Here is a 230686-nt window from a genome sequence, read left to right on the forward strand (position 1 = left end):
CATCGAGAAATGGCTCAAGAAGAAGGGCGATACGGTGCTGATGGGCGAGCCGATCGTTTCCTACACGGTCGGGCGGAGCAGCGAGATTAAGACCATCGATGCCCCTTACGACCTGACGATGGGCGAGACGCTGGTCGAATACTGGGACAACGCCGAAGTCGGCCAGACGCTGGCGACGGTGGTGCCGACCGTCAAGTAAACAGACACGATTCGGGGCCCGGTTACCCGCCGGGAGGAATAAACCCGATTTATCTGAAAGCGTTCAAGCGGTATCCAAGGGAAGCGGGGGAATAACCCGCTTCCCTTGTTTGTATGCAGTTTCGGATCATGAACCCAAAAACGAATGTTCCCGGAATCGGATATGAATCGACGGGCTCTCCTGATATCGATCGGACTTGCAGCGATGACGTGCGCTGTCTATTCGCAAATCAGTCAATGCCAATTCCTGATATATGACGATCCGCAATATGTTTCCGAAAATCGATGGGTCATGTACGGATTTACGCATGAAGGCGTGATTCGTGCCTTTACCACCTCGATGGCCGCAAATTGGCACCCGATGACCTGGCTCTCCCACATGCTTGACGTTTCGTTGTTCGGGCTGGCCCCGGGGCCCCATCATCTGGTCAACCTCCTGATCCACGTGTTGAATGTCTTGGTGCTTTTCCGATTGCTGGATCGGATGACCAACGGGAAAGTCATCTGGCGATGCGCTTTTAGCGCGGCACTGTTCGCGATCCACCCTCTGCATGTCGAATCCGTGGCATGGATCGCGGAACGAAAAGACCTGCTATGCGCGTTCTTCGGCTTGCTCGCGCTTTGGCACTATACGTATTATGTAAAAACAAAGTCCCGTCTTCGATATGGAATTGTTTTTGTTTTGTTTGTGCTCGGTCTGATGTCGAAACCGATGCTCGTGACGCTCCCATTCCTGATGCTGTTGCTGGACTATTGGCCGTTGGATAGGTTCGACAGGATATCACTCGGGGCACGAGAAGCTTTCACCGGTTTGTTGATCGAAAAGATTCCTATGATGGTTCTTTCGATCTTATCGAGTGTCTTGACCCTGTGGGCTCAAAATAAAGGGGAAGCACTGATCGCATTCGATGCGTTGCCTTTATGGGCAAGAATAGGCAACGCCCTGACGGCTTACCTGAAATATATGGGCAAGATGTACTGGCCGTCCTCGCTCGCCGTCTTTTACCCGAACCCCGGCCTGGTCTTGCCTCCATGGGAAATCGCAGGGGCGGCATGCCTGCTGATCGCAATCACGGGTTTCGCGGTCCGATTCTCTAGAACGAAACGGTATCTGCCGGTCGGATGGTTCTGGTTTCTGGGCTCAATGGTCCCCGTCATCGGCTTGATCCAGGTCGGATCCCAGGCCATGGCCGATCGATATACCTACCTGCCGATGACCGGACTGTTCCTGATCATCGCCTGGGGAACCGCCGATGCGTGGGAACGATATCGTCTCCCGAAAAACGTCCTTGCCTGCCTGGCTGTTTCGATTATCTGCCTCCTGTCTTTGACGACCTGGAAGCAGGTCGGGTACTGGCGTTCGAATTACACGCTTTTCGGCCACATGATTCGCGTCGTCCCGAAATGGAACCGGCTGGGGCACATCAATATGGGGGGCAGTTACCTGAATGACGGGAATCCTGCCGCGGCGGTTGGACAATTCGCCCAGGCGCTCCACGAAAAACCGGACGATGAAATGGCGAACTGGGGGATGGGAATCGCTTGCCACATGCTGGGGCGTATCGCCGAAGCAGAGCAGTTTTACCGGAATGTATTAAAGATAAACCCGGAACACACCAAGGCGCGTCTCTTCCTCGGATGTTCCCTGATCGACCGGGGGAACTTCGAGGAGGGATACAAGCATGTGCGGATCGTGGCACAAAATGGAATCGTCGACGATCCTTATGTTCTGATGGCCAAGGGGATGATCCTTTTCCACGATGGCAGGATGGAGGAATCCATCCGAACCTTCCAGGATGCCTTGGTTTTCACTCCGAACGATATCCTCGGGAATATGAAGCTGGGACTTGCCTTTGCCAAGACGGGGCGGTATGGGGAGGCCATCGAACGATTTCGATCGGTGACGCAGTACTCCCCGCTTGACGCGTCGGCATATTACAACCTGGCTCTCGCACTCGAAAAAACGGGGGCGGTCCGGGATGCGGTTGCGAACTATGAAAAGGCGGCAGCCATCCGGCCGGCTGACGTGGAGATCCTCGGCAATCTCGGGATCGCACTCGGCAAGCTGGGGCGGCTGGATCAGGCGATTGTCCTTTTTCGCAAGGCGCTCAAGATAGACCCCGCAAATTCGGTGGCACGCGGTAATCTCGCGATCGCACTGACATTGAAGGAAAGGGAGAGACAGCCATGAGCAATATCCGAAGACGAAAACGGATAAAAACGTTCTTTCCCGTTCTCTTCTCGTGTCTCCTGTGGATCGGTTCAACGGGCAACGCGTTTGCGAAGCCGTTCCTGCTCGGAAGGGAATCGGCTGCCCCGCTCTGGACGACGCGCAGCCTGCTTGAAACACACGATCGTCTCGCGGCCGATCTTCCTGCCGCGGGAGGAAAACTCCTGATCCTGAGCCGAACCGACTTCATTTCATCGCTGTTGTTGCCGCTCAAGGAAGAGGGACTCCTCAAGAATTGCATACTAGTACTCCCGTTCGATAACGTCTTGACGCAAGCAAGGCTCGTGACGCTGCTCGCCACCTTGAAGCAGGATGGGGTGGGTGAGTCGGACCGGGCCGGCTTCACGCTGGATAATGGGACATTTCACGGGAAAATCGGGGGAATGCCGGTGACTTTCACGACATTGCCGGGGATTCCCGATAAGGTGGATCTGCGTGTCGTGGCGATCGAGAGTGCCTTTTTTCAGGATATGCAAAACGCGATAAAGAATCCGATGACTGTACTTGCCCGGAAGTTGCTGTTGACGTTTCGCGATCGGCAGGTCGAAACGAGCAGCCTGCTCCTGCTTGATGCCGTCGGCCGGTCGGACTATCCGCTCGAATTGGGGTATCTGGAGGGCTTATATCGCGAGATGTTGACCGACCCCGATCGCTTCGCGACAGGTTTTCCTCCCAAATGGGGCGATTTTGTCGCGGCAGAGCTGGCCTACTTTTTCTCCCAGTATCCCGAGGCGTTCGAACACTACAAGAAATTCCTGGAACAGGGACAAAACGATCCGTCGACCTGCATCAAGATCGCCATGATGGCGATCCGGGATCTCGACGTCCCGTTCGCACTGCAGTGGGTCAATCGCGCGGTTTCGACCGATCCGCTCTACCGTCGCGCCTATGCGGAAATCGCCGAATATCTCTTTGGGAAAAACATGTTCGACCAGGCGGAACGCGTCATTCTTGCCGGATTGGCCAAGTATCCAAAAGACCCGCTGTTGGCAACGGGTCTGGCGACCTTTTACGTAGCCCGGGGTGAAGCCGCGCTTGAATCGGGGGACACGGAATCCGCCAAGGATCATTTCATGGCGGCTGCCGAGGTCGGCGGGGCCGATCGGGAGATCGTCGAAAAGGCCAGGAAGCTGATGAATTCCCCGTCAAAAGCCAAAGACTGATTCCGATGCCGCCTGGAATATCGGGAAAATCGTTCGGCCGCGCCAAAATATGGGCAGGTCTTATTTTCCTGGTATCCGCAGGGGTATATTTGAACGCTTTGCCGAACGGGTTCGTATACGACGACCACTTCCAGGTCGAGAACAACCCATGGATTCGCGATTTCAGCCATCTCCGCGATATATTCGGGAATCCTGCCTGGGGATTTTGGGGCCGGGGTGGAAGCAGTTACTATCGCCCCCTCATGCATCTGGCCTATGCGGCCATTTACCGGTTTTCCGAGCTTTCCCCCTTCGGCTACCATCTGGTCAACGTGGCTTGCCACGCGGCGAACGCGACCCTGTCGTTCCTGTTGGCCCTCAAGCTGTCCCGGTTCTCCGATTGCGCCGACGAGGGTGAGGCGCTTGTTTTTGCCGCGTTCGCCGCCGCGATTTTTGCGGTACACCCCATCCACACCGAAGTCGTGGCGCTGATCGCGGCCATCCCCGAACTGCTGTTCAGCCTGTTTTTCATCCTGGCGCTGCTGGCTTACCCGTTCGGCATCCCCAAAGCCCCCGATGTCCGACGATGGGGGGCGATCCTGTTGTCGTCTGCGTGCGCCTTGACGGGGCTACTTTGCAAGGAGACCGCCATCATGGTCTTCCCGGTCATCGTGGCAGGGGACCTGATCTCGAAGCCCCGCGACTCGAGCTTCAGGAGCCTCATTGTCGGCAAGGCTCCGGGCTACATGCCATTCCTGGCAGTCATTGCCGTTTACCTGATCCTCCGGGTTCATGCCTTCGGCGCGATCGCCCCGTCCCGGTCCCACCAGGACTGGCCGCTGCTCAAGACGGGCATGAATGCCGTATTCCTGGCCGGACGTTATGTCGGTTGCCTGGTCGCACCCATCCGGCTGAATTTCTTCCACATCATCCGGCCGGTCACGTCCGCGACAGATCCCGGGTTCCTCCTCATGGCGGGTGTGGCGGGGGCTGCGGGCATCCTTGCCCTTGGATCGTCGAGAGGCGACCGCCGCCTGTCGATGGGGTGGGCGCTGCTGTTCCTGCCGCTTGCCCCGGTCCTGTACCCGCCGGTGCTGGCCACCCTGTTCGGCGAACACAACCTGTACCTCCCGACATTGGGATATTCCATCATCGTTTCCGGTTTCGCGACCTCCTGGTGGCATCGATCTCCCGGGAAACGCACAGCAATCGCCTGGGGAGCGGTCATGTTCCTTGCCTTGCTGTCAGCCATGACCGTTGCGCGGAATCCCGTCTACAAGAGCGACGCGACGTTGTGGCAGGATGTCAGCGACAAGCTGGGGGATACTTCGCCGATTCATTTCCAGAGGGGCTACTGGCTACTGGAAGGAGGAAAGCTGCCGGAAGGGATCGATGAAATGAAAGAGGCCCTTGCGCTTCACCCGGGATACCCCGGCGTGGCGTACAACATGGGAACCGCCTATGCGAAGCTGGGGAAAGATAACGAGGCACGGATCTATCTCGAGATGGCCGTAGAAGAGAACCCGGGCGACTTCGTCGCGCATTTCGCCCTGGCGGCGCTTCATTTCCGTCAGGGTCGCATTGCCGATTCCGTGCGCGAGTACGAGACCGTTATACGCCTGGCCCCCTCCGACACCGACGCGCGGGGGCGGCTTGAGACGATCCGGCGCAAGTATCCGAAGGCCCCATGACGCGTCGACTCCCGCTGCATGTCGCGATTTCGCTTGCGCTCGCCTTGCTGGTCACGCTCCTCTATTTTCGCGTCGCCCATTTCCCGTTCATCCAGGTTGACGACACGGAATACGTGATCGAGAACCAGGCCGTCCATCGGGGGCTGACGGCCGGGAATCTCGCCTGGGCCTTCACCACGTTCGACAATGCCAATTGGCACCCGCTGACCTGGTTGTCCTACATGGCCGACGTCTCGTTGTTCGGCGTGAATCCCGGCGGTCACCATCTCGTCAACCTGCTGTTCCACCTCGCGAACACTTTGCTGCTGTTCGACCTGTTCCGCCGGCTGACCGGGAAAATATGGGAAAGCGGCCTGGTTGCCGCGCTGTTTGCCGTTCATCCGTTGCACGTGGAATCGGTCGTCTGGATCGCCGAGCGGAAGGACGTTCTCAGCACCTTCTTCTTTTTTGCCACGATGCGGGTCTACTTGCGATATGCGGCGTTTCCCGGCGCCGCGGGTTACGCCGCCGTGCTCGGGTCATTCGCGCTGGGGTTGCTATCCAAGCCCATGCTGGTGACGTTGCCTTTCTGCCTGCTGCTGATCGATTACTGGCCGCTCGAACGATTGACGGTCGCATCCGCGCGACGGCTGTTGCTCGAGAAGGTCCCGCTGTTCGCCCTGTCCGCCGCAGGCTCGGTGCTGACCATCCTGGCGCAACGGGAGGGCGCCGCGATCGGGTCCCTCGTGCATTTCCCTTTCGGGATACGGGTGGGAAACGCGGTCGTGGCCTATGTGGATTACCTGTCCAAGGCAATTGTTCCCGTTGGGCTGTCCGTATTCTACCCTCATCCGATGGGGACGCTGTCGCCCGTCAGGGTGGCGGTTTCGGGAATCCTGCTGGCGACGATGACCGTCCTTGCGGTCGTCGCGGGAAGAAAGCGGCGCTGGCTTGCCGTCGGATGGTTCTGGTATATCGGGACGCTGGTGCCGGTCATCGGGCTGGTCCAGGTGGGCACGCAGGCGATGGCGGACCGATATACCTATATCCCGCTGGTCGGGTTTTTCCTGATCCTGGCGTGGGGAGGCAGCGAGCTGGCCGGTCGGCTGAGAATGCCGCACCGCATGGTCGCCGGGGGCGTGTTGGCCTGGATCCTGGCTCTTTGTGCTTGCACGTGGAACCAGGTGGCCTACTGGCGGGGCGTCGGACCGCTGTTTGCGCGCGCGGTCGAGGTTACGGAAGGGAATGCGTTCGCGCATACCGTTCTTGGGGCGGCCGCATTCGAGCAGGGAAGCGACAATGCCGCTATCCGCCATCTGGAGGAAGCGCTCCGGATCCATCCCGATTTCCCCGACGCGCACCTGAACCTGGGGTTGGTATACGAACGACAGGGCAAGCTCGGCGCGGCCGAAGCGCAGCTGCGCGAAGCCGTGCGCCTGTTTCCGGACGACGCCAAGGCGAATTTCAACTTGTGGCGGGTTCTCAGGAAACTGGGGAGGGCGGAAGAGCCGCCGAGCCGATGGCCCGAACCCGACGGAAGAAGCGGGAAAGGGGCAGCAGAGCACGATCGCGCGGGTCTCTATCTCGCCGGTCTCGGCAAGTTCGAAGAGGCGGCGGAGCAATTCCGCCAGGCATTGCGGGCCAATCCGGACGACGCGGACGCATCGTACAACCTGGGCCTTGCCTATGTGAAGTTGGGTCGGGACGCCGAGTCCGTTCCCTGGTTCGAACGCGCCGTGAAACACGATGCGCGCGACGTGGCTGCCCGGTTTTCGCTGGCCTCGGTTTATTACCGGCTGGGGCGCATTCCCGAGTCCGTCCGGGAGTACGAAGCCTTGTCGAGGCTGAACCCGGGCGATAACGAGGTCCGGGCCCGGTTGCGGGCGATCCGGCAGAGAAACAGATGAACCGATGATACGAAGACCATCCGTCCAACTGTTGATCCCGTTCGCGCTCTCGACCGTCATCCTGTTGCTGTACGCCCGAACGGGCGGTTACGGCTTCGTCTATTACGACGATGTGAACTACATTTCCCGCAATCCTGCGGTACAGGACGGGCTGACGCTCGACGGGGTATTGTGGGCCTTCTCTTCCTTCGACCAGGCCAACTGGCACCCGCTGACCTGGCTGTCGCACATGGCGGATGTCTCATTGTTCGGGATGGCTCCCGGCAGGCATCACCTGGTCAATGTCATTTTCCATGTGCTGAACACCGGCCTGCTGTATCACCTGTTCAGGCGCATGACCGGAAAGGTGTTCGAAAGCGCCCTGGTCGCCGCCCTCTTCGCCGTGCACCCGTTGCACGTCGAGTCCGTCGCGTGGCTCGCCGAGCGCAAGGACGTGCTCAGCACCTTCTTCGGGTTGCTGACGATGATCGCTTACGGACGCTACGCGTCGCGTCCCGGCGCGGGACGATACATCGGGGTTCTCCTGCTGTTCGGGCTTGGCTTGATGTCGAAACCGATGCTCGTCACGCTGCCGTTCGTGCTGCTGTTGCTCGACGATTGGCCGCTCGGGCGAACCGCGAAAAACGGGGCTTCCTTGCCGCGCCTCGTCCTCGAGAAAATCCCGATGATCGCCATGTCGGCGGCCGCTTCCGCAGCCACGATCTCGGCGCAGATTTCCGACAGCGCCGTGGGATCGATCGGTCATTTCCCGCTTGGGATCCGCGTCGCCAACGCATTGAATGCTTATGCCCTTTACCTGTCGAAGGCGTTGTGGCCCTCGAACCTGGCGGTATTCTACCCGCACCCGCTGGAATCGCTCTCCACGGCCCGGATCATCGGCTCGGGTGTTCTGCTCGTCGCGATCACCGTGTTGGCGATATCCCAGGCACGAACCCGTTCCTGGCTGACGGTCGGATGGCTCTGGTTCATCGGCACGCTGGTCCCAGTGATAGGCCTCGTTCAGGTCGGGGGACAGGCGATGGCCGACCGATATACCTATATCCCGATGATCGGACTGTTTGTCGTCGCGGCGTGGGGCGGAAGCGAACTGGTCAACCGATGGCGGATCCGAGCGCCGGTCGTCGCCTTCCTGGCGGCCGCCTGGCTGGTGGCGCTTTCCGTATGCACCTGGTTCCAGGTCGGTTACTGGCGGGGGCCGGTCCCGCTATTCGCCCACACGCTGGATGCGACCCGCGACAACTGGCTCGCCCATCTGGTGCTGGGCGACGCCGCCCTCGATTCGGGCGACGACCGGTCGGCGGTGCTTCATTTTCGAGAGGCGGCGCGAATCCGGTCGGGCTACGCGGAGACGCACATGAAAATCGGGATGGCGGATGCCCGACAGGGCCGTGACGCGGATGCCGAAGTGCAGTTCAGGGAAGTTCTTCGTTTCCATCCCGAAGATACCCGGGCACAAATTCTCCTGAGCGAAACGCTTTCAAAAACGGCCCCCCGGGGCGAAGATGCGGCGCTTGATGCGGCCGGACACACCCGGGTCGGGATGGCGCTGGCGGGGAAAGGCAGTCTCGGCGAAGCGCTGGGGCACTTTCGGGCGGCGCTGGCGCTTCGTCCGGATGATCCGGAGGCCCACTATAATCTGGCCGTGGCCTTGGGGCGACTCGGCAAGAAGGAAGAATCGCTTCGGCATTTCCGGGAAGCGACCCGGATACGCCCGATCGATTCCGACGCGTGCAAGAAAATCGGGTTGGCGCTCGTGAGACTGGGGCGACTCACGGAAGCGCTCCCGCGGTTCCGCGAGGCGATTCGCCTTGCGCCCGACGATCCGGAGGCGCAGTACAACGTCGGGGCGACGCTGATGCAGTTGGGGCGGCCATCCGAGGCGATCGCGCATTTCCGGATCGCGGTCCGGGAGAGCGGGGGAAGCGATGCGGACGCGATGCTCGCGCTGGGCACGGCGCTGGAGGCGAGCGGCCAAGTCGAGGAATCGCGCGAGCGCTATCGGGACGTCCTGCGGCTGAAGCCCGGAAACATCGCGGCGATGGACCGGCTCGAAAAGGCGCGGAAGCCGGTGGGGGAGTAGTTTCCGTCTTGCCGTTACGGTTTGTTGCCTCCAAGAAATTTTCGCAAGACCAGCAATTCGGCGATCATCTGCAACGGGGTGGACAGCAGGTTGACGTGGCTGCCGGACACGTTGCGCCAGCGAATTCCTGTCTCCTTGACGCGGAGGCCGAGTCGCCGCGCCAGGACCAGCAGTTCCACGTCGAACGCGTAGCGATCCAGTCTCTGGAATCCGAAGACCGCTTTCGCGGCATCGCCCGTGAACATCTTGAGGCCGCACTGGGTGTCCATGATGTCGAGGCCGAATGCCATGCGGACGATTCGCCCGAATGACCGGCCCATGAATTCGCGGACCCGGGACTGCCGGACCTCGATCACGGATTCGGGGCATGCCCGTGATCCGATCACTGCGTCGTACCCCCGGGAAAACCACGGGAGCAGTTTTTCGATCTCTTCGATGGGGGCGGCCAGGTCCGCGTCGCAGAAGAGCCGCAGGGGCATGTTTGCCTCCCGCATCCCGCGGCGAACCGAATACCCCTTCCCACGGTTTGAATCGTTGCGTATCACGCGGACCGACGGTATCCCATCGGCGAATCGCCTGGCGACCTCGAAGGTATCGTCGGAGCTTCCGTCATCGACCACGATCAGTTCGAAGGTCCACCCGGCATCGCCCAGGTACCGGACGATACGGTCGATCGTTTCGCCAAGCCGGTTCCCTTCGTTGAAAGCGGGGACGACGACGGATAGGCCTGTAGAATGGTGTTCCTCGAGCAAGCGATGTCCTCGCTGATCAACGGCCGGATGGTATAGTGTGACGACCGGAAACCATGATAGTGCCAGACAGGGTCTCTTGATGAAGCTAAATTCGACCGCCTCCCGCAATTCGATCCTCTTGATGGCGTTCTTTTCGGGAATGTGCGCCTTGGCCTACCAGGTTTACTGGCTCAGGGAATTGCGGCTGATCCTCGGCGCGACGATGCCGGCAACCGCGGGCGTCCTCGCCGTATTCATGGGGGGCCTTGGAATCGGCGGGCTGTTTCTCGGGCCCAGGGCGGACCGATGCCGGAATCCGGTGCGGTTCTACGCGCAACTCGAACTGGCCGTCACGGCCGGAGCCGCCTTGTCGCCGATCCTGCTCCATGCCGCAGGGATGGCATACGGGATGTTTTTCGAACGAGGCCTCGAAGGAGGAATCGCCAGGACGCTGGTCAGGACGGGGCTTGCCACGCTGGTCCTCCTTGCCCCGGCGATTGCGATGGGGGGAACGATCCCCGCTCTCGGTCGGGCGATCGAGGACGACGAGGATACCGGCCGCAGAAAATGGAGCCTCCTTTACGGGTTCAATACCCTGGGGGCAATCCTGGGGGCTGCTCTGCCCACCCTTTTTCTGTTCGAACGACTCGGAGCGCGATCGACCATCCTCATCGCATGCTCGCTCAACGCCGTCTTGACGGCGGGTGCCTTCTTCCTGTCCCGGAAAATGCCGGCTTGCGAACCCGAGCCGGTCGACCTCGAAAAACACGAGCCGACGTCGGCACCGGACGGCATGCCTCGCCTGGCGTGCATCGCCGCGTTCCTGGCCGGTTTTGCCTTCTTCCTTGCCGAAATCGTCTGGTATCGGATGCTGGCCCCCATCCTGGGCGGTACGACTTATACCTTCGGGCTGATCCTGGTTTCGGTCCTCTTCGGGATCGGTGCCGGGGGAATTGCCTATTCCTTCCAGCCGATCGGAAAGCGCTCTTCGATCGGCGCGCTGGCGCTGGTCAGCGCGCTGGAAGCACTGGCGCTGGCGTTGCCGTTTGCAACCGGCGACGGCATTGCGCTGGCGGCGGGCCTTTTCGGCAGCGTCAGGCCGTTCGGATTCATGGCGACGGTCGCAGGATGGATGGTCATCATCGCCTTCGTGGTGGTTCCGACGGCTTTCCTGGCGGGCATCCAGTTTCCCCTCCTGCTTGCGGTCGCGGGCCGCGGGCGGGAGCGGGTCGGAACGCACGCAGGCTGGGTGACCGCCTCGAACACGGCGGGAGCCGTGTCCGGTTCCATCCTCGGAGGCTTCTTCCTGCTTCCGCTTCTTGGCGCATCGAATTGCTGGCGCCTCGCAGCGGTATCGGTTCTTGCGGTTTGCGGGCTCGCCTGTGCATCGTTTCAGAAAAAAGGCCGTGCCCTGACCGGGGCGACCCTCGCGCTGGCGATGATGGCGGGCGGCGCCCTCATTGCCGGGGGGCCGACGTCCGTTTGGCGGCATGGCGGAATCGGAACCGGCAGCTTCCCGACGGCCAACCCGGATGCCCGCGAAATCCAGCGTTGGGTGCGCAATTCGAAGATTGGCATCCTTCGGCAATTCGAAGGCCGGGAGGCGTCCATCGCCGTCCTGGCCCGAAACGGACTCGCTTTCACCGTGAACGGGAAAGTCGACGGCAATGCGATCGGCGATGCGCCGACCCAGGTGATGCTGGGGCTTCTCGGGACCTTGTTCCATCCAGGCACCCCCCGGAAGGCGCTCGTCATCGGGCTCGGGACCGGAAGCACCGCCGGCTGGATCGCCCGCGTGCCATCGATCGAAAGAGTCGATGTGGCGGAAATCGAGCCGTCCGTGATCGCGTTCGCCCGAATGTGCTCGGCCGTGAACCAGGATGCGATGAACAATCCGCGGGTGAAGGTGCATGTCGAGGACGGACTGGAATACACGAACGTCACGCGAGAAAGATATGACGTCATCGTCTCAGAACCGTCCAATCCGTACCGCGCGGGCATCGCTTCCCTATACACCCGGGAATTTTTCCAGGCGGCAGCCCGTAAAATGAACGACGGCGGGATCTTCGTCCAGTGGCTTCAAACCTATGACATCGACGCCGGAACGCTCTGGACGGTGCTGTCGACGCTTCGGTCGAGCTTCCGGCATGTCGAAATCTGGCAGACGGTCGGCGGCGTCGACCTTGCGATCATGGCGACCAATTCGACCCCGATGCGCGATGTGCGCGTATTGAGGGGCAGGGTAGGGTCGGAGCCTTACCGGGAAGCGCTTTCTGCAACCTGGTACGTGCAGGATCTCGAGGGCGTTCTCGGGAGACATGTCGCAGGGGCGGCACTGGTCGATCTCGTGGCCGCAGATGGGCGCTGGCCACCCGATACGGCCGATCGCAACCGGGTCGAGTACGGGTTCGCCCGGTCCGTCATGGCAACGAGGAGCTCCATGGTTGCCGGTTTGATCCGGATGGCCCGCGTCCTGAAGGCCGGGAGTCCCGATCTCGGGGGAGACGTCGATCGTGCCCTCGTGGACGCCAACCAGGGATTGACGCTGGTTGCCGGGGGCATCGACCCCCTTGGGCTGGTCGACGATCCGGACCGCAACGGTCGATGGGAGGCCGTGGCCGGCTACCTTCGTAATTACGATACGGCGGCCTGCCTGGGCAGGTGGCCCGCAGGGAAACAGTCGCCGGCAAACGCGCTGGAACGGATCGTTTTGGCCGACAGTCTTGCCGACCACGGCCGGAACGAGGCGCTGGGTTGCCTGGAACCGCTTTTCCCGGACTATCCTGTGGATGCGATGCTGATCAAGGCCAGATTGCTATGGCGTACGGGCAAGCTCGATGCGGCGTCGAAAACTCTTGCCGGGGCTTTCGAGGCGCTCCGCCGGCGGCCGTGGGCGAACGAGGCGGTGCTTGACCGCGCCCTGCAGGACATGGCTCCGAAAATCGGAAAAACGTCCCGGTTGCGGGGGCAGGAAATCGCAAACGCCCTTTCGATGCCCTTTGCCGCTTCCCTGCAGAACACCGACCGGTTGTTCGCGATTGTTCGAACCACGCCGATCGCGGCGCAGGCGGCGGGCGCGCTCGCGGCATTCGAACCCGATTTCCCGTGGGACGAGGAACTCCTTTCCGCCCGGGCACAGGCCTATCGGGTGCTCAACAGTCCGCTGGCCCGAAAGGCGGCGGAAGAGCTCGCCCTGTTCAGGAATCAGGACAAAGGCGATCTGCCATATTCCTTTTTCAAAGGATCGCCGGGGTGGAAACCTGTTTTTCCACCAACGCCGTAGAGTGATATAATCCCGCCAAAATATTACTTAATCCCAAGGGGGTAAACCCATGAAAAAGATTTTGATCCTGCTGACGATCGGGATCACTTCCGCGATGCTCGTGCATTGCGGGGGCGGGAATCCGGCACCGGTCGTCGGGCAGCCAGTCCAGTTGGGCGGTTCCATCCAGGGAATATCGCTGGCCCTTTCGAACGGGGTCGCGATCTATGCCGGAATCGCCGATACGCCCGGGGCGATCGACTGCACGGCAGCGACATCGGCCACGTTCATGGATGCGCAGGGAATCACGACCGACGGGACTTTCCTTTACGTGTCCGACACGGGCAATCAACTCATCCGGAAGGTCAATATCGGGACAGGCGCCGTGTCCACCGTTGCCGGAACCGAGGGCGTATCGGGGATGGACGACAACACGACCGGGCCGGGAGGAACGACGTTCCTATACCCGCAGTTCATCACCACCGACGGGACGAACCTCTATTTGACCGAACCTGACAGCAACATCGTTCGGAAAGTGGTGATCGCGACGGGGGCCGTGACGCGGTTCGCCGGTACGGGTGTCGCTGCCTCGGTCGACAACATCGACCGGCTGCAGGCGCAATTCAACAGCCCGCGGGGGATTACGACGGAAGGGACGAACCTCTACGTCAGCGACTATAGCGGGAATGTGATCCGGAAGATCGAAATCTTGACGGGCAAGGTGACGACGTTGGCCGGATCCGGCCTGCCTGGCGCAGATGACAATACGACCGATGGGTTATCGGCCACGTTCGACGGCCCCTGGGGCCTGACGACGGACGGGACGAACCTTTACGTTTCCGACCGGAACAACCACAAGATCCGGAAAGTCGTGATCGCCACGGGCGCCGTGACGACGCTGGCCGGCTCCGGGACCCAGGCTTTCGCGGACGGCACGGGCACGGGGGCTTCGTTCAACAGTCCGGCGGGTCTCACGACGGATGGCACGAGCCTGTACGTCGTGGACTACCGGAATAATCGGATCCGGAAAATCTCGATCGCGACGGGCGTCGTGACCACGGTCGCGGGAAATGCCGTGGCGCTTTCCGTGGACGGAAACGGGGCTGCCGCGGGATTCAACATGCCCTTCGGAATCACGACCGACGGACACAGTCTCTTCGTGACCGACGGCAACCAGACGATTCGCAAGATCAACTGATCATCGCCGAAATCCCCGGGAGCCCGGCCTGCAGCCGGCCGGGCTCCCAAGCATCACCCCGAGCGGCTGCATTCCGATCCCTTCGAAGTCATCACGCTCATGGAAAAAGGATAGCGTCGCCATGAACCTCGTTGCCCGGCGAAGAGCCCGGCTCTGCCTCGTGCTTCTCGCCGGCGTCGCAGTCTATGCGATTTCCCTGGGAAACGGCTTCATCTACGACGACAACACGCAGATTCTCGCGAACCGGTGGTTGCGGGATTTCCGAAGTGTTCCCGAAATCTTCTCGAGTCACGTATGGGCATTCGAGGGAGGGTGGCTGACGAATTATTATCGGCCGTTGATGCACCTTGCATACCTGGCCATTTACCAGTGCTTCGGCCCGAATCCCTTCTGGTTCCACCTGGCAAGTCTTCTCCTGCATCTTCTTTGCTGCCTGTCGGTATACCTCGTGACCGAAGGGCTTGCCCGTTCCGCCGCCGTCGAGTCCGGATGGCATGATGAACCCGGTCGACGGCGCCAGATCGAAACCCTTCCTTTCCTGGCTGCGCTTTTTTTCGCGGTGCATCCGGTCAATACGGAATCCGTGGCGTTTGCCGCCTGCTTTCCCGAGCTTCTCTACACGTTGTTCGGTCTCATGTCGATCCACTTCTTTCTTCGGACCGGTTTGACGAACCGGGAAATCCTTTCCTTCTCCGTCCCGTCGGCTATTGCGCTGTTCCTTGCGTTGCTCAGCAAGGAAACGGCCGTCGTCATCCCCGCTTTTTTCCTGTGCCATGATCTATCCTTCCGGCGCTTCGAACGGGCAGGGAAGACAGCGATATTCCTGCGTTATTTGCCCTGTGGCGTTGTGACCGCGGCCTACCTCGGAATCCGGACGGCGGCCCTCGGGTATCTCCTGAAATTCAGGGAGGGTGGGATCCTGTCACCCGGGGAAATGTTTGCGGGATTTTCCCGGATGATCCTCTGGTGCCTGCACAAGCTTGTCTGGCCGTTCAACCACAATTTCTATCCGTGGCTCCCGAAAGTCTCTTCCCTTCCCCCATGGCAGCTTGCCGGCATGATCGTTCTCCTGGCCGGAATCGTGGCGGCCTCCTGGCTGCTCTGTCGAAGGCGACCCATTCTTTTGTCGGCCCTTGCCCTGCTTATGCTCCCGATCTTGCCGATCCTGCTGGGGACCCGCGCCGTGGCGCAGAAGGCGCCTGTCGGGGAGCATTACCTCTACCTGTCCGCCGCCGGATTCTGTATCATCCTGGCCTGGTGCGCTGTTCGGCTGACCGAATGCGAAATGCCCCGCCTTGGCTGGCGCAGCGTGCTCGTTGCGGCGTTGACGGGAATCTACGGGGTGTCCGCGGCGCTGCGTCTTCCGGCGTTTTCGGACGACCTAGCCATCTGGAAGGACACGGTCAAGAAGTCACCCGACGCACCGGAGCCGCGGGCCTGGCTCGCGACCTCGTTGTTCAAGAAGGGGCGGATCGACGAGGGGATCGCGCAGGCCAGGAAGTCGATCGCCCTGGGCGGGCAGGACCAGGCGAATCTCTACAACCTGGGCTTCGCCTTGCAGAAGCGGGGGAATTGGGACGGGGCTGCGGATAGTTACCGACGCCTGGTTGCGGCGACTCCCGGCGATGCCGTGGCGCGATACAGGCTCGGAGAGGTTCTCCTGGCGTCGGGCAAGACAGATCAGGCGGTGTCGCAACTTGAGGAGGCGGTTCGGCTGGACGACCGGATTTCGCCCGCGCATCTATCCCTCGGGATTGCCTACGGAAGGCAGGGCCTGGCCGGCAAGGGGAGGGCGGAGATCGAAGAAGCCCTCAAGCTCGACCCGAATTTGCCCGGGGCGCAAGCGGCGCTCGCGGTCCTCGGCAAGGCCCGGCAGGGTTCGCGGAAACAATAGACGTGCCGCCACCGATCGGTCTCGTCGGCGTTGTCCGGGAAAATCGGGGGCTACCCCAGTCGCTTGAGTTTCGCGAACAGGTTCCGGATTCCCCGGCGTGACGAGAGCGTCCTCGCCAGGTTCGCCTTCCTCGCTCCGGAAAGATAGAACAATCCGTAAGCTCTTATTTTTTCGTATGTCAGTGACCGCTGCCCCAGCCCGAACTGTTTCCCGTAGGCGTACCGCCGGTAATAGTCCATGTCCTCGGCGGGCAGTTCGATGGATTGCCGGGTCATCTCGTAGAGGTGGGTTGCCGGGAGCGGCGTCGCGATCGAAAAGGTGGCGTCGTCGATCGGCAGGGCGCAGGCGAACCGGACGGTGCGTCGGATCTCCTCGATCGTTTCCGACGGGGCGCCCAGCATGAAGTATCCCTGGATCTTGAGCTCCATGGAATGGGCGATCCGGACGGCTTCCTCGACCTGGCCGACGGTCACATCCTTGTGGTAAACGTCGTCGAGAATCCGTTGCTGGGCCGATTCCATCCCGATGAACACCTTCCTCAAGCCGGCCTCCTTCATCCGTTGCAGGTCTTCGCTCCTGAAAAGGTCCGCCCGCATGTTGCATGACCAGGAAAGTCCCAGGCGCGCCTCGAGCAATGCGCCGCACAAGGACTTGAGCCATGCGGAGTCCACGTTCAGCGTGTCGTCGGCGAACATGAAACCACCGATTCCGAATCGCTCCTTGAGCATCCTCAGCTCGCGGACGATGTTGTCGGGAGAGCGTCTCCGCAGCCGGGTTCCGAACAGGCGCGACAGGGTCGGCTGGCAGAAACTGCACCGGAAAGGGCATCCCCGGGTCGCCAGGACGTTCGTTCCCCGGAGGTCGGGCGACACCGCGTCCATCTGGAACCAGAGGGCGGTGTAGCGCGCCATGTCGAGCAGGTCATAAGCGGGAAATGGCAGCGCGTCCAGATCTGCGGCAACCGGTGCCGGCCCGTTGTCGACAACTCGCCCGTCCCGCTTGAAGGCGACCCCGGGAATCCCCTCGAATGCGCCCCCCCGGGCGACGATCTCCCGGAAGGGGCCCTCGCCCTCGCCGGTGACGATCGCATCGACCGACGATTCGGCCAAGGTCGATTCCGGGAGGACCGTGGGGTGGGGACCGCCGAAGACGACACGGGCGTCCGGATGCCGCCGCTTGATCGACCGGGCCAGTTCGCAGGCGTCCCGGAAGGTCGAGGTCATCACGCTGAACCCGTACAGGTCCTGGCGTTCCTCGAGCAGCCGGGCTTCGAGCCGCCGCCGCCCGAGGAAGGTCCCGTCGAGGATGTTAACCCGGGTTCCGGGCACCTTCGAGGCGCTCGCTGCCAGGATCGCCACGCCAAGAGGGGGATCGCCGGACGGGTAACGGAATCGGGGAAAGACGAGCAGAACCTTCATGTTTCCAGTATACTATCTCATCGCGGCCTGAATGGCCGGATCCTCCCGAGCAATGAAAATTCGATGACCATCCCGCGTACGGACATGAGTCGCCTGGGGACCTACCTCCTCTGGTTCGGTGTGATTCTTGTCCTGTATTGGCCGGCCCTGGATCTTCTCCCCATGAAGGATCACCCGGTGTTCCTGCTCGAGCGGGAGCTGTACCGCAACGACTGGCGCTGGTTTCTCGGCGCGCTCTCCTACAACCGGACCCGGGTTCTGTTTCCGGGAGACTTCTACCTCTTTCGGCCGCTCCACATGGCGATCGTCGCCGTCGAGGACATCCTGTTCCGGCACGATTTCGCCGTTCAGGGCGTCATTGGTTGCGCCATGTTTGCAGCGACCGCCACGATCCTTTTCACTGCCGCCCGGCGGCTCTGCGGGATTTACGCCGCAACCGTCGGCGTGCTGATCTGGGTCTCCTCCGCAGCCGGGGCTTCCATCGTGCTCTGGCAACACATCGCTCCCTATTCGCTGGCGCCGGGCCTGCTTCTGGGGGCCGTCCTTCTATTGCATGGAGAAAGACGGCGTTCACCGGGTGCGGCGGCGGCGTGCGTGCTGGCCGCTTCGCTGCTCAACGAGTCGGCCGTCGTGGTCGCCCTGGCTCTTTCCGGTTATTTCCTGGTCGCGGGCCCGAAGGCGACGCGCAAGGGTAACGGAGCCGCCTTCCTTTTTCCTGCGCTCCTGTCGCTCGCGCTCAACGCATTCGATTTCTACGTCTTGCATCCCGTTCCGAATATCCTGGGGGCAGCCGATCGGGCAACGTGCGCCGGATTGTTCAAAGGAATCCGGGATTACCTCGGGTCGGTAGGCGTCGCCCTGTTGTCGCCGTGGTCGATCCGATTCCAGGATTTCCAGACCCAAAATTTCCTGTTTTACTGGCCGTTCTGGAATCTGACCCTCTTCCAATTGAGCCTGTGCGCTCTTCCTGTGAGCGCGCTGGTTGTCCTGTCGTCCTGGAAGTTCGTGCGGCGCATCCGGTCTGGAGACGGTGGTTTCGAGGCGACCGCCGGCGCGTTCTTCCTGATGCTGTTTTTCACCGTCAGCGCGGTTTGTGCATTCCGGATGTCGACCCGGGGCGAGGAATACCTCGGGGGGGCGACCTATTATTACGCGATCGCCCACTTTGCCGTCATGGGAATGATATTCGTGCTGCTGTCCGGGAGACGGGAACGGCTGACTGCACGGTTCACGGCCCCGTTTCTCTTGTTGATCGCGACGCATGTCTTTGTGCTTCACCGGGATCTGGCCAGAAACTCGGAGATCATCCGCCCGGTCATTTCCCTGGTTAGGGAAACGAGCAGCTGGTTCAGGGAAAACCCCGGCTACTGTTATTCCGGTGGAGACGTCCTGCCGAGCAACTGGAGCGTCCTGCTCCTCGACTACTCCTGTTCGCGCAGGCCGAAGGCGGACCCGTTGTACCTGATGGAAACGGGCGAGTCGACCGCAGCATTGTGCCGTGTCCGGATACCGGATCCGCCGTCGGCGGGGGAGACGATCCCCCTGGCAGAAATCCAGGACGAAGATCCGCTGATCAACCTGTGCCTGGAACAGACGGCCCTGGAACGGAATCCGCGGAAATGCATCCTCGGGGCCAAGGTTCCCTTCGGATACGAGATTCGCTTCGGGCTGGATCGCGTCGGGGCGTTCGATCTCCTCCTTCGTGACAATGACGGGGAATTCTACGTTTTCCGAATCGACCGAAACCTGGTCGGGGGGAATTCCCCGGGGGTGAACTGGTGGGATGTGACGGACACGGATCCGGCCGCCATCCGGGCCGATTATCGGGTCTGTTATTCCGGGGACTCGCTGGCATTGGTCCGCAATGGGGTCATCCTGATGCGGTTGCCCCTCTCTCGGGGCGGGACGAACCTGCTGGAGCTTCGCATCGTTTCGACCGACGACGCGTTGCGGGGCCTCCATGAGGTCCGGCTTTCCGACGCCCCCGTGGTTTCAGCGGCCCGCATCAAGCGCGTCAAGGAGTTCCGGATCCCGTCTTCCAGATGACGATTCGCCGCGGATTCGCCGGATTTCCGGTATAATAGCCGCATCCGGACCGATAGACCGGACCTTCCGGTACCGGTCGACCCAGGAAACAGACGAGCCCACCCAGTTGCTGAAAATCGCCTTCGTCATGCCCCACTGGACCACCGTTTTTGGCGGGTACTCCAAGGTCGCCGGGCGGGCTTCCTCCTTCCCCCCCCTGAACCTTGCGATGCTGGCGGCTCTGGCCGAAGCCCAAGGGCACCGTGCGTTGATCGTCGACGCCGAGATCGAACAGCTCACTTCCGAACAGACCATCGAGCGCTTGAAGGCGTTCGGGCCGGACTTTGTGGGTTTTACCGCCACCACGCCGATCTTCTCCATGACCTCCGATTGGGCGTCGCGCGTCCGAAAGGAACTGGAGGTTCCCGTCGGGATCGGGGGGTTCCACGTCACGCTTTTCGGTTCGGAGGCATTTCACGACCATTTCGACGTGGCCTTCCTGGGAGAGGCCGACCGGTCGTTCGACCGGTTCCTGGCCCATTTCGGGGACCTGGACGCGTATGCCCGGATCCCCGGGCTGATGTTCCGGAAAGAGGGCCGGGTGATCTCGACCGGCATCGCGGAACCGTCGCCCAATCTCGACGTGCTCCCGCCCCCGGCGCGTCACCTGCTCAAGACGGAACGCTACCGGGTCGGTTCGCTCAAGGGTACCCTGAACTACACTTCGATCATGGCGTCGCGCGGATGCCCGTTCAAGTGCGTCTTCTGCACGAACCAGATCAGCGGAACCCGGGTCCGGCGACGCAGCGTGGCCCATGTGGTCGAAGAGATCGTGTCGGTCGTCAAGCGCCATGGCGTTCGCCATTTCTATTTCGTCGACGACGTGCTGACGCTGAACCGGGGGTACATGCTCGAACTGTGCGCAGCGATCGCCCGCGAAAAGCTCGAGATCACGTTCGAAGGGAGTACCCGGGCGAATCTGGTGGATGACGCGCTGATGGCGGCAATGAGACGGGCCGGGCTGATTCGGCTTTCGTTCGGCCTCGAATCCGCTGACGAATCGATTCGCGAGATTATCCGGAAGGATGTCCCGCTCGAGGCCTATGCCGATGCGTGCCGGATCGCGACACGCCAAGGGGTCGAGACGATCACCTCGGCCATGCTGGGTCTGCCGGGCGACACCCGTGAAAGCATTGGACGGACGATCCGTTACCTGAGGGACACCCGTGAGCTGAAACATTCGACGCTGAGCATCGCGATGCCCTATCCCGGGACCGAGTTGCACGGGATGGCGCTTCGCGGGGAGCACGGGCTGGAACTGTTGAGTCACGATTATTCCCGTTACCAGCGTTATGGTTCCGCGGTGATGGCGGTCAACGGCATCAGCCCCGAAATGTTGCTTCGCCTCCAGAAGATCGGTCTTCTGAAAATCTACCTGGCTCCGTGGCGCCTGATCCCCGTTCTCCGGCGGATGGGGTTCCGATCGCTGCTGATGCCCTTCGCGAGTGCCCTGGTTTCTTGTGCGCAGGAAGCATCGTCGCGAATTGGCCGGCGGATCGCATCGCTGCGATTCAAACGGGCAGGGACGGGGTGATCCCGCGATGACCGGCACCCTCGTCATGTCGAGACGGCTGGCGACGTACCTGGCGTGGTTCGGTGCGGCGCTGGCGCTGTACTGGCCGGCACTCGAACTCCTTCCGCAGAAGGACCACGCCGTATTCATGCTCGGCCGGGAACTTTACCGGAACGACTGGAAGTGGTTCCTCGACGTTCTGTCCTACAACCGCACCCGGCTCCTCCTCCCCGGCGACGCCATTTCCTTCCGGCCGCTGCACATGGCGATCATCGCGGTCGAGGATCTCCTGTTCCGGCATGATTTCCTGGCGCAGGGGATCGTCGACTGCGCCTTTTTCGCGACGACCGCTACGGTTCTGTTCGCCGCCGCGAAACGGCTCTGCGGAACCCTTGTCGCAATCCCGCTCGTCCTGCTCTGGATGTGCGGCGCGGCCGGCGCCTCGATCGTCCTCTGGCAGCACATCGCTCCCTATTCGCTGGGGCCGGGGCTCCTGCTCGGAGCCGTGCTCCTCCTGCACGGGGAAGGGGGGCGACGGTCCCCCGTTGCCGCGGGGGCGTGCGTGCTGGGTGCCGTGCTGCTTGGCGAGCTGTCCGTCCTTGTCGCCCTCGGCGTTTCCGGCTACTTCCTGGTCGCGGGACCGAAGTCGGCGCGGCGGTCGATCGGGGCCGTCTTCCTCGTCCCGACCCTCCTGGCGCTTGCGATCAACGCGCTGGATTATTTCCTGCTTCATCCGGTGCAGGCCGTCGTTGGTCCCAACGACACGATGGTGACGACCGATCTGGCCCAGGGCGTCTGGGCCTTCGTCGGCTCGATCGGGGTCGCCTTCTTGATGCCGTGGTCGGTGCGCTTCCAGAACATGTGGGTCGACAGCTTCCTGTTCAACTGGCCTTTCTGGAACCTGGGCGTCCTTCAACTGAGCCTCTGCGCCCTGCCCGTGGCCGGCCTGGTCGGCCTGTCCGTCCGGGATTCCGTGCGGGGCAGCCTGGCAGGGGAGGACGGGTTCGAGTCTACCCTCCGCGTTCTCTTCCTGGCGTTGTTCGCCGCCGTCTGTGCGGTCTGCATTCTCCGGATGGCGACGCGGGGAGGGCAGTACCTTGGCGGAGCCACCTACTATTACTCGATCGGGTTCTTCTCCCTGCTGGGTATGCTGCTATCGTGGATGTCGGGCCGGCCGGGACGTTTGGCGGCCGGGGCCGCCTTGCCGCTGCTACTTGCCGCGGTCGTGCACGGATACGTCCTGCGGCGCGAACTGGCGGAAGCATCCGCCATATCCCGTCCCGTCGCCCGCCTCGTCCGGGAGGCGAGAGGCTGGCTCGAAAGCAATCCCGCGTATTGCTACGCCGGCGATACCGTCTTCCTCGGCGGCTGGGGCGTCCTGTTCCACGATTACTCCTGCTCGGCGAGGCCGGGGGCTGAACCGGTGTATCTCCTGAACGAGTCCGGGCTCCGGCCTGCATTCTGCCGCGTCGCCTTGCCGGAGTCTCCGCCCAGGGACCGGGCCGTTCCGCTGGAGGAAATCAGAGGAGGCAATCCGATGCAGATCGAGCGGGGCGCCGACGTTCCATACGGACACGAAATCCGGTTCGTCCTCGACCGCGTCGGGGCGTTCGAACTCCTCCTCCGGGACGACATGGGGGAAAGCTGCAAGTTCCGGGTCGAACGGAACCTGGTCAATAAAACCTCCAATGACACGAACTGGTACCAGGTCACGGGTTGGGACGCGGCAGGGTCGCGGGTCGATTACCGAGTCTGCTTCTTCAACGATTCGGTCGTGCTTGTAGGAAACGGGCTCGTTCTGGGGGGATTGCCGGTCCTTTGGACCGGGAAGGACCGGCTGCAACTCCGCATCGCGGCACCCGGCAGCGCCCTGGAGGGGCTTCGCGAGATCCGGCTGTCGGACGTGCCGTCAGCCGGCGAAGTCCGAGTCGAACCTATCCGGGAATTCCAGACGATCGTGAGGAGGTGACGGTGTCCCCGTCCCAGCCGTTTCGCCCAACCATCCGGCATAACGCCGTCTTCCTGGCCGCGATTGTCGCCTGCGGGGCGTGGCTCCGTTGCTGGCACCTCGGCGGGCAGTTGCTGCTCGACGACGAGTGGCACGCGCTGAATTTCGTGCAGGGGAAGGATTTCCTCGGGGTCCTGTTCGGCCAGGGCCTGGGAGCGAACAGCATCCCGGTCAATCTCTGGGCCTGGATCCTACTGAAGACGTCGGGATGGTCCGAACTCGGGCTTCGACTGCCGTCGCTCGTCGCCGGAATCGCTGCGGTCGTGGTGATCCCCCTGCTGGTGCGGCGGCTGTCCGGCGGCTTCGTCTGGATCGCCGTCGCCGCAGCGATGGCGGTTTCCCCCGTGCTGGTCTTCTATAGCCGGGTTGCCCGCCCCTACGCCCCCGCCTGCCTGTTCGGAGCAGCGTCGGTGCTCTTGGCCGCGATCTGGATGAAGGAGCGGAAAACGTGGCAGTCGCACGTCGGGGTCCTGTCCGGCGCACTGGCGGTCTGGTGGCATCTTTACTCGGTGATCCCGGTCGGTTCGGCGCTCCTGGTGACGCTCGCGCTTGCCTGCCGCTCGGACTATCGGGCGGGGGAGACGGCACTCCGCGGGTATGTGAGCCGTTATCTGGCTCCCGTCCTGCTGTTCGTCGTTCCGCTGGCGGTGCTCGTCGGGATTCCGAACGTCCTCAATCCGTGGTGGCTGGGCGTTTTTTCCGCCGGGGAGCGGGCGACGGCAGGGACGTTGTGGGAAGTATTCCGGCTCGGCTTCGGGACCGGTTCCGCCTTCCTGGTCGTGTTTTGCCTGGGTCTTCTGCTGCGGGGGTGGATGGCGCTCTACGCGAAGGAGCGTCCCCTGTTTCTCGTGCTAGGGGCGGGGTTTGCGCTCTACTTCGTCGTCGCGGCGCTGAACCGCCAGGACGGGTCCCATACGGCGATCCAGGTCGTCCGCTACGGGATCGTCTACCTGCCGCTCCTGCTGCTCGTGGCGGGCGCCGGCCTGTCGGCGGTCCTGTCCGATGCATTCGGCGAAAAGGCGGCACGGGCCTGGCCGGTTGCGCTCGTCCTGTCCGGTGTCCTGTATCTGGCCGGGCCGCTCCCCCGGATTTACGTCGAACCCAACAATTTCACGAGCCACTCCGCATTCCAGTATGTCTACGATCCGATGGACTGGAGCCGGAGCCGGGTCCGGGAATTCTTCGCCAATGAAACCCGCTGTTTCCCCCAGGAGGAGCTTCCCCCGTTCTATCGGAGCGTCCGGGACGCCCGTCCGGGCGGGGAGGCGGTCCGCGGAATCGTGGAGTACCCGGTTTTCCTGGGCGATCACTTCAACTACCTTTACTATTTTCAGCATTTCCACGGCCTGCCCGTCGCGGCGGGGTATATGCCCGGACTCGCGGGGCGACGGTTCATGTTGAGCGACGGGTTCATCTGCGGAAACAATTCGATCGACGAGGTGCTGGCCAGCCCGCCGATCGGGTCGCATTGGAAGACGATGGTCGACATCAGGGAAATCGGGGAAATGAGAGGGCGATACCGGGGCTGGGTCCTGGTCGTGCACAAGGACCCCGAACAGGAGATCTGCGCCCCCTGGAGCCACGTCGGGGAAATGGCCTCGCTGGTCAAGTCCTACGATGGGGCCTTCGGGGGGAGGGTCTACGAGGATGCGCGCATCGCCTGCTGGCTCATCCGCTGACCGTCTTCACGACTGGCGCGCTTCGAGAAACCCCGCGATCGTCTCGAGCACGTAGTCCATCTCCGCCGTACCCAGATCCTGATGGACGCCGAAGTGGAGGCCGTGGTTCCCGATGTATTCGGCGTTCGGGAATTCCCCGAGGCGGTAGCCCAACTCCGAAAAGCCGGGGCACTGGGTCGGCATCGAGGCGAACAGGGTGCGCGTCTCGATGCCGCGCTCCTCGAGGTATCGAGACAGCTCGGCCCGAGTGAACGACGCGTCCTCCTGCACCACGACGGGGACCGCGTGCGGCCCGATCCGCTCCCACGACTCCTCCCGAATGGTGCACAGCCAAGGGGAGAACCGGTCGAACCGATCGAGCACGTGGGTCAGGTTCTCCCGCCGCTTATGCAGGATCTCGTCGTAGAGGTCGAACGCCCCCAGCCCGATCGCGGCTTCCAGTTCGTTCATCTTGCAGGAAAAGCCGATGCGATCGAAGCGAAAGCGGATGTCGTCGCCCCCCTCGCCGCGAAACCGCTTCGGGCAGTAGCCGCCCTCGAGGTTCAGCATGCAGCGGCGGCAGGCGCAGGCGCGGCCGTGCGAGCGCAGCGACCTGAGAACCTCGGCATAGTCCTCGCGGTCGGTCGTCACGATGCCGCCCTCGCCGGAGGTGATGATGTGCGCGACGTAGAGGCTGAAGGCCGTCATGTCCCCGAGCGATCCGGCCGGCTTTCCCTTGTAGAGCGTCCCGTGGGCTTCGGCCGCGTCGTCGATGACCGCCAGGCCGTGACGGTCGGCGATCGTACGGATGGCGTCCATGTCCGCCGGCTTTCCCATCAGGTGGACCGGCATGACGGCGCGCGTTTTTTCGGTGACGGCGCGCTCGATCAGCGACGGATCGATGTTGAGCGTCTCCCGGTCGACGTCCACGAAGACGGGCCGGAAGCCTGCCTGGAGCACGGCGTTTCCCGTGGCCACGAACGAGAGCGCCGGTACGATGATCTCGTCGCCCCGTTTCGCACCAAAGTCGTGCAGGACGGCGAGCGCGAGCGCGTCGGCGTCGGTCCCGCTGCTGACCGCGACCGCCTCCCGCGCCCCCACCAGCCCGGCGAACCGGTCTTCCAGCATCCGGACGTACTTGCCGCTGGAGATCCGTCGCGAATCGAGCGCCTCCCGGATCAGCTCTTTCGAGCGTTCGGTGATGGTGATCGTGCCGAAAGGAACGCGGATTCCTTTTCCGGAGGAATGCGGCATGCGGGGGGATCCTTTCCGGGGCGTCAGATGTGGGTGAATTTTTCCAGGATGACCTGGGACATGTAGGCCAGTCCCCACCGGACGACCTGGAGCTTGCGTTCGCCGCCGATCCGCTTCGGCTCGGGGCAGGCGATGTCGGCGATCTTCAGTCGCGCCTTCGCGGCGCGGACGGACAGGATCGGCTCGACCCCGATCCGCGTGAAGAACGCCTTCTCGTACGGTTCGTAGGTGGCATCCTCGTCGAGCCGGAGCGTCCGGAAGAGACTCGTCCTATAGATGCGATAGATGGTCATCGCGTCGGTGTAGTGGCCGCCGTGGAGGAGGTTGATCGCCCGGGTGAAGAGCCAGTTCCCGAACCCCGTGACGAGGTCGTCGTCCTCGCTCGTGGCGTCGCCGAAGTAGCGGGAGCCGATGACCATGTCGTAGCCCTCGCGGGCCTTGTCGACCAGCTGCGGAATGTATTCGGGAGGCGAGTTGCCGTCGGGACTGAACGTGATGACATAGTCGCCCCGGATGAGCGGCCACGCTTCCTGGTAAGCCGCGCGCAGCCCCCGCTTCTTCTGGACGTAGACCTCGTACCCGATCTCCCGAGCATACTCGGCGCTGCCGTCGGTCGATTGTCCGTCGACGAGGAGGATCTGGTCGACCCACTCGCGCCTGATCAGCGGAGAAAGTGCCTTCAGCCCCTCGATCTCGTTGAGCGAGAGGATGAGGAGGGTGACCGTCATGCGAGGAAGGCGCGCACGGCGGAGAGGATCGACGGGGTGTCCAGCCCGTAATGGCGACGGATCGACTCGCGGCCGCCGTATTCGTAGCAGTAGCCGTCCTCGTGGCGCAGCCCAAGCCGCTTGACCGGCACGGTGACCCCGTGATCGGCCAGCGTTTCGCAGACGGCGCTCCCAAGCCCCCCGGGCAGGAAGTGCTCCTCGAGGGTGACCAGTCTGCCCGCATCCCGGACGGCTTCCAGGAACAGGGGCTCATTGACCGGGAACCGGTAGAGATCGATGACGCCGACCGGGATTCCCTGCTTCGCGAGATCGTCCGAAACGGACATGGCGACATGCGTCATGCAGCCGGTCGCCACGATATATGCCCCGGGCGATCGGCGGAGGACGGCAACCCCTTCGGAGAAATCGGTCTCGCGGGAGTGGAGATCGGGCAACGGCTCGCGGTCGAGACGGATGTAGCGGGACGACGGACCGGCGACGGCGAGGTCGGCGACGGCGGCGGCCATCACGTTGTCGGTGACGCTGTCGATCGAAACGTGAGCCATCGAGCGCATGACGGCAAGGTCCTCGATGATGTGATGCGTCGGCCCCGAATCCGCGTATCCGAAGCCCGCGCCGACTCCGACGACGGCGATGGGAATCTGCATGATGCCGCTGTTGACCCGGATCTGCTCGAGGCACCGCAGCGTGATGAAGGGGGCGATGGCGTAGGCGAACACCTTTTTCCCGCTCAGCGCCAGGCCGGCCGACAGGGTGATGGCGTTCTGCTCGGCGATGCCCACGTTCACGAACTGCGAGGGAAGCTCCAGCCGGATCCGGTCGAGGGCGGGGGCGCCCATGTCGGCGGTGACGATGACGACCTCCCGATCCCGGGAGGCGTGCTCGTAAATGCGGTTCCAGAAGGCGTCGCGCTGGGAGAGGTCACTCATCTTTGAATACCCTTTCGAGGTCCTTCCGGCACGCGTCGGCGATTGCGCCGGCAGGCGCCGAACCGTGCCACAGGGGGATGTCGGACAGCCGCTCGATGCCCTTGCCCTTGACGGTGTCCGCGATGACGAGGAGCGGTTTCCGGGAGCGTCGGGACCGAACGTTGGCGAGCGCGTCAAGAAGGCTTTCGAAGCAATGCCCGTCGACCCGCTTCACTTCCCATCCGAACGATTCCCATTTCTTGTCCATGGGCTCGAGCGCGACGAGGTTTTCGGTGAAGTCGGTCACGCAGAGGTAGTTGCGATCCATGATCGCCACCAGGTTGTTGAGGTTGTTGTGGGCGGCGAACATCGCGGTTTCCCAGATGGAGCCTTCGTAGCACTCCCCGTCGCCGATCAGCGTGAAGACCATGTGGAGCTCGCGGTTCATCCTGGCCCCGAGGGCGAGCCCCGCCGCAAGGCCGAATCCCTGGCCCAGCGATCCCGACGTGATCTCGACCCCGGGCACGGAATGCTGGAGATGGACGCCGAATTTCCCGCCCGACTGGGCGAAGACGTCCAGCTCTGCGGGGGGGAAGAAGCCCAGGTCCGCGAGCGTCGCATAGAGCAGGGGACTGGCTTGCCCCTTGCTCAAAATGAACCGGTCGCGTTCGGGCCAGTCCGGGTGCTGCGGATCGAACCGGAGGATGTTGCCGTGGTGGAGGGCGACGAGGATCTCGACGCACGACAGCGACGAGGTCACGTGGCCGGTCCCGGCGGCGGTGCACATGTCGAGCACGGTTCGGCGCAGCTGGTGCGCCTTCTTGCGGAGTTGCTTGACGGTGCCGTGCATGCGTGTTCCTTTCCTGTCAGCTTTCTTCGAGAAGTCGGCGCTTCACGGGGAGGGATAGCATTTTTTCGAGGTGCCTGACAACCGCGTCGCCGAAGGCGCTTCGGATCATCGCCAGGTAGGCCGGGTCGGAATGGTATGCCAGGAACGCCTCGTCCCGAAATTTCAGGACCTGCGCGGGCGAGAGCGTTTTGGTCGGAAGCGGGGCGGTGTGGTAGCCGTGCTGGGAGAACCCTTCCCACGCGTCGGGCACGACACCGGGCACCGCGGCGGCCTGTTCATAAAGCCTGGATCCCGGATAGGCCATGACCGAGTAGAAGTTGGCGAACTCGGTATTGAGTTCCCGGGCGAGCGCCAGCGTCTCCTGCATGCTCCCGATCGTATCGTCGGGAAGGCCGAACATATAGTTCCCAAGGACCCGGATGCCGCTGTTCCGGATCAACCGGACCACTTCCCGGATGTCTCCCGAGATCTTCTTCCGGACCCCGCGGCGGACGGCCTCGTTGCCGGATTCGATGCCCAGGCAGATCCACCGGATGCCCGCACGCGCCATCTTGTCGAGCAGCGCGGGATCGATCGTGTCGACGCGGCCGTAGGCCCAGAGATTGAGGTCGTAGTTCCGTTCGATGAGCCGGTCGCAGAACCCCTCGACCCGCTTTCCGGACAATATGAAAAGCTCGTCCTCGATGCGGATGTTCCGGACGTGGTGGCGCATGACCAGGTCGTCGATCCGGCCGAGGACGTTGTCGAGCGACCAGTAGCGGATGCCCGGCTTTCCGAAGACGGCGTGGATGCAGCAGTAATCGCAATCATAGGGGCAGCCGAGGGATGTGTGGATCACGGCGTAGGGTGAGCGGACGTCGGAGAAATCGGGCGTTTCGCTCCGTTGGAAGTCGTCGAAGCAGTGCATGTTGTGGGCGCGATAAGCGGTGAGGGGCGGCAGCATCCCCCAGTCGCAGGATCGGAGCTCCGAATCGGGGTCGGCAATCTGAACGATCGGCGCCCCGGGCGTGGCGATGCCGTCCTTCCGGTACCAGAGGCCGCGAACGGCCCCGAGGTCGCGCTTCCCCCGGAGATGCCCGACCAGGTCTTCGAGGGTGTGGAGCCCCTCTCCCTGGATCACGAAGTCGGCGCTTTCTTCCGCAAGGGTTTTTTGGGGAAGGGCGGACGGGTGCGTGCCGCCGAGTGCCACCGGGAGGTCGGGTTCAGCCGCCTTCAGGTCGAGGACGATCCGGCGCGCCGCCGGCATGGTCTGGGTCGACGCGGACGGGTTGTGGCCGTACACGAGGATCGAGACGAGCCGGGGGCGATGCTTTTCGAGCAGGTCGCGCAGGATGTCGGCATCCCATCCCTCGACGTTGACGTCGTGGATCGCCGTTTCGATCCCCCGGTCGCGAAGGCCGCACGCGAGCATCAGCGTCCAGGCGGGAGGGGCGACGGCGGTGAATTCGGCGGCCAGCGCCTGATACGTCTTTGCGTGGTTCCCCGGATGGATGAAAAGGATGTCGATGCCCATCGGAGTCAGCCGTCCTCCGGACCGGCGGCATGGATGTCCGTGAACCGATCGATGGTCCGGCTGCTGATGTCGGCGTCGATCTCGGAGAAGTCCTCTTCCTGGTCGAAGAAGATGATCTGGCTGCCGGCATGCTCGAACTTGAACGGGACCCAGATGAGCCGGGACAGGGCGTCCCGGACCGCTTTCTGGAATTCCGGCGGCACGAACAGCAGGAGGAAGCCGCCCCCTCCCGCGCCGGTGAGCTTTCCGCCGATCGCGCCCGCGTCGATCGCGACCTGGTAGAGGTTGTCGATGTAGGGGCTGGAGATGTCCCGGGATAGCCCCCGCTTGGCCCGCCAGGCCTCCTGCATGAGCTTCCCGAACCGGCGGATGTCGTCCCGGCTGTTGATCAATGCGGTGCCTTCCGCGACCAGCTCGCCGATCTTCGACAGTTCGTTTTCCCGGGAAGGCAGGTCGTGGACGTAGCCGTCGGCCACGCGCGACGCGGTCCGCTTGATCCCGGTGTAGAAAAGCATGAGGTGGGAATTCAGTTCGGCGATGCGGGCGCGGGAAACGGTGATCGGGCGCACGGTGTATTCGCCGTCCCGATGGAACATGATCTGGTTGAATCCCCCCTGGGCCGCGAGGATCTGGTCTTGCGACCCGACGGTCTCCCGGAGCAGATCCTGCTCGATGTGGATGCTTTCGGTCGCGAGCTGCTGCTTCGACGGCATCCGCCCCCCGAGGGCATGCAAGGCGTGGAGCAGCCCGACGGTGAACGCGCTGCTCGACCCCATCCCGCTGCGCGCGGGGAGGTCGCCGTCGTGGTGGATCTCGAGACCCCGGTCGAACTTCAGGAACCGGATGACTTCGCGGACCGCCGGGTGCCGGATCTGCCCGTAGTCGTTTCCCTCTTCGACCCTCGAATACATGAGCCGGTACTTGTGCTCGAAGAAGGGGGGAAGGTAGCGGCAGGTGATGTAGCAGTACTTGTTGATGGTCGTCGCAAGAACGCTGCCCCCGTTTTGCTTGAACCATGCCGGGTAATCGGTCCCGCCGCCGAAGAAGGAGATGCGGAAAGGTGTCCTGCTGATGATCATTCGAGGGTTCCTGTTGTCTCAGGGATTCGCTTCGAAAAATACGCGTCTGCTTCCGCAAAGGAGGCGGGCGTTCCGATATCGAAGAATATATCTTTGCACAGGTAAGCCGTAATGGGAATGCCCTGATCCAGCCAGCCGGGGATCACGGTGTTTTCGAGCGACACGAACGTGTCCTCGGGGATGCCGGCCAGGAGCTGTTCGTGGAACAGGTAGATCCCCGCGTTGATGCTTCCTTCCCCCGCCCGTTTTTCGCGGAAGGCGAGGACGCGCCCCTCCGGGGAGGTCTCGACGCGCCCGAATCGCGCGGTATCGCGGGCATGCTTGAGGACGATGCTCGCCGGTGCGCCCGTTTGCACGTGGCGGTCAAGGAAAGCGGGCAGGTCGGCGGCGCAGAAGGAATCGCCGTTCAGGACGAGAATCGTCCCGGACCTGGCCTTCGGCAGCGCGAACCGAAGCGCTCCTCCCGTGCCGAGCGGAATGGGTTCCTCTGCGTATTCGACCGTCATCCCGTCGTGGCTGGCTCCGACCGCATCGCGGATCTCTGCGGCCCGATAGCCCGTGCACAGAACGACGTGCCGGACCCCGGCGTGCCGGACCTGACCGAGGATGATCTCGATGAAGGGACGGCCGCCGATCCGGGCCATGACCTTCGGGTGGTCGCCCGTCACGGGGCGGAGACGTGTACCCTGCCCCCCCGCGAGGACGAAGGCGGAAACGTCGGAGGGCTTCAGGCGGTTCATGCGTTCCGGTACGGTCCCTTGTCGATCATCCGGACGCCCTTGATCAGTTCCCCGATCCCTTCCGCGAGCGATCGGCGCGCCTCGAATCCGGCATCCTTGAGCCGCCGGCTGGATACGATGTAGTTCCGCTTGTCGGGGTCGGTGCCGATATCCGAGAAGATGATGTTGAAATCCGGGATCGCTCCCTTGATCGCAAGCGCCAGCTCGCCCTTGGACATATTCGCCGAATCGAGCCCGAGGTTGTAGGGCTTGCCTGCCATCGCGCCTCCGTGCTCGATGCAATGGCAAAAGCAATCGGCGACATCCCGGATATGGACGAAGTTCCGCTTGAAATCCTTTTCGAAAATGACGATGCTCTTCTCGGTCAGCGCTGCGAGCACGAAGTGGTTGACGAGCAGGTCGTACCGCATCCGGGGGGATGTCCCGAACACCGTCGCCAGCCGCAGCGTGATGGCGTTTTCCTTCTGCAGGATCGCCCGCTCGGCGTCAGACTTCGTGTGGCCGTACAATGAAATGGGTTCCAGCGGAGTTTCTTCCGTGCAAAGGACATCGCCGGACTTCGTGCCGTACCCGCTGTTGGTGGTCGGGTAGATCAGGAGCTGGTCCCGGCTTCGGAGCGCGTTCAAAAGCACGGATGCCTCGAAGTTGACCGACTTGGCATAGAAAGGGTCGTTATCGCAGGCCGGCGCCCCGACCAGTGCCGCCAGGTGGATGATGACGTCGGACCTCCCGAGGATCGGCGCGAGGGCGGCCCGGTCCCGGACGTCGCCCCGGACGAAGTCGAAATCGGGGTTGTTGCACAGGTGGAGAAGGGTGGATTGCCGGTAAAGCAGGTTGTCGAGTGCGATGACCTTGTGTCCGCATGCAAGAAGCCGGTCGCAAAGCACCGAACCGATGTAACCGGAACCACCCGTGACGCAGACGCGAAGCATACGAGTCTCCTTCCAGTTCGCGGGAAACGATTATAATGTGAATTTGCTCGGGTCGGGAGACATGATAATAGTTTCCGAATCGGCACGCGAATTGTTTATACTTGCCCGGATACGCGTGTGGTGCGTATTTTGACGCTTGTGGTGTACCCAAGGAGCGACATGACGTTTCGTAGAAAATACGAGTCCTGCCTGGTTTTGTTACTGCTCATTCTGCTCGTTTCGGTCGCCGGTGCCATGCCTCCGCCGCGCCCGGGGCTTGTCGACCCCTATACGGGGCGGTACCGCACGACGGGGGGCAGGGTGCCCGAGGCGCCGGCTTCGGTCCTTTCGCCGCGCCCCTCCGCGGAAGGCGGGAAATTCCCCTATGCGCCGTCGGCGTTGGTGAAATCACGCACCACCGCGCGTCCGCTCTCCATCAGCGCCATCGGCAACAACTTTCGTCCGCTGGTGCTGATGATCGATTTCGCCGCCCGGCCGGCGTCGCCGTTCGCGACGCGCGCGACCCTGGACACGGTGCTGTATACCGGCAGCCAGAGCCTGAAGAACTATTGGGCCGAGGTTTCGCGCGGGTTGTTCACCTTTTCCCCGCTGGCATCGAATGCCGACATCAATCCCGACGGAAGCGGAACGCTCACATTCGGATGGCTCCGCCCGACGGCCGGCCCGTCCGCCCCCGGGGGGTCCTTCCATTCCACCATCACCGATCCCCTGGCCATCTCGAATGCGGCCGTCCCCAATGTGCAGCAGCTGCTCCGGGACGCCATCGCCTATCTCGACAACACCACGTTCGCAGGCGTCCCCTTCGTCGACTACCGCAATCCGGTCGACAACACCGTCTCGGTCATCATCGTGCATTCGGGCTACGGGCAGGAGGACTCAGGCAACACCACCGACCCCTATTCCCATTCGGCTCCTTTCCCGGTGGATGCCCCGATCAAGACCCGCAACGGTTTCGTGATCGCCGATTACACGCTGGTGCCGTCGCTCCAGTTCTATAACGATCTCCTGCAGGCCCGCGACAAGCCGATCGGCGTTGGCGTCATCGCCCACGAAATGGGCCACCTGCTGGGGTTGCCCGATCTCTACCCCACTGCGTCGGGGGGGCAGGGGGTGATCCAGCGCAACTATTCCGGCGTCGGCGTGTTCGATCTCATGGGGTACGGCCTGTGGGGCAGCCCGCTGTCGGCGGGACGCCTGCCCGGGTCGACACTCTCCGGGTTTCCGCCGGGCACCGAGTCGCCGTCCCATCTCTCGGCATGGTCCAAGGCCGAGCTCGGCTGGCTCGTTCCCACGATCGTTTCGCGCACCACGACCGCCGACCTGCTGTTGCCTCCCGCCGAGACGAACCTCGCCGCCTACAAGATCTATCCCAACGGGCCCGGCGACGAATCGCAGTTCTTCCTCATCGAAAACCGGCAACTGCCCGGCACGACCGGCGCACGCTTCGATGGCGGTCTCCCGGGCAGCGGCATGCTTGTCTGGCGCGTCGACAACGACAAGATGGACCTGTGGCGCAATTCCAACCTTTCGGTTCCGTTGCTGCGGACCCAGCCGGTCAACGACGACAACACGGCCTCCTATCCGCATCTCGGCCTCTCGGTGATGGAAGCCGACCTGCCCGACGCCGTCGACCCGCTCATTTCCCCCTTCGTCCCCCATCTCGTCCGGTCGTTCCCGGCCGGATCGGTCACGGCCGCGAACGCCTACTTCTTCGGCTCGGCCGGTGATTTCTTCGGGACAGGCCGCATTTTCGACCGGACGCATCCCGTCCCGGGCGCCGACATGACCAACTCGGCCCCGTGGTCGCTCAAGCGCTTCCTCGACACGGGCTGGCAGCTCGTCGTCAATTTCTTTTCCAATTCCATCCGGCTGACCGCCGAGTTGCCGTTCTGGAAAAACTTTACGGACATCCCGCCCAACAACCCGTCGACCACGCTTCATCAGGTGCTCACCTACGGCTTCGACAACTCGGGCCGCACCTGGATCGGCACGGCCGCCGACGGTATCTGGGTCTATGGCATCAATACCTGGACTCACCTGGTTCCTGCGCTTTCGAGCCGCGTCCAGGCGATGGCTTACGACGGCGCCTCCAACACGATGTGGGTGGGAACGAACCAATCCCTCGAACGCGTGCAAACGGGGCGCTTCCTCGCGCCCCCGATCTCGGGCTTCAACGTCAATTCGCTCCTGATCGACCGTCGGTCGAAGAAATGGATGGTGTCCGGGGGCGGGCTGGCCTTGAGTGCGGTCTACGACACGCCGTCCGAGTTCAACGTCGTGAGCGAAGTCACGTTCCGGCTTACGCGCACCGGCGGGTCTACCGGACTGGCGACGGGCGAGTCCATAACCTGCATTGCCCTCGACAACAACGTGATCTCCGTAGACCCGACCGACCCCGTCCCGTTCAAGGACGTCCTCTATGTGGGCACTTCGCAGGGGCGCATCTTCCGGAACGCGCGCGCCGACAACGGCGCAGTCCTTTTCCCGCTTTACCCCGCCGACGGGATCAACGGTCCCTCGTTTTTCACGAGCACGCTCAAGTTCGAAGAAATGCCGATGCCCGCGCTGTCGCCCTCCGCCATCTACGGCATGGCGGTCGACGGTGCCGGCACCCTGTGGATCTCCACCAACCTGGGCATGCTGCCGTTCGACCGGGGCGAATACCACCAGGCGCCCGGCGTCAGCTTTTTCAACCCCTTCAATATGTTCGGTGACAATATCCTCACCAGCCAGCCCGGCTACATCCCCGTCCCTAATCCCCAATTCACCGGCGCCAACATCTTGCCCACCGGAGTCGCGCACCAGCAGAACGGGCAGGACCGCGGCATCATCTGGGTGGCCTACGGCGATGGGCGGCCGCAACCTCTCCCGCCGCTGCCCCCGTTCTCCGAGTTGTCCGGCGGCGGCGCCGAGCGGATCGACGTCGGGGCGATGGCCAACCCGAAGATCCCCCGGGTCGGCACCTGGTACGAGGTGGCCCGCACCCTGTTCACGCTCAACGATCAAGTCCCCAAGGGGCCGGGCGTCCTCAAGACGGGTGGGCTGGTCAGCGACCTCATCGGGGCGTTCGGGGACGGCGGATTCAACATCTGGTTCGGCACGAAGGATTCGGGCACGTTCCGGTTCGGCTCCGGCGCGGCCATGACGCTCGACCGCGACACATACCTCCAGGAAACCGCGATCGCCACCGTGACCGTCCTCGACGAGAACGCCACCGACAATACCCTGTTCGTCACGATCTCCTCGCCGGTCGCAACCGACATCACGGTGCCCGTGACGCGCAATCTCGACAATGTCTATGTCGGCACTTTCGGCTTCATCCTGGGGGCATCCGACAACGTGTCCGCCATCCGCCGCATCGGCGTCAAAACGCCGTCCACCGACATTCTGGCCTCGTACAAGCCCGTCACCGGGCCGTCGATCAGTCGGACCGCCAAATGGAAGCCGATCGCTCCCTTCCGGGACACCCTGCTCGTCGGAGGCTGCTTCGTCGCGACGGCCGCGTACGGCTCCGCCATGGCGCCCGAAGTCGATTCGCTGCGCCGCTTCCGGGACGGCTTCCTGATGACCAACCCGATCGGGCGCTCACTGGTGGCCCTCTACTACAAGGCCAGCCCCCCGTTGGCTGACTTCATCGCGCCGCGTCCGGCCCTGCGGGCCATGGCGCGCTTCATGCTGGCCCCGGCCGGCCTGCTGGCCGGGTTCTGCGCCGGAACCGGCATCGCCGGCAAGCTGGCCGTCCTTCTCTTGATGATTGCTTCCGCGCTCCTGCTCTTCCGCTTCGGGCGGGGGCGGTCGGCGTGTTTCTCGGAAAACCGTGCCGAAGGTTCGCCCGAACGATGAGGAGGTTTTTCGCAATCGTGGTCGCCTTGTCCTCAGCGGCCGTCCTGCTTTTCCCCGGCCCGGGCGGCCTTGCGTTCGCGAAGGGGCTCGTCAGCGGCTCCTATACGTTGAGCTGGAGCCAGGACGTCCAGAACCAGGCTACTTACAAGGATTCACGCACCTTCAAGCAAACCCTGGAGACGAAATATTCGGGTTTTTTGTCCCCCCTTGTCGAAAACGAAATCTCGCTCAAGATCGACTACGACAAGTCTCCCGACGCGGCGACCAAGGTCAGCGTCTACCCTACGATCACGCTGGCCTACAAGGGCTCGTATTGGAATGCAGGCACGAAGCGTACGGTCACCCGGGAGCCCGGATCCAACCAGAAAGTCTCCGATTCCCACTTCGTCGAGGTTTTCTACCAGCCGGTCCGGTTCGGCATGCCTGACTTCAAGGGGAAATACACGGCCGATTTCGATGCGCAATCCGGTACTACAGACAAGTTCAAACAGGGTGTCACGCTGTCGACGAACTACCAGCCGGCCGAATGGTTCACCTTGAAGGGGGATTACGCGTGGACTGCCGATGACGAGCGGTTTCGCAAGGATCCGCCGGATCCGACGCTGACGCCCGTCACCAAGGAAGAGAAGTACAGCATCACCGCCGGCGTGCGCCATTTCATTTCCCAAAACCTGAAGATCAACACCGAATGGAAGTCCGAGTTCAGCCGATCATCGACCTTTTTCGATAACGGCGTGACCAAGCTCGATTCCAACAAGGAAGACCAGGACCATACCTGGAAGAACACGTTGGCATTCCGCCCGTTCGCCGACACCTCGATCGACGGCACGTTCGATTTCGATCTCAAGCAGACGATGCTTCCAAAGATCGAGGCCGGACAGGTGGCGCAGGAAGAGCATACGATCACCTACAACAGCTCCGTCAAGGCCGTCCAGAAGGTCGGGAAGCCGATCGAGCTCCGGGGCGAATACACGCGGGCGAGGACCGATGTCCGGCACAACCTGTCCCCCAACGTCAACAACGACGACGGGTGGAGCATCGAGGCCAAGGGCGATTTCTCCAAGCAGTTGCAACTGGATGCCAAGTATACGCTGCACAATATCGTGGCCGCCAACCCGGGCGATATCTCCAAAGTGCCTAACCGCACCGGGAATGTCATCAAGTCCGCAAGCTGGACCGGAGACCTCCTTCCCATATGGAAGCCCGCCGCGACCTACGACTTGACCGATTCCTACGACTTCACCGTCCAGCGCGGGAAATATCTGAAGACCTCCGAGACGAAATACGGGCTCAAGGGGCCCGTTGAGTTCAAGTACGTCGACCTTTCCCTAACGCCGACGTACGACATCACCATCAAGAACGATTACTCCAATGTCGATCCCGCTGCCCAGGAGACGATCACGACCCGCGATTTCAAGCTCAGGGTCGCCAAGACCTTGTTGCTGACCCGAACGATCGAGTTCAAGGTCGATCACACGTACGGCCGCAAGGCCGAGTATGGCCACGTCGATCCCTTGCTGAACAACATCAACCGCTCCGATACATCCAGTGCGAATCTCCAGATCAAGGACATTGTTCCCAATTATGTCGGCGGGCTCGACATCACCCGATCGGCGACCGACACGAGCGGCGATGCCGACCTGCCCGACGTCACGGAAAATTTCAATCTCAAGATCGATTACAAGTTCGAGAAGTTCGGCTGGAACGCCAGCTTCAAGTACGACCGAAATCTGAGGTTCGACAAGTTCAACAAGTGGACTTTCGACTGGAAGGCGTCCTGGACGGTGTCAAACTGGGATTTGTCTTTGACCTACAACCAGTCCAAGACGCTTTCCCTGTTGCTCGATGAAAGCTACAGGGTAGGCATCGATTTCAAGTACAATTTTTAATCCAGCCAGATGGGTAAGGAGGAGCTGATGAGTACCACGAGAACGATCGGTCTGGGTCTTGCGTTGATTCTGCTCGCGGCGGGCTGTTCCCGCCCGATGCTGCGTGACAACGCTTTGCCCTCCAGGACCAAAGACCAGTACACGAAGATCAAGCGGGTCGCGGTTTTCCCGTTTGAGAACTACTCGGACACCAAGGAGGCCGAACGCTCGATCGAGGCGCTCCTCATTCCCAACCTGCGAGCCGAGGGCATTTTCGACGAGGTCGAAGATACCCGGTTCGTCCGCGACTCCATGAAGAAGCTCAAGATTACCTCGACGGAAAGCCTCGAAAAGGAAGTTCTCAAGAAGCTGGGCGACGAAATGAACGTCCAGGGAATCCTCTACGGGAAGCTCCTCCTCTATGGGAAAGGCAAGGAAAAAGATGCCGCTTCCCAGGTGACGATGGATATGGCGATGGTCGATCCCTCCACCGGCAGCGTCCTCTGGGTCGGCAACGTGAGCGCGTACGGCGGGCTTACGGTCGGGAAGGTGTTCGGCGTCACGGAAGGCAAGACCGACATCGAGGTTGCCCGCGAGGCCGTCCGGTATCTCAGCGATTCCATGTCGACGCATGTCGTCCGGGCACGAGAGCGCGAAAAGAAGGGGATCATCGCCGACCTCAAGAACGAGGCGCTGAAGGAAGAAACCCGCCTCAAGGCGCTCAAGGGCGAAACCGGCAAGATCCAGGAGCAGCTCGACAAGGCCAAGGCCGAAGCCAAGGGAATCAAGGACAGCGCGGTCAAGGAAGTCGAGTCGCAAAAATCCGACATGGAGCTCCAGAAGGCGGCGATCGAGGCCGAAAAGGCCAAGACCCAGCAGCAGCAGCAGGAGATCGACCAGGAAAAGCTCAAGGTCGAGATGGAAAAGAAAAAGATCACCGAAGAGCAGAAGAAGCTCGAGGACATGCGCAAGGAAGCCGATGATGCGCGCAAGAAGGCCGAAGAGGCCGCTGCGGCGGCCAAGGCGGCAGCAGCGGCCCCTGCAGCGGCCCCTGCTCCGGCCCCTGCTCCGGCCCCTGCTCCTGAATCCCCTGCGCCGGCACCGTCGCCGGCGCCCGAAGGCGCACCGGCTGCCCCTGCGGCCGAGCCGGCTCCCGCGCCTGCGCCTGCCGTCGAACCGGCTCCGACGCCCGCTCCTGCGGCCGAACCGGCCCCGACGCCTGCTCCTGCGGCCGAACCGGCCCCCGCGGAGTCTCCGGCGAAATAACGTCGGGGCCGAAAGCCTGACAACGGCCATTCACGGCACAACGCGCACCCTTGGCGCCTTCGGGCGCCAAGGGTGCGTCATTTCGAAAGACGAGGGGAGAAAGACGTTGAAAAGAATCATCCACGGGTTGATGCTGGGTGCCGTCGCATCCATGCTGTTCATAGGCTGTTCGTCCAAGAGCGCCGTCAACGAAACCGTCGCCACGGTCGACGGCAAGAGCATCACGGTCATGGAGGTCAGGGAGGCTACCGGTATCCCCGGAGGGCTCGTGCCGGCTTCCACGCTCGACAAGGACCAGAAGAGGAAATTGATCGGGCAGATCATCGAGACGCGACTTTTGGCGCGGGAGGCACGCGCGATCGGCCTCGACAATACGCAGGAATTCAAGGATGCGATCCGCTTCGGTGAATCGGGGGTGGCCGTCAAGGGGCTGTTCCGTAAAGAACTCGATGCCAAGGGCCAGAAGGTCGGAAGCGAAATCGATGCCGCAGTCAAGGATCTGATGGCCAAGGACAAGAGCCTAAAAGCCTCCGATGCCCGCGCACGGGCGTCGCAGTCCGTTTTTTCGGCCAAGCTTTCCCAGATCCAGACCGAAATCACGGCCGCCGCGCGCAAGGCGTTTCCCGAAAAGGTCGATACTGCCCTGATCGCCCGGATCGCCAAGGGAGAGGACGTTCCCGACAACGCGGCGGTGGGTCAGGTCGGATCCGAGGCGATGACGTATGGCGACGCCAAGGTTCTGATCTCCAAGGCGACCATGGGAGCCAAGCATGCGGGCAAGGATTTCCTGAGGGACGAAAAAGCGCTCGCCGGCGCGATCAGCCAGGAATTGGGCGATCGCTCACTTGTTGCCTATGCCCGGCAGCAGGGCGGCGACAAGGGCCCCTGGCTCGAGCTTGACCGCACGCTTTACGAAAATTCCGTGCTTCTGGGGCTTCTGGCGGAAAAGGTGATATTCAAGGACCTGGGAGTCTCCGAAAAGGAGATCGAGAATACTTACAACGAACACAAGAACATGTTCGTCAAGGACGGGAAGCTCGTACCTCTCGCCGCAGTGCGCGACCAGATCGTCGCTTTCCTGCAGGACCAGAAGAAGCGGAAGGCCGTCGAAGCGTTCGTCGCCCCCTTGAAGGGAAAGGCGAAGATATCGATCGTCGAATCCATGCTCGAGAAGGTATGATCCAGATTTGAATGAAGCGGACGGCCGAGCCGTCAAACGGTCCGAAAGGAGGGCTGACTCGTGAGGAGATCGATCGTAACGCCGCTAGCTCTGGCGCTGATGCTTGTCTTGTCCGGAGTGGCCTTTTCCGAACCGTCGTTCGACGCCGAGGACGCCTGGGGGCGCTTCGGGATCGGTCGCGAAGCCTTCGACCACCCGGTCGACATGGTTGCGGATCGCGACGAAAACATGTACATCGTCGACCAGGGCAACAATCGTATCCAGGTACTCGACCGGCGCGGCCGGTTCATTCGCGAGTGGGGAGGGCGCGGATTCGGGAAGGGCTCCTTCGACGCCCCCACGGCCATTGCGATCGACAAGTCGGCAGGCACTTTGTACGTCGTCGATACGGGCAACAACCGAATCCAGAAATTCGATCTCACAGGGAGATACATCCTCGAAATCGGGCGCCTCGGATCGGGGCGCGGCGAATTCAACAAGCCGTCCGACATCGCCCTTGACCGTAAAGGGAATCTGTTTGTCGTCGATCCCGGCAACAACCGGATCCAGAGATTCGATTCGACGGGAGCGTTCATCGAGGAGTGGGGCCGTTACGCCCAGCAAAGGAAGGGAACCGACCTCGACAAGCCGGTATCGCTGTCCATTTCCGACGACGGGTTCGGCTTTCTCTTTGTGACGACAGGCGACTGCCTGATTCGAAAATACGACCTGGATGGCCTGTCCGTGGCTTCCTGGCCGATGTTCCAGAAGGGGGAGGGGCTCGTTTGCGGGCCCACCCGAATTCGGATTGAACCGCGTCGGTATACAGTGTATATTGCCGATACCATCAACGACCGGCTGATCCTTTTCGACCGGGCGGGAGAACTTCTGGGCGAGCTCCGAAAGGGGCAATCTCCATTCAAGAAGCCCACGAGTATCTTTATAAACGACGTTTTCGGGGAAGATGTTCTGGTGTCCGACACCGGAAACAACCTCATCCAAAAGGTCAGGAGGAGAAAATAGGCATGCGCTTTCCTGCGAAGTCCGGGTTGCTCCTCGTCGTGGCGGCAGCAGTTCTAGCCTCCTTCGGCGGAGTCTGTCTCGCTGAAGAAAAGGCCATGACGCCGCTGGGCGGTGGAATTCCGATGATCGAAGGCATCAAAATGCTAGACGTGGGCGCCCCGGCTCCCGATTTCACGCTCAAGGACACCAAGGGAGAAGTTTTCCATCTTGCGGAACTCAAGGGCAAGAAGCCGGTTGTCATCGTCTTCTGGTCCATCTTCTGCGAACCGTGCCGCTTCGAGATGCCCGTCATCCAGAAGCTGGCCGACAAATACAAGGCCGGGGGGCTCGAGGTGATCTCGGTCGTGCTCGACGGCGAACCGCTTAAGAGCAGCATCGATGGCTTCATCAAGCAGGAAAACTACACGATTCGAACGCTGATCGACGAGCTCGACGCGAAAGAGATGTTCAAGGTCGCCGATCCATACGGCGTCGGCGGCACGCCGACCATTTACATCATCGACCGCTCGGGAGTCGTTTCCATGGCCCGGTCCGGCCGAATCAAGGAAGAAGAGCTCGAAAAAGCGATCTTGTCTGTCACCAAGAAGTGAGGACGTAATGCGGGCCCTTGCGTTCGCGGCCCTTCTCGGCGTCGCGCTTTTCTTTCTGCCGGGACAGGTCCTGGCGGCCAACCTTGGCGACAAGGCGGTCGCCATCAAGGGCGAGGGGCTCGATGGCGCCCGGGTTGATCTTGGCGCCTATATCGGCAAGAAGGTCGTCCTCCTCAAGTTCGGGTCGATCTATTGCTCGACGTGCGTTTCCTCGCTCGAGGATGTGGCCCGGATCCAGAAGAAATTCAAGCCGGCCGACCTGCAGATCGTGGGCGTCAATCTCGACGTCTACGGCCTAACGCGCGTCAAGCGCTTCTACCGCGGCTACAGTTCCATCATCAAATACCCGTTCATCATCGACGATAAGCTGGCGGCCTCCCGGCCGTTCGACATCCAGTCCATTCCAGCGCACATCGTCATCGACAAGGAAGGCTTCATCCGCTACATGTCGACGGGCGCTTCCCCCGAAGACCTGAAGACGCTCGAAGACGTCATCAGCCGGGTCATCAAGGGAGAGACCGGCATCGAGAAGCTGATGAAAGAGCTTCCGCTCCAGGTATTCCTCCCGTCCAACTTCACCAAGACCTACCAGGAGTCTGTGTACATCGTCGGCACCTCCAAGCCGGGCAGCAAGCTGTCGTTGACGCTCAATGGCGGTTCCAAGCAGAACATCACCTCGATGCGCGACCTGTTCTACATCCGAACTCCGCTTTCGCTCGGATCGAACTATATCGAGGTTCAGGTGGTCGACGAGTACGGTGGCAAGGTCAACCAGGGAATTGTCATTTTCCGGGAGCCCAAGGTCGGAGCGGGGATCGAGTCGCCTTTTCCTCTCTACTATTTCCATACCGAAAAGAACGAGGCACCGTGCAAGAAATGCCACGACCTGAACCCGCCCGAGTCGGGGGCCCAGGGATTCGCGACGGCCACGCAATTCTGCCTCGGTTGCCACAAGGAACTGACCAGCCAGAAGTTCGTGCATGGCCCCATCCCCGTCGGGGGGTGCGCGCCCTGCCACAACTTCTCGAGCCGCCCCCATCGGTACGAACCGATGGCTTCCGGACAAGATCTCTGTTTCAAATGCCACGAGGACAAGCGCAAGGAACTGGTCAAGACGTTCCTGCACGGACCAATGTCGGCGGGCCTTTGCGTGATCTGTCACAGTCCGCATTCCTCCAACGAGAAGTTCACGCTTCGCCGTTATGTCGGTGACTTGTGCCTGATGTGCCACGAGAGTCTCAAGTCGGTTTCGCTCCGCAAGGTCGTCCATAAGCCGGTCAACGACGGGAATTGCACCGGTTGCCACGATGCGCACTCCTCGTTGCGCAATGACGGGTTCCTCAAACTTCCTGCCAACGATCTTTGCCTGTCGTGCCACCAGAACGTGACCAAGATGACCCACACCCACCCGTGGGGCGTTCCCCCCAAGTCCGACCGCCCCGTCAAGCTCGACAAGGAAGGGAACCTGGCTTGCAGTTCCTGCCACATCCCGCATGCTTCGGACGAGCCAAAACTCATGCTCAAGGGCGGCTGCAACCTGTGCCATCCGCCGCAAGACAAAAATACGGAACAGCTACCAACACCCATACCCGCGGGAGGATAAGCACGCGGTGAAAAAAATCTACGGTTCCCTCGGTTTCAAACTCATCCTGGCCTCGATGTTCCTGGCGCTGGTCACAATCAGCCTCGGCGGCGTCATGGTCTATAAAATCAGCGAAGACGCCATCAAGGTCGACGCACAGAAAACCGCACGCGACCTGGCCCGCGAGATGAGCTCCTTCAAGTCCGAGGGATCCGAGGACAACGGCAAGCTGGTCGACGCATTGACCTCGATGAAGGTCGACAAGTTCGGCGCCGCCTGGGTAATGGATCGCAACGGCTTTCTGATCGCGCACATGGATCCGAAATTCCGGAACATGGTCGAGGCGCAGACCTACATCGGCGATACCTACGTCAATCTCAACGTGGCCGAACAGCCGATCCAGCAGCTCGGCGAAAAGAATCTGGTCCACAAGGCCAAGCTCCAGGAGTTGCTCGAAAAGTTCGACGGCGGGTTCGGAACCTACACCTTCCTGGGCGACAACAAGATCATCGCGTTCCGCGTCATCAAGGAAAAAGGGTGGTTGGTCGCCGTAGACCAACCGATCTCAACCGCCTTTTCCGAACTCGACCGGATCAAGCGCATGATCATGATCACTTGTGTGGCGATGGCCGTGCTCGTCATGGCGTTTACCTGGTTCGCCATGCGCATCATCATCCGCCCCTACTACAAAGAACAGGAAGAATCCAACCTCCGACTCGAAATGATGAACCAGGAGCTCATGGCGTCACGAAAGAAACTCGAGAAAGCAGGCAACAGTCTCACGCGGCTTTACGATCTCAGCATTGCGATGCAGTACTCCGGCTTCCTCGAATCTCACTTGCCGCTGGTGCTGGGCGTCGCCCAGGAACGGTTCGACGTCGACCGCATCCTGCTCATGATGCCCGATGAAGAAGGCAAGTTGCTGCGTTGCCGTGCCTCGGTCGGCAACGTGTTCGAATCCGAAGAGAAGATCGCCGTGCCCCTGTCGGCCCAGGGGGGGGCGATGGCCCGCGTATTCATGACCAAACAGACCCTCCATTTCGACGGCGCGACATCGCTGCCCGCCGACCTTCGACTTGTCCCCCCGCATTCCCAGATCCGCTCCCTCCGGTCGAAGGCCTTCGCGGTGTTCCCGCTCGCGTCCAAGGACAGGGTCATCGGGGTCCTGGGGGTCGATAACAAGATGAGCCGCCGCCCGTTGACGGGCGAAGACGTTCAGGCGATCGAAGACTTCGCCTACAAGATGGCTTCCCTCATCGAAAACACGATTCAGGTCCAAAGCATCCGGAAGGCCGCGCAAGAGATGGAAAATCGCGATCGGCTGACCGGGCTGTTCCACATTCGACACGTCAAGGGGCTGGCGGACGAATTCATCGCGTCCGCCGTTCGGGACCATGCGCCCTTTGCCGCCGGTCTCCTTTACCTTGCCAACTTCAAGGAATACAACGAGCTCAACGGATATCAGCGCGGAGATTTCGTCCTCCAGAAGACGGCGGAGCTGCTCAAGGGGCAGGAGGTCATGGGCGTGGTCCCCGCCCGGTGCTTCGGCGCGACTTTCCTGGCGCTCTTCCCCGGAAAGAACCGCGAGCAGGGTCAGTACCTCGTCGACCAGTTCATGAAGGAGCTCGGGCAGTTCGCCTTCTACGGCGAAAAGCGGCTTTCCGAGGGCCGTCTGGTCTTCAGGACTTCGGTGCTCGAGTACAACCGGGACTCCGGCCAGACCTTCGACGAATTCTTCGGTTCGCTCGAGACGCTCGAAAACGACGGTCAGGGCTGAGCGGGGCGCGAGGGTTGGCCAGGCATCCGGGACCCCCCCCGCGCTTCCTCATCTTCGATTCCACCGGAGAGGCGTGGCCCAAGGTCGTCCTTCCCCAGGTCGCATTCGCCGGGAGATCCAACGTCGGCAAGTCGTCGCTCCTCAACGCGCTGACCGGCCAAAAACACCTTGCGCGCACGAGTCGCACACCGGGCCGGACCCGCGGGATCGTGTTCTTCGAAATCGAAGGCCGTTATGCCTTCGCCGACCTTCCCGGCTATGGGTTCGCCAAGGTGTCGAAAGACGAGCGGGATTCATGGAAGACGCTGCTCGAAAGCTACTTTTCGTCTTCCCGATGGCTCCGGAAGGTGTACCTGCTTGTCGACCTCCGGCGCGGTCCCGAGGAAGAGGAGCGGATGCTGGCCGAATACCTATCCGCCGCCGGCGTATCATACCGCTGGATCGCGACCAAGGCAGACAAGCTGAAGCGGAGCGAATTACCGGGAGCTCTTGCGCGTTTTTCCGGGACGGGCTGGCTCGATGCGGGGGGACCCGCAGCCGTATGTTCGGCCGAGACGAAGGACGGGATCGACGCACTCTGGAAAGACATCCGTAACGCTTTTTCATCTTGAGATTCTCCCTGCAAGCGGATATCATATAAAGGTTTCATTTCGTCCGTTGGCGCCAGCCAAAATGTGTTTGAAATTTCGGCAGCCTAGCCGGTCCCCGGCGGGCATGGAGGGTAACCCGTGTTTCCAATCGTAGAAAGCAGAGAGATCGCCAAGAACGTCTTCTTCCAGAAGATCCAGGCTCCCCGCGTCGCGAAGAAGCGCAAGGCAGGCCAGTTCCTCGTCCTTCGCAAGGGCGAGCAGGGCGAGCGCATTCCGCTCACCATCGTCAACTCCGATCCCGTCGAAGGCACCGTCACCATCATCTTCCAGGTCGTGGGAAAGTCCACCGCCGAGCTTTCGCAGATGAAGGCGGGGGAAGCGCTTCAGGACGTCGTCGGGCCGCTGGGTCTCGCGACCCACGTCGAGAACTTCGGCACCGTGGTTTGCGTCTGCGGCGGCATCGGCACCGCGCCGCTGCTTCCCATCGCCACCTCGATCAAGAACGCCGGCAACAAGCTGGTCTCCATCGTCGGCGCCCGCAACAAGGACCTCATCATCCTCGAGGACGAGATGAAGGCGATCTCCGACGAACTCATCGTCACGACCGACGACGGTTCCTACGCCAAAAAGGGCTTCGTCACCACCGCCCTGCAGGAAATGATCGACGCCAAGACCAAGATCGACCTGGTTATCGCCATCGGCCCCGTGCCGATGATGCGCGCCGTCTCCGAAGTGACACGCCCCCATAACATCAAGACGATGGTCAGCCTCAACCCGATCATGGTCGACGCGACCGGCATGTGCGGCGCCTGCCGCGTCACGGTCGGGGGCGAAACCAAGTTCGTCTGCGTCGACGGCCCCGAGTTCGACGGGCATCTGGTCGACTTCAAGGAACTCACGATGCGAAATCGGGCCTATCTCCGCGAAGAGAAGGTCGCGATGGAGAAATTCGAACACAAGGATGGCAAGTGCATGGGAGGGTCCAACTAATGGCCGAAATCACCCCCAAACCGCGCCCGAAACCGTTCAGCATCCCCCGGCAGCCGATGCCCGAGCAGCCGGCCTCGGTCCGGGTCAAGAATTTCAACGAAGTCCCCTACGGTTTCACAGCCGATCTGGCCGTTCTCGAGGCGCAGCGCTGCATTCAGTGCAAGAACCCGGCATGCGTGAAGGGTTGCCCCGTCAGCGTCAAGATCCCCGAGTTCATCGATCTGGTCGCCAAGGGAAAGTTTGCCGAGGCCGCAAGGAAGATCAAGGAAACCAATGCGCTTCCCGCAGTGTGCGGCCGAGTTTGCCCGCAGGAAGAGCAGTGCGAGGCGCCCTGCGTGCTCGGCAAGAAAGGCGACCCGGTGGCCATCGGCCGCCTCGAGCGCTTTGTCGCCGATTTCGAGCGGGTCACCGGCAATGTCGAGATCCCCAAGCCCGGCGCTTCCACCGGCAAGAAGGTCGCCATCGTCGGCGGCGGTCCCGCCGGTCTAACCGTCGCGGGCGATCTGGTCGCCTTCGGCCACGACGTCACGATCTTCGAGGCGCTCCACAAGGCGGGCGGCGTGCTCATGTACGGCATTCCCGAGTTCCGCCTTCCGAAAGACATCGTCCAGGCCGAAGTCGAGTACATCCAGAAGTGCGGCGCCAAGCTCGAGTGCGACGTGGTCATCGGCAAGACGATCACCATCGACGAGCTTTTGGAAGAAGAAGGGTTCGACGCGGTGTTTGTCGGTACCGGCGCCGGGCTGCCCTACTTCATGAACATCCCGGGCGAGAACCTCATCGGCGTCTATTCCGCCAACGAGTACCTCACCCGCGCGAACCTGATGAAGGCGTACGACTTCCCCACTTCCGATACGCCCCTTTCCAAGGTCAAGAACGTCGCGGTCGTCGGCGGCGGCAACGTCGCCATGGATTCGGCGCGCACTGCCAAACGCATGGGCGCCGAGAACGTCTACCTCATCTACCGGCGCTCCAAGAAAGAAATGCCGGCCCGCATCGAGGAAATCCACCACGCTGAAGAAGAGGGGATCGATTTCCGGCTTCTCAACAATCCGCTCCAGTTCATCGGCAACGAGGACGGGTGGGTCACCGAGGTCGAGTGCCAGGTGATGGAGCTGGGCGAGCCTGACGCCTCGGGGCGCCGGCGGCCGGTTCCGGTCAAGGACTCCGAGTACAAGCTCCCGGTCGACGTCGTCATCATGTCGATCGGCAACGGCGCCAACCCGCTGGTCCCGGCCACAACGCCCGGGCTCGACACCAACAAGTGGGGGAACATCCTCGCCGACCAGGAAACCGGAAAGACCAGCAAGAAGGGCGTCTTCGCCGGCGGCGACATCGTCATCGGCGCCGCGACCGTCATCCTCGCGATGGGCGCGGGCCGCAAGGCTGCCGCGGCCATTCACGACTACCTGATGACCGGCAACTGGTAATCCGGGCCGCCTGACCGAAAGACACCGCCCCCCGGGACCAGTGCCCGGGGGGCGGTGTCTTTTTTGGAAGGTTCAAATCATTCGTGCGCCGGGCGATTACGCCGGATGCCCGCTTCCGTAGCGCAGGGGACGGGGGGGGCTGAACGCAGTGCCGGTGGATAGAACTGTTGCGGCTGATGACGGAGTGAACGGCCCCCCCCTCCCCGGAGCGAAGGATCGGCGGCATTCGGCAGTGTACGGCGGCCGGTTCATGCGGTCAGCATCTCGACGAACGCCTCGATCCGGATGCGGGTTCGTTCATCGACGGGTCCAGGGTTTTCGCCTTCGAGCGTCAGCACCGGCAGGCCGATCTTTTCGCGGAGCAGGATATCCTCGATCTGCCGGAAGCAGAACGACTGGACATAGTGGACGACCCCGTCTATCCCGCGGCGCTTCACCTCGTTTTTGATGTCTTCGAGGCGGTCAAAGATGGAATAGGGGTAGGTGTAGCGAAGGTACTGCTCCAGCAGGGTGGCCGACGGTCCCGGCATCGCGAACTGCCGGGATACCTCGTTGAAGACGACCCGGGCCCCGGCCGCCTCGAACGCTCCGTGCAATCCGGAGACGATCGGGGGAACGCCGACGAAGCCGATGCGCGGCCCGCCGGTGCGCGCGGGTCTTGTGGAGGCCCCGGCGAGGAATTCCCGGGCGCGGGCCGCGTAACTCGACGGGTCCCCCTCGAAATCGGAACAGCCGACGAGCCACAAGTGGTTCTCCTCGCCTGTGACCTGGCCGCTTTCCCAGGTCAGGCGGTCGATTTCGTGCACGGGAGCGCGGACGGCGTCCAGCGTCTTTTTCCATCGCTCGCCGTCGGCCGGCGTTGCCCCGAAGCGGGACGCCATCTTTTCGAGCTCGTTCGTGAGAAGGACGGGGTCGCGATCGAACGGGAACGCGAAGGGGGTCACGTTGACGCCGCGGTGCATCAAAACTTCCATCAGCGCCTGCGTGTAGCTGCAATCGCCTTGCGTGACGGCCACGATGTCGCGGAATCCATGGGCGCGCACGACGCCGTAGATCCCCTTGATCCAGCCGCAGCAGTTCCGGGGGAATCCGTCGCTTTCGGCCATCCGGATGAAGTCGCCGGGCGAGTCGGAGGCGATGAAGATGTTGTTGAGGTCGACCGGCGTGTGTCCGCCCGCGAAGAGCAGCTCGACGGGAATGGTTGTCGTGAATCCTACTCGCACGGGGGAGGTCAGTCCCCCTTGATGAAGAGAAAGTAGATGACGATGACGGCGACCACGGCGGTTCCCCCGCCGAAGATGGCCAGGTCGTTCCCGAGCGGCCCGGCCGACTCGTTCATGTTCGTGTAGCGGATCACGGCCATGAAGGCGCCGATCCCGAAGAGCAGGAGCAGGATCATCTTCCAGCGGAACAGGATGGAGAGCACGACCATGACCCCGACGGCCGTCAACGCCATCGGATGTTTCGCCATCGCGATGAGGTTGGGAGTTGAGAGCGACTCGATAAAGGCGTTCATGGCGTTTTGTCCCTTCCCTGGGCCGTTGGGCGCCGTTTTGTTGACAACCATACGATAGCGTCCTAAGTTAGAAAAATCAAAGATTTGAAGGAGCATGCGTGGATCGCCCGATCGGTGTATTCGATTCCGGCGTCGGGGGGCTGACCGTCCTCCGGGAGCTGGTCCGGACGCTTCCGCAGGAAAGGTTCGTCTATATCGGCGATACCGCCCGCGTTCCGTACGGCACGAAATCCCGTGAAACCGTCACGCGATACGCGATCGAGATCGCGAATCACCTCATCGTGCGGCACGATATCAAGATGCTCGTCGTTGCCTGCAACACCGCATCTTCGCTGTCGCTGCCCGTGCTTCGGAAAATCTACAAGATTCCCGTGGTCGGCATGGTAGACCCGTGCGTGCGTCGCGCCGCGGCATTGCCGCTTCGCACCTCGATCGGGGTGATCGGCACGGCCGGGACCATCCGGTCCGGCGCCTACGATGAGGCGTTGCGCGTCGCCATCGCGGGCGCGGAGGTCCGATCCCTCGCCTGCCCGCTCTTCGTGGCGCTGGTCGAGGAAGGCGTCACCGCCAACGCCATCACGCGGGCGGTGGTCGCGGAATACCTCGAGCCCTTCCGGCAGGAGCCGCCCGATTCGCTGATCCTCGGGTGCACGCACTACCCGGTGCTCAAGGACCCCATCCGCGAATTCCTGGGCGACTCGGTCACCCTGATCGATTCCGGCGAGGAGGCGGCGCATGTCGTCGACATCCTGCTTTCCGAAGGCGACATCAAGCGGCGGGGCGACTCCGCGGGTGACATCCGCTTCCTCGTGACGGACGACCCCGACCGTTTCACGCTGGTCGGCGAACGATTCTTCGGAGAAAAGATGGCATCGGTCGAAAGGATCACGCTGTGACGAAGGCTTCGACGGGGACCGAAAAGTTCCGGAAAATGATCGCCGATTCCCTGACGCTCTGGGACGGAGCGATGGGAACCATGCTGCAGGCTCGCGGCCTCCTTCCCCGCGGCGCCGTTCCCGAGGAACTGTGCCTCTCCAATCCCGAGTCGCTGACCGAGATCCACGCCGCCTACGTCGCGGCAGGATCGATGGCCGTCACGACCAACAGCTTCGGAGCCAATCGGGTCAAGCTGGCAGAGTACGGTCTCGAGGCTCAGGTCGCGCAGATCAACGCCGCTGCGGTCGGTGCGGCCAGAAAAGCGGCGGGACCGGGGAGATTGGTTGCGGGATCGATCGGCCCGACGGGCAAGTTCGTCGCGCCGCTGGGACCGCTCGATTTCCGCGAAGCCGTCGATATATTTTCCGAGCAGATCCGGGCATTGGCGGGCGCGGGGGCCGATCTGCTGATCGCCGAGACGATGATGGACCTGCGGGAGCTCAAGGCCGTGCTGGTGGCGGCGCGAGAGGTATGCGCGCTGCCTGTCGTCACGATGATGACGTTCGAGGGGAGCGGCGCGACGCTCCTGGGCACGACTCCCGAGGCCTTCGGCGTCACGGCGTCCGCCATGGGGGCCGATGCCGTAGGGATGAACTGCTCTCTGGGTCCCGATGCCATGTTCCCCCTGATCGAGCGCCTCTACGCCGTCTCGAGCGTTCCCGTGATCGTTCAGCCCAACGCCGGCATGCCGACGCTGTCCGGCGACACGACCGTCTTCCCGATGGGGCCCGACGAGTTCGGCGACTACGCCGCACGGTTCAAGGCCATGGGTGTGTCGATCGTCGGCGGCTGTTGCGGCACGACGCCCGACCACATCCGGGCTGCCGCACGCGAGATCGGGATCGTCCAAGGGCGTGTTGTTCCCAGAACATCCCGCCCCATCATCCCCGAGCCGGGATTGCGGGTCGCGTCGCGCGGACGGGTGACGACGGTGGGCGGAGGCGCATTCATCGTCGTCGGGGAGCGCATCAATCCCACCGGCAAGAAAGCGTTCGCCGAGGAGCTGCGTCGCGGGGAACTGTCCTCCGTCACACGCGAAGCGCGCGAGCAGGCCGAGAAGGGCGCCGACATCCTCGACGTCAACGTCGGGACTCCGGGCGTCGACGAGCCGGCGCTGATGCGGCAAGCCGTCTTTGCGGCCAACGTGGCGGCCGATCTTCCGGTCATGATCGATGCCTCCGACGTCGAGGCCCTTCGGACGGGGCTCGAAAGCGCCGACGGCCTGCCCGTGCTCAACAGCGTCACCGGCGAAAAGAAGAAGCTGGCCGCCGTGCTGCCGCTCGCGGCGAAATACGGCGCCGCCCTGGTGTGCCTGCCGTTCGACGAGCACGGGATACCCGATACGGCGGCGGGCCGGCTTGCGATCACGCGCCGGATCGTCCGTGCGGCTCTCAAAGCCGGCGTAAAAAAGGAGATGCTGCTCGTCGACGGCCTGACGACGACGGTCAGCGCCTCGGCCGATGCGGCGCGGGTCACGCTCGACACGGTGCAGGCGGTGCGCGAGAAGCTTGCGCTGCCGACCATGCTGGGGCTGAGCAATGTCTCGTTCGGGCTCCCCAACCGGGCGCTGGTCAACCGGGCGTTCCTGGGGCTGGCCATGGCGCGTGGGCTGTCGGCTGCCATCATCAATCCTCACGACGCCGGAATGGCCGACGCGGCCGTCGCCGCCCGGCTCCTGGCCGGGGAGCCCGGTTCCGCCGATCGCTACGTCGAACGGTTCGCCGGGACGGGCAGCGGTCCCGAAACGGTCCTGGCGGTCGCGGTCGAGGACGACCCGCTCCGGGCGGTGTCCTCCGCCGTCATCCGGGGCGACGCGAAGGCGGTCGTCGCGGCCGTCGAGCGGCTGCTGTCCTCCGGCATGCCTCCGCTCGAGATCAGTGCGAAAGGGCTTCTGCCGGGCATGGAGGAGGTCGGGCGCCGCTTCGAGCGCAACATCGTCTTCCTCCCCCAGGTCATGGCGTCTGCCGAGGCGATGAAATCCGGTTTCACGCTCGTCAAGGCCGCGATGGGCGGCAGCCGGGCCGAATCGAAGGGCCGCATCCTCCTGGCCACCGTCGAGGGCGACGTCCACGACATCGGGAAGAACATCGTGGCGACGCTGCTCGAGAATCACGGGTTCGACGTGATCGACCTGGGGAAGAACGTGCCCTCCGCCCGGATCATCGCGGAGGCGAAGCGCCAGCGCGCCGACGTCGTGGGGCTGTCGGCGCTGATGACGACCACGATGACCGAGATGAAGCATGTCATCGCGCGCCTCACCGCAGAAGGAATCCAGACCGTCACCATCATCGGCGGCGCGGTCGTGACCGAAGAGTTCGCTTCCCGTATCGGCGCGACGCTATACGCATCCGACGGAATGGACGCCGTCCGCAAGCTGACGGCGGCGCTTGCCGGGGCAGCCGGGAAAAGGGGGTAGTCGCATGCCGGTCCGGATGCTTTCCGGGTTCAACCACAACATCAAGCACAACGGGCGCACCTATCACATCCAGACCGAGGACGGCGGGCGCACCAGCCCCAACATCGTGACGCACACGTTCATCGGCGGCGTGATCCTCGACAGCGTGCGCAATTCCTACGCCGACATCATCGACGTCCCCGGCTGGCAGGATCGGTTGAAGGACCGGATGAAGGCGCAACATCTCGAGGAGATCCGCAAGCTGCTGTCGGGGGCGATTCCCCTCCCCGAAGAGGAGCCTTCCTCCGATGCTTGAGTCCTTTCGAATCGGCATCATCGGCCGTGCCGGGACGTTGTTCGACGGATTCGACGCCGCCTTCCGCGAAGGCGAGGTCTGGGCCCTGACGGGCCCGCCCGCGTCGGGTAAAAGCCGGTTGCTCGGAGTGCTGCACGGAGATTGCCGACCGGCGGCGGGCGACGTCCTGTCCGGCGGCACCTCGCTCTATCGGGGGACTCCCGATGCGGTGGCTCACCATCACCGCACGGCGGGTCTCGTGGCCGAGCGTCTCGATGCCGGCGCCCACACGGTGGGTGACCTGTTCCGCCTGAGCGCGCTGGCGGCCGACGATGTTCCGGAGCCCGAACGCAAGGCGCGCGAAGTGGCGCTGCTCTCGCTCGTGGGTTTGCAAGGGGGCGCGGACTTCCGCTTCGCTTCGCTGTCGCAATCCGAACAGGTCCGTGCCGCGATCGCAGTCGAATTATTCCGGGGGCCCAAGGTGCTGTTGCTCGACACCCCGCTGGCCCGGGCCGGGAAGGAGTGGATGGAAATGCTGATCGCCTTGTTCCGGGCGCTGGCCCGAGAAGGCCGGATCGTCGTGTTTGCCGAGCGGGAGCTGCCTCCCGGGTTTCCGATGAAACCAGTGGCGGAGGGCGTTCGCTCCGGCCCATTCGTCTTGACGCAGCTTGTTTCCGGCGCCGGGGAGGCCTCCAGGTGACCTTCCTCTCGTTGCTCCGGGTCGACTGGAAGATGGCACGGAAGACCCTTGCCCGGGAATGGGTCAACCGGTTTGCCATGTTCTTCATTCTGGCCGGCTTTCTCCTGACCCTGCTTGCATCGGGAGGCGTCAACCGGTTCCTCTCCGAGCAGTGGGTGGTCAATGCCGTTTTCCGCACGAATGTCTCCGCCGCCGAGGGAGCCGGCATCGCCTCGAAGGCCGAAAAGCTGCCCGGTGTCCGAGCCGTCACCTACAAGGATCCGGAGGCGGCCTGGAAAGAGTTCCTGGTCGACTATCCGGGGCTCGAATCGTTGCGGACCGACGGGAGTTATCCCGTTCCCGGTTACCTGACCATCCGTCTTCAGCCCGAGCGCCTGACCGTGGGCGACATCGCCTCGGTCGAGAACGCGCTCCGGCCGCTCCCACAGGTCGAGAAGGTCTATACCGGCGCCCAGTCGCTTCCCCGCCTGCTCAAGGTGCGCGAATGGATCAACCTTTCGCTCTGGGGTTTCTTCGCGCTTCTCGCCGTCGTCTTCTTCGCCGTCTGCGCCTTGCAGGAATCGGTGCGCGCCTGCGCACTCAGACCCGACTTCGCGTTTCTCGAGGATCGCGGGATCTCGTCCCGCAGCATCATGCTGGCGCGCGGGGGAGGCAGCGCCATCATTGCCGCGTTGCTTGTCCTGCCGGCCATTGGAGCCTCCGCCGCGCTGCTGGTTTACGCGGGCAACCGATTCCCGTCGCTGGCGTCCGTCGTAGGACCGGTCGATGCGCTGGCGAACCCCGGCGCCTTTCCGACGATCCTGGTCTTTGCCGTCTCGGTTCCGGTCCTGATCTTCGCTGCGTCGCTTTACGGATGGCGGGCCTCCAGCCCTCGCAAACCCAATCGATGATGCCGGTCCGCTGGAAGCGCGCATGCCTGGCGGCTTGCGCGGCTTTTTCCTTGCTGCTGTCCGCGGGTCCCTCCCTGGCGGCGGATTCGTTGGGAGATCTCCGCCGCGAGCGGGCCCGCCTGGTCGAGATGCGCCGGAAGGCCGAAAAGACGGCCGCCGAACTGACCGAAACGCTCCGGAAGGAAAAGAAGACCCGGGCGCGGGTCGGCGACCTGAAGACCCGGCTCGAACGGCAGCAGCGGTTCATCGTCGAGATCGACCGGAAGCTGTCCGCGCTCTCGGCCGACATGGACCGGACCGAGGCCGAGGTCCAGGCGCTGGAATCGCGCCAGGAAAAGTCACGGCGCAGGTTGAACGATGGCGTGCACGCAGCCTTCCTGACGGCGCGCGACCCTTCGTATCCCTCTCTTGACGGCTCCCCCACGCAGGAGCTTCGGCGCGATTTCGCGGTGCGCCTGCTGTCGCAGGGCAGGCGGCATCTGGAGACCGTGACGGCCGACCGGGACCGGAAGGAAGAGCAACTTTCGGGAATCGAGCAGAAGATCGCGCTATCCGAAAGGCAGATGGCGAAGGAAAAACGGGTGGGCGAGACGCTCCAGACCCGCCAGGAGGCGGAGCGGGTCGCGCTGTCGCATCTCGAAGACCAGAACAAAAAGAAAAAGGCAGAGCTTGCGGACCTGCGCGCCCGGATCGCCCGGATGGATTCCCTGGTTTCGCGGATCGAACGGGAAGCCCGGAACCGGGAACGGGCCGCTCGGGAGAAAGAGTCCCGGGAGCCCGAAAAGCCGGCAGGCGGAGGACGAAAGCGCACCGCCGCACCGAAGCGGTTCGCCGGGATTACGGGCGGCATGAGCGCTCCCCTGGCGGGCAAGGTCGTCGGCCGTTTCGGACGCCAGCATGATGCGGTCTTCGATGTCGACGTCGAAAACCGCGGGGTCGAGATCGAGGCCAAGTCCGGGGCGGCGATCAAGGCGGTCGGGAAGGGCGAGGTCGTCTTCATCGGCACGGTTGCCGGTTTCGGCAAGGTGCTCATCCTGCAGCACGGGAGCGGCCTTTTTTCGGTCTACGGGAAGGCCGGTTCCTTCGGGGTCAAGCAGGGGCAGGCGATCTCTGCGGGGGAGGAGATCGGGCGCCTCCCCGCGGACTCGTCCGGGAAATCGGTGCTATACTTGGAACTAAGGGCCGGCGGCACAGCCATCGATCCGATGTCCGTGATAACCAACCTATAGGAGTCTCGAATGAAGGGCAGGAAATGGCTGGCCCCGGTGCTGCTGCTGGGCGTGTTCGTGGTGGGATTCGTCTCCGGCGACCTGACCACGTCGCGCCATTCGGCACAAGCAACCGTTGCATACAACAAGCTCAAGGTTTTCGGCGATGTCCTGTCGGTCATCCAGAACAGTTACGTCGAAGAGCCGAGCACCGACAACCTGATTCAAGGCGCAATCAAGGGGATGGTCCAGACGCTCGATCCGCACAGCTCCTATCTCACGCCCGACATGCTCAAGCAGGTCGAGGTCGAGACGCGCGGTGCGTTCGGGGGGCTCGGCATCGAGATCGGCGTCAAGGACGGAATGCTGACGGTCATCGCCCCGATCGAGGACACCCCCGCGGCGCGCGCAGGTCTCAAGGCCGGCGATATCATCGTCAAGATCGAGAACGAAAACACCCGGGAAATGACGATCAACGACGCGGTCAAGCGGATGCGGGGAGAGCCCGACACCAAGGTGACCATCTGGATCGCCCGCGAGGGGTTCACCGAGCCCAAGGCTTACACGATTACCCGGGCGATCATCAAGATCAAGAGCGTCAAGGCCAAGGGCCTGGGCGACGGCATCGGCTACGTCAAGATCAACCAGTTCCAGGCCGACACCGACTCCGAGCTCGATAAAGCGCTTCAGGAGCAGCTCAAGACGAAAGAGGGCCTGAAAGGTCTCGTTCTCGACCTCCGCAACAACCCCGGGGGGTTGCTCGACCAGGCAGTCAAGGTCTCCGACAAGTTCATCGAATCGGGGCTGATCGTCTACACCGACGGCCGCATCGAGAACCAGAAGGTGAAGTACGTCGCGCACAAGGAAGGGACCTACAACGGGTTCCCGATTGTCGTCCTGGTCAACGCCGGCTCCGCCTCCGCCTCCGAGATCGTCGCCGGGTGCCTCCAGGACCACGGGCGCGCCATCATCCTCGGGACGCGCACGTTCGGCAAGGCGTCCGTCCAGACCATCCTGCCGCTGGACGACGGCTCCGCGCTCCGCCTGACGACCGCGCGTTACTACACGCCCAACGGCCGCTCCATCCAGGCCAAGGGGATCGAGCCCGACATCGTCGTCACGGACGGCCGCGAGCCGGTCGATGGGCACGGGTTGATGCGGGAAAAGGACATCGATCGCCATCTCAAGGGCGACAGCGAAGAGGGTACCGAGTCCCCGAAGCCGGTCGTGATGCCGCCTCCCGATAAAAAGGGCGACGACGGCAAAAAAGGCAACGGGGGGCGCAAGGAAGCTCCGATGCTCGAAGAGCCGGGGAAGGATGGCGCGAAGGATGTCCAGCTCGACCGCGCCGTCGAGCTGCTCAAGGGTTGGGGGATCTTCAAGTCGCGCTTCATCGACAAGAAGGCATCCTGAACCGCTGAGCCCGCCGGTGGCCGGTCCTTGAGCCCGACGCTGTTCGAGACCGACAGCGCCGGAGTTCTCTCCGTAGGCCAGTTGACGGCACGGATCAAGCGGTGCCTCGAGGGGAACTTTCGCCATGTCCAGGTCGAGGGCGAAGTCTCGAACTACAAGCTCTACCCGTCGGGGCACCGCTACTTTTCCCTGAAGGACGACGAGGCGACGATCCGCGTCGTCCTGTTCAAGGGGCGCGACCGCTACATCACGGGCGAGATCCGCGACGGCCAGACCGTCCTGGTCACCGGCCACGTCGCCGTGTTCGAGAAGAAGGGCGACTATCAGATCTACGCCCAGTCCGCCGAGGTGCGCGGCCGCGGCGCCCTGTTGCTCGAGCTCGAAAAGCTCAAAAGCCGCCTGGCCGCCGAAGGCCTGTTCGACCCGGCCCGCAAGCGGCCACTTCCCCTATATCCGGCACATATCGGCATCGTGACCTCCCGCCAGGGCGCGGTCCTTCGCGACATGATTCGCATCGCCCGGAAACGCTGGCCTGCCGTGCATATCACGCTGGCGCCCGCTCAGGTCCAGGGGGAGGGGGCGGCGCTCGATATCGCCGCGGCCATCCGGACGCTCCACGAAAACAGTCCGGCCGAGCTGATCATCGTCGGGCGTGGAGGCGGATCGATCGAGGACTTGTGGGCGTTCAACGAGGAGCCTGTCGTCCGGGCGCTGGCCGCATGCCCGGTTCCGACGATCAGCGCGGTCGGACACGAGACCGATTTTACGCTCGCCGACCTCGCGGCCGACCACCGGGCCCCGACGCCGACCGCCGCCGCGCAGATGGCGGTCCCCGATCGGGCCGAGTCGGCGGAGCGGATCGACGGGTTGTTGCGGCGGGTCCGGCGCGCCGAAGCCTGGCGCATCGATGGGGCGCGGCGCGATCTGAAGGCGGCCGCCAGTGCCCTCCAGGACCCGCGTCCGTTGCTCCAGGGACGCCGGTTCGCGGTCGCTGAGGCGACCAACACCATGGTCGAGCGATTGCGGTCGATTCTGCGGGAAGGGCGGGAACGGTGCACGCGCCTCGAGGCCGCTGTGCGGGCCCGCTCGCCCGAGGCCTGGCTGGCGCGCCGACGGGGCGACCTCGAAGCGCTCCGGGAACGAATGGTTCGGCCGGTGCTCGCGCGCGAGGCCGAGCGCTCGGCAGCACTCTCGCTGTTGGGGGGGAAGCTGCTCGCCCTCGATCCCCGGGCCGTCCTGACCCGCGGATACGCGATCGTCACCCTCGCAGAAAGCGGCCGGGCGGTGCGTTCGGCCGCCGAGGTCTCCGAGGGGGCCCGGCTGCAGGTCCAGGTCGCGGACGGGGCTTTCGGCGTCCGTGTCGAGGGAAAAAGTTGACCGTCCCCCGCCGCGCGCTTCCTGCGGCGCTGCTCCTGGCCGCTGCGATGCTGTTGCCGCCGCTCCCGGCGGCGGGCGCCAGTCCGGTCGCGCCCGGGGACGGAGCGCTCACGGTGTCCCTCGATCGGGCGGCTCCCGCTCAGGGCGACGTGGTTCGGGTCGAGCTGAGGGGGACGCCGCCGATCGACAATGCCGTTCTCCACTGGAAAGGGCGGCCGTGGCCGATGCGGGATTGCGGCACCGGATGCTCCGAGGCGCTGGCCGGCATCGACCTGGCCGAGGCGCCCGGTCGGCACACGCTCTCCGTGCTCGGCCGCCGGTCCGGGGTGCCGATCCGGGCCGACGTCGAGATCGCGGTGCGCGAACGGCCGTTCCCTGTGCAGTCGCTGACGATTCCGAAAGAGAAGGATGTGCAGGACGCGGCGCTCCTCGCACGGGTCGAGTCCGAGGCGAAGGCGCTTCGGGCGCGGTTCGAGTCCGCGCCTTCCGCGCCGTCGTGGGCCTCGCCGTTCCTTCCGCCCGTACCGGGATTCAATCCGGCCCATTTCGGCGAGCGCCGCGTGATCAACGGGGAACCGCGCAGCCCCCACACCGGCGGCGACATGAACGAACCCGCCGGCACGCCGGTTTCCTCGATCGCCGACGGAAGGGTGGTGTTCTCGGGCGAGCAGTTCTTCGGGGGGAACGAGGTGGTGATCGACCATGGAGGCGGCGTCCTCAGCATGTATTTCCATCTGGCCGAACGGCGCGTCTCAGAGGGAATGCCGGTGCGTCGGGGCGACGTGATCGGGGCCGTGGGCGCGACCGGAAGGGCGACCGGGCCGCATCTCCATTTCGGTCTTCGCGTGACCGGAGCGCGCGTCGATCCGGCGTCGCTGCCCGGGCTGGTCGACAAACGCTAGCCGTCCCGGCGTATAATGACAATCCAATCCCTGTAAGAGAGACGAGTGACATGCCGGCCAAGGAAAAACAGGTACCGTTCGAGGAAGCGCTCAAGTCGCTCGAGGCCGTCGTCGCCCGGCTCGAAGCAGGCGATGTCCCCCTCGAGGAATCGATCCGGATGTTCGAGGATGGGATGGCGCTCGCCGCGACCTGCCAGAAGAGGCTCGACGAGGCCGACCGGAAGATCGAGCTGCTCCTGCGGAAGCCCGAAGGCGTCCGGGTCGAAAGCGAGGATGCGTCCGATGTGCTGGGGGGAGAAAACCGGACCGATGGCTGACGCTTCCGACGCGCTCTCCTCCCGGAAGGAAAGAATCGAGGCGGTTCTCCCCGGTTTGTTGGCCCCGGGCGTGTGCCCGATGCCCGAGAGTCTCCGGGTCGCGGTCGAATATTCGCTGACGGCGGGCGGTAAACGGATGCGCCCGGTCGTCCTGCTGTCTGCGGGGGCGGTCGCGGGCGGCGACGAGGAGGCGATGATGCCTTTCGCGTGCGCCATCGAATACGTCCATACCTACTCGCTGATCCACGACGATCTTCCCGCGATGGACGACGACGATTTCCGCCGCGGGCGCCCCACCTGCCACAAGGCGTTCGATGAGCCCACGGCGATCCTGGCGGGAGACGCGCTCCTGACCGAGGCGTTCCGCGCGATGGCCGAGTCGGCGCTCGCGCGCGAAGCGCCGGGGCGGTCCATGCGTGCCATCGCCGTCCTGGCGCGCGCTGCGGGGGCTTCCGGCATGGTAGGGGGACAACAGCTCGACGTGGCGGCCGAACGGAAGCCTTCCGGCTCCGCCGACGTCCTGTCGATCCACGAGGGGAAGACGGCCGCGCTTTTTTCGGCGGCCGCCGCAATGGGGGCGATCCTCGGGGGGGGAGACGACACGGTCGTCGGCCGGATGTCCCGATACGGAAAGGCGCTCGGTCTCCTGTTCCAGGTGACCGACGATATCCTCGACGAGACCGGCAGCTTCGAGGAGATGGGCAAGGCGGTCGCCAAGGACCGAGGGCGCGGGAAGGCCACCTGGCCGGTGGTCTACGGCCTCGAGGCATCGATGGCCCGCGCATCCGCGCTGGGTGACGAGGCGCTGGCGATGCTCGACGGCTTCGGCCCCGATGCCGACCCGCTGCGGGAGATCGTCCGCAAGGTCTCCGTGCGGAGAGGATGAAAGGGGATCATGTCACGCTGGCTGGACGGAATCGATTCGCCTGCGGACCTGCGCAAGGTGCCCCGGGAAAAGCTGCCCGAGGTCGCCGCCGAACTGCGCGAGGCGATCGTGCAGACCGTGGCGCAAACGGGCGGCCACCTGGCCTCGAGCCTGGGCGTGGTCGAGCTGACGCTCGCGCTCCATTACCAGTTCGACAGCCCGCGTGACAGGATCGTCTGGGATGTCGGGCACCAGGCCTACGCGCACAAGATCCTGACCGGCCGGCGCGGCCAGTTCCCGACGCTGCGCACGCTCGACGGCATCTCCGGATTCCCCCGCATCTCCGAAAGCCCGCACGACGCCTTCGGCGTCGGGCACTCGGGCACCTCGATCTCCGCGGCGCTCGGCATGGCGGCGGCGCGCGACATGTCGGGCAGGGACAACAAGGTGATCGCCGTGATCGGCGACGGGTCGCTGTCGTCCGGCCTGGCCTTCGAAGGGCTCAACGACGCGGGGCACCAGGACCGGAACCTCATCGTCGTGCTCAACGACAACGAGTGGTCGATCTCGCAAAACGTCGGGGCGCTCTCCGGCTACCTGAACAGCATTATGACCGGCCGCTTTTACACAGGGCTCCGCCGCCGGATCGAGACGTTCCTCAAGTCGCTGCCGCACGGGCAGCTCATGGCCCGCATCGGCAAGAAGGCCGAGGAGCTGGCGAAAGGCTTTATCGTCCCGGGGATCCTGTTCGAGGAGTTGGGATTCACATACATAGGCCCCATTCCCGGGCACGGCATCGAGGATCTTCTTAGGACGTTCGAGAACCTGGCCAATCTCGAGGGGCCGCTGCTGGTGCATGTCCTGACCTCCAAGGGAAAGGGGTTTGCCCCGGCCGAGTCGAACCCCGAGTATTTCCATGGCGTAGGCAGCTTCGATCCCAAGACGGGCGAAGGCAAGGCGAGCAAGGCCGCCCCGTCCTACACCGACGTCTTCGGAGAGACGCTGGTCGAGATCGCGGCCGACAACCCCGATGTCGTGGGGATCACCGCCGCCATGTGCGGCGGGACCGGCCTGACGGCCTTCAGCGAGCGCTTCCCCGACCGGTTCTTCGACGTAGGCATCGCCGAGGGGCATGCGGTCACGTTCGCCGCGGGCCTGGCCCGCGAAGGCAAGATCCCGGTCGTCGCGATCTACTCGACCTTCCTGCAGCGGGCCTACGACCAGATCATCCACGACGTCTGCCTCCAGAACCTGCCGGTGGTTTTCGCCGTCGACCGGGGCGGCCTCGTCGGCGCCGACGGCGCGACGCACCAGGGGCTTTTCGACTTGTCTTTCCTTCGGCATATTCCCAACCTGACGGTCATGGCGCCCGGCGACGAGCATGAGTTGCCGGTGATGCTTCGCGCCGCCGTGAATTCGGGCAGGCCCGTCGCCATCCGCTTCCCGCGGGGTGCCGGCGCGGGGACGCCGAAACCCGCCGAGCCGCCGCAGCTGCACTGGGGAAAGGCCGAGCTCGCCGTCGACGGGAAAGACATTCTCATCGTCGCGATCGGCGCCACGGTCGTCCCCGCACTCTACGCGGCGTCCGAGCTCGGGCGGCGCGGCATCTCTGCCGCCGTCGTCAACACCCGATTCGTCAAGCCGCTCGACGTCGATCTCATCCTGCCGCTGGCAAACCGGATCGGGCATGTGCTGACCGTCGAGGAGAACGTCCTGGCGGGAGGTTTCGGCGCCGCCCTGCTCGAGGCGTTCGAAGAGGCCGGCACGTTCCCGCACCAGATTCGGCGGCTCGGCGTCCACGACGCTTTCGTCGAGCACGGGAGCCCGGCACAGCTTCGGGCCGCGCTGGGACTCGACGGCGATGCCATCGTCGAAGAGGCCATCCGGATGCTCGCGGGCAGCGGGAAATCGCTGTTCCCCTCGATCCTCAGCGGCATCAAGTCGCGATTCGAAAAGATTGTCTGATCCCCAAAAGACGAAGGCTCCCCGCGCGCGACTCGACGTGGCGCTGGTTGACCATGGGCTTGCCGAGACGCGCGCGAAGGCGCAGGCGCTGATCCTGGCCGGTCGCGTCCTGGTCGACGGGGTTCCGGTCGACAAATGCGGCACTCCGGTCCGAGAGGGGCAATCAATTTCCCTCAAGGAAGCCCGCCGCCCCTTCGTTTCCCGCGGCGGGGAAAAGCTGGACGGCGCGCTCGACGACCTCGGAGTCCCGGTCGAGGGTGCAATCGCGCTCGATGTCGGCGCCTCGACGGGCGGGTTCACCGACTGCCTCCTGCGGCGCGGCGCCGCCCGGGTTTACGCCGTCGACGTCGGCGAGCGGCTGATCGACGAGCGGCTCCGGCACGACCCGAGGGTGACCGTCATCGAGCGGGTCAATTTCCGCCATGCGACGCCCGGGCTGATCCCCGAAAAGGCCACCCTCGCGACGGTCGACGTCTCCTTCATCTCGCTCCGCCACATCCTGATCCCGCTGCGGGAGCTGCTGGCTCCCGTCGCCCGGGTGCTCGCGATGGTGAAACCGCAATTCGAGGTGGGACGGGAATCGGTCGGGAAGGGCGGGGTCGTTCGCGACGATACCCTCCGGGCTCTCGCGGTCGACGGCGTTTCCGCGTTTGCCGAGGCGCACGGTTACCGGCTTCTGGGGAAGGCCGAAAGTCGCGTCTCCGGGCCGAAAGGGAACCGCGAGGTGTTCATCCTGCTGGAAGTCGTATCGCCGGCAGAATGCCCATGAATATTTTCCGCGATATTGCCGAAAAGGATTGAGCGACCGCAAGACGTCGATATCCTTGACTTCCCGGGGGTCGAAAGGTACTTTTTCTTATAAAGAGCGTCCGAAGCGAGGTGCGTGGCATGAAAAGACGGGTTGCTGTTCTGGCGCTGTTCGCCGTTCTGGGAGTCGGTTTTCTCCCGGGGGCGTTGCGTGCCGCCACCGATGGGCAGGATGCCCCGAAGGGAGCCGCCGCCTGGCCGGATGGCTTGCGTTACAAGGTGGCCGCCGGCGATACCCTGTGGGATCTGTCGGCGAAATATCTGGGGTCCCCCTGGAAGTGGGTCGAACTGTGGGAGCGCAACCGCTTCCTGACCAATCCCCACTACATCTATCCCGGCACGGAGATTACGATCTTCCCCCCGCCCGAGCGGGACTACCAGGTGGCCGGCGCTCCACCGCCGCGGCCCGTCCCCGTCGCCTCGGCCCAGAACCCCGAACCGCTGCCGGCCGAACCCGAGCCGGTCAGGGCACCGGCCATCCGGTCCAAGCCTGCCCCGGCCGGCCCCCGGATGCTCAACATCAAACCGGCGGATTTCATCCACACCGGAGAGTTCACCCGGGCCCTTCCCAAGACGATCGCCACGATCCGGGGCGGTGAAGGCCGCCAGCAGGAATTCGCGGAGGGCGACAAACTCTACCTGACGATGAAGAATCCGCTGCCCGACGGCCAGCTGCTGGGCGTCTACCGGGTGCGGGGGCCGATCACCATCCCTTCCGCCCGGCCCTTCGCCGGGTACGTGAAGTACCTCGTCGGCGTCATCCAGGTGACCGGAACCGAGGACGGATCCACGACCGGCAAGGTCCGCTTTTCGTTCGAGGATATCGTGCAGACCGACTTGATCACCGACGAGATTCCTGCCTACAAGCCCGTGGCGATCAACCCGGGAGACGCGGGACTCAAGGGCGTCGTCATCACCGGCCGCCGCGAGAATCGCGAAATGGCAACCGGCGATTCCATCTACCTCGACCAGGGCGAGAAGGCGGGCGTCGCGGTAGGCAACGTCTTCCGCATCTTCAACGAGGAGGCGGGAAAGATGGACGAGGCGACCCAGGAAGTCGCTCCGCGCATCGAGGTGGCGCGTGCGGTCGTCATCAACACCACGCAGACGTTCTCGACCGCCTACGTGGTCGAGAGCCGGCAGTCGTTCCCTGCGGGGGTCGGCGTAGTCCGGGGAGTTCCCCGCTAGCATCAACGGCACGAGGTTTGATGAGATCGATGCGCCGGCCCTGCCACCCAGGGTCGGCGCACCTCATTTGCCCTCGGGGGAATCTTGTCCACGCCAGAATCGCCGGCGCTCGACCTGCTGCTTCGCCTGTCCACGATCGAAGGCTTCACGATCCGCCAATTGCGTCGATTGCAGGCCGGATCGCCGCTGCGCCTGGCGGGGCCGCCCGATGTTCTGCCGTCCACGACCCTTCTCGAAAAGGGATATGACGCGGTGGTTTCCCGTGTCGCGGGCGAGCAGGTCGATCGCATCCGGAACGATTGCGCCAAGGCCGGCATCCAAATCATTCCGGCCGGCTCGCCCGAATATCCGACGCGCCTTCTCGAAATCGCCGATGCCCCCTTGGTCCTGTTTCGCCTGGGCCTTTCCGTCGACACGGATGGGGGCGCGGCCGTCGTCGGGAGTCGAGCCCCGACCGCTCCCGGAAAGGCGTTCGCGAAAGAATTGTCGGCGGACCTCTCGGCCGACGGGGTCGTTATCGTCAGCGGGCTGGCGCGGGGGGTCGACACGGCGGCGCACGAGGGGGCGCTCGAAGGCGGGGGGCCGACCGTCGCGGTGCTCGGTTGCGGCGTCGATGTCGTCTATCCGCCCGAATCGGGTCGATTGCGCGAACGGATCCGCGAGCGGGGGGCGATCATCTCCGAATACGCCCCCGGAAGCGCGCCGGTTGCCTGGCGATTCCCCGCAAGGAACCGGATCGTCAGCGGAATGACGCGGGCGACGATCGTCGCAGAGGCGTCGCTTCGAAGCGGCGCCCTTATCACCGCCCGGCTGGCGCTCGACCAGGGACGCGAGGTGATGGCGGTGCCGGGAAGCCCTTTTTTCCCGCACACGGCCGGCAGCAACCGGCTGCTTCGAGATGGCGCCGCGCCGGTGACCTGCGCGGGCGACGTGCTGCTCGCGCTGGGGAGGCCGCCGGGTCCCGATCCCTCGACGCCCGAAGGAAAAGTGGTTCGATATCTCCGGAAGGCGAGGCACGTCGAAGAGATCGCCAGGGGGCTCCGGTTGCCGGCCTGCGACCTGCTGCCACTCCTCCTCCGGATGGAGCAGACGAATTTGATTAGGAAAACCGCGGGCAACTATTATATAAGAATGACCGTTTGAACAAGTCTTCCCGGCAAAGATGCCCGGGTGCGGAGGAACGATGTCAAAATCTCTCGTCGTGGTCGAATCGCCGGCCAAGGCCAAGACCATACAAAAGATACTGGGGCGCGGATTCCAGGTGCTTTCCTCGATGGGGCACGTGATGGATCTTCCCAAGAGCCGGATCGGGGTCGACGTCGACAACGGCTTCGAGCCTTCCTACGTCGTCATCAAGGATCGCAAGAAGGTTCTCGGTGAGATCCTCGAGGCCTCCCGGACGGTTTCCACCGTCTATCTGGCGCCCGACCCCGACCGCGAGGGGGAGGCGATCGCGTGGCATATCGCCCAGGCCATCCGGGCCGACGCGCTCAAAAAGAAGGGGCGCAGCAAGAAGGCCGAGGCCGCCAAGCCGAAGACGCCCGTCGAGATCCGCCGCGTCATGTTCCACGAGATCACGAAGAAGGGCATCACCGAGGGGATGGCCAATCCGCTCGAGCTCGACCGGCAGCGGTTCGACGCCCAGCAGGCCCGCCGGATCCTCGACCGGCTCGTCGGCTACACGCTCAGCCCCCTGTTGTGGAGCAAGGTCCAGCGGGGCCTTTCCGCCGGGCGGGTCCAGTCGGTCGCCGTCAAGATCGTCTGCGACCGCGAAAAGCAGATCAATGCGTTCGTTCCCGAGGAATACTGGTCGCTGACCGCGCGCTTCAATGCGGCATTGCCGCCCTCGTTCCTGGCCAAGCTCACCGAAGCGGGGGGAGAGAAGGTGCGTCCCCGCACGGGCGACGAGACGCAAGCGCTGAAGGAAGCGGTCCTGAACGGCCCCTTCGTGGTCAAGGAGGTCAAGAAGAAGACGCGCCGCCGTACCGCACCGGCGCCGTTCACCACCTCCAAGCTCCAGCAGGAAGCGTCGCGCAGCCTGCGCATGCAGCCCTACAAGACGATGATGGTGGCCCAGTCGCTCTACGAAGGGGTCGATATCCCGGGCGCAGGCCTCGTGGGCCTCATCACCTATATGCGTACCGACTCGATGCGCGTGGCCGACGAGGCGCTCCTCGCCGTCCGGGACCACATCCGGTCCACCTACGGCGAAGCCTGGCTCCCGGAAGTCCCCAATCAGTACAAGAACCGGAAAAGCGCCCAGGACGCGCACGAAGCGATCCGTCCCACCTCCATGGAATATTCCCCGGAGGCGGTCCGGTCCATCCTGTCGCGCGACCAGTTCCGGCTCTACGAGCTGATCTGGAAGCGGTTCGTCGCATCGCAGATGACGCCGGCCGAATTCGAGCAGACCACGGTCGATATCCGGTGCGATCCGGCGGGCGCACCGGCGGGCGGCTACCTGTTTCGCGCATCCGGCTCGGTGCCCCGCTTTTCGGGCTACCTCGAGGTCTACCAGGAATCGGTCGACGTCGACGCGACCACATCGGCCACCGATCCCGACAAGGAAGATGCCGACACGCTCCTTCCCGCCCTGACCGAGGGCGAGAAGCTTGCGCTGGCCGAGTTGCTCCCCGCCCAGCATTTCACCCAGCCTCCGCCCCGTTTCAGCGAAAGCTCCCTCATCAAGGAGCTCGAAGAGCAGGGGATCGGCCGCCCGTCGACCTATGCTTCAATCGTCAAGACCATCAAGGACCGGCACTACGCCAAGCTCGAAGAGGGGCGCTTCCGGCCGACCGAGCTCGGCAACGTCGTCACCGACCTGCTCGAGGCCAGCTTCCCCAGGGTGATGGAGGTGGCGTTCACGGCGCAGATGGAAGAGGAGCTCGACCAGGTCGAAGACGGCGAGCGCGAGTTCCGGCAGACGCTCGACGATTTCTACCAGCCATTTTCCGAAGAGCTCGAGCGGGCGAAGATCGCCATGCCCAAGGTCAAGGACGAGCTGATCGCGACGGGCATCCCGTGCACCGCCTGCGGCGGCGAGATGGTCATCCGGTTCGGCCGTGCGGGCCGCTTCCTGGCCTGTCGCAACTATCCCGAGTGCAAGAACACCGCAAACTTCCGCGAGACCGAGGACGGCAAGGTCGAGATCCTTCCCGACGAAGAGGCGGGCGTCGACTGCGACAAGTGCGGCAAGCCGATGATCGTGCGCCGCTGGAAGGGGGCGCGCTACATCGCCTGCTCGGGTTATCCCGAGTGCCGGAACAGCAAGCCTTGGCCGACCGGCGTCAAGTGCCCCGAGTGCCATGAGGGCGACATGGTCGAGCGCGTCTCGCGGTTCGGCAAGATGTTCTACAGCTGCTCGCGCTATCCCGACTGCAAGTTCGCCTCGTGGACGAAGCCGTTGGCGCTGACCTGCCCCGAATGCGGATTCCCTGCGATGACCGAGCGGACCCGCAAAGGGGGCGAAACGGTGATCGCCTGCCTCCGCAAGGGATGCAAGGGGCGATTGGTATCTGAGGGCTGATGGCGCGCGTCCTCGTCGTCGACGACGAGCAGAGTCTCCGGCAGCTGTTCAAAATGCTGTTGGAGAAAGAGGGTTATGCCGTCGACGTCGGCGGCTCCCTCGAGGATGCACGCCAGGCCATCGCCCATAACTTGTACGACCTCGTCCTGACCGACCTGAAGATGGTGGCCGACGACGACGGCCTCAAGGTCCTTCGGGCGGCGGTCCAGAAGGATCCCTCCACTCAGGTGGTGGTGCTCACCGCCTACGGCACGATCGAAAGCGCCAAGGAGGCCATGCGTCTCGGCGCCTACGACTACATCCAGAAGCCGTTCAACAACAACGACCTGCGGGCGCTGGTGCGCCGGGCGCTCGAAAGCCGCGGGGCAGCGGCAGAGCGGACGCGCGAGCTGCGGGCGCAGGTCCGCGACACGGCGTCCTTCGAGGGGATCGTCGGGCGCGACGAGTCGATGCTCAAGGTGTTCGCCCTGATCGACCGGGTGGCGCCCACCGGCGCCAATATCATGATCCTTGGCGAGAGCGGCACCGGCAAGGAGCTGGTCGCCACCGCGCTCCACATGCGCAGCCCCCGGCACGATTTCCCGTTCGTCCCGATCAATTGCGCCGCCATTCCTGAGTCGCTGATGGAGAGCGAGCTGTTCGGCCATGTGCGGGGGGCGTTCACGGGCGCGATCAAGACCAAGAAGGGGTTGTTCGAGGCGGCCCACAAGGGCACCCTGTTTCTCGACGAGGTCGGCGAGCTGCCCCCCATGATGCAGGGCAAGCTTTTGCGGGCGATTCAGGAGCGCTCGGTCCGGCGCATCGGCGGAAACGACGACATCCCGGTCGACGTCCGTATCGTGTGCGCCTCCAAACGCAATCTCGAGGACGAGATGCAGGCCGGGCGCTTCCGGGACGACCTGTTTTTCCGGCTCAACGTCATCCAGATCGTCGTCCCCCCGCTGCGCGAGCGGAGGGAGGATATCCCGTTCCTCGCGCGTCAGTTCGTCGAGAAATATTCCGCCCGGCTCGACAAGCCGATCCGCGGCATCCGAAACGACGCGATGGCGGGGCTGTGCGCCTACGACTACCCCGGCAACGTCCGCGAGCTTGAAAACATCATCGAGCGGGCCACCATCATCGAGACTTCCGAGATCATCGTCCCCGACGCGCTTCCCTCCGCGGTCGCCCGCCTCTGCGCCGGCAGCGCCCCGTTTCCCTCGCCCGATGGGGGGGAGTCGACAATCTTCGTCACCCCTCGCGAGATTGATCGACCGGAACTGACAATAAATGTCAGTACAGAGGTCAAGCAGGACCCGGAGGTGCCGCAAAACGTCACTCCGCAGGCGATCAGGACCGTGATTCCGCCCGATGCCCTGGCCGGGGGAGGGGTCTCGCTCGACGCCGAGATGGACCGGCTCGAGAGGGAATTGCTCCTCAAAGCGCTTTCCGATGCCGGGGGCAACAAGACCGAGGCCTCGAAATTGTTGAACATTTCCTTCCGGTCCCTGCGCTATAGGCTCGACAAACATGGTATGGAATGATTAAATGCGCTAAAGTTTGCCCGTCGGCTTCCGATAAGTTACTCGCATGTGGCACGTAGCGTGCTGTATCTTGTGGCAACAAGAGATCCCCACTCCAGAAAGGAGACGAAACAATGTTGAACAGCAAAAAAGGCTTTACCCTGATCGAACTGATGATCGTCGTCGCGATCATCGGCATCCTGGCGGCCATCGCCATCCCGAACTTCATGAAATTCCAGGCCAAGTCGCGCACTGCCGAGGCCAAGACCAACCTGGGCGCCATCTTCACCGCCGAGACCTCCTATTTCGGCGACGCCAACAAGTTCGGCGATTTCACGCAGGTCGGCTGGAAGCCGACGGGGATCACGCGCTACCAGTACACTCAGGATGGCGCCGTCCAGGCCACGCTTGACTTAATGCATGAGGGCAAACCCGGCGTGCAGGCAGACGGCACGGCACCAGGTTGGCTCGGCGACATTACCAACACCGGCGTCGCAGGCGAGGCGCCTTCGGTCACGGTCAACACCTTCACGATCGGCGCGGCGGGCAACCCCAACAACAGCACCACCGATCCGCTCGACTGCTGGGAAATGAACGACGTCCGCATCCTGCGCTACACGCAGACCGGCATCTAAATCACCGGATTGAACCGGGTACCGTTCAGGGGGGGCTTTGCGCCCCCCCTTTTTTTTGTCGTCCTGCTGCTCCCCGCGCTCGTCGGCGAAGGGGGGGACTGGCCGCCTGCCACGCTCCTGATCCGCCTGCTCCTGTTCGGCGTCTCCGCAGCATGCCTGTTCCGACGCGACCGTCTCGTCTTTCGGCCGGCGCTGCCCGACCTGCTTGTACTTGCCCTCTGGCTGCTGTCGGCGGTCTGGGTCGTCCGTCCGGGTTATGCGTGGCTGACCTACCAGTGGCTGCTCAACTTCACACTTGGATTGCTGCTGTATTCGCTGGTCCGGGGGATGGGAGACGAGCCCGGGCGGGCGACGGCGCGGCCGTTCCTGATGGCACTCCTCGCGGTATCCATGGGGGAGGCACTTCTCGCGCTCATCCAGCGCTTTGGATTCGGGATTCCGCGTCCTGCGGGAACGATGGGGAACGCCAACGAACTCGCCGAGCTTCTGCTCTACGGATGCGCAGCCGCGTGGGGTCTGCTGCCCCTGATCGTCGAAACTCCCAGGCGTCGCGTCGTTGCGGCTGTGGTGACAGTCCTTCTGACCGGGGCACTGCTGGCCACCCGTTCCCGGGGCGCCCTGCTCGTGGCGCTGGTCGCCGTTTCCGTCCTGCTGATGCGACGCTATGGCCGTTGGCGTGTCATGGCCGGGGTGGCGGTCCTTCTGCTGGTTTTTTTGACCGTTCCCAATCCGCTATCCGAGCGGTTTATGGGAAAGGGCGACCCGTACGCCTTCGACCGGATCGCGATTTGGCGCGCGGCCACGCGCATCGCCGTGGCGCATCCGCTCGGGGTCGGTCCCGGACACTTCCAGTTCTACTGGCCCGCCTACCGCGGTCCTTCGTCGGGCGCGATCGTCCGGTTTGCCAAGCAGGCCAACACCGCACACAGCGAGTTCTTTTCCGCGCTGTCGGAACAGGGTTTCCCCGGCGCCGTCCTGTTTCTCGGCCTGGGGGTCGTCGCGGTCGTTTCATGGCGGCGTGCGATCTCCTCGAACGACCCGAATCTCCGTGCCGTTGCGATGTTGCCCTTCATCTCCGGGCTCCACGCCGTGGTCGAATGCAACTACCACATCCTCGGGCTGCTGTTGATCAATGCCACGGCTTTCGCGATGGTGTGCGGCCGGACCTGGAAACCGTTCGCGGAAATCCCCGTGCGGATCGGTGGGGCAATCAAGTGGGCGGGTGCAACGCTCCTCACCGTGTTGGTTGTCCTTTCCGGGCTGACGTTTGCCGGCTGGTGGTTCGAACGACAGGGAAACGACGCCTTATTGGCGGGCGACCCCGTAACCGCGGAAAATCGATACCTGCTGGCCGTCGCCTCGGATCCATTGCGGGCTTCTTTCGCCGACAAGGCGTCCGCCGCCGCGTTCCGGACCGGCTCGACCGGCGCCGGCGGGGGAAACTTCGCCCGGGCGATCGAACTGGAAATCGAGGCCGCCCAACGGAATCCGCTCGAGGCGCAGTACCCGACGCGGCTTGCCTTTCTCTACAGCCGGTCGACGGCCATGGTGCCGCCTGCTCGACGGGGATGGCTGTACGATGGCGCCCTGGCGGCGTGCGACCGTGCGATTTCCCTGAATCCGCACGCCGTGGATGTGCGATATCTGAAGGCGGTCATCCTCAACGAACTGGGACGACCGGACACCGCGCGCCGGGAAATCTCCCTGGCGCTTCAGGACGAGCCTCGCTATGCAAAAGGATGGGTGCTGCTCGGCGACCTGTGGCGGTCGCACGACCCGGCAAGGGCGATCGAAGCATACGAAAAGGGGCTTCTTCTGTATTACACTTACAGGGGTGTCGCTAGCGAACCGGAGGAAAAAGCATTCCTGCAGGTGGACGTCGTGAGGGTGACCTCGATTCTGGAAGCTTTGAAGGGTGTCGCGGGGCCGTGAGCGGCTTGTCGAGAGCAGGGACGCTTGCTGCCGCCATCCTGCTCCTCGGCGCGTCGGCGCTGCTGTCCTCCCGGCTGTCGCCTGGCCTTGCGTCCTCCGGCGGACAGGACGGCGCCGTGGACAACCTGGCGGTCGCGATCAGCCGGCACCCGTCCCTGGCGATCGGCTTCCGGAACGCGTGCGCCGACCTGGTCTGGCTGGGCGCCATCCAGGTGGCGGGAAACCGGAAGATGGCTCCGGCGGACTACGACCGTCTCGCATTGCTGCTCGATACGGCGGCCAATTTCGACCCGCGGTTCGAGACGATCTACCTGCTTGGCGGCCTCATTCTCGGGGAGTCGCCCGCGCACGCACGGTGGGCGGTCGCGCTGCTCGAGCGCGGCCGGAAGAGCCATCCTGAAAGTTGGCAGATCCCCTTTTACCTCGGGTTCACCCATTACTTCATCCTCGGGCAACCGATCGAGGGAGGGCGTTCGATGGCCGATGCGTCGCGCCTTCCGGGAAGCCCGGAATATCTTCCTCGGTTGGCCGCAAGGATGCTGGTCGAAGGAAAAGACCCGGAGACGGCGCTTTCCTTTCTCGCGGTCATGATCCGGCAGGAACAGGACCCGGCGAGACGTGCCGTGCTGGAGCGGCGGGCGGCCGATGTGGCGATCGAGCGCGATCTCCAGCGGCTTGAGCGCGCCGTCGATTCTTACCGCTCCACGAACGGCAAGTTGCCCGCGTCGCTGACCGACCTCGTGCGGGCCGGGATATTGTCCAGGCTTCCCGTCGAGCCCAACGGTGGCGCCTATCGCATCGACCAGGAGGGGAATGTGTTCAGCAATCGCTCCGGAAGAAGGATCAAGGTGTTCGTGAAATGACGGCCCCGGCACCGATCATCAGCGTGGAGAACCTATCGAAGTCGTACCCCATGGGATTCTGGCGCAAACGGGTGCCAGTGCTTTCCGGTTTGTCGTTTACCGTCATGCCCAACGAGATCGTCGGTTTCCTCGGCCCCAACGGGGCCGGGAAGACCACCACCATCAAGATCCTGAACCACCTTGCGTTCCCCGACGCCGGGCGCGTGACGCTGTTCGGCGAAGAGGCGGGGAAATCGGTCGACCTTCGCCGCCGCATCGGATTCATGCCCGAGCAACCGTACTTCTACGAATACCTGACCGGCCGGGAGTTCATTGCGCTTTGCGGGCGGCTGTGCGGGATGGGGCGGGATGCCATCCCGGCGAGGTCGCGGGAAATGTTCGCCCGGGTCGGGCTCGAGGGAGCCGAGGACAAGGCGATCCGGAAATATTCGAAGGGGATGATGCAGCGTCTCGGGCTTGTGCAGGCGCTGCTGCACGATCCCGAGCTGGTGATTCTCGACGAGCCGATGTCGGGACTGGATCCCATGGGACGCATGGAAGTCAGGAACGTGATCCGCGATCTCAAGGCTGCCGGCAAGACGGTGTTCTTCAGCTCCCACATCGTGTCCGACGTCGAGGCGCTGTGCGACCGCGTCATCATGCTGCTCAAGGGCAGGAAGGTCGCCGAGGATACGGTAGGCGAGCTGATGGGCCGCGAGATCCGGTACGTCGAAATCGTTTTGTCGCCATCTCCTCCACCGGCAGTTTTGAATGAATGCGGCATCCCCCCGGAAGCGGTCTCGATTCAGGGGAACGCCGTGGTGCTGAGGGCGCCCGACATCGACGAGGCCAACCGGTGGGTCGACCTGTCCCGCGCCGCCGGCGCAAGGGTCTGCTCCGTGACCCCGGCCAAGCGGCATCTTGAGGACGTTTACGTGGCCCAGGTGGAAGCCGGAAGAAGGGAGGGGAACCGCTGATGCTGGAAGGCATGCTGCCCGTCGCGGCCAACACGTTCCGCGAGACCATCCGAAACAAGATTCTCTACGCGATCCTCGCATTTGCCCTGTTCGTCATCGGCATGACGAACTTCCTTGCGAATCTCTCCTTCGGCGACCTCGCCCGGATCATCATCGATCTCGGCCTCTCCAGCATCCACATCTTCGGGGTGGTCATGGCCATCTTCATCGGCATCACCCTCGTCAGCCAGGAGATCGACCGCAAGACGGTCTACATCATCCTGTCCAAGCCGGTGCCGCGGTGGGAGTTCGTCGTCGGCAAGGCGCTCGGGCTGTGCGCCACGCTAGGGCTGATCACGCTCTTCATGACGATCGTCCTTTTTATCGTGCATGCGGGTTACCGGTACGGCGGCAGCATGGAGCCCGGGATCTTCGTCGCCGCCACCGGGATCTACATGGAACTCGTCCTCCTCACCTGTCTCGCCTCGCTTTTTTCGACGTTCACGACGCCGGTGTTGAGCGCAATATTTACCCTGTCGATGTTCCTGATCGGGCATATCACCCGCGACCTGCTGTTCTTCGGGGCACAATCCGGGTCGCGGGCGGTAGCGGTGATGGGGAAGACGGTCTATTTCCTGCTGCCAAACCTCGAACTGTTCAATTTCAAGAACAACGTCGTCTACGGGCAGGCCCGCTCCGTCTCCCTGCTGCTGGCGCCGGCCGGTTATATGGTCTGCTATTGCGCCGCGGTCCTGTCGCTGGCGTGCTTCCTGTTTTCCCGGAAGGATTTCAAATAGTGGCCGACACGTCGCCGCTCGCCAGTCCCCTGGCTGCCGGTACTGCCGCGCTGGCGGTTTCCCTGCTGCTGTCGCTCTACCTGACGCCGCTGTTCCGCGACTCCGCGCGCCGGTTCGGAATCGTCGACCGTCCCGACGGGGGACTCAAGACGCAGGAGAAGGCCGTGCCCTATTTCGGCGGGCTTGCCGTGTACCTGGCGATGCTCCTCCCCGGGGCCATTTTCATCCAGCTCAGCGACACCGTCATGGGGCTATTGCTCGCCTCCTCGATCATCATCCTGCTGGGGCTGGTCGACGACATCTGCGGCCTTTCCCCCCGGATCAAGCTGCTCGGCCAGGTCATCGCGGTGTTCCTGCTGATCAAGTCGGGCATCCGGATCCGGATCGAGCAGTTCCCGCCGATTATCAACATTGCCCTGACGTTCCTGTGGATGATCGTCTTGACGAACGGGTTCAACCTCATCGATGTGATGGACGGCCTTTCGGGAGGCGTCGCCTGCGTGTCGACGGCGGCGATGGGGTTCGTCTTCCTGTCGAACGGCAACCGGATCGGCTTCGTGCTCTGTGCGGCGCTATTGGGGAGCCTGCTCGGGTTCCTGCGCTTCAACCGCCCCCCGGCACAGATCTATCTCGGGGATACCGGATCGCTTTTCCTCGGCTTCTTCCTGGGCGGTCTCGCGATCCGCGGCGACTACACCGACTACAACCCGCTCGGCTGGCTGACTCCCCTGGCGCTGTTCTCCGTGCCGCTCTTCGAGATCGCCTTCGTGTCCTGGCTCCGGATGTGCCGGGGAGTCTCCATCATGACCGGCAGCCGGGACCACTTCGGCCTCCGGCTTCGCCGCTGGCGCCTGACGACCGGCCAGACCGTCCTGGCCAGCTGCGCGGCTGCCGCCGTCTCTTCCGGGATCGGCCTGGCCGCGATGCACATGACGCCGACCGTGTCGATCGCCGCGTACGGGAGCGGCGTGCTGCTCCTGGTCGGAATCGCCCTTTGGCTCAAGGCGATCGACATGGGAATGTGAGCGGGCCGATGATCCTCGTCCTGGGGGCAGGGGTAGCGGGGCTCGCCGCCGCCGAGACGCTGCGGCGTGCGGGCCGCGAGTTTCTCGTCCTCGAAAAGGAGGATGCGCCCGGGGGATGGTGCCGGTCGTCCCTGGTGGGTGGTTATCGGTTCGACATGAGCGGCCACTTCCTGCACACGGCGGATCCCGTCCTTCGCACCGAGCTGCAGGCGCTGCCCGGCTTGGGCTGGTCCAAGGTCACACGCCGGGCGCGTGTCTTCCTGGAAGGACGGTTGACCCCTTTCCCATTCCAGGTCAACCTGCACGGCCACGACGCCGCGCTGGTCGGGCGCTGCCTCAAGGATTTCGCGGCCGAGCGGATTCGGGAGGCGCTATCCGGCAGCGCGCCTCCGGCCAACCTCGCCGAATGGTTCGAGCGGCGGTTCGGCGCCGCGATGTGTCGGGCCTTCTTTTCTCCCTACAACCGAAAGATGTGGCGCCGCCCGCTTTCGTCGATGACTTACGAGTGGACCGACTGGTCCGTGCCGGTCCCCACGTTCGACGAGGTGCTGGCCGGCGCGCGCGGGGAAGGCCGCCGCGACGGCGGGTACAACGCGACGTTCCTTTACCCGCGCCGCGGCGGCATCGGGGCGTTGCCGGCCGCAATGGCCGTCCCGCTTTCCGGCCGGGTCCGGACGCGCGCCGAGGCGCTCTCGATCGACCTCCGGCATAAGACGGTCACGACCTCTGCGGGCGACACGATCCCTTTCTCCGCGCTCATCTCGACGATTCCGCTGCCCGAGCTCGCCCGGCGGTCCCGGGGCGGCGCCGCTTCGATCGGCGAGGCGGGGCGCCGCCTTTCCTGGATCAAGGTGCTCGCCCTCAATGTCGGGGTGCGCCATCCGGGTCGCTTCGACGGCCACTGGCACTACGTTCCCGGGGGCGACTTTCCGTTTTTCCGGGTCGGCTGCCTCTCCAACGTCTCCCCGCGCGTCGCCCCGAAAGGGTGCGCTTCGTATTTCGCCGAGAAGAGTTTTCGGGCGGGAAGTCGGCTGGATGTCGAGAAGGAAACCGGCGCCATGCTCGATGGGCTGGCGCGCCTGGGTGCGATCGGCTCCCGGAGCGTGGTCGAGGCCGTGTCGCCGGTCGTCCTCGATCCCGGCTATGTCGTGTTCGACCGGGCACGCCAAGAGGCCGTGCCGCGGCTCCGGTCGGCGTTCGCGCGGCGGGGGGTGTTTACCGCGGGACGATACGGGGCGTGGGACTATTTCGGCATGGAGAAATCGATCGCCGACGGGCGGCGCGCGGCGAAGGAAGCGGCTTCCTTTCGTGGGTGAGCGGATCCGCGTCGTCCATGTCATCACGCGCCTCGAATGGGGCGGCGCCCAGGAGAACACCTTGTTCACGGTCGGCGCGCTCGACCGGAAACGATTCGAGCCGGTGCTCGTCAGCGGCGTGGGCGGGTTGCTCGACGGAAGGGCGGGGACCATTCCGGGGTGCCGCTGGTTTCCCGTCCCGTCGCTGGTCCGGGACCTACGCCCGATCGCCGATGTTCGTGCGGTGCTTGCGCTGCGGCGGCTGTTCCGGGAGATCAAGGCCGAGAGTCCCGCACCGCTCATCGTCCACACGCACAGCTCCAAGGCCGGAATCCTGGGCCGGGCCGCCGCCCGGATGGCGGGCGCCGACGTCGTCATCCACTCGATCCACGGGTTCGGGTTCCACGGCGGGCAGACTCCCGCGCTCCGGTCGCTCTATGTCGGGCTCGAGCGGATGGCTGCGGGCCGAACCGATGCGTTCATCGCCGTCTCGGAGGAAAACATCCGGACGGGCGTCCTCGAAGGCATCTTCGGGCCGGAAAGGTGCCGGCTGATCCGGAGCGGATTCGACACGCGGCGCTTCCTCCTGGGTGAACGGGCGCGCGGCCGCGGTCTGTTGGGAATCCCCGAAGGGGTGCCTGTCGTGGGGACCGTGGCCGTCTTCAAGTCGCAGAAGGCACCGTTGGACTTCGTGGCCGTGGCGCGGCGGCTGGCCGGGGAAGTGCCCGAGGCGCGGTTCGTCATGGTCGGGGACGGGGAAGAGCGCCCGGCTGTCGAGAAGGCGATCCGGGAGGCGGGGCTTTCAGAGCGGTTCGTCCTGGCCGGGTGGCGGGAGGAGGTGCCCGACCTGTTGCGCGCCTTCGACGTGTTTCTTCTGACGTCCCGCTGGGAAGGGCTTCCGAAGGTCGTTCCCCAGGCGCTGATCGCCGGGATTCCGGTCGTGGCCACGGCCGTCGACGGGACGTCCGAGATCGTCGACGACGGGATCGACGGCTTCCTCGCACCGCCCGGCGATATCGAGTCGCTTTCCGACCGCGTGGCGGCGGTAATCCGGGGAGACAGCGGTCTTCGTCCCGGGTTCAAGCGGGAGGCGCTGATCCGCGCGTTCGATCAGGACGAGATGGTCCGGGACCAGGAAAAGCTCTACAACGAACTACTCGACAAGAAGGGAATCGGCGGATGATTTTCGTGATCGCGGCCGCGGGCGTGCTCGGCCTTTGCCTCGGCAGCTTCTTCAACGTCCTGATCTATCGGCTGCCGCTGGAGCAGTCCATCGTGTCGCCCGGCTCCCGCTGTCCGGGCTGCGGTCGGGCGATCCGGGCCTGGGAGAACATCCCGGTGCTGAGTTTCATCCTGTTGCGGGGGCGTTGCGCCGGCTGCGGCGTCGCCATCTCCTGGCGCTATCCGCTGGTCGAATTGCTGACCGGCGCGGGCTTCGCCCTGCTCGCCTGGGCCGACCTCCCTGCCGGAACCGTGATTCCCCATGACGGAATTGCCTTTTTCCCGCCCGGCGCCCTTGCGGCGCTCCTGCGGGACCTCGTCTTCTTCTCCTTCCTGGTCCCGATCGTGTTCATCGACATCGACCATCGGATCATCCCCGACGAGTTTTCACTCGGCGGGCTGGCGGCGGGGCTGGCGCTTTCCTTCCTCCCGGCCGGAGGAACCGGCCTTCCTGGCTGGGAAGGCAGTTTCGGCGGGGGGCTCCTCGGCGGCGGGATTCTCTATGCGACCGCCTGGGGGTATGAGCGGGCCACGTCCCGGGAGGGCATGGGCGGCGGCGATATCAAGCTGATTGCGATGATCGGGGCTTTCATCGGCTGGCGCGGGGCACTGCTGACGATCTTCGGCGCGTCGATTGCAGGGGTCGCGGGGGGCATGATCGCCATGCGCAAGGGGGAGGAGGGGCTCAAAACCGCGATCCCGTTCGGGCCCTATCTCTGTCTTGCCGCTCTGGTATCGCGCTATGCAGGGGAAGCGTTCTGGTCGTTTCTTCTACGTTAGCGTTAATGACGCATAGTTATGGCCCAAATAAACGTTTTTATTTTTGCTTGACACCGATTGCATCAAAGTTATTATTGGCATTGGCTGCGAGCCCAAGCGGAAACATCGGCGGCAGCAGAGGTCTGAAGAGAGTGGCGGCAGGTCAACCAGTGGGAACAGCGGATCTCAAGCTCGAGACGAACAACGTCAAGAAGATTCGTGAAGGTCTTTTGTTGAGCAAGGCGGAGCTCGCGCGCCGCGCCGGCATCTCGGTCCTGACGCTCGACCGGGTCGAAAAAGGGATGAACTGCCGCATGGATACCAAACGGAAGATCATCCTTTCGCTCGGCCTCCAGTTGACGGATCGGGATAAAGTTTTCAGCAACCCCTGACGATAAGGGTAAGGTGATGGGAATCTTCGGATCAAAAGAAGTCATCGGTCTCGACATCGGGTCCAGCTCGATCAAGCTGGCGCACCTCAAGATGGTGGGCGCCGAGTGCCGCCTGCGCAAATTCGGGGCGATCCCCCTCCCGTCCGACGCCATCGTCGACGGGGCCATCATGGATCACGCCTCGGTGATCGAAGGCATCAAGACCGCTCTGCGCGACCTGAAGGTGCACGAAAAGGAAGTGATCACCTCGCTCTCGGGCCACTCGGTCATCATCAAGAAGGTGGTCCTGCCCACGACGACCCCCGAAGACCTCGAGGAGTCCATCCACTGGGAGGTCGAGCAGTACATCCCGTTCGACATCAAGGACGTCAAGATCGACTTCCAGGTGATCGGCCCCCTCAAGGAAGATCCCGCCAAGATGGATGTCCTCCTGGTCGCCGTCAAGAGCGACCTGGTCAACGACTACATCTCGGTCGTCAAGGACGCGGGTCTGACGCCCACCGTGGTCGACATCGACTCGATCGCCGCCGGCAACGCCTTCGAATTCTGCCATCCGGTCTCCGAAGACCAGGTGCCAATGGTGATCAACGTGGGTGCCTCTTTCATGAACATCAACATCCTTCACGGCGGAGTTCCTCTGTTCACACGCGATGTCCCGATGGGGGGCGGCATTTACACCTCCGAGATCCAGAAGCAGCTGGCCGTCAGCTTCGAGACCGCCGAAGAGCTCAAGACGGGCAGGAAAGAGGCGGGTGACCGGTCCGACAGACTGACCGAGATCATGCGTACCGTCTCGAACATCCTTTCGACCGAGGCACAGCGCTCCTACAACTTCTTTTCTGCGACCTACCCCGATCGGCTGGTTACCAAGGTCTACCTGACCGGCGGTGCCGCCGGCTCGCAGTTCCTCAAGGAGTTGCTTGCCGAGAAGATCGGGGTCGAGGTCGAGCTGTTCGATCCGCTGCAGGGGCTCGTCGTGGAAGAGCGAACGGTCGACCCGGCGGTGGTGGCGCAGTACAGCATGGCGGCCACGGTGGCCATCGGCCTCGCGCTGCGCAATGTGGAGGATCGTCGATGATCCGGATAAACCTGATCCGGGGCAAGCGCAAGAAGGGGCGGGAGCTCAATTTCGATTTCCTTTACCTGCTTGTCCCCCTGGCATTTCTGGGTGGCGTGTTCTTCTATCACCAGACGCTGACGGCCCGGCTCGAAAAGTCTGCGACCGATATCCAGGCGGCCCAGACCGAGATCATCCGTCTCAAGAAAGAGATCGGCGAGGTCGAGAAGTTCAAGGTCCGCAAGGCCGAGCTTCAGAAAAAGGTGGATATCATCTCCAGCCTTCAGGCCAACCGTACCGGTCCCCTCAAGACGTTCGAGGCGCTGACTGCCTCCGTTCCGGAAAAGTGCTGGCTCGAGTCGCTCAAGATCGAAGGGCGCAAGGTTACGGCGACGGGCATGGCGCTCAACAACAACACGATCGCGAATTTCATGACGGCGCTGGGACAGAGCGGACGGTTCACCGATGTCACGCTGGGGTCGGCCGACCAGGCCTCCTACCTCGACACCAAGCTCGTCCGGTTCAATCTGACTTTCCAGACCACGGACAATACGGCGCAGCAGCGCCCGGGGTAACCGGATGGCAATCAATTTGGGGGACCTCTCGAAGGTCCCGGCGAAACAGAAGATCCTCCTTGTTCTCCTCGTTTGCGTCCTGATCGGGGCCGGCTATTTCTACCTCTTCTACACGGGGACAGCCCAGCAGATCACCCAGCAGGAAGGCAATCTGGCGGAACTCAACAGCAAGATCAAGGAGCAGGAAGTCATTGCTCGCAACCTGCCGTCGTTCCGCGCAGAGGTCAAGCGGCTCGAGACGCAGCTCGAGGTCCTGCTCGAGCAGCTTCCGAACTCGGCCGAGATCCCCAATCTCCTGCGCACCGTTTCCGACCTCGGCAAGGAATCAGGGTTCGAATTCCTGAAGTTTGCGCCCAAAGAGGAATCCAGGAAGGATTTCTACGCGGAGATCCCCGTCGCAGTCACGGTGCAGGGCGACTATCACAGCTTTGCGCTGTTTACCGACAAGGTGGCCCACCTGCCCCGGATCGTCAACATTTCCAACATCGATTTCACGGCCCCGAAGGTCAGCCCGGACGGAGCGGTTGCGGTAAACGTCTCGTGCACGGCGACGACCTATCGGTTCCTCGAGCAAGCGGCAAAGCCGGCCGGGACCGACAACACTGCCGGCTCCGCAAAAGGAAAGGCAAAATGAGGCGAAACTGCTTGCGCCTCCCGGCGCTGCTGATGTCGATCCCCTTCCTGGTTGCGGCTTATTCCGGATGCGCCAAGGAAGAGAACGTCGCGAATCAGCCGATCGTTCGGAAGGCGGTCCCGAAAAAAACGGCTGAAGCCGTTGCCGCCCATAGCGGCGGGGACAACACGGTTGCGGTAAAAGCTGCGGAAGCCCCTGCCTACAATCCGGCGGGAAAGCGCGACCCGTTCATGCCGTTTCTAAGGCCCGTCGTCAAGGTGCCGGTGACCGTCGAAGTTCCCACGGGCCCCCCGACGCTGCTGACCCAGGATCTTGGGGCGTTCAAGTACGTCGGCATGATCTGGACTCCGCGTGCCGTCCGTGGACTCGTCGAGGATGTCGATGGCAAGGGGTACACCGTGACCGTGGGATCCCACCTTGGGCGCGGGGGCGCTGTCGTGACCCGCATCAACGACAAGGAGATCGTGGTCAAAGAATCGTCCAGGGACTACGCCGGCGCCGAGGTCGTGCGCGAGACTTCCCTCAAGCTCAAGAGCGCAGGAGGAAAAAGATGATGAAGCTGTCCCGGGGGGTTTGCAGAGGCGGGCGTCGTCCAGCCTGGCTGGCCGCCCTGATCCTGTTGCCGCTGGCTGTCGCAGTACCGTCCCGGGTGCCGGCCGCGGAGGCCGACGTGCCGGCGGCCGTCAAGCCCGCCGAATCGCAGGCCGTCAAGGTGAAGGACGTCACCGTTTCCAAGACGCCCTACAGCACGGTCGTCGAAGCCGTCGTCGACGGGAAGATCGAAAACTACAATTCCTTCAAACTGAACGACCCATTCCGGATCGTGGTCGATATCTGGGGCGTCCAGCAAGGCAGCGCGGCTCCCGAGATTCAGGTCGGCACCCCTCAGGTGAAATCGGTCAAGCTTTCCCAACAGGACAACAAGCTTCGTCTGCTGGTAGAGACGCCCAACGGGCGCCCGATGCCTTTCCTTGTGACCACCGACGGCGGGAAGCTCTCGCTCTCCATCGGCGGGAGCATGGAAGAAAAGGTCACCAGCCTCGACCGGAACGGAAAGGCCGAATCGGGCAAGGCTTCCATCGTCGGAGTCGATCTCGAGGATCTACCGGAGGCGTCTCGGGTCGTCATCACGACATCGGGGAAGCCGGCCCACAAAACCATCAAGAAAAAGGGCGATGTGACGCTGCTGTTTCCCGGCACCGTGATCGCTCCCGGACTGCAGAGGGCGATCGACGCCCGGACGCTCGGGTTGCCCGTTCGGGAGATCATCCCCGCCGGCGGCAAGAAAAATGTCGCTTCCATCTCGGTTCGTTATAACCAGGGCGCCGCCTTTTCGATCGATGAGCGCGAGAACGCAGTCGTCGTCAGCTTCCCTCGAAAGGGAGCGATCGCCAAATCGACCGTCGTCGCCCGTGTGACCGAGAACAAGGAGCCCGCCGCGGAAACTGCCCCGTCGGTCCCCGAGGTCCCGGCGACCCCCGTCTTCGATTCCCCGGTTGCGCCCGGAGCGCCTGCGGGAAAGTGGGGCTTCGTGACCGCCGAGGGCGCCAGCGTCAAGAAGTACCGGGGCCAGCGCATTTCGATGGACTTCAAGGATGCGGATCTCCAGAACGTGTTCCGGATCCTGGCCGAGGTCAGTAATCTCAACATCGTCACGACCGACGACGTCAAGGGCAAGGTGACGCTCCGGCTGGTGAACGTGCCCTGGGACCAGGCGCTCGACCTGGTGCTCCAGTCCAAGGCGCTCGGCGCCTCGATGGAAGGCAACATCCTGCGCGTCGCGCCGTTGGTCACGCTTCGTGCCGAAGAGAAATCCCGGCTCGAGAACCTCAAGGAAAACGAGAAGCTGAAGGCGCAGCTCGAGTCCGAGACCGAGACCATCCCGGTCAACTACGGGAAGGCCGGCGATCTTCAGGACAAGGTCAAGGGGATGCTTTCCGAGGGCGGGAAGGTCCAGATCGACGACCGGACCAACATGCTCATCGTCCGTGACTTGCGCAAGAACATCGACGACGTCAAGGCGCTCCTGGGGCAGCTCGATACGCCGATCCCGCAGGTTCTGATCGAGGCGCGCATCGTCGAGGTCGACACCTCGTTCGCCAAGGATATCGGCGTACAGTGGGGCGGTTCCTGGAACAGCCAGGGGAGCACCAAGATCGGCATCGGCGGCTTCCAGGACACGTCTGGGGCGCCCGTGCCCGGCCAGCCGTTGAACAACACGACGCCGTACACTTCCGCGACGCTCCCGACCTTCGCCATCAACCTTCCGGCCGCGGTCGGCGCCGGCGCGGGCGGCGGCATCAACTTCGGCATCCTCCGCGACAATATCCGTCTGGACCTTTCACTCTCCGCGCTCGAGTCGGCCGGCAAGCTCAAGATCGTTTCCTCGCCCAAGGTCGTCACGATCGACAACAAGGAAGCGCTGATCGAGCAGGGCACCCAGATCCCCTATTCTACGGTCTCCGCCTCAGGCACGCAGACGCAGTTCATCGACGCGACCCTGAGCCTCAAGGTGACGCCCCACATCACCCCCGAGGGAAGCGTCATCATGAAGCTCGAGGCCAAGAACGACTCCCAGGGCGAGCTCGGCATCGACGGGAAACCGGCCATCAACAAGAAAAAGGCCACGACCGAGGTGCTCGTCAAGGATGGCGATACGGCCGTTATCGGCGGCATTCTTCAGGTCAGCCGGAATGAAAGCACCTCCGGAGTTCCCTGGTTCTCCCGCATCCCCATGATCGGCTGGATGTTCAAGCGCGAGACCGGGAGCGCCAGAAACAGGGAGTTGCTGATCTTCGTGACCCCGCGGGTCATGAAAGGGGAGCCCTCCCAGGCCGCAAGATGATTCCCTGAGGCGCGCCCGACATTTTGCCGGTACGGAGCAGCAGAACCGACAAGGTCTGCTGCTCCGTTTTCTTTTCCCCGAAAGGAGAATCGTCATCGCACCCTTCACATTCAGGACCGCAGGCGAGACGCATGGCCCCGCGCTCGTCACATTGGTCGATGGGATGCCGGCCGGAGTCCCGGTCAGGACGTCCGACATCGACCGGGAGCTGGCGCGCAGGCAGGTAGGGTACGGCCGCGGCGGACGCATGAAGATCGAGCGCGACCAGGTCGAGCTGCTTTCCGGTATCCGGTTCGGACAGACGCTGGGCGGGCCGGTCGCGATGATGATCCGGAACCTCGACTGGCCCAACTGGACGAAGACGATGGCACAAACGGGAGGGCGGGGCGATGTCCCACCGCTTGATACCGCGCGCCCAGGGCACGCCGACCTTTCCGGCGTTCTCAAGTACGGGCACGACGACGTCCGCAATGTGCTCGAGAGGGCCAGTGCCAGGGAAACCGCGGCGCGGGTCATGGCCGGGACGCTGGCCCGCCTGTTGCTCGAGCCTCTCGGCGTGCGCGTCATGGGGCAGGTACTCTCCATCGGCAAGGTGCGCGTACCGGAAGGCATAGCCGGCGATCCGGCACGCGCGGCCTCCTCGGAAAAAAGCGAGTTGCGGCTGGCCGACTCCGTCTCGGAAGAAAAGGCGCGTCGGTTGATCGATCGCGCGATCCGGACCGGGACCAGCGTCGGCGGGGTCGTCGAGGTGATCGCGCTCGGTGTTCCGCCCGGGCTTGGCTCTTTCGTTTCCTGGGATCGGAAGCTCGACGCGCGCCTCGCGCATGCCGTCATGAGCATCCAGGCGATCAAGGGGGTCGAGATCGGCGACGGCATGGCCGGCGCCGATCTTCCCGGGAGCGGCGTCCACGACGAGATCTTTCCCCGCAGCCGCCGCGGCAACCCGCTCATGGGCGGGTTCGCGCTGCCCTTCCACCGGAAGACCAACCGGGCAGGAGGCGTGGAGGGCGGCATGAGCAATGGGGAACCGGTGCTTATCCGGGCGGCGATGAAACCGATCCCGACGCAGGCGGCTCCGCTTCGCACGATCAGGACAGGCGACTGGAAGGCGGTCTTGGCCCACAAAGAACGCAGCGACGTCTGTGCGGTCCCGGCCTGTTCCGTCGTGGCCGAGGCAATGGTTGCCATCGTCCTGGCCGACGCGTTCCTCGAAAAATTCGGGGGCGATTCGCTGTCCGAAATCCAATATAATTACAAGGGTTATCTGGATTCGATCTTCGGGCGGCGCCCTTGACGGGCAGTCCCTTCGGCGTCGTTCTGGTCGGCTTCATGGGGGCGGGCAAGACCGCCGTCGGAAAGACGGTCGCTCGCCTGACCGGAGCCGAGTTCGTCGATATCGATACGCTCATCGAGGCCGAGGCGAGCATGCTGGTTTCAGAGATCTTCCACGCGCTCGGCGAGGCCGGGTTCCGGGAGATCGAGCGGCGGCTTGTCGGGCAGGCCGTATCGACGCCCGGACGGATCATCGCGACGGGCGGCGGCGCGTTCCTCGACCCCGGGAACCGCGCCCTGCTGAAGGGATACGCCCCCGTGGTCCATCTCGACGTCTCGCCCGAAAACGTGCTCAAGCGCGTGGGAAAGGACACCCGGAGACCCTTGCTCCAGGGCGAAGACCGTGAGAGAAAGGTTCGTGCGCTGATGGCGCACCGGCGGACCACCTACGAGGAGGCCGACATCACCATTTCCACAGACAGCAGGTCCGTCGCCGAAGTCGCGGCGCTCGTCGTCTCGCGCGTCACGGGCGTCCGGGGGGCCGCGCGGTGATCTCAGAGAACATCACGGTTGCCCTGGGCGACCGTTCCTACGACATCTACTTCGGCCCCGACATCTACCCTTTCTTCCAGGAGTGGATCTGCAGGTTCTATCCGGGCGGATCCGTTTTCGTCGTGACCGATCAAAATGTTTCCTCGATCTATCTCGACGACATCAAGCGCTGGCTTGCGGGCATCCCCCACGCCATCCTCGAGCTTCCGGCGGGCGAGGAAAACAAGGGGTTCGAGACCGTCCGCGACATCTACCGGTTCCTCGCCGAAGGTGGCGCCGAACGAGACTCGCTGCTGGTCGCGTTCGGGGGCGGGGTCGTGGGGGATCTGGCGGGGTTCGCAGCGGCCACATATCTCCGGGGCATTCCATTCGTCCAGGTGCCGACGACCCTGTTGTCCCAAGTCGACAGCAGCGTCGGCGGAAAGACCGGTTTCAACCTCCCCGAAGGGAAAAACCTGGTAGGGGCGTTTTACCAGCCGCGTGCCGTATTCATCGACCACACCTTCCTGCGGACGCTCGACGACCGGAACGTCCTGTCCGGGATGGCCGAGGTCGTCAAATGCGCCCTGACGGGCGATCCCGACATGTGGATGCGGCTGGGGCGCGACGCGGCGCGCTGGAAGGAATTCAGCGGCGCGGAGTGGCAGTGGTTCACGAAGCGTTCGGTGGCTTTCAAGGCCTCGGTCGTCGAGCAGGACGAGAAAGAGGCGTCCATCCGCAAGGTGCTCAACCTTGGGCACACCGTCGGGCATGCTTTCGAGCAGGCGGCGGGATACGGCCGCCTGCTGCACGGCGAAGCCGTGGCGATCGGAATCTGCTGGGAGGCGATCCTCGGGCGACGCCTGGGGATTACCCCGGCCCCGCTCGAGGCGGAGATCTTCGCGATGCTGCTCGACCTGGGATTCCGCCTCGACGATCCCGAGATCCCGGTGACGTCGCTTGCCTCGGCCGCCGGCCAGGACAAAAAGCGGACCGCGACCGACCTGGTGATCCCGTTCGCGACGGCCCCCGGGGAATACGTTCTCGAAAAAGTGCCGCTGGCCCGGTTGCGCAGCGAGCTGCCGGGCATCCGCGCCGAGATCAGGGAGCGAGTCGTCAGCCGCGAATCCGGCGGCCAGGGGGATTCCGAACTGTTCGCCCGGATCGCGCGCGGAGAGAGCCGCGAAGCGGTGGCCGAGCTCGAGGCCCGCATCGCCCGGTCCCCTTGGGATCTCCCGACGCTGTCGCTCCTGGCGACCGCCTATCGCCAGGAAGGAAACCTGTCCGCCGCGATCGACACCATCAAGGAAGTGCTCGCGCGCAACCCGTCCGACATCCATGCCCAGCGGCTGGCGCGGGAGATCGAGGGGGCGATCGGAACCGCTTCCCCCTCCGACGCCGACATCGAGTCGTCGGCCGGGGTGCTCGAGCGGACGCTGATACTCGACGAAGGCGCATTCGAGCTGCGACCGGCCGACGCCCACGAGCCGGCGGCACCGTCCCTCGAGCCGGTCCCGCCCATGATCGATGTGGTACCGGATGATCCCGTCCGGTACGAAGACGTGGAGATCGAAGACGTCGTCGAACCGGCTGCAACCGAGCCGCCAGCCGTACTCACGGTGACGATGGCCAACCTTTACTGGGAGCAGGGCGATCGCAAAACGGCGCTCGGCATCGTCGATGGAATCCTCGACGCCGATCCCGACGACGAGCGCGCACTCGCCTGGAAGGCGGCGCACAGGGACGCCCCGGATCGAACCGGGGAGCAAAGCGCCTTGGTTGCATTTCTCGAACGGATCACGAAGGAGTATGGGCATGGCATTCCGCGAGATCATTGAACAGATGCACCGGTTCGATCCGTCCATCAGAGGCGGAGCGCTGGCCGGGACCGACGGCCTCACCGTCGAGGAATGGTGCGCCGAGGACGGGGCGGTAGACCTCCCGGCTCTTTGCGCGGAAATGGGGCAGTTCTTCAAGGAAAGCGGCCGGATCGCGCGCGAAAACGGGATGGGCGAGACCGAGGAACTCACGCTGGCAACCTCCGGCGGCCTGCTCTTCCTCTACAAGGTGACGGAGGAATACTTCTTCCTGGTCGTGACCGAATCGGGTGCCATTCCAGGCAAGTGGCGCTTCCTGTTGCGGCAGGGGGCACGCAGGGCGAGGGAAGCGCTATGACGTCGCCCGCCCCGTTCCGCATCCTGTTCGTCGACGGACCGAATCTCAATGTGCTTGGGAAGCGGGAGCCGGGCGTCTACGGCAAGAAGTCGCTCGAGGATATCCGAAAGGCGGTGTCCGAAGCGGCCGCCGAGGAAGGCGTCGACCTCGCCTTCTTCCAGTCCAACAGCGAGGGAGACATAGTGACGCGTCTCCAGGAGGCGCGGGAGGATGCCGACGGTCTGGTCATCAATCCCGGTGCGTATACGCACACGAGCATCGCCATCCGGGATGCGCTGCTTTATTCCGGCCTCCCCGCGATCGAAGTGCACCTGAGCAACCCGCACCGCCGGGAGCCGTTCCGGCACGTTTCGACCGTGGCGGACGTCGTCGTCGGCCGTATCGCGGGCTTCGGGGGGTTCGGTTACCTGCTGGCCCTCCAGGCCATCCTGCACCACCTTCGCGGAGAGGGCTAGGGAGATCGCGTTGTTGCCGTACGAATCCCGAATCCGCCGCCTGCTGGCCGACATGGCGCGCAGGCGGGAGGATGCTTTCCTCTGCGCCCGGATGTCCAATATCCGCTACCTGACCGGGTTCACCGGAAGCGATGCCGTCCTGGCGGCATCGCCCGGCGGCGTCTTCCTCATTACCGACGGGAGATACACCGAGCAGGCACGGGCGGAGGTCCAGTCCGCCGAAGTCGTCATCGCAGACCGGAAGTGGCGGGAGGCCGCCCGCCGGATCCGGCGGATGCGTCCTGCCCGGGTCGGCTTCGAGTCACGCTGGCTTTCGGTCGAGCAATACGCCGCGGTTTCGAAAGGGTGGGCGGAACGGTGGTCGCCTTCTCCCGACCCGGTCGAGGCGCTGCGGATGCGCAAGGACGCCGGGGAGCTGCGCGACATGGAGGCCGCGGCCGTCATCGCCTCCGAGTCCCTCCTTTCCGGCGTGTCCCGGGGCGTTTTCGGCCGGGCGGAAACCGACCTGGCGGCCGACATCGAGTCCGTCATGAAGCGATTGGGGGCCGGAGAGCCCTCCTTCCGGACGATCGTGGCCTCCGGGCCCCGCTCCGCGATGCCGCACGCCGAGCCGATCGACTCCCCGATCGATCCCGCCGGCCCTGTCGTGCTCGACTTCGGGGCCCGATACCGCGGCTACTGCTCCGACGAGACGGTTACGCTGATGCCCCGCAAGCCGTCGCGCACCCTGATGCGCATTTTCGACGCTGTCCGGAAGGCGCAGACGGCCGGGATCGCGGCCGTCCGGCCCGGGGTTCCCTGCCGGGACGTCGATGCCCGGGTGCGGGAATCGCTGGACCGGTCCGGCTATTTGAAGTATTTTGTTCATTCCACGGGACACGGGGTGGGGCTCGACATCCACGAGCGTCCGACGCTCTCGCCGGGGTCGAAGGACCGGCTGGCCGACGGGATGGTGGTCACCGTGGAACCCGGGGTGTATATTCCCGGGGTGGGGGGCGTTCGTCTCGAAGACACCGTGGCCGTGGGGGCGACCTCGTCCTCCCGTGTCACTTTCCTCCCCAAATCCCCCTTGCCGTTGCTTTGAATATCAGGAGGAAATGAATGTATACGACCAGCGACTTCAGAAACGGCCTAAAGATCGAGTTCGAAGGCATCCCGTACGCCATCACCTATTTTCAGCACGTCAAGCCCGGCAAGGGCAGCGCCTTCGTCCGCACCAAGCTGAAGAACATGAAGACCGGCTCCGTCATCGAGCACACGTTCCGTAGCGGCGACAAGGTCGACAAGCCCGACCTCGACAACAAGTCGATGACGTTCATGTACCTGGAAGGCGGGCATTATCACTTCATGGACACGAAGACCTACGAGCAGATCTACCTCGATGCCGACCACGTCGGCGACGCGGGGCAATGGCTCATCGAGAATCTGCCCGTCGACATCCTGTTCTACAAGGGCGAACCGATCGGGATGGACTTGCCGTTTTTCATCGACTACACGATCACCGAATCCGATCCGGGCGTCCGGGGCGACACGGTCAGCGGCGCGAGCAAGCCCGCCAAACTCGAGTCCGGGGCCGTTGTCATGGTCCCGCTTTTCCTCAATCCCGGCGACCGGATCAAGGTCGACACCCGCACCGGCACCTACATCGAAAGAGTGTAAGGGGGAACCCATGAACGCAAAGGAAATAAAGGAAATCCTCGAACTGCTCAAGGGCACCGAAGTGCGCGAGCTCGAGCTGGTCCGCGGCGAAAATACGCTGCGCGTCAAGCTCGGGACCGCGGTCGAATATCACACCGTGGCCCTTCCTGCCGCCCCCGCGGCGGCCGTGGCCGGCGCACCGGTCCTCGCGGCCGATCCCGTCGCCGCCGCGCCTCCCGCCAACTACAAAGAAGTCGTTTCCCCGATCGTCGGGACCTTCTACCGGGCGCCTGCGCCCGATGCGGCCCCCTTCGTCGAGGTCGGCTCGCGCGTGGTCAAGGGACAGACGCTGTGCATCGTCGAGGCCATGAAGATCATGAACCAGATCGAGTCCGATACCACGGGCACGGTCAAGGCGATCCTCGTCGAGAACGCGGCGTCGGTGCAGTTCGGACAGCCGCTGTTCCACATCGTCGCGGACTAGAAGGGGCGGGCATGATCAACAAGGTACTGATCGCAAACCGGGGCGAGATCGCCGTTCGCATCATCCGCACCTGCCGCGAGATGGGGCTGCGCACGGTCGCCGTCCACTCGACCATCGACAGAGACGCTCTCCACGTCCGGATGGCCGACCAATCGGTCTGCATCGGGGGGCCGCCCAGCTCCGAGAGCTATCTCAACGTTCCAGCGCTGCTCAGCGCGGTCGAGATCACCGACGCCGACTCGGTCCACCCCGGCTATGGCTTCCTCTCCGAAAACTCGGCGTTCATCGAGAAGTGCGAGAGCCACGGCGTCCGCTTCATCGGGCCGTCCTCCGAATGCGTCCGGACGATGGGCGACAAGATCGAGGCGCGCAAGGCCGTCCAGAAGTTCAAGGTGCCCGTCGTCCCCGGCACCGACGGCGCGGTCGCCGAGGCGGAAGAAGGGCTGAAGATCGCGAAAGGGATCGGCTTCCCGGTCATCGTCAAGGCGGCGGCGGGCGGAGGCGGCCGCGGCATGAAGGTCGTTCACAGCCCCGCGGCGTTCATCAACGCATTTCTCACCTCCTCGTCCGAGGCGCTTTCCGCCTTCGGCGTCCCCGACGTCTATATCGAGAAATACTTCGAGGAGGCGCGCCACGTCGAGGTGCAGATCATGGCCGACAAGTTCGGCAACGTGATCCATCTCGGCGACCGGGACTGCTCCATCCAGCGGCGGCACCAGAAGCTGATCGAGGAGGCGCCGGCGCCCAATATCCCGTCGCGCATCCGTCAACGCATGTGGAAGGCCGCGTGCGACGCGGCGGCAGCCGTCAAGTACAACAGCGTCGGGACGGTCGAGTTCCTCTACGTGCCGGCCACGCACGAGTTCTACTTCCTCGAGATGAACACCCGCATCCAGGTCGAGCACCCGGTCACCGAAATGATCACAGGGATCGACATCGTCAAGGAGCAGATCCGGATTGCCGAGGGGAAGAAGCTCCGATTCGACCAGAAAAAGGTGCAGTTCCGCGGGCACGCGATCGAGGTGCGCATCAACGCCGAGGACCCCGAGAAATTCCTGCCGAGCCCGGGCATGATCACGTCGTGCATCTTTCCGGGCGGCTGCGGCGTTCGCGTCGATACGCATATCTACCCCGGCTACACGGTGCCTCCGACCTACGATTCGCTGCTCGGGAAGCTGATCGTCCATGCCGAAGACCGCAACACGGCCATCCAGCGGATGCGCCGCGCGCTCGAGGAACTCAAGATCGAAGGCATCAAGACCACCACCGATTTCCACCGGAAGATGATGACCAATTCCGAGTTCGCCGCGGGGAGGGTATCCACCAACTTCCTCGAAAAGAACAGGGCTTGAGTGGAAAGTATGCACACGGCATACGGGGGGCAGCCAGGTTGACGTTTCTCGGTTCGTTCAAGAAGATGTTCGGCTCCAACGGCGGGGACGAGCGCACCGAACTCGAAAAAAAGGTCAGGGCGATGCCGAACGACCCCCAGCTTCGCCAGAAGCTGGCGCTCGTGCACCTAAAGCAGCGCCATGTGGTCGAGGGGGTGGCCGAGCTCGCCAAGGCCGCCGAGCTGTACGAAAAGGACGGTTTTGCCGGCAAGGCCATCGCGGTCCTTCGTCAGCTTCTCAAGTACGACATCGAGAACGTCGAGATGCAGCAGCGTCTCATCGGATTGCTGGCCCGCCAGGGGCTCGCCGGGGATGCCCAGGCCGAGTTCGATAAATTCGTCAAGGGGCTCGCCGACAAACTGACCGACGATCAGAAGATCGAGTTCTACTCGGCCGTCGCGGAGGATCTCCCCAATAGCGCGCAGCCCCGCCTTCATATCGTCGATATCCTGATCGCCAGGCACAAGCTGTTCGAGGCGGTCGGCGAGCTCGAGAAATCCGCGGATGCAGCCGTGGCCGCCGGCGATCAGGCGCCTTACTCCGCGCGGCTCAAGGCCGTGGTTTCCGCGGCCGAGGATTCGGTCGAGTATCTCGAACCGTGCGGATTCCTCTGTTTCCGCATCGGGGATCCCGCCCAAGGTACCGCCTTGTTGACGAGGGTTCGCGATGCGATCTCCGGTTCCGGCGATGCCGATCGGACCGCCGTCATCGACCGGGTCCTGGCCGCTCTTGCCGGCGGATGGGCCCCCGGAAGCGACAAGGTCTTCAGTTTCGTCGAGGCCGACCACAAACTTGCGGAAGTCCCGGCACCGTCCCCGGACCAGCCGCCGTCGACTAACGGTCCCGAATCCGTCTCCGCTGCTGTCGAGCCGATCGGCGGCCCGGCGCCCGATGCGGCCGAGGCGGTCGCCGACGAAGGCCGGCAAGAGGCCGAGGAAGATGCCTCGATGGTTCAGGACGCTCTAGGGCGACTGCAGGCGAAGGTCGACGAGGAGATCGGCGATTCCGATCTCGACACCCGCTACAACCTCGGCATCGCCTACAAGGAGATGGGGCTGCTCGACGAGGCCTCGAAGGAATTCCGCATCGCGGCCCGCAAACCCGAACTCCGGCTGGGGGCGACTACGCTACTGGCCGATGTGCTCGCCGACCAGGGAGATCTCGGGTCCGCGCTCGCAGAGCTGGACGGCCTGATCGCGTCCGGCGACATCGATCCAGACGGGATCCGGGACGTCCTGTACCACAAGGCGATCCTGCTCGAAAAGACCGGCCGCGCAGGGGATGCCGCCGATTTGCTTCGCGCTATCGCGACAGAGGCACCTACCTATCGGGACGTCCGGGCTCGCATCGAACGGTTGGTAAAATAACACGATCCGGTTTCGTCGCGGCCGATCCCGTGTTGCCATTTCGGGCGCTCTCGTGGTAAAAGGTTAGGTTCATGCGGGCGTAATTCAGGGGTAGAATGTCAGCTTCCCAAGCTGAACGTCGCCGGTTCGAATCCGGTCGCCCGCTCCATTCGCTCATCCGGGATCGCACCATAGATCGAGAAGAGAGCCTCTCCACAACCGGAGGGGCTCTCTCGTTTTGAAGAAAAATTCTTATATAATGGTCGGTCATGAGGCGATGGGCGTGGTGGACAGCAATCGGCATCCTGGTAGCCGTCCTCGCCGGTCTCGGGGCTTGGCGTATCAAGCTTGAGCTTCCGGACCAGCTCCGCCGGATCGAAGACGCCCTTCGCGAAGAGGCAGCCCGCTACGGGATCGGCGTGTCCTGGAGGAGCCTTCGGTTCCACCCGTTCTACCTGAGCATCACCTTCGACGACGTACGGCTGCGCGACACGATCGCGAACCTGCCGCTCGGAAGCGCCCGAACGGTCGACGTCTCGCTTTCCCCACGCCTGCTGCTCTTCGGCGAATCGCCGGTCTCCAAGATTCGTGTCCGTGGTTTTACGTTCCGTTTCGGGGAAGCCGACCTCCCGATTCTGGACCGGATCCGAGCCGCCCCGTCCGGGGGCGGCACCCTCCCCGACATCTTTCTGTTCGATGGGACCACTCAGGTGGGCCCATTCGGGAAGCTCGAGCAGGTCCGGATGCGGATTCCCTCCGCCCGCATTCGTCACGTCCGGTTTTTCGGAACTCGGGTGACCTTCGCCGTCGACAACGTGTCCGCGGCCGTCGAGTACCCGGTCGTGGGGCCGGGTATGTGGCCGTTCCCGTCCTTGTCCGGAGACCTGCTCATCAAGGAAAAGATCGTGAGCGTTCGACGCTTCCGGGCCGATGGCCCTTCCGCGTCGCTGAAGGGGTCCGGCTCGATCGATCTCGCCCGCGTAAAAAACGATCTCAAGATTTCAGGCGCCGTCGACATGGCGCGCTGGATCGCCATCGACGCTCCGGGGGCGCGATGGATCGCGCGGTTCATGCACGAAGGGAAAGGCGAGTTTTCGGCTTCCTTGAAAGGGGCGCTTTCCGATCCGTCGGGGGCCGTCAAAGCGAGCCTCCGGAATGGACGATTCGAGGGACTTGATGCTGCCGACTTCGAACTTTCTGCAACACTCAAGGAAAGGCAGCTGCGCATCGGCGGTCTCAAGGGGACGCTTTGGCGCGGGTCGCTTACCGCGACCGGCAGCTACGATATCCCGAAACGGCAAGGGACCCTCACGGCCTCTCTCGAGCGGGCATCCCTGAAGGCCCTCCCTTGGCCGGCGGCGGCGGGCGGTTGGCGCCCGTCCGGGCTGGGGAACCTGACGGTCGCGGCATCGGGCAACCTCGACAGCCTCGCCGGTTCCATCGGTCTGGCCGTTCCCGAAGGATTCGAGCGCGCGGTTCCCGGCACGGGGCAGGAGCGCATCCGAATGCCGCTCTTGGCAGGCCTCGCGGGAAAGGTGATGATCGCGTCGAAAAGGGCGGAAATCGGAACTGCCAGGATCCAGCTCGGCCGGACCGACTTCACCGCAGCCGGGACCGTCGACTGGGGCCGCCGTCGGCTGTCCGCCTCCGGAACGGCCTCCTCGCCCTTCGGCCGGACGGCCGATTTCGGCATTCGCGAACCCGTCTCATGGCGGCGCCTCGCCGGGCAGTGGAGTCTGGATGGCGATTTCACTGCGCCGGAGATCAAGGCCCAGCTCTCCGCGGAATCGATCGGCGTATCGGCGTTTCCGCAGGTACCCGTCTCGGCCAAGGTCGAAGGAAACCTGGCCGACGTCGTCCATTTCGTCGCCGATGTCCCTTCGGACCTGGCCAAGGCCACGGCGACCGGAACGGTCACGGGCCCGCTTGCGCACAAACCGCTCCAGCTCGACGCCGCCGTCACGGCCCGCGACATCGATTTTTCGAGGCTGTCGAGCTGGATCGCATCCGCATCGTCGCCACCCGAGGTCGACACAGCGGCAGCGGCGCGCTACCTCGAGACGCTGGCGGGACGCGGAAGTGCCGAGCTCGAACTGGCTTATTCCGATGTTGAAAAAACGGTCACCGGATCGGTCCATTCGGGTTCGGTCTCGCTCCGGGGCGTCACGGTACAAGCGGTGTCCGCCGATGGGAACTGGCGCGGCGGCCCGCGTGGGGGGCACTGGCAAGGAGCTGCATCCGGCGATATCGCGGGCGGCCGCATCCAGGTCGGCGGGACGGGAGAAGGGATGCGGGCCGAGCTCAAGGGGTCCGCGGACCGGATCGACATCGCCCGGGTGGCGGCGCTCTTGCCGGGGCGGCAGCTCGACGGGATTCAGGGCGCGGTTTCGCTCGATCTCCTCGCCCGGGTCGACGCCGGAGGGCGGTTCGAACTCCCGGATGTTCGCCTTTCGATCTCCGATTTGGTGGCCGCAGGGGTTTCGTGGGGTCGAGTGACCGGCAACGGGAAGCTGGGCGCGGAGACAGGCTCCTTCGGTTTCGCGTCCGAATCGCCGGCGTTAAGGTTAACCGGTGGGATCTCCCGCGGGCAGGGAATTCCCGTCACTTTTCGCCTGTCGGGCGCGCAGCTCCCGACCTCTCTCATTGCATCCATGGCGGGGAAGTCGTCGCTTCCTACCGAGGGGAAATGGGACTTCGAAGCCGACGGTCAGCTCAAAGCGTCGGAGCTGGCAGGAGGGATCCGGTCGGTCCCATCGGCCACTTCGGCATTCCACTTCCGGTTGTCGGGAACTTCCCCGTCGGTTTCCGAGGTCGGATTCGAATCGGTTTTAGCGGAGGGACGAAAGGAAGGCGCAGCACTCGTCGGCGAGATCCGGACCGGCGCTCCCGACGGAAGGCTTGCCTGCAAGATCGGCCTCCAGGGACCCTATCCCTTTCACGCCGAAGGACCATTCTCCTTCGGGAACCGAAAATCGGTCGGGAAGGAGGAGATGCGCAATCCCTTCTCGATGTCGGGGCGGATCGAGCTGACCGGCACGCTTCAGTCGTTCGACAAGACGACCGGATCGATCCAGGTCGACCAGCTTCGTTACAAGCAAGGGGGGATCGATCTCTTCGGCAAGGAGCTCGCGGCGAAGCTTGGCGCTGACGGAATTCGCTGGTCCGGAGGGACGGTCGTCGCTTCCGGGAACCCGATCTCTGTTTCGGGGAAGGTCTCGTGGAAGGGAGAGATGGATGCGCGGGTCGAGGGAAAGATGCCCGCCGCGATGGTCCGCCTGGCGACCGACATCTTCGACCGTCTCGACGGGACGGTGACCATGAACATCCGCGTCACCGGAAAGCTCGACAACCCGAACATCGTCGGGACGGGCCACCTGGAAGGGGGGGTCTTTTCCTTCAAGGGGTACGGACAGCTTTTCGAGGAAATGAAGGCCGACGCGATCATCAGCCGGGAGAAGATCGTGTTCGAGCATTTCGACGGCCGGAGCGGCGGGGGATTCCTCGACGGCCGGGGCGAGTTGCCGCTGCAGTTCGACGCGGGGCAGCGGATGTTCTTCTCGGTCGATTTCCTCGACATGCGCTACCCTTACCCCGACGATTTCCGCCCGGTGCTCCAGGGGCATGCCGAGCTGATCGGTCCCGTCGAAAACCTCCTGGTGACCGGCGACATCGAGATCCAGTCGGCCCGCTATACGCGAACGATCCGTCCCCAGAAGTTGATGCTTGATTTCAAGCGCCGGCTGGCGGACGTGACGGCACGAAGGCAGAAGGACGAGTTCCGGGTCCGCCTTGATATCAACGTCGTGGCGGACGGGACGCTCGAGATCCGGAACAACCTGGCTACGGCGACGGCCAAGGGAGAGTTCAAGGTCGTCGGGGATACCAGCCGCATCATCGTGCTGGGCGCCTTCGACGTCCTCGAGGGCAAGATCGAGTTCCAGGGCGACGCCTACGACGTCAAGCATCTGAGCATCGATTTCAACGACCCTCGTCGCAACAATCCCCGGATCGACGGTCGGGCCGAAGTGAAAAAGAACAACTACCTCGTCACGATCCTGGTCACGGGGACGCTCGACAAGTACGAGGTCGACCTGGCGTCCGACCCCCCGCTCAGCAAGAACGACATCGTCAGCCTGCTTTCCCTCGGTGTCACCTCGCAGTCGCTCGCGGGGCAGGAAGGGTCGGTCGGGGCGTCGCTGGGCGCTTCCATTGCGCTCGGCCCCTACAAGGGGCGTGTCGAGGAGGGCATCCGCAACCTGGTCGGGCTCGACAAACTGGCGCTCGAGGCGGCATTCTCCTCCGCCACCAAGTCGTTCGAGCCGCGGTTCGTCGTCGGCAAGACGTTCGGCGAGCGGATCACCGTCTCCGTCTCGACGCTTGTCGGCGCGACGTCCGACAGCAGCGCCAGCATCGAGTTCAAGCTGCTCGAAAACGTGTTTCTCCAGGGGGCGTGGCAAAGTGCGACGACCCAGAAGACCGGCGACTTGGGGGCCGACATCAAGTTCAAATATCGATACCGGACATTCAGCGATTTCCTGGGCGGGCGCGACTAGATGCATCGACTTGGCACAGTCCGGCCGACGCTTTCGGTACTCGCGTTTTGCCTCGCCTCGATGGCATTTCCCGCGTGGGTGATGGGCGCAACGGACAACGCGTCTCCGGTCGTCCGCGCTGTCTCGTTCCAGGTTGCCTCCCCCTACCTCATCTCCTATCAGGAATTGACGGCGCTGGTGACGGTGCACCCCGGCGACCGGTTCGATCCCCAGGCGATCCGTGAATCCATCAAGGGGCTCTATGCCAAATCGGCGTTCCGGGATATATCCGCCTGGGAAAGGGTCGAGGGCGGCGCCGTGGAAGTCGTTTTCTTCATGCGCCCGATCGCGACGATCTCCGATATCGAAGTGAAGGGACAGGATCTTGTCAGCCCGGCCCAGATCCTGACCATGTCGCGTCTCAAGCGGGGCGCCCCCATCGAGACGCGCGACCTGCCTGCCGCCGAGGAATCGATCCGGGAAGGCCTTCGGCAGAAAGGATTCCCCGATGCCACGGCTTCCATTCGCGCGATCTGCAGCATCGAGAACGGTTCCGGCAAGCTGGTCGTGACGGTGAAGGAAGGGGAGCGGGGACGCATCGCGCACCTGGCGGTCGACGGCGCCTCCTTCTTCCCGCCGGAGAAGGTGAGGGACCTCCTGGGCTTCGAGGAGGGAGACCGCTTCGACTTCCGAAAATGGGACGACGGCGTGAAGCAGCTTCGTCGCGCATTCAAGCGGGAGGGGTTCCTCACGGTCCACGTCTCCGGCGTCTCGATCACGGGAACCGGCACCGACGGCCTGTCGCTTTCCGTCACGGTCGAGCCCGGAACGCGTTACGACGTCCGGTTTGACGGCGCATCCGAATACTCCGTCGGTCGGCTTGAAAAGGCATCGGGCCTGTACGGAGACGACGAGGCGACCGAAGGAGGGCTGATCTACGACGTCCGGGACCGCCTGCTGGCGTTCTATCGAACGCGCGACTACAGCCGCGCGCGAGTCGACGTGACGGTGGGCGACCGGGTCGACGACCGGGTCCCCCTGCGCATTGCCATCCGGGAGGGCGAAAAAGGTTACCTGAAGGAGATCCGCTTCGAGGGGAACGCCTCGCTGTCTTCCGCCAAGCTGCGCACCCAGATGACGAGCCGGGAGCGCGGTTTCTTCCACCTGCTGACCGGTTCCGGCGATTTTCAGGAAGAAGAGTGGGCCGACGACGTGAACGCGATCCTCGGGCTGTACCAGCAGGAGGGATTCGTCCGGGCACGCGTGTCGTCGATCGACACGGACTGGGACGAGCGTGGACGGATCACCAAGACGATCCACGTGGTCGAGGGCGCAAGGTATCGCCTCCGGGAGATCCGCTTCCACGGGAACGATCATTTCCTCCGTTCCGAACTGCTCGCGAAGATGGACAACAAGGAGGGGGCAATCGTCGATTACGTCGCCCTCGAGCGGGAACAGGAGACGATCGCGACGAGATATCGCGATGGGGGCTATCTCGACGCCGATGCCGAGGCGACGCTCGACTTCGACCCGGGGACCGACAATACGGTCGTGGCCCGCTTCGAGATCCACGAAGGAACCCGCTACCGGCTCGGGAAAACGGTCGTCCGCGGCGATATCCTGACCGACGCCATCGTCGTTCTCCGCGAGCTGCCCGTGCGCGAGGGGGCTCCCATCGGCGAGAAAGAGCTGCTGAAATTCCAGCAGGCCGTCTTCGGCACCGGGCTTTACAAGAGCGTTCGCGTGCAGCGGGTCAAGCAGCCGAACGGGATCCTCGACCTCGTCGTCGAAGTCGAGGAAGGTTACTTCTTCGAGATCGAATACGGGGTCGGCTACGGGACCGATACCGGAGTCCGCGGCTTCGTCGGGTCAAAGTTGCTGAACCTCGACGGCAAGGGCAGGAACCTATCCGGGCGGATCCTCGAAAGCCAGCGGGAGCAGAATTACATCTGGGACCTGCGCGAGCCCTGGATCTTCGGCAACCAGTGGAAGTGGGAAGGGGGGCTGACCGGTTCCTATCTCGCGGCGGAACGGGAAAGCTTCAAGTTCAAGAAGACGGCGCTGCTGACCAGCATCAACCGGACGATCTTCGACCGCTCTACGGTGTCGTTCCAGTACGAGCTCTCGCGCGACCGCGTCTACGACGTGGTTCCCGGCGCCGTACTCTCGGTCGAGGACCAGGGGACCGCCAACATCGCCGCTGCCCGCACCGTGCTCGTCTTCGATTTCCGGGACGATCCGTTCAACCCGACCAAGGGATCGTTCAATTCGGGGACGGTCGAGGGCGCCTCGGTCTACCTGGGGTCGGAAATCGAATACTACAAGCTCGCCGCGCAATCGAGCTGGTATTTCCCCCTTATCCGGGGGAACACGATCGTGGTCTCCGCTCGGGCCGGAATGATCCGGCCCACCGGGAAAACGAGCGAGGTCCCGATCCAGAAGCGCTTCTTCCTGGGGGGACGAACCACGGTTCGCGGCTTCAAGGAGGAAACGCTCGGCCCGAAGGCCGCCGACGGGACCTCCACGGGCGGCGACTACATGGTGAACACCAACGCGGAATTGCGGGTTCCGTTGCAGCATGGCTTCCTGCTCGCGGGCTTCTTCGACACGGGAAGCGTCTGGTTCCCTCACAACCAGGAAAGCGGCTTCGACCTTCGGAAAAGCGCAGGGGCCGGCTTGCGCTACCTGACCCCCGTCGGTCCACTTTCGCTGGATTTCGGCTGGAAGCTCGACCGGCGGCAAGAAGAATCGCCCTACGAATGGCACTTCACGATCGGCGCGATTTTCTGATCCTGCTTTCTGGAACCGCCTTATTCGTGTAAATTCAAAGGCGGGGAGGTGGGCGATGTCGAACGACCTGACAGGCCGGGTCCTGATGAGCGCCGCCCTGGTGGCCGGGGCGGGCTGCGTTCTCCTTCTTCTTTCTCGCGCGCGTGCCGAGCGACGCTATCGTTTCATGAAAACCCTGGCAGAAAAAGATTCCCTGACGCTCCTCTACAATCACGGCGCCTTCCACGAACGACTCGTCGTCGAGATCGAGCGCGCCGCCCGGTACGAACGCGACCTGTCCGCCATCATGATCGATCTCGACGGGTTCAAGTCCATCAATGACACGTTCGGGCACCTGGTCGGCGACGAGGTCTTGCTGCTGACCGCATCCATCCTCGGCACCTACCTGCGCAAAAGCGACATCGCCGCGCGATACGGGGGCGACGAATTCGCCGTGATCCTGCCCGAAACCGATCTCGAGGCCGCGGGCGCCATTGCCGGTCGAATCTCCAGCGGGATCACCGAGGCATCGGTCAAGTCGAGAACGGGCGAGGTCGTGCGATTCACCGCCAGCATCGGCTACGCCGTCTGCCGCCCCGAATCCAGCCGGCGCGGGGATATCCTCGGGGAGGCCGATCGCCTGATGTTCGAATCCAAGCGTCACGAGAAGGGCGGCGTCCGGGGAATGCAGATCTAGGATGAAAGCGCTGCTGCGGCGAATGCAACTCGCTTCCGGCGAGATTCCGACTACCGAGGAACTCGACCTGATCAACGAGTCGCGGGAGCGCGTCGAACTCGTCATCCGGGCTCGTTGGGCGCTCCTCGCGATCATGGCCCTGTTCGGGGGGATCGCCTTCGTTTTTTTCCAGTTCGCAAGCGCGCGAGAAGAGGAGGTCCCGCTAGCCCAGAAAGTCGTCCCCGTCGTCGCGCTCCTCTTCGTCCTGGGCTACAACGCCCTGTTCTCCTGGCTGTCCAATCGGCTGGTCGGCATTCGCGGCCTCAACATGCTCCAGCTGCTGTTCGATCTCGTGTTCGTGACGGTGCTGGTCCATTTCAGCGGCGGGGTCCTCTCCTGGTTCTGGGCCATGTACCTGGTCTTGACGCTGGAGGCCGCCCTCATCATGGAGAAAAGGGGCGACTGCCACATCATCGCCGCCACCGCTTCGCTGGCTTTCGGCGGGCTTCTGATCGCGGAATTCTCCGGCCTCCTCCGGCCGGTGCCCATGCCCTTCTACGCCGACACGACGCTGCAGCACAACTTCTCCTACGAGATGATCAAATGGGCCTGGATGTCGATCGCCTGCTTCTGCGTCGCCCACATCGGCTCCTACATGATGGACACCATTCGGACGCGGGAGGCGCAGCTCCACGTGCTGGTCAACCGGGATCCGCTCACGTCCCTCTACAACCGTCGTCATTTTTTCCTGCGGCTCAATTCCGAGATCCAGCGCGCGCGTCGATATGGCCGCACGCTTTCGTTGCTCATCATCGACGTCGACCACTTCAAGCGCTACAACGACGCCTTCGGGCACCCTGCCGGCGATCAGCTCCTGAAGGATCTCTCCGCGCTGTTGATGACGGGCATCCGGCGCAGCGACCTGAAGCCGTCCTACGAAGTCGACATCGGGTGTCGCTACGGGGGGGAGGAGTTTGCCATCATCCTGCCCGAGGCGGCCTCGGTGCAGGGGGAAGTCGCGGCCGAGCGGCTCCGGGCAAGCGTCGAGACGCGCGGGGCGATCGTCGTCGCCGAAAGAATCAGGCAACTGATCGAAAAGGCGAAGTGGGACGGGAGGACGGTGACCGTCAGCATCGGCGTCGCCAGCTTCCCCGAGCACGGGGCGGAGATCGAGCCGTTGCTCAAGGCGGCCGACGATGCGCTTTATGCCGCCAAGGCGCAGGGGCGCAACAGGGTGATGGTCGCGGACTCCGGGAACCCGGGGCAGAGGGAGGAGCAGGGGCGTGGATAGGATATCCATCGAGCGGTTTCGTCTGGCGCTGTTCGGGCGCATGATCATGGGCGTCGCCCACGAGGTCGATAATCACCTCAGCGTGGTGCTCGGATTTGCCGAGCTGCTCCAGTTCGCGGGGGGCAACGAAAAGAAGGTCCAGGACAGCGCGGGCAAGATCATGGCCGCGGGCGACCGGATCAACCGGATCGTGAAGCAGTTTTCCCACTACGTCCGGCCCCACGAGCCTTCCGTCGAACCGTTCTCCCCGTCAGAGATGCTGCCGGAGGTCTACGTGTTCACGAAATACGACCTGGGGCGCGGCAACGTGACGGTGGCGTTTCCCGAAACCGTGCCTCCCGGCCTGATCAACGGGGACCGGCGCGACCTGGGGCTCGCGCTGACTTGCCTCCTGCTCAACGGATCCGAGGCGATGGCCGACCGGGGGGGAACGCTGACGCTCGACGTCGTGAAGGATGGGGCGTCCTGGCGCTTCCGGGTGGCGGACCAGGGGCCCGGGCTGGGCGTCGAGGCGGGGGAGCGGGCCTTCGAGGAGGGATTCACGACCCGGGAGGGTGCGGCGCACGCGGGCCTGGGACTTCCGGTGGCCCGTTTCCTGGCCGAGGCCGCGGGGGGAGAGGTGTCGGTCGAAAACGCCCCCGGGGGGGGCTGCGTCGCGGAGCTGCGCGTCCCGGTCCGGTGACGCGAACGTTCTTCAGGCGCCGGCGGGAAGCGGCGACAACCGGGTGAATTCCCGTGCCGGCGATTGATCCGTATCTTTTCGTCCGCTGAGGTAGATCTCGATCTCGGCGGGACCAGGCGAAGGCGGACTGCCCCCTGACGACACCGTTACCTGGTCGGTGATGTCGGTTGCCAGCGCATCGAGCTCTTGGGAAGGTTCTCCGGCGGGGTTGCCGGCGGGAAGCCCGTTCCGGGCATAGACGGCCTGCCCCGCCAAATCGGCCTGCCGGGCACCGGAAAACGTCACCCGGTCTGCGACCGCGTCGGCCATTTCGGACAGCGTCTGCGCAACGGGGGTTCGGGTCGTCGGCGTTGCCAACGGCTGCTTTCGCCGGATGGCGCGCTCGGGAGTCGGCGGCCGGCGAACTCGCGTCGACAGCGTGACACGGTCCTGGATCGACTCGGAGATCGATGTGGCATCGACTCCCGATTGGACAGAAGGCGGAGTCTGGGAGGATGAAATGCCGATCGCACGCGGGTCGGCATAGGGAAGGACGCTTCCGGGACCGGGAAATGGAATGCGCGCATGAACCGTGGGGTATGCGCCGGTGATGGCAAGAGACATGGACGACATGCCGACTCCCGCTGGCGGTTGGAAACGGTCGAGCAACATAGAATCCCGGAATTATGATTCTACCACAAAGGAGAAATGTTCATGATCGTCCATATCGTTCTCTTCAAGCTCAAGGATGGGTCGCCGGAAAGCGTTGATTCGGCGCGCGGGGTGCTCGAGGGGCTTCGGGGCAAGATCCCGGTCCTGCGGTCGCTCGAGGTCGGTGTCGACATCCTGCGCACCGAGCGCTCATACGATCTCGCCCTGACCGCCGTCTTCGACTCGCTCGACGATCTGCAGGCGTATCAGGTCCACCCCGCGCACCAGGAGGTGATCGCGTACATGGGGCGGGTGCGGGAATCCGCGGTGGCCGTCGATTATCGGCGTCCCTAGAAGAATTCCTGAAGACGGGTGAACGCCTCATGGCCGGCGTCGTGGCGCCGGACCTCCTCGACGTCCACGAGTTTCCGGACCTGGCGCACCACCTGCTCCAGGCGGTCGTCTTCATTGACGAGCAGCCAGATCCGGCTCTTCCCGTCGTCGTGTCGCAAGGGCATGCAAAGGATCCCCTCGACGTTGTAGGCGCGCCGCGAGAAGAGGCCGCAGACGTGGGATATGACGCCCGGATGGTTGGAGACGGTCAGTTCGAGGACGGCGTTCATTGCGGCTCCCCTCCGATCATTGTCGTGTTGGCGGCGCCCGGCGGCACCATCGGGTAGACGTTGTCCGACGCGTCGACGGGGACCCGGACCAGGCAGGGACCGGTTCGTTCAAGGAGGCCGGCCAGCGCATCACGGGGGTTCCCCGCGGTCGAAAGGTCGATTGCCGGGATCCCGAACCCCTCCGCGATCTTGACGAAGTCGGGTTTTGCCTTGAAGTCCGACGCGAAATACCGACCTCCGTAGAACAGCTCCTGCTGCTGGTGGACAAGCCCCAGCGCCCCGTTGTCGGCCAGCAGCACCTTCACGTTCAGCCCCTCTTCGGCAGCCGTCGCAAGTTCCTGGATGTTCATCAGGAGGCTGCCGTCCCCGGTGAAGCAGGCCACGGTGCGGTCCGGCGCGGCCAGCGCGGCGCCGATGGCCGCGGGAAGGCCGAACCCCATGGTCCCGAGCCCCCCCGAAGTGAGCCACTGGCGCGCTTTCGAAAAAGGCCACGCCTGGGCGGTCCGCATCTGGTGCTGGCCGACGTCCGTCGCCACGATCGCGTCGTCTCCCAGGATGCGGGCGGTTTCCGAGATCAGGCCATAAGCCGTCAGGGGATCCCCTTGCCCGGGCAGCCTGATCGGGTGCGAAGACCGCAGCTCCCGCACGCGTTCGAGCCACGCTCCCCGGGCAGGGGACGCCGCTATCGGCAGCCACGCCTCCAGCACTTCCCGCGCGTCGCCGACGATCCCGATGTGCGCCGCCCGGATCTTGTCCAGCTCGCTTTCGTCGATGTCCACATGGATTATTCGCGCACCGGGGCAAAATTCATTGACCCTCCCGGTGGCCCGGTCGTCGAAGCGGGCGCCGACCGCGATCAACAGGTCGCATTCCTGGAGCAGCATGTTGGTGAAGCGCGCGGCGTGCATGCCCAGCATGCCGATCGACAGCAGGTGATCGGCGGGGATCGCCCCCAGCCCCAAAAGCGACGTGGTGACCGGGATGGCGCACGATTCCGCGAGGCGCTTCGCGGCCGGGGCCGCGCCGGACTGGATCACGCCGCCGCCGAGATAGAGAACGGGGCGTTCCGACCCGGCGATCCAATCGGCGGCCCGGACGGCGGCGGCCCGATCGAAGGGAGGCGGCCCTTCGGGCGCGCCGGGCTCCGGCCAGCTCAGGAATTCGACCGTCCCGGCCTGGACATCCTTCGGCACATCGATGACGACCGGTCCGAGGCGGCCCGAGGACGCGATCCGGAAGGCGGCGGGGATCACGTCGAACAGCTCCGCGACCGACCGGACCAGGAAGTTGTGCTTCGTGATGGGGACGGTCAACCCGTAGGTGTCGATCTCCTGGAAGGCGTCGGTGCCGATCAACCCGGTCGGCACCTGCCCCGTGATGCAGATGACGGGGACAGAATCGAGCTTCGCATCTGCGATCGCGGTCAGCGCATTGACCGCTCCGGGTCCCGATGTGGCGAAGAAGACCGCGGGGCTTCCGGTAACGCGCGCCATGCCCTGCGCCATGAACCCGGCGCCCTGCTCGTGGCGTGCCAGGATGTGGCGGATCCGCCGGCTTCGGGACAGGGCGTCGTAGAGCGGGAGGTTCGCGCCGCCGGGGATGCCGGCTACCGTCCGGATCCCCTGGCGTTCCAGCAATTGGACGATGATCTGTGCGCCGTTCAGTCGCATTTCCTTCTCCTCCCTGATGGAGCGATGTGCCCGGGGCATTGGTCGAGGCCGCTTAGGGGGAGAAAAAAGAAAACCCCCCGACGGCGCCTCGCGCCGCGGGGGGTGTTGATGACTCCGGATTCGACCGGATACCCGCTTACGGCGCGCACGCCTCGGCTACGCATACGGATACGGATACGGATAGGACAACGGTGGAGCCGCTGGCCGGGGAAAAACCGTCGTTTGCGTAGTGCGCCATTGCGGGATCGGTTCTCCGTGCTTGTTTTACTGACTGGTAGTAAAATGATGACAGATAAAACAAAGTGGGTCAATCGGATTTTGGGGGGGAGGCTCGCCATGCGTTGCTTTGCCATGGACCAGGCGTTCGGCATCGAAGGACTGAAGATGAAGGAGAGGGAGGTTCCAACGCCCGGCCCCGGCCAGATCCTGCTGCGGATGAAGGCCGCGTCGCTCAATTATCGCGACCTGCTCGTCGCGTGCGGCAACTATTCGCGGAGCCTTCCGTTCCCGCTGGTGCCGCTTTCCGACGGCGCGGGAGAAGTGGCCTCGACCGGCCCGGGCGTGACGCAGTGGAAGCAGGGAGACCGGGTGGTCTCGACCTTCTTCCAGGACTGGGAAGGGGGCGAGATCGGAGAGCGGGCCGCGAAATCGGCGCTCGGAGGGGCGCTCGACGGCGTCCTGTCCGAATACGTCGTTCTCGGGGAGCGGGGGGTCGTGGCGCTTCCGGCGGGCCTGACCTTCGAGGAAGGCGCCACGCTGCCGTGCGCCGCGCTGACCGCCTGGCACGCGCTCCGGAGCGGCGACCTGGCCTGCGGGGAGAGCGTGCTGACGATGGGATCGGGCGGCGTCTCGGTCTTCGCGATCCAGTTCGCTAGAGCTTCAGGCGCCCGGGTGATAGCCACGACCGGGAGCGAGGCCAAGATCGCCCGGCTGCAGGCGCTCGGCGCCTCCGACGTCATCAATTACAAGACGGAGCCGAACTGGGAAGCGAATGTGCTCAAGGTCACCGGCCACCGGGGAGTCGACCAGGTCGTCGAGGTGGGAGGTGCGAAAACGCTGGGAAAGTCGCTTAAGGCCGTTCGCCCCGGAGGACATGTCAGCCTTATCGGGGTGCTGGCAGGCGGGGGGGGAGAGGTCAATCCGTTGCCGGCGGTCATGAAGGGCGTCCGGATCCAGGGGATCTTCGTCGGGTCGCGCGAGATGTTCGAGGCGATGAACCGGGCGATCGTACTTCACGGAATCAAGCCCGTCGTCGACCGGGTATTCCCGATGGCCGAGGCGCCGGAGGCCTATCGGTATATGGAGAGCGGCGCGCATTTCGGAAAGGTCGTGATCGCGATCTAGGGCATTCTTGCGTCGATCGCCGAAAGCGCGCTTCGCTTTTCCTCGAGCGCCTCCCACATGGCGTAGGCTTCCGCGATCTTTCCCTCCAGCGTCTCGAGGCGAGATCGGGCTCCGACCACAAGGGACGCATCGTCCCGATAGAAGTCCGGGTCGGCCATCTCCGCATGCAGGGCGTCGCGTTCGGCCTCGAGCGCGGCGATCTTCACCTCCGCCTCGACGATCTGCCCCGGCAATCCCTTGAGTTCGCGCTGTTCCCGGTAGTTCAGTTTGCGCGTCGCGTCGCGCCTCGGGCGTTCCCGGTCGGACAGCGGAGCCGCCGCTTCACCGGGGGCGGCGGTCGGCTTCGGCCGCTGCGCGACCCAGTCCTCGTATCCGCCGATGAATTCGGAAACGGTCCCGTCGGCCGCGATGACGAGCGTGCTCGTCACGACGTTGTCCAGGAAGGCGCGGTCGTGGCTGACGAGAAGCAGTGTCCCGGAATAATCGAGCAGCAATTCCTCGAGCAGATCGAGCGTCTCGATGTCGAGGTCGTTGGTCGGCTCGTCGAGCACGAGAAGATTGAACGGCTTCGTGAACAGCTTCGCCAGTTGTAACCGGTTCCGTTCGCCGCCCGACAGCATGCGGACCGGGCTGCGCGCCCGATCGGGGGGGAAGAGGAAATCCCCGAGATAGCCGATGATATGGCGCGTCCTCCCTCCCACCGTGACCGTGTCGTTGCCGTCGCCGAGGTTGTCGGCGACGCTTTTGTCCTCGTCGAGTTGCTCCCGAAGCTGGTCGGACCAGGCGATCTCGAGCTTCGTGCCGAGCCGGACATGACCCGAGAGCGGCGCCAGGTCGCCGATCAGCGTCCGGATGAGGGTGGTCTTTCCCGATCCGTTGGGGCCGATGATCCCGACCCGGTCTCCCCGCATGATAGTGATCGAGCAATCCCGGACCACGGGCTTTCCCGGATCGTATCCGGCACAGACGCCCGCGGCCTCGACGACGATCCTGCCGGACACCGTCGCATCGGTCGCCTGCATGCGAACCGTGCCCGTCAGTTCCCGCCGGGCTCTTCTCTCTTCCCGCATCGACTTGAGCGCGCGGACGCGGCCCTCGTTGCGCGTGCCGCGGGCTTTGATCCCCTTGCGGATCCAGGCCTCTTCCTCGGAGAGCCGCTTGTCGAATTTCGACCACTGGACACTCTCGGCCTCGAGGGCGGCCGCGCGCCGCTCGAGGAACGTGTCGTAGCCGCATCCCCAGTCGAAAAGACGCCCCCGGTCGAGCTCGACGATCCGCGTCGCCACCCTGCGCAGGAACGTCCGGTCGTGTGTGACGAACAAAAGCGTCGGGCCGCCGCGCAGAAGGAACTCCTCGAGACGGGCGATCGCCTCGATGTCGAGGTGGTTGGTGGGCTCGTCGAGCACCAGGAGGTCGGAGCCGTGGCACAGCGCCCGAGCGATCAGGACTCGCCTCCGGACGCCTCCCGAAAGTACATCGAAGTCCGCATCGGGATCGAGATCCAGCCGCGAGATCGCCTTGTCGGCTTCCTGCTGGATGGACCACCCCCCGCAGGCGCCGAGCGCGTCCTGGACGCGCGAAAGCTCCCGCATCCAGCGGTCGTCGTGCCGGCCGGGAGGAAGCGTTGCGATCCGATGGTGTTCCGCGAGCAGGCGGGACAGTTCCCCGTTTCCCCCGCAAACGATGTCGTAGACCGTGCCGGACAGGCCGGGCGGGGCCTCTTGCGGCACGAGTGCGACCTTGAGCCCCTGCTGTCGGACGACCTCTCCGCCATCCGGCGGGAGATCTCCGTTGACCAACTTGAGAAGCGTCGATTTCCCGGTGCCGTTGCGCCCGATGAGGCACACGCGTTCCCCCGGCTCGATCCGGAAATCGACCTGCTCGAGCAGCGGCGGTCCGCCAAAAGCCACGCTGATGCCGCGCATGTTCAAAAGTGCCATGGATGCTCCTCGATCGGTTAATTTTTCATTTTCCATCGCCCAGGCCGATTTCGCAACTCGACGTCGAAAGGAATAATGTGCGGTATTCTGCATCGCGTGACCCGAACAGGACTATAATTAATCTGCCGGAATTGGAGATGCGAGATGGCCAGAATCGCGATCGTCGTCGTTTGCCTGTTCCTGCTGGCGCTGCCGGTGGCCGGAGCCGGGGATCCCGGCGACAACGAGATCCGGGCGAGCGGGTTCGTTTGCCGCACCATCTCGGTTCGCTCGGTCGCGGTCGTCACCCCGTTGACCGGCGTCTTCATCCCGGGGGCGCAGATCCGGTTCTTCGACGACACAGGGAACGTGTGCGGCACCGGGACGGTTCGTAGCGCCTATTCGGACCTGGCCTACGTCGCCGTCGATAACGTCTCGGTCGAGGCGCTCAAGAAAGGCTTCATCGCATCCGCCGGCAGCGGCGACAATGAAGCAAAGATGCTCTGCGGGTACTCGATGAACCTGCCCATGGTGATCGAGAAGGGGAAGGAGGGGGGGCACACCGTTCCCCCCAACGTCGTGCGGATCAAGTACCACGACGACTCGACCAAGCCGGTCTGGTTCCGGCATTTCAAGCACGACATGGAGTGCCGGACCTGCCACCACCGGGTGCTCGACGCGAAGTGCGATTCGTGTCACCCGATCGCCCGGCGGACCGGTAATCCCGAAAAGTGCCTCCGGGAGATTTGCACGGGCTGCCACAAGGAGCATGAGGACAAGACTTCCGAGTGCGGGTGGTGCCACAAGGACAAGCCCCCCTCTTCGAAGAACGGCAAGAACGGGGGGAAGTAGCCTTCCTGCCCGAAGTCAGTCGTTCTTCTTCAGCCGCTCAAGGAAGAAGGCGGCGCGCTCGCGAAGCGCCGGATCGGGGTCTTCGAGAAGCTTTTCGAGCGGCGAGAGTTCTTTGGGCGCGTTGTTCTGGATCGCCAGGGCGGCGGTTATCCGGACGATCGGGTTCTCGTCGGAAAGCGCCTTCCGCATCACGTCGAGCGCTTCGGGAAATTTCGAGAGAGTAAGGATGTTCGATGCCCGGACCTTGACGTCAGGGAATGGGCTCTTGAGCGCCGCGAGCAGGATTTCGACGGAGCGGTTGACTCCGATCATGCCCACAGCCTCGGTCGCGATCTCACGGACGTTCCATTTGTCGTCCTTCATCGTCACTGCAAGGCCTTCGAGCGCCTCGGGGTTCTTCAGCTCTCCCAGAAGGCGCGCCGCGTTCATCCGGTTGTACCAGTTCGGATCCTTCAACGCGGCGATTGCGTATTTCAGCGATCCGGGCGCTTTTCTTTCCTGCACAAGCTTGGTCAGCGCCCGGCTCCGGGCCAAAGAATCGGGGCTTTCGAGCGTTTCCGTCAACTCTTCGATGGTCTGTTCCGCCGGGGGCGGGGCAGCTGCCGGGGCGGTTGTGGCGCAAAGGGCCACGAGCAGCGAGATGAGGATGGATGTCAGCCGGGCACGACTTCGGGGTGTGGCTCTCATGTCGGTTGAGTGAAATCGCACAGGGTCCTCCATAAATATCGGTTGGCCTGATCCTACAGCAAATCCCGTTCCCGTCAAATCCCCCGGGCGGCAAATTGCGACCCTAGACCCGGATTTGAGGTCACAATCTGTGACTTCAAACACAGGGTGCGGACGTAATCGGAAAGATTACAATCTGTGATCTTAGACGTCGGGGGCGGCTGTATGACCCTTGAGATTGTCCCGTATAAAATGTACACTATGTACAGATTTGGGAGGTGACACATGAAAATTGTATCCACGGTGAAGGCAAGGGAGACGTTTTCCGAAGTCGTTAACCGGGCGGCATTCGGCAAGGAAAGGGTAGTCCTCACCCGGCACGGCAAAGGGCTCGCGGCGGTCGTTCCCATCGAGGACCTGCGACTACTCGAAGCAATCGAAGACGAACAGGACATTCGAGACGCGCGGAAGGCACAGCGGGAGATTGCCAAGAAAGGCACGGTTCCTTTCGCTGACGTTAAAAAGGAACTCGGGCTGTAACCGATGGCCTAATCGGTCGAACTTTCCCCGGCGGCTGTCCGGCAACTTCGGAAACTGTCCGAACCCGCGCGCAAACAAGTCGGGAAGGCAATCGACAAGATAGCGGAATCCCCCCGGCGTCGGGGCGTAAAGAAGCTGGCGGGAACGGAGGACCTCTACCGGTTCCGCGTCGGGGATTACCGCGTGGTGTTCACGGTCGAAGGCGAAAAGCTGATTGTCGTCGTGGTGAAGATCGGCGACAGGAAAGAAGTGTATCGGTAGGCGGAAGGCCTCGGCGCAAGAGAAAACGGAACTGGTCACAGATTGTGACCGGCTCCCCATTCCGGGGATGGGCCGCCGCTGATCCCGGTGGCCGACAAGCGGGGTACCTCACCCCGTTTCCCCGGATCACCTTCGAGGATCGCAAGGAGGAAGCGGAACCGATTCCCCCCCCCAACAATACCCCCAGCAAGGAACCTCTTCCCGTGCCTTGGCCCCGCTTGCTCCCCCCGTAATTCTTACTCCGAACCATCGGGCCGGAACTTCTTCCTTTCTGTCGAGGAAGCCGGGGCGCTGCTGGCGGCCTGCCATTCGCACCATCGGCCCGTCGTGCTTTGCGCGCTCGAGACCGGCATGCGGAAGGCGGAAATTTTCGGGCTGCGATGGTCCGACATTCGAAACGGGATGGTCTACCTGCCGGGGGACCGGACGAAGAACGGGAAGCCGCGTGAGATCCCCGTCTCGAACCGGCTGGCGGAGGAGCTGAAACGGCTTCGGCGCCGCCAGGCTGAAAGATGAAGCGGTATGCGCACCTGACGCCGGAGCACAAACGGAAGGCCGTCGAGATGTTGCCGGAATGGAAGACGGCGGAAGTTACATGCCCCAAAACTGCCCCAAATGCGGGATGACAAGAAAAAAGGGCCACGGGGGGAACCCCGTAACCCTTGGATTTACTTGGTGCCGAAGGGGGGATTTGCCTCCGCGGCCCGCACATCCTGTGCGCGCCGCTCCGGCCCGGGTCGCCGGCCTTCCGCCTGCATCCATGCAGGCTGATCCTCGCTATTCGCTCGGCGGCGGTCTCCCGTTCAAATCCCCCCCTTCGGCATAGGGAAAACGAAAAAGAGCCCCGCGATTTTCGTCGTGGGGCTCTCAACATTTTCTGGTGCCGAAGGGGGGATTTGAACCCCCACGAGCTTGCACTCACCAGACCCTGAATCTGGCGCGTCTGCCAGTTCCGCCACTTCGGCACGCTTGGAAAGCGGGATTAACGATTATAGCAAACGATTTATCCGATTCAAGCGATAAGTTGGGAATCGAATCGCGCCCTGCGCAATCCGGCAGGGATGCCGGTATGATTGTCTGGAAACGCAGCCCCTCCCGGAATGGCAACGGGTGCTGCGAAGGGGGAAGCGTGACGAGGGACCAGGCTTACTGGGAACGGTGGCTCAAGGCCAATGCCGACCGGCTTCGGGGCGATATGCAGACGGCCAGGGACTGGTACAAGGCGGCTGAGGTCGAGAAGGGGGAGCGGCGTGCGTTCAAGGCGGCGCTGCGCGGCCTCGGGGAAGAAGGCGTGCGGAGCCGCAAGGGCCACAATGTCACCGGCCCCCGGAATGCGCGCGGCGCAAAAACGCATGGCGGAACGGCCGCGACCGGGGAGTCGGGGGGCAGGAAAAATGAGGCAAGCGACGGCGCCGTATGGGAGGGGCACCTTCGCGTGACGCGGGAAGGGCGCTTTCTCGTCGTTCCCGAATTGCCGGATGCCCCCGCCGTGCGCGTGTCGGGCGACGACCTGGGGGACGCGTTGCCGAAGGACCGGGTCCAGGTCCGGCTCGAGTCCCCGCGCCGCCGGGGGCCTGCCGCCGCGCCGCAGGGGCGCATCGTCCGCGTCGTCGAGCGCGGCATCCGCACGTTCGTCGGCCGGTTCGCCCCGGTCGGCACGCGCAGCTTCGTCCGTTACCGGGACCGGGAGGCCGATCTTCACCTCCCCGTCGAGGTGCCGCGCGGGCTTTCGCCCGAAGCGAACGACCTGGTGCTGGCCGAGATCACCGACTACCCGTCGAAGGGGCGGGAAGGCCGCGCGACGTTGATCCGCGTGCTGGGACGCGAGCACACGATGGACACGCTCTTCCTGGCCGTGACGCACGCACGCGAGCTGCCCGTCGAATTTTCCCGGGAGGCGCTCCGGGAGGCGGACGCCCTGCCTCCCGAGGTGCACTACTCCCCCGGCGCGGACGCGGAAGCCCTCCCGCGCGTCGACCTGCGCCACCTTCCATTCGTCACGATCGACGGAGACGACGCCCGCGACTTCGACGACGCGGTGTGCCTCGTCAAGGAAGGGAAACGGCGCACGCTCTACGTCGCGATCGCCGATGTGGCCCATTATGTGCGCGTCGCCTCCCCGATCGACCGCGACGCGTACGCCCGCGGCACCAGCGTCTATTTCCCCGACCGCGCAGTTCCGATGCTGCCGCCAGCGCTGTCCGAAGGGTTGTGCAGCCTCAAGCCCGGCGTGGACCGGCTGACCATGACGGCCGAGATCCCGATCGACGCCGAAGGGAAGACGGGCAAGCCCTCGTTCTGTGCCTCCGTCATCCGAAGCCGCGAGCGTCTCACCTACGCCCGGGTCCACGACTTCCTCGCAGGGAAACCGGAGGCGCGGGAAAAGGCGGCGATTCCGCCGGAGGTGGCGCCGATGCTTGGCGATATGGCCGCGCTGGCGGACGCGCTGACCCGTCTCCGGTCCGGCCGCGGGTCGCTCGATTTCGATCTGCCCGAGGCGCGCATCGGCGTCGAAGGGGGGAAGCCGGTGTCCATCTCGGTCGACCCGCGCTGGGAATCGCACCGGCTCATCGAGGAGTTCATGCTGCTGGCGAACACCGCGGTCGCCGAATTCCTTTCCGACCGGGGGCTGCCGTTCCTATTCCGGATCCACGAGCCGCCGACCGAGGAGAAGATCGAGGCGTTCGAGAACGCCGCTGCGAAGTTGCTGAAGCGCGTCCGCGTCACCGAGCGCAAGGACCTGGCCGCCCGGCTGCAGGCCTGGGTCGCGCTGGCCAAGGGCGGCAAGTACGAGAAGCACGTCAGCATGCTGATGCTCAGGAGCCTCATGCTCGCCAGGTACACCCCGGAGCGCATCGGCCACTTCGGACTGGCGCTCGCCCGGTACACCCATTTCACCTCGCCGATCCGGCGCTACCCGGACCTGATCGTCCACCGGATGCTCATGGCCGCCCTGGGCGACCGGGAACAGACCGACTACGTCCGGCATCTCGAGGAAAACGGGGAAAGCGTCGGGGAACAGCTGTCCGGCCGCGAGCGGGCGGCGACCGATGCCGAGCGCGACCTCGAGCGGCGCGCCAAGGCGCTCTTCATGGCCGGGCACATCGGGGAGACCTTCACAGGAGTCGTCTCCTCCATCGTCCGTTTCGGTTTCTTCGTGGAGCTCGACGCGCTGCTCATCGACGGGTTCGTCCACGTCTCGACGCTGCGGGACGACGATTACCGCTATTCCGCCGACGCGAACGAATGGGTCGGCAGCTATCGCCGCCGCCGGTTCGCGCTGGGCGACCGTGTTTCCGTCCGCGTACGGCGAGCCGATCCGGACCGGGGGGAGATCGACCTGCTCCTCGATCAGCCGACCGCGGGGATAATGGCGCGATAGCATACCTGCGGAACCGGAACAGGAGATCGGCGGGCCTATCGCCTTCTGCAATGTGCAGCGGCATATTGCTATAATTTCCTTTGCCGGATTGTTAAAGTGATTCGTCCCCTGACCTCTACGTTGCATGACAATCGCCGGGCCCGAATTATTCAGGGAAACCAATGCTGAAATCCGTCCGGAAATCCGCTTTTCTCTGTTTCCTTTGCGCCTGCTGGGTCCTTCCCGGACTTTTCAACCATGAACCATGGAAGGCAGACGAACCGTATTCTTTCGGGATCGTCCATCACATCCTTCAGACTGGCGACTGGGTGGTCCCGACCGTGGCCGGCGAACCGTTCATGGAAAAACCGCCCCTCTATTATCTGACGGCTGCCTTGTTCGCACGTTTCTTTTCCCCCCTGCTCCCGCTCCACGATGGCGCTCGTCTTGCGAGCGGTTTCTTCCTCTTCCTTGCGTTCCTGTTCGCCGGGCTCGCGGGGAAACGACTGTGGGGAAAAGGGCAGGGAGCGACGACCGTTGCCTTGCTTCTCGGATCCGCGGGCCTGTTGCTGAATGCCCACCAGATGATCACGGATACCGCCTTGTTCGCCGGGTGCTCCATCGCGATCTTCGGTCTCATCCTCTCGGAAGAGCGGCCGGTCGCGGGCGGGGGATGGTTGGGCCTGGGCGTCGGAATCGGGTTTCTGTCCAAGGGGCTTCTGGCCCCGGGGATCTTCGGTCTGTCGTCGCTTCTTCTCCCTGCCTTGTTTCCATCCTGGAGGACGCGGAGGTACGCGCTCTGCCTCGCTATCGCAACGTTGTCAGCCCTTCCTTTTCTGGTGGTTTGGCCCGTTGCCTTGTACTTGCGGTCACCCGATCTGTTCCGGGGCTGGCTGTGGGTGAACAACTTCGGCAGGTACTTTGGGTTCTCACACCTTGGTCCCCGAAAAACTGGAACCTATCTCCTGCTGCTCTTCTATTTCGCGTTCCCCGCGTACCTCTTTGCCGCTTGGGCTCTTTGGCGGAAAGCGCGCGGCGGAAGGCGGGAACTGGCATCCATCGCGGTTCCCCTGGTGGTGTTTCTCGTGATGCTGGCAGTACTGGAGCTTGCATCGGATGGTCGGGACCTGTACGCGCTCCCCTTGTTGCTCCCTCTTTCGATGCTGGCCGCCTCGCTCGTCCCTGCGCTCCCCCCATGGTCTTCCGCGATCCTGCACAGACTTAGCACGGTTGTTTTTCTGATTGTGATCCTGACGTTATGGGCCGGGTGGTTCGCACTGAACACGGGGCATCCGATGGCGCTTTGGGATTGGCTGCATCGCACCCATCCTGCGTATATTCCTTCCTTCCGTCCTCTTGCCATCGTCGTTGCGGCCTTCTTCACCGTGTCATGGCTCCTGCTGGTGCTGGTCCCCCGTAACTCCGGGATACCCGACGGCGAGCGGGCTGTGGGCTCCTGGGCAACCGGCATGTCGCTATCGTGGGGAATAGCGATGGGAATCCTGCTCCCGTGGCTCGACGCGGGAAATTCATATCGGGACATGATGGTCTCGTTGGGCAAAGCCATTCCGGCGGGAACGCAGGAAATCGCAGGAATCTCGGTATGGGAAAGCTCGCGTGCGATGCTTGATTATTACATCGGAGTAAAAGTCCGGCAGGTCGCACCGAAAGATCGGGATCAGTACGACTTTCTGTTGGTGAGAGACAATCCAGACGGGAATGAGCAGGCCGGCGCTGGCTGGAACAAGATTTGGGAAGGTGCAAGACCGGGCGATACAAAAGAGGTATTCCGCCTGTACAGCAGGAATGAAGAACCGGACAAGAGATTTTCGATCACGTCAATCCGCATGAAGACAAAACCGAAAAAGGTGCAGCGGATTCAAGGAACCGGAAAATGAGGCTCCAGCGGGGGTTTTAACTCATTGGATTGCCTGCGCCTTGTCCTAATCGTTGAAAAGCTTCCGGATTCACTCTAGAATTGATAGATTCCGGAGGGACCATGCCCAAGAAAATCCTGCTCGCCGAAGACAGCCTTACAATCCAGAAGGTATTCGAGCTGACGTTCGCCCAGAGCGATTTCGCGTTGACGATGGTCGACAACGGCGTCGATGCCGTCCGTCTCGCGGCCGAGATCTTGCCCGACCTGGTGATCGCCGACGTCACGCTCCCGGGCAGGACCGGGTTCGAGGTGGCGAGCGACCTGTCCGGCGTCCGGGGATGCCCCGTCCTGGTCCTTTCGGGAAGCCTCGGCCCCTTCGACGAGGAAACCTTCAAGAGCAGCGGCGCCAGGGGTGTTCTTTTCAAACCCTTCGAGTCCCAGGAACTGATCGACAAGGTCAACGAGATGCTGTCGGCCGCCGAGGTCGCCACCGAGGCGAGCGCCGGGCAGGCTGCGGCGCCCGGCACCGAGGAGTGGGATTTCAGCGATGTCCTCGAGGAGGTCGAGGGCGGGCCCGGCAAGCCGCCCGCCGCGTTCCTCCAGCGCGACGTCCCGCCCGGCGCCCCCGTCGCCGGCGATGCGATCGAGCTCGACGAGTTCGATGTGTCTCTGGAAGAAATCGAAGCACCAGAGCAACCGCCGGCTCCGGAATCCGGAAATGCCCCCGGCCTCCTCGAAACCGAAGCGGTGGTCGCCGAGCCGCCATTCACCATCGAGACGCCCTGCGAAGACGAGCCCGCCGGCATCACCGACATCTCTCCCGCGCTCGCCTCTGTCGAGGAACTCGAAGAGATCGAGGACCTCGAAGAGATGGAGCTGCTCCACAAGGAGACCGAGGGTCCGCTGGCGGTCGAGCCGCCTCCGGCGCCCGCTGCGGCGCCCGAATCCGAGGCCGTTGTCGAAGAGGAAGCGGAACTGGCGCTCGAGGCGCTCGATGCCGACTTCGAGTCCTGCGCGATGGACGAGGGCGAGCCCGAGCACGATCCCGAGGTCGCCTTGCAACCCGAGGAAGACCTCGAGGCGATCGCGGAACCTGCGCCCGTGGCTGTTCCGGTTCCGCCTGCCGGCGCAAATGCCGAGATCGCAGCCGCCGAAGCGTTGCGCGAGCAGTTTTCGGCGCGGGCCCGCGAGATCGTCGAGAAGGTCGCCACCGAGGCCGTCGAAAAGGTGATGTGGGAGTGGATGGACCGGCTGTCCATCGAGTTCACCGAGCGCATCCGGGAATCGGTCGAATCGGTGGCGTGGGACGTCATCCCGAAGACGGCCGAGGCGCTGATCCGCGACGAGATCGCGCGGATCCGGCAACAGGAAGGAAAGCAGGGCGAATCCAGATGACCCAGGAACTCGACAAGGCGTATGACCCCAAGAAAGGCGAGGAGCGCTGGTATCCGTACTGGACCAGTCTCGGGCTGTTCCACGCCGACCCCGCGAAGGAAGGCAAGCCCTACACGATCGTTATTCCGCCCCCCAACGTCACCGGGTCGCTCCACATGGGGCACGGGCTCAATATCACGCTTCAGGACGTATTGGTGCGTTACCACATGATGCAGGGCGACAACACGCTCTGGCTCCCGGGCACCGACCACGCCGGCATCGCGACCCAGAACGTGGTCGAGAAGCTGCTGGCGAAGGAAGGGAAAAGCCGTCAGGACGTCGGGCGCGAGGCGTTCATCGAGCGCGTCTGGCAGTGGAAGGCCGAGAGCGGCGGCACCATCATCAAGCAGCTCAAGCGGCTCGGCGCGGCGTGCGACTGGGACCGCGAGCGATTCACGATGGACGCGGGGCTGTCCCGGGCCGTGCGCGAGGCGTTCGTCCGCCTGTACAAGAAGGGGCTCATCTACCGCGGCAACTACATCATCAACTGGTGCCCCCGGTGCCATACGGCGCTCTCCGACCTCGAGGTCACCTTCGTCGAGACCAAGGGCACCCTCTACCACATCCGCTACCCCGAATTCGGCGGCAACGGCTACGTGGTCGTCGCGACGACCCGGCCAGAGACGATGCTGGGCGACACCGGCGTGGCCGTCCACCCGAAGGACGAACGGTACGCGGGGCGCATCGGCACCACGCTCCGCCTGCCGCTGGCCAACCGTCCCATCCCGCTGCTGGCCGACGAGATGGTCGACCGCGAGTTCGGCACCGGCGCGGTCAAGATCACCCCGGCGCACGACGCCAACGACTTCGAGGTGGCGCGCCGCCACGAGCTCCCGTCCGTCCGCGTCATCGACGAGTCCGGGAAGATGACCGCCGAGGCCGGGGAGTTCGCCGGCATGGACCGCTTCGCCTGCCGCGACACGGTGGTCGAGACGTTGCGGATGCAGGGGCTCCTCGAGAAGGAAGAGCCCTACCTGCACAACGTCGGTCACTGCTACCGATGCAACACGGTCGTCGAGCCGTATGAGAGCCTCCAGTGGTTCGTCAAGACCAAGCCGCTGGCCGAGCCCGCGATGGCGGCGGTCCGCTCGGGAGAAACGCGCATCGTTCCGGCGCAGTGGGAGAAGACCTACTTCGAATGGATGGAGAACATCCGCGACTGGTGCATTTCCCGCCAGATCTGGTGGGGGCACCGCATTCCGGCGTGGCACTGCAACAAGTGCGGCGCGGTCATCGTCGAGATGGAGGATCCGACCGCGTGCCCGCAATGCGGCACGGCCGACATCCGCCAGGAGGATGATGTTCTCGACACCTGGTTCTCCTCGTCGCTGTGGCCTTTCTCGACGCTCGGTTGGCCCGAAAAGACGGCCGAGTATGACCGATATTACCCGACCTCCACCCTCGTCACCGGCTTCGACATCCTCTTCTTCTGGGTCGCCCGAATGATGATGATGGGCATCGAGTTCACCGGCAAGGCGCCGTTCGCCGACGTCGTCATCCACGCCCTGGTGCGCGACGCCAAGGGCGAGAAGATGAGCAAGACGCGCGGGAACGTCATCGACCCGCTCGAGGTGATCGACCGGTTCGGAACCGATGCGTTCCGCTTCACGCTGGTCGCGCTGGCCGCTCAGGGACGCGATATCCGGATGTCCGACGAGCGGGTCGAGGGCTATCGCAATTTCATGAACAAGCTCTACCAGTCCGGCCGATTCGTCCGGATGCACGTCGACGAGGACACCGCGCTTTCGCTGCCGGAAAAGCTGTCGGTGGTCGACCGCTGGATCCTGTCCCGGCTGCAGCGCGCCATCGACGCGGTCCGGAAGGGAATCGACGAATTCCGCTTCAACGAGGCGGGGTCTGCGTTCTACCAGTTCGTCTGGCACGAGTTCTGCGACTGGTACCTCGAGATGATCAAGCCGTCGCTCATGCCCGAGGCCGACGCCCAGGTGCGCCAGGACCAGCGGGCCGTGCTGCTCCATGTGTTCGAATCGATCCTCGCGCTCGGGCATCCATTCATCCCGTACCTCACCGAGGAAGTGTGGCAGTCGCTTCCGGGCCGCCGGGGCACGATCATGAAACAGTCCTACCCCTCGGCCGATGCCGACCTGGTCGACGTGAACGTCGAAGACGACATGGGGCACCTGATGGAGGTGATCCGGGCCGTCCGCAACATGCGCAGCGAGCTCAACATCGCGCCTGCACGCAAAGTCGAGGTGCGCCTCAAGGGTGAGACGGAATCGCTCGATTTCCTGCGCGACCACGAGGAGATCCTGGACCGTCTCGCCCGGGCCGAGAAGGTTTCGTACATGGATCCCGACTACATCCCGGTCCAGGACGCCACTGCGGTCGTCGACGACATCGAGGTATGCCTGCCGCTGGCGGGCCTGATCGACTTCGCCGTCGAGGCGGCTCGCCTGCGCAAGGAGATCGAGAAGGCCGAGGGCGAGCTCAAGGTGCTCACGGCCAAGCTCGGGAACGAGCAGTTCGTCGCCAACGCGCCCGCCGACATCGTCGGGGCGCACCGGCAGCGCCGGGAGGAGCTCGACGAGAAGCGCGCCAAGCTCTCGAAGAACCTCGACCTGGTGTCGCGCTACCTGTCGTGATCGTTCCCGTCGAGTACGAGGGACTCGTCCGCGCCGCCCTGGCCGAAGACGCACCCTATGGCGATCCGTTCGGGGCGATGTTCCAGGCGCCCGGCCGGGCGCTCCTCCTCTCCCGGGATGTGGGCGTGTTCTGCGGCGGTCCGGTCGGGGTCGAGGTGTTCCGGCAGCTGTCGCCCGAGGTCTCGGTCAAGTTCCTTGCCGAGGGGGCTACGATCGGGCCCGACGACGTGGTCGGCGAGATCGTCGGACCCCTGTGGGCGTTGCTGCGCGGCGAGCGGGTCGCGCTCAATTTCGTCCAGCGCCTTAGCGGCATCGCCACGCTGACTGCACGATACGTCCGGATCGCCGCGCCCCACGGCGTGCGCATCCTCGACACGCGCAAGACAACGCCGCTGCTTCGCGCCCTCGAGAAATACGCCGTCCGCACCGGCGGCGGCGTAAACCATCGCAACTCGCTCTCGGACGGCGTGCTGATCAAGGAAAACGGCATCCGGGCGGCGGGCGGCATCGCGGCCGCGGTCGCCGCGGCGCGGAAGGCGGTTCACCACCTTTGCCGCGTCGAGGTCGAGGTCGAGACGCTGGCCGAGGCCGACGAGGCGGTGGCGGCGGGCGCCGACGGGCTGCTGCTCGACAACATGTCGCCCGAGAACGTCCGCGATGCGGTAGCGCGCCACGGCGCCCACCTCTTCATCGAGGCTTCCGGCGGCATCACGCTCGACACGCTCGAATCGTACGCCCGGACCGGTATCGCCAATATCGCGATCGGGGCGCTCACCCATTCGGCGCCGGCCTTCGACATCTCCTTCGAGGTCGTCGCGTGAGAGGCTTCTTTCTCGCCTTGGCTGTGGGGGGGGGCCTGCTGCTGGCTGCGGCAGTTCAGGCTGCAGCGCTTCCGGCCGACGGGATGAGCAGCGGCGCGTTGACGGGGTTCCGTCTCGTGGACGCGACGGCGGCATCGGTCAACGGGGAGATCATCTTTCTCTCCGACGTTTCCCGCGAGGCCTGCCTCGAGCGGTGCCGTGCATTCCCGGCCGACGCTTCCGACAACGTCTCGATGGTCGACGCCCGGAAGAAGCTGATCTACAACCGGCTCATTCTGCAGGAGCAGCGGAAGCTGTCTCTCGGGGCGGTCGACAACGTCGCGCTCGCGGCCACGACGGCCGATGTGGCGAAGCGCATCGGTGCGTGTTCCGATCCGTGCGCGAGAGAATTCAGCGCCTCCGGAGTCCGCGCGATCGTCTCCGACCGCTTCCTCGTAGACGAGTTTCTCGAGAAACGGGTGTCCGTCTTCATCGAGATCCCGGACGAAGAAGTCCAGCGCGAGATCGGGAAACGCGCGACGGCCGAAGGGAAAGACCCCGAATCCTATTCCGAGGACGCGGTCAGGGCCGATCTCCGGCGCGAGCGGTCCCGGCTCGAAGTGCAGAACTGGTATTACAAGGCGGCGGCGGGCGCCCGGATATTCCTGTCTCCCATGGAGGAGAAATGAGCAAAGAACTGTACACCCTGACGGTCAAATCCGATTTCGCGGCAGCGCACCGGCTGCGGGAATACGACGGGAACTGCGAGCGGCTCCACGGCCACAACTGGCTCGTCGAAGTCTCCGTCACGACGGGAACCCTCGATGCCCGTGGCATGGCGGTCGATTTCCGGGTCATAAAAACGGCCCTCAACGAAGTGCTGGGGCAGCTCGACCACGCCTACCTGAACGACGTCTCACCGTTTTCCGAGATCAACCCCTCCTCCGAAAACATCTCCCGGTTCATCTACGACGAGGTGACCGGCCGTATGCCCCCGACGGTCCGCGTCTCAAGCGTAGTCGTCTGGGAATCCACCGATGCACGGGCCGAATATTCCCGCGTCGACTGATGGCCTGCCCGCCCGGGCCTCGGGTTGGCACCGAGTGTTGAATTGTTAAACAAGCCGTTGAATAAATATACACTTCGCAACATGCCGGAATATAAAGACTATTCCAGATCCCCTCCCATCATGTAAAGAAATGGATACAACCCGCTCCCGCGGGCGTTTTGCCGTCCGGACGAATCGGAACAAATAATCCTTACAAAACGATATGTTATGCCTCGCCTTTTCTGCAGGCCGTTTTGGGCATGTCCGATGCACAAGAGGAGTGCAGCGGAATGGCCCGCTAAAAGGAGGTGAGAAAAATGGCATATCTCCTGATCGGCATCGTCATGTTGCTCGTCGGAACCTCGAACCCTGGCAGGGCGTAGCGGGAGGCAACCATGAAAGAAGGTCAGTGTCCATTTCTCGAAGTGACCACAGTGACCTTTTGCAAGGCTTTTCCGATGCGAAAGATGATCCCTGTGGACAAGAACTCGCCCCAGAAGGGGATGTGCAACGGGACCGGCTTTCGCAAGTGCATGACCTACAAGGACCGCGGGGGAGGCCGGGTGGAGGAGTGCGAGCGGATCCGGGGATTTTCGCAGAAATCGGACTACTATCTCCATCCCCGGCACGTCTGGGTCTCCCTCTCCGACGAATGCCGCACGAAGGTCAAGGTGGGGATCGACGATTTCGCCCAGAAGCTCATCGGGAAGGTCGACCGGATCTCCCTCCCCGCCGAAGGATCGGTCGTCAAGGAGAACAGCATCTGCATGATTCTCCATGCAGGTCCACGGACCGTGCGGATGGTCGCGCCGCTCGACGGGGTGGTGCTTTCGACCAACCCGAGGTTGACGAACGATCCTTCGGCCGTGAATCGCGCGCCCTACGAGGACGGCTGGATTCTCTCCATGTCGTCCACCGGAGAAGGCATCAAGCGGCTGTTTCATGGTGGAGCAGCGCGTAGCTGGTTCGAATGGGAAGTGGAAAGGCTGCAACGGCTCCTGTCTCCCGGCGCGGTCGCCACGGCGGCCGACGGGGGGGAATGCCTGGCGGATCTCGGGAGCCGGATGAACGAAGCGCAGTGGGATGAGTTGTCGGCCCTGTTCTTCGGCTAGCGCCAAAGGGTCGGACGCGCAGGTTCCACTCACAGGAGAAGGAGGTCTGGTCATGGTGTTCCTGCTGGTTCTTCTGACGATCGTGGTCGTGATTTGCGTTCAGCAACTGGCCCGCGTGATCGAGCAGCATCGTTTGGTGGGGCCGGCCACCGCGTTCCGCGGGATCGCCGCCGCCGGGCAGACGTTCGTCCACGAGGGGCACACGTGGGCCCGCCTCGACACGTCGGGCGAGGCGAAGATCGGCATCGACCATTTCCTGATGAAGGTCCTTGGGGGCGCCGACCGGGTCTCGTGCCCAGCCCCCGGCCGGATCGTGAGCCAGGGCGAGCGGATCTTCTCGGTCTGGCGCAACGGCCGTGAGGTCGAGCTGGTCTCCCCGATCGAGGGCGTCGTCGTCTCGCTGAACGAGAGCGCGGATCTCAACACGGAAACGGCGAAGAAGGATCCTTACGCCGCGGGATGGCTGTTCTCGATCCGGCCGCGGAATCTGGCGGAGAGTCTCAGCCACGTCCGCAGTCTCGAGCAGGCGGCCGGCTGGTTCGACAGCGAGGTGAAGCGCTTCTCTACATTCCTCGTCGAGGGTTCGGTCCGTTACGCCGGCGTTGGCGCGACGATGCAGGACGGCGGCCAGTATCCCGCCGGCATCATCGAAAAAATGGGCGAGGAGCAGTTCAAGGCGTTCCAGCGCCGTTTCCTTTCCCGAATTTAACCCGGGGGTCATTGCAATGAGCATGAACCGCAGGAACTTTCTGAAGTTCGCCGGACTGGCAGGCGGCACGATCGCAGCCGCGACGGCGGGAAAGGCCCTCGCCGCAGGAACGGGAAGCGGCGGGGGAGCCGTCGGAAGCGAAACCGAATTCGTAGGGATGCTCGTCGATACCACAAAGTGCATCGGTTGCCGAAGCTGCGAGGAAGCGTGCAACCAGGCGAACAACTTGCCGGCCCCCAAGGAGTCGTTCTCCTCGGAGGAAGTATTCAAGCTTCGCCGCGACACGACGCCCGAGGCGTTTACCGTCGTCAACCGGTACGAGAACCCGAAAGACCCGAGCAAGCCGATCTTCGCACGGAAGCAGTGCATGCACTGCAACCAGCCGGGCTGCGCCTCCGCCTGCCTGGTCCGTGCGCTCGAGAAGAAACCGGAAGGGCCGATCGTCTACAACAAGGAACGGTGCATGGGATGCCGCTATTGCATGATCGCCTGCCCCTTCGACATCCCCAAGTACGAGTACCAGAGCGCCACCCCCTTCGTGAAGAAATGCATCTTCTGCTATTCGCGCCTGAAGAAAGGTGAAAAGCCGGCGTGCGCCGAGGCCTGCCCGGAAGGGGCGACGCTGTTCGGCACCCGTCGCGAACTTCTCGAGGAAGCGCGCCGGCGGATCTACACCGAGCCGGACCGATACCACAACAAGGTCTACGGCGAGCACGAGGTCGGCGGCACCGGATGGCTCTACCTGTCCAGCGTCCCGTTCGAGAAGATCGGGATGAAGACGAACCTCGGCACCACGCCGCTTCCCGAGCACACCTCCGGGTTCCTGTTCGGTGTACCGCACGTGTTCGTCCTCTGGCCGACGCTTCTTGCGGGCCTCGCCTACATGAACCGGGACAAGGGAGACGACGGGCAGGGAGGGGGCAAAGGCCATGAGTGAACGGACAGCAACAAACAACATCCGCGTGGTGAAGGACGCGCCGAAATCCTTCTCTGAAAATTTCCGGGAGTTCCTGACGTTCATCCGGAGCGAGCTGAAGCCCAAGGGGCCGGTAATCACGAAGTTCAACGTCATCAGCGGCATCATCATCGTCGTCGGGTTCGTCCTGATCGGCCTGCGTTTCTGGAAGGGGCTGGGCGCGACGACCAACTTGTCACAGGAATATCCGTGGGGAATCTGGATCGGCTTCGACGTCATCACCGGCGTCGCGTTCGCGGGCGGCGCCTACGTCCTGACCTTCGTCGTCGACATCCTTCGGTTCAAGAAATACGAGCCGATCCTGCGGGCCACCGTGCTCAACGGATTCCTGGCCTACTGCTTCTACGCCGGGGCGCTCCTGCTCGACTTGGGGCGTCCCTGGAACGTCGTGAACCCGATCATCGGGAACGGGTTCGGCTTCAGCTCGGTACTCTTCCTGGTCGCCTGGCACTTCCTGCTCTACACGCTCTGCCAATTCCTGGAATTCTCGCCGGTCGTCGCCCAGTGGCTCGGCTGGCCCCGGGTCAAGAAGATCGTCCAGGGAATGACGACGGGCGCCGTGATCTTCGGGATCACGCTCTCGACGCTGCACCAGTCCGGCCTCGGCGCGCTCTTCCTGCTCGCCCCGACCAAGATCCACCCGCTCTGGTACTCGCACAACATCCCGATCCTGTTCTTCGTTTCGAGCGTGTTCGCCGGCCTTTCGATGGTCATCATCGAGAGCACGTTCACGCACAAGATCTTCGCCGACAAGGTCGGCCACACGCTGCACGCCAACCATGACGACATCCTGCTGGGCCTGGGCAAGGGGTGCGCCGGCGCGATGTTCGCCTACCTGTTCCTCAAGGTGATCGACCTGATCCACGGGCAGCACTACGATCTTCTTCTCACGCCGATGGGCTACTGGTATCTGCTCGAGATGATCGGGTTCATCGTGCTTCCGATGATCCTGTTCATCAAGGGAGTGACCTCCCGGAACGTGAAGCTAGTGCAGACCACGGCCTTCGTGACCGCGATCGGGATCATCATCAACCGGCTCAACTTCTCGGTCATCGCCTTCAAGTGGGATTCGGCGGTGCACTATTACCCGAACTGGATCGAGGTGTGGGTCACCGCGACCGTGATCTGCCTCGAGATCTGGGCGTTCCGCTGGGTCATCAATCGCATGCCGATCCTGCAGGACCACGAACATGAGGGAGCGGTGGAAACGGAATCCATCCCGTCCAAGGAGGCTTCGAAATGGAAGGTTTTAGCTTCGTAGACATCTATGCCACGAAGGGGATCGAATATCTCCTGACGATCGCGTTCCTTTCCGGCTTCCTGTTCTTTGCGGTGCGGTTCCTGTTCCGGGTGGCCAACGCGCCGCCGGCTCCGATCGAGGCCCGCGAGGAGTCCGTCGACTGGTTCCGGGTTCCCCAGGGGCTCTTCTTTCACCGGGGGCACGGCTGGCTCAAGCGCGAAGACGCCGACGTCGTCCGGCTCGGGATGGACGACTATGCCCGGAAGCTGGTCGGAAGCGTCAACGCGATCGACCTGCCCGAGGTCGGGACGTCTCTTGCCCAGGGCGAGACCGGTTGGGGGTTCAAGGTCGACGGCAAGACGATCCCGATGCTTTCGCCGGTCGGCGGCCGCGTGATCGCGGTCAATGCTGCGGTGCTGTCCGACCCCAAGCTCCTGTCGGGCGATCCGTTCGGGGAAGGGTGGCTGCTGAAAGTGAAGCCGTCCAAGCTCTCGACCGACCTGAAGAACCTTCTGTCGGGCGATCTCGCGCGCCGCTGGATCGAGGGCGCGGTCGAATCGCTCCGGATCGAGTCGGGCGCGACCGTCGGCGCCACCATCCAGGACGGCGGCATCCCGGTGGACGGCATCGCACGCGCGCTCTACGGCGAGGAATGGATCGAGCGGGTGAAGGAGCAGTTCCTCACATCGGGCTGAGGCGGGTCCCCTGTTCGATCCGGCAGTCCGGCCGGCCTCCTGGAAAATCACACGGGGGGCCGGCGGTCGTTTGGGCGGAGCGCGCGGCGGGGAGGGGCACCCGGGGGATCAGGCTTCCTCCTCGGGCTTCCGGAGGTTGTACTTCTTGATCTTGTTGTAGAGCGTCACCCGGTCGATGTCGAGCACGCTGGCCGACTTGAGGACGTTCCAGTGGTTGCTCTCGAGGACAAACCGGACATGCTCCAGCTCGACCTCCTCGAGCGAGCGTCCGAAGACCGACACCTTCTCGGGCGTGGTCGGCAGATGGAGGTCGGCCTCTGTGATGCTCTTCCCCTTGGTCACAACCATCGCGCGTTCGATCACGTTGCGCAGTTCACGGGCGTTTCCGGGCCAGTGGTAGTCCATCAGCATCCGGATCGCCGCTTCGCTGACGCCCTCCACGGACTTTCCCATCTCGATGTTGAATTTCTCGATGAAGTTCTCGACGAGGACGGGGATGTCTTCCTTGCGCGACCGCAGGGGGGGGATTTGGAAAGAGATGACGTTGAGCCGGTAATACAGGTCGTCCCGGAACTTGCCATCGGCGATCGCCTTCTTGAGGTCCCGGTTGGTGGCGGCGATGATGCGAGAGGTGATGGTGAGGAGCTGGGATCCGCCGACCCGGCGGAACTCCCGGTTCTCGAGGACGCGGAGCAGGTCCATCTGGAGCTTGAGGCTGATGTCGCCGATCTCGTCGAGGAAGAGCGTGCCGTTTTTGGCCAGCTCGAGCTTCCCTTTCTTGAAGCCGTCGGCGCCGGTGAAAGAACCCTTCTCGTGGCCGAACAGCTCGGTCTCTAGCAGCGTCTCGGTCAGGGAGGCGCACGAGACGGAAACGAAGGGCTCGTGCTTCCGGGGGCTCTCCTCGTGGATGGCCCGGGCCAGCAGCTCCTTGCCTGTCCCGCTCTCCCCCTGGACCAGCACGGTCGAATTGCTCTTGGCGATCGTGCGCACGAGGTCGAAGATCTCGGTCATCTCGTGGTTCTTGCTGATCATGTCGTGCAGCCGGTACTGCTTCTTGAGCTCCTTGCGCAGGTACTGGTTTTCCTGGACGAGCTTCTTGTGCTCGATGATCTTCTTGATGACCATGGAGACGTCTTCGGGGTTGAACGGCTTGACGATGTAGTCGTGCGCCCCTTTCTTGATGGCCTTGACCGCGGTGTCGACCGTGGCGTAGGCGGTCATGATGATGACGGAGATCTCGGGGCGGACCTTCTTGATCTCGTCCATCAGCTGGATCCCGTCCATCCCCGGCATCTTGAGGTCGACCATGGCAAGCGTCCAGTCGCGTTCGGGCAGTTTCTCGAGCGCCTTCTTCCCGTTGGCGGCGCACTCGACGTCGTAGCCGTCCTCCTTGAGCCAGTTCATGAGCGATTCCCGGACGATCTCCTCGTCATCGACAATCAGAATGTTGATCTTCCGTTCCATGCGCCCTACCTCCCGCCGTTCATTGTCGCGAGTATCGTCTCGAAGCATTGCCGGCAATATCCGCTTCCCTTGAGGTCCACGTCCATGATCGTATTCGACAGGTACATGAGGCAACGCCTGTCGTGGCAGTGCACGAGCCCGAAGTTGTGACCCAGCTCGTGCAGGCTTTCCTTGTGAAGCCGCCCGAAGAAGAGCCTCTCGTCGTGGGGAAGCCCGTGGAACGTCTGCTCGAGCCGGGCGAGCGAGACGATCGAAGCCGTCCCGCCGAGTTGCGCCTCCCCGAAGACGTACGTCAGGATGGGGATGTGGAGGTCCTCCGCGATGATCCCCTGTATCTTCAGAGCGTCGCCCGGAACCTCGAGCAGGATCTCCTTGAGGATCCGGGTGGAGTGAAACTGGCCTCGCGCGGGGTCGAAGCTTTCTCCGGGAATCTCCATGTTCTCCATCACTTCCACTGGCATATTAAGGTAAGACCTTAGGTCATGTTGCAGCCAGTGGATCGCTTTGGGGGCGATGTCACCGACCGGCCTGATGTAGATTGCCCGCTTGATGTTTTCCGCTCCCCGTCAGCCTTCGATCGGCAGGATGACGGTCATGCGGGTCCCGACGCCCACGGTGCTGTCGATCCCGATCGAGCCGTTGTGCTTCTGGATGATGCCGTTCGCGACGGAGAGGCCAAGGCCCGTCCCCTTGCCCTTGGTCGTGAAGAACGGGTCGAAGATCTCCTGGATGCTCTCCGGCTTGATCCCCGACCCCGTGTCGGCGATGTCGATCCGGATCGTGGCGTCGTCCCCTCGGAAGCGGCAGGCGATCGTCAGCGTCCCTCCGTTGTCCATCGCCTCGACAGCGTTGACCATCAGGTTGATCAGCACGTTCTTGATCTGGGACGGGTCGGCGCTGATCCTCGGGATGGGCTCGATATCCTTGTGGACCGAGACGGAGTTCGCTTCCAGCTTGCCCTGGATCAGCGCAAGCGACTCCTCGATGAGTTCGTTGGCGTCGGTTGGCTTCTTGGTTGGATCCTTGGGCCGGGAGAACTCGAGGAGGTTGAGGACGATCCCCGTCGTCCGCTCGACCTCGCGCCCCATCGTGCCCAGGTATTTCTCGCAGTCGCCCATGAGCCCGTTCCCGGGGCCGTGCTCCTTCAGCTTGCGCTGCAGAAGCTTGATGTAGGTGTAGACGCCGGTCAGCGGGTTGTTGATCTCGTGGGCGACGGTCGCCACGATCTTCCCCAGGGCGGTCAACTTCTCGCCCTGCAGCAGCTTGGCCTGCGTCGCCTCGAGCTCATCCGCCTTCTCGGAATACCGCTGCTCGAGCTGGTCCATGTACTCGATCACCTTGTCGTTCGCCCCCGACAGCTTCTCGGTCATCTGGTTGAAAGAGCGGGCCAGAAAGCCGAGCTCGTCGTTGGAATGGACGGGAATGACGTGCCGGAGCTCGCCGTTCGCGACGATGATGGTGCCTAGGAAAAGGTCCTTGATGGGCCGGTTCAGGAACCGGTTGAGGACGACGACGACGATGATCGCGATCATGGCGATGAAGGCGGCGTTCAAGAGGACGATCTGGCGGCGTGCGACGGCCAGGCTCCGGTCGACGTCGCTCAGCGACTGGGTGATGTCGATGACGCCCAATACCCGCTGGGTAGGGGGGTGGACATGGCAGTCGGCCAGGGAGCAGTCTTTTTCATTGTAGATCGGATTGATCATCCCGAGAACGCGGTGGCCGTCGGTCGACTTGAAGATGCGGGTGCGCTCGCGGGCGACCATCTCCCGGCGGGGGCCGCCCCCGCTGTGGCAGCCCAGGCAGGCCTCGGTGCGCTTGTCGGCCATGGCGCCTTTTTCGGCGGCGTTGGTCGAGAACACGATCCGGCCTTCCCGGTCGTAGATCCGGACCCGTTCGATGCCCTCTTGCTCGCCGATCGTCTTCATGATCCGGTAGGCCTGTTCCTTGCGGTTTTCCATCATCTCGGTGCGGATGGATTGCCGGATCGTGTCGCTCAGCTTGAGGGCGGTGCTTCGGATGGTCTGGTCGAAGTGGATCTGCTGGAAGCGGAGGGAGATGTAGGCCTGGTAGCCGTTGATGACGCAGACGGCGAGGGCGATGTGGATGAAGAGCTTGCCGCCGATGGTCTGGTACCACCGGATATGGTGCAACCGCTTCATCGTGTCGATGCCCGCCCTTCTCGTGCGAGAACCGGTTATTTCAAGCGTGCGTCAAGAGGCCTGGTTTGCCTCGGCAGCGTTGAGCGCCTCGAGCAGCGTTTTCAGGTCGATCCCGTGGACCCTGGCGCCGTGTTCGACGTTTTCGTAGGCCGAGAGCTGGCACTCGGCGCAGTCGATGCCGAACCGCGAGAATACGGGGATCGTCTTGGGGCAGTTTCGGAGCACATCTTCGATCTTCATCTCTTTCGTGATCATCGTTTCCCTCGCCCACGGGTAGTTCGTGCCCGATCAGTCTAACACGGCGATCCGGTCATGACAGTGGAAGGAAACGCAATTCCGGGGCGGCCGGGATGCGTCCCTGCGTGGCCGCGAGCGCGTAGAACAGGTTCAGCCCCTCCTGTTCCCGCTGGCTAAGGTTCCACGACAGGTTATTCCAGTAATCCATTCGGAAATCAAGGGGAATCCAGTCTGGGCCGATCGAGCCCTCGGCATCGTCCGACACCGATTCGCGCGCCATCGCCTTGGCCGAAAGGAGGGTCCGGACGAACGACGCGAGCCGGGCGCCCTTCGTTTCGGCGGCGGCGCGGGAGACGATCCAGAGGGCGAAAACGAACGGCTTTCCCGTTTCCCGCAGCCACCAGCTTCCGAGGTCGGTGATGCAGGGCGCCACCCGGCCGAGAGCCGCCCGGATCGCCGCATCGCCGATGGTCAGGCAGGCGGGGAAGCGGCGCAGCGCCTCTTCCGGCGGAAGCGGCGACCTGACGAGCGGGTTGTCCCGGTGCAGGAAGCGGCGTATCAGGATCTCGAGCAGGACGACCGAAGTATCGGACGCCTCGGTCATCGCGACGGGGCCTTCGGGCAGGGCATCGAGCGGCCGGTTCGACAGGAGCAGGACGCTCATCACCTTCTCGCGACTGGCGATCGAGATGTCGGGGACCAGCAGGTAGCGGTCGGGATGCGTGGCGTATTCGATGGACGAGGAGGGGGAGATGTCGAGCGCGCCTTCGCTGAGCATCCGGTTCAGCTCGCGGGGGTGGCCTTCGACGAACTCGACCGTCCCGGGCGGCAGGATCTGCTCAAGCGCCCTGAATATGGGATAAACGTTTGCGTAAGGAATCCTGCCTACGCGCAGCGGCTGATCGTGGCTCATTCGTACCTCAACGCCTCGATGGGGTTCATGGCTGCGGCTTTTTTCGCCGGGTACACTCCAAAGAAGATACCCACGAACAGGGAAAAGGTAAACGAGAGAAGTACTGCCCAGAGCGGCACCTCGACCGGCATCCGGGGAAAGGCCCATCGCAGGGCGGCCGCTCCGGCGGCGCCGGCCGCGAGCCCGAGCACGCCGCCTGCCGCAGACAGCGCCGTCGCCTCGAAGAGGAACTGGAGCAGGATGTCGCGGTTCCTGGCCCCGACCGCCTTGCGGATGCCGATCTCGTTGGTCCGCTCCTTCACGGTCACGAGCATGATGTTCATGATGCCGATGCCGCCGACGAGCAGGGAGATGCCGGCGATGCCGCCGAGCACGTAAGTGAGCGTGTCGAGGATGGTGAAGAGCGAGGAGAGGATCGCGCGCTGGTCGGTGACCGTGAAGTCCTCGTGCCGGTTGTGCGCGTGGAACAGCAGCGCGGTCGCGAGCGACTTCCCGCTGTCGATGTCGTTCATGTTGCGGACGGAGACGATGATCTCGAAGAGGGAGTCGAGGTCGAACAGGTCCTGCGCCGCCCGGACCGGGATGAAGACGATGTCGTCGATGTCGATGCCCAGGGAGACGCCCTTGCTCTCCATGATGCCGACGACCCGGTAGCGGGCGCCGTTCAGCTTGACGACCTGGCCGAGCGCGTTCGCGTTGCCGAACAGCTCCTTCCGGACGGTGCGCCCGATGACGCAGACACGGCGCTTCGCGTCGACGTCCGCCCCGGTCACGAACGACCCGATCTCGACGTGCAGGTTGCGGACGGCCGAGAATTCGGGGGTGACGCCCAGAACGCTCACGTTGCGCGTCCGGCCCGACTGCCGCACCTCGGCGGAGCCGAACACCACGGGGGCGACGCCGCCGAAGAGGTATCCCTTCTTCTCGAGGATCTTCGCGTCGCTCATCGTGAGCTTGTGGCGGGCGGGGCCGACGATGGGCGGGCCGCCGCGCGTCTCGATCTTGCCCGGCGTGATGATGAGGATATTGCTGCCGAGGCCCGCGAATTGACGCTCGACGTAATTCTTGGTGCCCGTCCCGAGCGAGACGAGCAGGACCACCGCGGCGACGCCGATGACGACCCCGAGCATGGTGAGCGCTGCGCGAAGCCGGTTCGCGCGAAGCGCCTCGAAGGCGACCAGGAGGTATTCGAGCGGGCTCATCCGCGTCTTTCCCGGAACGCGTCTTCCGACAGCATGCGGCCGTCGACGATGTAGACGGTCCGGTGCGCGCGTCGCGCGATGAGGGGGTCGTGCGTGACGAGGACCACCGTGACGCCCTCCCCGTTCAACCGTGTGAGGATGGACAGCACCTCCTCCCCGGTTTTCGAGTCGAGGTTCCCGGTCGGCTCGTCGGCGAGCAGCAGCGAAGGGTGGTTGACCAGCGCCCGCGCGATCGCCACGCGCTGGCGCTGCCCCCCGGACAGCTCGTTCGACAGGTGGCGGCTACGCTCGGAAAGGCCGACGATGGCGAGCGCCTCCTCGGCAAGCCGCGCGCGGTCGGCCCGGGGGACGCCGGCGTAAAGGAGAGGAAGCTCGACGTTGCGGCGGGCGGTCGCGCGGGGAAGCAGGTGGAATACCTGGAAGACGAAGCCGATCTCTCGGTTTCGCAGCCGGGCCAACTCGTCGGAGGAAAGCGTGGCGACGTCGGTGCCCTTGATCGTATAGGTGCCGTTTGTCGGGACGTCGAGACAGCCGAGGATGTTCATGAGCGTGGACTTCCCCGAGCCGGAGGGGCCCATGACCGCGAGGAATTCGCCGGGGAGCACTTCGAGGTCGATCCCCTCGATCCCGGTCACGACCTGCCCGCCGGTCGCGTATTGCCTGGAGACGCCGGAAAGCCTGAGGAGCGGTTCAGCGTCGGCGGGCAACGACGCGCACCCCGGGGGCGAGGTCTTTCTGCTCGAGCGAGATGACGACCGGATCGCCGGGCGAGAGGCCGGAGAGGATCTCGGTCCGGTCCCAGTTGCCGATGCCCGTCGCGACGTCGCGGCGGGCGACTTTGCCGTCCGAAATGACGTAGACGAACTTCTTTCCTTCCCGCTCCATGATGGCCGACGAGGGCACCTGCAGCGTTTTTTCCTTGCGGCCGACCACGACCTCGATGTCGGCCGACATCCCGAGCCGCAGCGGATGGGGCGGGGAGACGGCCACCACCCGGATCACGTTGGCGCGGGAAACGTCCTTGGAAGCTTCGACGACCGGCATGACTTCGGAGACGCGCCCCTCGAAGGTCTGCCCCTGGTAGGCGTCGGGGAGGAGCCGACATTTCTGGCCGACGCGGACGCGCGCCGACTCGGTCTCGTCGATCTGCGCCTCGATGTAGGTGGCGGAGGGATCGGCCAGCACGAAGAGGGGAGAGCCGGCGATCTTGGTTTCGCCGACCTCGACCAGCTTCTTCGTGATGATTCCGGAGAAGGGGGCGACGATCGAAAGTTTGCGCTCGCGCTCTGCCACGAGCCTGGCCCGGGTGCGAGCCGAGAGGATCCGGCTCTTGTCGGCCTCGATCTCGCGTTCCAGCGCCTGGACGGCGGCGGCGCCGCTTTCGGATAGGCGGACCATCTCCCGGGTGTCGTTCAGCCGCGTGTCGACGGATTCTTTTTCGGAGAGGGGGAGAAACCCTTCGCGGTGGAGCGACTCGGCCCTGCGCTGGTCGGCCGTCGCCTGCTTCAGGGCGTTCTCGGCGCGGGCGAGGTCGGCGCGATAACGCTGGAGCGCCTCGTCGCGCCGGGCTTCGGCGCCCCGGAGAGCGGCCTCGGCGGTCCGGGCGTCCTCGGCGGCGGCCTCGGCTTCCCGGGCCATCTCGGGGTCGACGCCGCGGGCGAGCAGCTCGCCCTTGCGAACCGAACTCCCGGCATCGACACGCACTTCGACGAAGCGGATGCCCGTGATCATCGCCTCCGGCGACAGGGTGGCTTCCCGCACGGCCTTGACGGTTCCGGCCGAGACCGCGGTGACGATCTCCTCGATCGGCGCCCGGACGGCGGGGAAGGTGTCCACGGGCGTGCCGGCGCCGGCACGGATACGATAGGCCGCGAACAGCGCCGCCGTGACGACGAGCGCCCCGGCGATCACCCGGATCAGGAGGGATCGAGTCTTCAACGCGCGGAAACTTTGAGGTAGCCTTCGAGGAGCTCCCGGATATTTTCCGCCGTGAACGGCTTGCGCAAGAGGTTGTTGGCTCCCCGGATGATCGCTTCCTTGCCCATGGGGCCTTTCCCCTCGGTCGAGACGACCAGGACCGGAAGCGCGTCCCAGGCCGGGTTGTCCCTGATCCGGGAGATGAGGTCGAGCCCGTTCATGACGGGCATGTTGATGTCGGTGAGCACGAGGTCGACCGATGCGGCCGAAAGGATTTCGAGGGCGTCCTGCCCGTGCTGCGCCTCGAGAATCTTGTCGATCCGGAGGCCCGTCTCGGTGATCCGGTTCGAGATGACCTTCCGCATCGTCCTGGAGTCGTCCACGATCAGGATCGTCGTCATAGGTGCGCTCCCCGTTCGGAATTACAGTAATATATCATTGCAAGAACGATCGGAAATCCGCAACGAGGGGCAGGAGCGTTTGCAGAAGCTGGTTCGGCAAATCCTGACCTCCCGCGTCTACGAGGCGGCGGTCGAGACGCCGCTCGACGAGGCGCCCGTCCTCTCCCGCGCCCTCGGCAACCGGGTCCTGCTCAAGCGCGAAGACCTCCAGCCGATATTCTCCTTCAAGATCCGGGGCGCCTACAACAAGATTGCGCAACTGACCGACGCGGAGCGGCAGCGCGGCGTGATCGCCGCATCGGCCGGGAACCACGCCCAGGGCGTTGCCTATTCCGCACGGAAGCTCGGCATCCGGGCCGTGATCGTCATGCCCGCGACGACCCCGCAGATCAAGGTGTCGGCGGTGGCGGCGCTCGGGGCCGAGATCGTCCTCCACGGGGAGGGCTATTCCGATTCCGCCGAGCACTGCGCCCGGCTGGCCGACGAGAGCCGCATGACGGTCGTCCATCCGTTCGACGACGAACTCGTGATCGCCGGCCAGGGAACGGTGGGCGACGAGCTCTTGCGGCAGAGCGGCGGCCGTCTCGATGCCGTGTTCGTCCCGGTGGGCGGAGGCGGGTTGATCGCCGGTATCGGCAGCTATCTCAAGGCGCTGCGCCCCGAGATCCGCGTGGTCGGCGTCGAGCCGTCCGACAGCGACGCCATGGCGCGGTCGCTCGAGAAAGGGCGACGCGTCCGCCTCGATACGGTCGGCATCTTCGCCGACGGCGTGGCGGTGCGCGAGGTGGGGAAGCTGACGTTCGAGCTTTGCCGCCAATGCGTCGACGAGATCGTCCGGGTCGACGTCGACGAGCTGTGCAGCGCCATCAAGGCGAACTACGAGGCGACCCGCTCGATCGTCGAGCCCGCCGGCGCGCTGGGGCTCGCCGGGCTCCGGAAATACGTGCGCCTGAACCGGCCCTCGGGAAAGACGCTGGTCGCGATCAACTCGGGCGCCAACATGAATTTCGAGCGGCTGCGCTATGTGGCCGAGCGCACCCAGATCGGCGAGCAGCAGGAAGCGCTGTTCGCCGTCACGATCCCGGAACGTCCCGGCAGCCTCAAGCGGTTCTGCAGCGAGGTGCTTGGCGACCGCAATATCACCGAGTTCAACTATCGGCTCTCCGGCCGCGCGTCGGCGCAGATCTTCGTCGGCATCTCGATCCGCGACGGCGCCGAGCGGTTCGCTTTCACGAGACGTCTTGCCTCCACAGGGTTCGACAGCATCGACCTCACCGAGAACGACCTGGCCAAGACGCACATCCGTCACATGGTGGGCGGTCGTTCGTCCGAGGCGGGGGGCGAGGTCCTCTACCGGTTCTGGTTCCCCGAGCGCCCGGGCGCGCTCGCGCGCTTCCTCGAAAAGATGGGGGAGAGCTGGAACATCTCGCTGTTCCATTACCGGATGCAGGGGCTCGACTACGGCTGGGTGCTCATCGGGCTCGAAATCCCTGCGGGCGACAAGACGAAATTCCGGATGTTCCTCAACCAGCTGGGATATCGATACGTCGAAGAGACGCAAAATCCCGCTTATCGCCTGTTCCTGCACGCGCCGGGCGAATCGGCGTCATGAACCGGGGGATGCCGGCCGGGGGCGTCGCCTGTCTCGTCCTCTGCGCAATCCTCCTGCTTTCTCTTCCTGATGCCCGAGCCGACGCCGGAGTGCCCGCAGCCCGGAACCGCCTGCGCGTCCTGATCCGCCCGAAGGCGGCGCTGGCATCCCCGTCCTCCAAGTCCGGCAGTCAGCTCCCCTCCGGCATGGTCGTCGATATCCTCACTGAAATATCCCGCCGGGGCGGGTGGACGCTTTCCTGGGTCGAAATCCCGCCGGACGGCGACGTCGCGGCGGCGCTTCGCACCGGCAAGGGGGACATCGCGGGCGACTGGGGGATCACCGATGCGCGAAGCCGGGAATTCCTGTTCTCCGATCCTTACCTGACCCTGCCGGTCAATATCATCGTCCGGAAGGGGGAGAAGGCCCCCGCGACCCCCGAGGCGCTCGCCGGTCTCCGGATCGCCGTCGTGGCGCGCAATATCGCGGACGACCTGCTGACGCCCCGCGCCGATCTCCGGCTGGTCCGCCACACCTCCCTCTCCGAGGCGTTGTTCGACCTATTGTCCGGAAACGTGGACGCGTTGGCCCACCTGGGGCCCGTTCTGCTGAAGGAGGCCCAGACCGCCGGGATCGACGATCGGATCGTTGTCCTCGAGCCGCCGATCGCCGAAAGCCCGCGCGCATTCACGATGCTGAAAGGAAACGAGGAGACGATCGCGCGCCTCGACCGTGAGCTGGCCCGCTTCATTGCCACGCCGGAGTATCGCCGCATCCACGAGAAGTGGTTCGGCAAGCCGAAGCCCTACTGGGATGCCCGCCGGATCGTCGCCGCGAACATCGCCTTCCTCTTCCTGGTCGGGCTGGCGATGTGGGGGTGGCGAACCGTCATGCTGCTCCGCGCGAATGCCCGGATCGCCGCCAGCGAGGCCGCGTGCGAGCGCGCCCAGAAATACGAGGCGGTTGCCCTGCTCGCCGGGGGCATGGCGCACAATCTCAACAACTTGCTGACGGTCATCAGCGGGCATGGTGAAATCGTACGCGCCGAAACCGGCCTCGATGATCCGCGGCAAAGGAACATCGGCGAAATCCTCGATGCGGCCGACCGGGCGGCAGCCCTGACCGGGCAGCTGCTGGCGTTCAGCCGCCAGTCCACCATTTTCCGGAAGGTCGAGCGGATCGATGTGCTCCTGACTGCGGCCCTCCCTTCGATCCGGGCCCTCTCGGGAACCCGGATCGAGCTGTCCGTCGCGCCGGAAGCCGGAGAGGCGAGGGTGTCCGTCGATCCTGGGCTGTTCGAGAAAATGATCCTGGAGATCGTGAAGAACGCCTGCGAGGCGATGCCGGCCGGCGGCCGGTTGCGGATTGCCACCGGCCGGGCCGAGGATCCGGCCGTTCCCGAAAGGGACCGCCGGGCGCCCGCCCCGGGCCGCTATGCGACGCTCCTGTTTGCGGACACGGGGTGCGGCATGGATCCGGACACATTGGCGAACGTATTCACCCCTTTCCGGACCACGAAGGAATTCGGGCGGGGGATGGGGCTGCCTTCCGTCTTCGGACTCGTGAAGCAGAGCGACGGGTTCATCGACGTGGAAAGCACGCCGGGCGCGGGCACGAAGATCACCGTTTATCTGCCGTTGGCGGAAGAAGGGCGGGGGAAGACGGCTCAGTAGTGCGGCGGAGGCGGTTCTTCGCCGGGATCGGTGGTGCCGCCCCGGTTCATCTCGCCCACCTGGTCGCGGAGCTGTTCCATCTCCCGCCTCAGCCGCTCGATGGCGCGTTCCTGGCGGTAGACGGCGTCGCTCAGCTCCTGGACCGTCCGTTCCTGTTGCATATATCTGATTTCGAGTTCGGTCAGCCGGGTTTCCATGGCCCCATGATACACCGCGGATTCCTTGACGAACCGCGCCGAAACGAAAATAATCGAGGGATATGCGGATCGTGGCGGGGAAATGGGGCGGACGGACGCTGCGCGCTCCCCGCGGCATGGCGGTGCGGCCGACGACCGACCGGGTCCGCGAGGCGTTGTTCAGCATCCTGGGCGGCCGTGTCGAACGGCGGGCGGTGCTCGACCTTTTTGGCGGCACGGGCGCCCTGGCGATCGAGGCGCTCTCCCGCGGCGCCGCCTCCGCGGTGCTGGCCGAGCCCGATCCCGACGCGTTCGCGGCGTTGACCGCCAATCTCGCGTCGATCGGGGCGTCGGATGCCGAGACGATCAAGGGCGACTTCCGGAAGGCGATCCGGCGGCTCGCGGGGCAGGGGCGACGGTTCGATCTCGTGTTCCTCGACCCGCCTTACGGCAAGGGGATGGCCGCATCGGCCTCGAAGGCGCTGACCGAAGCCGGCCTGCTGGCGGAAGGGGCGATCGTGGTCGTCGAAGAGGCGTCCCGCACGCCCGACGAGGCCTTCCCGGCGGGCTGGGATGTGCAGGTCGACCGCCGGTACGGCGACACGCGCCTGAAGATATTCGCGGTAACGGCACCACCAGCCAGCGGGCGAACGCCCGGACAGGAGCCATAGTGCCGATGAAGACGGTTGCAGTCTACCCGGGGTCTTTCGATCCGCCCACCTTCGGACACCTCGACATCATCGAGCGCGGCTCGCGCGTCTTCTCGAAGGTGATCGTGTCGGTGGCGTTCAACATCCGCAAGAAGACCATGTTCACCCCCGAAGAGCGGGTCGAGATGCTGCGGGCGATGACCGCGCCGCTTGACAACGTCGAGGTCGACGCCTTCGACGGGCTGCTGGCCGACTACGCGGTCGCGAAGGAAGCCAACGTGGTGCTGCGCGGGCTGCGCGCGGTGTCCGATTTCGAGTTCGAGTTCCAGATGGCGCACGTCAATCGCAAGCTGGCGCCCAAGCTCGACACGGTCATCATGATGACCGGCGACAAGCACATCTACATCAGTTCGAGCATCGTGAAGGAAGTGGCGCGATTGCACGGCAAGATCGACGACATGGTCCCGGCACTCGTCCGCGACCGCATCGCCGCCAAGATCCGGCAAGAGCAGTCATAATCCCCAAAAAGGGAAAGGAGCACCATCCGATGAAACTGGCAGGCAGGACGTCCAAGATCAAGCCGTCGCCGACGCTCGCGATCACCAGCAAAGCCAAGGCGATGAAAGCGCAGGGGATCGATGTCGTCGGCTTCGGCGCGGGCGAGCCGGATTTCGACACGCCCGACCACATCAAGGCCGTCGCCAAGAAAGCGCTCGATGACGGATACACGAAATACACCCCCGTCCCCGGCTCCCCCGAGCTGAAGGCCGCGATCATCGCCAAGCTCAAGCGCGACAACGGGCTCGAATACGCCCCCGCCAACATCATCGTGTCGCTGGGCGCGAAGCACTCGATCTACAACGTGGCGCAGGCCGCGTGGGAAGAGGACGACGAGATCATCATTCCCGCCCCCTACTGGGTCTCCTACCCCGACATCGTGCTCCTGGCGGGCGCGACGCCGGTGATCATCGAGGCCAAGCAGGAGAACGGCTTCAAGGTGACGCCCGAGCAGCTCGACCGGGCGATCACGCCGAAGACCAAGTGCTTCATCCTCAACAGCCCGAGCAACCCGTCCGGCGCGGCCTACACCAAGACCGAGCTCAAGGCGCTGGCCGAGGTGATCGTCCGCCGCGACATCATGGTGCTGTCCGACGAGATCTACGAGAAGCTGATCTACGACGGCTTCGAGTTCTCCTCGATCGCGCAGTTCGGCGAAGAGATCAAGAAGCGCACGATCCTGGTCAACGGCCTGTCGAAGGCCTACTCGATGACCGGCTGGCGCATCGGCTACGTCGCCGCCGACAAGGCGCTCGTCGAGGCGATGACCAACATCCAGAGCCAGAGCACGAGCAACCCGGTGTCGTTCTGCGACAAGGCGTCGGTCGAGGCGCTCAACGGGCCGCAGGAGTTCATGGGGCTCTGGGTCGCCGAGTTCGACCGCCGGCGCCGCTACATCACCGACCGGCTCAACGCGATGCCGGGCGTCAAGTGTCTCCTGCCGCAGGGCGCGTTCTACGTGTTCCCCAACTTCTCGGGCGTCTACGGCAAGACGACGCCGTCGGGCAAGGTCCTGACCAATTCGACCGAGCTGTCGGCGTGGCTGCTCGAGGAGCACAACGTGGCGCTGGTCCCGGGCGTGGCGTTCGGCGACGACGCCTGCCAGCGGCTGTCGTACGCGATGTCGATGAAGGCCATCGAGAAGGGCGTCGACCGGATCGACGCGGCGGTCAAGTCGCTGAAGTAGATCGGGGCGGCAGGCAGCCGCAGTGAAAGTACGCGAGGGCGGGGGCCGGAACAAGGGCTTCCCGCCCTTGTCGTTCCGGATATCCCGCCCCGGGACTCTTGAGGTTCAGGCGCCGTTTCGGGGAGATTCCTCTGCCGGAAGGTGCCTGCGGATGATGTCGATGTTTTCTCGGGCATAGTCATACGAGGGATTCAGGCGGAGAGCCTCCTGGAACAACAGCATCGCCTCGCGGGTCCATCCCTTCCGGGCCTTGATGACGCCCAGGTACGTGAGGGCCACGTGGCTGAGGGGGCGGAGTTCAAGCGCGCGATTGACATGGACTTCCATCTTGTCGAGATTTCCCCGCCGGAACTCGATCCCCGCCAGGTTGATCCTCGTTTGAGCGTTGTCATCCCGGATGGCGATGACTTCATTCAGGATCCGCTCGGCTTCCGCGAACGATTCTTTTTCCATGTAGGTAGCCGCGAGCCCGTTCTTCGCATAAAGGCTTCCCGGGGCATCCGCCACGGCCGTCGACCACATGGCCAGCGAATCACGCCAAACCTGCAAGCGCAGGGCGGTCCCTGCCGCGGCGGCCAGGACCAGCACCCCGATGACCGCGACCGCCCCTTTGCGGAATGCCATCGATCGTCCTGAAGATGCGGCCTCCTTCCATACCGACGCAACGACAAAGGCCAGGCCCAGCAGCGGGATGTAAAGATAGCGGTCCGCCATTCGGGCCGGGAACAGGATCGTCACGAGACCGCATACCGGCAACAGCGCGGCGAAGAACCATGCGATTCCGAAGGAGACCAGCGGGCGACGGCGGGCAAGGAGCAGGGTGGCGACCCCGATGGCGCCGATGCAAAGCCAGGATGCGAGCACGGCGGGATCAGAGAACCCCGATCTCAGCGGCACATCGCAGAACACCTTCAGGTCGACCGGCGCCAGGGCGTTCCGGATGTAGCCGAGGAGATACGGCCCCGCGCTTGCCGCGCGGACGTGGAAAGAAACCGGTCCCCAGGCCTCCATCACCAGGACCCGGCTGCGAAGGATCAGGAATGCGATGGATAGCGCGGCGAATGGGAGGAGCGTCTTCGCCGACTTTGTGCGGTTGCCGGCCCAGATCAGGTGAAGGATGAGGAGCGGCGGTAGGACCAGTGCGACGATCTTGGACAGAAGCGCCAGGACGAACGAGGCGAGCGACAGGGCGAGATGCCTGCGATTTCCGGATTCTTCGGCCCGGAGGAATTGCAGAAGCGACAGCAGCATGAACAGGGCGCATAGGATGTCCGCCCGTGCGCTGATGTAGCCGACCGGCTCCGAATGGGCCGGGTGGACCGAAAAAAGGAGCGTCGCGCCCAGCGCCGCGGAAGGGGCGGCGGTGAGATGCAGGAGTGTCCGGTAAAGAACGATGCATGTCAGCAGGTGCAGGGCGACGTTCGTCGCGTGGAAACCGGCGGGATTCCCCCCCCAGAGCGCGTAATCGAGCGCAAAGGTGGCCGTCGTCAGCGGACGGTAGTACGGATTGTCGAATCCGGTGCCCGCCGCATCGCCGGAAAAAAGGAATCGGGGGATATTCCCCAGGTCGTGCAGGTAGGCATTCCGGAGGATGAAATCGAAATCGTCCCATACGAACTGGTTCCGGATGCCGATCGAAAAGGTGCCCAGCACGAAGAGGGCGATGATCCAGGGGCGGTAATCGATCGACAAACTGCCGGGCGCGCGCATCAACACGGGCCCCTCGCAATGCACTGGGCCAAGCGCTGCGCCGGAAACCGGGAGATGACCCGGATGGGCGATGGGGACAACCTTCATTCAGACAGTCTAATGGCGGTCGTTTCGGGGGCGCATCAGGTGAAACCCCGATATGCCCCGATCAACCCAGTTCGTCCTTCGTCTGGCGCAGGAGCATCTCGAGGTTGATCCGGGCGTCGGTGTAATAGGGATTCAGGCGGATCGCCTCCCTGAACAGAAGGATCGCTTCCTGGTTCCAACCCTTCTCCGCCTTGACGATCGCCAGAAGATTGAGCGCGATCGGATTGAACGGCTCCAGCTGGAGCGCCCTGAGGGTGTAGCGTTCCGCCGCCTTCAAGTTGGAACGGCGGAGCTCGATAAGGCACAGGTTGATGTAGGGCGTGGCCCTGTCATTCTCAAGCGTAATGGCCGCTTTGAGCGTTCTTTCGGCCTCGGGCAGATTGCCTGCGATCCGCAGCGCACAACCGTATGCGTTGATGACATAAGGATTCGACGGGGCTTCCGCCGCAGCGGCTTGCCAGAAAGTCAACTGGTCGTGCCAGGTTTCCAGCCGCCCTGCGGTCTGAAAGGAGAAGGCCAGGATGCAGGCCACCACGACGGGGAGCAGCGCCGCTTTTCCCCACCGGAATCGGCGCTGGGAGGGTAATTTCTCGATCAGGACCGAGACGGCGATGGCCAGCCCGACCAGGGGGATATAGAGGTATCGATCGGCGATCGGGGTCGGGTACAGTTTCATGAAGATTCCGCACACGGGAACCAGCGCCACGAAGAACCATCCGGCGCCGAATACGACCGCCGGGCAGCGCCGGGCAAGACGAAACAGGACGAATCCGACCGTTAGAAGGAAGAGCCAGGATGCGACGACGCCCGGCTCCCAAGGGGACTTTGCGGGCGGAAAGTCGTAATAGACGCCGAGATCGACCGGCACGAAGGCATTCTTGATGTAAATGACAAGGTGGATCCCCGCGTTCGCCACCCGGTCCAGGATGGGGTCGGTCCCCCAGGTTTCCATCTTGAGAACCCAGCTCCTTGCCGCCATGAAGGCCAGAGCAAGCACACCGAACGGGATCAGGGTTATCCATCGGGACCGGTCGCGACGAAACTGCAGGAGATGAAGCGCCAGCAATGGAATGATCGCCAGGGCGACGATCTTGGAGAGGAGCCCCATGGCAAAGGCGGCCAGAGATAGCGCGAGATACCGGTGCTTTTCCGAATCCTCGAAACGGAAATAGGCCAGGCAGGCCGCGAGCATGAAAAAGGCGCAAAGCAGGTCCGCCCGCGCGCTGATGTACCCGACCGGCTCGGATTGGACCGGATCCACCGCAAAGAGCAACGATGCCGCCAGGGCGGAGACGTTCCGATGTGTGAAGCTTCGAGCCGTGAAGAACAGGGCGATGGTCGTCGTCAGATGAAAAATGAGGTTCGTCAGGTGGAACCCGGCTGCGCGCTCTCCCCAGATCGCATAGTCGATTGCGAAGGTGGCCGTGGTCAGCGGACGGTAGTACGGGTTCATGCCGCCGGTGCCCGTCGCATCTCCGGACAGGAAGAATTTCGGCAGATTGGACAGATCCTGCAGAAACGGATTCCGCACGATGAAGAGGACGTCGTCCCAGACGAAACCGTTGCGGATTGCCCCGAAGAAGGTTGCCAGGATCGCGATAACCAGAATGGCGATCGACGGCATCGCATTCCGGATGCCGCGATCCCCGGGAGCGCGCGAATCGGCCGCCGCCATGCCCATCAGGCGGTGGAGACAGGAAGGGCATTCGGGGGAGGGGAAAGGATACGGATCGGGAGAAACGGCCATGATGGGCACAGTCTAGTCTCCGGCATGGCCTCTGCGCATCGGGGGAATACCGGATTCAAGCCCGGAAAGGCCCCGTTCGATGAACGCCGTCGAGCTTGACCGACCTGCCTGCCCCGATCGCCCCTGGAAGACCGCCGGGGATTAGAGAAAAACCCTACACCTGCCTCCCTTTATCCTACAAAGCGCGGTACCTCGTCTTACGGAGTTTTCGCTCTCTCCTGCCGAAGAGACCCTCCGTGATGAAAATATCCCTTTCATGGTTCGGGACCGATCGGCGGCGTGCCCGCTGGTCCGCCGACCTGCGCGAAGCCGAAGGTGCCCTCCGCGGTCTCTCGGAAAAGACCGAGTCGGAATTCCTCGGGATCGGCGCGCAGCTCCAGGATTTCCACCACCGGGCCGGCGAGATCACCGGGATGTCCTCCGCCATCGCCGGCATCGTATCCGCGGAAGGCGGTCCCGATGGCGTCGGGGCGCTCCAAGGTCTCCTCGACCGAATGGAGGCCTACCTGTCCCATTCCGCGGAGGAAGCCGTCCGTGTCGCCGCCATCCTTTCCGAAACGGGTGAATTGCTCCGAGGTTTCGACGAACCGCTTGCGGGATTCCGGAAGCTGACCCGAATCCTTCGCATCCTGGGCATTTCGACCAAGATCGAAAGCGCTCGGCTCGGCGGGGAAGTGGCGTCCGGATTCGAGACTGTCGCGGACCACGTCGAGCGGCTGGCCCGGATGGTCGAGGAGAAGACCCTCGCGATCGAAGCCCAGAAAGTGTCGCTTGCCAACCTGATCGAGAGCCGCCTCGCATCCGTCCTTGACCTGCAGAGAAACCAGAAGGGGAGAGGGCAGCAGATTCTCGCCGAGACGCGCGGCAGCATCGCATTCCTCGCATCGACGCGCGGCAAGTGCTCGGAGGCCTCCGGATCGATCGCTTCCCGGTCCGAAGAGGTCGGCCGGAACATTGCCGAGGTCGTGATGTCGATGCAGTCCCATGACATCACCCGGCAGCAGCTCGAGCACGTCTCCGAGGCGATCGCCGATCTCGCAAGATCGCCTGAAGGGACAGCTGACGTGTGCCGGCTTCAGTCCGCCCATCTCGCCCACGCCCGGGAGGAACTTCTTTCCGCGGTCGCCCGGATCCAGGAGAACCTTCGCGGAATCGCCCGGAATGTCGCCGACATGTCGAAGGATGCGAAAGGGCTGTCCGGCATGCTGGACCGGACCGGCCAATCCTTCCTGGTCGACATGCAAAAGAAGTTGGGGCACGTGACCGCATCGCTGGGGGAAGCAGCGGATTCCGCGCGGGAGCTCGGCGTCGTCATGGAGACCGTGTCGGGGACGTCGGCGAACATGATGCGCTTCGTGGCCGATGTCGAGACCTTCGGCTCCGAGATCGAGCTGATCGCGCTCAACGCCGCGATCAAGGCCACCCGTTCCGAAACGCGCGTCGAAGCCCTGCGCGTCCTGGCGGAATCGATCCAGATGCTCTCCAAGGATGCCCACCGGCATGCCGGCGCCGTCTCGAAAGGGTTGAAGGCGATATCCGGCCAGACGAATCTGCTCCGGACCGCACCGAGTTCCGAACACGGGGGGGCCGCGGGCGCCGATGCATCCGATCTCGACGAGATCGGGCGGGCCCTTTCCTGGATCATGGGCCACATGCAGTCGGCCAACGAGACGCTTGAGACGTCCCTCAGACAACTGGACGGAGAGACGGCTTCTCTTTCGGAAGACATCGAGCGGGCCGTGCTCGGGATCACGGCGCACGAAATGGTGGCCGCAGTGATCGGGGCGGCCTCCGAGACGCTGGACCGGATTGCCGCCGAGGCGGGAAAAGGGCACTCGGCAGGGATCGATTCCGGCAGCGCCCTGCACCTTCGGGAGCTCGCCGAGCGCTACACCATGGCGCAGGAGCGGGAGGTCCATCAGGCGATGTCGGCAGGCAGGTCGCCCGCCGCTTCCGCGTGGGCACCGCCGCCCGCCGCATTTGTGCCGTCGGGTCCGAACGACGGGTTGCCGGATCCCGATTCGCTCGGCGACAACGTCGAGCTTTTCTAGAACAGCGCCACCAAGGAGGCGGACATGTCGTATCCCCAGGACGGGACACCGGCGAACGTGACATTCGGCGGCGCCCTCACGATCGGCAATGCGGCGGCGCATCGGGAAACGATGCTGGATGCGTTCCGGTCCGGGGGGGATGCGCGCATCCGGATCGAGGCGGCGCCCGAGGCTGATCTGTCCTTCGTCCAGCTTCTCTGCTCCGCGCACCGGACCTTTGCCGCCGCGGGGCGGGATTTGTCGATCGAGGGGAGTTTGCCCGGTTCGCTTCACCGGGTGGCCGAGGATTCGGGAATCGGCCGGTTCAGCTGCGGTTCGAACGACAAGGATTGTGTCTGGAAAAGGGAGGGCGCGTGATGGGCAAGCGGATTCTGATCGTGGACGACTCGGCGAGCATGCGGCAGATGGTCGGCTTCACCCTCCGGGGGGCCGGGTACGAGGTGGTCGAGGCGGTGGACGGGCGCGACGGTGTCTCCAAGCTGGGCGGCGGTCTGTTCAACATGATCCTGACCGACCTGAACATGCCGAACCTCGACGGCCTGGGGCTGATCCGGGCGGTTCGTTCCTCCGCGTCCCACAAGTTCGTCCCCGTCGTCATGCTGACCACCGAATCGCAGGACGAAAAGAAGCAGGAAGGGAAGGCGGCCGGCGCCACGGGCTGGATCGTCAAGCCTTTCAAGCCGGAGCAGCTCCTGGCCGTCGCGCGGAAGGTGCTCGGCGGATGAGCGAGGACCACGCCGCGGTCTTCCGGGAGGAAGCGTTCGAGCTTCTGGGCGAATTGGAGTCGTCGCTCCTGTCGCTCGAGGAATCGCCGGAGGATTCCGAGATCATCGGGCGCGTTTTCCGAGCCATGCACACGATCAAGGGCTCCGGCGCCATGTTCGGCTTCGACGCCGTCGCCGCGTTCACGCACGAGGTCGAGACCGTGTTCGACCTCGTGCGCAAGGGGGAGATGGCCGTCACGAAGCCGCTGGTCGACGCCACGCTGGCCGCGCGCGACCGGATCCGGATCATGCTGGACATTTCCGCGGGCGGGGAAAGCGAGACGGAACGTGCGGAAACGGAGGCGCTCGTCGCACGATTCAGGGCGATGGTTCCTTCTGCTCCCGGCGTGGCGGAGGAACCCAAGGCGGAGGGGCTCAAGCGGGCGGCGGGGGAGGAAAAGGTTACTGCGGAACCCGCGCCAGAGCTTGTGACCTATCGCATTCGCTTCCGCCCACCGGAGGACATGTTCCGGCGCGGGAGCAATCCGGTTTCGCTGCTGGCCGAACTCCAGGAACTGGGCGACCTTCGGATCGTGGCGATGACCGATGGGATTCCGCCGCTCGAGGTCGTCGACCCGGAAAAATGCTACCTGAGCTGGGACGCGGTCCTCACGACCGGCCGGGGCGAGAACGCGATCCGGGACGTATTCATCTTCGTCGACGAGCCGGGGGTGCTCACGATCGACGTCATCGATTCCAGCGGGAACCAGCCGTCGGAAGGCGACTACAAGAAGCTGGGCGACATCCTGATGGAGCGGGGCGATCTGGTCGAGGAAAAGCTGCGGGCGGCGCTCGGCAAGCAGAAGCGGCTCGGCGAGCTGCTCGTCGAGTCGGGAATCGTCAGGCCGGGGCAGGTCCGATCGGCGCTGGTCGAGCAGAAGATCGTCAAGGAGCAGCGGGAAAAGCGGCAGGCGGCCGAGAACGCCGCCAGCGTCCGGGTGCCGGCGGGACGTCTCGACGTGCTCGTCAACCTGGTGGGGGAGCTGGTCACGGTCCAGGCGCGTTTCAGCCAGGCCGCGGCGGAACGAAGCGATTCGGAGCTCGTCGCAGTGGCCGAGGAAGTCGAGCGGTTGATCGCCGACCTCCGGGACAACGTGATGAACATCCGGATGCTCCCGATCGGCACGTCGTTCGCCAAGTTCCGGCGGTTGCTGCGGGACCTGTCCGCGGAGCTCGGGAAAGAGATCGATCTGGCCACCGAGGGCGAGGATACCGAGCTCGACAAGACGGTCATCGACAAGCTGAACGATCCGCTCGTCCACATCATCCGCAATAGCATCGATCACGGGATCGAGCTGCCTTCCGTCCGCGAGTCGGCCGGGAAGCCCCGGCGTGGCACCATCCGTCTGTCCGCGATCCACTCGGGCGCGCACGTCCTCATCCGGATCGAGGACGACGGGGCGGGGCTCGACAAGGAGGCGATCCGGGCGAAGGCCGCCGAGAAAGGGCTGATCCCGCCGGGCGCGCAGCTGTCCGACAAGGAGCTGTTCAACCTGATCCTCTTGCCCGGCTTTTCCACCGCGAAGAAGGTCAGCAGCGTTTCGGGCCGCGGCGTCGGGATGGACGTCGTCAAGCAGGCGATCGATGTGCTGCGCGGCACGATCGACATCGCCAGCGTGCGGGGGCAGGGATCGGTCATCACGATCAAGCTGCCGCTGACGCTCGCCATCATCGACGGGTTCCTCGTGTCGGTCGGCGACGGGTATTTCGTCCTGCCGCTGGCCTCGGTCTCCGAGTGCGTCGAGCTATCCCATGCCGAAACCGAGGGCGCCCACGGTCGCCACATCGCCAACGTCCGGGGGCAGATCGTTCCCTATATCCGATTGCGCGACCGCTTCGCGATCGAAGGGGAACGCCCGCAGATCGAGCACATCGTCATCACCGAGTTCGACGAGACGCGCGTCGGCTTCGTCGTCGACCGCGTGGTCGGCGAGCACCAGACGGTGATCAAGTCGCTGGGACGAATCTACAGCGGCATCCAGGGCATATCCGGCGCCACGATCCTGGGAGACGGCACCGTCGCACTCATTCTCGACATCCAGCGGATCGCCCGGGAGGTCGAGGACGAAGAAGTCGGCCTACCAGACGCCCGCACGATATCCGCAACCTGATTTCGCAAACTCCATGACGGAGAGGAGAAACAACGCATGAGATGGTACCTGGACCAGAAGATCGGCACCAAGCTTCTGATGGGCTTCTGCCTGGTGGCGGTGATCGCGGGAGTGATCGGCTACGTGGGCATCACGAATATCCGGAAGATCGAAGCAGCGGATTCCTCCCTGTACCTGGAGACGACCGTGCCGCTCGGAGAGATCGGTCAGATTTCGGGATGGTTCCACAGGATGCGAACGAACACGCTTGAATTCATGCTGGCGGACAGCGCGGCGGGCCGCGAGGATGCCAGGAAAAAGATCATGGACAGGCGTGACGACATCGCCAAGGCCATGGACTCCTTTCCCAAAACGCTCCAGACAGACGAGGGAAAGCAGAGATTCGCCAAGTTCAAGGAAGAGATCCAGGCCTACTACAAGGCGCAGGACCAGATCATGTCGCTCTCGCAGGCGGGAAAGATGGCCGAAGCGAAGGCGCTCTTCAATGGCGAGGGGAAACGCGCGCGGACCGCGGCCCAGGCCGAGATCGACTGGTTCTTCGACATGAAGCTCAAGATCGCAAAGCAGACGGCCGACCAGAATGGCGCCCTTGCGAACAAGGCGGTCAGGTTCGCCTTGGGGCTGACCGGCATCGGATTCCTCCTGTCGATCGGCCTCGGCCTGTTCATCAGCCGGCTGATCGGCAACCCGGTGCGCGAGATGGCGGAGGCGGCGGGCCGGATGGCGAAGGGCGACGTGGACGTGTCGATCGCGGCGAAGTCGCGTGACGAGATCGGGCTGCTTGCCGAGGCGTTCCAGGGGATGATCCATAACATCCAGGGGGCTGCTGTGGCCGCCGAGAAGATCGCGGGAGGCAACCTGACGGTCGAAATCGTGGCGAAGTCCGACAAGGACGTCCTCGCCAACAGCCTGATCCGGGTCGTCGCCTCGCTGCGTAGCCTCGTGGCCGAATCGGAGCAGCTGACGAAAGCCGCGGTCGAAGGGAAGCTCGACACGCGGGCCGACCTTTCGAAGTTCCAGGGAGGCTACCAGGAGATCATCGGGGGGGTCAACAAGACGCTGGACGCGGTGATCGGGCCGCTGAACGTTGCGGCCGAATACGTCGAGCGGATCGCGAAGGGCGACATCCCGCCGAAGATCACCGACACCTACCAAGGCGATTTCAACGAGATCAAGAACAACCTGAACGCATGCATCGACGGCATGGGCGGCCTCGTCGAAGCCAACGGCATCCTGCAGCGGATGGCGGTGAACGATTACACCAAGAAGGTCGAAGGAAATTATCAGGGCATCTTCGCCGAAGTCGCGAACGCGACGAACCTGGTGCGCGAGCGGGTGAAGCACGTGGTCGAGATCTGCGAAAACATCGCCGAGGGCAATTTCACGGAGGACCTGATCGCGTGCCGCAAGCTCGGCAGGCGTTCGGATAACGACAACCTGGTCCCGTCAATCGTGAAGATGATGACGGCGATCGACACGCTCGTCAACGACATGAACCTGCTCGCACAGGCCGCGGTGGACGGCAAACTCGACAGCCGGGCGGACGCCGGCAAGCATCACGGCGATTACGGCCGCATCGTGAAGGGGATCAACGACACGCTCGACGCGGTCATCGGGCCGCTGAATGTCGCGGCAGAGTACGTCGAGCGGATCTCGAAGGGCGACCTGCCGCCGAAGATCAGCGATCAGTACAACGGCGATTTCAACGAGATCAAAAACAACCTGAACGTCCTGATCGAGTCGATGGATAAGGTGACGAACGTCGCGCAGGAGATCTCGAAGGGCAACCTGATGGTCGACGTCCGGGAGCGGTCCGGAGAGGACGAGCTGATGAAGGCGATCAAGCAGATGGTTGCCCGGCTGACCGAGGTGGTCGGCGACGTCAAGTCGGCTTCCGACAACGTCGCATCCGGCAGCCAGAACATGAGCGCGACCTCGGAGCAGATGTCGAAGGGGGCCACGCAGCAGGCGGCCGCAGCCGAGGAAGCGTCCTCCTCGATGGAGCAGATGGCCTCCAACATCAAGCAGAACGCCGACAACGCGAACCAGACCGAGAAGATCGCGATCAAGGCTTCGGAAGATGCCCGCGAGGGCGGGCAGGCCGTCGCCGAGACGGTCAACGCGATGCGCGAGATCGCGACCAAGATCTCGATCATCGAGGAGATCGCGCGGCAGACCAACATGCTGGCGCTGAACGCCGCGATCGAAGCGGCCCGGGCGGGCGAGCACGGCAAGGGCTTCGCGGTCGTGGCCTCCGAGGTCCGGAAGCTGGCCGAACGCAGTCAGGCGGCGGCGGGCGAGATCAGCACCCTGTCCTCCTCCAGCGTCGAGGTCGCCGAGAAGGCCGGGACGATGCTGGCCGCGATCATTCCCGACATCCAGAAGACCGCAGAGCTGGTCCAGGAAATCTCGTCGGCGAGCAACGAGCAGAACAGCGGCGCCGAGCAGATCAACAAGGCGATCCAGCAGCTCGATCAGGTCATCCAGCAAAATGCCGGGGCGGCCGAGGAAATGGCCTCCACGGCCGAGGAACTGTCCTCCCAGGCGGAACAGCTGCTCTCCACCATCTCCTTCTTCCGGATCGGCGGGAACGCCGGAACCCGAAGCAATATGCTGCCCGAGGCGCGACCGGCGTCCAGGGCGATTCCCAGCGGGCACGTCCCGATGAAGGGCATCACCCCGAAGGCGATGCGCCCCAACGGCCATGCAACCCCGGGAAACGGGGGCGCCAACGGTTTTGCGCTCGACCTCGGCGACGGGGGACACGACAAGCTCGACGCCGAATTCGAACGTTATTAACCCGGGGAGGGAAGGAGGAGCATCGACATGAGCGTCAACGGCATCAGCGAAGCGCGTCAGTATCTCACCTTCCGGCTCGACGACGAGGTGTTCGCCCTCGACGTCGGGCAGGTCCGGGAGATCCTGGATTTCACGACCATCACGAAGATCCCGCAGACCCCCGACTTCATGCGGGGGGTCATCAACCTGCGCGGCAGCGTCGTCCCCGTCGTCGACATGCGGCTCAAGTTCGGGATGGGCGTGACGGAAAAGACGGTCAACACCTGCATCGTCGTGGTCGAGGTGCAGCTCGAAGGGGAAAGCACGATCATCGGGGCGCTGGTCGACGCGGTCCAGGAAGTTTTCGAGCTGGAACCGACGCAGATCGAGCCCGCGCCCCGGATCGGGACGCGGTTGCGGACCGAATTCCTTAAAGGGATGGGGAAGCGGGAAAACCGCTTCATCATGATCCTCGACATCGACCGGGTCTTCACCGTCGAAGAGCTTTCCATCGTCCAGGGGACATCGGCCTCGGAAGTCGAGTCGGCCTGACATTGGCATTCACGTACTTCTTCCGCGATTACCACACGCTGAACCACGCCGTATCCTCGGTCGTCCCGTACGCTTCGGGGCGACCGAGGATACGGGTCTGGGATGCCGGCTGCGCCCACGGGCCGGAGCCGTACACGCTCGCGATCGCCTTCGCCGAATCGATGGGGCGCTTCGCTTTCCGGAACCTCCGGATCGACGCGACCGACCTCGACGGCAGCAACCTGTTCGGGGACATCATCCGGGAAGGCGTCTACCCGCTGGAGGAGCTGCAGCGGATCCCGTCCGACCTGTTCGGGAAATACTTCGCCGCGGGGCCATCCGAGGGGACGTTCCGGATCTCGGACGAGATCAGGGGACGGCTGTCGTACCGGCGGCACGACCTGCTGTCGCTTTCCCCGCCGGGCGAGGAGTACAGCCTCGTCCTCTGCAAGAACGTGCTGCTGCACCTGCAGCCCGCCGAACGGATCGAGGTGATCCGGATGTTCCATCGGGCGCTGGCGCCCGGCGGCTTCTTCGCGACGGAACAGACCCCAAAAATACCGGAAGGGCTCGACGGCTTGTTCGAACAGGTCACGCCCGACGCGCAGCTCTTCCGGAAACGGCTGTCATGAAAGTCCACCCGCTTCGGTCCAACCCCGCGATTTACAGCTGCAACGCCTATCTCGTGACCGGCGACTGGAAACGGATCGAGGATGTGAATACGCTCGTCGACATCGGGACCGACGCCTATGTGCTCGAAGAAATCGGCGCGATACCGACGGGAATCGGAAAAACGCCGGTCGAACAGGTGGTGCTGACCCACCATCATTTCGACCACGCGGGGGGGCTTGGCGAGATCCGGGAGCGGTACAACCCGGTCGTCCGGTCCTGGTCCGATCGCCTTTCCGGCGAATCCGCGCCGCTCGGGGACGGGGAGATGATAAGGCTGGGCGACCGGGAATGCGAGGTCCTCCACGTGCCCGGCCACTCGCAGGATTCCATCTGCATCTATTGCGAAGCGGAGCGCTTCCTGTTCTCGGGCGATACCCCGGTCCGGGTCTTGTCTCCAGGCGGGAGTTACACCGACCGATACCTCCAGGCGATCGAACGTCTGGCCAAGCTCCCGATCGACGTCATCTACCCGGGGCACGATGCGCCCATCACTGGAAACGTATCGGAAATCATCCGGACCACGCTTCGGAACGCGACGGCCGGTAACTGATGGGGATCATGCCGGCGGCTGGGCCCGTCATCAACCCGGATATCGACTACATCTTATTTTTCAAGGGAGTGTCGTTCGCGTTCCTGGCGATGGTTTGCTTGATCATTCGGCAGGAAGGCGACCGGCGGCTCCCATGGGAATTCCTGGCGGGATTCGGGTTCCTCCATGCGATCAAGGACCTCCTTTCGCTGGCGACGCTTCTTCATGCGGATATCCCGTCGTTCCCCGGATTCGTCACGGCATTGCGCGGCGCGTATCTCCTTTCCCTCCTCGAGTTCGGAAGAGAAGGGCTGCGACGTCGCGGTGTCCGGGTTCCTCCCCGTCAGGCGCATCTCCTGGTGCTGATGGGCGCCATGGCCTACGGTTACTGGGGCGGGCGGCCCTTCTTAGACAATCGGGTCCACCTGGCGATCGGCATCCCCGCGGCGCTGGCCGTCGCCGCTGCGTTGTTCCCGCTGGGGCCCGCATTCCCCGGGAAGCTGATGCTGCGGTTCGCATCGGCCGGGTTCGTCGCCTATGCGCTGCTGCTGCCCGCCTCGGGAGGCGCAGCTTCGTCTCTGATCGACCGCCACATGCTTTCTTTCGGGGGGGCGATCATCCCGATCGGAATGGTCCAGGGGGGCGTGGTCGTCCTGACGGCCACGATGCTCTGGATCGCCTTCCAGCGCGTGCATGCCGGCATTCGATCGGCGACCGGGCGGCGATACGGCATGCTCTTCAGCACGGGCTTCCTCTGCCTGTATGGCCTGATCGTCGTTGCCGGTTATTTCGTCACGACATACCTCGGAAACTCCGAGCGGCGTTATCTCGATTCGGAAATACGGTCCCACCTGACGACCATGAACCACCTCATGCGGAAGACCGTCCCCGATGCCGAATCGGAAGCGCTCATCCGCGCCCGTAAGGATGATCCCCTGCGACCCGCCTGGGGCATCCTGGATGCCTCGGGTTGCACGGTTTTCCCCCCTCCGCCACGCCATCACCGTCCCCCCCCGCCGGGCCGGCCCCCGCCCGGACAACCTCCACCCGATTTCCCGAAACCGCTTCCGGGGCACGAGGCATGGTTCAAACCGGATTTCCGCGAGAAGGCGGGTGAATTGCTCCCCTTTCGGCCGAATGGGGGCGGGGAATACGTTCTGTTCGGTCACGTCTGGCGGGCGGGCCTGATGCCCACCGGGATCGCCGGTCGCGACCTGCTGGTCCTGCAACCGGCGGAGCGGATCTGGCGCCAACGCGCGATCGGGATCGGAATCACCTTCGGCATCTTCCTGCTGACGTTCGCGGTCTACGACGCGACGCGACGGTTGTCCTTCGTCCAGATGCGCGCCATCGTGTCCGAAAAGCGGTTCGGATCCCTGTTCGAGCGCGTCCCCGAAGCGGCATTCCTCATCGAGGAATCGTCCTGGCGCATTATCGAGGGGAATCCCAACGCCGTCGCGCTGCTCGGATACGAGCGTTCCGAGTTCCCCTCGCTTCGATTGACCGACCTCCTGAACGTGAAGGACCACGTCATCGTCGAGTCGTTCCTGTCGACTTTTTCCGAAGGGGCCGCCATCAATCGCGAGCTGACTTTCCTGCGGAAGGACGGGCTGCAGGTTCCCGTCGAGGTCGTCGGCGGGCGTCTGCGCCATGGGCAGGGCGATGCCGTGCTCCTGCTGGCGCGCGACATCACCGATCGCATCTCGTGGGAGGCGAACCTGAGGACTGTCTGGGAATCCGCGATCGAATCCTCCCGCATGAAGTCGGAATTCCTGGCCAACATGAGCCACGAGATCAGGACGCCGATGAACGGCGTGCTGGGGATGCTCGACCTGGTGCTCGACACCTACCTGACGCAGACGCAGCGCGAATACCTCGAGATGTCGAGGGCTTCGGCGGAGAACCTGATGTCGCTGATCAACGACGTCCTCGACATCTCCAGGATCGAGGCGGGCCGGATGGAACTCGAAACCGTTCCGTTCTCCGTCGACGAACTGCTGCAAAGCGCCCTCGGGCCGCTCTATTCGACGGCCAAGGGAAAGGGAATCCGGATGTGCCTCGAGGTCGGGAAGTCGGTTCCGCCCCGGGTATGCGGCGACCCCGTCCGTCTCCGGCAGGTGCTCATGAACCTTGCCGGAAACGCCGTCAAGTTCACGGAAAACGGGTCCGTCACGGTATCCGTCGAAACGGCGGGTTCCCCCGGTGCGGGGATGCCGCTCCGGTTCCGGGTGGCCGATACCGGGATCGGAATCCCGAAGGACCGGCAGGAGGCGATCTTCCAGGCATTCACGCAGGTCGACAGCTCCATCACGCGCAAGTTCGGCGGAAGCGGGCTCGGGCTGAATATCGCGTTTCGCCTGGTCCGGTTGATGGGCGGCGAACTGGCCGTCGAAAGTGTCGAAGGGGAGGGAAGCGTCTTCCGATTCGACCTGGAAATGGCAAGCGCGGAAGGGGAAGCCCCGGGAGCGAGGCCGCGTCCGCTTGACGGGTCGGGCGATTCGCGCGGCGGCCGGGATCTGAAGGTCCTCGTCGTCGAGGACAACGCCATCAACCGGGAGCTGGCGAGAATCATGCTCGAGGGAGAGGGGTGGGGCGTGAAGCTGGCATCGGCCGGTCCCGAGGCAATCGCGCATTTTTCCCGGGAGTCGTTCGACCTGGTGTTGATGGATATCCAGATGCCGGGAATGGACGGGATCGAAGTCACCCGCAGGATCAAGAGTGTCGATGCCGGGCGCGGCAGGCATACGCCGGTCGTCGCTCTGACGGCGCATGCCCTGGCGGGCGACAAGGACAGGTTCCTGGCGTCGGGCCTGGACGGCTACGTCGCCAAGCCGGTTTGCCGGGTGGCGCTCGTCGAGGAAATACGGCGACTGGTTTTCAAACGACCCGAAGGCGCAATAGCGAATTCGGAATCATACGAAGGAAGGATCTGAAGCATGAGGACGCTGATCGTGGACGACGATTTCATCTCCAGGAAGGTGCTGACGGGGCTTTTGTCCCCGGTGGCGGATTGCGATGTCGCCATCGACGGAAAGGAGGCCGTTCTCGCCTTCCGGCTCGCGCTGGAGGAGAACCGGACTTACGACCTGCTGTGCATGGACGTCATGATGCCCAGGCTCGACGGCGTCGGCGCGTTGAAGAATATCCGGGCGATCGAAGCCGAGCATGGCGTCGTCGGGGCCGCTGAGGTCAAGGCGCTCATGGTGACCGCGTTGGGCGACCCGAAGACGGTCTTCGATGCGTACTACTTGGGCGGCGCGACCTCCTACCTCGTCAAGCCGGTCCGCAGGGAGAAGCTGTTCGACGAGCTGCGGGAGTTCGGGCTGATAAAATGAGCAATCGGGAAGAAGCCGAGGCGTTGCCCGATGTCGGGCTCAGGATGACGGAGTCCGACTTCCGGAAGTTGAGCGCGTTCATCCACCAGGTGTGCGGAATCTCCCTCTCCGACCAGAAGCGGACGATGCTCGAATCGCGCCTGCAGAAACGGCTGCGGGCGCTCGGGATGGCGTCGTTCCGCGAGTACTGCGCCCACGTTACCTCGGATGCGGAGGACGAATCCGAACGGATCCGGATGATCGACCTGGTGACGACCAACAAGACCGATTTCTTCCGCGAGGCCAACCATCTGCATTATCTGGTCGACAAGGCCTTGCCGCCGGCGGTTGCGGCCGGATGGGGGACTTCCAGGCCGCTGTCCGTGTGGAGCGCAGGCTGCTCGACCGGAGAGGAGCCCTACACGCTGGCGATGGTGCTCTCCGAATTTGCGGAGAGCGTCCCCGGATTCCGGTTCGACATCCTGGGGACCGATATCTCCACCCGGGTGCTCGAAGCGGCCCGCCGGGCCGTCTACGATTCCGACAAGATCGCGCCGGTTCCGATGCCGATCCGGCGGAAATATCTGCTGCGGTCCCGGGATCGGGAAAGCGGGGCGGTCCGGATCGTCCCGGAGCTGCGGTCGCTTGTTCGTTTCCGGCGGCTCAATTTCCTCGAAAGCGATTTCGGGCTTCGGGAGCCGATGGACGTGGTCTTCTGCAGGAACGTCATCATCTATTTCGACAAGCCGACCCAGGAAACGATTCTTTGCCGGATCGCGCGTCACGTGACCCCGGGCGGCTACGTCTTCATGGGGCATTCCGAAACCCTGTTCGGACTGCGCGTCCCGCTGGTCCAGGTCGCGCCGACCGTTTATCGGAAGCAGGCATGATCCGGACCCTCCGCCACCTTCCGCAGGTTCACCTGAAGCCTGGCGAGCTGCACGTCACCGACGTGCCCTCGTTGGTGACGACCGTACTCGGGTCGTGCGTGTCCATCACGCTGCACTCGGAACGGGACAGCCTGTCTGCCATCTGCCACGCGATGCTGCCCGAGGCGAAAGGCGGCGATCCGGGGACGGCGTTCCGCTACGTCGACGAATCGTTGGCCCATATGCTGGATCGGTTCGAGCGGGAAGGCGTCCGGCGTCCGGATATCCAGGTGAAGCTGTTCGGGGGGGCCGACGTGATCCGGGTTGAAGACCGCAAACCGGGCGCCATGACGGTCGGCCGGATGAACCTGTATGCGGCGCAGGAATCGATCCGGAGGGAAGGGCTGGTCCTGAGCGCGTCGGATATCGGCGGGACGGTCGGACGGAAGCTTCTCTTCGTGACCGAAAGCGGGATGGTGCTGGTCAAGAAGCTGGAAAGGTGGGGGAATCCGTGAAAAAGATCCGGGTCCTGGTCGTCGACGATTCCGCGGTCGTCCGTCAGACGCTGGGGGAGATCCTGTCGTCCGACCCGGAGATCGAGGTGATGGCGACGGCCTCCGATCCCTACGTCGCCTCGGACCGGATTCGCGAGGAGATCCCCGACGTCATCACGCTCGATGTCGAGATGCCGCGCATGGACGGGATCACCTTCCTTCAAAAGATAATGGCGCAACGCCCGATCCCCGTCGTGATCTGCTCGAGCCTGGCGGCCGAAGGGTCCGGGACGGCGCTCATGGCGCTGGAATACGGCGCGGTGGAGATCATCGCGAAGCCGAAGATGGGGACGAAGCAGTTTCTCGAGGAATCGCGCGTCCGGATCTGCGACGCCGTGAAGGCGGCGGCGCAGGCGCGCGTCGACGGCAAGCCGCGCCGGCCGGCGTCGGCGTCGATCGTCGCCCCCAAGCTGACGGCCGACGTGATTCTCGAAAAGGCGAAGAGCCGGGCCATGGTCGAGACGACCGACAAGGTCGTCGTCGTCGGCGCCTCCACCGGCGGAACCGAGGCGCTGCGCCTCTTCCTGGAAATGCTGCCGGGCGATGCGCCGGGCATCGTCATCGTCCAGCACATGCCCGAGAATTTCACGGCCGCCTTTGCAAGGCGCCTCGACGGGCTTTGCCGCGTCACGGTCAAGGAGGCCGCGCATGACGACACGGTCATCCGCGGGCGCGCCCTGATCGCTCCCGGCAACAGGCATCTGCTGCTCAAGCGAAGCGGAGCCCGCTATTTCGTCGAAGTCAAGGAGGGGCCGCTCGTCGCCCGGCACCGGCCCTCCGTGGACGTCCTGTTCCGTTCCGCCGCACGCTATGCGGGCGCAAACGCGGTCGGGGTCCTCATGACCGGCATGGGCGACGACGGGGCGAAGGGGCTGCTCGAATTGCGCGAAGCCGGGGCGAGGACCATCGCCCAGGACGAGGCGAGCTGCGTCGTGTTCGGGATGCCGAAGGAGGCGATCAAGCTGGGGGCTGCGGACCAGGTGCTGCCGCTTCCCCTGATCGCGCCCGAGGTGATGCGGCTTTGCCCTTAGGGAGGATTATAGTATTGGGGCAAGAATGGGAGGCAACGTGATCCGCGTATTCGTGATCGACGACCACGAGATGCTCCGCAGGGGCCTCGAGATGGTGTTCGAGAAGACCTCCGATATCCGCCTGGCCGGCGAGGCGGGGCGCCGGGAGGCGGCCTTCGCGCAGCTTGACCCGGCGAAGCACGACGTCGTGCTGCTCGACATCTCCCTTCCGGGCGACGACGGGCTGACGATCCTCAAGGAGATCAAGGGGCGCTTTCCGTCGCTGCCCGTCCTCATGGTCAGCGCCCACCCCGAGGAGCATTACGGGGTGGCCGCGCTTCGCAGCGGCGCCTCGGGCTACGTTTGCAAGGACAGCGGCATCGAGCCGTTGCTTGCCGCCATTCGCAAGGTTGTCCACAATAAGGTCTGGCTGAGCGACGCCATGGCCGAAATCCTGGCGTTCGGCAAGCAGCAGGACTTCGGATTGCCCGAAACGCTTTCCGAGCGGGAACTTCAGGTCCTGCGGCGGATCGCGGGGGGGGAGAGCAACAAGGAGATCGCCGCCGGGCTGTCGATCAGCATCAAGACGGTCTCGACCTACAAGACGCGCATCCTTCAGAAGACCGGCCGCAAGTCGACCGCCGAGCTGATCCGGTATGCCTTCGACAACGGATTGGTGGAATAGCGCTTTGATCCGGCCCGGGCATCGCACGGAGACCGTCCTCCTCGTCCTCGTAGCGGGGATGGTCAATTTCCTGTTCTCGCAACTGGGACTGTATTTCTTCAGGGGGCCCGCGGGGACCGCAGCGATCTGGCCGGCGAGCGGTTTCCAGCTGGCCCTGTTCATCCTCGGGGGGCGGGAACGGTGGGTCCCGGTCGCATTGGTCGTCCTGGTGTCGAATGCGGCGTCGAACCTGGTTTCGGGCACCGGGGCCGGCACCACTTTTTTCTTTGTGGCGGCGAATCTCTCGGAAAGCCTGATGGCCGCGTGGCTCCTCTGGCGCCTGTCTCCCGCCGGGATCCGGTTCACGAACCTGCGGGACACCCTGAATTTCATCCTGCTGGCCGCTCTGGCCTGCACCGCCCTGGCGGCCCTCCTGGGCGCCACCATTGTCTCGGCGGAGACCGGAGCCCCGTTCGGGGCTGCCTGGCAGAGGTGGTGGCTCCGCCACGCCTGCGGGATGATGCTGGTCACGCCGCTCGTCATCGAGTGGGCCTCCGACGGCTTTCGGATATGCAAAGCGGATAAACGTCGTATCGGCGAGGGGTTCGCGGCTTTTTCCCTGATCCTGGCGGTCATGGCCTTCTTCATCTACCCGGCCGAGGGGGGCGACCGGATCCACCGGAGCTACACCCTTCTCCCGTTCCTGGTCTGGATCGTCCTGCGCCTGGGATCCAGGGGCACGGTGGTCGCCAACGCATTCCTCGGCGCCACGCTGCTCGGGTTCGGGCTCCAGCATGCGGGCACCCCCGGGTGGAATGGGGGCGACCTCATCCTGGAACCGCAACTGTTCGCCGGGATCATGACCGGCTCCCTCATGGTCCTGTCGGCTGCGATCTCCGAGCGGGGCCGGGCCGAGAAGGCACTCCAGCATCTCAACGCGTCGCTCGAGCGCCAGGTCGCCGAGCGGACGGAGACCATCGAGAGGAAAGCCGAGAAGCTGCGGGCCGCCAACGCCGAGCTCGACGCTTTTTCGGTATCCGCCTCCCACGACCTTCGTGCGCCCCTGCGGGCGCTGCGCGGATTCGGCCGTGCCCTCCGGGAGGATTGCGGGGATCGGCTCGGCGACGAGGGAAAATTTTTCCTCGACCGGATGCGGGATGCTTCAATGAAGATGGAATCCGTCATCGACGGGTTGATGGCGGTGTCCCGCGTCTCGCGGGCCGAGATGCGCAACGGGCCGGTGGAGTTGGCCGGGATCGCCCGGGAAGTCGCGGCCGAGATGGCCGAGCGCTATCCGGCGCGGGAAGTCTCCTTCGTCGCGCCGGAGCGGATGGATGCCTCCGGCGATCCCAGGATGGTGCGGCTGATCTACCAGAACCTGCTCGACAACGCCTGGAAGTTTACCGGTAAAAACCCGGACCCGCGGGTCTCGGTCGGCGTCGAGGATCACGGCCATGGGCCGGAATATTTCGTGCGCGACAACGGGGCCGGATTCGACATGGAATTCGCCGACGACCTCTTTGCGCCGTTCCGGCGGCTGCATTCCCAGGACGAGTTCCCCGGCACGGGTATCGGACTGGCGACGGTCCGGCGGGCCGTCGCCAGGCACGGCGGAACCATCCACGTCGAATCGAAGGTCGGCCGGGGGACGACGTTCCATTTCACACTTTCGACAGGGGAAACATTTTTCCCGCCAATTCCGATGGGGCCGACATGACGCACGACGCCAGGGACATCACACCTGAAAATATCCTGCTGATCGAGGATTCGCAGGCGGACACCTACCTGATCGGGCGGGAGCTTGCAGCCGCATGGCCTGCCGTTCGGGTGTCGTGCGTCTCGAGCCGGAACGCCCTCGCGGAAAAGCTCGCCGACGGCCGGTGGGACGTCGTGCTCTCGGACTACGACCTGCCAGGCTTCTCCGGTCCGGCGGCGCTGGCGCTTTGCCTCGAGATGGCGCCCGGCACCCCGTTCATGGTCGTCTCCGGAAAGATCGGCGAAGATGCGGCCGTCTCCATGATGAAGGCCGGCGCCTGCAACTACATCGTGAAGGATCGCCTCTCCATGCTGGTCCCGGCGATCGAGCGGGAGATCCGGGAGGCGCGGCTGCGACAGGAGCACCTGTCGCTCGAGCGGCAGTTCCTCCGGGCACAGCGGCTCGAAAACATCGGGATGATGGCCAGCGGCATCGCGCACGATCTCAACAACATCTTCCTGCCGATCAAGATGGTGACCGGCCTGCTGAAGCGTCGACTGACCGACGAGGAGGGGCGGAAATACATCGCGCTGCTCGAGGACAGCACTAACAAGGGAAGCGATTTGACGGGCCAGATGCTCTCGTTCCTCCGGGGCGACAAGACCGTCGACAAAACGGAGACGGTCGGAGCGGACGACCTGCTGCAGGACCTGCTGAAGATGATCGGCACGAGTTTTCCGAAGCAGATCACGGTCGTCGACGATTCGGACGGCCCCTTGTGGCCGGTCCTGGGGAACGCCAACCAGATCCACCAAGCGCTGCTCAACCTCTGCATCAATGCGCGGGATGCCATGCCCGGAGGCGGCACGCTTCGCGTGGGGGGGGCCAACGTGACGCTGGATGCGGAATCGGCGAAGGCACTGTCCGAGGACGCCCGCGAAGGCGACTTCGTCGCGTTTTCGGTGACGGACATGGGGGGCGGAATCTCCGCAAGCCTGCAGGAGCGGATCTTCGATGCCTTCTTCACCACCAAGCCGGTCGGGATGGGGACCGGCCTCGGGCTGTCGACGGTCCTGAAGATCGCCCGGAATCACCAAGGTTTCGTCACTTTGCGGAGCGTCGAAGGGAGCGGGAGCGTGTTTACCGTCTTCATCCCCGCGGCCTTATCCGGTCCAAAGTCGGCGGCGCCGCCGGATGCCCCGGATCAGTCGATGCTCGCCGAGAAAGGCGAGACCATCCTGGTCGTGGACGACGAAAAAGCGATCCTGCACCTGGTCAAGGAAGCGCTCGAATCAGTCGGATACCGGGTGTTGACCGCATCGGACGGCGCGGAGGCGCTGCACCGCTTCGGGGAGCATCACGAGACGATCTCGGCGGTCGTGCTCGATTACATGATGCCGGTCCTCGACGGTCCGGAGACGGTCCGCACCATCCGGAGAATCTCGCCCGGCGTACCGATCCTGTATATTTCGGGGTCCGATCCCGAACAAGTAGCGAAACACGGGGAAGGGGTACAGGGCGTGCTGGCCAAGCCGTTCTCGATGGATGCGCTGTTGTCGCAGGTGAGGGATGTGATCAACCGGTCGAAGTAGGGGCGGGGCGGGCGGAGCCGGGACGACTCCGCCCGCATAAAAAGGTCAGTCGTCGAAGTTGCCGGCCGCCCCCTTGTCGCCGCCGATCGACTTCGCCTTTTCGTGGATGCGCGCGTCGGTCCAGTCGGCCGGATCCTCGATCCGCGTTCCCTTCGGGCCCAGGTCGTGCGACCCGGCTTTCAGGATCGCGTCGATCGCCAGCGGCGCCGTGTCCTTCGCGTTGAACACGTTGGTCATCATGCCGTAGGCGAAATCGGCGACCCGCTTCGCCATCCGCTCGCGTATCGCCGCGGGCTGCGCAAGAAGCTTGTTCTCGAACGGCAGGTTCAGGCTCTTGTAGTCGCCCTTCCTCCATCCCTTATCATTCGCGTAGGCGACCATCTCGGCCCAAAGTTCCTCGGTCATCCCTTCGCCCGGCACCTTGATGAAATTGCCGTTCGCGTCGAGCTGCGCGTTGCCGTAGTCGTTGACCTCGAGACCCCACGAGACCATCTGGAGCGCGGTGGCGACGTTGGCCTTCGTCGTCGAGGTGCGGTTCGCGATCTCGCGCAGCCGCTCGGAGCTGTTGCCCGAGGTGCCGTGCTGCGCGCCGCTGACGTTGTACGGGGCGATCGCCTGGTGAACCTTGGCGGTGAGATCGACCTGGATGCCGGCGTCGGACGCCTCGAGGCCGTGGGAGGTGCCGTTGTTGAGCGCGATCCAGTCGGGGTGGATGCCTCGGGCATTGAGCCCCCCGATCAGGAAGCGCGCTTCCTCGGGCGTGGAGAGCCCGGATGCGCCCTTGATCTCGCCGACCTCGGTCTCGAGGCCCGCCCACGACGGGATGAGCGGGTTGACCGCAATATTGGCGAGCAGGTTGAGGTCGTCGGGCTGGTGGGAGGCGTCGACGGCGATCGAGGTGATGCCCGCCTCGAACATCGTGGGGATTTCCGTCATCGCGGCGGCGAGGTCCTTGGCGTCCTTGATCCCGTAATGGTCGGCGTGGATCGCCACCGGGACCGTGATGCCCATCTCGTTGCACAGCGCGTCGACGAAGGTCGCCATGTTCCAGTAGCTGACGGGGCAGTAGGACTTCTGCCCGCCCTCGGACTTCGCGATCTCGATGATGACCGGGCAGTTGGCGCGCTGGGCCGCCATGAGCGCCCCGCGGGCGACAAGCGTGCTGCGGGCGTTGCAGGCCATCGTGATGGCCTTTCCGCGCGCCTGCATGGCGCGGTCGATCACCTTGCCGCTGACCAGCAAGGCCCGCGAGTTGGGGAACAGCTTCCGGATATTGGGCGGCCGGCCGACGGCCAGCGCTTTCTCGAAATCGGCGGAGTAGGTCAAGGGATCCTCCAAAGGATATTTGATGGCGGGATTATAGCATCCGGCCTCGGTACGCTTACAGCGGGCGTTCCCCGGTCTTCCTGAAGCGGAAGTAGTCCGCCAGGATCTGCGCGTGGTCGAACGCGATCGGGGAAGGCAGCTTCTCCTCGGTGAACAGGCCCGCCTCTGCGGCGTCGTCCATCCCGTGCGGGTTGCCCGCGGCCGTGCCGACGAAGACGGTGGAGATCGTGTGCTGGCGCGGGTCGCGATCGGGATCGGAATAGACCCCAAGCAGCGCGGTCAGGGTGACGCGGAGACCCGTCTCCTCGAGCGCCTCGCGCACCGCCGCGTCGCGGACGTTTTCCCCGACGTCCACGAAGCCCCCCGGGATCGCCCACCCCGGCGGCGGATTCTTCCGGCGGATCAGCACGATGCCGCCCTCCGTCTCGATGATGACGTCTACCGTCGGAACCGGGTTCTGATACCTCATGGATGCCCTCCGGGGATATACTGTCCGGATTATATGGTCATTCGGCAAGGACCGAATCAATTCTCTTTCCGGAGGGTTTCCGCATGAAGGCTGTGGTGATGGCGGGCGGTTTCGGCACGCGGCTGCGTCCGCTGACCGAGAAACTGCCCAAGCCGATGGCGTACGTCGCGAATCGCCCCATGATGGAACATGTCATCCGCCTGCTCGGCAAGTCCGGCATCACCGATCTGGACGTCCTGCTCTACTTCTTCCCGGAAAAGATCAGCGCCTACTTCGGCGACGGCGCCCCCTGGGGGGCCTCCATGCACTACATCACGGCGGAAGCGGATTACGGGACCGCCGGCGCCGTAAAGAACGGCGAGGAGCGCCTGACCGACACCTTCATGGTCATCAGCGCCGACATCATCACCGACTTCGACCTGTCGAAGGCGATCGCCTTCCACAAGGCGCAGAAGGCGGCTTGCACCATCGTGCTCACCCGCGTCCCCAATCCGCTGCAGTACGGCATCGTCATGACCGAGGACGATGGCCGCATCAACCGCTTCCTCGAGAAGCCTTCCTGGGGCGAGGTGTTCACCGACACGATCAACACGGGCATCTACATCCTCGAGCCCGAGGTGCTGAATCTCATTCCCCCCAAAAAGAACTTCGATTTCAGCAAGAACCTTTTCCCCGCGATGCTGGCGCGCGGCGACCGGCTGATGGGCTACGTTGCGGAAGGGTACTGGAAAGACGTCGGCAACCTCGACGAATATCTCAACGTCCAGCTCGACGTGCTGTCGGGCAAGGCGAGGGTCGACGTCGAAGGGCGGCTGGCCGGGACCACCAACGTCCGGATCGGCGAGGGGTCCCACGTCGACTACACCGCCGAGCTGAAGAACGTCATCCTCGGTCGCGATTGCCGGATCGGACCGGGCGTCGTGGCCGAGAACGTCAGCTTCGGCGACGGCTGCGTCGTCGAGGACGGCGCGGTGATCCAGTCGAGCGTCGTGTGGCCCCGCACGAAGATCGGAAAAGGGGCCCGCATCCTCGAGAACATCATCGGCGCCGACGTCGAGATCTCCGAGGGGGCGTTCCTCGCCGAGCGGGCGGTGATCAGCGACCATTGCCGGATCGGGCGACAGGCGACGGTCAAGGCCAACGTCAAGGTGTGGCCGCACAAGACGGTCGAGGACGGCGCCGTCCTCTCCGCGTCGCTCATCTGGGGCGAGAAGTGGTCGCGGTCGCTGTTCGGAGTCTACGGCATCAACGGCCTGGCCAACCTCGAGATCTCCCCCGAGTTCGCCGCCAAGCTGGGGGCCGCCTTCGCGGCCACCTTCGGCAAGAAAGTGATGGTATCCACGAGCCGCGACAGCCACAAGACGTCCCGGATGATCAATCGCGCGATCATGACCGGCCTTCTTTCCGTGGGCGTCGACGTCCACGACTACGGCACGACGCCGCTGCCGGTCGTCCGCTACCTGTCGCGCAGCCGGCGCGAGGAGAAGGGGGGCATCCATGCGCGCAAGAGCCCCTTCAACCCGGCCTGGATCGACATCAAGTTCTTCGACGAAAACGGGCTCGACATCCCGGTGGCGCACGAGAAGAGCGTCGAATCGCTCTTCTTCCGCGAGGATTTCGTCCGGGCCGAGATGGACGAGACGGGCGAGATCACCTTTCCCGTGGGCGGCGTCGAGACCTACGTGAGCGGCTTCCTGAAGACCGTCAACGCCGACGCGATCCGCGCGCGCGCGTTCAACCTCGTCATCGACTATTCGTACGGGGCGTCGACGATGATCTTTCCCCGCATCCTGGGGCAGCTCGGCGTCGAGACGGTGGCGCTCAACGCGATCCTCGACCAGGCGCGGCTGACGCGCACGCAGGAGGAGTTCGACCGGGGGTTGCACCACCTGACCACGATCGCGCGCTCGCTCGCGGCCGACTTCGGGGTGATGCTCGACGCGGGGGGAGAGAAGGTGTTCCTCGTCGACGAGAAGGGCGACCTCATCCCCGACTGGGTCGCGCTCCAGGTCGTGACGCTCCTCCTTTGCCGCCAGAAGCGGGCGGGAAAGATCGGCGTGCCGGTCACCGCCTCCCGGAATATCGAGAAGATCGCGTCGAAGTACGGCATGGAGGTGATCCGCACGCGCACGCTGCCGCGATCGCTGGTCGAAGCCGCCACGCGGGAGGACGTCGTCTTCGTCGGCGACGGCGACGGCGGATACGTGTTCCCGAAATTCCAGCCGGCCTTCGACGGCATGTTCGCCATCGTCAAGCTGATGGAGCTTCTGGCCGGCGAGGAGCGGACGCTTTCCGATATCTACCGCGAGGTTGCGCCGACGTTCCTGGTCCGGCGGAAGATCCCCTGCGCGTGGGAGAACAAGGGCGCCCTCATGCGAACGCTGACCGCGCACGCCAAGGGGAAAGAGAGCCAGTTCGTCGACGGGGTCAAGATCTTCGAGGGCGAAGACTGGGTGCTCATCTACCCGAGCCAGGACGAGGCCTATTTCCACCTGTGCGTCGAGTCCGACGAGCGCAGCAAGGCCGATCAGCTGGCCGACCATTACGTCGACCTGTTCGCCGGATGGAGCGGCGCGCTGTGACAGGCGTCGAGAGCGTCTACCGGGTCCACGTCCTGCCGGTCGGCCCGCTCCAGGAGAACTGCGCGATCGTCGAGCACATCGCGTCCCGGACGGCCGCTGCGATCGATCCTGGCGACGAGGGCGAGTCGATCCTCTCCTTTCTCGCCGAACGGGGGCTGGCGCTGACGACGATCCTGGTGACGCATGGCCACTTCGACCACGTCGGGGCGGTCGGCCTCCTCAAGGAGCGGACCGGGGCGAAGGTCCACGCTCACGCGGCCGATGTCGACCTGATCCGGCAGGCATCGGCGCACGGCGCGCTTTACGGCATCCCGGTCGATCCGGTGCCGCCCCCCGACGTATTGGTGGAAGACGGCGACACGGTGGCTTTCGGCGACGACGGATTCCGGGTGCTTCATACCCCCGGGCATTCTGCGGGCAGCGTCACCTTCGTGCTCGCCGGCCACGCCTTCGTCGGCGACCTGATCTTCGCGGGCTCGATCGGCCGAACCGACCTGCCGGGCGGGGCGCTGCCCGACCTGATGCGATCGGTCCGGGAAAAGATCTTCACGCTGGGGGACGCGGTCACGCTGATCCCGGGACACGGCCCCGACACGACGGTCGGGCGCGAGAAGCGGAGCAATCCTTTTTTCGCGGGCGATCGGGGCGGGCGATGAACGAAGGGCGGAGAGGTGCATTGGGCGTGCTGGCGGGCAAGGAGATCGTGCTCGGGGTGACGGGGGGCATCGCGGCCTACAAGGCGTGCGAGATCATTCGCGAATTCAGGAAGGGCGGGGCGAGTGTCCACGTCGTGCTGACGGCCTCGGGAGCGCAGTTCATCACGGCGCTGACGCTCCAGACGCTGTCGGGCAACCCGGTCGTGACCGACCTGTTCAACCTGGTCTCCGAATCCGAAATCGGGCACATTTCGCTCGCGCAGCGGGCCGACCTCTTGCTCGTGGCGCCCGCGACCGCCAACATCCTCGGCAAGATCCGGAACGGCATCGCCGACGACATGCTCTCGACCGTGGTGATGGCCACCGACGCGCCGGTGCTGGTCGCCCCGGCCATGAACTCGCAGATGTATGCCTCGTGCGCGGTCCGGGAGAACATCGAGGTGCTCCGCGCCCGCGGCGTCCACTTCGTCGACCCGGGCGAAGGCGAGCTGGCGTGCGGCACGTTCGGGCCCGGGCGGCTGGCCGATCCGGCCCGCATCGTAGAGATGGTCCGCATCCTGCTGTCCGACAAGCCGCTATCGGGGAAGAAGGTCGTGGTCAGCGCGGGCCCCACCACCGAGCCGGTCGACCCGGTCCGTTTCCTGACCAACCGCTCCTCGGGAAAGATGGGCTACGCCCTGGCGCGCGTCGCCCGCCGGCTCGGCGCGTCGGTCACGCTCGTCTCGGGTCCCGTCGCGCTGCCCGACCCGTTTTTCGTCGAGACGGTGCGCGTCGCGTCCGCGGCCCAGATGCGCGATGCGGTGCTGGCGGCGTCCGAGCGTGCCGATGTCGTGGTGATGGCGGCCGCGGTCGCCGATTTCCGCGCGGCCGATGCGCCGACGCGCAAGATCAAGAAAGAGGCCTTCGCGGGAACGATCGCGCTGGTTCCCACGGTCGATATCCTGGCCGAACTGGGGGAAGACAAGGGAAATCGCGTCCTGATCGGTTTCGCGGCCGAGACCGGCGATCCCGAGGAAAACGCGCGGGGAAAGCTGTCCCGGAAACATCTCGACGCGATCGTCGCCAACGACGTCTCCCGCGCCGACATCGGCTTCGGCGCCGACGAGAACGAGGTCCGCCTCTTCCTGTCCGGCGGCGCGTCGGTCGAGATTCCGCGGGCCGACAAGGAGTCGGTCGCCGAATCGATCTTGACGACGCTCTGCGCGAGAGGGGTCATCGCATGACGTCCCCGCGCGTGACGCCGGCGTTCGTCGCCGAATATCTCGCCGAGATCGGCGTCGCGTTCGTGCCGAAAACGCCCGGGAAGCGGCCTTCGAAGCCCGCCCCGGCCGGGGCCGACGTTCCTGCCGGGGCCGCGGGGAATGCCGGCGCGATTCCGGCCGATGCGCCCGGTACGCTCGACGCGCTCCGGGTCGAGGCGCTGGCATGCCGCCGCTGCCCGCTGCGCGACCAGGCGACGCAGGTTGTTTTCGGCGTCGGCAACCCGCACGCCCGCCTGATGTTCATCGGGGAAGGGCCCGGTGCCGACGAGGATGCGCAGGGCGAGCCGTTCGTGGGAGCGGCCGGCAAGCGGCTTAACACCTGGATTCCGCGGCTGGGGCTTTTGCGCGAGGACGTCTACATCGCCAACATCGTGAAATGCCGTCCGCCCGGGAATCGCGCTCCGCTGCCGGGCGAGGCCGAGGTCTGCACCCCGTGGCTCGAACGGCAGATCGCGCTTATCCGGCCCGAGGCGATCTGCCTGCTAGGCTCGACCGCGCTAAGGTTCCTTCTCGGGGGTGAACCCAAGATCACCCGGGAGCGGGGGCAATGGCGGGAGTACCAGGGAATCCCGGTCCTCCCGACCTATCACCCGGCCTACATCCTGCGCGATCCCCGCCGGGAGGAAGAGGTGTTCCAGGATATGGCGACGCTGAAGGGGTGGCTCGATGCCCGTTGAAGAAGGGGGCGCGCTCCCGCTTGTCCGCGTCAGCCGACGGGCCGAGGAGCGGATCAACGCAGGCCACGCCTGGATCTTCGGCGACGACCTGCGCGAGACGCCGCCCGGCGTCGCGCTTGGAACCTGGGTTCGAGTCGAGTCGCGGTCGGGCCTCCCGCTCGGCACGGCGATGCTCAACCTGCAAAGCCGGATTGCACTCCGGATCGTCTCGCGGGAGACGATCTCGCCGGGCCGTGACTTTATTGCCCGCCGCCTCCGCGAGGCACGCGAGCGCAGGTCTGCCGCCGGGTGGGGGGACGAGACGGCGATGCGGCTGTGCTTTTCCGAGGCCGACGCGATGCCCGGCCTCGTCGTCGACCGGTTCGGCGACGTTCTTTCCGTCCAGATCCTCACCGCGGGGATGGAGACTTATCGGGAGGAGATCCTCGCGGAACTCGTCGCGTCGCACCATCCGCGCCTGGTCTATGAGCGCTCCGAGGGGGGCGCGCGGAAGCACGAGGGATTGCCCGAGCGCAAAGGGCCCGTTTTCGGGGAAGGGTCGTCGGAGTCTCTCATCGAGACCGACGGGGTCCGTTTTCTCGTCGACGTCGAGCGGGGGCCCAAGACCGGTTTCTTCCTCGACCAGCGGGCGAACCGGCGGATCGTCCGGGACCTCGCGGGGGGCCGCTCCGTGCTCGACGGCTTCTGCTCGACCGGCGGCTTCGGGCTCTACGCTCTGGCAGGAGGGGCCTCCGACGTGCTCGCGGTCGATTCTTCCGACTACGCCATCGAGGCCGCGCGCGGGAATGCCGAACGCAACGGCTATTCCTCCCGGTGGGAGGGACGGGCCGCCAACCTCTTCCAGGAGCTTCGCGACTTGTCGGCCTCGGGCCGCCGCTTCGGGCTCGTGGTGCTCGATCCGCCGGCGTTCGCCAAGGCGCGGGAGGGCCGCGAGGGGGCGATCCGCGGTTACCGCGACGTCAACCGGCTCGGGCTGTCGCTGCTTTCGCCCGGCGGATTGCTGGCCACCGCGTCCTGCACCCAGCTGGTCGACCTTCCGATGTGGAAGGAAGCATTGCGCGGCGCCGCCGCCGACGCGCGTGCCGACCTCGAACTCGTGGCCGCCGGCGGGCCTCCGCCCGACCATCCGGTGCTGCTCGGCATGCCCGAGACCGACTACCTCAAGTTTGCCGTCTGGAGGAAAAGGCTTCCATGAAGCGCGTGATCCCATTCCTCATCGCACTGCTCCTCCTGCCGGGATTCCGGGCAGGGGCGGTCTCCGGCAATACGGCGACACCCCCGGTATTGGTGGCGACGATCGCCGCGTCGATCAACCCGGTGACGGCCGACTATCTTTCAAGCGCGATCGCCCGCGCCGAGGAAGAGCATGCGGGTCTTCTGGTCGTCGAACTCGACACGCCCGGCGGGCTCGAAAGCGCGATGCGCCAGATGGTGCGCGGCATTCTCGGGTCGCGCGTCCCGGTCGCCGTCTACGTGTCGCCCTCCGGGGCACGGGCCGCGTCGGCCGGTGTGCTCGTCACGCTGGCTTCCGATGTCGCGGCGATGGCGCCCGGCACCAATATCGGGGCGGCGCATCCGGTCGGTATCGGCGGCGGGACGATGGACAACACGATGGCCGGCAAGGTCGAGAACGATTCGGCCGCCTATGCCCGGTCGCTGGCGGCGCGCAAGGGCCGCAATCCCGCCTGGGCCGAGAGCGCCGTCCGGAAGAGCGCGTCGCTGACCGAGCGCGAGGCGCTCGACAACGGGGTGATCGACCTGGTCTCCCCGAGCCTGGCCGTCCTGCTGGCGCAGGTCGACGGCCGGACGGTCCGCAAGGAGACCGGGAACGTCACGCTCCGGACGCGGGACGCCCGGGTCGTCCGCTACCCGATGGATTTCCGCCATCGGGCGCTTTCCGCGCTGGCCGACCCGAACATCGCGTACATCCTGCTGATGGTCGGCATCTACGGACTCTTCTTCGAGCTGTCCAACCCCGGCGCCGTGTTTCCCGGCGTGGTGGGCGGCATCTCACTGATCCTGGGCTTCTATGCCATGCAGACGCTTTCGGCCGATTACGCGGGCCTTCTCATGATCCTGCTGGGCGTCGTCCTGTTCCTGCTCGAGGTGAAGGTGCATTCCTACGGCACGCTGTCGATCGGCGGGACGGTCGCCATGCTCCTCGGCACCCTCATGCTCTTCCGCACCTCGGCCGATCCCTGGCTGCGCATCTCCTGGAGCGTCGTGGGGACGATGGTCGGCGTCTCCGTCCTCTTCTTCTCGGCGGTCGTCCGGCTCGTGGTCAAAAGCCGGCGGGCGCAGCCGATGACCGGGTCCGAGGGGATGATCGGGGCGGTCGGCGAGGCGCGCGCCGATTTCGACGCGGCCGGCCGGGGGAAGGTCTTCGTCCAGGGCGAGCAGTGGGACGCGCGCTGCGACCGGCCCGTCTCGCGCGGGGACGCCGTGACCGTCTCGGGCCGCGAAGGGATGACGCTCCGGGTGCAACCCGTCCCGCAACGGCAACAAACGAACTGATCCCGCACAAAAAACTCGGAGGTCATCATGCCCATCTATCTCGCGCTCCTCGTACTCGTGGTGCTGTTTCTCTACAACGCCATCAAGATCCTCAACGAATACGAGCGCGGAGTCGTCTTCCGGCTAGGGCGCGTGATCGGGGCCAAGGGGCCCGGCCTCATCCTGCTGATCCCCGGCATCGACAAGATGGTGCGCGTGGGCTTGCGGGTCGTGGCGCTCGACGTGCCGGCCCAGGACGTCATCACGCGCGACAACGTGTCGATCAAGGTGAGCGCGGTCGTCTATTTCCGGGTCATCGATCCCAACCGGGCGATCATCAGCGTCGAGAACTACCTGTATGCGACCTCGCAGCTTGCGCAGACGACGCTGCGCTCGGTCTGCGGGCAGGCGAACCTCGACGAACTCCTCTCCGAGCGAGAGAAGATCAACGACCACGTGCAGGAGATCCTCGACAAGGACACCGAGCCCTGGGGCGTCAAGGTGGCCAAGGTCGAGGTGAAGCAGATCGACCTGCCGCAGGAGATGCAGCGGGCGATGGCAAAGCAGGCCGAGGCCGAGCGCGAGCGGCGAGCGAAGGTCATCGGGGCCGAAGGCGAATTCCAGGCGGCCCAGAAGCTGACCGACGCGGCCGAGATCATCGGCACCCATCCGATCGCCCTCCAGCTCCGCTACCTGCAGACGCTGCGGGAGGTGGCAGCGGAGAACAATTCGACGACGATCTTCCCGGTGCCGATCGACCTGTTCACGCCATTCATCGATATGGCGAAGCGCATGGTTGCCGCGCCCCCGGCGCCCGTAGCCGTGACCGCCCCCGAAAAGGCGCAGGCTCCGAACGCCGAAGGTTGATGCCGGAGACATGCTGCATCCGTTGCCTTTGAATCGCCGGGCCATGGCCATCTTCCTGGCCGGTGCGCTCGCGACCTCGGTCGCCGCCGGGTGCGCCGCGAAAAAGCCACGCAAGTCACCCTTGCCGCCGGCTCCCCCGGCGCCCGTCGAGCGGAAGATCCGGCTGGCGCCGCCGCCGCAGTGCCCGGTGCCCGGAGGAACGTCACTGCCGGCCGTCCCGCCCGAGCGGCTCGACCGTGAGAAGCCCCCCTCGCCGCTCCCCCCGGTCGTCACAGGGAAACTGTCCGCCCCCGACCGGATCGTCCGGGTCCTGGTCGCAGGGCCCGCCGCCTCCGTCGCGGTCGACGGATGCCCGGTCCATGCCTGGCGCGACGACGGCGCACCGACCGGCGAAATGAACGGCCGGATCACGTTTACGGCCGAAGGTTCGCGGATCCGGTTCGGCACGACGCGCATCGAGGGGCCGGTCGACGTCGGGAGCGACGGGTTGTTCACGGTTGCAGGACGCCGGCTGCCGCCGGGCCGCGTGCGAATCCTTAACCGGCAGGGCAAGCTCATCGCCATCTCCGCGCTGTCGCTCGAGGAATACGTCGCCGCGGTCCTGAGCCGGGAAGCTTCTCCCGCCTTCCGGCCCGAGGCGCTGGCGGCGCTGGCGATCGCCATCCGGACCTATGCGGTCAATGCGGCGGCGAAGCCGCGCGATCCCGCGTACGACCTGCTGAACGGCGTCGACGACCAGGTGTTCGACGGGATCGAAAAGGTGCTGCCGCAATTCCGGGCCGCGGCCGCGGAGACACGCGGTGTCTTGATCTGGTACGGGGACGCCCTCGCGAGCGCCAACTATCACTCGACCTGCGGCGGGAGGACCGAGGACGCCGCCGATGCCTGGGGAAGGCCGTTCCCTTACCTGCGGTCCGTCGCCTGCGACGACTGCCGGGAGAGCCCGGCCTGGAAGTGGGAATATCGCCTGCCATCCGACGAGGGGAAGCGGGTGGCCCGAGCCCTGGGCCTTCGCGTGCGTGACAACCTCAAGATCGAGATCGTCGCCACGACCCCGACCGGACGCGCCGCCCGCATCCGTCTTTCGTCCGGCGGCGTCTCGCGGGAGACCGCAGCGGCCGTCTTCCGGCAGGCACTGGGCTCGACGAAGGTCAAGAGCCTCAAGATGGCGATCGCCCGCGCCGGCGACGGCTGGAAGATCGCAGGGGAAGGCTACGGCCACGGCGTCGGCCTGTGCCAATGGGGCGCCAACGGAATGGCCGGCCGCGGGTGCGATTTCCGGGAGATTCTCTCCCGGTATTATCCGGGGACGCGGCTTTCCGGAGGGACAACTTGAAGACCGGCATGCTCGAATTCGACCTGCCCGACGCGCTGATCGCCCAGCATCCCGCCGCAAGGCGGCGCGACGCCCGGCTGATGACGGTCGACCGGGGGGTCGGGGCGATCGGCCATCGACGGTTCGCCGAATTTCCGTCGCTCCTGCGGGCGGGCGACCTGCTCGTGCTCAACGACACGCGGGTGATCCGGGGGCGGCTGCGCTCGAAGCGGCCGACCGGAGGGGCGGTCGAGATCTTCCTGCTCTCGCAATCGGTCGACGCGGCTTCGGATCAGCGCGTGGAGACGTGGCTTGCGCTCGCCCGCCCCTCCAAGCGGCTTCAGGCCGGAGACGCGTTCGACGTCGGGGAGGGCGTGACGGCCACGCTGCTCGCTGCGGAGGGCGACGGTCGCTGGACCGTCCGGCTGACGGCTCCCGGGCCGGTCGAGCCGGCCCGAGAACGGGCGGGCGAGATTCCGCTGCCGCCCTACATCCGGCGCAGCCCCGGGGATGCGAATCTTTCCGAGGATGCCACCCGGTACCAGACGGTGTTCGCGCGACGTCCCGGGTCCGTGGCCGCGCCGACCGCCGGTCTGCATTTCGATCCCGAGCTGCTCGACGAGGTTCGCCGGCTCGGCGTCTCGATTGCCTATGTCACCCTGTCCGTCGGCTACGGGACCTTCTCTCCCATCCGCACCGAATCGGTCGAGGATTACGACATCCACGCCGAGCGATACCGCCTGCCGGAAGAGACCGCAGAGGCCGTCGCAAGCGCCCGTGCCCGCGGGGGACGCGTCGTCGCCGTCGGCACGACTTCGGTCCGCACGCTCGAAACGTGCGCGGCGGATGGCGGGCTGGTTTGTCCCGGCGAAGGGGAGACGCGCATCTTTCTCTATCCCGGCCGCCCGTTTCGGGTCGTCGATGCGATGCTGACCAATTTCCACCTGCCGAAATCCAGCCTGCTGGCCCTTGTCATGGCGTTCGGAGGCATCGACCTCGTCCGTTCCGCCTATGCCGAAGCCGTTGCCGGACGTTACCGTTTCTTCAGCTACGGCGACGCGATGTTCCTCTCATGACGAGACGCGGCCCGGCGATCCTCGCCCTGCTTCTGTTGGCCGGCATCGCCCTTTCAGGATGCCGGGCCCCCTGGCGGACCGCACCCGAAACGGCCCGGTTGACCGGCGTCCTCCAGGTGTCGATGTGCGACAACCTGGCGACACCGTGTCCCCCGGCGAATGGGCCGGGCTGGGACTGCGTGGCGCTCGGCCCCTCCGGCGTGGCCCGTCCGATTCCGCACCGGGAAGGGGTCGGGTGGATCCGCCTCGCGTTCACGCTCCAAGACATCAATCGGTGGCACTCTCCGTCGCTGTTCATCTCCAACCCGGCCGACGCCGAGGAGGTCTGGATCAACGGGGTCCGCATCGGCGGGGAAGGGATCATCGGGCAACGGTACGTTACTGTTCCCGGGGCGGTCCGCGTGATCGAGATCCCCAACGGCGTGCTCCGGGTCGGCGGGAATGTCTTGACGATGCGGGCGCTGTTCGCCGCCAGGAACGTCGACCTGTTCAACGGTCCCATCCGGATCGGGAAAAACAACCGGATTCTCCTCGAGGCGGAACGGGTAAACACCTGGACCATCGCCATGGAATCGGCCTTCATGACGATGTTCCTGCTGGCCATCGCTTTCTATATATTTCTCATGTCCACGGCAGGGGTTCGGACCGATTACCTGCTGTTCGTCTCCTTCACCGCCGTGTACGCAACAACCTTCCTGATCGGGAGCCTGCTCTTCCGCTACCTCGGGTTAGCGTGGAATTCGATCGATTCGCTTGCGGGATTCCTGGCGACGGCGACCCCGATCCTGATGCTGCCTCTTGTCGCGAGCATCACGGCTGCCCGCTTCGGAGTCCTTTGCTGGCTTCTCTCCGCCTCGACGGCTGGATTCATTGTGATGCAGGCGTTTCTTCCCCCATTGACGGCGCTGACCGCCTTGGCCATGCCATGGAAGGTCCTTCTTGCCCTTTTGGGATGCTATTACCTGTTGCTGTCGGCCCGGGCCGTATCCGCCAGGCGGGAGGATTCCATCCCCGTCCTCGTGGGCGTCGCCGCCTATGTCATCGGGTCGCGGATCGAAGTCTACTGGGGGTTGAATTTCCAGGACTATTCGATGGGATTCCTCATCCTCTCCATGTTGTATGCCCTGACGTCCCGGCACGCCAGGATGCAATCCCGGCTGGTGTCCGTGTCCTCGCGGCTTCTCGATGCCCACGAAGCGGAGCGGAGCCGTCTGGCGCGCGATATACACGACGGCATCGGGCAGTCGCTGCTTGCCCTCAAGCTCCGGCTCCAGTTGTTCTCCTCGAAGGCGAGGGGAGGAGAGCGGCCGTTACCCGAAACGCTTGACAGCCTGACGAAAGAAGTCTCGGGCATCATCGAGGACGTCCGCCGTATCTCCGTCGACCTGCGCCCCTCCTTCATGGAAACGATGAGCCTTCTCGAGGCGATCCGATGGTTCGCGGAATCCTTCGTGGGGCAGGGCGGGATCGAGGTTCGGGTGCACGGGGGGGAGGCCGAGATGGACGACCCGCCATCCCGGGTCAAGGACAACCTCTACCGCGCCCTCCAGGAGATCCTGTCCAACGTGGTCAAGCATGCCCGGGCCACCCGGATCGACGTCTCGCTGTACCGTTCGGAGAAAGAGATGATCCTGAAGGTGTCCGACAACGGGGTCGGGATCGTCGCCGGGGAAGGGAAGCCCGCCGGCATCGGTCTGACCACGATGCAGGAGCGGGCAGAGCTCCTGGGGGGGCGCTGCTCCCTGGAGAGCGTCCCGGGTGCCGGAACGACCGTGACCCTGGAGGTGCCGCTGCCATGATCCGCGTCCTGATCGCCGACGACCACGCGATCTTCCGGCAGGGGCTGTCCGAGCTGCTGTCCGGCCGTGAGCAGGTCCTCCTGGCGGGCAGCGCGCGCGATGGGAGCGAGGCGTTGTCCATGACCCGGGAGCTTCGCCCCGACGTGCTGATCCTCGATATCTCCATGCCGGTCATGGACGGCTTCGAGGTGACGCGCAGGATCCGGGCCGAAGGCCTCCCGGTCAAGGTGCTCATCCTGTCGATGCACAAGGAGGCGTCAAGCGTCCGGCGCGCCCTCGAATCCGGCGCCGACGGCTACATGCTGAAGGAGGAGGCGTTCGACGACCTGGAGCAGGCGATCGCCTCGATCGTCGGGGGCAGCCGCTTCCTGAGTGCCCCGGTGAGGGCCGCGTTGTCCGGATCGGGCAACGGGGAGATGCAGGAAACGCTCACACCGCGCGAGCGGGAGGTCGTTTCCCTGATCGCTGCCGGCAAGACGACCCGGGAGATCGCCGTGCAGCTCGGGATCGGGGTCAAGACCGTCGAGACGCACCGGCAGCATGTCATGGACAAGCTGGGGTTTCACAAGACCGCCCAGATCGCCATCTACGCCATCAAGGAAGGGTTGGCCGAATAATCCCCGGAGGAAGAGGGTCGGTCAGGTGTTCACCTGATTCCCGGGCCGGGCCGGGCCGCTAGACTGGACCGATGCAGAGTGTCCTCACGCCGTACGCGGCCGACGCTTCCCCCCGGCCGTCCCGATTCCCCGGATCGATCGAGTCCCGGGTTCGCCTTTCGATCGTCATTCCCGTCTACAACGGCGCCACGACCATCGAGACGTTGACCGACGCCGTCGTATCCGCGAATCCCGGCTATCGCCTCCAGGTCGTCCTCGTCAACGACGCCAGCTTCGACGCCTCGCGCGCCATCTGCACCGGGATCGCCCGCCGGCACTCCGGGACCGTCACTTTCGTCGATCTCGCCCGCAACGTCGGCGAGCACAATGCCGTCATGGCCGGCCTGGCCCACGCGACCGGCGATTTCTGCGTCATCATGGACGACGATTTCCAGAACCCACCCGCCGAGGCCTACCGGCTGGCCGACGAGGCGGTGCGGTCCGGCCGCGACATCGTCTTCGCTGCCTATCCCGTCAAGCGGCATCACTGGGCCAGGAACCTGGGCAGTCGTCTGGTCAACGCGGCGGCGCGACGCCTCATGAAGCTCCCCGATGGCCTGTACCTCTCCAGCTTCAAGTGCCTCAGCCGGTTCGCGGTCAACCATGTCACCGCCTACCGCGGACCGTTCCCCTACGTCGACGGCCTCGCGCTCCGCGTCACGCGGAACATCGGCGTCATCACGACCACGCACGCCCCGACCCGGAAAGACCGCTCCGGCTACACCGCGTCGAAGCTGCTCCGCCTCTGGGCAACCATGTCGGTCAACTTCTCGGTCGTTCCGCTGCGGGTGAGCACGCTGCTGGGCGTATTCTTCAGCCTGCTCGGCATCGCCGGCGCCGTCTATGCCACCGTCGAAAAACTGCAGAATCCGGGCCTCCCGATCGGCTGGCCGTCGCTGATCGTGGCGATTACCCTGTTTTCCGGGGTTCAGCTGCTCATCCTCGGCGTGGTGGGGGAATATCTCGGCCAGCTGGTCCTGACGGTCAACGGGACCCCGCAGTACGTGGTTCGCCAGGTCGTCGAAGGCACCGATGGAAAGTAGCGAGTACGCCGCCATGCGGGCCGTCGAGGACGACCACTGGTGGTACAGGGGGCTTCGCGCCCTCGCGCTCGACCGGCTCGGCGATTCGCAGCGGATCCTCGACGTCGGGTGCGGGACGGGCGGCATGCTCGATCGCTTTCGCGACCGCCAGGCCGTGGGCGTCGACTGTTCGCGGGTTGCTCTGGAGCTTTCCCGGGAGCGGGGGCTCCGTGGCTTGTGCGCTGCCTCCGCCTGCGCGCTTCCTTTCCGCTCCGAAAGTTTCGACGCGGTCCTGGCGCTCGACGTGATCTACCACCGGGCCGTCGCCGACGAGGGCGCCGCGCTGCGCGAGTGCGGGCGGGTTCTCAGGCCCGGCGGGATATTTCTCCTGCAGGTTCCCGCCTATCGTCGGCTCGCCGGTCGTCACGACCTCCGTGTCCACGGGGCGCGCCGTTACACCGCGGAGGCCGTCCGCCGGCTGGTCCTCGCTGCCGGCTTCGAGATCGTCGAGCTGACCTATCGCAACCTTGCAGCCCTGCCTTTCGCGTTCATCCGGCGTTGCCTCGTCGAGAAAGCCGGCTCCCGGGTCGATCGGGGAGGCGCGTCGGAGCTGCGTCCCCTCCCGGCTCCCTTGAACGCCCTGCTGGCACTGGCGATGCGCGTTGAAAACGCGTTCCTCGACCTCGGGTCGCTGCCCGCCGGTCTATCGGTCTGGTGCCAGGCGAAGCGGCCCGGATGATGCCGAAGGGAAAGACCCTCGACTTCCTGCTGCCGGCGATTCTTCCGGTGGGCCTGGCGATCGCGGCCGCCGGGGGGGCCGACCGGTGTCTTCGCAACGCGCTCGAGCTGGAGCCCGAAAACCCGGTCGCCCTGAACACGCCGGGCGTCGTCAACGGCACCCGCCTGCAAGTCGACCAGGCCGCCGCCTCCAACTGACCCCGCGCTCCCGTGGCCTTCCTCCTGGATATCCCCACGTTCGAGGACCGTCGCGGTTCCCTGTCCGTCCTCGACGCCGACCTTCCGTTCCCCGTTCGACGCATCTACTACATCTACGGGACCGCCCCCGGCGTCACCCGGGCCGGGCATCGACACAAGGTCAACCGGCAGCTGCTCGTCTGCGTCGCCGGGCGGTGCGAGATCCGCGTGAACGACGGCTCGGGGGACCGCTCGTTTCCCCTCGAGAATCCGCATACGGGGCTCCTTCTCGATGCGAGCGACTGGCACCTCATCCGAAACCTCAGCCCCGATGCGGTCCTCCTGGTGATGGCGTCCGAAGCGTACGACCCGGGCGACTATATCGACGAGCCGTACCCTTGATCCCGTTCGAGGAACTTGCGCGCGCCAACCGTCCCTTCGAGGCGGCGCTTCGGAGGGCATTCGAAGATACGCTCGCCTCCGGGCGGTACATCCTGGGCGGACAGGTCGAGGCGTTCGAGGCTGCGCTGGCCGACTCCCTCGGGATGCGGCATGCGATCGGCGTCGGCTCCGGGTTCGATGCGATCGCCCTCGCATTCATGGCGATCGGGCTCCGCGAAGGGGAGGTCGTGGTTCCGGCCAACACTTGCATGGCCACGATCCTCGCGGTGATGCGATGCGGCCTGACGCCGGTCCTTTCCGATCCCGATCCCGGCACGCTCCAGCTCGACCCCGCCGACGTCGTACGGCGGTTGACGCCGCGCACGGTGGCGATCCTGCCGGTCCACCTGTACGGGCTCGTCTGCGACATGAAGTCGATCGGCGCGATCGCGTCCGAGCGCGGATTGCGTATCGTGGAGGATTGCGCGCAGGCACAGGGCGCTTCCTTTCGGGGGCGTCCTGTCGGCTCGTTCGGAGACGCTTCGGCCTTCAGCTTCTATCCCACGAAAAACCTGGGGGCGCTCGGAGACGGTGGAGCCGTGGCCACGAACGATGATGCGACGGCGGCCTCGGTCCGGATGCTCAGGAATTACGGCTATCGCGCACGGGGCATTGCGGGGGCGGTCGGATTCAATTCCCGGCTCGATGCCCTGCAGGCGGCATTCCTGCTTGCGAAGCTTCCGCATCTCGAAGAGATCTGCCGACGGAAGAACGCGATCGCCTCGACGTACGACCGGGGGCTCTCCCCCGCATTCCGCCGGCCGGTTGCGGTTCCCGGGGCCAACTGCGCCCGGCACCTCTACCCGGTGCTTCATCCGCGCCGGGACGAATTCCGCGAATATCTCGAAGCCCGCGGGATCGGGACCGAGATCCACTATCCCGTCTCGGCCAGTCGGCAACCCTTGCTGTCGGGATCTGGAGGAGGCCGCTATCCCGTCGCCGAAGCCGCGGCGGACATGATCGTCAGCCTTCCCTGCTCGATCGGGCACACCGACGACGAGATCGATGCCGTCGTGGAAGCTGCGAACCGTTTCGCGCGATAATCTCCTCCTGCGGGGCGAATCCGCCCCGGCTTTCCGACATCACAAGCAGGGGAGGGGATCGCCATGAAAAGGGCAATGTCGCTCATCCTTGGGATGATCTTGGCCTGTGCGCTCTCGCCGCTTGCCGCACGGGCGTCCGGGGGCCGGCTGGCGATGGATGAAGGCGGAGGGGGAGGCATGGACGTCAACCTGATCGTGCGCGAGATTCGGGTGACCCCCAGCCGGGTGCACCCGGGGGAGCCGGTCCGGATCGAGATGGTCGTCGAGAACCATGCGGAAGGGGCCGGGACCGTATGGGCCCGCGTCACGGCCAACGGTCGCGAAGTCGACGGCCATTTCTACACCTTCGGTTGGGGCGGGGAGGGGGGCCGCCTGACGAAGGAATCGTTCACTTGGGACACGAATGGCATCGCGCCCGGCGAATACCGGATCAAGGGCGAGGTCTATGCGCCTGAAGACACCTCGCCCTCGGACAATGCGATGGGAATTTCGGAGCCGGTCGTCGTCCTTGCCCCGGGCTCGGCCGAGCCGTCGGGCGGAAGCGTCGTCGCGCGCGATCCGCGCTACCATCCTGCCGGGGACGTCGCTCCCAACCGATACTGACCGAATCCCGCTGCATGAACGCCGGCGGCCTGAGAAGGAAGTTCGACGCGGACGCGATCGAAAGCTATAATCGGCCACTATGATGCACGGGCTCAAGATCGTCGTCGTCATGCCGGCCTACAACGCCGAGAAGACGCTGGCATGGACCTACGGCGAGATTCCGTTGGATATCGTCGACCAGGTGATCCTGGTCGACGACCATTCTCGCGACCGAACGATCGACGAGGCGCGCCGGATCGGGATCACATACATCGCCCACCCCGAGAACCGCGGCTACGGCGGCAACCAGAAGACCTGCTACGAAGCCGCGCTGAAAGCGGGAGCCGATATCGTCGTCATGCTTCACCCCGACTACCAGTACACGCCGAAGCTGATTCCCGCGATGGCGGGCATGATCGCGTCGGGAGAGTTCGACGTCGTGCTGGGTTCTCGCATCCTCGGGACCGGTGCGAGGAAGGGCGGGATGCCCTTCTACAAATATGTCAGCAACCGCATCCTGACGCTGGCGCAGAACTGGCTCGTCGGCCAGAAGCTTTCCGAGTACCACACCGGCTTCCGGGCGTTCGGCCGGAAGGTGCTCGAGACGCTGCCGCTGCTCGAGAACTCCGACGACTTCGTCTTCGACAACCAGATGCTGGTGCAGGCGATCCGATTTGGCTTCAGGATCGGGGAGATCTCCTGCCCGACCCGCTACATGCCCGAGGCGTCCTCGATCAATTTCCGGCGCAGCGTGCAGTACGGGCTGGGCGTCCTCGCCACCTCGCTCCGGTATGCCGCCTGGCGTGCCGGCATGCGGAACCAGCCATTCCTCGACGCTTCCGGCCGCCGGATCCCCGCCGGAAAACCCTGACCAGAACGATCGGAGGCACGCTTGCCCATCGCTTTCCAGGTGACCGCCCGCTGCGCGGACACCGCCGCACGGAACGGGATCGTTACCACCGAGCACGGGTCGTTCGACACGCCGGCGTTTATGCCGGTCGGCACCTCGGCCACCGTCAAGGGGATGCTGCCAGAGCAGCTCAAGGCGAGCGGTTTCGGTTGCATCCTGTCGAACACCTACCATCTTTACCTTCGCCCCGGCCACGAGCGGATCCGTCGCCTGGGTGGGCTCCACAAGTTCATGGGGTGGGATCGCAATATCCTGACCGACAGCGGCGGCTTCCAGGTGTTCTCCCTGGCCACGTTGCGAAAGGTGCAGGATGAGGGCGTCACCTTCCGCTCGCACATCGACGGGTCGCTCCATTCGCTCACGCCGGAGCTCGCGACCTCCATCCAGGAGGCGCTGGGCTCCGATATCCGGATGGCGTTCGACGAATGCGTGGGATACCCGGCCGACCGGAGTGCGGTCGAAGAGGCGCTCCGGCGCACGACCGACTGGGCGAAGCGGTGCCGGGACGCCGCGCGGCGCGAAGAAGGCGGCATCTTCGCCATCGTCCAGGGAGGGATGCATCCCGATCTCCGGGCGCGCAGCGCGGCCGAGCTGGTGGCGCTCGACTTTCCCGGCTACGCGATCGGCGGGGTGAGTGTCGGCGAGGGCAAGGAGCTGCAGTGGGGAACGGTCGCCCACACGGCGCCGCTCCTGCCCGAGAGCAAGCCGCGCTACCTGATGGGCGTCGGGACGCCGCAGGATATCCTTCACGCGGTCTCCTGCGGGGTCGACATGTTCGACTGCGTCATGCCCACGCGCAACGCCCGGAACGGCACGCTGTTCACCTCGGCGGGGACGCTCACGATCAAGCAGGCGCAATACGCCGACGATCCGGCCCCCCTCGACGAGGCGTGCGATTGCCACACCTGCAGGACCTTTTCCCGCGCCTATCTTCGGCACCTGTACCTGCAGCACGAGGTGCTGTCCTCCGTCCTCCTGACCGTCCACAACCTGCACTTCTATGCCGGCTGGATGGCGCGCATCCGTGACGCAATTGCCCGTGGAAATCTGGGGCGATTTGTGAAAGAATCGGGCGTTTACGACAACCGTTAGCAAAATTACCGGAGGTTCTCCCGTCATGATGTTTTTCACCGGTGTAGCGTACGCGATGGGCCCGAGCGGCAGCGGCGGCGGAGCGGGAGGAGGGCTCGGCAGCATCGCGCAGCTTGCCCCGCTTCTGCTCATGTTCGTCATCTTCTATTTCCTGCTGATCCGTCCCCAGCAGAAGCAGGCCAAGAAGCATCAGGAATTTCTCAAGGCGCTCAAGGTCGGCGACCGGGTCATCACCACCGGCGGGCTTTTCGGCCAGATCACCGGCCTGACCGAGCAGGCCATCACGCTCGAGATCGCCGACAAGATCCGGGTCAAGGTGGCGCGCAACGGCATCGCCGGCCCCGCCCAGGAATCCGCGGCCGTCGAGGCCAAGGCCTCCAAGGAATAACAGGCATCGAAAGGAGCAACACCCGACATGTGGAAAAGCATCACGTGGCGAGCCACGCTGATCGCCGTATTGACGGCGGTCTCCATCGTGCTGATTCTGCCCAGCCTGACCGATCCGAAGCCAGGCTCCCTGCTGGACAAGATGCCCCGGATCCACTTGGGACTCGACCTTCAGGGCGGCGTATACCTGCGCCTGGCCGTCGAGATCGACAAGGCCATCGAGAACACCGCCTCGCGCTACGCCGACGACTCGCGGGCCCTGTTGCGCGACAAGGGCATCCCCGTCCTCGGCTGGCAGAAGGCCGGCATCGACGGCTTCGCGCTCAAGCTTCCCCCCGGTGATTTCGCCGACAAGGCGCTCGGCACGCTCAAGGAAGAGATGCCGTCGCTCGACCTGACGCTCGGAACGGCGACTGCCGAAGGCGCGACCATCACTGGCCGGATGAAGAAGGCCGAGGTCGACAACATCCGGGGCAACGCCGTCAGCCAGAGCGTCGAGACGATCCGCAACCGCATCGACCAGTTCGGGGTGCGCGAGCCGCAGATCGTCGCCGAGGGCGAGAACCACATCGTCGTCCAGTTGCCCGGCGTCAAGGACCAGCAGCGCGCCATCGAGCTGGTGGGCAAGACCGCGCTGCTCGAGTTCAAGATCGTCGACGAAGGCGCCAGCGTCGAAGAAGCGATGAAGGGCAACATCCCCGAAGACAGCCAGCTGCTTTATGAAAAGTCCACCGACCCGTCCACCGGGCGCGTCACCAAGACCCCCCTGGTCGTCAAGAAGCGGGCGCTGCTTACAGGCGACACGATCAAGAGCGCCAAGGTCAACTTCGGCTCCAAGCAGGGGGCCGGCACCTACGTCTCGCTGTCCTTCAACCCCCAGGGCACCAAGGTGTTCGACCGCATCACGGCCGAGAACGTCAAGAAGCGGTTGGCGATCGTTCTCGACGACACCATCTACAGCGCGCCGGTCATCAACGAACGCATCTCGGGCGGCGACGCCCAGATCACCGGCAGTTTCAGCGCCGAGCAGGCCTCCGATCTGGCCATCGTCCTACGGGCTGGCTCGCTCCCCGCGCCGGTCAAGGTCATCCAGAACATCTCCGTCGGGCCGTCGCTCGGGCAGGACTCGATTCACAAGGGCGTGCGCGCGGCGCTTATCGGCGCCATCCTGGTCGTCCTGTTCATGGGCTTTTACTACAAGTTCGCGGGGCTGATCGCCGACTTCGCCCTCGTGTTCAACATCATGTTCCTGCTCGCGGGCATGTCGCTGCTCGAGGCGACGATGACGCTCCCCGGCATCGCGGGCGTCATCCTCGCCATCGGCATGGCGGTCGATTCCAACGTCCTCATTTTCGAGCGCATCCGCGAAGAGATCCGCGGCGGAAAGGCGGTCCGGGCGGCCATCGACGCAGGCTATGACAAGGCGTTCTGGACCGTCGTCGACTCGCACGTCACCACGCTGATCACGGCGATGATCCTGTTCCAGTTCGGCACGGGTCCGATCAAGGGGTTTGCCGTGACGCTTTCCATGGGCGTCGCCATCAACCTCTTCACGGCGCTCGTCTGCACCAAGGTCGTATTCGACTACATCAACGCCAAGCGGCCGATGCAGGCCCTCAGCATCTAAGGCGAGAGACAGGGGATATCGCGGCATGATCGAACTTATCAAGGGAACCAATATCGACTTCATGGGGCTGCGCAAGTTCGCCTTCGTCTTTTCAGGGGCACTGATCCTCCTTTGCGTGTTTGCGCTCGTCCAGATCTACCGGGGGAACGGCAACCTTGGCATCGATTTGGCCGGCGGCACCTCGCTCCAGCTCAAGTTCAAGGCGCCGGTCGATCTCGACAAGGCGCGCGGCCTTCTCGGCGCCGCCGGGCTCGGGCACGCGGGGTTGCAGTGGGTCGAGGGCGAGAACATTCTCCTCGTCAAGGTGGGCGCCAAGGGGAAGGAAGAGAAGATGGTCGCCGACGCGGTGGTCAATTCGCTCCGGACGGGGATGCCCGACAATCCCCCGGCGGTCGAAAGCGTCTCCGAGATCGGGCCGGCCGTCGGCCAGAAGCTTCGGGGAGACGCCGCCCTGGCGATGCTTGTCTCCGCGATCGCGATCATCGGCTACCTGGCCTACCGCTTCGAGTTCAAGTTCGGGGTCGGCGCCGCGATCGCGACCTTCCACGACATCGCGGCCATGATCGGCATCTTCTTCCTCCTGGGCCGCGAGATGGATCTGCTCTTCATCACGGCGCTTCTCACCATCGGCGGCTACTCGCTGACCGACACGGTCGTCGTCTTCGACCGGATCCGCGAGAACCTTCACCTCCGGAAGAAGGGCAATTTCTACGATACCGTCAACCACAGCGTCAACGAGGTGCTCAGCCGCACCATCGTCACCTCGCTCACGGTTTTCCTCTGCTGCCTCTCGCTGCTCATGTTCGGGGGCGTCGTCCTCAAGGACTTCGCGCTGGCGTTGACCATCGGCGTGGTGATCGGCACCTATTCGTCCGTCTTCGTCGCGAGCCCCGTCGTGGCATATCTCAAGGGCGAACGCAAGGTCGAGGCCAAGGGATAGGGGTGAATGGCCGGCTCCAGCGGCAGTGGCTTCTGCGATCCCCGGATGAAGGCATTGTCCGGGAAATCGCCCGCAGGACCGGCCTTTCCCCAACTTCTTCCCGGGTCCTGGCCAACCGGGGGCTGACCGACCCCGAAGAGGCCGTCCGCTTCCTGTCCGGCGGCCTTCCCGAGCTTGCCTCCCCGTTCCCGATGCGCGGTCTCGACAAGGCGGCCTCCCGCCTGGCCGAGGCCGTGGTTTCTCGCGAGCCTCTCCTCATCTATGCCGATTACGACGTCGACGGCGCCACCGGGGCGGCGATCCTCTACCTCTTCCTCAAAGACCTGGTCGAAGGCTATCCGGTTCGAATCCACCAGAATCACAGGATCATCGACGGGTATGGGCTAAAGCCCGAGCATCTTCTCGGCGCCTCGAACGAGGGCCGTCGCCTCGTCGTCACGGTCGACTGCGGCATCTCCGACGTCGACACGATCCGGGCCGCCTCCGAGTCGGGGATCGACGTAATCGTGACCGACCACCACCTTCCCGGCAGTGTGCTTCCGCCCGCCTACGCGATCGTCAATCCGAAGCAGGACGGCTGCGACTATCCCGTCAAGGAACTCGCCGGCGTCGGCGTCGTGTTCATGCTGCTGTGCGGTCTCCGACGTACGCTACGCGAAAAGGGGTTCTTCGCGGCGGCGCCCGAGCCCGATCTCGTGCGCTACCTCGACCTCGTTGCGCTGGGCACCGTGGCCGACATGGTGCCGCTGCGCGGCGACAACAGGATCCTGGTCCGCGCCGGGCTCGAACAGATCCGGAGACGGCCGCGCGCGGGCATCGCGGCGCTGATGCAGCTTTCGGGGATCTCTCCTCCCACGGCCAACGAGACCGACCTCGGCTTTCGCGTGGCGCCCCGTCTCAATGCGGCGGGGAGGCTGGGCGATTCCAACCGCAGCGCTGCCCTCCTGGTGACGTCCGACCCGGTCGAGGCCGCCCGGCTCGCGCAGGAGCTTCACACCGAGAACGCTCGCCGGCAGCGCGAGGAAGAGCTGATCCTCAAAAGCGTCGAGGCCCGGCTGGCCGACCTTTCGGACGACGCGGCGGACCCCGGCGCCATCGTGCTGGCGGACGCAGGCTGGCACCTGGGCATCCTGGGGATCGTCGCCTCCAAGATCGTCGAGCGGTGCCATTGCCCCGTGGTCCTGATGAGCATCGACGGCGACGAAGCGACCGGTTCGTGCCGCAGCGTCGAGGGATTCCCGATCGTGACGGCGCTCGACGGGCTCGCTTCGCTGCTGACCCGTTATGGGGGGCACAGCCAGGCCGCCGGCATCTCGCTTCCCGTCCGGAACATTCCCGCCCTCCGGGACGGGCTTTCCGCCTTGGCCCTTGCGGCCGCGAAGGGAGCAGGGGGAACGCTGCCCAAGATCGAGGTCGATGCCGAGGTGCGGCTGTCCGACGTGACTCCGGCGCTGCTCGAGGAATGGGACCGGGTCCGCCCCTTCGGAATGGGAAATCGCGAGCCGATATTGCGCGCCGACCGGCTCCAGGTCACCCGTACCCGGACGTTCGGACCCGACGGACGTCACCTGAGCTTCGATGTCGAGGGGAATGGGGGGCACTTCGAGGTCTCCGCCTTCAACCGGGCCGACGGCGGGGTTCGGCCGGGCGCCCTGATCGACCTGCTTTTTACTCCGCAGCTCTCGTTCTTCCGGGGAAACCGCACGGTCCGCCTTTTGTTGCGTGACCTGCGCCTGCACACATGATCCCGATCGCCCGCATCAAGGCCAAGCTGCTCGCCGAGATCCATGCCGAGGCCGAGGAACACGCGATCGCCGCCGGCTTCGCCGCGGGGGTCTTCATGAGCTTTACGCCGTTCCTGTTCCTGCATACCGCGGGAGCGGTCCTGCTGGCGCTGGTTTTCCGCTGGAGCAAGGTCGCCGCGATCGCGGGCGCCTGGGTCAACAATCCCTACACGATGCCGTTCGTGTTCTACGGATGCACCTGGATCGGGGGCCGGCTGCTCGGGGTCCGGATCAGGGGGATCCGGTTCGAATCGTGGGATATCAAGTCCATCTACTTCACTGCGAAGCCGATCGTGGCGCCGCTGCTCCTGGGAACCACGCTTTTGGGCCTGATCGCGGCCGGTGTGGCCTATTTTATTGTCTATCGAGTCGCCGTCAGGATAAAATCAGCCCACCGGAAAGCGCAATCCGAACCAGGAGGACACCCTTGAAACCCTATGCCGTCACCTTCGGCGGAATACCCGACAAGTACTCGACGTGGGAAGATGCGTCGTTCGCGATCATTCCATTTCCCGTCGACCTGACCGCGAGCTACGTTTCGGGCTCCCGCAACGGCCCCCGGGCCATCCTCGACGCCTCCCAGCACATGGAACTGTTCGATGAGGAAACAAAGCTCGCTCCCTACCGCGAAGGCATCTTCACCGCGGCCGACGTCGCCCGTGACGCCGAAGGGGCCGAGGCGACGCTGGGCGAAGTCGAGAAGCGGGTTTCCGCCACGGTCAAGGCGGGGAAGTTTCCGATCCTGCTCGGCGGGGAACACACCGGCACCATCGGGGCGGTCAACGCGCTCCGCAAGCGGCACGAAGACCTGACGGTGATCTATTTCGATGCCCACGCCGACCTGCGCGACGAATATCTCGGCAGCAAGCTCAACCACGCCTGCGTCGCCCGCCGAATCGTCGAAGCCGGCGTCAACCTGATCCAGGTGGGCATCCGGAGCATGTCCGAGGAGGAAGACCGGTTCCTCCGCAAGACCGAAGAGGTCAAGATCTTCTACGCAGGCGAGGTGCGCGACAACCTGGCCGAGGTCACCAAGGGAATCGTCGGGAACCTCAAGGGCAACGTCTACATCTCGATCGACCTCGACGTCTTCGACCCGGGCATCATGCCGGCGGTGGGCACCCCGGAACCCGGAGGCCTCACCTGGTACGACGCGATCGACATCCTGCGCGACGTCATGCAGAGCGGCTGCACCGTCGTCGGCTGCGACATCATGGAGCTCGCCCCCATCGCCGGGATCGTCGCGCCCGAATACATGGCTGCCCGGCTGGCTTACCGGCTCATGGGCTGGATCCTCGCCGAACGCGAGGAAAAATAGAGTCCCCGGAAGTTTATAAGGAGATACCGTCGATGTTCGTTCCCACTCGTGTGTTCTTCACCAAGGGCGTTGGCCGGCACCGCGAATCGCTGACGTCGTTCGAGCTCGCGCTCCGGGATGCCGGAATCGAAAAATACAACCTGGTCCAGGTCTCGAGCATCTTTCCGCCCAAGGCCAAGATCATCAAGCGGGAAGAGGGGCTCAAGATCCTCTCCCCCGGCGAAGTCGTCTTCGTCGTCATGAGCCGCTGCAGCAGCGACGAGCCGCGCCGCATGGTCGCCTCCTCGGTCGGTTGCGCGCTGCCTTCCGACAAGGCCACCTACGGCTACCTGAGCGAGCACCATGCGTTCGGCCAGACCGAAAAACTGGCGGGCGACTATGCCGAAGACCTGGCGGCCGCGATGCTCGCCTCCACGCTCGGCATCGACTTCGACGAAGACAAGAGCTGGGACGAAAAGAAAGAGGTCTGGAAGATCAGCGACAAGATCTACAAGACCTTCAACATCACCCAGTCGGCGATCGTCAAGGACGAGTACACCACGGTGGTCGCCTGCGCCGTGCTCGTCGCCTGACGGGGGGCCTTCCATGCGAGGCGCCCGGATCCTCTCGACCGGACGCGCGTTGCCGCCGCGCGTCGTGCCCAATGACGAATTGACGACGCTGATGGACACGACCGACGCCTGGATCGTCCAACGCACCGGCATCCGCGAGCGCCGCTACGTCGCGACGGGGGTCGGTTCCGCAGAGCTGGGCACACAGGCTGCGGCGGCGGCCATCGAAAAGGCGGGGCTTACCCCCGCCGACATCGATTTCATCGTTTTCGCGACCCTTTCCCCGGATCATGTCTGCCCGGGCAACGGCGTCATCGTCCAGGAGAAGCTGGGCATGCGCAACGTGGGGGCGCTCGACGTCCGCAACCAGTGCAGCGGCTTCCTTTACGGCTTGTCGGTCGCCGAGGCGTATGTCAAGGCCGGCATGCATGAACGGGTGCTGGTCGTCGGGGCCGAGGTGCAAAGCACCGGCCTCGACATGACCACGCGCGGGCGGGACGTTTCCGTCATCTTCGCCGACGGGGCGGGCGCCGTGGTCGTCGGTCCCTGCGACACCGGCCGGGGCATCCTGTCCTGCCATCTCCATTCCGAGGGCAAGTACAAGAAGGAGCTGATGGTCGACGCCCCCAGCTCGCTCGATTCCCCGCGCGTCTCCCACGATATGGTCGATTCCGGCCGCCACTATCCCTATATGAACGGCCGCTACGTGTTCGCGCACGCCGTAAGGCGCTTCCCCGAGGTGATCCGTGAGGCGCTCGAGGCCAACGGGCTGACGCTCGACGACCTGTCGCTGCTGGTGCCGCACCAGGCCAACCTGCGCATCACGCAGGCGGTCGGCGATGCGCTCAAGCTTCCGCCTGAAAAGGTCTTTTCCAACGTCGAGCGGTACGGGAACACGACGGCCGCTTCCATCCCCATCGCCCTCGACGAATGCGTCGAGCAGGGCCGGTTGCGCGAGGGAGATCTCGTCTGCCTCGCGGCGTTCGGCTCCGGCTTCACCTGGGCTTCGACGCTCCTCCGCTGGTAGGGAAGGCAAGAGCGTTCCGTTGCGCGTCAAGGTCCGCGACATGGCCGAGGAAGACCTCGACGCGGTGATGGCCATCGAGCGCGAATGCTTCCCGACGCCCTGGTCCCGCGGCATGTTCTCCGAGGAACTGGGGCGCGAATATTCCGACGCGATGGTCGCCTTGCCGGCCGAAGGGGGCGGGGTGGCCGGATACGCGGTCTGCTGGACCATCGCCGGCGAGTCGCACCTTCTCAACATCGCCGTCGCCCCCGCGTATCGGGGGCGGAGCGTCGCCTGCCGGCTGCTCGCCGAGTGCATCCGGCGCGGCGCGCGGGGCGGGGCCGACCGCATTCACCTCGAGGTCCGGGCGGGAAATGACGACGCCATACGGCTCTACCGGGGGCACGGCTTCGAATTCATGGGAATGCGCAAGGGGTACTATACTGACACCGGGGAGGATGCCATCCTCCTGTCGCGTGAGATTCGGGAGAGCGATGCCAAGTAGCCAACTGGGATTCAGGAAGGGGACGATCGTCCGGAACGAAGGGCACGGATCGATCTTCTACCGGATGGAAGTCGACCTGCCCGAGCCGGTCCGATTCGTGCCCGGTCAGTTCGCGATGGTCTCCGGATGGCCGGGCAGCGACCCGCTGCTTCCCCGGCCGTTTGCGATCTTCCGGTCCGGATCGAACGCCGGCCGGCACAGCGTCGAGTTCGTCTACAAGGTTGTCGGACGCGGCACCGCGCTCCTCTCCGGATTGCACGACGGCGATCCCGTCTCCCTCACGCTGCCGCTTGGGCGCGGCTTCGATCTGTCCGGGGAGGGGCGAACTTACTGGTTGGTCGGCGGCGGCGTCGGCTTTTCGACCCTGTTCCCGGCGGTCGATGCGCTCGCGCACCGAAAGGCGGCAGGGTTCGAGCTGTTCCTCGGAGGCCGTACGCGCGACCAGCTGCCGCCCAGGGAATGGACGCCCGGCGGCCAGGCGCCCGGCCGGTTCCACCTGTGCACAGACGACGGCACGGCGGGATTCCACGGCACCCTGGTAGACGCCCTTCGCGAACGAATGAAAGGGGTGCCGGCTGCCGACCTCGCGCGCATCACGATCCTCGCCTGCGGTCCCCACCCGATGCTCAAGGGGCTGGCCGGGCTGGCCGCGGGCGCGGGCGTCGCCATGCAGGCATCGCTCGAAAATCACATGGCCTGCGGGTTCGGCGTCTGCTGGGGCTGCGTGACGGCGATCCGCGACGGCGAAGCCACGGCCTACCGGCGCGTCTGCAAGGAAGGCCCGGTGTTCGACGCGAAGGAGGTGGTCTGGTGACTGCCATATCCCTTCCCGATCTTTCCGTAAACCTGGGCGGCGGGCTGTCGATCAAGAACCCGGTGATGACCGCATCCGGCACGTTCGGATACGGCCTCGAATTCTCCCCGTTCTACGACATCTCGCGGCTGGGTTGCCTTATCGTCAAGGGGCTGTCGCGCGAACCGGTCCTCGGCAACCCTCCCCAGCGGATCGTCGAGACGGCTTCCGGCATGCTCAACGCCATCGGTCTTCAGAACATCGGTGTCGAGCGGTTCGTGCGCGACGTCGTGCCGCGGCTCGAGGACGCCGGCGCCACTTTCGCGGCCAACATCTACGGCAAGACGCCCGAGGATTACGAGGCCGTGGCGGCCCGGCTTTCCGAGGTCGACGCCCTTGCCGCCATCGAGGTCAACGCATCCTGCCCCAACGTGAAGGAGGGCGGCATCGCCTTCGGCTCCTCGCCCGAGGGAATCGCCCGCCTGACCGAACGCGTACGGCGCGCGACCCGAAAGCCGCTCTGGGTCAAGCTTAGCCCCAACGTGACCGACGTCGGTGCGATCGCGAAGGCGGCCGAGGAGGCGGGGGCCGACGCCGTGACGCTCATCAACACGCTGGTCGGCCTGGCGGTCGACCACCGGTCGCGCCGGCCGAAGCTGGCCAACGTGACCGGCGGCCTATCCGGGCCCGCCATCAAGCCGGTCGCGCTGCGCATGGTGTGGGAGGTCTGCCGCAAGGTCAAGATTCCCGTCATCGGCATCGGCGGCATCCAGAGCGCCGAGGACGCGCTCGAATTCCTCCTCGTGGGCGCATCCGCCGTCCAGATCGGCACCGCCAACTTCAGGAACCCGCGGGTCGCGGCCGAGGTGGTCGAGGGGATCGAGGCGTTCCTGCGTACGGAGAAGATTGCGTCGGTCGCGGAATATCGGGGGACCCTGCGCCTGCCTTAGCCGTCCCGAAATCGGTGATTGCGTCGCGGGTTGCTCGTGTTATACTCACTTTCGGTATTATTGGAAAGTGGGCCGTCGCCCACTTTTTTTTTCATGCGGAATAAAAATGCAGACATCGATAAGATCATGGCGCTCGCGGCCGAGGTGGCTTCCGAGGATGGCCTGGAAGTGTATGACGTGCGCGTCGAGACCGAGGGGCCCCGCGTTTCGATCCGGGTGTTCCTCGACAAGCCGGCCGGCGGCGTCCAGCTCGGCGAGATCGAATCGTTCAGCCGCCGGTTCGGCGCGCGCCTCGACGTCGAAGATCCCGTCGAAGGGCCGTTCGTCCTCGAGGCGTCTTCACCGGGCGTCAACCGTCCGCTGACCCGCCCCGGGCACTACGCCGCGGCGATCGGGAAGCGGGTCCGGGTCACACTGGTCGAGCCGATCGATGGGGTTCGCAATGCCGTCGGCATCCTCGAAATCGCCGACGCCGAAACGATCGTCATCCGGCGCGAGGCCGGCCCCCTGTCGATCCCCATGCGTCTCGTCCGCAAAGCCAACCTGGAAGCGACCCAGGAAGAACTCTTCGGGAAGGGAAAGAAGAAAAAATGATTCTGGATATCGGTCAGATCATCGCGCAGCTCGGGAAAGAAAAGGGCATCGACAAGCAAGTCATCGTCGATGCCATCAAGGAAGCGCTCGAGAGCGCCGCGCGCAAGAAATACGGTGTCAACAAGGTTCTCGAGGCGACGTTCGACCCCGACACGGGTGAATTCGAGATCCTCGAGTTCCGCACCGTCGTCGCCGAGGTCAACGACGCCGATACCGAGATCTCGCTTGCCGAGGCGGCCGAGCTCGATCCCGAGGCGATCGAGGGCGACAATCTGGGCTTCCGGTTAAGCACCAAGGACCTGGGCCGCATCGCCGCGCAGACCGCGCGCCAGATCATCATGCAGAAGGTCAAGGACGCCGAGCGCGAGGTGATCTACAACGAGTTCATCACCCGCAAGGGCGAGATCATCAACGGCATCGTCCAGCGCTACGAGCGCGACACGCTCGTGGTCGACATGGGAAAGGCCGAGGCGGTCATGCCGCCCTTCGAGCAGATTCCGCGCGAGCGCTACCGCCAGGGCGACCGCATCCGCGCCTACATCAAGGACGTGACCCGCACGCCGCGCGGCCCCGAGATCCTGCTGTCGCGCTCCGATCCGCGCGTCATTCTCAAGCTGTTCGAACAGGAAGTCCCCGAGGTCTACGAAGGCGTCGTGTCGATCCTGAGCGTCGCCCGCGAGCCGGGATTCCGCACCAAGATCGCCGTTCGCTCGAAAGACCGCGACGTCGACCCGGTCGGCGCCTGCGTCGGCATGAAGGGCTCCAGGGTCCAGAGCATCGTGCAGGAGCTTCGGGGCGAGCGGATCGACATCATCGCCTGGGACGAAGATCCCGCCAAGTTCGTCTGCAACGCGCTCCAGCCCGCCGAGATCATCCGCGTGCTGGTCAACGAGGCGGGCAAGTCGATGGAAGTCATCGTCCCCGAGGAGCAGCTGCTGCTCGCGATCGGCAAGAAGGGGCAGAACGTCAAGCTCGCCTCCAAGCTGATAGGGTGGCACATCGAGGTCCGCGCCGAGGGGCAGGTCGACGACGCGCTCAAGCGGGCCGAAGGTCTGTTCGCGCCCAAGAAGCCCGAAGGCGAAGAGCCCGTCGCCGAGCCGCCTGAAGGCGTGCCTTCGACGGATGAACCGTCGACGGAAGATGCGCCTGCAGAACCGGCAACTGAAAATGCGCCTGCCGAGCCGGCAGCGGAAGGCGCGGCCGAGACCGGCGGCGAGACCGACGGTGGGGTCTCCAAAGAGTAGCCACATCCCGCAGCGCACCTGCGTGCAATGCGGGTCGACCGGCGACAAGCGGCTGTTGCTGCGCATCGCCGGCAAGCCGGGGGCCGGTTGGGCGCCCGATCCGGCAGGCAGGAGTCCCGGGCGGGGCATCTACCTGTGCCGGAAGGCCGAGTGCATCGAACGTTTCTCCCGGCGCATCCGCACCGAAAAGGGCGGGGCGCGCTGGAAGATGGGCCGGAGCGGAATCGATCTGGCGGAACGCTTGACCGCCCTTTGGGCGGCGGAAGACGAGAAAGCAGGGGGATTGGATGGAGAAGGTGCGGGTTCGCGATCTGGCCAAGGAACTGGGAATGGAGACCAGCAAGGAGCTCCTCGCATTCCTTGACAAGATCGGCTTCAAGAACAAGTCGGCGTCCAGCAACATCGAAGGCGACCTGACCGAGCGCGTGCGGGCGCATTTCCGGAAACAGTCCGCACCGCCGCCCCCGCAGCAGCCGACCGTCGTGACCAAGTCCGACGGCACGATGGAGCGCCGCTCCTCGCGCGTCGTCCTCCGCCGCGGCCCGGCCACGCCTCCCCCCCAGGAACCTCCCGTCGGCGAAGCCGAGACGACGCCCGCCGAGTCGGCGGATGCTCTCCAGTCCGAGGCCGTCGAAGTTCCGCCGACTGTCGAGACCGCCGCCGAGCGGCCCGCGGCGGTTCCCGCCCCCGAGGTCGTCGAGCCTGAGCCCGTGGCATCCGAGCCGGTGGTCCGGGTCGTCGAGAAGTCGCCCGCCCAGAAGGCCGAAGAGGAACGCAAGGAAAAGGACAAGAAGTGGAAGAAGGTCAAGCCGCACGAGAAGAAGGTCCAGAAAGGCGTCCTCAAGAAGCACATCATCGAGGAGATCGTCGAGGAGGCCGCCCCCGAGGCCCCCGAGGTACCCGAGGCGCCGGAAACGCCTGAAGCGCTCGCCAAGCCTGAAGGTGAAAAGCCCGTCGCGGCGCCCGCCATCGTCCGGCAGTTCCAGCCGATGCGCGCCCAGAAGCGGCGGGGCAAGCCGGGCCGCGAAAAGAAGGTCCCTTCCACGCAGCCGCTTTCCGCTCACAAGCGGGTATTCAAGATCGAAGAGGTCATCACGGTCGGCGACCTGGCGCACCGGATGGGCGTGAAGGCGTCCGACGTCATCAAGAAGCTTCTCGAGATGGGAATGCCCTCGACGCTCAATCAACTGCTCGACGCCGAGACGGCCGGCCTGCTCGCCCAGGAATACGGCTTCACGGTCGAGAACGTGGCGCCCGAGATCGAGAGCATGTTCGACCCGGAAACCGATCCCGAGGAACACCTCGTGCCGAGGCCACCTGTCGTGACCATCATGGGGCATGTCGACCACGGCAAGACTACCCTGCTCGACGCGGTCCGGTCGAGCAACGTCACGGGGTCCGAGGCCGGCGGGATCACCCAGCATATCGGCGCCTACGAGGTCGAGCACGCCGGACGCAAGCTGGTCATCCTCGACACGCCGGGCCATGAGGCGTTCACCGCCATGCGCGCCCGCGGGGCGTCCGTGACCGATATCGTCATCCTGGTCGTCAGCGCCGACGACGGTGTGATGCCGCAGACCATCGAGGCGATCGACCATGCCAAGGCGGCCGGCGTGCCGATCGTCGTGGCGGTCAACAAGATCGACAAGCCGGGGGCGCAGCCCGACCGCATCCGCCAGCAGCTGTCCGATCACGGACTCCAGCCCGAGGAGTGGGGCGGCACCACGCTCTTCGCCAACATCTCCGCCAAGAAGCGGGAGGGCATCGACGCGCTGATCGAGCTGGTGCTGCTGCAGGCCGACGTGCTCGAGCTCAAGGCCAACCCCGACAAGCTCTCGCGCGGCACCGTCATCGAGTCGCGCATCGAAAAAGGCCGCGGCGTGATCGCCACGGTCCTCGTCCAGGACGGGACGCTCAAGGTCGGCGACCCGATCGTCATCGGCTCCAACTACGGGCGCGTCCGGGCGCTGTCCAACTCCCGCGGCAAGCGTCAGGACATCGCGGGCCCCGGCACGCCGGTCGAGATCCAGGGGCTTAACGGCCTGCCCGAGGCGGGCCAGAAGTTCGCCGCGATCAAGGACGAACGCACCGCGCGCCAGATCGCCCTCTACCGCGCCGACAAGGAGCGCGAGAAGGCGGTCGTCCGTCCCCGCATGAGCCTCGAAGACCTGCATCGACGGATCGAGGACGGCGACCTGAAGGAGCTCAATATCATCATCAAGGCCGACGTGCAGGGGTCGATGGAGGCGCTCAAGGTCTCCCTCGAGAAACTTTCCGGCGCCAAGGCCAAGGTCAACATCATCCGCAACGGCGTGGGCGGCATCTCCGAATCCGACGTCATGCTGGCCTCCGCCTCGCAGGCGGTCATTATCGGCTTCAACGTCCGGCCCGAGACCCGGGCCGGCGAGATCGCCGAGCGCGACGGGGTCGACGTCCACCTCTACTCGGTCATCTACGATGTCGTCGACGACATCCGGAAGGCGATGGAAGGGCTACTCTCCCCGACGCTCAAGGAAGTGGTGCAGGGCCGCGTCGAGATCCGCGAGACCTTCCACATTTCCAAAGTCGGGACCATCGCCGGCTGCAAGGTGCTCTCGGGCAAGATCATGCGCACATCCAACGTCCGTTTGCTCCGCGACAATGTCGTCGTCTTCGACGGCAAGCTTGCGTCGCTCAAGCGGTTCAAGGACGACGCGAAGGAAGTGCTCGAAGGGTTCGAGTGCGGCCTGGGCATCGAAGGCTACAACGACCTCCAGGTGGGCGACCAGATCGAGGCGTACACCATCGAGAAGGTTGCCGGGGTTCTCTAGTGCCCGCATGCGGGGCGAAGCGCTAGCCGTGCTGGTTGCCGTGCTGATCGCCGACCTCCGCTTTTTGGACGCGCAGTCGCTGAAGGACAAGCGGCAGCGTCTCTCGAGCGTTGTCGCACGGCTACGCTCCCGGTTTCCGGTCTCCGTGGCCGAGACCGCGTTCCACGACCTGTGGCAGCGGGGACGCATCGGCGTCGCCCTGGCGACCACAGACGCGGGGCTGGCGCAATCGATGATGGACCGCATCCGGAACCAGATCGGAACCGACGGCGAGGTCGAATTGCTCGACAGCCGGGTCGAATTGATCGACATCGAGGAGGGCTCGACGTGAAAGGCCGCGGCGACAGGCCCGTCCGGGTGGGCGAACGAATCCGGGAAGAGCTGTCCATGATCCTCCAGTTCAAGGTCAAGGACCCGGGCGTGGCGCACGTGACCATCACCGAGGTCCGTGTGACGCCCGACCTCAAGCTGGCGCGCGTCAACTATTCCGTGCTTGGCACCGACGACGAGCGCCGGGAGGCGGCCCGGGCGCTCCGCCGCTGCAACGGCTTCCTGCGCGCCGAGGTCGGTCACGCCCTGAACATGCGCTATTCCCCCGAGCTGACCTTCTTCCACGACGACGCATTCAACAAGGTCGCCCGCATCGACCACCTGCTCGATATGGTCGCGAAGGAGGCGGTCCCCGCCCCCGAGTCGCCGAAAGAGGAGGGGAGCGACGATGAATGACATCGAGGCCATCGGCCGCGTCTTCCGCGAGAACGACCGCTTCCTCATCGCCTGCCACGAAAATCCCGAAGGCGACGCCATCGGCTCCGAGCTTGCGCTGGCGCTCGCGCTGCGCCGGATGGGGAAGGTGGCGACGGTGCTCAACGCCGACCCGGTGCCCGCCAACCTCCGATTTCTTCCCGGCGTCGACACCATCATCTTCGAAGACGACGGGACCGACTACCCGGTCTCGGTGATCGTCGATTGCGGCTCCCCCGAGCGCACCGGCCGCGTCGGCTCCGTCCTGTCGCGCAGCCCGCTCCTCGTCAACATCGACCACCACAAGACCAATGGGGCCCATGGCGATCTTCGGCTGATCGACCCGACCGCCGCGGCCACGGGGCTGCTCATCCATCGGCTGCTCGCGGCCATGGGGCAGCCGATCGGGCTCGACGTCGCCCTCAACATCTACGTGTCGGTGTTGACCGACACCGGCTCGTTCCACTATTCGAGCGCGAATCCCGAGGCGTTCCACGTCGCCGGGGAGATGGTGGCGCTGGGCATCGACCCCTGGAAAGTTTCGGAGCATCTCTTCGAGTCTCAGGAAACCGATCGCGTCAGATTGCTGGGCCGCGTGCTCGACTCGCTCGAGCTGTCGCCCTCCGGCCGGTTCGCCTCGATCACGACTACCCGGCAGGACCTTGCCGATTTCTCTGCCTCGCGCGACTTCCTCGAGGGTTTCATCAACTACCCGCGTTCGATCGCAGGTGTCGAGGTCGCCGTTTCTTTCCGAGAGGAAGGGGACGGCAGCTGGCGCGTCAGCTTCCGCTCCAAGGGGCGCGTCGACGTGGCCGAAGTCTCCTCCCGCTTCGGCGGGGGAGGTCACCGGAACGCGTCGGGGTGCACCGTCAACGGCACGCTTCCAGAGGTCAAGGGCAAGATCTTCGCGGCGCTGGAATCGGCGCTTACGTGACCTGCGGCGTCATCGTCCTCGACAAGCCCGGCGGCATCACCTCATTCAGGGCGGTCCAGCTCGTCGGGCGCATCCTCCGGGAAAAGAAGTGCGGGCACGCGGGGACGCTCGACCCGATGGCGACCGGAGTCCTGCCGATCTGCGCGGGGCGCGCCACCAAGATCGCCGGGTATCTCACCGTCCAGGACAAGGAATACGAGGTCGCCTTCCGGTTCGGCCTCTCGACCGATACGGGCGACGTCACGGGCAAGCCGGTCACGGAGCTCCAAGGAGCCACGGTGCCCGAGGCGGTCGTGCGGGAGGCGGTGGGCGCGCTCGTCGGAAGCTGGATGCAGACGCCGCCGCCGGTCTCCGCGATCAAGGTCGACGGCGTCAGGTCCTACAAACTGGCGCGCCGGGGGGAGGCGGTCGAGCTTGCCCCGCGCAGGGTGACCGTGACCGAGGCCGAGCTGCTTTCCGTCTACGCCGACGGTTTCCGGATGCGGATCGCCTGCTCGAAAGGTTTTTACGTCCGGTCGCTCTCGCGCGACCTCGGCGCCCTGTTCGGCGTCCCGATGGCGGTCGCCGCCCTTCGCCGGACGCGCTGCGGCCCGTTCCACGTCTCCAGCGCTTTGACACTCGAGCAGCTCGAGCAGGCCGCGAAGGACGGTTCCCTCCAGGCCGGCGTCATCCCCATCCCGCAGGCGCTGGCGCACGTCCCCTCCCGAACGATTCCCCCCCAGGGCGTCGACGCGGTTCGACAGGGGCGCACGCCGCAGGCATGGCTCGACGGGTTCGAGCCGGGCGAGGGCGGCGTCGGGCTTCTCGTCCGCGAGGATGGCGACCCGGTGGCCCTGGTCTCGCGTGATCCCGCGGGCGGCTGGTCGATCGTCCGGGGCATATGATTTACACGCTTTCCGCGTTGTGCTATAAATGAACATTCCGTAAACCATCGTAAAAGCGAACATTCGAGAGGAGAAGGGCGAAAGAACATGGGCTTGTTGACTGAAAAGAAGAAGGATCTCATCGGGCAGTACCGGATTCATGAGTCGGACACCGGGTCGCCGGAAGTCCAGATCGCGCTGCTGACCGAGCGGATCACCATGATCACGGACCACCTCAAGAGCCACAACAAGGATTTCAACTCCCGCCGTGGCCTGCTGAAGCTCGTCGGCCAGCGCCGGCGTCTTCTGACGTACCTCAAGGGGAAAGAATCGCTGCGCTACAAGGCCGTCCTCGATTCTCTCGGCCTGCGCAAATAATCATTAACTAGAACGCCTCCTTCATTAAAATCTCCATTGCGCGGCCGGGTTTCGAGGGTCGCCCAGGAAGGGAATACTTTACTGTGGCACACGTGTACGAAGCGGAAATAGCGGGACGGAAGCTCTCCATCGAATCGGGTTACCTGGCGAAGCAGGCCGGCGGCGCCGTCGTCGTCAAGTACGGCGATTGCGTCGTCCTGGTCACGGCGTGCGGCACCGAGACGCCCAGGCCGGGCATCGACTTCCTGCCCCTCGTGGTCGACTACGTCGAGAAGACGTTCGCCGTGGGCAAGATCCCGGGCGGCTTCTTCAAGCGCGAAGGGCGCCTCTCCGAAAACGAGGTGCTTACCTCACGCCTGATCGACCGGCCGATCCGACCGCTGTTCCCCAAGGGCTACTACAACGAGATCCAGGTCACCGCGACGGTCCTCTCCGCCGACAAGGAAAACGACACCGGCGTTCTCGCGATGATCGGCGCCTCGGCCGCCCTAGGCATTTCGTACATCCCCTTCAGCGGTCCCATCGCCGGCGCGCGCGTCGGCCGGATCGACGGCCAGTTCGTGATCAACCCGCTTCACGCCGACATCCCCCGGTGCGACCTCAACCTGTTCGTCGCCGGAAGCCGCGACGCCATCCTCATGGTCGAGGGCGAGGCATCCGAACTGTCCGAAGAAGAAGTGCTCGACGCCATCCTGTTCGCCCACAAGTCCATCCAGCCGCTCCTCGACCTGCAGGAAAAGATGCAGGCCGAGATCGGCAAGGAAAAGCTGGTGTTCGCGAAGGAATCGCTCACCGACGAAGAGACCGCCCGCGTCCGTTCGATTGCCGAAGGACCGCTCCGCGAGGCCTACGCCACGACCGCCAAGCAGGACCGGCGCCGCAAGATCGACGAGGCGGGCGAGGCTGTCCGCGCATCGTTCTCCGACGAGGAGCGCTCCGCGAAGGCCAACCTCATCTCGGGCGCCCTCAAGAGCATCGAGAAAGAGATCGTTCGCGGCAAGATCCACGCCGAGAAGAAGCGCATCGACGGCCGCGGCTTCGCGGACGTCCGCCCCGTCTCGTGCGAGGTCGGCGTCCTTCCCCGCACCCACGGCTCCGCGGTCTTCACCCGGGGTGAAACGCAGGTGCTCGCCACCGCCACCCTGGGCACCTCGCAGGACGAGCAGCGGATCGACTCGATCCTGGGCGACACCAAGAAGTCATTCATGCTCCACTACAACTTCCCGCCGTTCAGCGTCGGCGAAGTCCGCATGCTGCGCGGCCCCGGCCGCCGCGAGATCGGCCATGGCGCTCTCGCCGAGCGCGCGGTCGCCAAGATCCTGCCGGCCGACGGCGTGTTCCCCTACACGATCCGCCTCGTCTGCGAGACGCTCGAGTCCAACGGCTCCTCGTCCATGGGCTCGGTCTGCAGCTCCTCGCTGGCGCTGATGGACGCCGGCGTTCCGACCACGAGCGCCGTCTCGGGCATCGCGATGGGCCTCATCAAGGACGGCGACAACGTCGCGGTCCTCTCCGACATCCTGGGCGACGAAGACCACCTCGGCGACATGGATTTCAAGGTCGCCGGCACCGAGAAGGGCGTCACCGCCATCCAGATGGACATCAAGATCGGCGGCGTCAGCCGCGAGATCATGCTGGCAGCGCTCAAGCAGGCTCGCGAAGGCCGCCTCCACATCCTGTCCAGGATGAACGCGGCGCTGTCGGAAGCGCGGGCCGACCTGTCGGCCTACGCGCCCCGTATCTACGTCATGAGCATCAAGACCGACAAGATCCGCGAGATCATCGGCCCCGGAGGCAAGGTCATCCGCGGCATCCAGGAGCAAACCGGCGTCAAGATCGACATCGACGACGACGGCACGGTCAAGATCGCGGCCACCGACGGCGCCTCGGCCAAGGCGGCCATTTCGATCATCGAAGGCATCGTCCAGGAGCCCGAGATCGGCAAGGTCTACGAGGGCAAGGTCCGCAAGATCATGGACTTCGGCGCCTTCGTCGAGCTCTTCCCCGGCACCGACGGCCTGCTGCACGTCTCCCAGATCTCCAAGCTCAGGGTCAACACCGCCGACTGCTTCAAGGAAGGCGATATGGTCACCGTCCGCGTCCTCGAAGTCGATCGCGACGGCAAGATCCGGCTCACCCACAAGGAGTTCGAGACCGAGGGCGAGTTCAAGGAAGCCGAGCCGGGCAGCATTCCCGAGCGGACCGACCGCGGCGATCGCGACCGTGGCGACCGCGGCGGGCGTGACCGTGGAGGCCGCGGGGGCCGCCGCTAGGCATCATTCTCAACGATGCATCGCAGCGCAGTCCTGTGGGGATGCAAGGCGCAGGGGGGCCGTCGATGACGGTCGAAAAGACGGTCCTCGATAACGGCGTCACGGTCGTCAGCGAGCAGGTCCCGTGGATGCACTCGGTCGCGGTCGGCCTGTGGGCTCCCGTCGGGTCCCGCGACGAGGCGCTCGCCGACAACGGCATCTCGCACTTCATCGAGCACATGCTTTTCAAAGGCACGACGCGCAGGGGGGCCCTCGACATCACTCGAGAGATCGAGTCGGTCGGGGGTTCCCTCAACGCGTGCACCGAACGGGAATACACCTGCTTCTACGGACGCGCCCTCGAACGCGATTTTCCCCTCGTCACCGACCTGCTCTCCGACATCTATCTCGACCCCGTCTTCGATCCCGATGAGCTCGAGCGCGAGAAGGGCGTCGTCCTCCAGGAGATCCTCATGGTCGACGACACGCCCGAGGATCTGCTCGACGACTTTTTCCAGGACCGATACTGGGGAGGGCACTCGCTCGGCTATCCCGTCCAGGGCACCACGGATACGGTCGAGTCCTTCGACCGGGAAGCCGTCCGGCGCTATTTCCTCGATCGCTATCGCCGGCCGGGCATCGTCGTATCGGTCGCCGGCAAGATCCCGCACGACCGCGTGGTCGACGAGTGGTCGCGGCGGCTGGCTCCCCTCGCGCTTTCCGGGGGGCCGCAGGTCGTCGAGCCGGTCCCGGCCAAACCCGGCATCCACATGAAGGAGCGGCCGCTCGGGCAGCTTCACCTGTGCGTCGGAGCGCCGTCGGTCTCGCTTCGCAGCGAGGAGCGTCACGTCGCCTACGTCCTCAACACGCTTCTGGGCGGCAGCATGAGCAGCCTCCTGTTCCAGGAGGTCCGCGAGAAGCGTGGGCTGGCTTACTCCGTATACTCTTCCATCTCCTGCTATTCCGATTCGGGCATCCTCAAGATCTATGCGGGCACGACGGCCGACAAGGGGCACGAGGTGCTCGCCGTCGTCGCCGACGTGCTTTCGCAACTGCGCGAGGGGAAGATCGAGGAACGCGACGTCCTCCTGGCACGCGAGCTCATTCGCGGCAACCTGCTCATGGGGCTCGAAAGCGGCGAGAACCGCATGACGCGCATCGCGCTCAACGAGTTGTTTCTCGGCCGGCAGGAATCGCCCGAAGATGTGCTCGAGAAGATCGACGCGGTGACCGTCGATCACGTCGCCGCCTTCGCGAAGACGATGCTGGCGCACGACCGCTTCTCGGTGGCCGCCGTGGGCGACATCCCGGCCGGCCGGCCGCTGGCGCTCTGACGAATTCATCGATGAACCTCTCGCTCGAAATCGTCCTCCGGTGCGTCCGGCCCGGCAGCGAGTCGCTGCTCCCCGCGCGGCAGACCGAGGGCGCCGCAGGCTTCGATCTTCGCGCCGACGTCGAATCCGAGCTGGTCATCCCGCCGATGGGTCGCCACGCCGTTCCCACGGGCATTGCGGTCGCGATCCCGCACGGCGCCGAGGGGCAGGTTCGTCCCCGCAGCGGCTTGGCGCTCGACCACGGGATCACCTGCCTCAACAGTCCCGGCACGATCGACAGCGACTACCGCGGCGAGGTCAAGGTCATCCTCGCCAACCTGGGAGACCGGCCGTTCGTTGTCCGACGGGGCGACCGGATCGCCCAGATCGTCTTTGCGCCCGTGGCCGAGGCCTCGTTCCGGGTGGTCGATGCGCTCGACGAGACCGGCCGCGGCGACGGCGGGTTCGGCTCCACCGGCCGGTAGCGGCGCCGCAACTGCCAAAGCCGGCAAAGCGGGTCGGCCCAAGATTCCTTTCGAAGGAGATTAACGACCGTGATCGAACGATACTCAAAGCCCGAGATGGCGAAAATCTGGGAAGCGCAGAACCGCTTCAGCATCTGGCTCGACATCGAGATCATGGCGATGGAGGCGATGGTCGGCAAGGGCTGGATCCCGGCCGATGCGCTGGCCCGCGTCAAGAAGAAGGCGAAGTTCGACATCGCCCGCATCGACGAGATCGAGCTGAAGGTCAAGCACGACGTCATCGCATTCCTTACCTCCGTGGCCGAATACATCGGCGACGATTCCCGCTTCCTCCACATGGGCATGACCAGCTCCGACGTGCTCGACACGTCTTTCGCGGTCCAGATGCGCCAGGCGCTGACGCTCCTCATCAAGGAGTCCGAAAAGGTCTACGACGTACTCAGGAAGCGCGCGATCGAGCACAAGGACACGGTGATGATCGGCCGCAGCCACGGCATCCACGCCGAGCCGGTCACGTTCGGGATCAAGCTCGCCCTCTGGGCCGACGAGATGCGGCGCAATATCAAGCGGCTCAAGAGCGCGCGTGAGACCATCTCCGTAGGCAAGCTCTCCGGCGCGGTGGGCACGTTCGCCAACATCGACCCCTTCGTCGAGGAATACGTCTGCAAGAGGCTGGGCCTCAAGCCCGCCCCCGTTTCGACCCAGATCATCCAGCGCGACCGTCACGCCGAGGTGTTCGCGACCATCGCGGTCGTCGGCTCCTCGCTCGACAAATTCGCCGTCGAGATCCGTCATCTGCAGCGGACCGAGGTGCTCGAAGCCGAGGAATATTTCTCCGAGGGGCAAAAAGGCTCCTCGGCGATGCCCCACAAACGAAACCCGGTGCTCTCCGAGAACATCTCAGGATTGTCCCGTCTGCTGCGCGGCTACTCCGTCACCGCGATGGAAAACGTGGCGCTCTGGCACGAGCGCGACATCAGCCACTCGTCGGCCGAGCGGGTGATCGCCCCCGATGCGACGATCGTCCTCCACTTCGCCCTCTGCCGTTTCCGCGGGCTCATCGAGAAACTGATCGTCTATCCCGAGCGGATGCTCGAGAACCTCGATCGAACGCACGGCCTTCTCTACTCGCAGCGGGTGATGCTGGCGCTGGCCGCCAAGGGGCTCTCCCGCGAGCGCGCCTACGAGACCGTGCAGAAGCCGGCGATGGCGTGCTGGCGCACCGGAACGCCGCTCAAAACGCTCCTCTGGAAAGAGAAGACGGTCCGCGAGCTGCTCTCGAAGGAAGAGTTCGAGGGGCTCTTCGATATCGGCTATTACCTCAAGAACGTCGACTACATCTTCGACCGCGTGTTCGGCGGCAAGGGAGGCAAGGCGTGAAGGCGCGAATCTACGTCACGCTCAGAAAAGGGGTTCTCGATCCGCAGGGGAAGGCGATCCAGCGGTCGCTCTCGCACCTGGGCATGGCGGGGGTCGACGAGGTACGCGTCGGCAAGTTCATGGAAGTCACGCTCGCCGAGATGAGCCGGCCCGAGGCCGAGAAGCTGCTCGACGAGGCCTGCCGGCGCCTGCTTGCGAACACGGTCATCGAAGACTACCGGTTCGAGATCGAAGGGTGACGACGCAGATGAAAATCGCGGTGCTCGTCTTCCCAGGCTCCAACTGCGACCACGACGCGTACCATGCGCTCAAACATGTGGTCTCCGCCGACGCGCAGTTCGTCTGGCACAAGGAAGGGTCGCTATCCGGCTTCGACGGCGTGGTCATCCCCGGCGGCTTCACCTACGGGGACTACCTCCGGACCGGCGCGCTCGCAAAGCTGTCTCCGGTCATGGGCGCGGTGCGCCGCTTCGCCGACGGCGGCGGCCCGGTCATCGGTATCTGCAACGGTTTCCAGATCCTGCTCGAGGCGGGGCTGCTGCCGGGCGCGATGATCGTCAACGAGTCGCTCAAGTTCGTCTGCGACTACGTCACGCTGCGAACCGAGTCGTCGCGCACGCCGTTCACGGCCGCCATTCCCGAAGGGACCGTGCTCCGCATCCCGGTCGCCCATTACCAAGGCAACTATTATGCCGACGACGAGACGATCCGGCGGGTCGAGGGCAACGGCCAGGTGGTGTTCCGTTACTGCGACGCCGAGGGCAACGTCACCCTCGAGGCCAACCCCAACGGGTCGATCAGCAGCATCGCCGGCATCTGCAGCGAGAAGGGCAACGTCCTGGGAATGATGCCGCACCCCGAGCGGTGCACCGAACCCGAGATGGGCAGTGCCGACGGACGGCGGCTGTTCGATTCGATGCTTTCCTGGATCAAGGAGAACGCCCGATGAAGGACGTCGTCGTCACGCCCGAGATCGCGAAAGAGCACGGCCTCACGGCCGACGAATATGCCCGCATCCGGTCGACGCTGGGCCGCGATCCCAACATCACCGAACTGGGCATCTTCTCGGTCATGTGGAGCGAGCACTGCTCCTACAAGAGCTCCCGCATCCACCTGCGCAAGTTCCCCACCAAGGGGCCGCGCGTCCTGCAGGGCCCGGGCGAGAATGCCGGCATCGTCGACATCGGCGACAACCTGGCCGTCTGCTTCAAGATGGAGAGCCACAACCACCCGTCGTTCATCGAGCCGTACCAGGGTGCGGCGACCGGGGTCGGCGGCATCCTGCGCGACGTCTTCACGATGGGGGCACGGCCGATCGCATCGCTCAACTCGCTGCGCTTCGGGCGCCCGGACCACCCGCGCACACCGTATCTGGTCGAGGGGGTCGTTTCCGGCATCGCCGGATACGGCAACTGCATCGGCGTCCCGACGGTCGGCGGCGAGGTCCACTTCGACGCGTGCTACGACGGCAACATTCTGGTCAACGCCTTCACGCTCGGCGTCGTCCGGCATGACCGCATCTTCCGCGGCTACGCCAAGGGAATCGGCAATCCGATCATCTACGTCGGCTCCAAGACCGGGCGCGACGGGATCCACGGCGCCACGATGGCGTCGGGCGAGTTCGACGAGAAATCCGAGGAGAAACGGCCCACCGTGCAGGTGGGCGATCCCTTCACCGAGAAGCTGCTGCTCGAGGCATGCCTCGAGCTGATGAAGAGCGACGCCGTCGAGGGGATCCAGGACATGGGCGCGGCCGGCCTCACCTCGTCGACGTTCGAGATGGCGTCGCGCGCAGGCACGGGCTTCATCATGGACCTCGACAAGGTTCCCCAGCGCGAGGCGGGAATGACGGCCTACGAGCTGCTCCTCTCCGAATCGCAGGAGCGGATGATCATCGTCGCCCACCAGGGGCGCGAACAGGAAGTGCTCGACATCTTCGAGAAGTGGGATCTCGATGCCGCGGTCATCGGCGAGGTGACCGCCGATGGGATCGGGCGCATCCGGATGGGGGGCGCGACCGTCGCCGAGGTCCCGATCTCCGCCGTCACCGACGAGGCGCCGGTCTACGACCGGCCTGCCGAGCGGCCATCCTGGCAGGACGACCTCAACCGGCTCGATCCGTCGTCGCTGCCGGCGCCTTCCGACCTCTCCGAGACGTGGATGCATCTCGCGAGCTGTCCCGAGATGGCCGACAAGCGGTGGGTCTATCGCCAGTACGATTACATGATCCGCACCAACACGCTCGTCGCCCCCGGCTCCGACGCCGCGGTGCTTCGAATCAAGGGCACCCGCAAGGCGGTCGCGATGTCTTCCGACTGCAACAGCCGCTATTGCTACCTGGACCCGTTCGTCGGAGGTATGCTTGCCGTCTGCGAAGGTGCGCGCAACGTCGCCTGCTCCGGTGCCGTGCCGATCGGACTCTCCGACTGCCTCAACTTCGGCAACCCCGAGAAGCCAGAGATCATGTGGCAGCTCCGGTCCGCGATCGAGGGGATGGCGAAGGCGTGCGAGGCGCTGTCGATCCCGGTCGTATCCGGGAACGTCTCCCTCTACAACGAGACGATGGGAAAGGGGATCCACCCGACACCTACCTGCGCCACCGTGGGGCTTCTCGAAGATGCCGACGACCGCATCGTCTCCTGGTTCCGCGCTGCGGGAGACCTGGTCTTCCTGGCGGGCGGCGACCGGGTCGACGTCGAGCTGGGCGGCTCCCTCTACCTCAAGGAAGTGCACGGCAAGATCGCGGGAACGCCGCCGGCTGCAGACCTCGACCACGAGAGGCGGCTGTGCGCCTTCCTCAAGGCCGCCGCTTCCCGGCGACTCCTCGCGTCGGCGCACGACCTGTCCGAGGGGGGGCTCGCGTGCGCCTTGGCCGAGTGCTGCATCACCAGGCCGGACGGTCCGATCGGCGCAACGGTTTCGAACCCGTTCCCCGCCAGCGTCCGCCCCGACTTCGCGCTGTTTTCCGAGAACCAGGGACGGGTCATGGTTTCCTGCCGCCCCGAAGACGCCGCTGCGCTGGAAGAAGCCGGGGCGGGTTATCATATAAAGATGGTCAAACTGGGAACCGTCGGGGGCGACACCATCGCCGTCGCCGACATCGCCCGGCTCAACGCAGTCGAGACGCACAAGGCCTGGCGCGAAGGATTCGAAAACGCGCTCGGCTTCGGGGAGTAGGTCAACTTTATGTCCTTCAAGGATGAATGCGGCGTTTTCGGCGTCTTCGGGCATCCAGAAGCCGCCAATCTGGCCTACCTCGGGCTTTATGCCCTGCAGCATCGGGGGCAGGAAAGCGCGGGCATCGCCAGCACCGACGGCGGCGTGATCACGTTCCACAAGGAGATGGGGCAGGTCGCCGACATCTTCTCCGAAGATATCCTGGCCCGGCTACCCGGCGATTGCGCCATCGGGCACGTCCGCTATTCCACCACCGGTAGCTCCGAGCTCAAGAACGCACAGCCCTTCGTGGTCGATTTCGAGAGCGGGTCCATCGCGATCGCACACAACGGCAACCTCGTCAACGCCCAGCAGATCAAGCGCGAACTCGAGATCAACGGATCGATCTTCCAGTCCACGATGGACACCGAGGTCATCATCCATCTCATTGCGCTGTCCAGGCGCGAGACGATCGAGGAACGGATCGGCGAGGCGCTATCCCGGGTGCGCGGCGCCTATTCGCTGGTTTTCCTCCTGCCCGACAAGCTGATCGCCGTCCGCGACCCCCAGGGTATCCGCCCGCTCGTGATCGGCACCATCAAGGGCGGCGGCCATGTCGTTGCTTCCGAGTCGTGCGCTCTCGACCTCATCGAAGGCACCCTTCTCCGGGATGTCGCGCCGGGCGAGATGGTCGTCATCGACCGGGACGGGGTCCGGTCTCTCATGCCGTTCCCCCACGTTGCGCCCCACTTCTGCGTGTTCGAATACATCTATTTCGCCCGGCCCGATTCCGTGATGTCCGGCACCTCGATCTACGAAGTGCGCAAGCGGATGGGGCACCGACTCGCCATCGAGAACCCCGTGGATGCCGACATCGTCATCCCGGTGCCCGACTCCGGCGTTCCGGCGGCCATCGGCTTTTCCGAGGAATCGGGGATCCCCTTCGAGATGGGGCTCATCCGGAACCACTACGTGGGGCGTACATTTATCGAGCCGCAGCAGTCCATCCGTCACTTCGGCGTCAAGATCAAGCTCAACGCGATCCGTGACGTGGTCGAGGGCAAGCGGGTGGTGGTGGTCGACGATTCGATCGTGCGAGGCACGACCGGCCGGAAGATCATCAAGATGATCCGGACCGCCGGGGCGAAGGAGATCCATCTCCGGATCAGCTCCCCGCCCACGACCTTCCCGTGCTTCTACGGCATCGACACCCCGTCACGCCGCGACCTGATCGCGGCCACCCATTCGCTCGACGAGATCAACACGTACCTCACCTCCGACTCGCTCGGATATTTGAGCATGGAAGGGCTGCACGCCTGCGTCCCCGATGGGGCGAGGGGGGGATACTGCCACGCCTGTTTTTCCGGGGACTACTCCGTCCCGCTCGAGGAGGCCGATGCCGAGGAGCAGTTACCTCTGTTCCGCGGGTCGGTCCACGTCTAGCGAGACAACCCCGATCAAAATCTTCCCCTGAAACGGAGGACGCACGCGTCATGACCGACGAACGGAAACGGTATCTCGCCATCCTGAAGGAAAAGAGCTACGAAAAGCGGAAGGTCACCCTGTCTTCGGGGCGAGAGTCCGATTTCTACATCGATTGCAAGCAGTCCACGCTCGATGCCGAAGGAGCGATGCTGACCGGGCGTCTGCTGTGCGACCTGCTGGCGAACGGCGCCCCGGTCGAGGCGGTGGGCGGTATCACGCTGGGCGCCGATCCGATCGTCACGGCGGTGTCGCTGACCAGCGCGCTTCGGGGGACGCCGATCCCGGCGTTCATCATCCGCAAGGAGCCCAAGAAGCACGGGACAGCGCAATGGATCGAAGGGGGCAGGAACCTGCGTCCCGGCATGAAGGTCGCCATCGTCGAGGACGTTGTCACCACGGGGGCTTCCACCATCAAGGCGATCGACCGGGCGATCGAATCCGGCCTCGACGTTGCGCGGGTGATCACGCTCGTCGACCGGAACGAGGGCGGCGCCCGCACGCTGGCCGACAAGGGTTACAAGCTCGAGGCGCTGTTCCTCAAAGAGGACGTCGAAAATGCATGACCCCGGTCATCTCGGGAAAACGGGGCGTTCGTTTCCGCTGATCGCCGGGCTGGCTGCGGTCGTCGCGATCGCCGGGGCGCTGTCCTTCGGCTGCGGCCCGCGCGTCACGACGCTCTACGAGAAGGTGCTGGGATCTCCCAGCTACTCCCGGGTCACCGAGGCGCTGACGCGTACCCGCGAGGTCAGGGACGGTCTCGACACCCGATTCATCCTGTCGGCGACCTGGCTGTCGCCCGAGTGGATCACCGCATTTTCCGAGGAATACGCCAACATCTACTACCTCGACCCGGTTCGCAAGGATCGCGTGGTCGGCGAATGGAAGGGCGAGTCCGCGAAGTACGCACGCTTTTTCTTGTCGCTCTCGACGCCCGACGACAAGACCAACGACCTCGAAAAATCGGGCACGCTCTGGAGCCTCCGGTTGGTGGGTGCCGACGAGAAGGACTACCAGCCGGTCTACGTCCGGGCGTCGTCCCTCAAGCCCGAGGAGGTCGCGCGCTTCTTTCCGTACGCCGGCGCCTGGTCCAGGACCTACGAGGTGGCTTTCCCGAAGGAGGCAGTCGATCAGACGATCGCCAAGCCGGGAGAGCCGAGGATGAAGCTCGTCCTGTCGGGCGTGCAGGGACGCGCGGTTCTCGTCTGGGAGCAATGAGATAAAAAAGGGGGGCCAAGGCCCCCCCTTTTGCATGCCGGATCAGATCCGGCGGCGCTTGATGGTGGTGTCGCGACGCCAGTTCTCGTCGTCGACATGCGGATAGTTGATCGTGGTGTGAAGCCCCCGGCTTTCCTTTCTCTGCATGGCGCATCGCACGATCAGCTCGGCCACCGTGCACAGGTTACGCAACTCGAGCAGGTCGCCCGTCAGCTTGAAATTCCAATAATATTCCGCGATCTCCCGCTTGAGCATCTCGATCCTGTCGAGTGCCCTCAGCAACCGCTTGTCGGAGCGGACGATCCCGACGTAGTTCCACATGATCCGGCGAAGCTCGTCCCAGTTCTGGGTGACGACGACCGCCTCGTCGGAGTCCTGCGCTTTCCCGGAATCCCACTTGGGGACGGTCAGTTTCTTGGGATGCTTCCCCTTGTAGGCCTCGGTGGCCCGCTTCAGCGCCTGGTCGGAGAACACCAGCGCTTCGAGCAGCGAGTTTGAGGCGAGACGGTTTGCGCCGTGCAGGCCGGTGCAGGCACATTCGCCGATCGCGAACAGGCGCGGCACGTCGGTCTCGCCCCACAGGTTGGTCTGGATGCCGCCGCACAGGTAGTGGGCGGCAGGGACCACCGGCAGCCCCTCCTTCGTCATGTCGATCCCGAAGGAGAGACAGGTGCTGTAGATGTTCGGGAATCGGTCCTTGATGAACTTCGCTCCCTTTTTCGTGATGTCGAGGTAGACGCAGTCGGCGCCGGTCCGCTTGAGCTCGGTGTCGATCGCACGGGCGACGATGTCGCGGGGGGCCAGCTCGGCCATCGGGTGCTGGCCGACCATGAAGCGCTTCCCTTCGCGGTTGACCAGGACCGCGCCTTCGCCGCGCACCGCCTCGGAGATGAGGAACGACTTGGCGTGCGGGTGGTACAGGCAGGTCGGGTGGAACTGGACGAATTCCATGTTCGCGATCGTCGCGCCGGCCCGCCAGGCGAGCGCGATGCCGTCGCCCGTGGCGATGTCGGGGTTGCTGGTGTAGAGATAGACCTTGCCGGCCCCCCCGGTGGCCAGGATCGTGGCATCGGCCGTGAAGGTGTGGACGGCGCCGGTATCCTGGTCGAGTGCGTAGACGCCGATCACTTCGTCGGCAACCGTCGGGTCGAACGATTCGATCTTGTGCCGGGTGATCAGGTTGATGGCGGCGTGGTTCTCGAAGACCCGGATCTTCTTGTTCTCCCGCACCCTCGCCAGCAACGCCTGCTCGACCTCGCGCCCTGTGAGGTCCTTCGCGTGGAAGATCCGGCGCTGGGAGTGCCCGCCCTCGCGGCCGAGATCGTATTCCTTGGCGGTCTTGCTGCGGGTGAAGCGGACGCCCCAGTCGATCAGCTCGCGGATGCGGGCCGGGGCGTTGCGGACGACCAGCTCGACCGTGTCCTCGTGGCAGATGCCCGCGCCGGCCACGTGCGTATCCTGGATGTGCGACTCGAAGGTGTCTTCGCCGCTCCAGACCGTCGCGATGCCGCCCTGGGCATAGTTGGTGCTCGATTCGTCCGCCGCACGCTTCGTGATGATGGTCACCGTGCCCTTGTCGGCCGCCCGGAGCGCGAAGCTCAATCCGGCGATTCCGCTGCCGATGACCAGAAAGTTCGAGTTTTTTTCCATAAGGGTACGCCTCCGGTTCGAATCTCCGCGCGTTGACACGGGAAAAGGGGATCATCTAGAATGATTGTCATGAAGGTCCTGAAGTTCTTTATAATCTCATTCTTCCTGTTTTGTCCAACGCTGGTCATTGCCGATATCTATCGCAGCGTCGATCAGGACGGCGTCGTCTGCTTCACCAACCACCCATCGGGCGGTGCTGAACTCGTCGTCAAGGAAGGGCCCAAGGAACTTCCGGCGACCGGCGCTCCTTCGCCCACCTCGTCCTCCGCTTCGTCCGCCAATGCCTGGATGTTCGACTACGCCGACCGCTACTCGCGCGCTCACAAGCTTCCCCCCGCCCTGGTCAAGGCCATCCTCAAGGCCGAATCCAACGGGCGACGGCTTGCGGTTTCGAGCAAGGGCGCCAAGGGCTGCATGCAGCTGATGCCGTTCACGTCGAGGCGATTCAAGGTCACCGACCCGTTCGACCCGATCCAGAACATCGAGGGCGGCATCCTTTACATCAAGGAGTTGCTGACGCTCTTCCAGGGTGACCTGGTCAATACCGTCGCCGCTTACAACGCCGGTCCCGGCGCCGTCCGGAAATATCGCGGCGTTCCCCCTTATGCAGAGACGCGCGGGTACGTCAAGCGGGTGATGTCGCTCTATCGCCAGTACGCGCTTGCCGGATGAGCAAACCGGCCCGGCTGAACGCTGCCAATCTCCTCACGCTGTTCCGGATCATGACCGTTCCCGTGGTCGTCCTGCTTCTCCTGACGCCCGACGACAAGGAGATCTCGTTCGACCGGTCCATCATCGCCTTTTCCCTGTTCACCGTCGCCTCCATCACCGACCTGTTCGACGGATGGGTCGCGCGTCATTACCAGATGGTCACTGCGCTCGGCAAACTGCTCGATCCGCTGGCCGACAAGCTGCTCGTCTGCTGCGCGATGGTCATGCTGATTCCCCCCGGACGCGTCCAGGCGTGGGTCGTGGCCATCATCGTGGCGCGCGAGATCGGCGTGACCGCGCTTAGAGGCGTCGCAACGACCGAGGGGCTGGTCATCGCGGCTTCCCCCCTGGGCAAAGCCAAGAGCCTGCTCCTCACGCTTGGCGTCGGCGCCCTCACACTCCATTACCCCATATTCGGGCTCGACACGGTCTGGAACCCCACGCTCGCCGAGTGGGGGAGGGGGTTCGATCAGGTTGGCCTCCCCGCGACCAACTTCGTCGAACTGTTCGGGATGACGTTCCTGATGGCGGGGCTTGTGATGACGGCCTGGTCCGGCATCGACTACTTCCTCCGGTTTGTCGGGGAAATCTTCAAGAAGTGACGGAGAGGCTTGACAAGGTCCCCTGCCATTTAATAGAATCGTTGGACTCGAACGCGGGCGTAACTCAGCGGTAGAGTGCGACCTTGCCAAGGTCGAAGTCGCGAGTTCAAATCTCGTCGCCCGCTCCATCGATTGCCAAAAGCCCCGGCGCCTGCGCGCCGGGGCTTTTTCCGTACAGTCGACGGCCTCCTTTGTTTCGGTATAGAATGCCCGGATGTCTTCGTCCCGGAAATCAATCCCAGTCATCCGTTTCATCCTTCTTGGGTTCTTCCTGGGCGTCGCGGTTGCCGCGGCGGGCTGCGGCGGCGAGGGTAAGTCTTCGCAGGTGAGCGGAACCCCGAAAACGGCCGCTCCGCGGGCCGTCCACGTCGCCGCCGCTTCCGAAGGGCGCCTGCCGCGCACGGTGAGCGTCACGGGCACGCTCGCGGCCGACGAGGAAATGACGGCGGGGTTCAAGGTCGACGGACGCATCAGCGAGGTTCGGGTCGACCTCGGAAGCATCGTCCGGAAGGGACAGCTCCTCGCCCGGCTCGACCCGACCGATTTCCGGCATCGGGTCGACCAGGCCGAGGCGGCGCTTCGCCAGGTCCGGGCAGGGCTAGGCATGCTGCCCGATGGCGGAAATGACCGGGTCGATCCTGAGAAAACAGGCCAGGTCCGCGAGGCGCGTGCGGTGCTCGACGAGGCGCGGCTGAGCCGCAACCGGATGGCCGAGCTTTTGGAAAAGGGATTCATCTCGAAGGCCGAATACGATGCGTCGCTGTCCCGGCTGCAAGTGGCAGAAGGGAAGCACCAGACCGCGGTCGACGATGTCATGAACCGGCTCGAGGTGCTGGCCGAACGGAAATCCGCGCTGGCGCTGGCACGCCAGCAGCTTGCCGATACCGAGCTGCGCGCGCCGATCGACGGGGCTGTCCGCGACAAGCAGTCCTCCGTCGGTGTCTACCTCGTTGCCGGGTCGCCTGTCGTGGGACTGGTCCGGATGAATCCGCTCCGGCTTCGACTGGCCGTGCCCGAGCGCGACGCGGGCGCCATTCGGGCCGGGCAGGAGGTTCGCGTAAGACCCGAGGGCGATCCCGGGGAACACATGGGGCGCCTGACCCGCATCAGCCCAGCCATCCAGGAACAGAACCGCACGCTGGCCGTGGAGGCCGAGCTTCCGAATCCCGGGAATCGCCTGCGTCCGGGAGCCTTCGCCCGGGCCGAGATCGTGGTGTCGGCTGCGAACACCACGGTGCTGGTTCCGTCTTCCGCGATCGTGACTTTCGCCGGCATCGAGAAGGTGATGTCGGTCAAGGACGGAAAGGCCGTCGAAAAGCGCATCCGGACCGGGCGACGCACCGGAGACCGGGTCGAGATCCTCGAAGGGCTTTCGGCGGGCGAACCCGTCGTGACCGATCCCGGTACGCTTGCCGGCGGCCAGCCCGTCGTCATCAAGCCGTAGCGCCGATCCACCATGCAAAAACTGGCCGAACTCTGCATCCGTCGCCCCGTCTTCGCGACGATGCTGATCCTGGCGCTGGTTGTCGTCGGGCTCGCCGGCTATTCCCGGCTGGGCGTCGACCGGTTCCCGTCGGTCGATCTTCCGACGGTTTCCGTCCGGACCAATCTTCCAGGCGCCACGGCCGAAGAAGTCGAGAACCAGGTCTCCCGCCGGATCGAAGACGCCGTCAACACCGTGGCCGGGATCGACGAGCTGCGCTCGTCGTCGGGTCCGGGCTCTTCGAACGTCACCATCACGTTTGCGCTCGACCGGGACATCGAGTCGGCCTCCCAAGACGTGCGCGACCGGGTCGGGACTATCCTGCGCGACCTGCCCCAGGACGCGACCCCCCCGCAGATTTCCAAGGTCGACAACGACCAGCAGCCGGTGCTGACGCTGGCGTTGTCCGGAGACCGGTCGCTGCGCGAGCTGACCGAGCTGGCCGACAAGGTCGTCAAGGTCCGCCTCGAGCGATCCTCGGGCGTCGGCGAGGTGAAGATCGTCGGCGGGCTTTCACGCGCGGTCAAGATCTGGGTCGAGGCCGACCGGCTGGCCGCGTTTCGGCTGCCGATCACCACGGTTCGCGACGCGATCACCCGCCAGAATGCCGACGAACCCGGCGGAAACGTCACGCACGGCGCCCGGGAGGAGACCGTCCGGACGGTCGGGAAGCTGGTCGATCCGAGATCCTTCGACGACCTCACGATTGCGAACGTCGGCGGCTCGGCCATCCGGATCCGCGACATCGGCCGCGCCGAGGACGGCACCCAGGAGCAGCGCTCGACCTCGCGGCTCAACGGCGTGCCCACGGTGGTTCTCGAAGTTCGCCGCCAGTCCGGCGCCAATACCGTTGCCGTCATCGAAGGGGTGAAAAAAGCGATCGCTTCCGCCACCACGCTTCTCCCGCCGGGCGTCGGCGTCACCGTGATCCAGGACCAATCGCGCTACATCTACGCCGCGCTCCACGAGATCAACCTGCACCTGGTGCTCGGGAGCATCCTCGCCTCGCTCGTCGTGCTCGCGTTCATGCGCAGCATTCGATCGACGCTGATCGCCGCGGTGGCGATTCCCTGCTCGCTGATTTCGACCTTCGGGATGATGTGGGCGCTTCATTTCACGCTCAACAGCGTCACGATGCTCGCGCTCGTCTTGATGGTCGGCATCGTCATCGACGACGCGATCGTCGTCCTCGAGAACATCTTCCGCTTCATCGAGGAGAAGGGGATGCCGCCGTTCGAGGCGGCGCGCGCGGCGACAGCCGACATCGGGATGGCCGTGCTCGCCACGACTTTCTCACTGGTCGTTATTTTCGTCCCCGTGTCGTTCATGTCGAGCATCTCCGGGCGCTTCCTCTACCAATTCGGCATCACCGCGGCCGTCGCCGTCATGGTCAGCCTGCTCGTCTCCTTCACGTTGACGCCGATGTTGAGCGCCCGTTTCCTTCGGGCCGGAGGGAGCGGGACGCCCGAAGGGGGCGAGGCCGAGGGATCCCGGGGCGGTTTCTATGCCCGGCTCGATTCCGGCTACGTACGAGCGCTCTCGTTCTCGCTTCGGCATCGCGCGTTCATCGCGATCCTTGCGATCGTCGTCATCCTGGCAACGATTCCCCTGTATCGCGTGATCCGGCAGGACTACCTTCCGGGAAACGTCGACGAGGGGGAATTCAACGTCGGCGTGAACGCGCCGCAGGGGACCAGCCTGGCGAGCATGGACGAGATCCTGGTCCGGATCGATCACGAAATTCGGTCGGTTCGCGGAGTCAGGACCGTGCTTACGACATCGGGCGGCGGCTTCATGGGCGGCGTCAACGAGGGACGGATCTACGTCCAGATGGTGCCCCACGAGGAACGGGTCTTTTCCCTGACCCGGTTCGCAAAGGAGCTTTTCCGGGGAAGGCCGCAAGCCGCCTTCCGGGGGAACGTCGCCCAGCGCGAGGCCATGCAGGAAGTCCGGAAGAAGTTGAAGAAGTACCGGGATCTGCGCATCACCGTGCGAAACCTGACAGGGTTCAACATTGGCGGCGGAAGCGCCGACATCGATTTCGTGATCCGCGGTCCCGAGCTCGAACGGCTTTCGTCGTTCGCCGAACGTTTGCGCGATCGGTCCGAATCGCTCGGGTTGCTGGACGCCGACACGTCGATCAAGCTCGACAAGCCCGAGTTGCGGGTCATCCTCGACCGCGCGCGGGCCGATGACCTTGGCGTCAACCCCGAAAGCGTCGGGACGTCCGTTCGGCTCATGGTCGGAGGGGACGAGACGGTATCCCGCTTCCGGGACCCGTCCGTCAACGAGGATTACGATGTGCAGCTCCGGCTTCGCGAGGGAGACCGGGGCGATCCCGAGGCGCTCAGCCGGCTTTACGTCTTCGGGGCCAGCGGCGTCCCCCAGCAGATCGGCAACATCGCCCGGATCGAACGCGTACCCAGCGCCTCCCGGATCGACCGGACCGACCGGCAGCGGGAAATCCGGTTGCGCGCGACCGTGGCTCCCGGCTTCGCCCTGGCCGACCGCATCCAGGCGCTGCGGGACGAAGTGGCTTCCATGAACCTGCCCCCGGGCTATTCGACGAAAATATCCGGCCGGGGACGCGAGCTCGAACGGACGTTCGGCGAATTTATCTGGGCCTTCATGCTGTCGGTCGTCTTCATGTACATGATCCTCGCTGCTCAGTTCGAAAACCTGGTCCACCCGTTTACCATCCTGCTGTCGCTGCCGCTGTCCATTCCGTTTGCGCTGCTCTCGATCTGGCTGACCGGTGACACGCTGAATCTGTATTCGGCGCTCGGGATCCTCGTCCTGTTCGGAGTCGTCAAGAAGAACGCCATCCTGCAGATCGACCACATGAACAGCCTGCGGGCCGAGGGGATGGACCGGGCGGATGCGATCGTCCAGGGGAACCGGGACCGTCTCCGGCCGATCCTGATGACGACGATGACGTTCGTCGCCGGCATGATCCCGCTTGCGGTGGGGACCGGCCCCGGCGCCCAGGAGCGGCGGGCGATCGCGGTCGTCGTGATCGGCGGCCAGACGCTCTCGCTGCTCCTCACGCTGCTCGCCACTCCCGTCGTCTATTCGCTGCTCGACGACCTGGGCATCTCCCTCCGCCGGCGTGCGATCGTTCCCAGGGAAGAGTAGAATCAATCCATCTTCAAGCCGCCGGTCTCGGCGAAGGAGGGGATCATGGGCGCAACGCGTGGGTCGTGCCGGACCGTTCAGGTCGTGATGCTGGCGCTGTCGATCGTATGGGCGTTCGGAGGCTGCGGGGGTGGCGGATCCGCGGGCCAGGCCGGCGGTGCGGGAGCCTCGGCCAGCATTTCGATGGTTTCCGCGACGGCTTTCCCCGCCGCGACATCGTTCGCGACGACAGCCGATGTCGCCTCCGTATCCCCGGCCGCGGTTGCGACGACGTTCGACAATGTCCTGGTGGCCGTGACCCGGATCGCCCTGATTCCCTCCGGGGGAGCCGGGCTCCCCGACGTCAACGGCCAGCTGGAGGCGCAGAACAGCGCGTCGGAGGAAACTCCCGCCGGCGAAGGCGGGTTCGTGACGGTCACGCTGCCGTCGCCCGTCACGATCGACCTGATGCACCCGCCGACCGGCGTCCAGGCCGCAAAGTTGCTGAACAAGTTCGGGGATATCCCTGCCGGTAGTTATGGCAAGATCCGCATCTACTACGACAACGTCGTCGGCTGGTCGCAGGGGACTCCTACGCTGTTCCATTCCACGGCGCACTACCACTTCGACGTCCACTTCGTCGGCGGCGACCTGGTCATCCCGGTCGCGGCCAACGCGGTCGGTGGCGTTCGCTTTTTCGCCATCGACATCAAGCTGGTCGGGCTCCGGATCCAGCAGGCCGGCAACAGCGCTAACGTCCTGATCCGACCGCAGGTTTTCGCGACCGTCGGCCCGCCGAAGTATCTTGTCTCGGGGGTCGCCTCCGGCGTGAACTCCCTGACCGGCAACTTCGACATCCGAACCTCGGACAACCAGGTCTTCCATGCCCGGTTCGACGCGTCGACGGGCTGGCTCTTCCTGGACGGCCGCTTCGTGGCTCCCGATCCCGCGGTTGGCCCGGAAGCGCTCCGGGACACGGCGATCGTCGACGCGATCGGGACATTCCAGGCGGGGACCCTGGTCGCCGAAGAGGTGGGGATCGCCTTTCCCGCCGCCTTGAGCGGCATCGTCGCCGGCGGATGGCAGCCGGACAACACGTTTGTCCTGCGGCTTCCGGCCGACAACATCGTCCTGCCGCGCCCCTTCCGGCTTGCCGCCTTCTACGACGCGGCAGCGTTTCCGCATGAGCGCCTCCCGGATACGGCCGTCGTCGACAACGTATTCGTGAAGGCCCGGGGCTATCTCACGGCGGGGGGCATCGAGGCATTCTGGATTTCCATCGGGCCCTGATCTTTTCGTCAACGCGTCAGGGCGCATGCGGGAAAGATCGAGGAGGAAACAGTGGGAGAGTTGTCGAAGATCGAGTTGATCGTCCGCGACATGACGTGCGGGCACTGCGTCATGGCGGTCAAGAAGAGCCTGTCCTCGCTTCAGGGCGTCTCTTCCGTCGAGTTGACGCTCGACCCGCCGCGTGCCCGGATGATCATCGATCCGGACATGGTCTCGACTGACGCGCTCGTCGCCGCGACGACGGCCGAGGGGTATCCTTCCTCGGTCGTCAGGTAGCGGGCGCCGGTTCGTCGAGAACGCGCGCGAGATCGGCCGGATCGCGGATCGGCCCCGCGCAGGCGAGTCGTCGGCAGACATAGGCCGCCGTCTGGCCGCCCGGGACCGTCCTGCTCTCCAGCAGGGGGACAGGCGACGCTTCCCGCCCGGTTCCGCAGGCGACCACCATGTCGGGCCGATATTTTCCGAAGACGGCCTCCAGGAGCTTTCCTGGGTCCTCCCCGACGATCGCGACCTCGGCCGTCGGCGCATTCGCGAATTCGAGGGCGTTCAGCCAATGGGCGAACCCGAGGGGAAACTCGGCCATGAGCGGCCGGACCTGCGAGAGGGCCGATTCGGCGGCCTCCCGGTAACGCGCCTCGCCGGTGTATGCCGCCAGCCGTAGCAGCACCAGCGTGGCCATCGACCCGCCCGACGGCAAGGCGCCGTCCTGGATTTCCCGGGGCCGCACGATGAGCCTTTCATGGTCGTCGCTCGTATCGTAGAAGCCTCCGTGCTCATCGGCGAAGCGGGCGAGGATGACGTCCCCGATCGCCCGGGCCGAGAGGAACCAGCGCGGGTCGAAGGTGGCGTGGTAAAGCGCCAGGAGCCCATCCGCGACGTTGGCGTGGTCCTCGAGAACCCCGTCCGACGTTGCCATTCCCCCGCCAAAAGACCGGAACAAGCGCCCGGGCGCCTTTTGCATATGGCCCGTCAGGAACGCGGCGCAGGCCTCGGCGGCGGCCAGATAATCGGGACGCGCCAGGTCGCGACCCGCTTCCGCGAAAGCCGCCAGCATCAGCCCGTTCCAGCCCGCAAGCAACTTCCCGTCCCGCGCGGGAGGCACGCGTCGTTTCCGGGCATCGAAAAGCGCGCGGCGCATCCGCAAAAGCCGTGACTCGATGTCCTCCGGCGCCAGGCCGTGTCGCGCGGCCAGCGCGTCCGCGAGCCGGTCCACAAAGAGGATGTTCGCTCCCTCGAAGTTTCCCGCCGAAGTGACGCCGTAGGCGTCGAAAAAGAGCGCGGTGTCCTCCGGCCCGATCTTCGGCTTCGCGAAAGCCGCGAAAGCGGCACGGATGCCGTCGGGGGTCCAGAGATAGAAGCGGCCTTCCTCGCCTTCCGAATCGGCGTCCTGCGCCGAGCAGAATCCTCCGGAGGGGCCGGACATCTCGCGGATGACGTAATCGAGCGTCCCGGTCGCGATGCCACGGTACCGCGGGGCCCCGGTCACCTGCCACGCGTGCAGGTAGACCCGCGCAAGCAAGGCGTTGTCGTAGAGCATCTTCTCGAAGTGCGGGATGCGCCAGGCCTCGTCCGTGGCGTAGCGGTGGAATCCGCCGCCGACCTGGTCGTAAATGCCACCCCGTGCCATCGCGTCCAGCGTTCGGGTCGCCATGGACAGGGCGTGCGGATCGCCGGTCGCGAGGTGCCGCCGAAGGAGGAATTCGAGCGCCATCGTCTGGGGAAATTTCGGGGCGCCGCCGAAGCCTCCGTAACGGTCGTCGAAGGCATCGGCCATGCGCATTACCGCAGGAAACGCAGTGTCGCCGTCCCGCGGCCCCGCATCTCCCGCGACCGGAACCGCGGACTCGCGCAGCGCGGCGGCGACCTTTTCGCCCACGCCGGAAAGCTCCTCGCGACGCGTTCGCCACGCCTCGGCGACTTGCGCGAGCACCTCTTTGAATGCGGGCATCCCGTAAATTGGGCGGTCGGGGAAGTAGGTGCCGCCATAAAACGGCGCCCCTTCGGGGGTGAGGAACACGCTCATCGGCCACCCGCCCCGGCCGGTCATCGCCTGCACCGCGCGCATATAGACCGCATCGATGTCGGGACGCTCCTCGCGATCGACCTTGACGGCGACGAAGTTGCGGTTCAGGATCTCCGCAGTTTCAACGTTTTCGAAGCTCTCGTGTGCCATGACGTGGCACCAGTGGCAAGCCGAGTACCCGACGCTCAGGAAGATCGGCTTGTTCTCCTCGCGCGCCTTCCGGAACGCCTCGGCGCTCCAGGGGTACCAGTCGACCGGATTCCGTGCGTGCTGCAGCAGGTAGGGACTGGTCTCGCGCCCCAGCCGATTGCCCTTGGGATGAGCCGGTGCGGTTTCCGTCGTGGCGTGTTCGTTCGGTTTCATGCAGAATTGGATGAAACCGATCGGGGAGGTGGTTCTTGCGAGTGGCCATCGGATGCGATCATGCGGGATTCGAGCTGAAGCAACACGTGATGGGGTTCGCACGCGAGGCCGGCTGGGAAGCGATCGACCTGGGAACCCGGTCCGCCGAGCCGGTCGATTATCCCGATTACGCCGAGGCGGTCGGGATCGCCGTGCTTTCCGGAAGTGCGGAGCGCGGCATCCTGCTGTGCGGCAGCGGCGTCGGCGCGGCCGTGGCGGCCAACAAGCTTCCGGGAATCAGGGCAGGATTGTGCCACGACAACTATTCGGCCCACCAGGGGGTCGAACACGACGACATGAACGTACTCGTGATGGGCGGGCTGGTTATCGGGCGGGAACTCGCCCGCGAACTGGTCCGAACCTTTCTCGGGGCCGCCTACGACGGGTTGGATCGGCACCGGCGGCGACTCGACAAGATTCGAGTGCTCGAATCGAAATACGGGAAGGGAGGCGTGTCCGGAGTCTAGCGCGTCGGCTTGCCGACGATCGTGATCTCGTCGTCGCGAAGGACCACCTTGAACCCGTCCTGAAGCGCTTCGCATTTTTCGCAAAGCCACAACCCGGCATTCTGCGACATCCGGTTGACCGCCGGCAGCAGGGCGTCGAAATTGATCGAGACGATGAACTGACGCAACTGTTCCTGCTTTTCAGCGACCAGGTCGAGGCTCGGGAGCGTCTCGAGGAACTCGCCCCACGCACTCTTGGTCTCGCCCTCGATCTCGGACAACCCCAGCACTTCCCGAAGCTTCTGGATGACCTCGGCAGGCACCTTTTTCGCGTGGACCAGGACCTGTTCCATGAAAGCCCTCCTTTTCGTTCAAACCTTATTATGCGCCTGCCCACCATGAATTGCATCCGGTATCGCGCGTGCTTCGGATTCCCGGCTGGATTTCCGGCTTGACGCGATCGGCAGGAGCGCGCATAATGAATGAATGTTCATTTTATGGGAGTCGAGCGATGGAAAAATGTGACAAACGGGATGCCGTGATCCAGGCCGCCCTCGAGCTGGTGGCCGAGCACGGCTTCCACGGTGCGCCGATGGCGCTCGTGGCCGAGCGCGCCGGCGTCGCGGCGGGCACCATCTACTGCTACTTCAAGGGCAAGGACGAGCTCATGGTGGAAGCGTACCGGTCGCTCGAGGCCCGGATGCTGGCACGGGTGCTGTCGGGATATCCAAAAGGCCGGCCGGTCCGGGAGCGATTCCTCCACATCGGGCGTGGGGTTGCGCGCTACATGATCGATTGTCCGATAGAATTCCGCTTCATCGAGCAGTTCCACAACTCTCCCTACGGGGTCGACCACCGGCGGGAAAAGTTGCTCGGGGCAGGCGACGGGAACGTTGTGATCGAACTTCTGGAGGGCGCGCGCGGGGAACAGATCGTGAAGGACCTGCCGACGCCCGTCCTCTTCGCCCTAACATTCGGACCCCTCATCGCGGTCTGCCGCGACGCGATCCTCGGGTTCATCCAGCTCGACGATGCCCTGATCGACCGGTCGGTCGAAGCGTGCTGGGACGCCGTCCGGCGTTAGGAATCCCTCAAATGAGTGCAATAATAATGAATGATCATTCACATTTCAAGACGCAATTATCCGGAAAGCCGAGGTCATTTATGGGCACATTGAACCGAATCTCCCCGATCCTGACCGCCTCCCTCTTCCTCGCTGCCGTCGCCGGCCTGGCGGGTTGCGGCAAGCAGTCCTCCGCTTCGAAGACGCCGCCCCCGCCCTCCGAGGTCGCTTTCGTGACCATCACGCCGCAACGCGTCGCTTTGACGACCGAACTGCCCGGACGGACATCCCCATACCTCGTGGCCGAGGTCCGTCCTCAGGTCGGCGGGATCATCCTGAAACGGCGCTTCATCGAGGGATCGAACGTCAAGGCGGGCGAAGTCCTCTACGAGATCGACCCGAGCAGCTATCTCGCGGCCCAGGCGAACGCGAAGGCGACCCACGCCCGCGCGAAGGCGGGTCTCGCCAACGCGAGGGCGATGCTGACCAAGGCGAAGACCTCCCAGGCCAACGCGAAGGCGGCGGTGGCGCGTGCCGAGGCCAACGCCGTTCCGCTTCGCCTGAGAGCGGACCGGTTCAAGGACCTGGTGGCGATCAACGCCGTCAGCCGTCAGGATTACGATGACGCCGCCGCCGCCGTGCGGCAGGCCGATGCGGCGATCCAGGGCGCGCAGGCCTCGCTCGGCGGCACCGAGGCCGAGATCGAGGGCGCCGAAGCGTCGATCAAGGGTGCCGAAGCCGACATCCAGGGCGCCGAAGCGGCCATGGAAACGGCGCGGATCAACCTCGCCTACACGCGGGTGACGGCGCCGATTTCGGGCCGCATCGGGAAGTCCGCCGTGACGACAGGCGCCCTGGTGACGGCGAACCAGCCCGCCCCTCTGGCTACGATCCAGCAGCTCGCCCCCATCTATGTGGACGTAACCCAGTCCAGCGCAAACCTGATCCGGATTCAGCGGAACCTCGAATCTGGCCGCATGAAAAGGGGCGGAGGCCGGGCGGCGGTCAAGTTGCTTCTCGAGGACGGAACCCCGTATGCGCTCAAGGGAACACTCAGCTTCTCCGATGTCACGGTCGATCCCGGGACCGGGTCTGTCACTGTCCGCACCGTGTTCCCCAACCCGAAGGGCGTGCTTCTTCCGGGCATGTACGTTCGCGCTCTCGTCGAAGAAGGCGTGGCCGAGCGGGGGATCCTGGTTCCCCAGCGCGGCGTGACGCGCGATTCGTCGGGCAACGCCACGGCGCTCGTGGTCGGCGCCGGCGACAAGGTCGAGCCCCGGGTCATCAAAGTCTCCCGCGCCCTCGGCGACAACTGGCTCGTCGACGAAGGGCTCAAGAAGGGCGATCGCGTCATCGTCGAAGGGCTTCAGCGGGTGAGGCCGGGCGCCCCGGTCAAGGCGGTGCCGTTCGACGGCAAGTCGCCGGCCCACAAGTAGAGGAGACGCTTCATGTCCCGATATTTCATCGACCGGCCGATCTTCGCCTGGGTCATCGCCATCGTCATCATGCTCGCGGGGGCGTTGTCGATCTTCCGCCTCCCCGTGTCCCAGTACCCGGCGATCGCCCCGCCGCAGATCGCCATCAACGCCATGTATCCGGGCGCGTCGGCCCAGACGGTGCAGGACACGGTCACGCAGGTCATCGAGCAGAAGATGAACGGCATCGACCACCTTCGGTACATGGGATCGTCCAGCGATTCCGCCGGCGCC

Annotated in this window: 201 protein-coding genes and 3 tRNA genes (1 of these 204 cut by a window edge); 169 read left to right on the plus strand and 35 right to left on the minus strand. The window is 64.6% G+C overall.

The window, feature by feature from the left end:
- The 6 genes from VGK27_12525 to VGK27_12550 form a co-directional block, all read left to right on the plus strand.
- A partial coding sequence (locus tag VGK27_12525; GenBank protein ID HEY3490927.1) for a hypothetical protein occupies positions 1-199 on the plus strand: 199 nt, incomplete at its 5' end.
- Positions 200-403: 204 nt separating this feature from the next.
- Complete coding sequence (locus tag VGK27_12530; protein ID HEY3490928.1) at positions 404-2389, plus strand: tetratricopeptide repeat protein; 1986 nt, start codon at positions 404-406, stop codon at positions 2387-2389.
- A complete protein-coding gene (locus tag VGK27_12535; GenBank protein HEY3490929.1) occupies positions 2386-3591 on the plus strand; it encodes a hypothetical protein in 1206 nt (401 codons plus the stop codon). Before VGK27_12530 ends, VGK27_12535 begins: the two co-directional genes overlap by 4 nt.
- A gap of 89 nt (positions 3592-3680) precedes the next feature.
- The gene (locus tag VGK27_12540) at positions 3681-5261 is read left to right on the plus strand and encodes a tetratricopeptide repeat protein (protein ID HEY3490930.1); all 1581 of its coding nucleotides are present in this window, start codon (positions 3681-3683) and stop codon (positions 5259-5261) included.
- Positions 5258-7147, plus strand: coding sequence for a tetratricopeptide repeat protein (locus tag VGK27_12545; GenBank protein ID HEY3490931.1), 1890 nt, complete (start codon positions 5258-5260; stop codon positions 7145-7147). The genes VGK27_12540 and VGK27_12545 overlap by 4 nt, the downstream gene beginning before the upstream one ends.
- 4 nt (positions 7148-7151) lie before the next feature.
- Entirely contained in the window at positions 7152-9227 is a 2076-nt protein-coding gene (locus tag VGK27_12550) for a tetratricopeptide repeat protein (GenBank protein ID HEY3490932.1), read from the plus strand.
- A gap of 14 nt (positions 9228-9241) precedes the next feature.
- Here the strand turns inward: VGK27_12550 and VGK27_12555 are convergent, their stop codons facing one another.
- The gene (locus VGK27_12555) at positions 9242-9979 is read right to left on the minus strand and encodes a dolichyl-phosphate beta-glucosyltransferase (GenBank protein HEY3490933.1); all 738 of its coding nucleotides are present in this window, start codon (positions 9977-9979) and stop codon (positions 9242-9244) included.
- Positions 9980-10058: 79 nt separating this feature from the next.
- Between VGK27_12555 and VGK27_12560 the strand changes: the two genes are divergently transcribed.
- The 3 genes from VGK27_12560 (at position 10059) to VGK27_12570 (ending at position 16312) form a co-directional block, all read left to right on the plus strand.
- Positions 10059-13241: a fused MFS/spermidine synthase gene (locus VGK27_12560; GenBank protein HEY3490934.1), complete on the plus strand. Its 3183-nt coding sequence runs from the start codon at positions 10059-10061 to the stop codon at positions 13239-13241.
- A gap of 49 nt (positions 13242-13290) precedes the next feature.
- The gene (locus VGK27_12565; GenBank protein ID HEY3490935.1) at positions 13291-14418 is read left to right on the plus strand and encodes a hypothetical protein; all 1128 of its coding nucleotides are present in this window, start codon (positions 13291-13293) and stop codon (positions 14416-14418) included.
- A 121-nt stretch (positions 14419-14539) separates the two neighbouring features.
- Entirely contained in the window at positions 14540-16312 is a 1773-nt protein-coding gene (locus VGK27_12570; GenBank protein ID HEY3490936.1) for a tetratricopeptide repeat protein, read from the plus strand.
- Positions 16313-16362: 50 nt separating this feature from the next.
- On the opposite strand, the gene VGK27_12575 is transcribed toward VGK27_12570, so the two are convergent.
- Complete coding sequence (locus tag VGK27_12575) at positions 16363-17730, minus strand: radical SAM protein (GenBank protein HEY3490937.1); 1368 nt, start codon at positions 17728-17730, stop codon at positions 16363-16365.
- Between the two features lie 63 nt (positions 17731-17793).
- On the opposite strand from VGK27_12575, the gene VGK27_12580 reads away from it, so the two are divergent.
- The 4 genes from VGK27_12580 (at position 17794) to VGK27_12595 (ending at position 25015) form a co-directional block, all read left to right on the plus strand.
- Complete coding sequence (locus VGK27_12580) at positions 17794-19776, plus strand: hypothetical protein (protein HEY3490938.1); 1983 nt, start codon at positions 17794-17796, stop codon at positions 19774-19776.
- Positions 19777-19882: 106 nt separating this feature from the next.
- Complete coding sequence (locus tag VGK27_12585; GenBank protein ID HEY3490939.1) at positions 19883-21349, plus strand: radical SAM protein; 1467 nt, start codon at positions 19883-19885, stop codon at positions 21347-21349.
- Between the two features lie 7 nt (positions 21350-21356).
- Positions 21357-23297: a hypothetical protein gene (locus VGK27_12590; GenBank protein ID HEY3490940.1), complete on the plus strand. Its 1941-nt coding sequence runs from the start codon at positions 21357-21359 to the stop codon at positions 23295-23297.
- 2 nt (positions 23298-23299) lie between these two features.
- A complete protein-coding gene (locus tag VGK27_12595; GenBank protein ID HEY3490941.1) occupies positions 23300-25015 on the plus strand; it encodes a hypothetical protein in 1716 nt (571 codons plus the stop codon).
- 6 nt (positions 25016-25021) lie between these two features.
- On the opposite strand, the gene VGK27_12600 is transcribed toward VGK27_12595, so the two are convergent.
- Genes VGK27_12600 through VGK27_12635 form a run of 8 tightly spaced genes read right to left on the minus strand, consistent with a single transcriptional unit; the run spans position 25022 to position 32998 of the window.
- Entirely contained in the window at positions 25022-26248 is a 1227-nt protein-coding gene (locus VGK27_12600) for a DegT/DnrJ/EryC1/StrS family aminotransferase (GenBank protein HEY3490942.1), read from the minus strand.
- Between the two features lie 23 nt (positions 26249-26271).
- The gene (locus VGK27_12605; protein HEY3490943.1) at positions 26272-26976 is read right to left on the minus strand and encodes a glycosyltransferase family 2 protein; all 705 of its coding nucleotides are present in this window, start codon (positions 26974-26976) and stop codon (positions 26272-26274) included.
- Complete coding sequence (locus VGK27_12610) at positions 26973-27905, minus strand: transketolase C-terminal domain-containing protein (protein HEY3490944.1); 933 nt, start codon at positions 27903-27905, stop codon at positions 26973-26975. Before VGK27_12610 ends, VGK27_12605 begins: the two co-directional genes overlap by 4 nt.
- Positions 27898-28734, minus strand: a complete 837-nt coding sequence (locus tag VGK27_12615; protein ID HEY3490945.1) for a transketolase — start codon at positions 28732-28734, stop codon at positions 27898-27900. Before VGK27_12615 ends, VGK27_12610 begins: the two co-directional genes overlap by 8 nt.
- Before the next feature lie 16 nt (positions 28735-28750).
- A complete protein-coding gene (locus VGK27_12620) occupies positions 28751-30247 on the minus strand; it encodes a radical SAM protein (protein ID HEY3490946.1) in 1497 nt (498 codons plus the stop codon).
- Positions 30248-30252: 5 nt separating this feature from the next.
- Positions 30253-31326 carry a hypothetical protein gene (locus VGK27_12625; protein ID HEY3490947.1) on the minus strand — a complete coding sequence of 358 codons (1074 nt, stop codon included), beginning with the start codon at positions 31324-31326 and terminating at the stop codon, positions 30253-30255.
- Positions 31323-32066, minus strand: a complete 744-nt coding sequence (locus VGK27_12630) for a nucleotidyltransferase family protein (protein HEY3490948.1) — start codon at positions 32064-32066, stop codon at positions 31323-31325. The genes VGK27_12625 and VGK27_12630 overlap by 4 nt, the downstream gene beginning before the upstream one ends.
- Positions 32063-32998, minus strand: coding sequence for an NAD(P)-dependent oxidoreductase (locus VGK27_12635; protein ID HEY3490949.1), 936 nt, complete (start codon positions 32996-32998; stop codon positions 32063-32065). The genes VGK27_12630 and VGK27_12635 overlap by 4 nt, the downstream gene beginning before the upstream one ends.
- Positions 32999-33157: 159 nt before the next feature.
- On the opposite strand from VGK27_12635, the gene VGK27_12640 reads away from it, so the two are divergent.
- The 11 genes from VGK27_12640 (at position 33158) to gltA (ending at position 49116) form a co-directional block, all read left to right on the plus strand.
- The gene (locus VGK27_12640; protein ID HEY3490950.1) at positions 33158-36841 is read left to right on the plus strand and encodes a CFI-box-CTERM domain-containing protein; all 3684 of its coding nucleotides are present in this window, start codon (positions 33158-33160) and stop codon (positions 36839-36841) included.
- Positions 36842-36858: 17 nt separating this feature from the next.
- Positions 36859-38730, plus strand: coding sequence for a hypothetical protein (locus tag VGK27_12645; protein HEY3490951.1), 1872 nt, complete (start codon positions 36859-36861; stop codon positions 38728-38730).
- 27 nt (positions 38731-38757) lie between these two features.
- On the plus strand, positions 38758-39975 hold the full coding sequence (locus VGK27_12650) for a hypothetical protein (protein ID HEY3490952.1): 1218 nt from the start codon (positions 38758-38760) through the stop codon (positions 39973-39975).
- 106 nt (positions 39976-40081) lie between these two features.
- Positions 40082-41155: a peptidylprolyl isomerase gene (locus VGK27_12655; GenBank protein HEY3490953.1), complete on the plus strand. Its 1074-nt coding sequence runs from the start codon at positions 40082-40084 to the stop codon at positions 41153-41155.
- Positions 41156-41215: 60 nt separating this feature from the next.
- A complete protein-coding gene (locus tag VGK27_12660; GenBank protein ID HEY3490954.1) occupies positions 41216-42157 on the plus strand; it encodes a 6-bladed beta-propeller in 942 nt (313 codons plus the stop codon).
- Between the two features lie 2 nt (positions 42158-42159).
- A complete protein-coding gene (locus VGK27_12665) occupies positions 42160-42747 on the plus strand; it encodes a TlpA disulfide reductase family protein (GenBank protein HEY3490955.1) in 588 nt (195 codons plus the stop codon).
- Between the two features lie 7 nt (positions 42748-42754).
- Complete coding sequence (locus tag VGK27_12670; GenBank protein HEY3490956.1) at positions 42755-44350, plus strand: cytochrome c3 family protein; 1596 nt, start codon at positions 42755-42757, stop codon at positions 44348-44350.
- Between the two features lie 7 nt (positions 44351-44357).
- On the plus strand, positions 44358-46106 hold the full coding sequence (locus VGK27_12675; protein ID HEY3490957.1) for a GAF domain-containing protein: 1749 nt from the start codon (positions 44358-44360) through the stop codon (positions 46104-46106).
- Between the two features lie 14 nt (positions 46107-46120).
- Positions 46121-46717 carry a ribosome biogenesis GTP-binding protein YihA/YsxC gene (gene yihA, locus VGK27_12680; protein ID HEY3490958.1) on the plus strand — a complete coding sequence of 199 codons (597 nt, stop codon included), beginning with the start codon at positions 46121-46123 and terminating at the stop codon, positions 46715-46717.
- A gap of 117 nt (positions 46718-46834) precedes the next feature.
- Positions 46835-47686 (plus strand): sulfide/dihydroorotate dehydrogenase-like FAD/NAD-binding protein, encoded by an 852-nt coding sequence (locus VGK27_12685; GenBank protein ID HEY3490959.1) that lies wholly within the window; start codon positions 46835-46837, stop codon positions 47684-47686.
- Positions 47686-49116 (plus strand): NADPH-dependent glutamate synthase, encoded by a 1431-nt coding sequence (gene gltA / locus VGK27_12690; GenBank protein HEY3490960.1) that lies wholly within the window; start codon positions 47686-47688, stop codon positions 49114-49116. Before VGK27_12685 ends, gltA begins: the two co-directional genes overlap by 1 nt.
- Positions 49117-49364: 248 nt before the next feature.
- Here the strand turns inward: gltA and VGK27_12695 are convergent, their stop codons facing one another.
- Entirely contained in the window at positions 49365-50339 is a 975-nt protein-coding gene (locus tag VGK27_12695; GenBank protein ID HEY3490961.1) for a 2-hydroxyacyl-CoA dehydratase, read from the minus strand.
- Positions 50340-50347: 8 nt separating this feature from the next.
- Positions 50348-50632: a hypothetical protein gene (locus VGK27_12700; GenBank protein ID HEY3490962.1), complete on the minus strand. Its 285-nt coding sequence runs from the start codon at positions 50630-50632 to the stop codon at positions 50348-50350.
- A gap of 98 nt (positions 50633-50730) precedes the next feature.
- On the opposite strand from VGK27_12700, the gene murI reads away from it, so the two are divergent.
- From murI to VGK27_12940, 48 genes are all read left to right on the plus strand, one after another.
- Positions 50731-51528 carry a glutamate racemase gene (gene murI / locus VGK27_12705; GenBank protein ID HEY3490963.1) on the plus strand — a complete coding sequence of 266 codons (798 nt, stop codon included), beginning with the start codon at positions 50731-50733 and terminating at the stop codon, positions 51526-51528.
- On the plus strand, positions 51525-53984 hold the full coding sequence (locus VGK27_12710; protein ID HEY3490964.1) for a homocysteine S-methyltransferase family protein: 2460 nt from the start codon (positions 51525-51527) through the stop codon (positions 53982-53984). The genes murI and VGK27_12710 overlap by 4 nt, the downstream gene beginning before the upstream one ends.
- A gap of 4 nt (positions 53985-53988) precedes the next feature.
- Positions 53989-54279 (plus strand): hypothetical protein, encoded by a 291-nt coding sequence (locus VGK27_12715; GenBank protein ID HEY3490965.1) that lies wholly within the window; start codon positions 53989-53991, stop codon positions 54277-54279.
- On the plus strand, positions 54272-54958 hold the full coding sequence (locus VGK27_12720; GenBank protein ID HEY3490966.1) for an ATP-binding cassette domain-containing protein: 687 nt from the start codon (positions 54272-54274) through the stop codon (positions 54956-54958). The genes VGK27_12715 and VGK27_12720 overlap by 8 nt, the downstream gene beginning before the upstream one ends.
- Positions 54955-55848, plus strand: coding sequence for a permease-like cell division protein FtsX (locus VGK27_12725; protein ID HEY3490967.1), 894 nt, complete (start codon positions 54955-54957; stop codon positions 55846-55848). Before VGK27_12720 ends, VGK27_12725 begins: the two co-directional genes overlap by 4 nt.
- Positions 55845-57077, plus strand: a complete 1233-nt coding sequence (locus VGK27_12730; GenBank protein HEY3490968.1) for a peptidoglycan DD-metalloendopeptidase family protein — start codon at positions 55845-55847, stop codon at positions 57075-57077. Before VGK27_12725 ends, VGK27_12730 begins: the two co-directional genes overlap by 4 nt.
- A gap of 9 nt (positions 57078-57086) precedes the next feature.
- Positions 57087-58469: a S41 family peptidase gene (locus tag VGK27_12735; protein HEY3490969.1), complete on the plus strand. Its 1383-nt coding sequence runs from the start codon at positions 57087-57089 to the stop codon at positions 58467-58469.
- Between the two features lie 27 nt (positions 58470-58496).
- Positions 58497-59846, plus strand: a complete 1350-nt coding sequence (gene xseA / locus VGK27_12740; protein HEY3490970.1) for an exodeoxyribonuclease VII large subunit — start codon at positions 58497-58499, stop codon at positions 59844-59846.
- Positions 59843-60748, plus strand: coding sequence for a M23 family metallopeptidase (locus VGK27_12745; GenBank protein HEY3490971.1), 906 nt, complete (start codon positions 59843-59845; stop codon positions 60746-60748). Before xseA ends, VGK27_12745 begins: the two co-directional genes overlap by 4 nt.
- 50 nt (positions 60749-60798) lie before the next feature.
- Positions 60799-61065 (plus strand): exodeoxyribonuclease VII small subunit, encoded by a 267-nt coding sequence (gene xseB, locus VGK27_12750; protein ID HEY3490972.1) that lies wholly within the window; start codon positions 60799-60801, stop codon positions 61063-61065.
- Entirely contained in the window at positions 61058-61951 is an 894-nt protein-coding gene (locus tag VGK27_12755) for a farnesyl diphosphate synthase (protein ID HEY3490973.1), read from the plus strand. Before xseB ends, VGK27_12755 begins: the two co-directional genes overlap by 8 nt.
- A 9-nt stretch (positions 61952-61960) precedes the next feature.
- The gene (dxs, locus tag VGK27_12760; protein ID HEY3490974.1) at positions 61961-63895 is read left to right on the plus strand and encodes a 1-deoxy-D-xylulose-5-phosphate synthase; all 1935 of its coding nucleotides are present in this window, start codon (positions 61961-61963) and stop codon (positions 63893-63895) included.
- The gene (locus tag VGK27_12765; protein ID HEY3490975.1) at positions 63888-64664 is read left to right on the plus strand and encodes a TlyA family RNA methyltransferase; all 777 of its coding nucleotides are present in this window, start codon (positions 63888-63890) and stop codon (positions 64662-64664) included. The genes dxs and VGK27_12765 overlap by 8 nt, the downstream gene beginning before the upstream one ends.
- Before the next feature lie 119 nt (positions 64665-64783).
- Positions 64784-65890 (plus strand): LysM peptidoglycan-binding domain-containing protein, encoded by a 1107-nt coding sequence (locus tag VGK27_12770; protein HEY3490976.1) that lies wholly within the window; start codon positions 64784-64786, stop codon positions 65888-65890.
- Between the two features lie 84 nt (positions 65891-65974).
- A complete protein-coding gene (gene dprA / locus VGK27_12775; GenBank protein ID HEY3490977.1) occupies positions 65975-67033 on the plus strand; it encodes a DNA-processing protein DprA in 1059 nt (352 codons plus the stop codon).
- Positions 67034-67073: 40 nt separating this feature from the next.
- Positions 67074-69416 carry a type I DNA topoisomerase gene (topA, locus tag VGK27_12780; protein HEY3490978.1) on the plus strand — a complete coding sequence of 781 codons (2343 nt, stop codon included), beginning with the start codon at positions 67074-67076 and terminating at the stop codon, positions 69414-69416.
- Positions 69416-70939, plus strand: a complete 1524-nt coding sequence (locus VGK27_12785; protein ID HEY3490979.1) for a sigma-54 dependent transcriptional regulator — start codon at positions 69416-69418, stop codon at positions 70937-70939. Before topA ends, VGK27_12785 begins: the two co-directional genes overlap by 1 nt.
- Positions 70940-71052: 113 nt before the next feature.
- Positions 71053-71553 carry a prepilin-type N-terminal cleavage/methylation domain-containing protein gene (locus VGK27_12790; protein HEY3490980.1) on the plus strand — a complete coding sequence of 167 codons (501 nt, stop codon included), beginning with the start codon at positions 71053-71055 and terminating at the stop codon, positions 71551-71553.
- A gap of 9 nt (positions 71554-71562) precedes the next feature.
- Complete coding sequence (locus VGK27_12795) at positions 71563-73485, plus strand: O-antigen ligase family protein (protein ID HEY3490981.1); 1923 nt, start codon at positions 71563-71565, stop codon at positions 73483-73485.
- Positions 73482-74348, plus strand: coding sequence for a hypothetical protein (locus tag VGK27_12800; protein HEY3490982.1), 867 nt, complete (start codon positions 73482-73484; stop codon positions 74346-74348). Before VGK27_12795 ends, VGK27_12800 begins: the two co-directional genes overlap by 4 nt.
- Positions 74345-75304, plus strand: coding sequence for an ABC transporter ATP-binding protein (locus VGK27_12805; GenBank protein ID HEY3490983.1), 960 nt, complete (start codon positions 74345-74347; stop codon positions 75302-75304). The genes VGK27_12800 and VGK27_12805 overlap by 4 nt, the downstream gene beginning before the upstream one ends.
- Positions 75304-76080, plus strand: coding sequence for an ABC transporter permease subunit (locus VGK27_12810; GenBank protein ID HEY3490984.1), 777 nt, complete (start codon positions 75304-75306; stop codon positions 76078-76080). Before VGK27_12805 ends, VGK27_12810 begins: the two co-directional genes overlap by 1 nt.
- Entirely contained in the window at positions 76080-77105 is a 1026-nt protein-coding gene (locus VGK27_12815) for an MraY family glycosyltransferase (GenBank protein HEY3490985.1), read from the plus strand. Before VGK27_12810 ends, VGK27_12815 begins: the two co-directional genes overlap by 1 nt.
- An 8-nt stretch (positions 77106-77113) precedes the next feature.
- Positions 77114-78421, plus strand: coding sequence for an FAD-dependent oxidoreductase (locus tag VGK27_12820; protein HEY3490986.1), 1308 nt, complete (start codon positions 77114-77116; stop codon positions 78419-78421).
- Complete coding sequence (locus tag VGK27_12825; GenBank protein ID HEY3490987.1) at positions 78414-79583, plus strand: glycosyltransferase; 1170 nt, start codon at positions 78414-78416, stop codon at positions 79581-79583. Before VGK27_12820 ends, VGK27_12825 begins: the two co-directional genes overlap by 8 nt.
- Positions 79580-80401: a prepilin peptidase gene (locus VGK27_12830; GenBank protein HEY3490988.1), complete on the plus strand. Its 822-nt coding sequence runs from the start codon at positions 79580-79582 to the stop codon at positions 80399-80401. Before VGK27_12825 ends, VGK27_12830 begins: the two co-directional genes overlap by 4 nt.
- Before the next feature lie 149 nt (positions 80402-80550).
- Complete coding sequence (locus tag VGK27_12835) at positions 80551-80772, plus strand: helix-turn-helix domain-containing protein (GenBank protein ID HEY3490989.1); 222 nt, start codon at positions 80551-80553, stop codon at positions 80770-80772.
- Between the two features lie 16 nt (positions 80773-80788).
- Complete coding sequence (pilM, locus tag VGK27_12840) at positions 80789-81850, plus strand: type IV pilus assembly protein PilM (GenBank protein HEY3490990.1); 1062 nt, start codon at positions 80789-80791, stop codon at positions 81848-81850.
- The gene (locus tag VGK27_12845) at positions 81847-82404 is read left to right on the plus strand and encodes a PilN domain-containing protein (GenBank protein ID HEY3490991.1); all 558 of its coding nucleotides are present in this window, start codon (positions 81847-81849) and stop codon (positions 82402-82404) included. Before pilM ends, VGK27_12845 begins: the two co-directional genes overlap by 4 nt.
- Positions 82405-82408: 4 nt before the next feature.
- Positions 82409-83038 carry a type 4a pilus biogenesis protein PilO gene (locus tag VGK27_12850; protein HEY3490992.1) on the plus strand — a complete coding sequence of 210 codons (630 nt, stop codon included), beginning with the start codon at positions 82409-82411 and terminating at the stop codon, positions 83036-83038.
- A complete protein-coding gene (locus VGK27_12855; GenBank protein HEY3490993.1) occupies positions 83035-83592 on the plus strand; it encodes a pilus assembly protein PilP in 558 nt (185 codons plus the stop codon). The genes VGK27_12850 and VGK27_12855 overlap by 4 nt, the downstream gene beginning before the upstream one ends.
- Positions 83589-85883 carry a type IV pilus secretin PilQ gene (gene pilQ, locus VGK27_12860; protein ID HEY3490994.1) on the plus strand — a complete coding sequence of 765 codons (2295 nt, stop codon included), beginning with the start codon at positions 83589-83591 and terminating at the stop codon, positions 85881-85883. Before VGK27_12855 ends, pilQ begins: the two co-directional genes overlap by 4 nt.
- 94 nt (positions 85884-85977) lie before the next feature.
- Positions 85978-87177, plus strand: a complete 1200-nt coding sequence (gene aroC, locus VGK27_12865; GenBank protein ID HEY3490995.1) for a chorismate synthase — start codon at positions 85978-85980, stop codon at positions 87175-87177.
- A complete protein-coding gene (locus VGK27_12870) occupies positions 87174-87707 on the plus strand; it encodes a shikimate kinase (protein HEY3490996.1) in 534 nt (177 codons plus the stop codon). The genes aroC and VGK27_12870 overlap by 4 nt, the downstream gene beginning before the upstream one ends.
- Positions 87704-89524: a 3-dehydroquinate synthase gene (aroB, locus tag VGK27_12875; protein ID HEY3490997.1), complete on the plus strand. Its 1821-nt coding sequence runs from the start codon at positions 87704-87706 to the stop codon at positions 89522-89524. Before VGK27_12870 ends, aroB begins: the two co-directional genes overlap by 4 nt.
- The gene (locus VGK27_12880) at positions 89502-89861 is read left to right on the plus strand and encodes a hypothetical protein (protein HEY3490998.1); all 360 of its coding nucleotides are present in this window, start codon (positions 89502-89504) and stop codon (positions 89859-89861) included. Before aroB ends, VGK27_12880 begins: the two co-directional genes overlap by 23 nt.
- Positions 89858-90316, plus strand: a complete 459-nt coding sequence (aroQ, locus tag VGK27_12885) for a type II 3-dehydroquinate dehydratase (protein HEY3490999.1) — start codon at positions 89858-89860, stop codon at positions 90314-90316. Before VGK27_12880 ends, aroQ begins: the two co-directional genes overlap by 4 nt.
- Positions 90317-90329: 13 nt before the next feature.
- Entirely contained in the window at positions 90330-91400 is a 1071-nt protein-coding gene (locus VGK27_12890; protein ID HEY3491000.1) for a Xaa-Pro peptidase family protein, read from the plus strand.
- 17 nt (positions 91401-91417) lie between these two features.
- Entirely contained in the window at positions 91418-91975 is a 558-nt protein-coding gene (gene efp, locus VGK27_12895; GenBank protein HEY3491001.1) for an elongation factor P, read from the plus strand.
- A 10-nt stretch (positions 91976-91985) separates the two neighbouring features.
- Entirely contained in the window at positions 91986-92438 is a 453-nt protein-coding gene (gene accB / locus VGK27_12900) for an acetyl-CoA carboxylase biotin carboxyl carrier protein (GenBank protein ID HEY3491002.1), read from the plus strand.
- Positions 92439-92449: 11 nt separating this feature from the next.
- Positions 92450-93790 (plus strand): acetyl-CoA carboxylase biotin carboxylase subunit, encoded by a 1341-nt coding sequence (accC, locus tag VGK27_12905; GenBank protein HEY3491003.1) that lies wholly within the window; start codon positions 92450-92452, stop codon positions 93788-93790.
- A 38-nt stretch (positions 93791-93828) separates the two neighbouring features.
- Positions 93829-95196: a hypothetical protein gene (locus tag VGK27_12910; protein ID HEY3491004.1), complete on the plus strand. Its 1368-nt coding sequence runs from the start codon at positions 93829-93831 to the stop codon at positions 95194-95196.
- Positions 95197-95269: 73 nt separating this feature from the next.
- Positions 95270-95344 (plus strand) — tRNA-Gly (locus tag VGK27_12915).
- 100 nt (positions 95345-95444) lie between these two features.
- Positions 95445-99728, plus strand: coding sequence for a translocation/assembly module TamB (locus VGK27_12920; GenBank protein ID HEY3491005.1), 4284 nt, complete (start codon positions 95445-95447; stop codon positions 99726-99728).
- Positions 99729-102497, plus strand: coding sequence for an outer membrane protein assembly factor BamA (bamA, locus tag VGK27_12925; GenBank protein HEY3491006.1), 2769 nt, complete (start codon positions 99729-99731; stop codon positions 102495-102497).
- Between the two features lie 55 nt (positions 102498-102552).
- Entirely contained in the window at positions 102553-103173 is a 621-nt protein-coding gene (locus tag VGK27_12930) for a GGDEF domain-containing protein (GenBank protein HEY3491007.1), read from the plus strand.
- Between the two features lies 1 nt (position 103174).
- A complete protein-coding gene (locus VGK27_12935; GenBank protein ID HEY3491008.1) occupies positions 103175-104443 on the plus strand; it encodes a GGDEF domain-containing protein in 1269 nt (422 codons plus the stop codon).
- A complete protein-coding gene (locus VGK27_12940; GenBank protein HEY3491009.1) occupies positions 104436-105125 on the plus strand; it encodes a HAMP domain-containing sensor histidine kinase in 690 nt (229 codons plus the stop codon). Before VGK27_12935 ends, VGK27_12940 begins: the two co-directional genes overlap by 8 nt.
- 12 nt (positions 105126-105137) lie before the next feature.
- Here VGK27_12940 and VGK27_12945 read toward each other — a convergent pair whose 3' ends face one another.
- Positions 105138-105737, minus strand: coding sequence for a hypothetical protein (locus VGK27_12945; GenBank protein ID HEY3491010.1), 600 nt, complete (start codon positions 105735-105737; stop codon positions 105138-105140).
- A gap of 81 nt (positions 105738-105818) precedes the next feature.
- Here VGK27_12945 and VGK27_12950 point away from each other — a divergent pair, with 81 nt between their 5' ends.
- Positions 105819-106109, plus strand: coding sequence for a Dabb family protein (locus tag VGK27_12950; GenBank protein ID HEY3491011.1), 291 nt, complete (start codon positions 105819-105821; stop codon positions 106107-106109).
- On the opposite strand, the gene ilvN is transcribed toward VGK27_12950, so the two are convergent.
- Together ilvN and ilvB are read right to left on the minus strand one after the other, a co-directional pair.
- Positions 106106-106378 (minus strand): acetolactate synthase small subunit, encoded by a 273-nt coding sequence (ilvN, locus tag VGK27_12955; protein HEY3491012.1) that lies wholly within the window; start codon positions 106376-106378, stop codon positions 106106-106108. The two genes, VGK27_12950 and ilvN, sit on opposite strands and share 4 nt — an antisense overlap.
- A complete protein-coding gene (gene ilvB / locus VGK27_12960) occupies positions 106375-108048 on the minus strand; it encodes an acetolactate synthase large subunit (GenBank protein HEY3491013.1) in 1674 nt (557 codons plus the stop codon). Before ilvB ends, ilvN begins: the two co-directional genes overlap by 4 nt.
- A gap of 336 nt (positions 108049-108384) precedes the next feature.
- Here ilvB and VGK27_12965 point away from each other — a divergent pair, with 336 nt between their 5' ends.
- On the plus strand, positions 108385-109392 hold the full coding sequence (locus VGK27_12965) for an NAD(P)-dependent alcohol dehydrogenase (protein ID HEY3491014.1): 1008 nt from the start codon (positions 108385-108387) through the stop codon (positions 109390-109392).
- On the opposite strand, the gene VGK27_12970 is transcribed toward VGK27_12965, so the two are convergent.
- The gene (locus VGK27_12970) at positions 109389-111332 is read right to left on the minus strand and encodes an ATP-binding cassette domain-containing protein (GenBank protein ID HEY3491015.1); all 1944 of its coding nucleotides are present in this window, start codon (positions 111330-111332) and stop codon (positions 109389-109391) included. The two genes, VGK27_12965 and VGK27_12970, sit on opposite strands and share 4 nt — an antisense overlap.
- 144 nt (positions 111333-111476) lie before the next feature.
- Between VGK27_12970 and VGK27_12975 the strand changes: the two genes are divergently transcribed.
- Entirely contained in the window at positions 111477-112163 is a 687-nt protein-coding gene (locus VGK27_12975; protein HEY3491016.1) for a hypothetical protein, read from the plus strand.
- A gap of 15 nt (positions 112164-112178) precedes the next feature.
- Here VGK27_12975 and VGK27_12980 read toward each other — a convergent pair whose 3' ends face one another.
- Positions 112179-112871: a HEAT repeat domain-containing protein gene (locus tag VGK27_12980; protein ID HEY3491017.1), complete on the minus strand. Its 693-nt coding sequence runs from the start codon at positions 112869-112871 to the stop codon at positions 112179-112181.
- Between the two features lie 243 nt (positions 112872-113114).
- Here VGK27_12980 and VGK27_12985 point away from each other — a divergent pair, with 243 nt between their 5' ends.
- Entirely contained in the window at positions 113115-113369 is a 255-nt protein-coding gene (locus VGK27_12985; GenBank protein ID HEY3491018.1) for a type II toxin-antitoxin system Phd/YefM family antitoxin, read from the plus strand.
- A 348-nt stretch (positions 113370-113717) separates the two neighbouring features.
- Entirely contained in the window at positions 113718-114146 is a 429-nt protein-coding gene (locus VGK27_12990) for a tyrosine-type recombinase/integrase (GenBank protein ID HEY3491019.1), read from the plus strand.
- Between the two features lie 362 nt (positions 114147-114508).
- On the opposite strand, the gene VGK27_12995 is transcribed toward VGK27_12990, so the two are convergent.
- Positions 114509-114595: transfer RNA gene (locus VGK27_12995), tRNA-Leu, on the minus strand.
- Positions 114596-114759: 164 nt separating this feature from the next.
- On the opposite strand from VGK27_12995, the gene rnr reads away from it, so the two are divergent.
- From rnr to VGK27_13055, 12 genes are all read left to right on the plus strand, one after another.
- Positions 114760-117012: a ribonuclease R gene (rnr, locus tag VGK27_13000; GenBank protein HEY3491020.1), complete on the plus strand. Its 2253-nt coding sequence runs from the start codon at positions 114760-114762 to the stop codon at positions 117010-117012.
- A gap of 161 nt (positions 117013-117173) precedes the next feature.
- Positions 117174-118889, plus strand: coding sequence for a hypothetical protein (locus VGK27_13005; protein HEY3491021.1), 1716 nt, complete (start codon positions 117174-117176; stop codon positions 118887-118889).
- A 101-nt stretch (positions 118890-118990) separates the two neighbouring features.
- Positions 118991-120265, plus strand: a complete 1275-nt coding sequence (locus VGK27_13010) for a response regulator (protein HEY3491022.1) — start codon at positions 118991-118993, stop codon at positions 120263-120265.
- Positions 120262-122907: a valine--tRNA ligase gene (locus VGK27_13015; protein ID HEY3491023.1), complete on the plus strand. Its 2646-nt coding sequence runs from the start codon at positions 120262-120264 to the stop codon at positions 122905-122907. The genes VGK27_13010 and VGK27_13015 overlap by 4 nt, the downstream gene beginning before the upstream one ends.
- Positions 122904-123728, plus strand: a complete 825-nt coding sequence (gene nadC / locus VGK27_13020) for a carboxylating nicotinate-nucleotide diphosphorylase (protein HEY3491024.1) — start codon at positions 122904-122906, stop codon at positions 123726-123728. Before VGK27_13015 ends, nadC begins: the two co-directional genes overlap by 4 nt.
- Entirely contained in the window at positions 123725-124396 is a 672-nt protein-coding gene (locus VGK27_13025) for a hypothetical protein (protein HEY3491025.1), read from the plus strand. Before nadC ends, VGK27_13025 begins: the two co-directional genes overlap by 4 nt.
- The gene (queD, locus tag VGK27_13030; GenBank protein ID HEY3491026.1) at positions 124393-124776 is read left to right on the plus strand and encodes a 6-carboxytetrahydropterin synthase QueD; all 384 of its coding nucleotides are present in this window, start codon (positions 124393-124395) and stop codon (positions 124774-124776) included. The genes VGK27_13025 and queD overlap by 4 nt, the downstream gene beginning before the upstream one ends.
- A gap of 437 nt (positions 124777-125213) precedes the next feature.
- A complete protein-coding gene (locus VGK27_13035; protein HEY3491027.1) occupies positions 125214-125867 on the plus strand; it encodes a glycine cleavage system protein H in 654 nt (217 codons plus the stop codon).
- A 52-nt stretch (positions 125868-125919) separates the two neighbouring features.
- Entirely contained in the window at positions 125920-126576 is a 657-nt protein-coding gene (locus VGK27_13040) for a glycine cleavage system protein H (protein ID HEY3491028.1), read from the plus strand.
- A gap of 22 nt (positions 126577-126598) precedes the next feature.
- Positions 126599-127513 (plus strand): 4Fe-4S dicluster domain-containing protein, encoded by a 915-nt coding sequence (locus tag VGK27_13045; GenBank protein HEY3491029.1) that lies wholly within the window; start codon positions 126599-126601, stop codon positions 127511-127513.
- Positions 127506-128813 (plus strand): NrfD/PsrC family molybdoenzyme membrane anchor subunit, encoded by a 1308-nt coding sequence (gene nrfD, locus VGK27_13050; GenBank protein HEY3491030.1) that lies wholly within the window; start codon positions 127506-127508, stop codon positions 128811-128813. Before VGK27_13045 ends, nrfD begins: the two co-directional genes overlap by 8 nt.
- Positions 128792-129487 (plus strand): hypothetical protein, encoded by a 696-nt coding sequence (locus VGK27_13055; GenBank protein ID HEY3491031.1) that lies wholly within the window; start codon positions 128792-128794, stop codon positions 129485-129487. Before nrfD ends, VGK27_13055 begins: the two co-directional genes overlap by 22 nt.
- 108 nt (positions 129488-129595) lie before the next feature.
- On the opposite strand, the gene VGK27_13060 is transcribed toward VGK27_13055, so the two are convergent.
- From VGK27_13060 to VGK27_13100, 9 genes are read right to left on the minus strand one after another with little or no spacing between them, the layout of a single operon-like run.
- Positions 129596-130951 carry a sigma-54 dependent transcriptional regulator gene (locus tag VGK27_13060; GenBank protein ID HEY3491032.1) on the minus strand — a complete coding sequence of 452 codons (1356 nt, stop codon included), beginning with the start codon at positions 130949-130951 and terminating at the stop codon, positions 129596-129598.
- Positions 130952-130956: 5 nt separating this feature from the next.
- Positions 130957-131502 carry an archaemetzincin family Zn-dependent metalloprotease gene (locus VGK27_13065; GenBank protein HEY3491033.1) on the minus strand — a complete coding sequence of 182 codons (546 nt, stop codon included), beginning with the start codon at positions 131500-131502 and terminating at the stop codon, positions 130957-130959.
- Positions 131503-131517: 15 nt separating this feature from the next.
- The gene (locus VGK27_13070; protein HEY3491034.1) at positions 131518-133113 is read right to left on the minus strand and encodes an ATP-binding protein; all 1596 of its coding nucleotides are present in this window, start codon (positions 133111-133113) and stop codon (positions 131518-131520) included.
- 51 nt (positions 133114-133164) lie between these two features.
- Positions 133165-133368 carry a DUF1858 domain-containing protein gene (locus VGK27_13075; GenBank protein HEY3491035.1) on the minus strand — a complete coding sequence of 68 codons (204 nt, stop codon included), beginning with the start codon at positions 133366-133368 and terminating at the stop codon, positions 133165-133167.
- 55 nt (positions 133369-133423) lie between these two features.
- A complete protein-coding gene (locus VGK27_13080; protein ID HEY3491036.1) occupies positions 133424-134263 on the minus strand; it encodes a menaquinone biosynthesis protein in 840 nt (279 codons plus the stop codon).
- A complete protein-coding gene (locus VGK27_13085; protein ID HEY3491037.1) occupies positions 134260-135465 on the minus strand; it encodes an ABC transporter permease in 1206 nt (401 codons plus the stop codon). Before VGK27_13085 ends, VGK27_13080 begins: the two co-directional genes overlap by 4 nt.
- The gene (locus VGK27_13090; GenBank protein ID HEY3491038.1) at positions 135462-136172 is read right to left on the minus strand and encodes an ABC transporter ATP-binding protein; all 711 of its coding nucleotides are present in this window, start codon (positions 136170-136172) and stop codon (positions 135462-135464) included. The genes VGK27_13085 and VGK27_13090 overlap by 4 nt, the downstream gene beginning before the upstream one ends.
- Positions 136156-137403, minus strand: a complete 1248-nt coding sequence (locus VGK27_13095) for an efflux RND transporter periplasmic adaptor subunit (GenBank protein HEY3491039.1) — start codon at positions 137401-137403, stop codon at positions 136156-136158. The genes VGK27_13090 and VGK27_13095 overlap by 17 nt, the downstream gene beginning before the upstream one ends.
- Complete coding sequence (locus VGK27_13100) at positions 137400-137783, minus strand: response regulator (protein ID HEY3491040.1); 384 nt, start codon at positions 137781-137783, stop codon at positions 137400-137402. Before VGK27_13100 ends, VGK27_13095 begins: the two co-directional genes overlap by 4 nt.
- Before the next feature lie 79 nt (positions 137784-137862).
- Between VGK27_13100 and ilvA the strand changes: the two genes are divergently transcribed.
- Together ilvA and VGK27_13110 are read left to right on the plus strand one after the other, a co-directional pair.
- Entirely contained in the window at positions 137863-139395 is a 1533-nt protein-coding gene (ilvA, locus tag VGK27_13105) for a threonine ammonia-lyase, biosynthetic (GenBank protein ID HEY3491041.1), read from the plus strand.
- Positions 139392-141047 (plus strand): transporter substrate-binding domain-containing protein, encoded by a 1656-nt coding sequence (locus VGK27_13110; GenBank protein ID HEY3491042.1) that lies wholly within the window; start codon positions 139392-139394, stop codon positions 141045-141047. The genes ilvA and VGK27_13110 overlap by 4 nt, the downstream gene beginning before the upstream one ends.
- On the opposite strand, the gene VGK27_13115 is transcribed toward VGK27_13110, so the two are convergent.
- A complete protein-coding gene (locus VGK27_13115; protein ID HEY3491043.1) occupies positions 141041-141208 on the minus strand; it encodes a SlyX family protein in 168 nt (55 codons plus the stop codon). The two genes, VGK27_13110 and VGK27_13115, sit on opposite strands and share 7 nt — an antisense overlap.
- Positions 141209-141315: 107 nt before the next feature.
- Between VGK27_13115 and rsmD the strand changes: the two genes are divergently transcribed.
- Genes rsmD through VGK27_13130 form a run of 3 tightly spaced genes read left to right on the plus strand, consistent with a single transcriptional unit; the run spans position 141316 to position 143617 of the window.
- Positions 141316-141894, plus strand: a complete 579-nt coding sequence (gene rsmD, locus VGK27_13120) for a 16S rRNA (guanine(966)-N(2))-methyltransferase RsmD (protein HEY3491044.1) — start codon at positions 141316-141318, stop codon at positions 141892-141894.
- Positions 141895-141899: 5 nt separating this feature from the next.
- Positions 141900-142391 (plus strand): pantetheine-phosphate adenylyltransferase, encoded by a 492-nt coding sequence (coaD, locus tag VGK27_13125; GenBank protein HEY3491045.1) that lies wholly within the window; start codon positions 141900-141902, stop codon positions 142389-142391.
- 29 nt (positions 142392-142420) lie between these two features.
- A complete protein-coding gene (locus VGK27_13130; protein HEY3491046.1) occupies positions 142421-143617 on the plus strand; it encodes a pyridoxal phosphate-dependent aminotransferase in 1197 nt (398 codons plus the stop codon).
- Between the two features lie 105 nt (positions 143618-143722).
- Here VGK27_13130 and VGK27_13135 read toward each other — a convergent pair whose 3' ends face one another.
- Both VGK27_13135 and VGK27_13140 read right to left on the minus strand, forming a co-directional pair.
- Positions 143723-145327 (minus strand): glycosyltransferase family 39 protein, encoded by a 1605-nt coding sequence (locus VGK27_13135; protein ID HEY3491047.1) that lies wholly within the window; start codon positions 145325-145327, stop codon positions 143723-143725.
- 148 nt (positions 145328-145475) lie between these two features.
- Positions 145476-147161, minus strand: coding sequence for a glycosyltransferase family 39 protein (locus tag VGK27_13140; protein HEY3491048.1), 1686 nt, complete (start codon positions 147159-147161; stop codon positions 145476-145478).
- Between the two features lie 236 nt (positions 147162-147397).
- On the opposite strand from VGK27_13140, the gene VGK27_13145 reads away from it, so the two are divergent.
- The 16 genes from VGK27_13145 to VGK27_13220 are packed head-to-tail and all read left to right on the plus strand — an operon-like array spanning position 147398 to position 166296.
- Entirely contained in the window at positions 147398-149212 is a 1815-nt protein-coding gene (locus VGK27_13145; protein ID HEY3491049.1) for a methyl-accepting chemotaxis protein, read from the plus strand.
- Positions 149213-149236: 24 nt separating this feature from the next.
- The gene (locus VGK27_13150; protein ID HEY3491050.1) at positions 149237-149569 is read left to right on the plus strand and encodes an STAS domain-containing protein; all 333 of its coding nucleotides are present in this window, start codon (positions 149237-149239) and stop codon (positions 149567-149569) included.
- Positions 149569-149937: a response regulator gene (locus VGK27_13155; GenBank protein HEY3491051.1), complete on the plus strand. Its 369-nt coding sequence runs from the start codon at positions 149569-149571 to the stop codon at positions 149935-149937. The genes VGK27_13150 and VGK27_13155 overlap by 1 nt, the downstream gene beginning before the upstream one ends.
- Positions 149934-152087, plus strand: coding sequence for a chemotaxis protein CheA (locus VGK27_13160; GenBank protein ID HEY3491052.1), 2154 nt, complete (start codon positions 149934-149936; stop codon positions 152085-152087). Before VGK27_13155 ends, VGK27_13160 begins: the two co-directional genes overlap by 4 nt.
- A gap of 36 nt (positions 152088-152123) precedes the next feature.
- The gene (locus VGK27_13165; protein HEY3491053.1) at positions 152124-154886 is read left to right on the plus strand and encodes an MCP four helix bundle domain-containing protein; all 2763 of its coding nucleotides are present in this window, start codon (positions 152124-152126) and stop codon (positions 154884-154886) included.
- 27 nt (positions 154887-154913) lie between these two features.
- Entirely contained in the window at positions 154914-155417 is a 504-nt protein-coding gene (locus VGK27_13170; protein ID HEY3491054.1) for a chemotaxis protein CheW, read from the plus strand.
- A gap of 2 nt (positions 155418-155419) precedes the next feature.
- Positions 155420-156028 (plus strand): CheR family methyltransferase, encoded by a 609-nt coding sequence (locus VGK27_13175; GenBank protein HEY3491055.1) that lies wholly within the window; start codon positions 155420-155422, stop codon positions 156026-156028.
- Positions 156025-156618, plus strand: a complete 594-nt coding sequence (locus tag VGK27_13180) for an MBL fold metallo-hydrolase (GenBank protein ID HEY3491056.1) — start codon at positions 156025-156027, stop codon at positions 156616-156618. The genes VGK27_13175 and VGK27_13180 overlap by 4 nt, the downstream gene beginning before the upstream one ends.
- A gap of 8 nt (positions 156619-156626) precedes the next feature.
- On the plus strand, positions 156627-159530 hold the full coding sequence (locus VGK27_13185; GenBank protein HEY3491057.1) for an ATP-binding protein: 2904 nt from the start codon (positions 156627-156629) through the stop codon (positions 159528-159530).
- Positions 159531-159533: 3 nt separating this feature from the next.
- Positions 159534-159932, plus strand: coding sequence for a response regulator (locus tag VGK27_13190; protein ID HEY3491058.1), 399 nt, complete (start codon positions 159534-159536; stop codon positions 159930-159932).
- Positions 159929-160801: a protein-glutamate O-methyltransferase gene (locus VGK27_13195; protein HEY3491059.1), complete on the plus strand. Its 873-nt coding sequence runs from the start codon at positions 159929-159931 to the stop codon at positions 160799-160801. The genes VGK27_13190 and VGK27_13195 overlap by 4 nt, the downstream gene beginning before the upstream one ends.
- Complete coding sequence (locus tag VGK27_13200) at positions 160798-161295, plus strand: chemotaxis protein CheD (protein HEY3491060.1); 498 nt, start codon at positions 160798-160800, stop codon at positions 161293-161295. Before VGK27_13195 ends, VGK27_13200 begins: the two co-directional genes overlap by 4 nt.
- Positions 161292-162365 carry a chemotaxis response regulator protein-glutamate methylesterase gene (locus VGK27_13205; GenBank protein ID HEY3491061.1) on the plus strand — a complete coding sequence of 358 codons (1074 nt, stop codon included), beginning with the start codon at positions 161292-161294 and terminating at the stop codon, positions 162363-162365. The genes VGK27_13200 and VGK27_13205 overlap by 4 nt, the downstream gene beginning before the upstream one ends.
- Positions 162366-162402: 37 nt before the next feature.
- Positions 162403-163029 carry a response regulator transcription factor gene (locus VGK27_13210; GenBank protein ID HEY3491062.1) on the plus strand — a complete coding sequence of 209 codons (627 nt, stop codon included), beginning with the start codon at positions 162403-162405 and terminating at the stop codon, positions 163027-163029.
- A gap of 4 nt (positions 163030-163033) precedes the next feature.
- Positions 163034-164725, plus strand: a complete 1692-nt coding sequence (locus VGK27_13215; protein HEY3491063.1) for an MASE1 domain-containing protein — start codon at positions 163034-163036, stop codon at positions 164723-164725.
- The gene (locus tag VGK27_13220) at positions 164722-166296 is read left to right on the plus strand and encodes a response regulator (GenBank protein HEY3491064.1); all 1575 of its coding nucleotides are present in this window, start codon (positions 164722-164724) and stop codon (positions 166294-166296) included. The genes VGK27_13215 and VGK27_13220 overlap by 4 nt, the downstream gene beginning before the upstream one ends.
- Before the next feature lie 45 nt (positions 166297-166341).
- Here the strand turns inward: VGK27_13220 and VGK27_13225 are convergent, their stop codons facing one another.
- Together VGK27_13225 and VGK27_13230 are read right to left on the minus strand one after the other, a co-directional pair.
- The gene (locus VGK27_13225; protein HEY3491065.1) at positions 166342-167622 is read right to left on the minus strand and encodes a class II fructose-bisphosphate aldolase; all 1281 of its coding nucleotides are present in this window, start codon (positions 167620-167622) and stop codon (positions 166342-166344) included.
- Positions 167623-167677: 55 nt separating this feature from the next.
- Positions 167678-168091: an NUDIX hydrolase gene (locus VGK27_13230; GenBank protein HEY3491066.1), complete on the minus strand. Its 414-nt coding sequence runs from the start codon at positions 168089-168091 to the stop codon at positions 167678-167680.
- 83 nt (positions 168092-168174) lie between these two features.
- Between VGK27_13230 and VGK27_13235 the strand changes: the two genes are divergently transcribed.
- From VGK27_13235 to VGK27_13470, 48 genes are all read left to right on the plus strand, one after another.
- A complete protein-coding gene (locus VGK27_13235) occupies positions 168175-170673 on the plus strand; it encodes a sugar phosphate nucleotidyltransferase (GenBank protein HEY3491067.1) in 2499 nt (832 codons plus the stop codon).
- Positions 170670-171329: an MBL fold metallo-hydrolase gene (locus VGK27_13240; protein ID HEY3491068.1), complete on the plus strand. Its 660-nt coding sequence runs from the start codon at positions 170670-170672 to the stop codon at positions 171327-171329. Before VGK27_13235 ends, VGK27_13240 begins: the two co-directional genes overlap by 4 nt.
- Positions 171330-171355: 26 nt before the next feature.
- The gene (coaBC, locus tag VGK27_13245; protein ID HEY3491069.1) at positions 171356-172552 is read left to right on the plus strand and encodes a bifunctional phosphopantothenoylcysteine decarboxylase/phosphopantothenate--cysteine ligase CoaBC; all 1197 of its coding nucleotides are present in this window, start codon (positions 171356-171358) and stop codon (positions 172550-172552) included.
- Entirely contained in the window at positions 172549-173268 is a 720-nt protein-coding gene (locus VGK27_13250) for a uracil-DNA glycosylase (GenBank protein HEY3491070.1), read from the plus strand. The genes coaBC and VGK27_13250 overlap by 4 nt, the downstream gene beginning before the upstream one ends.
- Positions 173258-174463 carry a class I SAM-dependent rRNA methyltransferase gene (locus VGK27_13255; protein HEY3491071.1) on the plus strand — a complete coding sequence of 402 codons (1206 nt, stop codon included), beginning with the start codon at positions 173258-173260 and terminating at the stop codon, positions 174461-174463. The genes VGK27_13250 and VGK27_13255 overlap by 11 nt, the downstream gene beginning before the upstream one ends.
- Positions 174460-175782, plus strand: a complete 1323-nt coding sequence (locus VGK27_13260; GenBank protein ID HEY3491072.1) for a nodulation protein NfeD — start codon at positions 174460-174462, stop codon at positions 175780-175782. Before VGK27_13255 ends, VGK27_13260 begins: the two co-directional genes overlap by 4 nt.
- Before the next feature lie 27 nt (positions 175783-175809).
- Positions 175810-176628 (plus strand): slipin family protein, encoded by an 819-nt coding sequence (locus VGK27_13265; GenBank protein HEY3491073.1) that lies wholly within the window; start codon positions 175810-175812, stop codon positions 176626-176628.
- 22 nt (positions 176629-176650) lie between these two features.
- Complete coding sequence (locus VGK27_13270) at positions 176651-177964, plus strand: SpoIID/LytB domain-containing protein (protein ID HEY3491074.1); 1314 nt, start codon at positions 176651-176653, stop codon at positions 177962-177964.
- Positions 177961-179019 carry a tRNA preQ1(34) S-adenosylmethionine ribosyltransferase-isomerase QueA gene (queA, locus tag VGK27_13275; protein ID HEY3491075.1) on the plus strand — a complete coding sequence of 353 codons (1059 nt, stop codon included), beginning with the start codon at positions 177961-177963 and terminating at the stop codon, positions 179017-179019. Before VGK27_13270 ends, queA begins: the two co-directional genes overlap by 4 nt.
- Positions 179016-180818, plus strand: coding sequence for a sensor histidine kinase (locus VGK27_13280; protein ID HEY3491076.1), 1803 nt, complete (start codon positions 179016-179018; stop codon positions 180816-180818). The genes queA and VGK27_13280 overlap by 4 nt, the downstream gene beginning before the upstream one ends.
- Positions 180815-181435 (plus strand): response regulator transcription factor, encoded by a 621-nt coding sequence (locus VGK27_13285; GenBank protein ID HEY3491077.1) that lies wholly within the window; start codon positions 180815-180817, stop codon positions 181433-181435. Before VGK27_13280 ends, VGK27_13285 begins: the two co-directional genes overlap by 4 nt.
- 71 nt (positions 181436-181506) lie before the next feature.
- A complete protein-coding gene (locus tag VGK27_13290; GenBank protein HEY3491078.1) occupies positions 181507-182517 on the plus strand; it encodes a glycosyltransferase family 2 protein in 1011 nt (336 codons plus the stop codon).
- Positions 182507-183235: a class I SAM-dependent methyltransferase gene (locus tag VGK27_13295; protein HEY3491079.1), complete on the plus strand. Its 729-nt coding sequence runs from the start codon at positions 182507-182509 to the stop codon at positions 183233-183235. Before VGK27_13290 ends, VGK27_13295 begins: the two co-directional genes overlap by 11 nt.
- Complete coding sequence (locus tag VGK27_13300; protein HEY3491080.1) at positions 183232-183432, plus strand: hypothetical protein; 201 nt, start codon at positions 183232-183234, stop codon at positions 183430-183432. Before VGK27_13295 ends, VGK27_13300 begins: the two co-directional genes overlap by 4 nt.
- Before the next feature lie 12 nt (positions 183433-183444).
- The gene (locus VGK27_13305; GenBank protein HEY3491081.1) at positions 183445-183813 is read left to right on the plus strand and encodes an FdtA/QdtA family cupin domain-containing protein; all 369 of its coding nucleotides are present in this window, start codon (positions 183445-183447) and stop codon (positions 183811-183813) included.
- The gene (locus VGK27_13310) at positions 183810-184895 is read left to right on the plus strand and encodes a DegT/DnrJ/EryC1/StrS family aminotransferase (protein ID HEY3491082.1); all 1086 of its coding nucleotides are present in this window, start codon (positions 183810-183812) and stop codon (positions 184893-184895) included. Before VGK27_13305 ends, VGK27_13310 begins: the two co-directional genes overlap by 4 nt.
- A 63-nt stretch (positions 184896-184958) precedes the next feature.
- Positions 184959-185498, plus strand: a complete 540-nt coding sequence (locus VGK27_13315; GenBank protein ID HEY3491083.1) for a hypothetical protein — start codon at positions 184959-184961, stop codon at positions 185496-185498.
- A 79-nt stretch (positions 185499-185577) separates the two neighbouring features.
- Complete coding sequence (locus tag VGK27_13320) at positions 185578-186348, plus strand: glycosyltransferase family 2 protein (protein ID HEY3491084.1); 771 nt, start codon at positions 185578-185580, stop codon at positions 186346-186348.
- A 21-nt stretch (positions 186349-186369) separates the two neighbouring features.
- Positions 186370-187479, plus strand: coding sequence for a tRNA guanosine(34) transglycosylase Tgt (tgt, locus tag VGK27_13325; GenBank protein ID HEY3491085.1), 1110 nt, complete (start codon positions 186370-186372; stop codon positions 187477-187479).
- A 25-nt stretch (positions 187480-187504) separates the two neighbouring features.
- Complete coding sequence (yajC, locus tag VGK27_13330) at positions 187505-187867, plus strand: preprotein translocase subunit YajC (protein HEY3491086.1); 363 nt, start codon at positions 187505-187507, stop codon at positions 187865-187867.
- A gap of 27 nt (positions 187868-187894) precedes the next feature.
- Positions 187895-189493 carry a protein translocase subunit SecD gene (secD, locus tag VGK27_13335; GenBank protein HEY3491087.1) on the plus strand — a complete coding sequence of 533 codons (1599 nt, stop codon included), beginning with the start codon at positions 187895-187897 and terminating at the stop codon, positions 189491-189493.
- Positions 189494-189518: 25 nt separating this feature from the next.
- Complete coding sequence (gene secF, locus VGK27_13340) at positions 189519-190433, plus strand: protein translocase subunit SecF (GenBank protein HEY3491088.1); 915 nt, start codon at positions 189519-189521, stop codon at positions 190431-190433.
- 2 nt (positions 190434-190435) lie between these two features.
- A complete protein-coding gene (gene recJ / locus VGK27_13345) occupies positions 190436-192178 on the plus strand; it encodes a single-stranded-DNA-specific exonuclease RecJ (protein HEY3491089.1) in 1743 nt (580 codons plus the stop codon).
- Positions 192175-192648 carry a DUF2062 domain-containing protein gene (locus tag VGK27_13350; GenBank protein ID HEY3491090.1) on the plus strand — a complete coding sequence of 158 codons (474 nt, stop codon included), beginning with the start codon at positions 192175-192177 and terminating at the stop codon, positions 192646-192648. The genes recJ and VGK27_13350 overlap by 4 nt, the downstream gene beginning before the upstream one ends.
- The gene (speB, locus tag VGK27_13355; protein HEY3491091.1) at positions 192645-193535 is read left to right on the plus strand and encodes an agmatinase; all 891 of its coding nucleotides are present in this window, start codon (positions 192645-192647) and stop codon (positions 193533-193535) included. Before VGK27_13350 ends, speB begins: the two co-directional genes overlap by 4 nt.
- A 32-nt stretch (positions 193536-193567) precedes the next feature.
- Positions 193568-194107: an arginine decarboxylase, pyruvoyl-dependent gene (locus VGK27_13360; protein ID HEY3491092.1), complete on the plus strand. Its 540-nt coding sequence runs from the start codon at positions 193568-193570 to the stop codon at positions 194105-194107.
- A gap of 13 nt (positions 194108-194120) precedes the next feature.
- Positions 194121-195113, plus strand: a complete 993-nt coding sequence (locus tag VGK27_13365; protein HEY3491093.1) for a beta-ketoacyl-ACP synthase III — start codon at positions 194121-194123, stop codon at positions 195111-195113.
- A gap of 19 nt (positions 195114-195132) precedes the next feature.
- The gene (rimI, locus tag VGK27_13370; protein ID HEY3491094.1) at positions 195133-195597 is read left to right on the plus strand and encodes a ribosomal protein S18-alanine N-acetyltransferase; all 465 of its coding nucleotides are present in this window, start codon (positions 195133-195135) and stop codon (positions 195595-195597) included.
- Positions 195587-196411: a dihydroorotate dehydrogenase electron transfer subunit gene (locus VGK27_13375; GenBank protein HEY3491095.1), complete on the plus strand. Its 825-nt coding sequence runs from the start codon at positions 195587-195589 to the stop codon at positions 196409-196411. The genes rimI and VGK27_13375 overlap by 11 nt, the downstream gene beginning before the upstream one ends.
- Positions 196408-197340 (plus strand): dihydroorotate dehydrogenase, encoded by a 933-nt coding sequence (locus VGK27_13380; GenBank protein HEY3491096.1) that lies wholly within the window; start codon positions 196408-196410, stop codon positions 197338-197340. Before VGK27_13375 ends, VGK27_13380 begins: the two co-directional genes overlap by 4 nt.
- A gap of 126 nt (positions 197341-197466) precedes the next feature.
- The gene (gene rimP, locus VGK27_13385; protein ID HEY3491097.1) at positions 197467-197934 is read left to right on the plus strand and encodes a ribosome maturation factor RimP; all 468 of its coding nucleotides are present in this window, start codon (positions 197467-197469) and stop codon (positions 197932-197934) included.
- Positions 197931-199178 (plus strand): transcription termination factor NusA, encoded by a 1248-nt coding sequence (nusA, locus tag VGK27_13390; protein HEY3491098.1) that lies wholly within the window; start codon positions 197931-197933, stop codon positions 199176-199178. Before rimP ends, nusA begins: the two co-directional genes overlap by 4 nt.
- 287 nt (positions 199179-199465) lie before the next feature.
- Positions 199466-201988 (plus strand): translation initiation factor IF-2, encoded by a 2523-nt coding sequence (gene infB, locus VGK27_13395; protein HEY3491099.1) that lies wholly within the window; start codon positions 199466-199468, stop codon positions 201986-201988.
- A gap of 7 nt (positions 201989-201995) precedes the next feature.
- A complete protein-coding gene (locus tag VGK27_13400) occupies positions 201996-202319 on the plus strand; it encodes a DUF503 domain-containing protein (protein HEY3491100.1) in 324 nt (107 codons plus the stop codon).
- Positions 202316-202714, plus strand: coding sequence for a 30S ribosome-binding factor RbfA (gene rbfA, locus VGK27_13405; protein HEY3491101.1), 399 nt, complete (start codon positions 202316-202318; stop codon positions 202712-202714). Before VGK27_13400 ends, rbfA begins: the two co-directional genes overlap by 4 nt.
- Positions 202707-203666 (plus strand): bifunctional oligoribonuclease/PAP phosphatase NrnA, encoded by a 960-nt coding sequence (locus VGK27_13410; GenBank protein HEY3491102.1) that lies wholly within the window; start codon positions 202707-202709, stop codon positions 203664-203666. The genes rbfA and VGK27_13410 overlap by 8 nt, the downstream gene beginning before the upstream one ends.
- A complete protein-coding gene (truB, locus tag VGK27_13415; GenBank protein ID HEY3491103.1) occupies positions 203663-204550 on the plus strand; it encodes a tRNA pseudouridine(55) synthase TruB in 888 nt (295 codons plus the stop codon). The genes VGK27_13410 and truB overlap by 4 nt, the downstream gene beginning before the upstream one ends.
- Positions 204551-204637: 87 nt before the next feature.
- Complete coding sequence (gene rpsO, locus VGK27_13420; protein ID HEY3491104.1) at positions 204638-204907, plus strand: 30S ribosomal protein S15; 270 nt, start codon at positions 204638-204640, stop codon at positions 204905-204907.
- Between the two features lie 83 nt (positions 204908-204990).
- Positions 204991-207180 carry a polyribonucleotide nucleotidyltransferase gene (gene pnp / locus VGK27_13425; GenBank protein ID HEY3491105.1) on the plus strand — a complete coding sequence of 730 codons (2190 nt, stop codon included), beginning with the start codon at positions 204991-204993 and terminating at the stop codon, positions 207178-207180.
- A gap of 65 nt (positions 207181-207245) precedes the next feature.
- Complete coding sequence (locus tag VGK27_13430; GenBank protein ID HEY3491106.1) at positions 207246-208493, plus strand: pitrilysin family protein; 1248 nt, start codon at positions 207246-207248, stop codon at positions 208491-208493.
- A gap of 11 nt (positions 208494-208504) precedes the next feature.
- Positions 208505-208957: a dUTP diphosphatase gene (gene dut, locus VGK27_13435; GenBank protein HEY3491107.1), complete on the plus strand. Its 453-nt coding sequence runs from the start codon at positions 208505-208507 to the stop codon at positions 208955-208957.
- A gap of 69 nt (positions 208958-209026) precedes the next feature.
- Positions 209027-210337 carry an adenylosuccinate lyase gene (gene purB / locus VGK27_13440; protein ID HEY3491108.1) on the plus strand — a complete coding sequence of 437 codons (1311 nt, stop codon included), beginning with the start codon at positions 209027-209029 and terminating at the stop codon, positions 210335-210337.
- Positions 210334-210576 (plus strand): phosphoribosylformylglycinamidine synthase subunit PurS, encoded by a 243-nt coding sequence (purS, locus tag VGK27_13445; protein HEY3491109.1) that lies wholly within the window; start codon positions 210334-210336, stop codon positions 210574-210576. The genes purB and purS overlap by 4 nt, the downstream gene beginning before the upstream one ends.
- 8 nt (positions 210577-210584) lie before the next feature.
- Entirely contained in the window at positions 210585-211286 is a 702-nt protein-coding gene (gene purQ, locus VGK27_13450; GenBank protein ID HEY3491110.1) for a phosphoribosylformylglycinamidine synthase subunit PurQ, read from the plus strand.
- Complete coding sequence (gene purL, locus VGK27_13455; GenBank protein HEY3491111.1) at positions 211283-213514, plus strand: phosphoribosylformylglycinamidine synthase subunit PurL; 2232 nt, start codon at positions 211283-211285, stop codon at positions 213512-213514. The genes purQ and purL overlap by 4 nt, the downstream gene beginning before the upstream one ends.
- A gap of 9 nt (positions 213515-213523) precedes the next feature.
- Positions 213524-214936, plus strand: coding sequence for an amidophosphoribosyltransferase (purF, locus tag VGK27_13460; GenBank protein HEY3491112.1), 1413 nt, complete (start codon positions 213524-213526; stop codon positions 214934-214936).
- Positions 214937-214986: 50 nt separating this feature from the next.
- Positions 214987-215541 (plus strand): orotate phosphoribosyltransferase, encoded by a 555-nt coding sequence (gene pyrE / locus VGK27_13465; protein HEY3491113.1) that lies wholly within the window; start codon positions 214987-214989, stop codon positions 215539-215541.
- The gene (locus tag VGK27_13470; GenBank protein HEY3491114.1) at positions 215534-216193 is read left to right on the plus strand and encodes a hypothetical protein; all 660 of its coding nucleotides are present in this window, start codon (positions 215534-215536) and stop codon (positions 216191-216193) included. Before pyrE ends, VGK27_13470 begins: the two co-directional genes overlap by 8 nt.
- A gap of 42 nt (positions 216194-216235) precedes the next feature.
- Here VGK27_13470 and nadB read toward each other — a convergent pair whose 3' ends face one another.
- Positions 216236-217843, minus strand: coding sequence for an L-aspartate oxidase (nadB, locus tag VGK27_13475; protein ID HEY3491115.1), 1608 nt, complete (start codon positions 217841-217843; stop codon positions 216236-216238).
- Positions 217844-217912: 69 nt separating this feature from the next.
- On the opposite strand from nadB, the gene VGK27_13480 reads away from it, so the two are divergent.
- The 7 genes from VGK27_13480 (at position 217913) to VGK27_13510 (ending at position 225319) form a co-directional block, all read left to right on the plus strand.
- The gene (locus tag VGK27_13480; GenBank protein ID HEY3491116.1) at positions 217913-218515 is read left to right on the plus strand and encodes a transglycosylase SLT domain-containing protein; all 603 of its coding nucleotides are present in this window, start codon (positions 217913-217915) and stop codon (positions 218513-218515) included.
- Entirely contained in the window at positions 218512-219156 is a 645-nt protein-coding gene (gene pgsA, locus VGK27_13485) for a CDP-diacylglycerol--glycerol-3-phosphate 3-phosphatidyltransferase (GenBank protein HEY3491117.1), read from the plus strand. The genes VGK27_13480 and pgsA overlap by 4 nt, the downstream gene beginning before the upstream one ends.
- A 53-nt stretch (positions 219157-219209) precedes the next feature.
- A tRNA-Gly gene (locus VGK27_13490) sits at positions 219210-219284 on the plus strand.
- Positions 219285-219370: 86 nt separating this feature from the next.
- Positions 219371-220600, plus strand: coding sequence for an efflux RND transporter periplasmic adaptor subunit (locus VGK27_13495; protein HEY3491118.1), 1230 nt, complete (start codon positions 219371-219373; stop codon positions 220598-220600).
- 12 nt (positions 220601-220612) lie between these two features.
- Positions 220613-223774: an efflux RND transporter permease subunit gene (locus tag VGK27_13500; protein HEY3491119.1), complete on the plus strand. Its 3162-nt coding sequence runs from the start codon at positions 220613-220615 to the stop codon at positions 223772-223774.
- A gap of 45 nt (positions 223775-223819) precedes the next feature.
- Positions 223820-225043, plus strand: coding sequence for a hypothetical protein (locus tag VGK27_13505; protein HEY3491120.1), 1224 nt, complete (start codon positions 223820-223822; stop codon positions 225041-225043).
- A gap of 51 nt (positions 225044-225094) precedes the next feature.
- The gene (locus tag VGK27_13510; protein HEY3491121.1) at positions 225095-225319 is read left to right on the plus strand and encodes a cation transporter; all 225 of its coding nucleotides are present in this window, start codon (positions 225095-225097) and stop codon (positions 225317-225319) included.
- Here VGK27_13510 and VGK27_13515 read toward each other — a convergent pair.
- Positions 225312-227429 carry a thioredoxin domain-containing protein gene (locus tag VGK27_13515; protein HEY3491122.1) on the minus strand — a complete coding sequence of 706 codons (2118 nt, stop codon included), beginning with the start codon at positions 227427-227429 and terminating at the stop codon, positions 225312-225314. The two genes, VGK27_13510 and VGK27_13515, sit on opposite strands and share 8 nt — an antisense overlap.
- A gap of 41 nt (positions 227430-227470) precedes the next feature.
- Between VGK27_13515 and rpiB the strand changes: the two genes are divergently transcribed.
- The gene (gene rpiB, locus VGK27_13520) at positions 227471-227935 is read left to right on the plus strand and encodes a ribose 5-phosphate isomerase B (GenBank protein HEY3491123.1); all 465 of its coding nucleotides are present in this window, start codon (positions 227471-227473) and stop codon (positions 227933-227935) included.
- Here rpiB and VGK27_13525 read toward each other — a convergent pair.
- A complete protein-coding gene (locus tag VGK27_13525) occupies positions 227932-228267 on the minus strand; it encodes a hypothetical protein (GenBank protein ID HEY3491124.1) in 336 nt (111 codons plus the stop codon). The genes rpiB and VGK27_13525 overlap by 4 nt on opposite strands.
- A 158-nt stretch (positions 228268-228425) precedes the next feature.
- Here VGK27_13525 and VGK27_13530 point away from each other — a divergent pair, with 158 nt between their 5' ends.
- The 3 genes from VGK27_13530 to VGK27_13540 all read left to right on the plus strand — a co-directional run.
- Positions 228426-228998 (plus strand): TetR/AcrR family transcriptional regulator, encoded by a 573-nt coding sequence (locus VGK27_13530; GenBank protein HEY3491125.1) that lies wholly within the window; start codon positions 228426-228428, stop codon positions 228996-228998.
- Between the two features lie 80 nt (positions 228999-229078).
- On the plus strand, positions 229079-230413 hold the full coding sequence (locus VGK27_13535) for an efflux RND transporter periplasmic adaptor subunit (GenBank protein ID HEY3491126.1): 1335 nt from the start codon (positions 229079-229081) through the stop codon (positions 230411-230413).
- Positions 230414-230425: 12 nt separating this feature from the next.
- A protein-coding gene (locus VGK27_13540) for an efflux RND transporter permease subunit (protein HEY3491127.1) crosses the window boundary here: on the plus strand, positions 230426-230686 show its beginning. 2916 nt of this gene lie beyond the right edge of the window; 261 of the gene's 3177 nt are visible here — the first part of the coding sequence; it begins with the start codon at positions 230426-230428; its stop codon lies beyond the right edge, outside the window.

Source organism: Candidatus Deferrimicrobiaceae bacterium (assembly GCA_036504035.1).
Lineage (GTDB): Bacteria > Desulfobacterota > Deferrimicrobia > Deferrimicrobiales > Deferrimicrobiaceae > JANXPS01.

Coding starts and splice junctions, on each gene's coding strand:
- VGK27_13320 (HEY3491084.1), top strand. CDS start 185,578: ATGATGCACGGGCTCAAGATCGTCGTCGTCATGCCGGCCTACAACGCC.
- secF (HEY3491088.1), top strand. CDS start 189,519: ATGATCGAACTTATCAAGGGAACCAATATCGACTTCATGGGGCTGCGC.
- VGK27_13070 (HEY3491034.1), bottom strand. CDS start 133,113: ATGAAGCGGTTGCACCATATCCGGTGGTACCAGACCATCGGCGGCAAG.
- dut (HEY3491107.1), top strand. CDS start 208,505: ATGAACCTCTCGCTCGAAATCGTCCTCCGGTGCGTCCGGCCCGGCAGC.
- VGK27_13535 (HEY3491126.1), top strand. CDS start 229,079: ATGGGCACATTGAACCGAATCTCCCCGATCCTGACCGCCTCCCTCTTC.
- VGK27_12545 (HEY3490931.1), top strand. CDS start 5,258: ATGACGCGTCGACTCCCGCTGCATGTCGCGATTTCGCTTGCGCTCGCC.
- VGK27_13195 (HEY3491059.1), top strand. CDS start 159,929: ATGAGCAATCGGGAAGAAGCCGAGGCGTTGCCCGATGTCGGGCTCAGG.
- yajC (HEY3491086.1), top strand. CDS start 187,505: ATGATGTTTTTCACCGGTGTAGCGTACGCGATGGGCCCGAGCGGCAGC.
- topA (HEY3490978.1), top strand. CDS start 67,074: ATGTCAAAATCTCTCGTCGTGGTCGAATCGCCGGCCAAGGCCAAGACC.
- VGK27_12830 (HEY3490988.1), top strand. CDS start 79,580: ATGATTTTCGTGATCGCGGCCGCGGGCGTGCTCGGCCTTTGCCTCGGC.
- VGK27_13375 (HEY3491095.1), top strand. CDS start 195,587: ATGCCAAGTAGCCAACTGGGATTCAGGAAGGGGACGATCGTCCGGAAC.
- VGK27_13350 (HEY3491090.1), top strand. CDS start 192,175: ATGATCCCGATCGCCCGCATCAAGGCCAAGCTGCTCGCCGAGATCCAT.
- VGK27_12665 (HEY3490955.1), top strand. CDS start 42,160: ATGCGCTTTCCTGCGAAGTCCGGGTTGCTCCTCGTCGTGGCGGCAGCA.
- VGK27_13190 (HEY3491058.1), top strand. CDS start 159,534: ATGAGGACGCTGATCGTGGACGACGATTTCATCTCCAGGAAGGTGCTG.
- VGK27_13130 (HEY3491046.1), top strand. CDS start 142,421: ATGAAACTGGCAGGCAGGACGTCCAAGATCAAGCCGTCGCCGACGCTC.
- VGK27_13085 (HEY3491037.1), bottom strand. CDS start 135,465: ATGAGCCCGCTCGAATACCTCCTGGTCGCCTTCGAGGCGCTTCGCGCG.
- VGK27_12635 (HEY3490949.1), bottom strand. CDS start 32,998: ATGCTTCGCGTCTGCGTCACGGGTGGTTCCGGTTACATCGGTTCGGTG.
- pyrE (HEY3491113.1), top strand. CDS start 214,987: ATGACCGACGAACGGAAACGGTATCTCGCCATCCTGAAGGAAAAGAGC.
- pgsA (HEY3491117.1), top strand. CDS start 218,512: ATGAGCAAACCGGCCCGGCTGAACGCTGCCAATCTCCTCACGCTGTTC.
- ilvB (HEY3491013.1), bottom strand. CDS start 108,048: ATGCGACTGAACGGCGCACAGATCATCGTCCAATTGCTGGAACGCCAG.
- efp (HEY3491001.1), top strand. CDS start 91,418: ATGTATACGACCAGCGACTTCAGAAACGGCCTAAAGATCGAGTTCGAA.
- secD (HEY3491087.1), top strand. CDS start 187,895: ATGTGGAAAAGCATCACGTGGCGAGCCACGCTGATCGCCGTATTGACG.
- ilvN (HEY3491012.1), bottom strand. CDS start 106,378: ATGAACGCCGTCCTCGAACTGACCGTCTCCAACCATCCGGGCGTCATA.
- VGK27_13115 (HEY3491043.1), bottom strand. CDS start 141,208: ATGCAACAGGAACGGACGGTCCAGGAGCTGAGCGACGCCGTCTACCGC.
- VGK27_12805 (HEY3490983.1), top strand. CDS start 74,345: ATGACGGCCCCGGCACCGATCATCAGCGTGGAGAACCTATCGAAGTCG.
- VGK27_12920 (HEY3491005.1), top strand. CDS start 95,445: ATGAGGCGATGGGCGTGGTGGACAGCAATCGGCATCCTGGTAGCCGTC.
- VGK27_13280 (HEY3491076.1), top strand. CDS start 179,016: ATGACGAGACGCGGCCCGGCGATCCTCGCCCTGCTTCTGTTGGCCGGC.
- VGK27_12785 (HEY3490979.1), top strand. CDS start 69,416: ATGGCGCGCGTCCTCGTCGTCGACGACGAGCAGAGTCTCCGGCAGCTG.
- VGK27_12630 (HEY3490948.1), bottom strand. CDS start 32,066: ATGAACCGCCTGAAGCCCTCCGACGTTTCCGCCTTCGTCCTCGCGGGG.
- VGK27_13100 (HEY3491040.1), bottom strand. CDS start 137,783: ATGACGACGATCCTGATCGTGGACGACTCCAGGACGATGCGGAAGGTC.
- VGK27_13135 (HEY3491047.1), bottom strand. CDS start 145,327: ATGCGCGCGCCCGGCAGTTTGTCGATCGATTACCGCCCCTGGATCATC.
- VGK27_12580 (HEY3490938.1), top strand. CDS start 17,794: ATGACCATCCCGCGTACGGACATGAGTCGCCTGGGGACCTACCTCCTC.
- VGK27_12970 (HEY3491015.1), bottom strand. CDS start 111,332: ATGGCACTTTTGAACATGCGCGGCATCAGCGTGGCTTTTGGCGGACCG.
- nusA (HEY3491098.1), top strand. CDS start 197,931: ATGATTCTGGATATCGGTCAGATCATCGCGCAGCTCGGGAAAGAAAAG.
- VGK27_12935 (HEY3491008.1), top strand. CDS start 103,175: ATGAAAGCGCTGCTGCGGCGAATGCAACTCGCTTCCGGCGAGATTCCG.
- VGK27_13040 (HEY3491028.1), top strand. CDS start 125,920: ATGGTGTTCCTGCTGGTTCTTCTGACGATCGTGGTCGTGATTTGCGTT.
- VGK27_12720 (HEY3490966.1), top strand. CDS start 54,272: ATGCTTGAGTCCTTTCGAATCGGCATCATCGGCCGTGCCGGGACGTTG.
- VGK27_13500 (HEY3491119.1), top strand. CDS start 220,613: ATGCAAAAACTGGCCGAACTCTGCATCCGTCGCCCCGTCTTCGCGACG.
- VGK27_12715 (HEY3490965.1), top strand. CDS start 53,989: ATGCCGGTCCGGATGCTTTCCGGGTTCAACCACAACATCAAGCACAAC.
- VGK27_13315 (HEY3491083.1), top strand. CDS start 184,959: ATGAAAAGGGCAATGTCGCTCATCCTTGGGATGATCTTGGCCTGTGCG.
- VGK27_12975 (HEY3491016.1), top strand. CDS start 111,477: ATGGCCAGAATCGCGATCGTCGTCGTTTGCCTGTTCCTGCTGGCGCTG.
- VGK27_13400 (HEY3491100.1), top strand. CDS start 201,996: ATGCGGGGCGAAGCGCTAGCCGTGCTGGTTGCCGTGCTGATCGCCGAC.
- VGK27_12610 (HEY3490944.1), bottom strand. CDS start 27,905: ATGAGTGACCTCTCCCAGCGCGACGCCTTCTGGAACCGCATTTACGAG.
- VGK27_13200 (HEY3491060.1), top strand. CDS start 160,798: ATGATCCGGACCCTCCGCCACCTTCCGCAGGTTCACCTGAAGCCTGGC.
- VGK27_12730 (HEY3490968.1), top strand. CDS start 55,845: ATGATGCCGGTCCGCTGGAAGCGCGCATGCCTGGCGGCTTGCGCGGCT.
- pilQ (HEY3490994.1), top strand. CDS start 83,589: ATGATGAAGCTGTCCCGGGGGGTTTGCAGAGGCGGGCGTCGTCCAGCC.
- VGK27_12965 (HEY3491014.1), top strand. CDS start 108,385: ATGCGTTGCTTTGCCATGGACCAGGCGTTCGGCATCGAAGGACTGAAG.
- VGK27_12880 (HEY3490998.1), top strand. CDS start 89,502: ATGGCATTCCGCGAGATCATTGAACAGATGCACCGGTTCGATCCGTCC.
- VGK27_13360 (HEY3491092.1), top strand. CDS start 193,568: ATGTTCGTTCCCACTCGTGTGTTCTTCACCAAGGGCGTTGGCCGGCAC.
- VGK27_13010 (HEY3491022.1), top strand. CDS start 118,991: ATGCCCAAGAAAATCCTGCTCGCCGAAGACAGCCTTACAATCCAGAAG.
- VGK27_13035 (HEY3491027.1), top strand. CDS start 125,214: ATGCGAAAGATGATCCCTGTGGACAAGAACTCGCCCCAGAAGGGGATG.
- VGK27_13480 (HEY3491116.1), top strand. CDS start 217,913: ATGAAGGTCCTGAAGTTCTTTATAATCTCATTCTTCCTGTTTTGTCCA.
- VGK27_12620 (HEY3490946.1), bottom strand. CDS start 30,247: ATGGGCATCGACATCCTTTTCATCCATCCGGGGAACCACGCAAAGACG.
- VGK27_13150 (HEY3491050.1), top strand. CDS start 149,237: ATGTCGTATCCCCAGGACGGGACACCGGCGAACGTGACATTCGGCGGC.
- purQ (HEY3491110.1), top strand. CDS start 210,585: ATGAAAATCGCGGTGCTCGTCTTCCCAGGCTCCAACTGCGACCACGAC.
- VGK27_12820 (HEY3490986.1), top strand. CDS start 77,114: ATGATCCTCGTCCTGGGGGCAGGGGTAGCGGGGCTCGCCGCCGCCGAG.
- VGK27_13285 (HEY3491077.1), top strand. CDS start 180,815: ATGATCCGCGTCCTGATCGCCGACGACCACGCGATCTTCCGGCAGGGG.
- purL (HEY3491111.1), top strand. CDS start 211,283: ATGAAGGACGTCGTCGTCACGCCCGAGATCGCGAAAGAGCACGGCCTC.
- VGK27_12700 (HEY3490962.1), bottom strand. CDS start 50,632: ATGAACGCCTTTATCGAGTCGCTCTCAACTCCCAACCTCATCGCGATG.
- gltA (HEY3490960.1), top strand. CDS start 47,686: ATGGCCGAAATCACCCCCAAACCGCGCCCGAAACCGTTCAGCATCCCC.
- nadB (HEY3491115.1), bottom strand. CDS start 217,843: ATGGAAAAAAACTCGAACTTTCTGGTCATCGGCAGCGGAATCGCCGGA.
- rpsO (HEY3491104.1), top strand. CDS start 204,638: ATGGGCTTGTTGACTGAAAAGAAGAAGGATCTCATCGGGCAGTACCGG.
- VGK27_13235 (HEY3491067.1), top strand. CDS start 168,175: ATGAAGGCTGTGGTGATGGCGGGCGGTTTCGGCACGCGGCTGCGTCCG.
- VGK27_12570 (HEY3490936.1), top strand. CDS start 14,540: ATGAACCTCGTTGCCCGGCGAAGAGCCCGGCTCTGCCTCGTGCTTCTC.
- VGK27_12950 (HEY3491011.1), top strand. CDS start 105,819: ATGATCGTCCATATCGTTCTCTTCAAGCTCAAGGATGGGTCGCCGGAA.
- VGK27_13180 (HEY3491056.1), top strand. CDS start 156,025: ATGAAAGTCCACCCGCTTCGGTCCAACCCCGCGATTTACAGCTGCAAC.
- VGK27_13005 (HEY3491021.1), top strand. CDS start 117,174: ATGCTGAAATCCGTCCGGAAATCCGCTTTTCTCTGTTTCCTTTGCGCC.
- VGK27_13220 (HEY3491064.1), top strand. CDS start 164,722: ATGACGCACGACGCCAGGGACATCACACCTGAAAATATCCTGCTGATC.
- dxs (HEY3490974.1), top strand. CDS start 61,961: ATGTCACGCTGGCTGGACGGAATCGATTCGCCTGCGGACCTGCGCAAG.
- VGK27_13140 (HEY3491048.1), bottom strand. CDS start 147,161: ATGGCCGTTTCTCCCGATCCGTATCCTTTCCCCTCCCCCGAATGCCCT.
- VGK27_13300 (HEY3491080.1), top strand. CDS start 183,232: ATGATGCCGAAGGGAAAGACCCTCGACTTCCTGCTGCCGGCGATTCTT.
- xseB (HEY3490972.1), top strand. CDS start 60,799: ATGCCGGCCAAGGAAAAACAGGTACCGTTCGAGGAAGCGCTCAAGTCG.
- VGK27_13255 (HEY3491071.1), top strand. CDS start 173,258: ATGCCCGTTGAAGAAGGGGGCGCGCTCCCGCTTGTCCGCGTCAGCCGA.
- VGK27_12930 (HEY3491007.1), top strand. CDS start 102,553: ATGTCGAACGACCTGACAGGCCGGGTCCTGATGAGCGCCGCCCTGGTG.
- VGK27_12560 (HEY3490934.1), top strand. CDS start 10,059: ATGAAGCTAAATTCGACCGCCTCCCGCAATTCGATCCTCTTGATGGCG.
- VGK27_12535 (HEY3490929.1), top strand. CDS start 2,386: ATGAGCAATATCCGAAGACGAAAACGGATAAAAACGTTCTTTCCCGTT.
- VGK27_12590 (HEY3490940.1), top strand. CDS start 21,357: ATGACCGGCACCCTCGTCATGTCGAGACGGCTGGCGACGTACCTGGCG.
- VGK27_12670 (HEY3490956.1), top strand. CDS start 42,755: ATGCGGGCCCTTGCGTTCGCGGCCCTTCTCGGCGTCGCGCTTTTCTTT.
- accB (HEY3491002.1), top strand. CDS start 91,986: ATGAACGCAAAGGAAATAAAGGAAATCCTCGAACTGCTCAAGGGCACC.
- infB (HEY3491099.1), top strand. CDS start 199,466: ATGGAGAAGGTGCGGGTTCGCGATCTGGCCAAGGAACTGGGAATGGAG.
- VGK27_13250 (HEY3491070.1), top strand. CDS start 172,549: ATGACGTCCCCGCGCGTGACGCCGGCGTTCGTCGCCGAATATCTCGCC.
- VGK27_12845 (HEY3490991.1), top strand. CDS start 81,847: ATGATCCGGATAAACCTGATCCGGGGCAAGCGCAAGAAGGGGCGGGAG.
- VGK27_12530 (HEY3490928.1), top strand. CDS start 404: ATGACGTGCGCTGTCTATTCGCAAATCAGTCAATGCCAATTCCTGATA.
- queD (HEY3491026.1), top strand. CDS start 124,393: ATGAGCAAAGAACTGTACACCCTGACGGTCAAATCCGATTTCGCGGCA.
- VGK27_12575 (HEY3490937.1), bottom strand. CDS start 17,730: ATGAAGGTTCTGCTCGTCTTTCCCCGATTCCGTTACCCGTCCGGCGAT.
- VGK27_13505 (HEY3491120.1), top strand. CDS start 223,820: ATGGGCGCAACGCGTGGGTCGTGCCGGACCGTTCAGGTCGTGATGCTG.
- VGK27_12985 (HEY3491018.1), top strand. CDS start 113,115: ATGAAAATTGTATCCACGGTGAAGGCAAGGGAGACGTTTTCCGAAGTC.
- rimP (HEY3491097.1), top strand. CDS start 197,467: ATGGCGCTCGCGGCCGAGGTGGCTTCCGAGGATGGCCTGGAAGTGTAT.
- VGK27_13015 (HEY3491023.1), top strand. CDS start 120,262: ATGACCCAGGAACTCGACAAGGCGTATGACCCCAAGAAAGGCGAGGAG.
- VGK27_13055 (HEY3491031.1), top strand. CDS start 128,792: ATGGAAGGTTTTAGCTTCGTAGACATCTATGCCACGAAGGGGATCGAA.
- VGK27_13265 (HEY3491073.1), top strand. CDS start 175,810: ATGCCCATCTATCTCGCGCTCCTCGTACTCGTGGTGCTGTTTCTCTAC.
- VGK27_12790 (HEY3490980.1), top strand. CDS start 71,053: ATGTTGAACAGCAAAAAAGGCTTTACCCTGATCGAACTGATGATCGTC.
- accC (HEY3491003.1), top strand. CDS start 92,450: ATGATCAACAAGGTACTGATCGCAAACCGGGGCGAGATCGCCGTTCGC.
- VGK27_13080 (HEY3491036.1), bottom strand. CDS start 134,263: ATGAGCCACGATCAGCCGCTGCGCGTAGGCAGGATTCCTTACGCAAAC.
- VGK27_12650 (HEY3490952.1), top strand. CDS start 38,758: ATGAGTACCACGAGAACGATCGGTCTGGGTCTTGCGTTGATTCTGCTC.
- bamA (HEY3491006.1), top strand. CDS start 99,729: ATGCATCGACTTGGCACAGTCCGGCCGACGCTTTCGGTACTCGCGTTT.
- VGK27_12605 (HEY3490943.1), bottom strand. CDS start 26,976: ATGACGGTCACCCTCCTCATCCTCTCGCTCAACGAGATCGAGGGGCTG.
- aroQ (HEY3490999.1), top strand. CDS start 89,858: ATGACGTCGCCCGCCCCGTTCCGCATCCTGTTCGTCGACGGACCGAAT.
- VGK27_13410 (HEY3491102.1), top strand. CDS start 202,707: ATGAATGACATCGAGGCCATCGGCCGCGTCTTCCGCGAGAACGACCGC.
- VGK27_13530 (HEY3491125.1), top strand. CDS start 228,426: ATGGAAAAATGTGACAAACGGGATGCCGTGATCCAGGCCGCCCTCGAG.
- VGK27_13290 (HEY3491078.1), top strand. CDS start 181,507: ATGCAGAGTGTCCTCACGCCGTACGCGGCCGACGCTTCCCCCCGGCCG.
- VGK27_13365 (HEY3491093.1), top strand. CDS start 194,121: ATGCGAGGCGCCCGGATCCTCTCGACCGGACGCGCGTTGCCGCCGCGC.
- VGK27_13430 (HEY3491106.1), top strand. CDS start 207,246: ATGACGGTCGAAAAGACGGTCCTCGATAACGGCGTCACGGTCGTCAGC.
- VGK27_13110 (HEY3491042.1), top strand. CDS start 139,392: ATGAACCGGGGGATGCCGGCCGGGGGCGTCGCCTGTCTCGTCCTCTGC.
- VGK27_13045 (HEY3491029.1), top strand. CDS start 126,599: ATGAACCGCAGGAACTTTCTGAAGTTCGCCGGACTGGCAGGCGGCACG.
- VGK27_13185 (HEY3491057.1), top strand. CDS start 156,627: ATGCCGGCGGCTGGGCCCGTCATCAACCCGGATATCGACTACATCTTA.
- VGK27_12640 (HEY3490950.1), top strand. CDS start 33,158: ATGACGTTTCGTAGAAAATACGAGTCCTGCCTGGTTTTGTTACTGCTC.
- VGK27_13260 (HEY3491072.1), top strand. CDS start 174,460: ATGAAGCGCGTGATCCCATTCCTCATCGCACTGCTCCTCCTGCCGGGA.
- VGK27_13515 (HEY3491122.1), bottom strand. CDS start 227,429: ATGAAACCGAACGAACACGCCACGACGGAAACCGCACCGGCTCATCCC.
- VGK27_13075 (HEY3491035.1), bottom strand. CDS start 133,368: ATGATCACGAAAGAGATGAAGATCGAAGATGTGCTCCGAAACTGCCCC.
- VGK27_13495 (HEY3491118.1), top strand. CDS start 219,371: ATGTCTTCGTCCCGGAAATCAATCCCAGTCATCCGTTTCATCCTTCTT.
- VGK27_12565 (HEY3490935.1), top strand. CDS start 13,291: ATGAAAAAGATTTTGATCCTGCTGACGATCGGGATCACTTCCGCGATG.
- VGK27_12770 (HEY3490976.1), top strand. CDS start 64,784: ATGAAAAGACGGGTTGCTGTTCTGGCGCTGTTCGCCGTTCTGGGAGTC.
- VGK27_12810 (HEY3490984.1), top strand. CDS start 75,304: ATGCTGGAAGGCATGCTGCCCGTCGCGGCCAACACGTTCCGCGAGACC.
- VGK27_13230 (HEY3491066.1), bottom strand. CDS start 168,091: ATGAGGTATCAGAACCCGGTTCCGACGGTAGACGTCATCATCGAGACG.
- coaD (HEY3491045.1), top strand. CDS start 141,900: ATGAAGACGGTTGCAGTCTACCCGGGGTCTTTCGATCCGCCCACCTTC.
- VGK27_12550 (HEY3490932.1), top strand. CDS start 7,152: ATGATACGAAGACCATCCGTCCAACTGTTGATCCCGTTCGCGCTCTCG.
- VGK27_12625 (HEY3490947.1), bottom strand. CDS start 31,326: ATGATCATCAGCAGGACACCTTTCCGCATCTCCTTCTTCGGCGGCGGG.
- VGK27_12735 (HEY3490969.1), top strand. CDS start 57,087: ATGAAGGGCAGGAAATGGCTGGCCCCGGTGCTGCTGCTGGGCGTGTTC.
- VGK27_13295 (HEY3491079.1), top strand. CDS start 182,507: ATGGAAAGTAGCGAGTACGCCGCCATGCGGGCCGTCGAGGACGACCAC.
- VGK27_12945 (HEY3491010.1), bottom strand. CDS start 105,737: ATGTCGTCCATGTCTCTTGCCATCACCGGCGCATACCCCACGGTTCAT.
- VGK27_13525 (HEY3491124.1), bottom strand. CDS start 228,267: ATGGAACAGGTCCTGGTCCACGCGAAAAAGGTGCCTGCCGAGGTCATC.
- VGK27_13160 (HEY3491052.1), top strand. CDS start 149,934: ATGAGCGAGGACCACGCCGCGGTCTTCCGGGAGGAAGCGTTCGAGCTT.
- VGK27_13470 (HEY3491114.1), top strand. CDS start 215,534: ATGCATGACCCCGGTCATCTCGGGAAAACGGGGCGTTCGTTTCCGCTG.
- VGK27_12600 (HEY3490942.1), bottom strand. CDS start 26,248: ATGCCGCATTCCTCCGGAAAAGGAATCCGCGTTCCTTTCGGCACGATC.
- pilM (HEY3490990.1), top strand. CDS start 80,789: ATGGGAATCTTCGGATCAAAAGAAGTCATCGGTCTCGACATCGGGTCC.
- VGK27_12855 (HEY3490993.1), top strand. CDS start 83,035: ATGAGGCGAAACTGCTTGCGCCTCCCGGCGCTGCTGATGTCGATCCCC.
- VGK27_13165 (HEY3491053.1), top strand. CDS start 152,124: ATGAGATGGTACCTGGACCAGAAGATCGGCACCAAGCTTCTGATGGGC.
- VGK27_12755 (HEY3490973.1), top strand. CDS start 61,058: ATGGCTGACGCTTCCGACGCGCTCTCCTCCCGGAAGGAAAGAATCGAG.
- VGK27_13155 (HEY3491051.1), top strand. CDS start 149,569: ATGGGCAAGCGGATTCTGATCGTGGACGACTCGGCGAGCATGCGGCAG.
- VGK27_13060 (HEY3491032.1), bottom strand. CDS start 130,951: ATGGAACGGAAGATCAACATTCTGATTGTCGATGACGAGGAGATCGTC.
- nrfD (HEY3491030.1), top strand. CDS start 127,506: ATGAGTGAACGGACAGCAACAAACAACATCCGCGTGGTGAAGGACGCG.
- VGK27_13170 (HEY3491054.1), top strand. CDS start 154,914: ATGAGCGTCAACGGCATCAGCGAAGCGCGTCAGTATCTCACCTTCCGG.
- VGK27_12615 (HEY3490945.1), bottom strand. CDS start 28,734: ATGCACGGCACCGTCAAGCAACTCCGCAAGAAGGCGCACCAGCTGCGC.
- VGK27_12850 (HEY3490992.1), top strand. CDS start 82,409: ATGGCAATCAATTTGGGGGACCTCTCGAAGGTCCCGGCGAAACAGAAG.
- purF (HEY3491112.1), top strand. CDS start 213,524: ATGTCCTTCAAGGATGAATGCGGCGTTTTCGGCGTCTTCGGGCATCCA.